General features: G+C 46.1%; 232 protein-coding genes, 2 tRNA genes, 2 rRNA genes, 2 pseudogenes, 5 riboswitches and 1 other annotated feature (2 of these 244 only partly in view). Of the genes and pseudogenes, 45 read left to right on the top strand and 193 right to left on the bottom strand.

The genetic code is table 11. The annotated features are described in order from the left end of the window. Window positions 1–715, top strand: partial view of an MATE family efflux transporter gene (locus tag MHI54_RS04680; RefSeq protein WP_340082439.1) — the 3' portion only. It extends 629 nt beyond the left edge of the window; only the last 715 of its 1,344 coding nucleotides appear in the window; its start codon lies off the left edge, out of view; it ends in the stop codon at window positions 713–715. A 294-nt stretch (window positions 716–1,009) separates the two neighbouring features. Here MHI54_RS04680 and MHI54_RS04685 read toward each other — a convergent pair whose 3' ends face one another. Both MHI54_RS04685 and MHI54_RS04690 read right to left on the bottom strand, forming a co-directional pair. Continuing rightward, on the bottom strand, window positions 1,010–1,531 hold the full coding sequence (locus MHI54_RS04685) for a LysR family transcriptional regulator substrate-binding protein (protein WP_340082923.1): 522 nt from the start codon (window positions 1,529–1,531) through the stop codon (window positions 1,010–1,012). A gap of 6 nt (window positions 1,532–1,537) precedes the next feature. Beyond that, complete coding sequence (locus MHI54_RS04690) at window positions 1,538–1,897, bottom strand: LysR family transcriptional regulator (RefSeq protein ID WP_340082441.1); 360 nt, start codon at window positions 1,895–1,897, stop codon at window positions 1,538–1,540. A gap of 411 nt (window positions 1,898–2,308) precedes the next feature. On the opposite strand from MHI54_RS04690, the gene MHI54_RS04695 reads away from it, so the two are divergent. From MHI54_RS04695 to fni, 5 genes are all read left to right on the top strand, one after another. Then, complete coding sequence (locus MHI54_RS04695) at window positions 2,309–2,890, top strand: non-oxidative hydroxyarylic acid decarboxylases subunit B (RefSeq protein ID WP_340082443.1); 582 nt, start codon at window positions 2,309–2,311, stop codon at window positions 2,888–2,890. Beyond that, entirely contained in the window at window positions 2,890–4,308 is a 1,419-nt protein-coding gene (locus MHI54_RS04700; RefSeq protein ID WP_095214985.1) for a non-oxidative hydroxyarylic acid decarboxylases subunit C, read from the top strand. Before MHI54_RS04695 ends, MHI54_RS04700 begins: the two co-directional genes overlap by 1 nt. A gap of 14 nt (window positions 4,309–4,322) precedes the next feature. Beyond that, the gene (locus MHI54_RS04705; RefSeq protein ID WP_095214986.1) at window positions 4,323–4,553 is read left to right on the top strand and encodes a non-oxidative hydroxyarylic acid decarboxylases subunit D; all 231 of its coding nucleotides are present in this window, start codon (window positions 4,323–4,325) and stop codon (window positions 4,551–4,553) included. A gap of 81 nt (window positions 4,554–4,634) precedes the next feature. Continuing rightward, window positions 4,635–5,087: a pyridoxamine 5'-phosphate oxidase family protein gene (locus MHI54_RS04710; RefSeq protein WP_340082445.1), complete on the top strand. Its 453-nt coding sequence runs from the start codon at window positions 4,635–4,637 to the stop codon at window positions 5,085–5,087. Between the two features lie 12 nt (window positions 5,088–5,099). Continuing rightward, the gene (gene fni, locus MHI54_RS04715; protein WP_340082447.1) at window positions 5,100–6,170 is read left to right on the top strand and encodes a type 2 isopentenyl-diphosphate Delta-isomerase; all 1,071 of its coding nucleotides are present in this window, start codon (window positions 5,100–5,102) and stop codon (window positions 6,168–6,170) included. A 52-nt stretch (window positions 6,171–6,222) separates the two neighbouring features. On the opposite strand, the gene MHI54_RS04720 is transcribed toward fni, so the two are convergent. The 9 genes from MHI54_RS04720 to MHI54_RS04760 all read right to left on the bottom strand — a co-directional run bounded on the left by MHI54_RS04720 (window position 6,223) and on the right by MHI54_RS04760 (window position 15,833). Next, a complete protein-coding gene (locus MHI54_RS04720; protein WP_340082450.1) occupies window positions 6,223–7,077 on the bottom strand; it encodes a methyl-accepting chemotaxis protein in 855 nt (284 codons plus the stop codon). Between the two features lie 394 nt (window positions 7,078–7,471). Continuing rightward, window positions 7,472–8,452, bottom strand: coding sequence for a tRNA-dihydrouridine synthase (locus MHI54_RS04725; protein ID WP_095214990.1), 981 nt, complete (start codon window positions 8,450–8,452; stop codon window positions 7,472–7,474). A 364-nt stretch (window positions 8,453–8,816) separates the two neighbouring features. Beyond that, window positions 8,817–9,509, bottom strand: a complete 693-nt coding sequence (locus MHI54_RS04730) for an N-acetylmannosamine-6-phosphate 2-epimerase (RefSeq protein ID WP_095214991.1) — start codon at window positions 9,507–9,509, stop codon at window positions 8,817–8,819. 257 nt (window positions 9,510–9,766) lie between these two features. Beyond that, complete coding sequence (locus MHI54_RS04735) at window positions 9,767–10,105, bottom strand: hypothetical protein (protein ID WP_095214992.1); 339 nt, start codon at window positions 10,103–10,105, stop codon at window positions 9,767–9,769. After that, window positions 10,106–11,938, bottom strand: coding sequence for a DUF6792 domain-containing protein (locus MHI54_RS04740; RefSeq protein ID WP_340082454.1), 1,833 nt, complete (start codon window positions 11,936–11,938; stop codon window positions 10,106–10,108). 5 nt (window positions 11,939–11,943) lie between these two features. Beyond that, window positions 11,944–12,552, bottom strand: a complete 609-nt coding sequence (locus MHI54_RS04745; protein WP_095214994.1) for a hypothetical protein — start codon at window positions 12,550–12,552, stop codon at window positions 11,944–11,946. A 214-nt stretch (window positions 12,553–12,766) separates the two neighbouring features. Next, a complete protein-coding gene (locus tag MHI54_RS04750) occupies window positions 12,767–12,916 on the bottom strand; it encodes a hypothetical protein (RefSeq protein ID WP_340082456.1) in 150 nt (49 codons plus the stop codon). A gap of 504 nt (window positions 12,917–13,420) precedes the next feature. Then, complete coding sequence (rlmD, locus tag MHI54_RS04755) at window positions 13,421–14,806, bottom strand: 23S rRNA (uracil(1939)-C(5))-methyltransferase RlmD (protein WP_340082457.1); 1,386 nt, start codon at window positions 14,804–14,806, stop codon at window positions 13,421–13,423. A 109-nt stretch (window positions 14,807–14,915) separates the two neighbouring features. Then, a complete protein-coding gene (locus MHI54_RS04760) occupies window positions 14,916–15,833 on the bottom strand; it encodes a diacylglycerol kinase (protein ID WP_095215003.1) in 918 nt (305 codons plus the stop codon). 295 nt (window positions 15,834–16,128) lie between these two features. On the opposite strand from MHI54_RS04760, the gene MHI54_RS04765 reads away from it, so the two are divergent. Beyond that, window positions 16,129–16,791, top strand: a complete 663-nt coding sequence (locus MHI54_RS04765; protein WP_095215004.1) for an O-methyltransferase — start codon at window positions 16,129–16,131, stop codon at window positions 16,789–16,791. 185 nt (window positions 16,792–16,976) lie between these two features. Here the strand turns inward: MHI54_RS04765 and MHI54_RS04770 are convergent, their stop codons facing one another. From MHI54_RS04770 to MHI54_RS04830, 13 genes are all read right to left on the bottom strand, one after another. Then, entirely contained in the window at window positions 16,977–17,417 is a 441-nt protein-coding gene (locus tag MHI54_RS04770) for an alpha/beta hydrolase (RefSeq protein ID WP_340082459.1), read from the bottom strand. Further along, window positions 17,411–17,683 (bottom strand): hypothetical protein, encoded by a 273-nt coding sequence (locus MHI54_RS04775; RefSeq protein WP_340082461.1) that lies wholly within the window; start codon window positions 17,681–17,683, stop codon window positions 17,411–17,413. Before MHI54_RS04775 ends, MHI54_RS04770 begins: the two co-directional genes overlap by 7 nt. Before the next feature lie 114 nt (window positions 17,684–17,797). Continuing rightward, the gene (gatB, locus tag MHI54_RS04780; protein WP_095215006.1) at window positions 17,798–19,228 is read right to left on the bottom strand and encodes an Asp-tRNA(Asn)/Glu-tRNA(Gln) amidotransferase subunit GatB; all 1,431 of its coding nucleotides are present in this window, start codon (window positions 19,226–19,228) and stop codon (window positions 17,798–17,800) included. Next, window positions 19,225–20,691, bottom strand: coding sequence for an Asp-tRNA(Asn)/Glu-tRNA(Gln) amidotransferase subunit GatA (gatA, locus tag MHI54_RS04785; protein WP_340082463.1), 1,467 nt, complete (start codon window positions 20,689–20,691; stop codon window positions 19,225–19,227). The genes gatB and gatA overlap by 4 nt, the downstream gene beginning before the upstream one ends. A gap of 11 nt (window positions 20,692–20,702) precedes the next feature. Further along, a complete protein-coding gene (gene gatC / locus MHI54_RS04790) occupies window positions 20,703–20,993 on the bottom strand; it encodes an Asp-tRNA(Asn)/Glu-tRNA(Gln) amidotransferase subunit GatC (protein WP_095215008.1) in 291 nt (96 codons plus the stop codon). Between the two features lie 260 nt (window positions 20,994–21,253). Further along, entirely contained in the window at window positions 21,254–21,388 is a 135-nt protein-coding gene (locus MHI54_RS04795; protein ID WP_340082464.1) for a hypothetical protein, read from the bottom strand. A gap of 13 nt (window positions 21,389–21,401) precedes the next feature. Next, complete coding sequence (locus MHI54_RS04800; RefSeq protein ID WP_340082465.1) at window positions 21,402–22,751, bottom strand: helix-turn-helix domain-containing protein; 1,350 nt, start codon at window positions 22,749–22,751, stop codon at window positions 21,402–21,404. A gap of 132 nt (window positions 22,752–22,883) precedes the next feature. Beyond that, entirely contained in the window at window positions 22,884–24,098 is a 1,215-nt protein-coding gene (locus tag MHI54_RS04805; protein WP_095215010.1) for a CamS family sex pheromone protein, read from the bottom strand. A gap of 13 nt (window positions 24,099–24,111) precedes the next feature. Continuing rightward, complete coding sequence (gene ligA / locus MHI54_RS04810; protein WP_095215011.1) at window positions 24,112–26,118, bottom strand: NAD-dependent DNA ligase LigA; 2,007 nt, start codon at window positions 26,116–26,118, stop codon at window positions 24,112–24,114. A 13-nt stretch (window positions 26,119–26,131) separates the two neighbouring features. Then, window positions 26,132–28,351: a DNA helicase PcrA gene (pcrA, locus tag MHI54_RS04815; protein ID WP_095215012.1), complete on the bottom strand. Its 2,220-nt coding sequence runs from the start codon at window positions 28,349–28,351 to the stop codon at window positions 26,132–26,134. A gap of 13 nt (window positions 28,352–28,364) precedes the next feature. Further along, window positions 28,365–29,054: a heptaprenylglyceryl phosphate synthase gene (locus MHI54_RS04820; protein ID WP_095215145.1), complete on the bottom strand. Its 690-nt coding sequence runs from the start codon at window positions 29,052–29,054 to the stop codon at window positions 28,365–28,367. A gap of 138 nt (window positions 29,055–29,192) precedes the next feature. Then, window positions 29,193–30,185, bottom strand: a complete 993-nt coding sequence (locus MHI54_RS04825) for a Gfo/Idh/MocA family oxidoreductase (RefSeq protein ID WP_095215013.1) — start codon at window positions 30,183–30,185, stop codon at window positions 29,193–29,195. A 15-nt stretch (window positions 30,186–30,200) separates the two neighbouring features. Continuing rightward, window positions 30,201–30,503 (bottom strand): YerC/YecD family TrpR-related protein, encoded by a 303-nt coding sequence (locus MHI54_RS04830; protein WP_093727343.1) that lies wholly within the window; start codon window positions 30,501–30,503, stop codon window positions 30,201–30,203. Between the two features lie 167 nt (window positions 30,504–30,670). Here MHI54_RS04830 and MHI54_RS04835 point away from each other — a divergent pair, with 167 nt between their 5' ends. Continuing rightward, on the top strand, window positions 30,671–30,895 hold the full coding sequence (locus MHI54_RS04835) for a DUF2892 domain-containing protein (RefSeq protein WP_158221486.1): 225 nt from the start codon (window positions 30,671–30,673) through the stop codon (window positions 30,893–30,895). A 38-nt stretch (window positions 30,896–30,933) separates the two neighbouring features. On the opposite strand, the gene purD is transcribed toward MHI54_RS04835, so the two are convergent. From purD to MHI54_RS04920, 17 genes are all read right to left on the bottom strand, one after another. Then, window positions 30,934–32,187 (bottom strand): phosphoribosylamine--glycine ligase, encoded by a 1,254-nt coding sequence (gene purD / locus MHI54_RS04840; protein WP_340082468.1) that lies wholly within the window; start codon window positions 32,185–32,187, stop codon window positions 30,934–30,936. A gap of 18 nt (window positions 32,188–32,205) precedes the next feature. Beyond that, a complete protein-coding gene (purH, locus tag MHI54_RS04845; protein ID WP_095215016.1) occupies window positions 32,206–33,732 on the bottom strand; it encodes a bifunctional phosphoribosylaminoimidazolecarboxamide formyltransferase/IMP cyclohydrolase in 1,527 nt (508 codons plus the stop codon). Window positions 33,733–33,751: 19 nt separating this feature from the next. Further along, entirely contained in the window at window positions 33,752–34,306 is a 555-nt protein-coding gene (gene purN, locus MHI54_RS04850; RefSeq protein ID WP_095215017.1) for a phosphoribosylglycinamide formyltransferase, read from the bottom strand. After that, window positions 34,303–35,328, bottom strand: coding sequence for a phosphoribosylformylglycinamidine cyclo-ligase (gene purM, locus MHI54_RS04855; protein ID WP_095215018.1), 1,026 nt, complete (start codon window positions 35,326–35,328; stop codon window positions 34,303–34,305). Before purM ends, purN begins: the two co-directional genes overlap by 4 nt. A gap of 10 nt (window positions 35,329–35,338) precedes the next feature. Next, window positions 35,339–36,751 carry an amidophosphoribosyltransferase gene (purF, locus tag MHI54_RS04860; RefSeq protein ID WP_095215019.1) on the bottom strand — a complete coding sequence of 471 codons (1,413 nt, stop codon included), beginning with the start codon at window positions 36,749–36,751 and terminating at the stop codon, window positions 35,339–35,341. Then, window positions 36,727–38,949, bottom strand: coding sequence for a phosphoribosylformylglycinamidine synthase subunit PurL (gene purL, locus MHI54_RS04865; RefSeq protein ID WP_340082471.1), 2,223 nt, complete (start codon window positions 38,947–38,949; stop codon window positions 36,727–36,729). The genes purF and purL overlap by 25 nt, the downstream gene beginning before the upstream one ends. After that, window positions 38,933–39,616, bottom strand: a complete 684-nt coding sequence (gene purQ, locus MHI54_RS04870; protein ID WP_095215021.1) for a phosphoribosylformylglycinamidine synthase subunit PurQ — start codon at window positions 39,614–39,616, stop codon at window positions 38,933–38,935. Before purQ ends, purL begins: the two co-directional genes overlap by 17 nt. Further along, window positions 39,613–39,864, bottom strand: a complete 252-nt coding sequence (gene purS / locus MHI54_RS04875; RefSeq protein ID WP_340082473.1) for a phosphoribosylformylglycinamidine synthase subunit PurS — start codon at window positions 39,862–39,864, stop codon at window positions 39,613–39,615. The genes purQ and purS overlap by 4 nt, the downstream gene beginning before the upstream one ends. Further along, a complete protein-coding gene (gene purC, locus MHI54_RS04880; protein WP_095215023.1) occupies window positions 39,861–40,574 on the bottom strand; it encodes a phosphoribosylaminoimidazolesuccinocarboxamide synthase in 714 nt (237 codons plus the stop codon). Before purC ends, purS begins: the two co-directional genes overlap by 4 nt. A gap of 25 nt (window positions 40,575–40,599) precedes the next feature. Further along, window positions 40,600–41,895 carry an adenylosuccinate lyase gene (gene purB / locus MHI54_RS04885; RefSeq protein ID WP_340082475.1) on the bottom strand — a complete coding sequence of 432 codons (1,296 nt, stop codon included), beginning with the start codon at window positions 41,893–41,895 and terminating at the stop codon, window positions 40,600–40,602. Beyond that, entirely contained in the window at window positions 41,892–43,019 is a 1,128-nt protein-coding gene (gene purK, locus MHI54_RS04890; RefSeq protein WP_340082478.1) for a 5-(carboxyamino)imidazole ribonucleotide synthase, read from the bottom strand. Before purK ends, purB begins: the two co-directional genes overlap by 4 nt. Further along, the gene (gene purE / locus MHI54_RS04895) at window positions 43,006–43,497 is read right to left on the bottom strand and encodes a 5-(carboxyamino)imidazole ribonucleotide mutase (protein ID WP_340082480.1); all 492 of its coding nucleotides are present in this window, start codon (window positions 43,495–43,497) and stop codon (window positions 43,006–43,008) included. The genes purK and purE overlap by 14 nt, the downstream gene beginning before the upstream one ends. Before the next feature lie 101 nt (window positions 43,498–43,598). After that, a riboswitch (purine riboswitch) is annotated at window positions 43,599–43,698 on the bottom strand. Between the two features lie 108 nt (window positions 43,699–43,806). Then, window positions 43,807–44,025 (bottom strand): NETI motif-containing protein, encoded by a 219-nt coding sequence (locus MHI54_RS04900; protein ID WP_095215027.1) that lies wholly within the window; start codon window positions 44,023–44,025, stop codon window positions 43,807–43,809. Then, a complete protein-coding gene (locus MHI54_RS04905; RefSeq protein WP_340082482.1) occupies window positions 43,988–44,563 on the bottom strand; it encodes a DUF2179 domain-containing protein in 576 nt (191 codons plus the stop codon). Before MHI54_RS04905 ends, MHI54_RS04900 begins: the two co-directional genes overlap by 38 nt. Before the next feature lie 45 nt (window positions 44,564–44,608). After that, window positions 44,609–45,379 carry a tryptophan-rich sensory protein gene (locus MHI54_RS04910; RefSeq protein ID WP_340082484.1) on the bottom strand — a complete coding sequence of 257 codons (771 nt, stop codon included), beginning with the start codon at window positions 45,377–45,379 and terminating at the stop codon, window positions 44,609–44,611. Window positions 45,380–45,543: 164 nt separating this feature from the next. Beyond that, window positions 45,544–46,878, bottom strand: a complete 1,335-nt coding sequence (locus MHI54_RS04915; RefSeq protein WP_095215030.1) for an NCS2 family permease — start codon at window positions 46,876–46,878, stop codon at window positions 45,544–45,546. A gap of 111 nt (window positions 46,879–46,989) precedes the next feature. Then, a riboswitch (purine riboswitch) is annotated at window positions 46,990–47,091 on the bottom strand. Window positions 47,092–47,187: 96 nt separating this feature from the next. Continuing rightward, window positions 47,188–48,699, bottom strand: coding sequence for a UDP-N-acetylmuramoyl-L-alanyl-D-glutamate--2,6-diaminopimelate ligase (locus MHI54_RS04920; protein WP_340082487.1), 1,512 nt, complete (start codon window positions 48,697–48,699; stop codon window positions 47,188–47,190). A gap of 178 nt (window positions 48,700–48,877) precedes the next feature. Between MHI54_RS04920 and MHI54_RS04925 the strand changes: the two genes are divergently transcribed. Beyond that, window positions 48,878–49,930 (top strand): aromatic acid exporter family protein, encoded by a 1,053-nt coding sequence (locus MHI54_RS04925; protein WP_340082490.1) that lies wholly within the window; start codon window positions 48,878–48,880, stop codon window positions 49,928–49,930. 96 nt (window positions 49,931–50,026) lie between these two features. Here the strand turns inward: MHI54_RS04925 and MHI54_RS04930 are convergent, their stop codons facing one another. The 8 genes from MHI54_RS04930 to MHI54_RS04965 all read right to left on the bottom strand — a co-directional run bounded on the left by MHI54_RS04930 (window position 50,027) and on the right by MHI54_RS04965 (window position 59,192). Next, a complete protein-coding gene (locus MHI54_RS04930) occupies window positions 50,027–50,857 on the bottom strand; it encodes a metallophosphoesterase (RefSeq protein WP_340082492.1) in 831 nt (276 codons plus the stop codon). Between the two features lie 76 nt (window positions 50,858–50,933). Next, entirely contained in the window at window positions 50,934–52,454 is a 1,521-nt protein-coding gene (gene guaA, locus MHI54_RS04935; protein ID WP_095215146.1) for a glutamine-hydrolyzing GMP synthase, read from the bottom strand. A gap of 251 nt (window positions 52,455–52,705) precedes the next feature. After that, window positions 52,706–54,895 (bottom strand): DUF4129 domain-containing transglutaminase family protein, encoded by a 2,190-nt coding sequence (locus tag MHI54_RS04940; RefSeq protein ID WP_340082494.1) that lies wholly within the window; start codon window positions 54,893–54,895, stop codon window positions 52,706–52,708. Continuing rightward, window positions 54,888–56,132 carry a DUF58 domain-containing protein gene (locus MHI54_RS04945; RefSeq protein ID WP_340082496.1) on the bottom strand — a complete coding sequence of 415 codons (1,245 nt, stop codon included), beginning with the start codon at window positions 56,130–56,132 and terminating at the stop codon, window positions 54,888–54,890. Before MHI54_RS04945 ends, MHI54_RS04940 begins: the two co-directional genes overlap by 8 nt. Further along, on the bottom strand, window positions 56,122–57,090 hold the full coding sequence (locus MHI54_RS04950) for a MoxR family ATPase (protein WP_095215036.1): 969 nt from the start codon (window positions 57,088–57,090) through the stop codon (window positions 56,122–56,124). The genes MHI54_RS04945 and MHI54_RS04950 overlap by 11 nt, the downstream gene beginning before the upstream one ends. Before the next feature lie 152 nt (window positions 57,091–57,242). Beyond that, the gene (locus MHI54_RS04955; protein ID WP_095215037.1) at window positions 57,243–58,460 is read right to left on the bottom strand and encodes a cation:proton antiporter; all 1,218 of its coding nucleotides are present in this window, start codon (window positions 58,458–58,460) and stop codon (window positions 57,243–57,245) included. Between the two features lie 3 nt (window positions 58,461–58,463). Continuing rightward, complete coding sequence (locus MHI54_RS04960) at window positions 58,464–58,961, bottom strand: cation:proton antiporter regulatory subunit (RefSeq protein ID WP_095215038.1); 498 nt, start codon at window positions 58,959–58,961, stop codon at window positions 58,464–58,466. A 15-nt stretch (window positions 58,962–58,976) separates the two neighbouring features. Further along, on the bottom strand, window positions 58,977–59,192 hold the full coding sequence (locus MHI54_RS04965; RefSeq protein ID WP_095215039.1) for an AbrB/MazE/SpoVT family DNA-binding domain-containing protein: 216 nt from the start codon (window positions 59,190–59,192) through the stop codon (window positions 58,977–58,979). A gap of 254 nt (window positions 59,193–59,446) precedes the next feature. Here MHI54_RS04965 and MHI54_RS04970 point away from each other — a divergent pair, with 254 nt between their 5' ends. Then, complete coding sequence (locus MHI54_RS04970) at window positions 59,447–59,722, top strand: hypothetical protein (RefSeq protein WP_095215040.1); 276 nt, start codon at window positions 59,447–59,449, stop codon at window positions 59,720–59,722. Between the two features lie 37 nt (window positions 59,723–59,759). Here MHI54_RS04970 and MHI54_RS04975 read toward each other — a convergent pair whose 3' ends face one another. The 3 genes from MHI54_RS04975 to MHI54_RS04985 all read right to left on the bottom strand — a co-directional run bounded on the left by MHI54_RS04975 (window position 59,760) and on the right by MHI54_RS04985 (window position 62,531). Next, a complete protein-coding gene (locus MHI54_RS04975; protein ID WP_340082501.1) occupies window positions 59,760–60,848 on the bottom strand; it encodes an N-acetylmuramoyl-L-alanine amidase in 1,089 nt (362 codons plus the stop codon). A gap of 217 nt (window positions 60,849–61,065) precedes the next feature. Then, window positions 61,066–61,881 (bottom strand): N-acetylmuramoyl-L-alanine amidase, encoded by an 816-nt coding sequence (locus MHI54_RS04980; protein ID WP_158221490.1) that lies wholly within the window; start codon window positions 61,879–61,881, stop codon window positions 61,066–61,068. A gap of 176 nt (window positions 61,882–62,057) precedes the next feature. Then, on the bottom strand, window positions 62,058–62,531 hold the full coding sequence (locus MHI54_RS04985; RefSeq protein ID WP_340082503.1) for a VOC family protein: 474 nt from the start codon (window positions 62,529–62,531) through the stop codon (window positions 62,058–62,060). A gap of 124 nt (window positions 62,532–62,655) precedes the next feature. On the opposite strand from MHI54_RS04985, the gene MHI54_RS04990 reads away from it, so the two are divergent. Continuing rightward, on the top strand, window positions 62,656–64,398 hold the full coding sequence (locus MHI54_RS04990) for a methyl-accepting chemotaxis protein (protein WP_340082505.1): 1,743 nt from the start codon (window positions 62,656–62,658) through the stop codon (window positions 64,396–64,398). 33 nt (window positions 64,399–64,431) lie between these two features. On the opposite strand, the gene MHI54_RS04995 is transcribed toward MHI54_RS04990, so the two are convergent. Further along, window positions 64,432–64,644, bottom strand: coding sequence for a hypothetical protein (locus tag MHI54_RS04995; protein ID WP_095215044.1), 213 nt, complete (start codon window positions 64,642–64,644; stop codon window positions 64,432–64,434). Window positions 64,645–64,870: 226 nt separating this feature from the next. On the opposite strand from MHI54_RS04995, the gene MHI54_RS05000 reads away from it, so the two are divergent. Continuing rightward, on the top strand, window positions 64,871–65,158 hold the full coding sequence (locus tag MHI54_RS05000) for a hypothetical protein (protein ID WP_095215045.1): 288 nt from the start codon (window positions 64,871–64,873) through the stop codon (window positions 65,156–65,158). On the opposite strand, the gene MHI54_RS05005 is transcribed toward MHI54_RS05000, so the two are convergent. After that, window positions 65,155–65,670, bottom strand: a complete 516-nt coding sequence (locus MHI54_RS05005; RefSeq protein ID WP_095215046.1) for a GNAT family N-acetyltransferase — start codon at window positions 65,668–65,670, stop codon at window positions 65,155–65,157. The two genes, MHI54_RS05000 and MHI54_RS05005, sit on opposite strands and share 4 nt — an antisense overlap. A 464-nt stretch (window positions 65,671–66,134) precedes the next feature. On the opposite strand from MHI54_RS05005, the gene MHI54_RS05010 reads away from it, so the two are divergent. Next, window positions 66,135–66,359: a YozQ family protein gene (locus MHI54_RS05010; protein ID WP_233134859.1), complete on the top strand. Its 225-nt coding sequence runs from the start codon at window positions 66,135–66,137 to the stop codon at window positions 66,357–66,359. 34 nt (window positions 66,360–66,393) lie between these two features. On the opposite strand, the gene MHI54_RS05015 is transcribed toward MHI54_RS05010, so the two are convergent. From MHI54_RS05015 to MHI54_RS05090, 16 genes are all read right to left on the bottom strand, one after another. Beyond that, window positions 66,394–67,890 carry a PH domain-containing protein gene (locus MHI54_RS05015; protein WP_095215048.1) on the bottom strand — a complete coding sequence of 499 codons (1,497 nt, stop codon included), beginning with the start codon at window positions 67,888–67,890 and terminating at the stop codon, window positions 66,394–66,396. Continuing rightward, a complete protein-coding gene (locus MHI54_RS05020; RefSeq protein ID WP_095215049.1) occupies window positions 67,890–68,384 on the bottom strand; it encodes a PH domain-containing protein in 495 nt (164 codons plus the stop codon). The genes MHI54_RS05015 and MHI54_RS05020 overlap by 1 nt, the downstream gene beginning before the upstream one ends. Window positions 68,385–68,619: 235 nt before the next feature. After that, window positions 68,620–70,095, bottom strand: a complete 1,476-nt coding sequence (locus MHI54_RS05025) for a DHA2 family efflux MFS transporter permease subunit (RefSeq protein ID WP_340082924.1) — start codon at window positions 70,093–70,095, stop codon at window positions 68,620–68,622. A 180-nt stretch (window positions 70,096–70,275) separates the two neighbouring features. Further along, window positions 70,276–70,899, bottom strand: a complete 624-nt coding sequence (locus tag MHI54_RS05030) for a TetR family transcriptional regulator (RefSeq protein WP_095215050.1) — start codon at window positions 70,897–70,899, stop codon at window positions 70,276–70,278. Window positions 70,900–71,058: 159 nt separating this feature from the next. Then, window positions 71,059–71,967 (bottom strand): aldo/keto reductase, encoded by a 909-nt coding sequence (locus MHI54_RS05035; protein WP_095215051.1) that lies wholly within the window; start codon window positions 71,965–71,967, stop codon window positions 71,059–71,061. Between the two features lie 21 nt (window positions 71,968–71,988). Continuing rightward, complete coding sequence (locus MHI54_RS05040; RefSeq protein ID WP_095215052.1) at window positions 71,989–73,185, bottom strand: ornithine--oxo-acid transaminase; 1,197 nt, start codon at window positions 73,183–73,185, stop codon at window positions 71,989–71,991. Window positions 73,186–73,343: 158 nt separating this feature from the next. After that, a complete protein-coding gene (locus tag MHI54_RS05045) occupies window positions 73,344–73,781 on the bottom strand; it encodes a GNAT family N-acetyltransferase (protein ID WP_095215053.1) in 438 nt (145 codons plus the stop codon). Window positions 73,782–73,919: 138 nt separating this feature from the next. Then, window positions 73,920–74,492: a YitT family protein gene (locus tag MHI54_RS05050; RefSeq protein WP_233134861.1), complete on the bottom strand. Its 573-nt coding sequence runs from the start codon at window positions 74,490–74,492 to the stop codon at window positions 73,920–73,922. A 276-nt stretch (window positions 74,493–74,768) separates the two neighbouring features. Next, window positions 74,769–75,353, bottom strand: coding sequence for a membrane-spanning protein (locus tag MHI54_RS05055; protein ID WP_095215055.1), 585 nt, complete (start codon window positions 75,351–75,353; stop codon window positions 74,769–74,771). A gap of 101 nt (window positions 75,354–75,454) precedes the next feature. Then, window positions 75,455–76,615: a D-alanyl-lipoteichoic acid biosynthesis protein DltD gene (dltD, locus tag MHI54_RS05060; protein WP_095215056.1), complete on the bottom strand. Its 1,161-nt coding sequence runs from the start codon at window positions 76,613–76,615 to the stop codon at window positions 75,455–75,457. Continuing rightward, window positions 76,615–76,851, bottom strand: a complete 237-nt coding sequence (dltC, locus tag MHI54_RS05065) for a D-alanine--poly(phosphoribitol) ligase subunit DltC (protein ID WP_095215057.1) — start codon at window positions 76,849–76,851, stop codon at window positions 76,615–76,617. Before dltC ends, dltD begins: the two co-directional genes overlap by 1 nt. 15 nt (window positions 76,852–76,866) lie before the next feature. Beyond that, the gene (dltB, locus tag MHI54_RS05070; RefSeq protein WP_095215058.1) at window positions 76,867–78,024 is read right to left on the bottom strand and encodes a D-alanyl-lipoteichoic acid biosynthesis protein DltB; all 1,158 of its coding nucleotides are present in this window, start codon (window positions 78,022–78,024) and stop codon (window positions 76,867–76,869) included. Then, window positions 78,021–79,526 (bottom strand): D-alanine--poly(phosphoribitol) ligase subunit DltA, encoded by a 1,506-nt coding sequence (gene dltA, locus MHI54_RS05075; RefSeq protein WP_340082513.1) that lies wholly within the window; start codon window positions 79,524–79,526, stop codon window positions 78,021–78,023. The genes dltB and dltA overlap by 4 nt, the downstream gene beginning before the upstream one ends. A gap of 17 nt (window positions 79,527–79,543) precedes the next feature. Next, window positions 79,544–79,690, bottom strand: a complete 147-nt coding sequence (locus MHI54_RS05080) for a teichoic acid D-Ala incorporation-associated protein DltX (protein WP_095215060.1) — start codon at window positions 79,688–79,690, stop codon at window positions 79,544–79,546. 15 nt (window positions 79,691–79,705) lie between these two features. After that, complete coding sequence (locus MHI54_RS05085; RefSeq protein WP_095215061.1) at window positions 79,706–80,377, bottom strand: response regulator transcription factor; 672 nt, start codon at window positions 80,375–80,377, stop codon at window positions 79,706–79,708. Between the two features lie 82 nt (window positions 80,378–80,459). Beyond that, a complete protein-coding gene (locus MHI54_RS05090) occupies window positions 80,460–82,205 on the bottom strand; it encodes a HAMP domain-containing sensor histidine kinase (RefSeq protein WP_095215062.1) in 1,746 nt (581 codons plus the stop codon). Between the two features lie 195 nt (window positions 82,206–82,400). On the opposite strand from MHI54_RS05090, the gene MHI54_RS05095 reads away from it, so the two are divergent. From MHI54_RS05095 to MHI54_RS05110, 4 genes are all read left to right on the top strand, one after another. Beyond that, window positions 82,401–83,033: a cupin domain-containing protein gene (locus MHI54_RS05095; RefSeq protein ID WP_340082517.1), complete on the top strand. Its 633-nt coding sequence runs from the start codon at window positions 82,401–82,403 to the stop codon at window positions 83,031–83,033. A 124-nt stretch (window positions 83,034–83,157) separates the two neighbouring features. After that, on the top strand, window positions 83,158–83,505 hold the full coding sequence (locus MHI54_RS05100; protein WP_340082518.1) for a DUF4870 domain-containing protein: 348 nt from the start codon (window positions 83,158–83,160) through the stop codon (window positions 83,503–83,505). Continuing rightward, window positions 83,495–83,959, top strand: a complete 465-nt coding sequence (locus MHI54_RS05105; protein ID WP_340082519.1) for a hypothetical protein — start codon at window positions 83,495–83,497, stop codon at window positions 83,957–83,959. Before MHI54_RS05100 ends, MHI54_RS05105 begins: the two co-directional genes overlap by 11 nt. Continuing rightward, complete coding sequence (locus tag MHI54_RS05110; RefSeq protein WP_340082925.1) at window positions 83,959–84,675, top strand: MerR family transcriptional regulator; 717 nt, start codon at window positions 83,959–83,961, stop codon at window positions 84,673–84,675. The genes MHI54_RS05105 and MHI54_RS05110 overlap by 1 nt, the downstream gene beginning before the upstream one ends. A gap of 298 nt (window positions 84,676–84,973) precedes the next feature. Here MHI54_RS05110 and MHI54_RS05115 read toward each other — a convergent pair whose 3' ends face one another. Then, complete coding sequence (locus MHI54_RS05115; RefSeq protein ID WP_340082520.1) at window positions 84,974–85,405, bottom strand: Rrf2 family transcriptional regulator; 432 nt, start codon at window positions 85,403–85,405, stop codon at window positions 84,974–84,976. Between the two features lie 159 nt (window positions 85,406–85,564). Here MHI54_RS05115 and hmpA point away from each other — a divergent pair, with 159 nt between their 5' ends. Then, window positions 85,565–86,740 carry an NO-inducible flavohemoprotein gene (gene hmpA / locus MHI54_RS05120; protein WP_095215064.1) on the top strand — a complete coding sequence of 392 codons (1,176 nt, stop codon included), beginning with the start codon at window positions 85,565–85,567 and terminating at the stop codon, window positions 86,738–86,740. Between the two features lie 37 nt (window positions 86,741–86,777). Here the strand turns inward: hmpA and MHI54_RS05125 are convergent, their stop codons facing one another. Then, complete coding sequence (locus MHI54_RS05125; RefSeq protein WP_095215065.1) at window positions 86,778–87,212, bottom strand: Rrf2 family transcriptional regulator; 435 nt, start codon at window positions 87,210–87,212, stop codon at window positions 86,778–86,780. 146 nt (window positions 87,213–87,358) lie between these two features. Here MHI54_RS05125 and MHI54_RS05130 point away from each other — a divergent pair, with 146 nt between their 5' ends. Continuing rightward, window positions 87,359–87,997 carry an NAD(P)-dependent oxidoreductase gene (locus MHI54_RS05130; protein ID WP_095215066.1) on the top strand — a complete coding sequence of 213 codons (639 nt, stop codon included), beginning with the start codon at window positions 87,359–87,361 and terminating at the stop codon, window positions 87,995–87,997. Between the two features lie 37 nt (window positions 87,998–88,034). Here the strand turns inward: MHI54_RS05130 and MHI54_RS05135 are convergent, their stop codons facing one another. The 5 genes from MHI54_RS05135 to MHI54_RS05155 all read right to left on the bottom strand — a co-directional run bounded on the left by MHI54_RS05135 (window position 88,035) and on the right by MHI54_RS05155 (window position 93,226). Continuing rightward, a complete protein-coding gene (locus tag MHI54_RS05135) occupies window positions 88,035–88,544 on the bottom strand; it encodes a type 1 glutamine amidotransferase domain-containing protein (protein ID WP_095215067.1) in 510 nt (169 codons plus the stop codon). A gap of 80 nt (window positions 88,545–88,624) precedes the next feature. Continuing rightward, window positions 88,625–89,920 carry a CitMHS family transporter gene (locus tag MHI54_RS05140; protein WP_095215068.1) on the bottom strand — a complete coding sequence of 432 codons (1,296 nt, stop codon included), beginning with the start codon at window positions 89,918–89,920 and terminating at the stop codon, window positions 88,625–88,627. A 123-nt stretch (window positions 89,921–90,043) separates the two neighbouring features. Continuing rightward, window positions 90,044–90,745 carry a response regulator gene (locus MHI54_RS05145; RefSeq protein WP_095215069.1) on the bottom strand — a complete coding sequence of 234 codons (702 nt, stop codon included), beginning with the start codon at window positions 90,743–90,745 and terminating at the stop codon, window positions 90,044–90,046. Then, entirely contained in the window at window positions 90,711–92,339 is a 1,629-nt protein-coding gene (locus tag MHI54_RS05150) for a sensor histidine kinase (protein ID WP_095215070.1), read from the bottom strand. Before MHI54_RS05150 ends, MHI54_RS05145 begins: the two co-directional genes overlap by 35 nt. Window positions 92,340–92,455: 116 nt before the next feature. Then, on the bottom strand, window positions 92,456–93,226 hold the full coding sequence (locus tag MHI54_RS05155; RefSeq protein ID WP_095215071.1) for an SDR family NAD(P)-dependent oxidoreductase: 771 nt from the start codon (window positions 93,224–93,226) through the stop codon (window positions 92,456–92,458). Between the two features lie 139 nt (window positions 93,227–93,365). On the opposite strand from MHI54_RS05155, the gene MHI54_RS05160 reads away from it, so the two are divergent. After that, complete coding sequence (locus tag MHI54_RS05160) at window positions 93,366–93,962, top strand: TetR/AcrR family transcriptional regulator (protein WP_095215072.1); 597 nt, start codon at window positions 93,366–93,368, stop codon at window positions 93,960–93,962. 34 nt (window positions 93,963–93,996) lie between these two features. On the opposite strand, the gene MHI54_RS05165 is transcribed toward MHI54_RS05160, so the two are convergent. Genes MHI54_RS05165 through MHI54_RS05190 form a run of 6 tightly spaced genes read right to left on the bottom strand, consistent with a single transcriptional unit; the run spans window position 93,997 to window position 98,605 of the window. Beyond that, window positions 93,997–94,932 (bottom strand): sugar-binding transcriptional regulator, encoded by a 936-nt coding sequence (locus tag MHI54_RS05165; protein WP_095215073.1) that lies wholly within the window; start codon window positions 94,930–94,932, stop codon window positions 93,997–93,999. 50 nt (window positions 94,933–94,982) lie between these two features. Then, complete coding sequence (locus MHI54_RS05170) at window positions 94,983–95,339, bottom strand: PTS glucitol/sorbitol transporter subunit IIA (RefSeq protein ID WP_095215074.1); 357 nt, start codon at window positions 95,337–95,339, stop codon at window positions 94,983–94,985. 11 nt (window positions 95,340–95,350) lie between these two features. Next, complete coding sequence (locus MHI54_RS05175) at window positions 95,351–96,364, bottom strand: PTS glucitol/sorbitol transporter subunit IIB (protein WP_095215075.1); 1,014 nt, start codon at window positions 96,362–96,364, stop codon at window positions 95,351–95,353. A gap of 17 nt (window positions 96,365–96,381) precedes the next feature. Continuing rightward, complete coding sequence (locus MHI54_RS05180; RefSeq protein WP_095215076.1) at window positions 96,382–96,897, bottom strand: PTS glucitol/sorbitol transporter subunit IIC; 516 nt, start codon at window positions 96,895–96,897, stop codon at window positions 96,382–96,384. 15 nt (window positions 96,898–96,912) lie between these two features. Next, window positions 96,913–97,332, bottom strand: a complete 420-nt coding sequence (locus MHI54_RS05185) for a transcriptional regulator GutM (RefSeq protein WP_340082524.1) — start codon at window positions 97,330–97,332, stop codon at window positions 96,913–96,915. Between the two features lie 16 nt (window positions 97,333–97,348). Next, the gene (locus MHI54_RS05190) at window positions 97,349–98,605 is read right to left on the bottom strand and encodes an SAF domain-containing protein (protein WP_340082526.1); all 1,257 of its coding nucleotides are present in this window, start codon (window positions 98,603–98,605) and stop codon (window positions 97,349–97,351) included. Window positions 98,606–98,797: 192 nt separating this feature from the next. On the opposite strand from MHI54_RS05190, the gene MHI54_RS05195 reads away from it, so the two are divergent. Then, on the top strand, window positions 98,798–99,265 hold the full coding sequence (locus MHI54_RS05195) for an NUDIX domain-containing protein (protein WP_095215079.1): 468 nt from the start codon (window positions 98,798–98,800) through the stop codon (window positions 99,263–99,265). Between the two features lie 154 nt (window positions 99,266–99,419). Here the strand turns inward: MHI54_RS05195 and MHI54_RS05200 are convergent, their stop codons facing one another. From MHI54_RS05200 to MHI54_RS05265, 14 genes are all read right to left on the bottom strand, one after another. Then, window positions 99,420–100,040, bottom strand: coding sequence for an AAA family ATPase (locus MHI54_RS05200; RefSeq protein WP_340082527.1), 621 nt, complete (start codon window positions 100,038–100,040; stop codon window positions 99,420–99,422). 61 nt (window positions 100,041–100,101) lie between these two features. Next, on the bottom strand, window positions 100,102–100,968 hold the full coding sequence (locus MHI54_RS05205) for a class II fructose-bisphosphate aldolase (RefSeq protein ID WP_095215081.1): 867 nt from the start codon (window positions 100,966–100,968) through the stop codon (window positions 100,102–100,104). Window positions 100,969–100,992: 24 nt separating this feature from the next. After that, window positions 100,993–101,400 carry a tetratricopeptide repeat protein gene (locus MHI54_RS05210; protein ID WP_340082529.1) on the bottom strand — a complete coding sequence of 136 codons (408 nt, stop codon included), beginning with the start codon at window positions 101,398–101,400 and terminating at the stop codon, window positions 100,993–100,995. A gap of 17 nt (window positions 101,401–101,417) precedes the next feature. Then, complete coding sequence (locus tag MHI54_RS05215) at window positions 101,418–102,707, bottom strand: PTS sugar transporter subunit IIC (protein WP_095215083.1); 1,290 nt, start codon at window positions 102,705–102,707, stop codon at window positions 101,418–101,420. Between the two features lie 36 nt (window positions 102,708–102,743). Next, entirely contained in the window at window positions 102,744–103,052 is a 309-nt protein-coding gene (locus MHI54_RS05220; protein WP_095215084.1) for a PTS sugar transporter subunit IIB, read from the bottom strand. An 18-nt stretch (window positions 103,053–103,070) separates the two neighbouring features. After that, window positions 103,071–105,179, bottom strand: a complete 2,109-nt coding sequence (locus tag MHI54_RS05225; protein WP_340082530.1) for a BglG family transcription antiterminator — start codon at window positions 105,177–105,179, stop codon at window positions 103,071–103,073. 180 nt (window positions 105,180–105,359) lie between these two features. Beyond that, window positions 105,360–106,724, bottom strand: a complete 1,365-nt coding sequence (locus tag MHI54_RS05230) for an amino acid permease (RefSeq protein WP_095215086.1) — start codon at window positions 106,722–106,724, stop codon at window positions 105,360–105,362. A 147-nt stretch (window positions 106,725–106,871) separates the two neighbouring features. Continuing rightward, window positions 106,872–108,218 carry an amino acid permease gene (locus tag MHI54_RS05235; protein ID WP_095215087.1) on the bottom strand — a complete coding sequence of 449 codons (1,347 nt, stop codon included), beginning with the start codon at window positions 108,216–108,218 and terminating at the stop codon, window positions 106,872–106,874. 75 nt (window positions 108,219–108,293) lie between these two features. After that, window positions 108,294–108,517 (bottom strand) — a binding site (T-box leader). 76 nt (window positions 108,518–108,593) lie between these two features. Continuing rightward, window positions 108,594–109,397, bottom strand: a complete 804-nt coding sequence (locus MHI54_RS05240; protein ID WP_340082531.1) for a 2-keto-4-pentenoate hydratase — start codon at window positions 109,395–109,397, stop codon at window positions 108,594–108,596. Between the two features lie 174 nt (window positions 109,398–109,571). Further along, window positions 109,572–109,760 carry a hypothetical protein gene (locus MHI54_RS05245; protein ID WP_095215089.1) on the bottom strand — a complete coding sequence of 63 codons (189 nt, stop codon included), beginning with the start codon at window positions 109,758–109,760 and terminating at the stop codon, window positions 109,572–109,574. A 171-nt stretch (window positions 109,761–109,931) separates the two neighbouring features. Continuing rightward, the gene (locus MHI54_RS05250; RefSeq protein WP_095215090.1) at window positions 109,932–110,558 is read right to left on the bottom strand and encodes a DUF2306 domain-containing protein; all 627 of its coding nucleotides are present in this window, start codon (window positions 110,556–110,558) and stop codon (window positions 109,932–109,934) included. Between the two features lie 58 nt (window positions 110,559–110,616). Then, window positions 110,617–111,156 (bottom strand): TetR/AcrR family transcriptional regulator, encoded by a 540-nt coding sequence (locus MHI54_RS05255; protein ID WP_095215091.1) that lies wholly within the window; start codon window positions 111,154–111,156, stop codon window positions 110,617–110,619. A gap of 416 nt (window positions 111,157–111,572) precedes the next feature. Beyond that, a complete protein-coding gene (locus tag MHI54_RS05260; protein WP_095215092.1) occupies window positions 111,573–112,139 on the bottom strand; it encodes an NADPH-dependent FMN reductase in 567 nt (188 codons plus the stop codon). Continuing rightward, window positions 112,136–113,206 carry an LLM class flavin-dependent oxidoreductase gene (locus MHI54_RS05265; protein WP_095215093.1) on the bottom strand — a complete coding sequence of 357 codons (1,071 nt, stop codon included), beginning with the start codon at window positions 113,204–113,206 and terminating at the stop codon, window positions 112,136–112,138. Before MHI54_RS05265 ends, MHI54_RS05260 begins: the two co-directional genes overlap by 4 nt. 118 nt (window positions 113,207–113,324) lie before the next feature. Between MHI54_RS05265 and MHI54_RS05270 the strand changes: the two genes are divergently transcribed. Then, window positions 113,325–113,693 carry a helix-turn-helix domain-containing protein gene (locus MHI54_RS05270; RefSeq protein ID WP_304442494.1) on the top strand — a complete coding sequence of 123 codons (369 nt, stop codon included), beginning with the start codon at window positions 113,325–113,327 and terminating at the stop codon, window positions 113,691–113,693. A gap of 38 nt (window positions 113,694–113,731) precedes the next feature. Here the strand turns inward: MHI54_RS05270 and MHI54_RS05275 are convergent, their stop codons facing one another. From MHI54_RS05275 to MHI54_RS05370, 20 genes and pseudogenes are all read right to left on the bottom strand, one after another. After that, window positions 113,732–114,370, bottom strand: coding sequence for an FMN-dependent NADH-azoreductase (locus MHI54_RS05275; RefSeq protein ID WP_095215094.1), 639 nt, complete (start codon window positions 114,368–114,370; stop codon window positions 113,732–113,734). A gap of 173 nt (window positions 114,371–114,543) precedes the next feature. Further along, window positions 114,544–115,050 (bottom strand): DUF3231 family protein, encoded by a 507-nt coding sequence (locus tag MHI54_RS05280; RefSeq protein WP_095215095.1) that lies wholly within the window; start codon window positions 115,048–115,050, stop codon window positions 114,544–114,546. A 115-nt stretch (window positions 115,051–115,165) separates the two neighbouring features. Beyond that, the gene (locus tag MHI54_RS05285) at window positions 115,166–116,026 is read right to left on the bottom strand and encodes an SDR family oxidoreductase (RefSeq protein WP_095215096.1); all 861 of its coding nucleotides are present in this window, start codon (window positions 116,024–116,026) and stop codon (window positions 115,166–115,168) included. Between the two features lie 211 nt (window positions 116,027–116,237). Further along, window positions 116,238–116,795, bottom strand: a complete 558-nt coding sequence (locus MHI54_RS05290; protein ID WP_340082532.1) for a hypothetical protein — start codon at window positions 116,793–116,795, stop codon at window positions 116,238–116,240. 119 nt (window positions 116,796–116,914) lie between these two features. Beyond that, a complete protein-coding gene (locus tag MHI54_RS05295) occupies window positions 116,915–117,400 on the bottom strand; it encodes a hypothetical protein (protein WP_340082534.1) in 486 nt (161 codons plus the stop codon). Continuing rightward, window positions 117,381–118,212, bottom strand: a pseudogene (locus tag MHI54_RS05300) (DUF3100 domain-containing protein). Before MHI54_RS05300 ends, MHI54_RS05295 begins: the two are co-directional and overlap by 20 nt. Then, window positions 118,196–119,470: a M20/M25/M40 family metallo-hydrolase gene (locus tag MHI54_RS05305; protein WP_233134868.1), complete on the bottom strand. Its 1,275-nt coding sequence runs from the start codon at window positions 119,468–119,470 to the stop codon at window positions 118,196–118,198. Before MHI54_RS05305 ends, MHI54_RS05300 begins: the two are co-directional and overlap by 17 nt. A gap of 250 nt (window positions 119,471–119,720) precedes the next feature. After that, window positions 119,721–120,260, bottom strand: coding sequence for a helix-turn-helix transcriptional regulator (locus MHI54_RS05310; protein WP_095215101.1), 540 nt, complete (start codon window positions 120,258–120,260; stop codon window positions 119,721–119,723). 42 nt (window positions 120,261–120,302) lie between these two features. Further along, complete coding sequence (locus MHI54_RS05315; protein ID WP_340082535.1) at window positions 120,303–121,484, bottom strand: ABC transporter permease; 1,182 nt, start codon at window positions 121,482–121,484, stop codon at window positions 120,303–120,305. Window positions 121,485–121,689: 205 nt separating this feature from the next. After that, on the bottom strand, window positions 121,690–122,835 hold the full coding sequence (locus MHI54_RS05320) for a family 43 glycosylhydrolase (RefSeq protein WP_340082538.1): 1,146 nt from the start codon (window positions 122,833–122,835) through the stop codon (window positions 121,690–121,692). Window positions 122,836–122,853: 18 nt separating this feature from the next. Beyond that, window positions 122,854–123,639 (bottom strand): HAD-IIA family hydrolase, encoded by a 786-nt coding sequence (locus MHI54_RS05325; RefSeq protein ID WP_340082540.1) that lies wholly within the window; start codon window positions 123,637–123,639, stop codon window positions 122,854–122,856. Between the two features lie 22 nt (window positions 123,640–123,661). Next, window positions 123,662–123,919: a DUF6171 family protein gene (locus MHI54_RS05330; RefSeq protein ID WP_340082542.1), complete on the bottom strand. Its 258-nt coding sequence runs from the start codon at window positions 123,917–123,919 to the stop codon at window positions 123,662–123,664. Continuing rightward, window positions 123,916–125,130, bottom strand: coding sequence for a sn-glycerol-1-phosphate dehydrogenase (locus MHI54_RS05335; protein WP_340082543.1), 1,215 nt, complete (start codon window positions 125,128–125,130; stop codon window positions 123,916–123,918). The genes MHI54_RS05330 and MHI54_RS05335 overlap by 4 nt, the downstream gene beginning before the upstream one ends. Continuing rightward, complete coding sequence (locus MHI54_RS05340; protein WP_340082544.1) at window positions 125,130–126,620, bottom strand: alpha-N-arabinofuranosidase; 1,491 nt, start codon at window positions 126,618–126,620, stop codon at window positions 125,130–125,132. The genes MHI54_RS05335 and MHI54_RS05340 overlap by 1 nt, the downstream gene beginning before the upstream one ends. 29 nt (window positions 126,621–126,649) lie before the next feature. Then, a complete protein-coding gene (locus tag MHI54_RS05345; protein ID WP_340082545.1) occupies window positions 126,650–127,273 on the bottom strand; it encodes a DUF624 domain-containing protein in 624 nt (207 codons plus the stop codon). Window positions 127,274–127,305: 32 nt separating this feature from the next. After that, window positions 127,306–128,145 carry a carbohydrate ABC transporter permease gene (locus MHI54_RS05350; RefSeq protein WP_095215108.1) on the bottom strand — a complete coding sequence of 280 codons (840 nt, stop codon included), beginning with the start codon at window positions 128,143–128,145 and terminating at the stop codon, window positions 127,306–127,308. Then, window positions 128,145–129,083 carry a sugar ABC transporter permease gene (locus MHI54_RS05355; protein ID WP_095215109.1) on the bottom strand — a complete coding sequence of 313 codons (939 nt, stop codon included), beginning with the start codon at window positions 129,081–129,083 and terminating at the stop codon, window positions 128,145–128,147. The genes MHI54_RS05350 and MHI54_RS05355 overlap by 1 nt, the downstream gene beginning before the upstream one ends. A 20-nt stretch (window positions 129,084–129,103) precedes the next feature. Continuing rightward, window positions 129,104–130,624, bottom strand: coding sequence for an alpha-N-arabinofuranosidase (locus tag MHI54_RS05360; protein WP_095215110.1), 1,521 nt, complete (start codon window positions 130,622–130,624; stop codon window positions 129,104–129,106). Window positions 130,625–130,860: 236 nt separating this feature from the next. Beyond that, window positions 130,861–132,204, bottom strand: coding sequence for a sugar ABC transporter substrate-binding protein (locus MHI54_RS05365; RefSeq protein WP_095215111.1), 1,344 nt, complete (start codon window positions 132,202–132,204; stop codon window positions 130,861–130,863). Between the two features lie 300 nt (window positions 132,205–132,504). Further along, complete coding sequence (locus MHI54_RS05370) at window positions 132,505–133,635, bottom strand: GntR family transcriptional regulator (protein WP_340082547.1); 1,131 nt, start codon at window positions 133,633–133,635, stop codon at window positions 132,505–132,507. 232 nt (window positions 133,636–133,867) lie between these two features. Here MHI54_RS05370 and MHI54_RS05375 point away from each other — a divergent pair, with 232 nt between their 5' ends. Beyond that, window positions 133,868–134,557, top strand: a complete 690-nt coding sequence (locus tag MHI54_RS05375; RefSeq protein WP_095215113.1) for a YjjG family noncanonical pyrimidine nucleotidase — start codon at window positions 133,868–133,870, stop codon at window positions 134,555–134,557. 148 nt (window positions 134,558–134,705) lie between these two features. Here MHI54_RS05375 and MHI54_RS05380 read toward each other — a convergent pair. The 15 genes and pseudogenes from MHI54_RS05380 to MHI54_RS05450 form a co-directional block, all read right to left on the bottom strand. Beyond that, window positions 134,706–136,057, bottom strand: a protein-coding gene (locus tag MHI54_RS05380; protein WP_340081544.1) for an IS1182 family transposase whose coding sequence is annotated in 2 segments (ribosomal slippage) — window positions 134,706–135,490 and window positions 135,490–136,057 — 1,353 coding nt in all. Because the reading frame shifts where the segments join, the coding sequence is not laid out codon by codon here. Between the two features lie 158 nt (window positions 136,058–136,215). Continuing rightward, window positions 136,216–137,688 carry an L-arabinose isomerase gene (gene araA, locus MHI54_RS05385; RefSeq protein ID WP_095215114.1) on the bottom strand — a complete coding sequence of 491 codons (1,473 nt, stop codon included), beginning with the start codon at window positions 137,686–137,688 and terminating at the stop codon, window positions 136,216–136,218. Between the two features lie 15 nt (window positions 137,689–137,703). Further along, entirely contained in the window at window positions 137,704–139,395 is a 1,692-nt protein-coding gene (locus tag MHI54_RS05390) for a ribulokinase (protein ID WP_340082552.1), read from the bottom strand. Between the two features lie 11 nt (window positions 139,396–139,406). After that, window positions 139,407–140,084, bottom strand: a pseudogene (locus MHI54_RS05395) (L-ribulose-5-phosphate 4-epimerase). A gap of 146 nt (window positions 140,085–140,230) precedes the next feature. Further along, entirely contained in the window at window positions 140,231–141,652 is a 1,422-nt protein-coding gene (locus MHI54_RS05400) for an amidohydrolase (RefSeq protein ID WP_095215116.1), read from the bottom strand. Window positions 141,653–141,797: 145 nt separating this feature from the next. Then, window positions 141,798–142,130, bottom strand: a complete 333-nt coding sequence (locus MHI54_RS05405; protein ID WP_233134870.1) for a PTS lactose/cellobiose transporter subunit IIA — start codon at window positions 142,128–142,130, stop codon at window positions 141,798–141,800. Between the two features lie 11 nt (window positions 142,131–142,141). Continuing rightward, complete coding sequence (locus MHI54_RS05410; RefSeq protein WP_095215117.1) at window positions 142,142–142,468, bottom strand: PTS sugar transporter subunit IIB; 327 nt, start codon at window positions 142,466–142,468, stop codon at window positions 142,142–142,144. Between the two features lie 14 nt (window positions 142,469–142,482). Next, window positions 142,483–143,916, bottom strand: a complete 1,434-nt coding sequence (locus tag MHI54_RS05415; RefSeq protein WP_233134873.1) for a glycoside hydrolase family 1 protein — start codon at window positions 143,914–143,916, stop codon at window positions 142,483–142,485. Window positions 143,917–143,972: 56 nt separating this feature from the next. Next, a complete protein-coding gene (locus MHI54_RS05420; RefSeq protein ID WP_233134874.1) occupies window positions 143,973–145,310 on the bottom strand; it encodes a PTS transporter subunit EIIC in 1,338 nt (445 codons plus the stop codon). Between the two features lie 96 nt (window positions 145,311–145,406). After that, window positions 145,407–147,278, bottom strand: a complete 1,872-nt coding sequence (locus MHI54_RS05425; protein WP_340082554.1) for a PRD domain-containing protein — start codon at window positions 147,276–147,278, stop codon at window positions 145,407–145,409. A 173-nt stretch (window positions 147,279–147,451) separates the two neighbouring features. Further along, entirely contained in the window at window positions 147,452–147,880 is a 429-nt protein-coding gene (locus MHI54_RS05430) for a GNAT family N-acetyltransferase (protein WP_095215119.1), read from the bottom strand. Between the two features lie 11 nt (window positions 147,881–147,891). Beyond that, on the bottom strand, window positions 147,892–148,359 hold the full coding sequence (locus tag MHI54_RS05435) for a GNAT family N-acetyltransferase (RefSeq protein WP_340082555.1): 468 nt from the start codon (window positions 148,357–148,359) through the stop codon (window positions 147,892–147,894). Window positions 148,360–148,489: 130 nt separating this feature from the next. Continuing rightward, window positions 148,490–149,206 (bottom strand): AAA family ATPase, encoded by a 717-nt coding sequence (locus MHI54_RS05440; RefSeq protein WP_095215121.1) that lies wholly within the window; start codon window positions 149,204–149,206, stop codon window positions 148,490–148,492. A 466-nt stretch (window positions 149,207–149,672) separates the two neighbouring features. Next, window positions 149,673–150,860 (bottom strand): acyl-CoA dehydrogenase family protein, encoded by a 1,188-nt coding sequence (locus MHI54_RS05445; RefSeq protein ID WP_340082556.1) that lies wholly within the window; start codon window positions 150,858–150,860, stop codon window positions 149,673–149,675. Window positions 150,861–150,951: 91 nt separating this feature from the next. Next, window positions 150,952–151,053: riboswitch (SAM riboswitch) on the bottom strand. A gap of 500 nt (window positions 151,054–151,553) precedes the next feature. Further along, complete coding sequence (locus MHI54_RS05450) at window positions 151,554–151,640, bottom strand: putative holin-like toxin (RefSeq protein WP_255374702.1); 87 nt, start codon at window positions 151,638–151,640, stop codon at window positions 151,554–151,556. A gap of 374 nt (window positions 151,641–152,014) precedes the next feature. Between MHI54_RS05450 and MHI54_RS05455 the strand changes: the two genes are divergently transcribed. Both MHI54_RS05455 and MHI54_RS05460 read left to right on the top strand, forming a co-directional pair. After that, a complete protein-coding gene (locus tag MHI54_RS05455) occupies window positions 152,015–152,974 on the top strand; it encodes an alpha/beta hydrolase (RefSeq protein WP_340082557.1) in 960 nt (319 codons plus the stop codon). A gap of 127 nt (window positions 152,975–153,101) precedes the next feature. Beyond that, a complete protein-coding gene (locus tag MHI54_RS05460; protein WP_340082558.1) occupies window positions 153,102–153,797 on the top strand; it encodes a FadR/GntR family transcriptional regulator in 696 nt (231 codons plus the stop codon). A 33-nt stretch (window positions 153,798–153,830) separates the two neighbouring features. On the opposite strand, the gene MHI54_RS05465 is transcribed toward MHI54_RS05460, so the two are convergent. The 11 genes from MHI54_RS05465 to MHI54_RS05515 all read right to left on the bottom strand — a co-directional run bounded on the left by MHI54_RS05465 (window position 153,831) and on the right by MHI54_RS05515 (window position 162,942). Next, window positions 153,831–153,974, bottom strand: coding sequence for a GapA-binding peptide SR1P (locus MHI54_RS05465; RefSeq protein ID WP_143594470.1), 144 nt, complete (start codon window positions 153,972–153,974; stop codon window positions 153,831–153,833). Between the two features lie 38 nt (window positions 153,975–154,012). Next, complete coding sequence (locus tag MHI54_RS05470; RefSeq protein WP_340082559.1) at window positions 154,013–155,344, bottom strand: MFS transporter; 1,332 nt, start codon at window positions 155,342–155,344, stop codon at window positions 154,013–154,015. Window positions 155,345–155,399: 55 nt separating this feature from the next. After that, window positions 155,400–156,158: an SDR family NAD(P)-dependent oxidoreductase gene (locus MHI54_RS05475; RefSeq protein ID WP_340082560.1), complete on the bottom strand. Its 759-nt coding sequence runs from the start codon at window positions 156,156–156,158 to the stop codon at window positions 155,400–155,402. A gap of 21 nt (window positions 156,159–156,179) precedes the next feature. Further along, window positions 156,180–157,130: a transketolase C-terminal domain-containing protein gene (locus MHI54_RS05480; RefSeq protein WP_340082562.1), complete on the bottom strand. Its 951-nt coding sequence runs from the start codon at window positions 157,128–157,130 to the stop codon at window positions 156,180–156,182. Next, on the bottom strand, window positions 157,127–157,963 hold the full coding sequence (locus tag MHI54_RS05485) for a transketolase (protein WP_198946024.1): 837 nt from the start codon (window positions 157,961–157,963) through the stop codon (window positions 157,127–157,129). The genes MHI54_RS05480 and MHI54_RS05485 overlap by 4 nt, the downstream gene beginning before the upstream one ends. 328 nt (window positions 157,964–158,291) lie before the next feature. Next, on the bottom strand, window positions 158,292–158,597 hold the full coding sequence (locus MHI54_RS05490) for a DNA-binding protein (RefSeq protein WP_095215129.1): 306 nt from the start codon (window positions 158,595–158,597) through the stop codon (window positions 158,292–158,294). Between the two features lie 56 nt (window positions 158,598–158,653). Further along, window positions 158,654–158,908, bottom strand: coding sequence for a YesK family protein (locus MHI54_RS05495; protein ID WP_340082564.1), 255 nt, complete (start codon window positions 158,906–158,908; stop codon window positions 158,654–158,656). Between the two features lie 289 nt (window positions 158,909–159,197). Continuing rightward, window positions 159,198–160,070 (bottom strand): YitT family protein, encoded by an 873-nt coding sequence (locus MHI54_RS05500; protein ID WP_095215131.1) that lies wholly within the window; start codon window positions 160,068–160,070, stop codon window positions 159,198–159,200. A gap of 534 nt (window positions 160,071–160,604) precedes the next feature. After that, window positions 160,605–160,907 carry a hypothetical protein gene (locus MHI54_RS05505; protein WP_143594471.1) on the bottom strand — a complete coding sequence of 101 codons (303 nt, stop codon included), beginning with the start codon at window positions 160,905–160,907 and terminating at the stop codon, window positions 160,605–160,607. A gap of 629 nt (window positions 160,908–161,536) precedes the next feature. Next, entirely contained in the window at window positions 161,537–161,926 is a 390-nt protein-coding gene (gene mscL, locus MHI54_RS05510; RefSeq protein WP_095215133.1) for a large conductance mechanosensitive channel protein MscL, read from the bottom strand. A 275-nt stretch (window positions 161,927–162,201) separates the two neighbouring features. After that, window positions 162,202–162,942 (bottom strand): type II CAAX endopeptidase family protein, encoded by a 741-nt coding sequence (locus MHI54_RS05515; RefSeq protein WP_340082565.1) that lies wholly within the window; start codon window positions 162,940–162,942, stop codon window positions 162,202–162,204. Window positions 162,943–163,469: 527 nt separating this feature from the next. On the opposite strand from MHI54_RS05515, the gene fbp reads away from it, so the two are divergent. Then, entirely contained in the window at window positions 163,470–165,401 is a 1,932-nt protein-coding gene (fbp, locus tag MHI54_RS05520) for a fructose-1,6-bisphosphatase (protein ID WP_340082566.1), read from the top strand. Window positions 165,402–165,670: 269 nt separating this feature from the next. Next, a complete protein-coding gene (locus MHI54_RS05525; protein WP_095215136.1) occupies window positions 165,671–166,165 on the top strand; it encodes a hypothetical protein in 495 nt (164 codons plus the stop codon). Window positions 166,166–166,307: 142 nt separating this feature from the next. Here the strand turns inward: MHI54_RS05525 and MHI54_RS05530 are convergent, their stop codons facing one another. Continuing rightward, window positions 166,308–166,844: a DUF4352 domain-containing protein gene (locus MHI54_RS05530; RefSeq protein WP_340082567.1), complete on the bottom strand. Its 537-nt coding sequence runs from the start codon at window positions 166,842–166,844 to the stop codon at window positions 166,308–166,310. A gap of 304 nt (window positions 166,845–167,148) precedes the next feature. On the opposite strand from MHI54_RS05530, the gene MHI54_RS05535 reads away from it, so the two are divergent. Both MHI54_RS05535 and MHI54_RS05540 read left to right on the top strand, forming a co-directional pair. Continuing rightward, complete coding sequence (locus tag MHI54_RS05535) at window positions 167,149–167,463, top strand: hypothetical protein (RefSeq protein ID WP_340082568.1); 315 nt, start codon at window positions 167,149–167,151, stop codon at window positions 167,461–167,463. Further along, entirely contained in the window at window positions 167,442–168,989 is a 1,548-nt protein-coding gene (locus tag MHI54_RS05540) for an amidase (protein ID WP_340082570.1), read from the top strand. Before MHI54_RS05535 ends, MHI54_RS05540 begins: the two co-directional genes overlap by 22 nt. A 99-nt stretch (window positions 168,990–169,088) precedes the next feature. On the opposite strand, the gene MHI54_RS05545 is transcribed toward MHI54_RS05540, so the two are convergent. Further along, window positions 169,089–169,238 carry a hypothetical protein gene (locus tag MHI54_RS05545; RefSeq protein ID WP_158221493.1) on the bottom strand — a complete coding sequence of 50 codons (150 nt, stop codon included), beginning with the start codon at window positions 169,236–169,238 and terminating at the stop codon, window positions 169,089–169,091. Window positions 169,239–169,658: 420 nt separating this feature from the next. On the opposite strand from MHI54_RS05545, the gene MHI54_RS05550 reads away from it, so the two are divergent. Then, window positions 169,659–171,344, top strand: a complete 1,686-nt coding sequence (locus MHI54_RS05550) for a methyl-accepting chemotaxis protein (RefSeq protein ID WP_340082571.1) — start codon at window positions 169,659–169,661, stop codon at window positions 171,342–171,344. 135 nt (window positions 171,345–171,479) lie between these two features. Here the strand turns inward: MHI54_RS05550 and MHI54_RS05555 are convergent, their stop codons facing one another. The 5 genes from MHI54_RS05555 to groES all read right to left on the bottom strand — a co-directional run bounded on the left by MHI54_RS05555 (window position 171,480) and on the right by groES (window position 177,200). Continuing rightward, window positions 171,480–172,673, bottom strand: a complete 1,194-nt coding sequence (locus MHI54_RS05555; RefSeq protein ID WP_340082572.1) for a class I SAM-dependent rRNA methyltransferase — start codon at window positions 172,671–172,673, stop codon at window positions 171,480–171,482. Window positions 172,674–172,793: 120 nt separating this feature from the next. Further along, on the bottom strand, window positions 172,794–173,744 hold the full coding sequence (locus tag MHI54_RS05560) for an Ltp family lipoprotein (protein ID WP_340082573.1): 951 nt from the start codon (window positions 173,742–173,744) through the stop codon (window positions 172,794–172,796). 346 nt (window positions 173,745–174,090) lie between these two features. After that, complete coding sequence (locus MHI54_RS05565; RefSeq protein WP_095215156.1) at window positions 174,091–174,870, bottom strand: putative hydro-lyase; 780 nt, start codon at window positions 174,868–174,870, stop codon at window positions 174,091–174,093. 359 nt (window positions 174,871–175,229) lie between these two features. Beyond that, complete coding sequence (gene groL, locus MHI54_RS05570; protein ID WP_095216854.1) at window positions 175,230–176,864, bottom strand: chaperonin GroEL; 1,635 nt, start codon at window positions 176,862–176,864, stop codon at window positions 175,230–175,232. Window positions 176,865–176,915: 51 nt separating this feature from the next. Beyond that, window positions 176,916–177,200, bottom strand: a complete 285-nt coding sequence (gene groES, locus MHI54_RS05575) for a co-chaperone GroES (RefSeq protein WP_095216855.1) — start codon at window positions 177,198–177,200, stop codon at window positions 176,916–176,918. A gap of 267 nt (window positions 177,201–177,467) precedes the next feature. Between groES and MHI54_RS05580 the strand changes: the two genes are divergently transcribed. The 5 genes from MHI54_RS05580 (at window position 177,468) to MHI54_RS05600 (ending at window position 182,236) form a co-directional block, all read left to right on the top strand. Beyond that, window positions 177,468–178,196 (top strand): type II CAAX endopeptidase family protein, encoded by a 729-nt coding sequence (locus tag MHI54_RS05580; RefSeq protein WP_340082575.1) that lies wholly within the window; start codon window positions 177,468–177,470, stop codon window positions 178,194–178,196. Between the two features lie 6 nt (window positions 178,197–178,202). Continuing rightward, window positions 178,203–178,406: a hypothetical protein gene (locus MHI54_RS05585; protein WP_095216857.1), complete on the top strand. Its 204-nt coding sequence runs from the start codon at window positions 178,203–178,205 to the stop codon at window positions 178,404–178,406. A 443-nt stretch (window positions 178,407–178,849) separates the two neighbouring features. Continuing rightward, window positions 178,850–179,320 (top strand): acyl-CoA thioesterase, encoded by a 471-nt coding sequence (locus tag MHI54_RS05590; RefSeq protein ID WP_095216859.1) that lies wholly within the window; start codon window positions 178,850–178,852, stop codon window positions 179,318–179,320. Beyond that, entirely contained in the window at window positions 179,313–180,545 is a 1,233-nt protein-coding gene (gene fabF / locus MHI54_RS05595) for a beta-ketoacyl-ACP synthase II (RefSeq protein WP_095216860.1), read from the top strand. The genes MHI54_RS05590 and fabF overlap by 8 nt, the downstream gene beginning before the upstream one ends. A 26-nt stretch (window positions 180,546–180,571) precedes the next feature. Continuing rightward, entirely contained in the window at window positions 180,572–182,236 is a 1,665-nt protein-coding gene (locus MHI54_RS05600; RefSeq protein WP_095216861.1) for an AMP-binding protein, read from the top strand. Between the two features lie 333 nt (window positions 182,237–182,569). Here MHI54_RS05600 and MHI54_RS05605 read toward each other — a convergent pair whose 3' ends face one another. After that, complete coding sequence (locus MHI54_RS05605; RefSeq protein WP_340082579.1) at window positions 182,570–182,923, bottom strand: GNAT family N-acetyltransferase; 354 nt, start codon at window positions 182,921–182,923, stop codon at window positions 182,570–182,572. Between the two features lie 86 nt (window positions 182,924–183,009). Continuing rightward, a complete protein-coding gene (locus MHI54_RS05610) occupies window positions 183,010–183,426 on the bottom strand; it encodes a carboxymuconolactone decarboxylase family protein (RefSeq protein WP_095216862.1) in 417 nt (138 codons plus the stop codon). Window positions 183,427–183,548: 122 nt separating this feature from the next. Here MHI54_RS05610 and MHI54_RS05615 point away from each other — a divergent pair, with 122 nt between their 5' ends. Then, entirely contained in the window at window positions 183,549–183,992 is a 444-nt protein-coding gene (locus MHI54_RS05615; RefSeq protein WP_095216863.1) for an Lrp/AsnC family transcriptional regulator, read from the top strand. Between the two features lie 19 nt (window positions 183,993–184,011). On the opposite strand, the gene MHI54_RS05620 is transcribed toward MHI54_RS05615, so the two are convergent. From MHI54_RS05620 to MHI54_RS05635, 4 genes are all read right to left on the bottom strand, one after another. Further along, window positions 184,012–184,668 (bottom strand): FusB/FusC family EF-G-binding protein, encoded by a 657-nt coding sequence (locus MHI54_RS05620; RefSeq protein WP_340082583.1) that lies wholly within the window; start codon window positions 184,666–184,668, stop codon window positions 184,012–184,014. Between the two features lie 465 nt (window positions 184,669–185,133). Continuing rightward, the gene (locus tag MHI54_RS05625; RefSeq protein WP_095216865.1) at window positions 185,134–185,523 is read right to left on the bottom strand and encodes a hypothetical protein; all 390 of its coding nucleotides are present in this window, start codon (window positions 185,521–185,523) and stop codon (window positions 185,134–185,136) included. Between the two features lie 14 nt (window positions 185,524–185,537). After that, entirely contained in the window at window positions 185,538–185,822 is a 285-nt protein-coding gene (locus MHI54_RS05630) for a hypothetical protein (protein ID WP_340082585.1), read from the bottom strand. Window positions 185,823–185,939: 117 nt separating this feature from the next. Continuing rightward, window positions 185,940–186,455 carry a DoxX family protein gene (locus MHI54_RS05635; RefSeq protein WP_095216867.1) on the bottom strand — a complete coding sequence of 172 codons (516 nt, stop codon included), beginning with the start codon at window positions 186,453–186,455 and terminating at the stop codon, window positions 185,940–185,942. Between the two features lie 297 nt (window positions 186,456–186,752). Between MHI54_RS05635 and MHI54_RS05640 the strand changes: the two genes are divergently transcribed. The 3 genes from MHI54_RS05640 to MHI54_RS05650 all read left to right on the top strand — a co-directional run bounded on the left by MHI54_RS05640 (window position 186,753) and on the right by MHI54_RS05650 (window position 187,614). After that, window positions 186,753–187,088 (top strand): carboxymuconolactone decarboxylase family protein, encoded by a 336-nt coding sequence (locus MHI54_RS05640; RefSeq protein ID WP_095216868.1) that lies wholly within the window; start codon window positions 186,753–186,755, stop codon window positions 187,086–187,088. A 104-nt stretch (window positions 187,089–187,192) separates the two neighbouring features. Then, window positions 187,193–187,363, top strand: a complete 171-nt coding sequence (locus MHI54_RS05645; RefSeq protein ID WP_095216869.1) for a MerR family DNA-binding transcriptional regulator — start codon at window positions 187,193–187,195, stop codon at window positions 187,361–187,363. A 26-nt stretch (window positions 187,364–187,389) separates the two neighbouring features. After that, complete coding sequence (locus tag MHI54_RS05650) at window positions 187,390–187,614, top strand: hypothetical protein (protein WP_158221575.1); 225 nt, start codon at window positions 187,390–187,392, stop codon at window positions 187,612–187,614. A 203-nt stretch (window positions 187,615–187,817) separates the two neighbouring features. Here the strand turns inward: MHI54_RS05650 and MHI54_RS05655 are convergent, their stop codons facing one another. The 16 genes from MHI54_RS05655 to MHI54_RS05730 form a co-directional block, all read right to left on the bottom strand. After that, on the bottom strand, window positions 187,818–189,230 hold the full coding sequence (locus MHI54_RS05655) for an alanine/glycine:cation symporter family protein (RefSeq protein WP_095216907.1): 1,413 nt from the start codon (window positions 189,228–189,230) through the stop codon (window positions 187,818–187,820). A 298-nt stretch (window positions 189,231–189,528) separates the two neighbouring features. Then, entirely contained in the window at window positions 189,529–189,792 is a 264-nt protein-coding gene (locus tag MHI54_RS05660) for a hypothetical protein (RefSeq protein WP_340082586.1), read from the bottom strand. A gap of 23 nt (window positions 189,793–189,815) precedes the next feature. Beyond that, window positions 189,816–190,781 (bottom strand): hypothetical protein, encoded by a 966-nt coding sequence (locus MHI54_RS05665; protein WP_095216872.1) that lies wholly within the window; start codon window positions 190,779–190,781, stop codon window positions 189,816–189,818. 81 nt (window positions 190,782–190,862) lie between these two features. Beyond that, window positions 190,863–190,967: riboswitch (SAM riboswitch) on the bottom strand. A 609-nt stretch (window positions 190,968–191,576) separates the two neighbouring features. Beyond that, window positions 191,577–192,452: a DegV family protein gene (locus tag MHI54_RS05670; RefSeq protein ID WP_095216874.1), complete on the bottom strand. Its 876-nt coding sequence runs from the start codon at window positions 192,450–192,452 to the stop codon at window positions 191,577–191,579. A gap of 141 nt (window positions 192,453–192,593) precedes the next feature. Next, window positions 192,594–194,060 (bottom strand): amino acid permease, encoded by a 1,467-nt coding sequence (locus MHI54_RS05675; protein ID WP_095216875.1) that lies wholly within the window; start codon window positions 194,058–194,060, stop codon window positions 192,594–192,596. Window positions 194,061–194,170: 110 nt separating this feature from the next. Further along, window positions 194,171–194,356: riboswitch (Lysine riboswitch) on the bottom strand. 122 nt (window positions 194,357–194,478) lie between these two features. Continuing rightward, complete coding sequence (locus MHI54_RS05680) at window positions 194,479–194,982, bottom strand: DoxX family protein (protein ID WP_340082587.1); 504 nt, start codon at window positions 194,980–194,982, stop codon at window positions 194,479–194,481. A 230-nt stretch (window positions 194,983–195,212) separates the two neighbouring features. Next, on the bottom strand, window positions 195,213–196,265 hold the full coding sequence (locus MHI54_RS05685) for a tetratricopeptide repeat protein (protein ID WP_143594505.1): 1,053 nt from the start codon (window positions 196,263–196,265) through the stop codon (window positions 195,213–195,215). Window positions 196,266–196,426: 161 nt separating this feature from the next. Next, entirely contained in the window at window positions 196,427–196,996 is a 570-nt protein-coding gene (locus tag MHI54_RS05690; RefSeq protein ID WP_340082589.1) for an HAD family acid phosphatase, read from the bottom strand. Next, on the bottom strand, window positions 196,993–198,102 hold the full coding sequence (gene ribD / locus MHI54_RS05695) for a bifunctional diaminohydroxyphosphoribosylaminopyrimidine deaminase/5-amino-6-(5-phosphoribosylamino)uracil reductase RibD (protein ID WP_340082590.1): 1,110 nt from the start codon (window positions 198,100–198,102) through the stop codon (window positions 196,993–196,995). Before ribD ends, MHI54_RS05690 begins: the two co-directional genes overlap by 4 nt. After that, the gene (locus tag MHI54_RS05700; protein WP_095216880.1) at window positions 198,095–198,850 is read right to left on the bottom strand and encodes a GTP cyclohydrolase II; all 756 of its coding nucleotides are present in this window, start codon (window positions 198,848–198,850) and stop codon (window positions 198,095–198,097) included. The genes ribD and MHI54_RS05700 overlap by 8 nt, the downstream gene beginning before the upstream one ends. A gap of 247 nt (window positions 198,851–199,097) precedes the next feature. Then, on the bottom strand, window positions 199,098–199,568 hold the full coding sequence (gene ybaK, locus MHI54_RS05705) for a Cys-tRNA(Pro) deacylase (protein WP_340082592.1): 471 nt from the start codon (window positions 199,566–199,568) through the stop codon (window positions 199,098–199,100). A 27-nt stretch (window positions 199,569–199,595) separates the two neighbouring features. After that, entirely contained in the window at window positions 199,596–200,003 is a 408-nt protein-coding gene (locus MHI54_RS05710; protein WP_095216882.1) for a hypothetical protein, read from the bottom strand. A 1-nt stretch (window position 200,004) separates the two neighbouring features. Next, window positions 200,005–200,208, bottom strand: coding sequence for a helix-turn-helix transcriptional regulator (locus tag MHI54_RS05715; RefSeq protein ID WP_095216908.1), 204 nt, complete (start codon window positions 200,206–200,208; stop codon window positions 200,005–200,007). A gap of 77 nt (window positions 200,209–200,285) precedes the next feature. Further along, the gene (locus MHI54_RS05720; protein WP_095216883.1) at window positions 200,286–200,801 is read right to left on the bottom strand and encodes a DNA topology modulation protein; all 516 of its coding nucleotides are present in this window, start codon (window positions 200,799–200,801) and stop codon (window positions 200,286–200,288) included. Further along, entirely contained in the window at window positions 200,798–201,259 is a 462-nt protein-coding gene (locus tag MHI54_RS05725) for a DUF523 domain-containing protein (RefSeq protein ID WP_095216884.1), read from the bottom strand. The genes MHI54_RS05720 and MHI54_RS05725 overlap by 4 nt, the downstream gene beginning before the upstream one ends. A gap of 158 nt (window positions 201,260–201,417) precedes the next feature. After that, complete coding sequence (locus tag MHI54_RS05730) at window positions 201,418–202,848, bottom strand: 4-hydroxyphenylacetate 3-hydroxylase N-terminal domain-containing protein (protein WP_340082595.1); 1,431 nt, start codon at window positions 202,846–202,848, stop codon at window positions 201,418–201,420. Window positions 202,849–203,154: 306 nt separating this feature from the next. Between MHI54_RS05730 and MHI54_RS05735 the strand changes: the two genes are divergently transcribed. Next, window positions 203,155–204,114 carry an L-lactate dehydrogenase gene (locus tag MHI54_RS05735; RefSeq protein WP_340082926.1) on the top strand — a complete coding sequence of 320 codons (960 nt, stop codon included), beginning with the start codon at window positions 203,155–203,157 and terminating at the stop codon, window positions 204,112–204,114. Window positions 204,115–204,353: 239 nt separating this feature from the next. On the opposite strand, the gene MHI54_RS05740 is transcribed toward MHI54_RS05735, so the two are convergent. The 4 genes from MHI54_RS05740 to MHI54_RS05755 all read right to left on the bottom strand — a co-directional run bounded on the left by MHI54_RS05740 (window position 204,354) and on the right by MHI54_RS05755 (window position 207,577). Continuing rightward, entirely contained in the window at window positions 204,354–204,899 is a 546-nt protein-coding gene (locus tag MHI54_RS05740) for a hypothetical protein (RefSeq protein WP_095216886.1), read from the bottom strand. A 33-nt stretch (window positions 204,900–204,932) separates the two neighbouring features. Then, on the bottom strand, window positions 204,933–205,610 hold the full coding sequence (locus MHI54_RS05745) for a DUF554 domain-containing protein (protein WP_095216887.1): 678 nt from the start codon (window positions 205,608–205,610) through the stop codon (window positions 204,933–204,935). A gap of 30 nt (window positions 205,611–205,640) precedes the next feature. Next, window positions 205,641–206,603: a LacI family DNA-binding transcriptional regulator gene (locus MHI54_RS05750; RefSeq protein ID WP_095216888.1), complete on the bottom strand. Its 963-nt coding sequence runs from the start codon at window positions 206,601–206,603 to the stop codon at window positions 205,641–205,643. Between the two features lie 203 nt (window positions 206,604–206,806). Next, window positions 206,807–207,577, bottom strand: a complete 771-nt coding sequence (locus tag MHI54_RS05755; protein ID WP_095216889.1) for a TSUP family transporter — start codon at window positions 207,575–207,577, stop codon at window positions 206,807–206,809. Between the two features lie 270 nt (window positions 207,578–207,847). On the opposite strand from MHI54_RS05755, the gene MHI54_RS05760 reads away from it, so the two are divergent. Next, the gene (locus MHI54_RS05760; RefSeq protein ID WP_095216890.1) at window positions 207,848–208,762 is read left to right on the top strand and encodes an iron-hydroxamate ABC transporter substrate-binding protein; all 915 of its coding nucleotides are present in this window, start codon (window positions 207,848–207,850) and stop codon (window positions 208,760–208,762) included. Window positions 208,763–208,804: 42 nt separating this feature from the next. On the opposite strand, the gene MHI54_RS05765 is transcribed toward MHI54_RS05760, so the two are convergent. From MHI54_RS05765 to MHI54_RS05775, 3 genes are all read right to left on the bottom strand, one after another. After that, window positions 208,805–209,644, bottom strand: a complete 840-nt coding sequence (locus MHI54_RS05765) for a type II CAAX endopeptidase family protein (protein ID WP_340082597.1) — start codon at window positions 209,642–209,644, stop codon at window positions 208,805–208,807. 442 nt (window positions 209,645–210,086) lie between these two features. Further along, a complete protein-coding gene (locus MHI54_RS05770; protein ID WP_095216892.1) occupies window positions 210,087–211,748 on the bottom strand; it encodes a catalase in 1,662 nt (553 codons plus the stop codon). A gap of 326 nt (window positions 211,749–212,074) precedes the next feature. Continuing rightward, the gene (locus tag MHI54_RS05775; RefSeq protein ID WP_095216893.1) at window positions 212,075–212,446 is read right to left on the bottom strand and encodes a helix-turn-helix domain-containing protein; all 372 of its coding nucleotides are present in this window, start codon (window positions 212,444–212,446) and stop codon (window positions 212,075–212,077) included. A 142-nt stretch (window positions 212,447–212,588) separates the two neighbouring features. Between MHI54_RS05775 and MHI54_RS05780 the strand changes: the two genes are divergently transcribed. Then, window positions 212,589–213,755, top strand: coding sequence for an iron-containing alcohol dehydrogenase (locus MHI54_RS05780; RefSeq protein WP_340082598.1), 1,167 nt, complete (start codon window positions 212,589–212,591; stop codon window positions 213,753–213,755). 46 nt (window positions 213,756–213,801) lie between these two features. Here MHI54_RS05780 and MHI54_RS05785 read toward each other — a convergent pair whose 3' ends face one another. The 3 genes from MHI54_RS05785 to MHI54_RS05795 are packed head-to-tail and all read right to left on the bottom strand — an operon-like array spanning window position 213,802 to window position 216,356. Then, window positions 213,802–214,464, bottom strand: coding sequence for a haloacid dehalogenase type II (locus MHI54_RS05785; protein ID WP_095216895.1), 663 nt, complete (start codon window positions 214,462–214,464; stop codon window positions 213,802–213,804). Continuing rightward, on the bottom strand, window positions 214,457–215,884 hold the full coding sequence (locus tag MHI54_RS05790; RefSeq protein ID WP_340082600.1) for an MDR family MFS transporter: 1,428 nt from the start codon (window positions 215,882–215,884) through the stop codon (window positions 214,457–214,459). Before MHI54_RS05790 ends, MHI54_RS05785 begins: the two co-directional genes overlap by 8 nt. A 49-nt stretch (window positions 215,885–215,933) precedes the next feature. Beyond that, entirely contained in the window at window positions 215,934–216,356 is a 423-nt protein-coding gene (locus tag MHI54_RS05795; protein WP_158221576.1) for a universal stress protein, read from the bottom strand. Between the two features lie 173 nt (window positions 216,357–216,529). Between MHI54_RS05795 and MHI54_RS05800 the strand changes: the two genes are divergently transcribed. Next, window positions 216,530–216,910 carry a hypothetical protein gene (locus tag MHI54_RS05800; RefSeq protein WP_095216898.1) on the top strand — a complete coding sequence of 127 codons (381 nt, stop codon included), beginning with the start codon at window positions 216,530–216,532 and terminating at the stop codon, window positions 216,908–216,910. 39 nt (window positions 216,911–216,949) lie between these two features. Here the strand turns inward: MHI54_RS05800 and fetB are convergent, their stop codons facing one another. From fetB to MHI54_RS05815, 3 genes are all read right to left on the bottom strand, one after another. Continuing rightward, on the bottom strand, window positions 216,950–217,702 hold the full coding sequence (gene fetB, locus MHI54_RS05805) for an iron export ABC transporter permease subunit FetB (RefSeq protein WP_340082602.1): 753 nt from the start codon (window positions 217,700–217,702) through the stop codon (window positions 216,950–216,952). Beyond that, window positions 217,699–218,424, bottom strand: a complete 726-nt coding sequence (locus MHI54_RS05810) for a phosphate ABC transporter ATP-binding protein (protein ID WP_340082604.1) — start codon at window positions 218,422–218,424, stop codon at window positions 217,699–217,701. The genes fetB and MHI54_RS05810 overlap by 4 nt, the downstream gene beginning before the upstream one ends. 129 nt (window positions 218,425–218,553) lie before the next feature. Next, on the bottom strand, window positions 218,554–219,180 hold the full coding sequence (locus tag MHI54_RS05815) for a redox-sensing transcriptional repressor Rex (protein ID WP_093727117.1): 627 nt from the start codon (window positions 219,178–219,180) through the stop codon (window positions 218,554–218,556). A 452-nt stretch (window positions 219,181–219,632) separates the two neighbouring features. On the opposite strand from MHI54_RS05815, the gene MHI54_RS05820 reads away from it, so the two are divergent. After that, window positions 219,633–221,588: an ABC-F family ATP-binding cassette domain-containing protein gene (locus tag MHI54_RS05820; protein WP_340082607.1), complete on the top strand. Its 1,956-nt coding sequence runs from the start codon at window positions 219,633–219,635 to the stop codon at window positions 221,586–221,588. 196 nt (window positions 221,589–221,784) lie between these two features. Here the strand turns inward: MHI54_RS05820 and tsaD are convergent, their stop codons facing one another. From tsaD to tsaE, 4 genes are read right to left on the bottom strand one after another with little or no spacing between them, the layout of a single operon-like run. Next, complete coding sequence (gene tsaD, locus MHI54_RS05825) at window positions 221,785–222,792, bottom strand: tRNA (adenosine(37)-N6)-threonylcarbamoyltransferase complex transferase subunit TsaD (protein ID WP_095216902.1); 1,008 nt, start codon at window positions 222,790–222,792, stop codon at window positions 221,785–221,787. Further along, complete coding sequence (rimI, locus tag MHI54_RS05830; protein ID WP_340082609.1) at window positions 222,789–223,265, bottom strand: ribosomal protein S18-alanine N-acetyltransferase; 477 nt, start codon at window positions 223,263–223,265, stop codon at window positions 222,789–222,791. Before rimI ends, tsaD begins: the two co-directional genes overlap by 4 nt. Then, window positions 223,235–223,933 carry a tRNA (adenosine(37)-N6)-threonylcarbamoyltransferase complex dimerization subunit type 1 TsaB gene (gene tsaB, locus MHI54_RS05835; protein ID WP_095216903.1) on the bottom strand — a complete coding sequence of 233 codons (699 nt, stop codon included), beginning with the start codon at window positions 223,931–223,933 and terminating at the stop codon, window positions 223,235–223,237. The genes rimI and tsaB overlap by 31 nt, the downstream gene beginning before the upstream one ends. Beyond that, window positions 223,930–224,361, bottom strand: a complete 432-nt coding sequence (gene tsaE / locus MHI54_RS05840; RefSeq protein WP_233135132.1) for a tRNA (adenosine(37)-N6)-threonylcarbamoyltransferase complex ATPase subunit type 1 TsaE — start codon at window positions 224,359–224,361, stop codon at window positions 223,930–223,932. The genes tsaB and tsaE overlap by 4 nt, the downstream gene beginning before the upstream one ends. Before the next feature lie 161 nt (window positions 224,362–224,522). Here tsaE and MHI54_RS05845 point away from each other — a divergent pair, with 161 nt between their 5' ends. Further along, window positions 224,523–225,305, top strand: a complete 783-nt coding sequence (locus MHI54_RS05845; protein WP_340082614.1) for a hypothetical protein — start codon at window positions 224,523–224,525, stop codon at window positions 225,303–225,305. Between the two features lie 47 nt (window positions 225,306–225,352). Here MHI54_RS05845 and MHI54_RS05850 read toward each other — a convergent pair. The 4 genes from MHI54_RS05850 to MHI54_RS05865 all read right to left on the bottom strand — a co-directional run. Continuing rightward, a tRNA-Asp gene (locus MHI54_RS05850) sits at window positions 225,353–225,429 on the bottom strand. A 74-nt stretch (window positions 225,430–225,503) separates the two neighbouring features. Continuing rightward, window positions 225,504–225,578 (bottom strand) — tRNA-Met (locus MHI54_RS05855). Between the two features lie 21 nt (window positions 225,579–225,599). Beyond that, window positions 225,600–225,712: ribosomal RNA gene (gene rrf, locus MHI54_RS05860) — 5S ribosomal RNA — on the bottom strand. Between the two features lie 236 nt (window positions 225,713–225,948). Continuing rightward, a 23S ribosomal RNA gene (locus tag MHI54_RS05865) occupies window positions 225,949–227,256 on the bottom strand; it runs 1,617 nt beyond the window's last position.

A 227,256-nucleotide genomic window follows, 5' to 3' on the forward strand; every position in this document is an offset into this window, starting at 1 on the left:
TTGGTATACACTCCGTCACAAGCTTGCTCCATTGACTGTGCCATTCTTGCCCACGAAGGAACAAGTCGGGCTTATTTTGAAGCTCGGCATACCATCAGGATTGCAAATGATGGTCATCTATGCCGGAGTGACTGCTATCATGAGCGTGGTCAATTCCTTCGGCGGAGCGGCCGTTGCCGGATTCGGTGCTTCCCAGAGAATCGACAGCCTGATCACCCTTCCTGCCATGGCATTGGGCACAGCCGTCAATAGTATGGCGGGGCAGAATATCGGTATCGGTCGCTGGGACCGGGTTAAAGAAATCGCTAAGTACGGAGCCCTGTACAATTTAGCCATCATGCTTGTAATCGCTGTCCTTGTGTTTGTACTGGCAGGACCGCTGACCAGCTTATTCATCGAGGAAAAAGATGCTGTCTCATTCGGTACCGACTATTTGATGATTATTGCATTCTTCTATCCATTCATCGGACTCAATTTCATTTTGAATGGCATTGTCCGAAGCTCAGGCGCCATGTATCAGGTACTGATCCTCAACATTTTATCTTTTTGGCTGCTGCGATATCCGCTGACTTATATCTGCTCTTCCCTGATTGGGCAAAACGGTATTGCATTGGGCATGGGGATCAGTTTCATCCTCAGCAGCATCTTCTCTTTTTCCTATTATAAATGGGGAAAATGGGATAAGAAGCAGTTGTTTACCGATGAAACACGCTGAAGCAATGACAAAAAAGCAGCTCAAGTTTTTCAAAACTTTGAGCTGATTTTTTCATAGGCTAAAGAACAAATAAACATGCCATGGTTCCTGATGCAAGCTGCCTTCATAACCAAATTTTTGACAGCTAACTTCCCTTTTCTTTTTATCCGTACTTTCTTTCCAAGAATAGCTGTCTGACCTTCTCATCCACTTTGATAATTATTGCAATATCAGCTGTCCACCTCAAGGTGAAACATCCCTATCCGAAACCGATGAGTCTAACATAATTAAATAGCTTTAGCTGACAAATTTCAACTACATTCCATTGGACGTCAAAAATTCAATCAGCTTCCTGCCTGCCTTGGACATATATTTGTCCTTTGTCCATACGACTGCCGGCTTGGCTCTTAGAAACGGTTCCCGGATTGTCATCACCTTGAACTTCCCATCATAGGCCTGATGTATTTCGGAGCGCGGAATGACCGTCATTCCCATGCCTGTCGCTACAAAGGTCAATATAGTGGAGACATCGGGACAATCCAGGACAACATTGGGGCGGAGACCTGATTTATGAAAATGGGAAAGAATATTTTCGTACAGCCCGACTCCAGATATTCTTTTGACCAAAAGCAGATCCTGCGCAGCGACTTCCTCGAGGCTGATGGAATCTTTCGGAAATCGCTGTTCCCATTGCCTTGGAATGACAGCTACGAACGGATCTTCTTCCAACGGTACGATTTCATACTGCTTTCCTTCGACTGGCAGGAACAGCAATGCAATGTCAATCACATGCTGCTGCAGCAATTCCTCTAGATAATGGGTATCGCCATTGTATATTTTTACTTATACCTTGGGAAATTCTTTATGGAACTGTGTCAGATGCGGGGCAAGATGAGAAACACAAATCGCGGAAGTCCCGACTGTGACTGTCCCGGTGATGCCTTTCCTGATTTCTGCTATTTCTCCTTTGATGGAGTCAAGGGACTGTAGCAGCTGGCTGGATCGTTCATATAAAATCCGCCCCGCTTCGGTTACCTGCCACTGCTTCCCTTCCCGGATGATCAAGGTCACCCCCAGTTCTTCCTCCAATTGCTTCAACTGGAGGCTTAGTGCTGGCTGAGCAAGGTGCAGGACTTGTGCGGCTTTGGTGATTTGTTTTTCTTCTATGATTGTTTGAAAATATCTCAGCTGACGAATATCCATAAGCTCTCCTCTTTCGTATACAATTCAGGTTTCCTAACTTCTTTAGTTATATCATATTGGAAATCCTCCTAGATAAGCCATTGTTTTGCAGTCCTTTTGCTCTTGCATGCCATACCGAATCATCCCCCCACAATGGTACCCATGCATCCAATCGATGGGCACGCTTTCCGCTTTTACGATCAGCCAAAACACCGACAGCCGGTATGTCTGGGATTTTCCTGTCCGGTGACATCGCGTTCCACTCTTATCCCTCTCCTCTTCCAGGTTTCTGATTAAAGGAAGCATCAAGGGTTATCCATAATTTGTTCTTATGCATTGCATAATTTATATATATTTTATTTATTAAATAAGGAAGCGTATACTTTTTATCTGTAGAACAAGATAAAACGTTTAGCTGAAAGGTGGGAACTGATGAAACTTATTGTTGGCATCTCCGGCGCGACAGGTGCCATTTTTGGCATTCGGATCCTGGAGCTTTTGAAAGAAGCAAATGTGGAAACGCACCTGGTGATGTCTCCCTGGGCTACAGCCAATATTCCTTTTGAGACTTCCTATTCCGTCAAGGAGATAGAAGCCATGGCTGATTTCAGCTATTCCCATAAGGATCAGGCAGCAAAGATATCAAGCGGCTCCTTCCGGACGGATGGCATGATCATCGCCCCATGCAGTATGAAATCACTAGCTTCCATTCGCAATGGACTGGCAGATAACTTACTTACACGTGCAGCGGATGTCATGCTGAAGGAACGAAAAAAACTGCTTCTAATGACCCGGGAAACTCCATTAAGCCCGATTCACTTGGAGAACATGCTGGAGCTTTCCCGTATGGGTACGATCATTTTCCCTCCAATGCCTGCCTTTTACAATCATCCGCAGGATCTGGGAGATATGGTCGATCATATAGCTTTCCGCGCATTGGACCAATTCGGTATTGATTTATCGGGTGCAAAACGATGGGAAGGTATGAAACCAAAAAAACAGGAGGATTTATAATGGCCTATAAAGATTTTCGCGATTTTCTTTCTACATTGGAAAAAGAAGGGCAGCTTTTGACCATAAGTGATGAAGTGAAGCCTGAACCTGACATTGCAGCGGCTACAAAAGCAATGAGCAAAATGGGCGCTGAAACGCCTGCCATGCTATTTGATAATATTTATGGCTATACAGATGCAAAAGTAGCTATGAATGTAATGGGTTCCTGGCCTAACCATGCGTTGATGATGGGATTGCCGAAGAACACGCCTCTGAAGGATCAATTCTTTGAATTCGCCCGTCGATATGATCAATTTCCCATGGAAGTAAAACGGGAAGAGACTGCACCATTTCATGAAGTGGAAATTACGGAGGACATCAATCTTTTTGAGATTTTGCCATTGTTCCGTTTGAACCAAGGAGATGGCGGTTTCTATCTGGATAAGGGTTGTGTCATTTCCCGCGATGTGGAAGACCCGGAAAACTTCGGCAAACAAAATGTCGGTATCTACCGCATGCAAGTAAAAGGAAAAGACCGCATAGGGATCCAGCCAGTCCCGCAGCATGATATTGCCATCCACTTGCGTCAGGCAGAAGAACGAGGCGAAAATCTGCCTGTGGTCATTGCCCTTGGAAATGAACCTGCCATCACGACAGCCGCAGCAACACCACTGCTTTATGATCAATCCGAATATGAAATGGCAGGAGCCATTCAAGGCGAGCCATACCGAATTGTAAAAGCCAAAGATTCCGATCTTGATATTCCTTGGGGAGCGGAAGTCGTACTTGAGGGTGAACTTTTGGCAGGCGAACGTGAATTCGAAGGTCCGTTTGGCGAATTCACCGGCCACTATTCCGGCGGAAGAAGCATGCCCGTTATCAAAATCAATAGAGTCTATCATCGTAAAAACCCTATATTCGAACATCTTTACATCGGCATGCCATGGACAGAAACAGATTACATGGTTGGTATCAACACCAGTGTGCCTTTGTATCAGCAATTGAAAGAAGCATTTCCAAACGAAATCGTGGCAGTGAACGCCATGTACACACATGGATTGGTAGCGATTGTATCCACGAAGCGCCGTTATGGCGGTTTTGCCAAGGCAGTGGGAATGCGCGCCATGACTACACCGCATGGACTAGGCTACTGCAAGATGGTCATCGTTGTGGATGAGGATGTCGATCCATTCAATCTTCCACAAGTGATGTGGGCACTATCCACCAAGCTGCATCCAAAACATGACACTGTCATCATTCCTGACCTATCTGTCCTTGCATTGGATCCTGGTTCCTCACCAGCAGGTATCACGCACAAAATGATCCTGGATGCAACGACACCATTGGCACCGGAAACAAGAGGCCATTACTCACAACCTCTTGATTCCCCGCTTGATGTGGATAAATGGGAACAACGGTTACGGGAATTATTAAAATAAAAGGAGTGTTCGATATGCATACTTGCCCTCGATGTGAATCAAAAGAAGCCACTGTTGTAGCAAAGTCGCCAGTTGAAGGTGCTTGGGAAGTCTATATGTGTCCGGTATGTATTTTCACATGGCGTTCTATTGAACCGGAAACGATCACGAACCCAGAAAAATATAATCGTGCTTTCAAGGTTAATCCAGATGATATCCCATCTGCGGAGAATGTTCCGGCTCTTCCTGCCAGATATATAAAATAATAAAAATACCATATAACAGGGCTAGTCTGTAACAGGCTAGCCCTGTCCTGGTATATCGATTTTCAGAAAGGACGTGCAAGCATGGAAATATCGGAAGAATTGTATGAGCTGCTCAATGGATCCGATTTGCAAGACAAACAGCATGAAGCAATGCTTTTCATGACTGTCACCGAGGATGGCTGGCCGCATAATGCCATGGTCAGCGTCGGGGAAGTCGTAGCTTTGGATAAAGAAAATCTAAGAATCGCACTTTGGCCGGGAACCACCACGGCAAAGAACTGTATGCGAACCAAAAAGGCCACACTGGTATCCGTATATAAAGGAAAGGTCTTTTATGTCCGTCTTGCCTTGAGTCCCCTTGGCGTACTGGCAGACGCCAAGCATCCTTTGGAGCGATTTGCGGCAAAGGTGATTTTTTATAAAGAAGATACCGCTAAATATGCGGAGATTACTTCCGGCATCCACATTGACTTGAAGGATCCGGAGTCCGTCCTTGATCGTTGGAAAGAGACAATCCGGGAAACACTGCGGTAAGGAGGTGCAGCTATGGACGAGTCTTCCATCCGGGAGAACCGGAAAGACGAGCATGTACAGCTTGCATTGACTGCCGAAAAGGCAGCCCGCTCTGATTTTGATGATTTAACCTTCATTCACCGCTCCCTTCCTGAAACGAATCTAGATGAAATTGATTTAACCGCAAAAGTGGGGAATCTGCAGTGGGATTCCCCTTTGTACATCAATGCCATGACAGGGGGCAGTGTGAACACAGGAGCAATCAATGCACAGCTGGCAGAGGCAGCTGCAAAAACCGGTATTGCCATCGCGGTTGGCTCCCAGCATTCCGGCCTGCGAAAGGCATCACTCGCAGATACCTATAAGGTGGTCCGCAAAAAAAATCCCGCTAGTATCGTGTTCAGCAATGTTGGAGCGGATGTATCAACGGACTTCGCTTTACGAGCGATCGACATGCTGGAAGCAGATGCGCTCCAGATTCATTTGAATGTTCCCCAGGAAGTCGTGATGCCTGAAGGTGAGCGGCAATTTTCAGGCATGCTCGGGAAAATCGAGATCCTCCTCACAAAGACATCCATACCTGTGATTGTAAAGGAAACTGGTTTTGGCATGAGCTTCGAGACCCTCTCCCAGCTGCAGCGTATCGGTGTGCGATATGTAGATGTCAGCGGCCGCGGCGGCACGAATTTTATTACGATTGAAAACGAACGGCGGGCGGAAAAAGATTTCCGTTACCTGAATGGCTGGGGGCAGTCGACACCTGTTTCTTTGCTGGAAGCTCAACCATTTTTACAGGATATGACCATCCTGGCCTCCGGCGGCATACGCAATCCATTGGATGCAGCGAAATCATTGGCACTTGGAGCAGCTGCAGCCGGTGTTGCCGGCTCCTTTTTAAAGATACTGCACACAAAAGGTACAGACGGCTTGATCAAGGAAATAAACAGGTGGAAAACGCATTTGAAAATGATCTTTCTTATGCAGGGCACCCGTTCCATCCAAGACATGCAGCGTAATCCCATCATGGTGACTGGATCACTTCGTGAATGGTGTGAACTTCGTGGGATTTATCCAGAAAAGCTTGCCAGACGGAAAAAGATATAGCCAAATAAAGACTGCTGCCTGTCAATGGCAGCAGTCTTTATTATGGTATGACTCATTTCATTTCGGACAATCGTTCAGCTGTCTTGGCAATATTTTCATATGCATTTTTCAACTCGCCAATGGTCCCATAATTTTTATGTATACTATCCATGACTTGATTCACCATTTCCGACATGGTTTCCATGGATTGCGTAATCTGCAATAATTGCTTCGATATATCCTCGGCGGAGCTTTTGCTGGTATCGGCCATCTTACGGACCTCATTGGCAACGACGGAAAATCCCTTCCCATTCTCTCCTGCTCTTGCTGCTTCAATGCTGGCATTGAGCCCGAGTAAATTGGATTGATCCGCTATGCCTTTTACAGTGGAAGCCATCGTCTTAATCTCGTTTATATTGTCTTTCACGACATCGAATTCTTCGATAAGTTCCCCCATATCGGTAACTGCCGATTCAGAGGAGCGATGCACTTCATTTGTGCTTTGGTTCATCTCTTTTACCAGGGACATGAATTCCGAAGAGCTGCTCTTCAGGATATTTTCCTGATTGGTGATATCCGTCGCAATTTTAATGATACTATCCACTTTTCCTTCCGCATTGATGACTGGTGTATAAAAAGCATCCAGCCATAGGATGCTTCCGTCTTTCCTGACTCGCTCCACCTTATTATGATATAGCTTATTGGCCCGGAGATTCTCCCAGAATACTTCATAATCCCTGCTGGCAGAAAATGCGCGCGGACATAATTCTCTATGATGCATCCTTTGCAGTTCTTCTGTGCTGTATCCGACCACTTGGGAAAAATTGTTGTTCGCCCATACTATTTTTCCTTGTGAATCAAATACAATCATTGCCACGGCCCGCTCTAAGGCTGTGAATAAATGTTCCCGGTTTAAATCAACTGGCATAAAATCCCTCCACTTATTTGTCATACAATATTCATTACGTTCATACTACTTATCGGCTGTATGTAAAGATTGTAAAGTGTGGAGTGGTTTCTTATTTATAAAGGATAACTCGGGACGATTACAATCTCAAGCTGCACAAATACGCTTTCTCCAGATTACATCATGTATGTTTCCCATGAATCACGTTTCTTGCCATCCGGAATATTCTATTTCCCGGCTTCGAAATCCTCCCTATAAAACTGACCATTATGCTGCATCTGCAATACGGGATCGATGCCATGTTTATGTATGGCTCAGCACGTTTCAAAAGACTTCGTCATCTCCCAACCGAACAAAAAAGACCCGGAAATCGGAAATACCACTTCCAAAATCCAGGTCGGAACTTGTCTTGCTTTTATTCATCGGACATATCAGCACGCTCTTCCTCAAACGCATCAAGCAATGCACGTGCTTCATCGGTTGACTTTGTATTCATCAGATTATTCCTTAACTGACTTGCTCCTTTAAATCCTTTGACATAGATTTTAAAGAAGCGAGGAAGCGGCTTGAAGGGACGCTTTACGTCTTGTGAATACTTGTCATGGAGATCCAAGTGCAGCCGCAAAAGATCCAGCAATTCTTTGCTCGTATGCTCTTTCGGCTCCTTTTCGAAAGCAAATGGATTTGTAAAGATACCGCGCCCGATCATGATTCCATCCACACCGTATTGTTCAGCTAGTTTCAAGCCGGTTTCACGATCCGGGATATCGCCGTTGATCGTAAGAAGTGTATCTGGTGCCACCTCGTCACGAAGTTTCTTGATTTCCGGGATTAATTCCCAATGCGCATCGACCTTGCTCATTTCCGCCCTTGTACGCAGATGGATGGAAAGATTGGCAATATCCTGCTTCAAAACATGTGTCAGCCAATCACGCCATTCGTCTACCTCCGTGTAGCCAAGCCTTGTCTTCACACTTACCGGCAACCCGCCTGCTTTTGCTGCTTGTATCAATTCCGCTGCAACTTCGGGACGGCAAATCAGACCGCTTCCCTTTCCATTCCCTGCCACATTCGGCACAGGGCAGCCCATATTGATATCCACACCTTTAAAGCCTTGCGCTGCCATCCCAATGCTCATTTGACGGAAGTTTTCCGGTCTGTCCCCCCATATATGCGCCACCATCGGCTGTTCATCCTCTGTGAAGGTCAAACGGCCGCGCACGCTATCCTTCCCATCCGGGTGACAATAGCTCTCCGAGTTGGTAAACTCCGTAAAGAAAACATCTGGTCTGCCAGCTTCACTCACGACATGACGGAACACAACATCCGTCACATCTTCCATTGGCGCCAGAACAAAAAATGGTCGTGGTAAATCACGCCAGAAATTATCTTTCATATATAAAATTCCTTTCATTATATATACCAATATAAAATCTTATCATATAACTCCCTGTTACACTTATAGCATGCTTGAACACGCTTTATCAAACGACAGTAAATTATGAACATTCCATTTTTATCATCATCAAATAAACCGTGCACTGAAAAGTTCCCCATCACACTGTTTCTTAAGGCTATATTAAAAGATGTAAGATATACTCAAAACATTATCCCATAAATAAACTAAAAGCAGATCATACATATCAAAAAAATCCAACCATATTGCAAAATTTATCCGTCGTACACTTTGCCATATATATCCAAACAAAAGTTAAAGGACAGCATCCTGCTGGATCTGTCCTGATTATATAAAGCGTCAGCTAAACTTGGCAGCTTCGTTTCATTCCCTCCATGAACCTCTCGGTAATCTGCTGCGGTCTCGTGATCGCTCCCCCAACAACCACCGCATATGCACCAATTTGTAAGCATCGTCTTGCCATTTCCGGTGTAAGTATATTCCCTTCAGCAATGACAGGGATACTGACATTTTCAATTATCCTGCTTAGAAATTCAAAATCGTCAGCATGAAGTTTCTTGCTGCTTGTTTCTTCTGTGTAGCCATACAAAGTGGTGGACACACAATCAAAACCAAGCTGTTCTGCTTGTTTAGCATCTTCCAAAGCTGCTGCATCCGCCATCAATTGTATAGAAGGATTCTTTTCTCGAACATATTGCACTAATTGCGCTAACCCGATGTTTTCAGGTCTTTTTCTCCTTGTAGCATCCAAGGCAATCATCTCGCAGCCGCTTTCAAGCAGCTCATCAATCTCTTTATAAGTAGGGGTAATATAAACCGTCGAATCATCATAATCACGTTTGATTATTCCAACTACTGGAAGATCCACTTCTTTTTTTATTGCAATGATATCTTCTTTGGAATTTGCCCGTATACCTTTGGCTCCCCCTTGCTTTGCAGCTAATGCCATTTTGGACATGATAAATGAACTATGCAGTGGTTCGTCCGGCAAGGCTTGGCAGGATACAATCAAATTACCTTTAACTTCGTTTAACATGCCGGCTTTCCTCCTGATGGATTGAATGTATAGAGCCTTATTAGCAAGAACTGTTGTCGCACTCTCCAACGTACGTGTAAAAACTGGAAAATTAAGACTGCCATTAAATTGACGACACTTGGCATATCTAATTTAACAAAACATATGATATGCAGTCAGAACGATTTATCCGGTATCTTGATAGGAAGAACAGTCTTCACGGTTTTAGAGGGAGTTAGGACAGAAGAAGAAACTAGTATACATGGCTCATCCCTTCTTCATTCCATACTATGATCTTCATAAGTAACCGATATCCGCTGCTCCTTCATTTCTGCCACTTGCTCATTGAATGTAGTTACAGCTTTGTTTATCTTCCTGGTAACATCTTCGCATAGTCCTTCATCATGATTCATCCGATTTGCCGTTTCCTTCTTCATGGCATCAATGATTTTTCCTTTTTGATCCCCACCAATGATTATCTTATTTACATAAGAATAGAATTCTTCATCATTCAGTCTAATTCCATCAATCGGAGTGTTCAAAGTCTTTTTCTTATCGGAGTAATCCTTGTTAGGGATTAGCTGTTCCGTAGCTTGGAATGTGCGTTGCTGTCCCATTTAGAACCTCCTTGAAAAATCGAATAGCCTGGATACATTGTCCTCTTCGTCAAATAAATCCTCGATGGCCTTACGGTACTTCTCGATATACAGCTTGCCGCTTTCCACTGATTTTTTTAGTTCATGGATTTCCTCATCAAAGTCACTATTCTCCAAAGGGCAGAAGACTTCATGTACTTTGATGGACTTCATTTCCTTATTGAATGCGGGTAAGTGTCCATGCTTGGCTAATAAGTCACGGTAGCTACTTGGACTGGATTCCATACGATTGATCTCGTCCTGGACTTTTCGCTTTTCATCCTTATAACTTTCATCCAATTCCTCTTTTACCGCTTGCTCGAAATTCCGAATCTTGGTTTCTTTTTCTTCTAGGATGGGGAGGGTCTCTCTATACATGCGGAGTGCTGCGGAGATGTTCACTTTGATAGGATCGCCCTTGGTTGCTGTGTAGACCATATCTGCACCGAAATAGCTTTTATTTCCTTTCGACATGGCAGCAAGCAGTTCCGGAATGCTATGGCTGGCTACTATTTTATTTAGACTCTTAAAAAAACCGCTATCTTTCATGCGATCCACCGATGCCGTTAGCGATGACTTTATCCATACCAGACTTCCGCCAAATGCAGCCGTAGAGATATCTTGCAAAAATTGAACACCAGACAAACTGGAATTAGCATTCAATCCATCTTCTATCGTTGAAAGGTGCGACTCTATAAGTTCCAGTTCTTCAATCATCGTATCTTTTTCTTTTAGGGATATATAACCCGCTTCTTGTAACCGTCCAAAAATCAAGTCCTTATTATCCAAAACGACTCTGACTTTATCCAGTAAGGGCGGGACACTCTTATTTAGAGCCTTTACCGTTTCATCGAATTCTCCTTGATTAAACGTGTACCAGCTTAAGAAACTCCCGAGGCTGTTTACATCTTTTAGATAATCCATATTCACCCCAAAAAGCTGTTTAGCGACCTCTTTTGTGCCACCCGCATTATCTGCTTTTGCATAAATTAAAGCCAAGTCCTGTACATCTTTTATAACTTCAGGAGGAATGTCTTTTGCTAACTCGCCAATACCTGGAACCGATGGATTTGTATCATACACCTCCACTTCACCTATCTCTACGATTCCGGGAACATAAGTAGTTAAGCCATTTAAAGGGTCGTCTGAAGAGATGATTTGATGGATATCATCTGATTTATCTTTGTAATAGTTCTTAGTGAACTCTTCAATTTCATCTGCTGGAACAGTATCACGCAATTCATCTTTTAATCTCACATCGAATTCATCACTTACCGCCTTTTGAAACTCCCTGTCTAATTCAAACAATTCATACGCATTTACTTGCGCTCCATTCATGCCATAGACTTCATCGAACGTATCAGATCCAAGAAAAGAAGTTGCGTTATTATGGTGTCCTAATGAATGCCCCCATGAGATGACCTTTGTGTCTTTATCAACTCCTAAATGTTGCTTTGCTTCAGTTACAAATGTATCTGTGGAAGCGGGTTGTACTGTAGATTCACCTGCGAATACACCTTTGGCATTAAAAGACCAATCTGGACCATTTGTTGAGCCTTGTGAGATAACGTACAGTTCTTCTTGTTTGCCATCATCGACATATATAGCCGTTCCATCATATCCAGAGGATGCAAGTAGCTTATTATTGGAGTCAGATGTGTGGAATATCTTGATATCTGCATCTAATAACGAGCCCGTTTCTTCCAAATAAATCTGTTTTATTTTGGACTCCATTTCCGCAGCATCCATATTCTTATATTCTTCATTGGTCAGTCTCATTGATATCGACTTATAATCGAGTATGTTTTCAGCCATTGGACTCACTTACCTTTATTATCCAGGAATTTTATGGATTTAAATACCTCTATTACTTTTTCCCGTTCTTTATCTTGTAAAGAAGCACATTCATCTTTGTCGATATCTTTTCTACAAATAATATTCGTAAATATCTGTGCTTGCTGGTCATTGTCATTCCAAATAAGTGCAGCTAGTGTCAAGGTAGAATCATCCGGTTTCATTTCTGCCACTTCAATGTACTGATTCTCATAATCCGCTTCTAGTTTTTCAAAATTCAATTCCTGCCCGGCTCTTCTATTCATATAATCCTTACTCCATTCAATGTCAGATACAGGACTAATATAGTGAATGGTGAACTCATCCATCGCTGCTATATCATTGTCTTCATAATGGAATATGAGGGATTCATATAGTTCGTCCGGCTGTGCGTTACTGGTATCATCAACAACCATATCTTCAGGGAAGTGAAGAGTGAATCCATTCGTCTTAGAGATTAATGGGTAATAACCGTCTTTAACTTGTTCAGTAGACTGCATATATTCTCTTGTATATTCATCTTGAAATGCCGGTACATCTGGTAAATCATTCGGATCCATCTCAGAAGGGGAGAGGGACTCTTTGCCATTACTCATATTGCATCCTCCTATAATCAGCGTTGTTAGCAAAAGAAAGATTACAAATTTAAATTTCACGCAGCGATACCTCCATAAGGTTTGGATTATTGCTGTAGTCCATAAAAATTATACAAAACACATCCAATCATTCCCAACAATTGTATAGGCATTTTCAAAAACGGTTCTTTAGTCTTGGGGATATGGGGCAGTGTTATTTTCCTGACAAATGTTATTATCCTTCTTCCTCCACATTTAATGGAATAATCTTGCCATTTGGGTACTCCTTTACCAACTTGCCATCCTTCTCGTATACAATATACGTATTATTCTTTTTTGCCTGTTCCATGGCCACTTCCCCGGTTCGTTTTATGTACTCATCCATCCCCGCATACTTCCTCTATTGTTCTTTTATCCGCCATACTTAAGACCTCCTATCGATGCCCTTACCTTGAATAGCATAGCAATGACTCATTTTTGTTATCCCTATTTCTTCATTCTTATCTCTCACAAACACAATATCAAGGAATAATACAAGCTCAATTAAAATTCTTTTCTCTACTATGTACAACAATAATAAACATTTCCTAAATAAGACCCGTCCAGCCCGTATTCCACCGTTCGAGTTAAAATAAAGATTTCCTACCGAACCCTCATTTCCACACTTTTTCTATTCAAAATCAGCTGTTTTTCACCCGCTTTTCCACCTGTTTTTTCACCCTTTTTCCTCAGTTAAAATAAAGATCTCCCAGAAAAGAAGGAAGAGAATATCGAGAAAAGTCAGTAAGGGCAAGGGATAATAGAAAAAGACCCAGAAATCGGAATTGTTTATTTTACCGAAATCGGGGTCTTATTAGGAAAAGTTTATTTTCACTGAGAAATGTTTATTTTAGTTGGACAGCTTCAACTCAATCTCTGCCACACATTCAATGTGGCCAGTCTGTGGGAACATGTCTACAGGCTGCACTTGCTTTGTCTCGAATCCGCCATCCTCGAGGAAGCGCAAGTCACGTGCCAATGTGCTTGGGTTACAGCTTACGTAAACGATACGTTTCGGCTTCATGTCTATCATGGCTTGAAGCAGTGCTTCGTCACAGCCTTTGCGCGGTGGGTCGACGACGATGACGTCTGGGTTAAGGCCCTGGGCTTTCCACCATGGCATGACTTCTTCGGCTTTGCCGACGTAGAATTCGGCGTTGTCCATATGATTGAGTTTGGCGTTCATTTTGGCATCGGAAACTGCTTGCGGTACGATTTCGACGCCGTAGACTTTTCTCGCTTTTTGGGCCAGGAACAGCGAGATTGTTCCGATACCCGAGTATGCGTCGATGACCGTTTCATTGCCGCTTAGCTTCGCGTATTTCAATGCCTGATCGTACAACACCTTCGTCTGGGCCGGATTGACTTGGTAGAAGGATTGTGCGGAAATCGCGAATTTGATATCTCCGATTGTATCGTAGATGTACTCTTCGCCCCATAGTAGCTTTGTTTTACGGCCCAGGATCACGTTTGTGCGTTCCTTGTTGATGTTCTGCACGATCGATTTGATTTGCGGGTATGTCTCATGCAGCTCAGCTACAAGCTCCTTCGCATAAGGCAATTCATTTGTGCGAGTGACGAGTACGATCATCGTTTCATTGGTCTGCTGGCCAGTTCGGACCATGATGTGACGAAGGACACCACGATGGGTTTCTTCATCATAAGCTGGGATGCCAAGGCGGCTGGCGATTCGGCGGACAGCTTCCACCATCCGGTCGTTCACTTCATCCTGGATGACGCAGGTTTCCATGTTCTCGATGATGTCATGGCTGCGTTTGCGATAGAAGCCAGTGATCATCTCACCATTTCGCTCCGCTGTCGGAATCTGGATTTTGTTCCGGTAACGCCAAGGGTCGTCCATCCCCAGTGCTGGATGGACTGGTACATGCTCCAGATGGCCGATTTTCTTCATGGCATTCTGGACTTGCTTCTGTTTCATCTCAAGCTGCAGCTGATAGCTCATATGCTGAAGCTGGCATCCGCCGCACTGGATATAAACATCACATGGCGGTTCCACACGGGCTGGGCTTGGTTTGGTCACTTCAAGAAGCTTACCGAAACCGAAGTTCTTCTTCGTCTTTATTACTTTTACTTGTGCTGTCTCACCTGGCAGTGCATATGGTACAAACAATGGGTAGCCGTCGACTTTGCCGACACCGTCGCCATCATGGGTCAGGTCTTCGAAAGTCAGCTCGATTGTTTGATTCTTTTCAACTGGTGGCGCTAATTTTGCCATTTTCATCGTCCTTTTTGTTTTTGCTTTCAAGATTGTAACACATTGTGGCGGAAATCAGAAATCCGGGTCCATTGCCCGGGAAATATGTCGAAAAAAGAAACAAGACAGCTTAGTCAACTAAGCTATCTTGTTTCTGGATGAATTCTTCTGTGACAAAGTATTCGATGTGCTGATGCAGATTGACGAATTCACCTGGCAGTAAGCCGCCGTATTCGCCATCGATGTTCAGCTGCATTTTATCCGCAGGCTTCACCTTGATTCGGTTCGCTCTTGTATAAAAGACAAGATCATGGTCCAAATGCGCTCCTCGGATTGCCAAGGAAGCGATACGGATAAATTCCGCAATATTGGTTTTGCGCAGGATGACCAGATCAAACAAGCCATCGTTCAGCAGCGCATCTGGTGCAAGTTTTTCAAAACCGCCGACAGAGTTCGTATTGGAAACTAGGAAAAGCATGATTTCATCCTCGAACCATTTTCCGTCATACTCGATCTCGACCTTGATAGGTCTTAGGGATGGGAGCATTTCAATGCCTTTCAAATAATAGGCCATCTGACCGAGCATTGTTTTTGTCTTGCTTGGAACATCATAGGTAAGCTCTGTCAGCTTCCCGCCGCCAGCGATATTCATGAAGTAATGATCATTGACCTTCCCGATATCTAGCTTGCGCGTCCTGCCTTCCACAATGATCTCTGCTGCTCGCTTGATATTGCGCGGAATGAATAATGCCCGGGCCAAATCATTCGTCGTACCGACCGGAATGATGCCGAGCTTCGGCCGGTTCGGCTGTTCTGCCAATCCCGAGACGACCTCGTTGACAGTACCGTCCCCGCCGCATGCAACGACAAGATCATAGCCCCGCTCCACTGCCAAGCGTGCTGCCTTAGTTGCATCGCCTTCACATGTGGTCGCATGCGCCGAAGTCTCATAGCCTGCCTTTTCAAAGATTTCTAATACATCCGGGAGTTCCCGTCTGAACGCTTCCTTACCTGAAGTTGGATTATAAATGATCCGAGCGCGTTTCATCTGTATTGCCTCCTACCAAACCTTACGTTCACATAGTCCATGTCCTATCATAGCTTTTTTTTCCTATTTTGAAAAGGTCTTTGCCCGCTTCAGGAAGCCTATCTCTTGTCAGTATAGGAAAAATAAGCCGGATTTAACCCAGTCATCGGAAATTCCCCGCTCTTTTGGCTACTTGTTTTTTATTTGATTTGGCACGCCTGCATAAGCCAAAAATTCACAGTAATCAGTCAAATCAATATATTTTCTTCTCCCCATCCGCTACACTAAAAGCATAGAAGAAGAGGGGATGAAACGTATGGAAAACAGATGGGATCATGTAGATGCTTTGTTTTTAGATCATTTGCTGCTTGCCGGCGAGGACCATGATTATGTATTGACGGCGAACCGAAACGCCGGTTTGCCTCAGATCGATGTTTCTCCTCTGCAAGGGAAGCTTTTGCACTTGCTGGCGAAAATCAAGGGTGCTAAGCACATCCTGGAAATCGGCACCCTTGGCGGCTACAGCACCATTTGGCTGACCAAAGCCCTTCCCGTTTCAGGAAAATTGTACACACTGGAAGCCAATCCTGATTTTGCTGAAGTCGCCCGAAGCAATATTGCCAAAGCTGGACTGCAGGACAAAGCAGAAGTGGTAGTCGGTAAAGCTATCGATACACTGCCTGTATTGTATGACAAGCAGAAGAATGTTTTTGATTTCATCTTCCTCGATGCCGATAAACAGAGCTATCCTGAATATCTCAAATGGGCAGTGAAATTAGCAGCACCTGGGGCAGTCATCGTTGCCGATAACGTTGTCCGAAAAGGCGAAGTGGCAAATGAGCATAGCACGGATGAGCGTGTGCAAGGCGTACAGCAGTTTCTCAAAATGCTTTCCGAAGAACCCCGCATCGAAGCCACCGCTGTGCAGACAGTCGGCAGCAAAGGCTATGATGGATTTGTCCTCGGGTATGTAAAATAATCGCCAGGGAAAGGACGCATTGATTATTTTGATGCGTCTTTTTTATGAAGCAATACACTTGCTGTCAGAGCTATGGCCATCAGTATGCTTTCACTGCTTGATTGCAGCTATACAAAAACAGCGATCAAAAATATAGTAAGTAAACCAAGTCGTATGGTTCCAGATATAGCTATCTGCCACCTGCCTCATTCACCGCTGCTTCCAAATTGCTTGCTCAGCCAAGACTTGAGCCCCTCCACCATATCATCTGTAAACTGATGATTGACTTCATTGTAGATATCAAACGTAATATGCGGGCTGCTGCAGTGCGCGTAATACGCATATTGCCCAGAGGAATCCACTATATGATCATTATCTCCATGCATAAGTAAAACAGGTTTGCCGCTATATGTATAATTTATCGGATCATACGCTTCAAGCATCGATCTTTCGATAGATGTCATTCTCCTTCTTCCGTCGGCACTCCTGAAAAACTCCTCCGCAACTACGAATGCGCCGGATCCATTCACATTTACCAAGCCTTGTATTTCTGGATTCTTTGCTAAAATACTGCTTGCTATAAAACCGCCCATGGAACTGCCAATGACAAGGATGTCCTTCCTATTCACTTTCAGATCAGCTAACAAGATCTCGAATTCATCGACTTCTGGAATACTGTCTCCCAGAATAACCGCTGACGTATCTGCCCATCAAAGTAATTATCTAAAATCCCTCTGCTATCGTGATGGATTATATCTGGTAAAACCACTGTATACCCTAGTTCTTTCAGCTCGGCTGCAAGCTCATAATATCCTGCTGTACTGCCCGCCCAGCCGTGATAAATGACAAGTATGGGTGCCTTCTGGTTTGTACCTTGAAAAAAATGATAAGGCAGTCCCTGGTTATGTACCATGCTTTTTCCTCCCCCCTTTTCTGATAGTCTACCAAATATCACATGCACATTGGAGACGGTAATGAAAACTTCCATACATGAAAAAGGACCTGCCCCAAAGGCAGGTCCTTCTCATTAGCGTTTATTCATTTCCGCAATCAGGATTTTATTAACCATCGGCGGGTTGGCTTGGCCTTTTGTCTGTTTCATGACTTGGCCGACCAGGAAGCCGAGGGCACGGTCTTTCCCGTTCTTGAAGTCGATGACGGACTGTTCGTTCTGATCAAGGATCGCTGTGATGATTTCAGTCAGCTGGCCTTCATCAGAGATTTGGACAAGTCCTTTGTCTTTGACGATCTGTTCTGGATCGCCACCGTTCTCGACAAGCTCAGCGAATACCTTCTTCGCCATCTTGGAGGAAAGGGTGCCATCTTCGATCAATGTGATCATTTTTGCCAGTCCCTCCGGTGTCAATGCGATATCGGAAAGATCTTTCTGCTGCTTGTTCAAGTAGGCAGAAACCTCACCCATCAGCCAGTTGGAAGCTGCTTTCGCATCGGCGCCAGCTTTCAATGTCGCCTCGAAGAAGTCGGACATTTCCACGCTGAGCGTCAGCACCATTGCGTCGTATGCAGGCAAGCCCAGCTCATTCACATAGCGGGCCTTCCGGGCATCCGGAAGCTCAGGGATGGACGCACGGATGCGTTCCTTCCATTCGTCATCGATATACAACGGAACAAGATCCGGCTCTGGGAAGTAGCGATAATCGTCAGAACCTTCTTTGACACGCATCAGGACCGTCTCTTTGGTGGACTCGTCATAACGGCGTGTTTCCTGCAGGATTTCACCGCCGGCAAGCAAGACCTTCTGCTGGCGTTTTTCTTCGAATTCAAGGCCTTTTTGGACGAATGCGAAGCTGTTCAAGTTCTTCAGTTCTGCTTTTGTACCAAATTCCTCTTGTCCGATCGGACGCAGGGAAATGTTGGCGTCACAGCGCAGGGAACCTTCCTCCATTTTCACATCGGATACACCGGTGTACTGGATGATGTTGCGCAGCTTCTCAAGATACGCGTACGCCTCTGCCGGTGTGCGAAGATCCGGCTCGGACACGATCTCGATCAATGGTGTACCTTGACGGTTGTAATCGACAAGGGAGTATCCGTCGCCTGTATGGGACAGTTTACCAGCGTCCTCCTCCATGTGGATACGTGTGATACCGATTTTCTTCTTGTACCCATCCACTTCGATTTCGATCCAGCCATTCTCGCCGATCGGCTGATCGAATTGTGAAATCTGGTAAGCTTTCGGGTTATCCGGATAGAAGTAGTTCTTCCGGTCGAATTTTGTATGCGTTGCGATTTCACAGTTAAGCGCCATCGCGGCCTTCATTGCAAAGTTCACTGCTTCTTTATTCAAGACTGGAAGCACACCAGGGTACCCAAGATCGATCGGGTTGGTGTTTTCATTTGGTTCGGCACCGAATGCATTTGGGCTCGGGCTGAAAATCTTGGACTTCGTCTTCAGCTCCACGTGTACCTCGAGTCCGATGATAGTTTCGAAATTCATCCTTTTACGCCTCCCAATGCCGGTTTCTGTTTGTGATGATCTGTCGCTTGCTCGAATGCATAAGCAGCGCGGTAGACCGTCGCCTCATCAAAGTGCTTCCCGATGATTTGCAAGCCGATCGGCAGCCCTTCGCTTGAGAATCCGCAAGGCAGGGAGATTCCCGGCACGCCCGCAAGGTTCACAGGGATCGTCAGGATATCGATTGCGTACATTGTCAATGGATCTTCGACTTTTTCGCCTACTTTGAAGGCTGGTGTCGGAGTTGTCGGTCCAACGATGACATCATAATCCTCGAACACCTTGTCAAAGTCATTCTTGATCAAAGTACGTGCCTTTTGGGCTTTCTTATAATACGCATCGTAATAGCCGGAGCTAAGCGCGAACGTACCAAGCATGATGCGACGTTTTACTTCCTCGCCGAAACCATCGCGGCGGGAATATTTGAACACGTCGATCATATTTTCCGCCTGAGTGGAGCGAACACCATAACGGACGCCGTCAAAACGCGCGAGGTTGGCAGATGCTTCAGATGAAGACAGCAAGTAGTATGCTGCCACTGCATAACGGGAATGCGGAAGGGAAACTTCTTCCCATGTTGCGCCAAGATCTTCATAAACTTTCAAGGCAGCTTTGATGGAATCACGGACTTCATCGGAAACACCTTCGCCGAGATACTCGGAAGGCACAGCGATGCGAAGTCCTTTGACATCCTGCTTCAAAGCTTCTGTGTAATTCGGGATTTCCACATCGGCACTGGTGGAATCCATTTCATCATGACCTACGATTGCCTGCAGCAGGTGTGCGTTATCTTCTACCGTACGAGTCATCGGACCGATTTGATCCAGGGAAGATGCAAATGCAACGAGACCGAAACGGGAAACAAGACCGTATGTAGGCTTCAATCCGACGACACCGCAGAATGCTGCTGGTTCACGAATGGAACCGCCTGTATCGGAACCCAGGGAGAAGAATACCTCTCCTGCAGCTACAGCAGCTGCAGACGCACCGCTGGAACCGCCTGGAACATAATCTGTGTTCCAAGGATTGCGAGTAGTGAAGTACGCGGAGTTCTCATTGGAAGAACCCATCGCGAATTCATCCATGTTCAATTTCCCGATTGTGACAGTCTTCTTGTCCTTCAGCTTGGAAACGACCGTTGCATCGTAAAGCGGGTCCGTGAAGTTATCAAGGAACTTACTCGCACAAGTGGTGCGAAGACCTTTCGTCACGATATTATCCTTGATACCGATCGGAATACCGAATAACGGGTTGTCGCTGTCCTGCTCGTCCAATTCCTTGGCAGCCGCCCGTGCATTTTCTTCATCAAGTGTCAAGAAAGCTTTCACTTCATCGTCTACTTCCTTGATGCGCGCATAGGAAGCATCCACAAGATCCGTAACCGTGATCTCTTTGTTATGTAGCTTTTCCTGCAATTCTTTCAATGTATAATCAAACAAAGACATAATCTTCCTCCTCAGTCCAAAATCGACGGCACACGGAACTGGCCATCCTTCTGATCCGGTGCATTTTTCAATGCATCCTCCCGGTCGATCCACTTGCGCGGTTCATCTTCACGCATGACATTCTTCAAATCAAGCACGTGTGTCGTAGGTTCAACATTATCTGTATCAAGCTCATTCAAAAGCTCGGCATATCCAATGATAGCATCGAGTTCCTTCGTCATCTTTTCCGCTTCTTCATCTGTGATTGCAAGACGCGCCAAATGCGCTACATGCAATACCTGTTCTTTTGTAATCTCTGACATACTGTCACCTCCGGAATTCACCTTACATGTATATAAAAATGATCATAGCAAAAGGAGCTGCCGTAAAGCAACCAGACTATAACATATAACTATTTTAGCACCTTTTGACCGCCAAACAAAGCCAAGCACGATAAAAAGAAAAAGCCCGCCTTATCTCATGATAAAGCGAGCGATTGAGGGTCTTACTTAAGGGAAATAGTACTTAGTGTATTTATTCGGCGAAGGAATGGATTATCCTTCTAGGAAACTATAAATTAATATTAGAAATTAGATAGTTTGATGGAAAGTACACCAGGAGTTGCTTCCAATGCTCCATCATTTGAATTAGAACTTCCAACTACTGTACTGATACCTAGAACTGCAATTAGACCAGTAACTACCAATAGTTTTTTCATAAATAATCTCCCCTTAAAATTTTAAAAGTTTTTGATAACTAGAACTTGCCAACTTATAGAAATGAGCAGCATTCTTATATTTCTTTAATTTTTCAAAGTGTTCTCCAATCATATTAGCATAATTAACAATGTTGGCATAATCACTTTTTTCTTCTAAGTACGGTAAAAATTCATTAATAATTGTATGCTCAAGTTGATTGTATTCTTTATAAATTGCGTATTTGTACACATCCAACTCAAGTTTAAATGTTCGTTTGTTATGAACCGGAAGCTCTTCTACAAGTTGGTAGTTTTGTTCGAGAATTTCTTTAGCCTCATTTAATCTTCCGCTATTATAATATTCCTTAATTAAAGAAATAACTGTATTAATTTGGGTAGCTGTAACATTACTCCCCATCGCATAAGCTTGTTCGAGATATCTTATAGCTTCCTCGCTTTCACCTAGTGTGGAGTGTAAGTATCCTAAATTATGATTAGATAGTTGAATTACTTCCGAGTTTTCAGTTATCTCCCCGAGATGTTTCGCCATATTATATTGTTTTATTGCCATATCAATCATGTGCATTCTTCGATAGCTAATACCCAGGAGAATATGGCACTGTGCACATCTAACAAAGTTATAGTTTTGTCTAAAGACATCAAGTGCCTTATTGGCATGTTCCATTGATTTAAGATTGTTAATCAATCTAGTATGAGTGACTGCTAAAGTATAATGGATATCGGCTATATCTGTTTCGGTCAACTCAATATTTTTTATAAGTGATTCGGCAATCTCATAATAATGAAGTGCTTTGACATTATCATCTTCATTTATTTGATAATAATTACCTAAGTACTTATTCCAAAAGAAATTTTGTTTAGAATCAAAAGAATACTCCAGATTTCTTAGCTTTTCTATTTGCTCTTTGGTTTTCTGTTCATCGTTACTAACCAAATAGTATCTAACTTTGTGAATCTCAAAAAGAATTTCGTAATCAGAATTGCTATTCTTAAATAATTGCTCTAATTCCTGGAATCTTGCTTTCTGTTCTTCTCTACTTTTCGTAACATAAAGAAGCGCAAACCATTCTTCCGCCTTCTCCTTGATCATATCCTCGTTTTCTGCATTGAGCTGAATACCGAGTCGTTCGCATAATAATGCGATGACTTCCGGGCTGGCGTCGGTTTTTTGATTTTCGATTTTGGACAGATAGGATTCTGAAACAATACCCGCTGCTAGGTCTTCTTGCGTCATGTTTTGCTTTATTCTATGTAGTTTAATTAAAGGGCCGATTTCCATTTGGGCTACACCTCGAAACATTTTTTTCTTTCTGAGTAAGAGCTTGTGCCCAAGACCATTGCTGGGATGTGTTCCTGCTTTCATTCTAACATATCCCAGCTTTAAGTATATTGGGAAAGTAGGGATTAAAGAGTATGCTTCTGTACCTATTTCCCAATTATACTTTCCTAGTCTTGTCTTTAAATGTGAATTTTTGTCTTTTTTTGTATGGCTTCTTTAATTAAGGATATACACTTCCGGTTCTTTTGTGTCTTTCTCCCTCGTAATGATTGCTTCTGTCTTATCATTGGAGGTGATGTTGATTTCCAGATCATAGTAATTCGGGAAGATGTCCATGACTTGGCTGTATGCATATTGCGTGAAAGCGACCACTTCAGCATTCCCTTCAAATTGGATCGGGATTTCGATCGTAAGTTTTTTCAGCTCATCATCCTGATAGAATCCTCTTCCGACCATGCCGGTGTAATTCGGGAAGAAGCTGGACACCTTCGTTTCGAAAGCGGATATATATTGGCTTTCATCTGGATGATCCTTTTCTGCCGCATCGGATGGGAACAAGACATTCTCCTCATTGATCTTGTCCCAGTCCCCGACCGAGCTGCTGCCTTCTTCTACGGTTGTTTCAGCAACGAAGTTGCCTGGAACGACCGATTCCTTCTTGGCTTCCCGGTAAACGGCGATATGAATCGGAACTTCGGATAATCCATCCATTCCTCGCATTCTTTCGACAATCTTCTTGGCCATTTCGTTTGCTTGTGCAAGCATCTCATCCTCTGGGATATCCTCACGATATGGTCCTTTGCCGCCAGTTGTGAACTGGTATTCCGACTTCATCGCAAGGGCGATGGAAACGCCGCCCAATGTGATATCGCCATTGTCATCCTCGACCATATAGTCCTGCTCCAGGATGTGAGAAAGATATTTGGGATTTTTGCGGAAGTCCTCCTCGGAAGCTTTGTCTTCATCCAGTTCCGGATTCAGTCCAAGCTCCTTCGCTTTTTCATCCTCGGTGATTTCTCCCTTATCGTTTTCCTTGGCTTTGGCGTATCGGCCGATCCAGCTGTAAAGCGTATCGCTATCCAGCATTTGCCCTTCACGGAAATAGTAATCTTCCGGACTGAAAACATCCTTCGAATGATTCCGCAGTCCTTCTTCGACCTCATCGATATCCAAACGGTTGGCGATTTGGTTGATGATCACGCCTCGGGCAGCGCTTGTCTCATAGTTGACGACACCCTTGGATTTTCCCTTCTCATAAGGAAGCAATACTTTATATTCCTCATCCGAGTAGTTGTAGCTGGAAACGACGGATGTTTTTTCCCCGCCATCCGCCGTTTCCTGCTTGACCTCTTCTTCCCCGCCGCCAGACGGACCGCAGCTTGCCAGCAAAATGAGTGCCCCTATACTAAGAACACCTGCTAATTTCTTCATGTGTTTCCCCTCTCTATTCCTGTAACGCTTCGATCAAACGTGCTTCATCCCATATCTCAATGCCAAGCTTCTCTGCTTTTTCATATTTCGAACCAGCATCCTCGCCGGCAATCAATAAATCTGTTTTTTTGCTGACACTGCCAGTGACAATGCCGCCAAGCGCTTCGATTTTCTCTTTTGCCTGCGGCCGTGTGAGAGCTTCCATTTTCCCCGTCAAGACGATGGTCTTGCCGCTGAAGATGCTGTCAGAAGTCACTTCCTGCGGCTTGATGCCTTTGTAGGTCATATTGACGCCTACCGCCTTCAGCTCTTCAATCAGCTGGATGACCTTATCTTCTTGGAAATGCTGATAAATGGAGTCAGCCATCTTTTCCCCGATTTCATCGATTGCTACAAGCTCCTCCACGGATGCTTGCTGCAATTCATCCATCGTCTCAAAGGCCTGGGCCAATGTTTTCGCAGCCTTGGCACCGACGAAACGGATGCCTAAACCGAACAGCAGGCGCTCCAGTGAATTATCCTTCGATGCTTCAATCGATTTAAGCAGATTATCTGCCGATTTCTCACCCATTCGTTCAAGGTCCAGTAAAGCATCGCGATCCAGCTTATACAGATCATCGATCGTATGCACCAATCCGGCACGGTACAGCTGGATGATGACCTTCTCCCCAAGTCCATCGATATTCATCGCATTCCGGGAAACAAAATGAATCAATCCTTCGACAAGCTGTGCCGGGCAGCTCGGATTGATGCAGCGAAGCGCTACCTCGCCTTCCAAACGAACCGTCTCGCTGCCGCATTCCGGGCAGTGCTCGGGCATGTGGAATTCCCGCTCTTCTCCGGTTCGGGCATCCGTCACGACACGGACGACTTCCGGGATGATGTCACCGGCCTTTTTGATGACAACCGTATCCCCGATCCGAATATCCTTCTCGCGAATCAGGTCCTCATTATGCAAGGTTGCTCTCTGTACTGTCGTGCCGGCCACCCGGACCGGCTCCAGCAGTGCGGTCGGAGTGATGACACCGGTACGTCCGACATTCAGCTCGATATCGTAAAGCTTCGTCGTCACTTCTTCAGCTGGGAATTTATAGGCAATCGCCCAGCGAGGTGTACGTGCTGTGAAGCCAAGTTCATCCTGCTGCTCCCGCTTGTCCACCTTGATGACGATACCATCGATTTCATAGCTCAATTCACGGCGTTTGGCGCTCCATTCCTCCACATAAGCCAGTACTTCCTCGATTGTCCGGCAGCGGCGGCGCTCCTTGTTCGTCTTGAAACCTAACTTCTCCAAGTAATCGAGCAATCCGCTATGGGAATCCAGATCATTTGTCTCCCATTGGCCAGAACCATATAGGAAAATATCAAGATTGCGGCTGGCAGCAATCTTCGGATCAAGCTGCCGTAAAGACCCTGCTGCTGCGTTACGCGGATTGGCAAAAGGCGCTTCGCCGTTTTCTTCCTTTTGCTTATTGAGGGCCGCAAAGGATTTCTGCGGCATAAATGCCTCCCCGCGCACCTCGATTGCTTCGTTCAAATCTATTCGGAGCGGGATGCTGCGGATTGTCCGCAGATTCTGGGTGATGTCTTCCCCCGTCGTCCCGTCACCACGTGTCGCTCCTTGGACGAATTCTCCATTTTCGTAACGGAGTGAAACCGCCAGTCCATCAATCTTGAGTTCACAAATATATGAGTAATCGTCGGTTCCCAATCCATTTTGAACCCGCTTGTCAAAGCTCCGCAGATCCTCTTCGTTGAAGGCATTGCCCAGGGAAAGCATCGGTACGCGATGCTCCACCTTGTTGAATGCTTCAAGCGGCGTGCCGCCGACGCGCTGGGATGGTGAATCGCTTGTGACAAGATCCGGGAACTCCGCTTCGATGTCCAGCAGACGTTTCAGTGTTTGATCATATTCCTGATCGGACACCTGAGGATCATCGAGGACGTGATAGTCATAATTATATTGATTGAGCTTTTTGCGTAAATCCGCAAGCTCTTGGATCGCTTCTTCTTTATTCATGTTGCCACCTCAGTTAAGCTTTTGTGATCGGTGCGAACGAAGCAAGCAGCCGTTTGATGCCAACCGGTGCCGGGAAGGCGATATCAAGCTCCATCGCCTCTCCTTCTCCATTGACCTTCACCACTGTTCCTTCGCCCCATTTCTTATGGACTGCCTTGTCACCAGGGCTCCATCCAAGCGCATCGGCTCCTGATTTTGGCTTCGGCTTGCGGACAATGCGCTTTTGCTCCTGCGGCTTCGGCTGTTGGCGACGGCTTTGGAGTCCGAATGGATTTTGTTTGGTTTCCTGCATGCCTTCGAGCAGCTCATTCGGAATTTCACCGATAAAACGGCTGACCGGGTTCATATTCGTCCGGCCGAACAATGTCCGCATCTTGGCATTGGTAAGGAATAGCTCCTCTTCTGCACGGGTGATGCCCACATATGCAAGACGACGCTCTTCCTCCATCTCCGTCTCATCCATTTGGGAACGGCTGTGCGGGAACACATTCTCTTCCATCCCGATCAGGAATACTACCGGAAATTCAAGCCCTTTGGCACCATGAAGTGTCATAAGGACGACTTTATCGTCACTGGATGGGTCATCATCCATCGAATCGATATCCGCAATCAGTGCGAGATCCGTCAAAAATGCAACCAGGGACTTGTCTTCACTTGTCTGCTCGAAGTTTTTGGTCACTGTCTTGAACTCTTCCAAGTTCTCGAGACGGCTTTGGGATTCGATGCTCCGCTCTGCTTTCAGCATTTCTTCATAGCCTGAACCTTCCAGCACCTGCTCGACCATATCCGTTGCCGTCAGGAATTCCATCTGGTTGCTCCAATTGCTGATCATTGTCCCGAATTCGCTCAAGGCATTGGCCGCTTTGGCACTTACACCTGTGAAATCGACTTCCTTAAGTGTCTCGAACAAGGAAAGTTCATGCTCATTGGCATATGCCTGCAGCTTTTCAATGGAGGTTTTTCCAATGCCGCGCTTCGGCTCATTGACTACCCGCTCGAAACTGATGTCATCATCGGGGTTTGCTATCAGACGCAAGTAGGCCAGCATATCCTTGATTTCCTTGCGGTCATAGAACTTCGTGCCGCCGATCATTTGATATGGGACTCCTGCTTTTACAAACGTTTCCTCGATGGAACGGGATTGGGCATTCGTCCGGTAAAGAATCGCGATATCACGATAATGGCGTTTCTTCTCCTTCATGACCATTTCCTCGATCTTCTCGGTCACATACAATGCTTCATCGCGTTCTGTTGCTGCTTCGTAATAACGCAGCTTTGCTCCATCCGCATTATCGGTCCAAAGGTTCTTCGGCTTGCGCCCTGTATTGTTGGCAATGACTTTATTTGCCGCATCCAGGATCGTTTTCGTCGAGCGGTAGTTCTGTTCCAGCATGACGACCTTCGCATTTGGATAATCCTTCTCGAAAGACAGGATATTGGTGATGTCGGCTCCCCGCCAGCGATAAATGGACTGATCGGAGTCCCCTACCACACAGAGGTTCTTATAACGGGAAGCGAGCTGATTCACCAAACGGTACTGCGCATGGTTCGTATCCTGGTACTCATCCACATGGATGTATTGGAAACGGCGCTGGTAGTATTGCAGCACTTCGGGCACGCGGTCGAACAGCTGGATTGTCTGCATGATCAAATCATCGAAATCCAGTGATTGATTGCGGCGTAACGTTTTTTGATACAAGTCGAATACTTCAGCCACTTTCCGTTCATAAACACTGCCAGCTTCCTTGCTGTACTGTTCAGGCGTGATCAGTTCATTCTTTGCTGAGCTGATGGCACCAAGCATCGCGCGCGGATCATATTGCTTCGGATCCAGATTGAGCCGTTTCAGTGCTTGCTTGATGACAGATAGCTGATCGCTCGTATCAAGGATGGAAAAATTGCTATTATATCCTATTCTGTCTATATCACGGCGTAAAATGCGCACACACATGGAGTGGAAAGTGGAAACCCATATTTGGGAACCTTCCTCCCCGACCAATTTGTGCACACGCTCCCGCATCTCACGGGCAGCTTTGTTCGTGAAAGTGATCGCCAAGATGCTGCGCGGCGATACTTCCTTCTCCCCCAGCAAATAGGCAATCCTGTTCGTCAGCACACGTGTCTTACCGCTTCCGGCACCAGCCATGATGAGCAGCGGTCCTTCCGTGTGCTGTACCGCCTCTGCCTGTTCCTTATTCAAACCATTTATTAAATCATTCGCCAATCGGCTCATGTTTGCACCGCCTTCATTTCTTTCCTTTTACTGCTTCCACTGTCTTCAGGGCAGCCTTTATATTATCATATACGCTGTTTCCGACAATAATCACGTCTGCATACTGCTTCATTTCGGCTGCTTGCTCCGGTGAAGCGATGCCGCCCCCATAAAACAGCAATGTGTTCGAGAGCTGATTTTTCACCTTGCCGACAAGTTCCGGATCTGCATACGCGCCGCTGTTTTCCAGATAGAATATCGGGAGCTTGTACATATGCTCCGCCATATAAGCATAAGCGATGATATCCTCTTCAGACGGCATTTCGCAGTTCGTATGGGTGAAAACCTTCGCTTCCTGATTGATGACACAATAACCCTCCATCATGATCTCGTCCCAGTGCATCATATCCCGGTATGCCTTCACAGCTTCATGATGGAGCCCCATGATCCATTGCTTGTCTTTGCTGTTCATCACCATCGGCACATAATAAAAATCAAAGCCAGGTGTAATCGAGTCCATTGTGCTTATCTCCAGGATGACCGGAACTGTGTGGCGGCGGATCCGCGCCAGCAGATCGAGGACACCATCCAATGTCACATTGTCCGTACCGCCGACGATGATGGCATCCGTTCCGGACTCACAGATTTTCTCCAGCTCTTCATCGCCGATTTCCTTAGCTGGATCGAGCTTGAATATATGTTTCCACTCTTTCATGTTATACACGTACGCATCCTCCATTACTTGCTTCCATAACGTTCATTATAGCAAAAATCGACTGGATAATTGAGTGATAACCAGGAGGAAAATACGAAGACTTTACGAACGAAGAAAGCCCGGCAATCTTTTGCCAGGCTTTCGGTATCATTGGATCCGGTCGGCCGGGAAAATCAGGCCGAACTGGATTCTTGCTTTTTCCATGATTTCCGCTACATTCAGCGCCAATTCATGTGTATTGATGGCCGATTCCCGTTTTCCGGATTGAATCAAGCTCACAAATTCCTCTATTTCATAAAACATACGATGTTCATTATCCTGCGGACCGCTGATGGTTTTCTCTGTGCTGTCATGATACTGGATCGTCACATCTTCAAAATGCCCGATATGATCGATCCGGATCGTCGCATCTTCTCCTTGTATTTCGGAAGGCTGCGTGGAGCTGGTGATTTTGGAATAGTAGACGACTGCTTCCATTCCGTCATACGTCAATGTGATCGTTGCTTGTCCATCGACGCCCGATTCAAGCAAGGTTCCGCTTGCCTTTATCTCCTTTGGTTTGCCAAACAGCGCAACCAGCGGATATATGCAATAGATACCGATATCCATCGTTGCACCATTGCTGAGCTCGGGATTGAAGGCATTCAGGATCGTGCCTTGCCGATACGCATCATAACGGGAAGAATACTGGCAAAGCTGAGCCACATAGCGCCGCACCGTTCCGATTTCACCCAAATGTTCCTTTACCGCTTGAAAGTTCGGCAAGAATGTCGATTTCATTGCTTCCATCAACAGAACATCATGCTGTTTCGCTGTTTCAATCAAATCCTTGACTTCTGCCGTATTGGATGCCAGCGGCTTTTCGCATAATACATGAACGCCATGCTGCATGAAAATCTTCGCTTGTCCCGCATGCAAAGCATTCGGGCTCGCGATATAAACTGCATCGATCTCTCCGCTCGCTGCCATTTCTTCAATGTCAGTGAACGTATGTACTGCTTTGTGCTTCTTGGCGAATTCCTCCGCCGTTTCAGCTTTCCGGGAATAAACGGTTGTCAGTTCAAAGTCCTTTACTTTCTTTCCTGCTTCCAAAAAGGATTCCGTTATCCAATTCGTTCCGATCACACCAAAGCGCACCATCCCATGTCAGCTCCCTTATTCTTCTGTTTTTTCTTCCAAACGTTCAAGTACTGTATTATAGCCGTCGTTTCCATAATTGAGGCAGCGTTTCACCCGGGAAATCGTTGTCGTGGACGCACTTGTTTCCTGGACGATGCTATGATACGTCGCCCCATCACGGAGCATCTTTGCAACCTGAAGACGCTGTGTAAGCGATTGAATTTCGCTGATGGTTGCAATGTCATCGAAGAAACGATAGCATTCCTCGATATCCTTCAATGAAAGGATCGCCTTGAATAATTCATCTAAATGCTCACCACGGAGCTTGTCAAGCTGCATGCAGCTTCCCTCCCCCATACGCACGGATGTGCTTCTTACCTTATCCTTTATCATACATCATCTTGAGGCTTTTGCGTAATACGACGCGCATTGGAATTTTTATACTGGCATAAACCCCTGTCATGGCAGGAAAAACTAAGCTGGCAGAAGGAAAGGGGTGCCAAAAAATGAAACCGAATATGGGGCTGATCCAGGCAATGATCCGAATTGCTGCCGGCGTCAGCATGGTCGGGTATGCGACAGCTGCACTCGTCACAAAGCCAAAGCAGTTCACCGCCCATTTGGTGTTATTGGCAGGTGCAATCAAGATTGCCGAGGGTATCGTCCGATATTGCCCGAGCATGACTTTGATCAACCAATTTCGTCAAAAACAAGCTTCCAAAGAAGAATAAAAAGAAGAACTGGCCTTTATCCCAGTTCTTCTTTCGTTTTATTCCCCGAACCCGATATCCGTCCGATAATGGAAGGAAGGATTATCTTTGAAAATATCCAGCCCTTTTTTGACACTTTCCACTGCGACCGCCCGATTATGATGTACAGATCCGATGAACAAGATACGTCCGCCGCTGGAAACAAAGCCATCTGCCTTTCTTTCCGTCCCGGCGTGAATGCAGAATACATCATTCGGAAGCCCGGATAAGTCTGGTATCGGAAGCTGTTTCTCGTAGCTTCCGGGATAGCCGCTTGCAGCAATGACCGTTCCAGTCGCATAAGCGTCCTTCCACTTCAGCTTTGGATCTTCACCAGCCGTGACATCCTGCATCACCTGCAGCAAATCATTCTCCAAAAGCGGCAGGATGACTTGTGTTTCGGGATCACCGAAGCGTGCGTTGAATTCGATTACTTTCGGACCGTTGCTTGTTTCGATGAGACCGGCGTAAAGAACACCAGTAAAGGGACGTTTCTCCTCGGCCAGGCCAGAAGCAGCAGGCTTCAGGATACGGCTGACAGCTTCGTCGATCACTGTCTGCTTCAAATCAGGAATTGGTGCAAAAGCTCCCATGCCGCCGGTGTTCGGTCCTTCATCATTATCATAAACGCGTTTATGATCCCGGGCAGGCACGAGCGGATAAACATTTTTGCCATTGACGAAAGCCATCAGTGAAAATTCCTTGCCCTCAAGGAACTCCTCTATGACAACCAGGCTGCCTGCCTGACCGAACTGATTGCCGACGAGCATGCTCTCCACAGCTTCATTTGCTTCTTCAACCGTCTGAGCGACGACAACACCTTTACCAGCTGCAAGACCATCCGCTTTGACAACGATCGGTGCACCCTGTTCGGCAATATAGGCTTTTGCTTTCTCTGCATCCGAAAAGGTTTCACTTGCAGCAGTCGGTATACCATGCGTGCACATGAACCGCTTGGCGTAATCCTTGCTGCCTTCGATCAAAGCTGCTTCCTTTGTCGGACCGAAAACATGCAATCCCTCCTGCTGGAATGCATTGACGACTCCTGCCAGCAAAGGAATCTCAGGTCCGACAAACGTCCAGTCGATCTGTTCTTCCTTGGCAAAGCGTACAAGCTCCTCAACAGCTGTTACATCTATCGGCACACAAGTAGCCAAATCCGCTATGCCGCCGTTCCCAGGCGCTGCATACAGAGCAGATACCTTCGTGCTTGAAGCGAGCTTCGCGACGATGCTGTGTTCACGGCCGCCGCTGCCTATTACAAGAACTTTCACAATGTCTCCTCCTGACGATTAATGCTTGAAGTGGCGCATATCCGTATAAACCATGGCAATATTGTGCTTGTTGCAGACAGCCACGGAATCTTCATCCCGTTTGGAGCCGCCTGGCTGGATGATAGCTGTCACACCAGCTTGCACCGCTGCTTCGACTGTATCCGGCATCGGGAAGAAAGCATCGGATGCAAGCACCGCGCCTTTCGCTTTCTCTCCGGCTTGTTCCAAGGCGATTTCAGCTGCACCGACCCTGTTCATCTGACCAGCACCGACACCGATTGTCTGATCCTCTTTTGCGACTACGATTGCATTGGATTTCACATGCTTCACGACTTTCCAGGCAAAGAGCAGATCCTTCAGTTCTTCCTCTGTCGGCTTGCGATCGGTAGCTACTGTCAAATCCGCTTCCGTCACTGCACCTGTGTCATGATCCTGGACAAGTAAACCGCCGCTTACGCTGACGACTTTTTTCGGCTGCCGGATCTTGTCTGCTGCCAGCTCCAATAGGCGGATATTTTTCTTCTCTGTCAATAGGGCCATTGCTTCCTCCGTGAAGCTTGGTGCAATGACAATTTCCAGGAAGATTTCTTTCAGCTGCAATGCCGTATCTCTGTCCACTTCCCGATTCAAGGCCACGATGCCGCCGAAAATGGATGTTGGATCGGCCTCGAATGCTTTGCGGAATGCATTGGAGATGGTATCGCCGATGCCGACGCCGCAAGGGTTCATATGCTTGACCGCCACCGCAGCCGGCTCCTGGAATTCCATGACAATCTCCAGTGCCGCATTGGCATCCTGGATATTGTTATAGGACAGCTCCTTGCCATGCAGCTGCTTGGCGTTTGCAATCGAGGCACCTTTGACGATCGGCTCCTTATAAAACGCCGCTGCTTGATGCGGGTTCTCCCCATAACGCAGGGATTGGACTTTTTCATATGTAAGTGTCAGTGTTTCCGTATCTTGCTCCTCATTCAACCCTGCAAAATAAGACGCAATCATCGCATCATAATTTGCGGTATGACGGAACACTTTTCCTGCCAGACGGCGTTTCGCTTCATAGGAAAGTTCCCCCTGCTGCAAAGCAGACAATGTCGCATCATAATCATCCGGGTCGACAAGGACTGTGACTCCAGCAAAGTTCTTTGCAGCCGAGCGAAGCATTGTCGGTCCGCCGATATCGATATTCTCAATCGCATCGGCTTCGGTCACGCCGGCTTTCTCGATTGTATTTTTGAAAGGATAAAGATTCACCACCACCAAATCGATTGGTGTGATATCGCGCTCTTTCAGCTCCTGCATATGGCTTTCGAGGTCCCTTCTCGCCAGCAGTCCGCCGTGGATGGCTGGATGGAGAGTTTTCACACGACCGTCCATGATTTCATCGAATTTTGTGACGTCGGATACTGCCATAGCCGGAATGCCTGCTTCCTGCAGCTGTTTCAATGTGCCTCCGGTAGAGATGATTTCATAATCCAATGCTGCCAAACCTTTGGCGAACGGGATGATTCCAGTTTTATCTGATACGCTGATCAACGCACGTGGCATTGCTTTCATTCCTTTCTCGTTATGTAAGTATGGATCGAATCGTTTCCGGATAAAGCCGATGCTCGATGGCTTGAATCCGTCGATGTAATGTCTGACGTGTATCTGTATCCTGTACCTGGACTGCTTCCTGGGCGATGATGGTGCCGGTATCCATGCCTGCATCAACATAATGGATTGTCACACCGCTTACTTTCACGCCTGCTGCCAAAGCTTGTCCGATGGCATCCTTGCCGGCAAATGCAGGCAATAAGGACGGATGGATGTTCACGATCCTTCCTGGAAAAGCTTCCAGCAGTGTCGGTCCGATCAGGCGCATGTAGCCTGCCAGGAAGATCCACTCTATCTGCTTTTCTTTCAGCTTTGCGAGAATGGCTTGTTCATAGGTCTGTTTATCCGGAAAAGTCTTTGGATCGCAGACGAAAGTTTCTACATTCCAATGTTTTGCTTTTAAAATAACAGGTGCTTCCGGCTTATCACAAACGAGCACTGCAATCGAGCAAGGCAAGTCGGATGCCTGTACAATTGCTTCGGCGTTGCTGCCGCTTCCTGAAGCAAATACGGCAGCGGCAATCATGCGGAAAACTCCACGCCTGGCTTATCCGTCACTTCCCCGATGATCCAGGCACTTTCACCAGCGTCCCGCAGAATGGATATGACCCGCTCCGCATCATCCGGGGAAACGATAAGCGCCATGCCGATGCCTGTATTGAATACACCGAGCATATCCTCGAAGACAAGCTGTGCTCTTTCCATCAGGAATTCGTAAACAGCCGGCAGCTCCCAGCTGTCAGTCTGAATTCGCACACCTAGATGCTCAGGTACTGCGCGGGGCAGGTTTTCATGGAAGCCGCCGCCGGTGATATGGGAGATACCATGGATATCGATCTTCTCCTGGACAGCTCGCACTGCTTTGGCGTAGATTTTGGTCGGCTCCAGCAAAACCTCCCCTAAAGGACGATCGAATGGTGCATACACTTCCTCCAAGTTCAGTCCGTTCTGCTCGATCAGACGCCTTACCAGGGAAAAGCCATTGGAATGCAGACCGCTTGATGCGATTCCGATGATCGTATCTCCCTTTTCGACACCTGCTCCGCTGATCAGCTTTTCCTTTTCGCCGATACCGACGACAAAGCCTGCCAAGTCATATTCATCCGCTCCATACATGCCTGGCATTTCGGCCGTTTCGCCGCCGATCAGAGCAGCACCCGCTTCGACACAGCCATCGGCAATACCCTTGACGATCTGTTCGATTTTTTCCGGTTCGTTTTTGCCGCAGGCAATATAATCAAGAAAGAATAATGCTTGTGCTCCCTGCGCGATGATGTCATTCACACACATGGCGACAAGATCGATTCCGACCGTATCATGCCGATCCATCTCAAAAGCAAGCTTCAGCTTTGTGCCCACCCCGTCCGTTCCGGAAACAAGCACCGGCTCCTTGTAGGAAAAGGACGACAAGTCAAAAAGTCCGGCAAACGCGCCGACACCGCCGATCACTTCCGGCCGGTCCGTACGCTTGATATGTTTTTTCATCAAATCCACTGCGCGATAGCCCGCTTCGACATCTACGCCGGCTTGCTTGTAAAGTTCACTCATGCTTGCCCTCCTAACATTTGTACGCCGGAAGTACTGTATCCGGATAGATTTCGGTTGGATAGTTTCCTGTAAAGCATGCTTTGCAAATACCATGGGTCATCTTGTCGTTATCTCCGACGATGCAATCCTCCAGACCTTCAACCGTCAGGAAAGACAGGGAATCTGCTTCAATCAGCTCACGCATTTCCTCGATGCTGTGATTGGCAGCAATCAGCTCAGAGGTCGTGGACGTATCGATTCCGTAGAAACAAGGATTCTGAATCGGCGGGGATGCGATACGCACATGCACTTCCGTCGCCCCGGCTTCCTTCAGCATCCTGACAATCCGTTTGCTTGTGGTGCCGCGTACGATGGAATCATCGACCATGACAACGCGTTTGCCTTCGACGATCCCGCGGACCGCTGACAGCTTCATTTTCACACCCTGCTCACGCAGCTCCTGTGAAGGCTGGATGAAGGTGCGGCCTACATAGCGATTTTTGATCAAACCAAGCTCATAAGGAATGCCGGTTGCTTCCGAGAATCCGATAGCAGCCGAAATACTGGAATCCGGCACACCGGTCACGACATCGGCATCGATCGGTGCTTCCTGCGCCAGGACTTTCCCCATTTTCTTACGGGATGCATGGACATTCTGTCCGTTCAAATTGGAATCGGGACGGGAGAAGTATACATATTCCATCGAACAAAGCGACCGTTCCAGCATGGAAGAAAAACGCTGTGTATGAAGACCCGCATCGCTGATCGTAATCAACTCACCAGGCTCCACTTCGCGCACATATTCAGCTCCTGTCACATCGAAGGCACATGTTTCAGAGGAAACGACCCAAGCATCACCAAGGCGTCCAAGCGACAATGGTCGCAATCCCTTGGGATCGACAGCAACAAACAGCTGTGTTTCGGTAAGGATCGTCAGGCTGTATGCACCTTTGACCATGCTAAGCGCCGATTTGATCGCATCTTCCAATTCTATCTGTCCGCTGCGTTTGATCAGATGGGCAATCACCTCTGTATCAGATGATGTTTGCAGGATGCTGCCCTGTGCTTCCAGCTGCTGCTTCAGTCCGTATGCATTGACGAGATTTCCGTTATGGGCGATGGCCAGGCTGTCCTTTTGGGAACGGAACAGCAATGGCTGTACGTTCTCATAGCCGCCGCCCCCTGCTGTAGCATACCGGACATGACCGATGGCCGCATTGCCGTTCAGCTTGTTGAATTGGCCTTCAGAAAACACTTCATTGATCAGACCGATCCCTTTGTGCAAATGAAGATTTTCCCTGTCGGTCGTGACGATGCCAGCTCCCTCCTGCCCGCGGTGCTGCAGGGCGTGAAGGCCATAGTACGTCACTTCTGCCGCTTTTTCATGTCCCCAAATCGCAAAGACGCCGCATTCCTCATTCAAGCCTTTGATTTCAGCAAGCATGGGATAGCTCCTTTCCAAAGTGCTTCTAGTGTCGGTACAGTTTCTGAGATGATGGTCTGTCCGTCATGCTTGATGACAAGCCCTGCTTCTTCTGTCACCGCGCCGATCTGCTTCGCACTTGGCACTGCCTGTTCGAAGGCTGCCTGATTTTCCGGAGAAACCGTCAAAAGGAAGCGGGATTGCGACTCGCTGAAGAGCGCTGCAGTTGCATCGCCGCCGATTGTCACATCAGCTCCAAGCCCTGTACCGAACAAGCTTTCCGCCAGCGCCACACCGAGGCCGCCTTCTGCAAGGTCATGGGCAGACGCAACCAATCCTTGTTGGATGCTGGTTAATACTGCCTGCTGATTGCCGGCTTCCACATCAAGATCGATTACAGGTGCCTTGCCAAAGTAGCGACCTTCCAGGACATTCTGCAGCTCACTGCCGCCGAATTCCGCTTTTGTTTCGCCCAATAGATAAATGGCATCGCCAGCTTGCTTGAATTGGCTTGTCGTCACATGCGCCAGGTTCTCGACCAATCCGACCATCCCGACAACCGGTGTCGGGAAGATCGCCTGCTGGTTGGACTCATTGTAAAGGGACACGTTTCCGCTGATAACTGGTGTTTCCAATGCCAGGCATGCCGCACTCATACCATCGACGCTCTTCTCCATTTGCCAGAAATTCTCTGGTTTATCCGGGTTGCCGAAGTTCAAGCCATCTGTCAGCGCAAGCGGCTTGGCACCAGAGCTGACGATATTGCGGGCTGCTTCCGCCACGGCAATCTTGCCGCCTGTTTCGGGATCCAAATAGATATAACGGGAGTTGCAATCCGTTGTCATCGCAATTGCTTTCTCTGTCCCGCGCACACGAACGATAGCCGCGTCACTTCCAGGCGCCACTACTGTGCTAGCGCCAACCATGGAATCATATTGGTCATAAACCCATTCCTTGCTGGCGATTGTCGGCTGCTGCAAAAGCTGTTTCAATGCAGCAGCATGATCTTCCACAGCGGGCTTGTAGTCGATTGTCTGGAATTCTGTATAATAATCCGGGACTTTGGAGTCCTTGTAATATACCGGTGCATCCTCAGCCAAGCTGTCGACCGGGATATCTGCTGCCACCTCCCCGTGATGCAGGAGACGGAAACGTTTATCATCCGTCACGGTTCCGACTGCGACAGCCTGCAGTCCGTATTTTTCGAATACATCGATGATGCCCTGCTCCTGGCCTTTCTTCACGACAAGCAGCATACGCTCCTGAGACTCTGACAGCATCAGTTCATAAGGCGTCATATGCTGTTCACGCTGCGGCACGAGGTCAAGGTTCATTTCCATTCCCATGCCCGCTTTACTTGCCATTTCACTTGCACTTGATGTCAAACCAGCCGCACCCATGTCCTGGATACCGACAAGCGCCTCATGCTGAATCACTTCCAGGCATGCTTCGATGAGAAGCTTTTCCATGAATGGATCGCCGACCTGTACAGAAGGGCGCTTCGATTCGGATTCTTCGCTAAGGTCTTCCGATGCAAATGTCGCACCGTGGATACCATCACGGCCAGTTGGTGCACCAGCGTAGATAACCGTATTGCCGACACCGGCAGCGATACCTTTTTGGATGTCCTTCTGGTCGATCAAACCGACACACATGGCATTGACTAGCGGGTTGCCTTCGTAACTATCATCGAATTGGATTTCGCCTCCGACAGTCGGTACGCCGACACAGTTACCGTAACCGGCGATGCCGTGAACCACTTCTTCCAGCAAATATTTCACGCGCGGCGTCGTCAAGTTGCCAAAGCGCAAGGAATTCAATAAAGCGATCGGACGGGCACCCATGGAGAAGACATCACGGATGATGCCGCCGACCCCTGTGGCTGCACCTTGATAAGGCTCGACAGCCGATGGGTGGTTATGACTTTCCACTTTGAATACGACTGCTTTGTCATCGCCGATATCGACGATTCCGGCACCTTCACCAGGTCCCTGCAGCACATGCGGCCCCTTCGTCGGGAACTTGCGCAATAATGGCTTGGATGTCTTGTAGCTGCAATGCTCCGACCACATGACGGAGAAAATGCCTGTTTCCGTGAAATTCGGAAGCCTGCCGAGGATGTTTTTGACGGATTGGAATTCTTCATCCGTCAGACCCATATCCCGATACAGACGGTCCTGTTCGATTTTTTCCGGACTGATTTCAGCTTGTTGTAACATACATTTCCCTCCAGTGATGTAGTACGGATCGGAACATCGCCAGCCCATCGCTCGAGCCGAGCAAATCCTCGACCGCCCGTTCAGGATGCGGCATCATGCCCAGCACATTGCCTGCTTTATTGACGATTCCGGCAATATCGGCCCGGGAACCGTTCGGATTGTTCTTGTAAGTGAAAACAATCTGATTATTTTGCTTCAACTCTTCCAATGTCGCATCGTCGCAATAATAATTCCCTTCTCCGTGAGCAATCGGAATTTGAATTTCCTGCCCTTTTTCATAGCCGGTTGTGAAAATCGTATCATCCCTTTCCACAACAAGCGTTTCATAATGGCACATGAATTTCAGCTTCTCGTTGCGCAGCATTGCACCTGGCAGCAAGCCTGTTTCCAATAGGATCTGGAAGCCATTGCACACACCAAGGACAGGAGTGCCCGCTTCTGCCTTTTGTTTGATTTGGTTCAGAACATCGGATACAGACGCGATTGCGCCGGAACGCAGGTAGTCACCATAGCTGAATCCTCCCGGAAGCAAAATGGCATCATAGTCTGCCAGATTGGCAGATTCATACCATACAAGATCGACTTCTTCTCCCAAGCCATCACGGACAGCATGATACATATCACGGTCACAGTTGGAACCCGGAAAAACGATGACAGCAAATTTCACGAGCGTATACCCTCCTCGACTGTATAGCTGTATTCTTCCATGACAGGATTGGCAAGCAGCTTATCGCACATCCGCTGTACTTCCAATGCCACATCAGCTTCATCCGGCAGCGTCATTTCGATGTATTTGCCGACTCGTGTGTCCGCCACATCCGGGAATCCATTTGCCCGCAATGCTTCCTGTACAGCCTTACCTTGCGGGTCGAGGACCCCTTCTTTCAGCGTGATGAAGATTTTTACCTTTTTCATTTTGCTGCCTCCAGTCGATTTAAGATTGCATCATATACGTCGATCAAGTCACCCAGGTCTTCCCGGAACACATCCTTGTCCATCTTGCCGCCATTCTCCTTATCCCAAAGCCGGCATGTATCCGGGGAGATTTCATCGGAAAGGAGGATGGAGCCATCTTGGTCACGGCCGAATTCCAGCTTGAAATCGACCAGCTGCAGACCGACTCTGTCAAAGAATGCCTGCAGATGCTGGTTGACCTCCAAAGCCGCTTGCTTGATGAAAGCGAGCTCCTCTTCATTCAGATCCGTCAGCAGCAATGCATGCGCATCATTGATGATCGGATCATCCAAACTGTCATCCTTATAGTAAAGCTCTGTCAAAACGGGCTGGAAAACGGTCTTCTCCGGAATACCGAGTCTTCTCGTAATGCTGCCTGCTGCAACATTCCGAACGACCACTTCGAGCGGTACGATCGTCGTCTTCTTCACCAGCTGTTCAGTCTCGCTGAGCGGCTTGATGAAATGCGAGGAAATGCCCTGCTCCTGCAAGTATTCGAAAATATGGGTCGAGATAAGATTGTTGTAGCGGCCTTTTCCTTCGAAGCTTGCTTTCTTCTTGCCATTGAATGCTGTTGCATCATTTTTATAAGACAGCACGAGCTCCTGCTCTTTTTCTGCTGATTGAAATACTTGCTTGGCTTTTCCTTCGTACAGCAATTTACCTTTCACGTTCTCCACCCCGTTTGTCAAAGTATTATTCTAGTCCGATTTTATGGAAAATCTGATCCACGTTTTTCAAGTGATACGTATAGTCGAAGCAGTCATCGATTTCTTCCTGGCTCAGGAATGCCGAGATTTCTGTTTCTGCTTCGATAAGCTGCTTGAACTGTGTTTCTGTTTCCCAGGCTTCCATGGCCTTCGGCTGGACGATATCGTATGCTTGCTCACGGCTCATGCCTTTGTCGATCAGCGCAAGCAATACACGCTGAGAGAAAATGACGCCATATGTGCGGTCGATATTACGCTTCATGTTTTCCGGGAAGACAGTCAGGTTCTTCACGATATTCGAGAAACGATGGAGCATATAATCCAGCGCGATTGTCGCATCTGGCAAGATGACGCGCTCGGCAGATGAATGGGAAATATCGCGTTCATGCCAAAGTGCCACGTTTTCGTAAGCGGTGATCATATGGCCGCGGATCAAACGCGACATACCGACCATGTTTTCGGATCCGATCGGATTACGTTTATGCGGCATCGCAGAGGAACCTTTTTGACCTTTTGCAAAGAATTCTTCCACTTCGCGTGTTTCTGTTTTTTGGAGTCCGCGGATTTCTGTCGCGAATTTCTCGATGCTGGTTGCAATCAGCGCCAATGTGCTCATATATTGGGCGTGGCGGTCACGCTGCAATGTTTGTGTGGATACCGGTGCCGGCTTTAAGCCTAGCTTTTTCGTCACATATTTCTCTACATATGGATCGATGTTTGCATATGTACCAACCGCGCCGGAAAGCTTTCCATACTGGATTGTTTCGGCAGCAGCATCGAAACGCTCCAGGTTCCGTTTCATCTCTTCATACCATAGCGCCATTTTCAAACCGAAAGTTGTCGGTTCGGCGTGGACACCATGTGTGCGGCCCATCATGACGGTATGCTTATGCTCCTTTGCTTTTGCTTCCAGGATATCGATGAAATCGACGATACCTTTGCGGATGATTTTGTTCGCTTGCAGCAAGAGATAAGATAAAGCTGTATCCACTACATCGGTGGAAGTCAGGCCGTAATGCACCCATTTGCGTTCTTCGCCCAATGTCTCGGATACTGCACGCGTGAAGGCCACCACATCGTGACGTGTTTCTTTTTCAATCTCCAGAATGCGGTTGATATCGAAGGACGCGTTTTCACGCAATGCCTTCACATCGGATTCGGGAATGACACCTAAATCACTCCATGCTTCACATGCCAGGATTTCGACTTCAAGCCATGCCTGATATTTATTTTCATCCGTCCAGATTTTGCCCATTTCTTCTCTTGTATAACGTTCAATCATGCATTGTTTCCTCCTAGTGATCGTGTAAAGGCGTCGGTTTCATCCAGTAAGGATTTCCTTGACGTTCCAACCATCGTAAAATGTCCCATTTTCCGTTTCGGCTTGGCTTCCTGCTTGCCATAATCATGAATGTGGGCAAGCGGTCTGTCAGGATGCCCCCAATACTGGTCCAGCGCTTCTCCTAATAAATTTATCATAACGGCAGCCCCGATAAAATGGACCGGCAAAAGAGGCAGCCCGCAGATGGCGCGGATATGCTGCTCGAATTGCGAAACCGTACAAGCTTCAATCGTATAATGCCCCGAATTATGCGGTCTTGGCGCCACCTCATTCATATACAGTTCATTGCCTGATACAAACATCTCGACGGTGAAGGTCCCGACAACACCGGCGGCTTCAGCCAGCTTACCGGCAGCGATGCGTGCTTGCTCCGCCACTTCGTCCGCGACAGCAGCCGGAGCAATGGTCCGATATAGAATATGATCCCGATGTTCATTTTCCGCTACCGGGAAATAGGTTATTTGCCCATCTTCCCCCCTCGTCAGGACAATCGATATTTCCTTATCGAAGGTGAGCCAGGCTTCCATGATACAGCGGCCGTTCTGCCGGACGAATTCCGCAGCTTCTTTCAAGTCTTCCTTCGTATTCAGTTTTAGCTGTCCCTTGCCGTCATATCCGCCGCGGCAGGTTTTTACGACAGCTGGGAAACCGATCTCCCTGATGCTTGCCAACAATTCCTTTTCGTCCGTTACGATTGCAAAAGGCGCCACCGGAAGATCCAGTTCTTTCATCAGGTTCTTTTCATTCGCACGATCTCCGCTGATTTCCAGAAGAAGCGAGCCCTGCGGGAGTTTCCCGACTTCCTCCAAAAGCTTCGCAGCTCCCAGATCGACATTCTCGAATTCATAGGTGACGACATCGCTTAAGCTTTCCAATTTTCGGATAGCGTCCCGATCATCATAGGCCGCTTCGATATGCAAGTCCGCCACTTGCGCAGCCGGACAATCAGGCGTTGGATCAAGGACGATAATGCGGTATCCCATATGCTTGGCTGCTGTTGCCATCATACGGCCAAGCTGACCGCCGCCAAGTATGCCGATGGTGATGATATTATTTGGTCGCAAGCTGATCCCTCATTTCTGCCACTTGTTCTTTCATCCCTTGCTGATAAGCTGTCAGGCGCTCGGCAATCGCTCTGTCATGGATGCCAAGCATTTGCGCTGCCAGGATACCGGCATTTTTGGCGCCGGCTTTCCCGATTGCCACCGTAGCCACCGGAACACCCCCTGGCATCTGGACGATTGATAATAAGGAATCCATCCCGTCCAGTGCCTTTGTCTGTACCGGGACACCGATCACGGGCAATGTCGTCTTGCTGGCAACCATTCCGGGCAAATGAGCTGCACCGCCTGCACCGGCAATGATCACCTTCAATCCTCTATCCCTGGCACTTGATGCATATTCAAACATATCCTCCGGTGTCCGGTGAGCTGAGATCACTTCTTTTTCATAAGGGATATCCAGCTCTTCCAGCAGCTTGCACGCATGCTCCATCGTTTCCCAATCAGAGATGCTGCCCATGATGATTCCAATCTCCGCCATCTTATCCCTCTTTCCTATTTTTTTCCGTAAAAAAAGCCTATTCACCCTCCCGCTAAATGAGAGAAGACGAATAGGCATACAGGTGTCGTAGGCTCATAATCATGCAGTCCATCTTCCCTCATAGTCCGCTATTTACGGTAGCAGGTAGAGACTTCCGGACCATATTTCCGGAAATATATGAGGTACGATCTATAAGCACAGCTACGTGCTATGATGTCAAAACTAGCCGTGTCTTTCATGCATGTTTATGATAACAATTCTGACACACATCGTCAATGAAAAAATCGAACGATGATTATTTTGTTATATTTAATGTTCGGTTTTTAGTAATTTTGTGTCAAAGCTTACTTTCTTTCCGACCGGCTCTATCCTTTTACTGCCGTTCTCGACCGTTTCCCGGAAGATGGGCTCTTCCACTTTCCGGACTGGCAGATAACCCTCTGCTTTGATACGTGCAAGACAAGCATCGATCGTCTCATTCTCACCGAGCTCAAAACGTTTCTTTGCCGGCTTCTTTTCTTTTGGCATTGCGGATACGCTCCCTTTTTACGCTTTTCACCCAGAAACCGCCAAAAATCTGCCGCGGCTCATAGGCAATGATAAAGGCCTTCGGATCGATTCCCTTTATATCTTCGTATAGCTTCAATTCATATTTACGCGGGGTCAGGATCTGCATCGCAAGGCGGTCCCCATCCATTCCATAGGCGAACCAGCTTGTGACGCCATAGCCCTTCTCACGGAGTTTTCTCGTAAAATCGATGCTTGGATCAGAAGATATGACATTGACGGTGATATAGCCAAGTGCCAGCTTTTCCTCTATTTTTGAACCGAGGACGACACCGATCCCAAAGCCAAGTGCATAGGCGATCAGGTTCTGAATTTGATCCAAATTATCCAGGACCAGCCCGAGACCAATCGTATAGATCGTAATCTCAAAAACACTGACGAAGGCCGCAATATAGCGTCTCCCTTTTAATGTCAGGATGACCCGCAAGGTATTGAGGCTCACATAAACAATATTGACGACAAAGATGATCAATACCATGACGATTGGTATCTCCAGCAACTAGATTCCTCCTTCTTGCTCGTAAAAATTGCTGCTTTTGCAGTATCAATAGCCGTACTGCTTGCGTTTTCTCCTCCTGATCAAATGAATCGGTATCGCAATCAGGATGATCACTGCCATGATACCGGCCACTGCTGTGATGGCCGGGAATTTATCCGCCCTGGCAGCAGCGATTGCAAAATACGCCCAGACGAATACGAGCGGATAAATACTATCACGGAATATATGCATAACGCCAATTGCCAGGATTGCACCTGCAAGAAGCAAAATGATTGTCCAAACTTCACCTGATAAAAGCCAGCCTCCTACATTATCCACCCCAAGAGACACAAATAGAATACCGACATTCAACATGGTAGCGACGGAAACCCAGCCGATATAGATGGAGAACGGAAACAAATCGAATTTCCGGCGATCGGATGAAGTCGATATTGTTTGGTACAGGATTCCCAAAGAGATGAGCAGCGCTGCCATCGGGATGATGGAGAGACTGAAGAGCTCATAATGGAAGCAGAATATCCAAGCAATATTAAAGATACAGCTGGCAATGAATGTCCCTGCAGCTTTTGCATACCATTCCGTTTCCCGTGTGGATCGCAGAAATAAACGTATCACCCAAATCAGGACGAATAAATAGATGACACTCCAAATACTGAATGCATAGCCTGCCGGCTGGAACAATACGTCCAGCTGGTCGGATAATTGCTGCGTAGTCTTTCCGCCAAGAGGCAAGGCATTGGACAGATAATTGACGGCGATTGTTGCAATATAAGCCAGTAAGCTGAACCAAGCCAGCTTCACTGAACGATTACTCATGTAAATTCCTCCTCCTCGCCCGCTTGACAGACGATCATGGTCACTCGTAAGTATAATACAATTATACCCGACAGCGCCGCAATCAACGCACAAAGGTAAAATCCGACCATAAAACTGTATTTTTCGCCCATATAAAAAGCCGCCCCGATCGGAGCGGCTTCCAGTCAAGCCAAAAAGATGAAGTATAGCAGGAATACGACGAACAGGAACCACATGACTGGGTGGACTTCCTTCACGCGCCCTTTGACAAGCAAAGTAAGCGGGTAGAAGATGAATCCAATCGCAATACCGGTAGCGATGCTGCCAGTCAGCGGCATCATGAGAATCGTGAAGAAAGCTGGGACAGCGAATTCAATTTTATCCCACTCGATATCCTTCAAGGAAGAGCACATCAGTACGCCGACGACAATCAAGGCCGGTGCCGTCACTTCATTGGTGATGATGGACAGCAGCGGGCTGAAGAATAATGCCAAAAGGAAGCAAATCGCAGTGACAACTGCTGTGAAGCCTGATCTTCCGCCTGCACCGACACCAGTTGTCGATTCGACATACGCGGTAGTATTGGAAGTACCTAAAACGGCACCCGCAACTGTCGCACCAGAATCGGCAAGCAATGCCTGTCCGGGATTGGGCAATTTACCATCCTTCATCAAGCCGGCCTTCGTAGCAACAGCAACCAATGTGCCTGCTGTGTCAAAGAAATCGACGAATAGGAATGTCAAGATGACAGTCAGCATTTGGATGGTGAAGATATCACCAAAGTGCGCAAAGGCAGCCCCGAATGTTGGTGCAAGACTCGGCACACTTCCGACGACATCCCCGACTGCTGTCGGAGGATCAATCAAGCCGACAATCATACCAGCTACCGCTGTAATGATCATTCCGATGAAGATTGCGGCACGGAATCCTATCACCAAAAGAATTGCCGTAACAAAGATACCAAAGATGGCCAGCAGGGCCGGACCGCTGTGGATATCCCCAAGGGCCACGACCGTATCCTCGCTCATCACTACGAGATTAGCGTTTTTCAAGCCGATGAAAGCGATGAAGAGTCCGATACCGGCCCCTACTGCCAATTTCAAAGTCGGCGGAATGGCGTTGATCAAAAGCTCACGCAAACCAGAAAGGGAAAGAATCATGAAAATCACACCGGAAGCAAATACGCCTGCCAATGCAGTTTGCCATGGAATTCCGTAAGTAAGTACAACTGTGAAGGCAAAGAATGCATTCAATCCCATGCCAGGGGCAAGCGCTATCGGCAATTTTGCAAAGACACCCATGATCAGGGTCCCGATTGCAGAAGCGATTGCTGTGGCAGTGAAAATTGCGCCGGCATCCATACGGCCGCCATTTATTGCGCTGTCGGGCACTCCCTGGAGAGTCAGCACATTCGGATTGACGAACAGGATGTACGCCATCGACAAGAATGTCGTAATACCGGCGATTATCTCGGTGCGGTAAGATGTGTTCAATTCGTCAAAACGGAAAAAACGTTTCATAACTTGTTACTCCTCCTGTTTCTTCGATTGGGCAGGATAAGCTTTCAAATAAAAAACACTTCTGCCTGAAGCAAGAAGCGTTTCCTATCTACACCACATCTGCGTATGTAACCCAGATTGAAATGTCAGCGTAGTCAGGTTAATGACGGTAACCTGGTAGAAACTTATGGGCCATATTCCCAAAATTATACGAAGACGAAAAATATATAGTATCAATACTCTTTCACTATAAAAGCATTTTGCACGCTTCGTCAATGTTTTTTCGGAAAATGAACCTAATAATAGTGTTAGAAATCGTTTCCATTTCATTCAGCTGATGGTGGATCGCACTTTTTCTGCATTGTGTTCTTCGAAATAGGATTGAATGACAGCATGATCGGAATGCGGCACCGCTTCCCCTCTGACAAATTGGGCACCATTGATCTGGCCGCCTGTAAGCAGGACCATGTCACCTTCTTGACTGAGATCGAGTGCAAGACGGATACCTTCCGTTCTCGTCCGTGCTGTCGACACATTATTCACTTCATCGGAAAACCCTTTGCAGACTGCAGCAATGATGGTGTCGGGATCATGAAACCCGGGGTGATCCACGGACACGACAATTTCATCTGCCCGTCCCTCGACTGTCTGTGCCATTTTAGGCATTTTCCCGAAATCACGAATGCCGACCCCCAAGATCATGACGATCAAACGACGATGCGGAATCGTGTTCACGGCGTCCAATAGCTGATCCAATGCCGCCGGTGTATGGGCATAATCGAGAATGATCTTTCTATTACCGTACTGCTCCATCACCTCAAAACGCCCTTCTGGACTTTCGATTGCAGCTAAAACATCCACAATCGCCTGCAAATCGAATCCGAGCTGGATTGCCGTCCCGACAGCCGCAAGCAGATTGGCAACATTATACTTCCCATAAATCGGTGCGTGAACCGCATAGCATTCCCCATCAGCATGAAGATCGAATTGTGTGCCATGCCTGTCCGTCCGCAGGTTCCGTGCCATTAAATCAGCTCCGCTGTGCCTGTCGAGGCTATAGGTCAATATCTTCCCCTCAAACATATCCAGGATATCGCGTGACATCTCATCATCGAGGTTCACGATTGCACAAGCTGCCTGCTGGAAAAGCATCAGCTTTGCACGCTTATATTTATCCATCGTTTTATGGAATTCCAAATGCTCAGGCGATAGATTTGTATGAATGGCCACATCGAATGTCATCGCTGCAGTACGTTTCTGCTCCAAGGCAATCGATGTCGCCTCCATGACAACGGCCTTTTCCCCGACTGATTTCAGCTGTCTGAAAAGGGCATGCAAATCCGCGGATTCCGGCGTGGTGGGTGTGCTTTTGGAAAACTCCAGTCTTTCCTTTGATGTAAATATGCCGCATGTGCCAATGGAAGTGGTCGCAAACTGGAGCTGATTCAGCAGCGAACGGACGTATGCGGCTACGGTCGTCTTCCCATTGGTGCCAGTGACAGCGATGGTCACAAGTTTCTTCCAAGCTTCCCCTGATAATAGGACTGCCATCTGCGCCATCGCCAGCCTGGCATCCTCCACTGCAAGGAATGTACAATCCTCATGCTCGCGATAATAGGATTTCAGCAAATCTTCATCTGTGCCGACGATGATGGAAGCACCCTTTGCAATGGCATCCTCGATAAAGGCATGCCCATCATGATTTTCTCCCTTTACACAAATGAAAACATCATTCTTGTTCACATGACGGGAATCAAATCGGACAATATTGGCTATTGTACTGGAAGCACCGTAAATCCGTTTAAATTCCACTTTATGCTGTTTCATCAAATTGATAATCATGGCTACCCCCTGTATTTCCGCTCCAAGTGTTTTCTTCTTTTACCCTGAAGATGCAGCGGTTATACAGTCATCATGGAAATCATGATTCGGGAACTAGGTTATTCCAGATTAAACCATTGATTACCTGGTTTATCCACTTTATAATGTAAACATGCTACATCAAAGGTGTTGACGTAAAGTGAAGAAATCTTTTATCGGCAGCCGTGTCCTGAAGACGGGGATTGCTGTGTTTTTTACAGCACTAGTTTGTGAAGTATTTAACATAACACCGGCATTTGCAGTCATCGCGGCCATCGTAACGATTGAGCCGACGATCCATGCCTCTATCCAAAAAGGTCTGATACGTCTGCCAGCCAGTATGGTCGGAGCAGGTTTCTCCGTCCTTTCGATCCATTTATTCGGTGCTTCTCCGCTGACCTACACGGCAGCGGCTTTTTTGACGATTTTGGTCTGCTATAAACTGAAGCTGCATGCGGGCTTGATTGTTGCAACGATTACAGCAGTGGCCATGATCGATGTGGAGCATACGAGCCTTTGGGCTGATTTCTGGTCCCGTCTGGGCGGGAGCATCATCGGAATCATCATTTCCACACTCGTGAATATGCTCATCTTTCCGCCTGACTACTTAAAGAAATCACGTTCACAGCTGGACGTGGTCATCACACATACCAATCAGCTGTTACAAGCATTCGTGGATTCGAGAATCAAGCAAACTGGAGTGGACCAGCCGATTCAAAGCCTGACAGGATCCTTTCGCCGACTGACCGAGGAACGACTACTGCTGGAGCAGTACATAGAGCAGCAGGAGCGGGAAATGCGTTATCATTTTCCGAACTCGAAAGCGAAAGCACTGTTGGATGAAGAGTCCGCTTTCGCTGAGAAATTGAAGCTTATCCATTATCATCTTTGGAATCTGATCCATGCTGGCCGAAGCGGCAAACCGCTGCATTGGAGTCCGAATCAGCGCCATCGTTTCATCGAAGCTGCAGAAGCTGTCCAGCTGAATCTGCAGCATTGGACGAAAGATGGCAGTCCGACAGACGGAAGGCAGTTCCGGGAATTGTTCAAGCTGTTCTGGAGCATAGACATGCCGAAAAATCCTGAGCACGGATACTTCCCGATTGAAAGCATCTACTTGTATGAGCTGCTGTCCATCCATCAGCTCATCGAGAGCCAGCAATCCGAAAAACACCATATGCTTACACAAAAAGAGGCCATGCCATCTGATTGATGGCATGGCCTCTTGGTATATTGGGATAATTTCAATATGTATTCAAGGAATTGATATACTGAATAGCAAGCAATTTTGCTTACGTACTTCTATGAATCATCTCTTCACGATCGGGTACTCCAGCCAAGAACCATCTTTCTTCTTTTCGTAGCCAGAGTATGATTTTTTATTAGCATCATACTTTAATAAAGGAATGATGTTACTTTTCACGGTTTCCCCATCTATATAAAAATGACTCGATTTATCCCAAAAAACTCTTCCCAGATAACTTTTGTCATCCGCAACCTCTGCAGTCGATACATGACCTGCAATGATATCTTTCATGAAAATACCTGTTTCTGCAGGATATTTCCAAAAGAATTCATTCGTCCTCGTTGCTTGCTTCCAATCTTCTTCCTCACAGATACCAGCATGAACATATATTTGATTTTCGGTTTCGTAATACGGAAGCCGTCTATTTTTTTCAGAGAGCCAATTCAACAGCTCTCCATGCTTCTCTTTTAGCATTTGTACCATATAGTGACTTATTTCATAGTAAGAGCCTTTTGTCATCACTGGCTGTTTTTCCATCATTTCAAACTGTTCTCCGGAAAAGAAGCTTTTGATCGTAAATAAGTTAAAATCGTGTGCAAGCCATTTTGACTTATCGTCCAGTGTTGTATACCAGTCAATGAACATTTTTTCATGGTTGCCCAATAATGTGATAACTTGTTTTGGATACTTTTCCTCCAAATGTTTGATATGGTAAAGCACCTGGCAGCTGTCTGCACCGCCATCAACATAATCTCCCAAAAGTATCAATTTATTTTCCTCACCGGCATCCAAATCAACTAAATGCAGCGTATCCATCATTGCTTCGTAACATCCATGAATGTCACTCATTGCATATAGCTTTGGCACTTGCACTCCCCCTTCATAAAAAAACAAGCCTATTTTATAGATTCTCCTTTAAAAAGAACTCTGTAAAATAGGCTTTGATTTCAGTATATATTATTTGGGCTTTTTATTCCCACTCAATAGTCGCAGGCGGCTTGCTTGTAATGTCATACACGACGCGGTTCACATGATTCACTTCGTTGACGAAACGTACAGAAATACGTTCCAACACATCCCAAGGGATACGTGCCCAGTCGGATGTCATACCGTCGATGGAAGTTACGGCACGGATGCCAAGCGTGTAGTCATACGTACGGGCATCGCCCATCACGCCGACGCTCTTGAAGCCTGGAAGTACAGTGAAGTACTGCCAAATGTCTCGATCAAGACCAGCTTTTGCGATTTCCTCTTGCAGGATAGCATCGGATTCACGTACAATTTCAAGCTTCTCTTCCGTGATTTCACCGATTACACGGATTGCCAGACCTGGTCCCGGGAAAGGCTGGCGATGCACGATTGCATCCGGCAAGCCAAGCTGTGTTCCAAGCTCACGTACTTCATCCTTGAACAATGTTTTCAGCGGCTCGATCAATTCAAACTGCATGTCTTCAGGCAGTCCGCCCACATTGTGGTGGGATTTGATCGTCTGTGCCGTTTCCGTCCCGCTCTCCACGATATCCGTATAAAGCGTGCCTTGTGCAAGGAAGTCCATGTTTTCAAGCTTGGAAGCTTCATCATCAAATACATAGATGAATTCATTACCGATGATTTTCCGTTTTTGCTCCGGATCGGAAACACCTTCCAGCTTACTTAGGAAACGATCCTGTGCATGCACGGCAATCAGGTTGATTTTGAATTCATCACGGAAAGTTTTCTCGACCATTGCACCTTCATTTTTACGCAGCAAACCGTGATCGACGAAGATACAAGTCAGCTGATCGCCGATTGCTTTATGGATAAGGGCAGCTACTACAGAGGAGTCCACTCCGCCGCTCAATGCACATAGTACATTGCGGTCACCGACTTGCTGACGGATTTTTTCGGTCTCCATCTCGATGAAGTTTTCCATTGTCCAATCCGCTTTTGCATGACAGACGTCAAAAACGAACTGCTTGAGCAAATGATTGCCGTACTCGGAATGACGTACTTCAGGATGGTACTGCACACCGTAAAGATTGCGCTCTTTATTGCTGATTGCCGCAACTGGGGTGGACGGGCTTGTTGCATCTACGCTGAAGCCTGGTGCTGGGTCCAATACTTTATCGCCATGACTCATCCAAACAAGCTGTTTTTCCGGTGAGTCTTTGTAGATGACGGAAGGGTTTGTCAGCGTGATTTCCGCGCGGCCGTATTCCCGGCTGTCAGCACGCTGGACATTTCCGCCGAAATGCTGTGTCATCAGCTGCATACCGTAACAGATTCCCAATACCGGGATGCCAAGTTCGAAGATTTCTTCATCACAGCGGAAGCTGTTTTCATCATATACACTATGCGGTCCGCCGGAAAGGATGATTCCTTTCGGGTTCATCTTACGGATCTCATCTGCTGTCAGCTTGTGGGAATGCAGTTCGCTGTATACACCGAACTCCCGGATCCTTCTTGTGATCAATTGATTGTACTGGCTGCCAAAGTCCAGTACCAATATCATATCTGTATCGATATCCAAAGTCTGTCCACTCCTTCTTTGTTCTCTAGATATAAGCAGGTCGGGTGCAAGCACCACATTTTACCTTTATCACGTCATGAAAAAAACAGAAGCTGAATCCGCGCCGTGTTTCAAGGCGGAATCCAGCAAAGTAACGTAGTCGGCTCAAGCCTTCAATGGATGTCGGCAGCAGCTTGCCGCGTCTATCTGAAGGTGCTTATTGCCTCTTATTCTATCAATGTGCCTAAAATGGGTCAAGATGTCGCTTGTTTAATTAAATTTTCCCACAATTCGACAGCGTTTATCCACGCCTGGGCACTTTTTTCGTTCCGATATAATATTCGTTCATATTCGGCGGTCAGCTCGGACATATGCTTATTGCCGAACTCTTTATCGATGATCTGTGCATATTCTCTCAGCGTTTGACTTGAAGGACGGCTGAAACCTTTATGCGACAGCAGGCGCAGCAAATAACGATAAGCCTTTCCGAATGTTTCCTCGGACTGCTCCTTTCGATATTTCCGTACGTAATAGGCAGTCAGCCATCTATAACGAGTCAGATATAGGATAATTGCCAAAAGCAGCACCACGATGGACGGAATGATCCAATACAGCGGATGAAAATCAGAGGAAGCCGCCGTCTGATTATCCTGCACAGGCGCTTCTTCCTGCTCCTCCGGCTGTTCTGGAGCCGGCTCTGGATCCTCCTGTTCAGGCGTTTCTGGTTCTGTTTCCGGCGTTTCACTTGCAGTCTCTTCCTCACTGACGAATTCCGCAGGGTTAGTGAACCCTTGTGTCGGCTCAAACGGAACCCAGCCTGTATCCGGGAAATATACTTCCACCCAGGAATGAGCATTGGCATTTGTGACCATATAGGTTGTCATGCCATCAGGAGTGGTGAAATTCGGATTGGACGCAGCCTGTCCCTCGGTAAAGCCTTTCACCCAGCGGGCGGGGATATCCGCAGCCCGCAGGAGGACGACCATCGCAGATGAGAAGTTATCGCAATATCCGATTTTGCTTTCGAATAGGAACTGATCGACATAATCCTGATCCTCTTCCGGGACCGGGATATCCTGCGTCCGGTATTGGAAGCCATTCTGGTTGAAATATTGCTCGACAGCTTTTGCCTTATCATAACGTGTATCGCCGGCAGCAGTGATTTCATCTGCCAAATCACGTACGCGCTCCGGCAGATTTTCAGGCAGCTGGGTATAGCGGTAATGGGTATTCGCATCATCCATCCCGGAATCATTGCGCAGGTCCTCGAGATTATATTGCGGTTCCTCGAATGCTATTGTGTAATTTTCCTCTGGATATTGAGCCCGATTGAACGTCTCCACGACACCGAAATCGGGATCCACCGCAGCAGCAACCGGGTCGCTGAAGAATGTCTGCACGCCGTAAGGATACACAAGCCTGTCCAGCACTTGATTGGGGCTCGGAAGAATGACGGCTTCCCGAGCCTCTGTCGCTACATTCCCGGTGTAAAGATCGATGCCGACCGGTTCCCCGCTCTGGAAATTTTCTGGTTCCGCTTCCCTTGAACGTTCCCAGCCTTTTCCTGTATACACATCTTTACTATCCACTCTCCAATAACCACTGGCTTCTGTCGATGCCCAGAACGCGATTGTGTTATCTTGTTCGAATGGACCGCCCAGTCGGGAATCATCCTCCCCGTACCCGACTTTTTTGATACCGCCTTCCCCTTCCTTTTCCTCGTTGCTATTTGACATGGTCTGGATGAATGGAACTGGATCTGCCCATTGCGGCGGCAGTTTCGGCGCTGCATATCCAACTGCTGCCGAAACTGCAAGTATGACCAGGAGCGGGACGGTCCACAGCAGCAATTGCTTTGGAAACTGTTTCTTTTCCCCTCCCTGATAAAGCCTCGCAAACGCAGAGATACCCATCGCAAAAAAGCTGATCAGAAAGACACGGACGACGGCTTCGCTGCCATCGTATGGTGTGAAAGTATCCAGTATCCCGATATAAAGGAATGTCATGATGATGAAGAAGAAAATACGGTTGGCAACGATGAACCAGTAATAAAGCAGATAGCTCATCAGCCATAGCAGGATCAAAAACAGCAAGGTCCTGAAAAACGGCGTAAGCGATGCAAATTCGCCAGTAAACAGCAATTGCAGATTTGCAGGGAGTTCTGTCCGGATGAACGATAGCCAGCCTCCCGCAATCAGGTTTTCTTCCATCACGGATACTTGCAGGACGATCATCAAAGCGGCAAGCTTCAGCACGAAACGTAGCCACCAGGGCATCCTGATAGCCGACAGTATGAAACAGCTCGCAGTGAAAAGGATGAAGATCGGCAAATTGCCTGTATCGCTGATCTCATCCAATGGCCGGAGCCATTCCCAGAACAAGAGGAACCCGCATACATATATCACATAGCGGATCCATAGCATCGGCCGGGCTCTCTTACGCATTACGCTGCACCTCCGTTCGGGCAGTTTTTTGTACGGGATGGATATCCATCTGATGACCAAGCTGGCGGACTCCCTGCAAAAGGTTTTTCTCCTTTGTTCCAAGTTCCGCATGAGAGCAGATGTATAAAACCGTCAATACATAGCCGGTTTGTCTTAGCTTGCGCAGCAATGGCAGATCCCTGCTATCCAGATCGGTTGTCACATAGTAAACAGTCGAGCCCTTCGGCTGCTTTGACAGCTCTGCCGCCAATGCATGGAGATGCGGCCGCCCCACCTCCCGGCTCACGGTAGTCAAATAGTGCTGCACGCGCTGCAGCTGGGCGCTGCCCATTGTTGCCGGCAGCCATTTAGCGTCATGGCCGAGGCTCATGAAGCCGACTTGTTCATTTCTTTTTTTCAGCTTCCGATAGACAGAAAAGGCAATGACAACTGCATATTCAAAGAGATCTTCGGCCTGCCGATCCACTCTTCTGTCCAATGCGACAAGCACGTCCGCGCTCTTTTCCTGCTCGAATTCCTTCGTCATCATATCCTGCTTCCTTGCTGATGCTTTCCAGTCGATCCAGCTGAATCGGTCTCCCGGCGTGTACTCCCGGATTCCAGAAACGACGCTCGTCTGCTTCGAACGCGGTGCATACGCAATAGCCGCCCCTTCCTCAAACACACTATTCGGATTGCCGACTGTCATCTCCCTTTCAGCTGGATAGACATGAAGCTGCTGACTGATATCGAATACCGCTTCTTTTTCGATCAGCTGAAATGGATCACCAGTACGCAGACGAATCTGATGGAAGCTGTGCTCCCCCCGAGGGAGCCTGTCCAGGACATATTGGATACGCAGATGTCTGCGGAAGCCCGGAAACAGGATATGCTGCTTTAGCTGCCTCGATTCAGCAGCCCGCAATGTTCCATCCGGTCTGCTCATTTTCAGCAAAGTCTTGTCAAATAAATCTTCAATTTGTAAATACACAAGCGGAAATGGCAAACCTCGAGACAGTGTGATTTCGACAGTCACTTCCCCGCCGCTTTTGACATAGTACTTGGAGAACGACCTTTCCACCCTCCAGCCGTCAAGGGGGTATGCCAGCACAAGCAGCACATATAACAAAATAGGTACGTAAGCATAAAACAAGAACCAGCTGACAAAGCCACCTTGAAACATGCTGTAACAAAACAGGATGATGGCCAGCAAAAAAATGCTCACCAGCTTAAAGGCAAAGCGCAGCTTATCTTTCATGTACGGATTCCTTCTCCACTGGTACATCCACTGCCTCGATCAGCCGCTGGACAAGCATCTCTGGCGTCAAGCCATCGTAACGCGCTTCCGAACGCAGCAAAATCCGATGGCCAAGCACGAATGGAGCCAATGTCTGTACGTCATCAGGAATGCAATAGTCGCGGTCATGGATGAATGCATACGCTTTGGCTGCCCGCATCATTGCAATGGACCCGCGGGGGCTAAGCCCTACATAAACATCGGGATGCCTGCGCGATATTTGTGCCAAATCCACAATATACTGCTGTATCTGCGGATCGACATACACATTTGCCGCTGCCTCCTGCATGCTTATCAGATCAGCTTTTGTCATGACGGATTCCACGGCGCTTATTGGGTGCTTGGTTCCGACAGCATCCAGCATCTGCATTTCTTCCTGGGCATTCGGATATCCCATCCGGATTTTCAGGAGGAAGCGATCCAACTGTGCTTCCGGCAGCGGATAAGTGCCTTCATAGTCGACTGGATTCTGGGTCGCCATGACAAAGAATGGATCAGCCAGCGGCAGGGCATTGCCCTCCACCGTGACATTCTTCTCCTCCATGGCCTCCAGCAAAGCAGATTGCGTCTTGGGAGACGTACGATTGATCTCATCGGCAAGCACGATATTCCCCAGGATGGGCCCGGGACGGAATTCGAACTCCAGCGTTTTCGGGTTATAAATCGAAACCCCCGTCACATCAGATGGCAAGAGATCCGGCGTGAACTGGATACGTTTGAAATCACAATCGACAGAACGGGCAAGAGAGCGGACCAGCATCGTCTTGCCGACACCAGGGACATCCTCCAATAGGACATGACCGCCGGCAAGCAACGCTGTCAGGCTAAGCACAACCGGCTCTTCTTTCCCGATGATCACTTTATTGATATTCTCTATGATCCGAGCCACTGCAGGATGATAGATTGATAGTTTGGTCATACGAGCATTCCCTTCAAAATGGATTCGACAGAAAATTTTGGATAAGTGTTCCTTTTATGTTACCCGCCATACCGGTCATGCCGCAAGCTATTTACTTGTAAATTTATTGGAACGAAAAAGGAAGGTACACGGCTGTGCACCTTCCTTGATGTTCAGGATTGACGGGCTTTTTTGGGTTTGGCTTCCTGCCATTTGAATATCTTGTTAAGGAAATGGAAGATATGCTTGGATTCCTTTGTCAACAATGGACCTAGGATCGCCAGGATGAGCACGTACAAAGCAGAGAACGGCTGCAGTACGCCCATGAGTCCGCCGGCCATTCCTAGATTGGCCATGATGATGGAGAACTCACCCCGGGAGACGATGGTCAGACCGATATTCGTCGATGCTTTATGTGACAGGCCTGCCCGGCGCCCGGCAATCATACCAGCGACGAAGTTACCGATGATCGTGATGGCAACAGCTCCAAGTGCAAGCCAGACAGCGTCACCGAGTGTCGTTGGATCGATGCTCAGTCCGAAGCTGAAGAAGAAGATGGCCCCGAAGAAATCACGGAATGGAACGACCATATGCTCGATTCGTTCACCTTGATCGGTCTCAGAGAATACAAGTCCGAGTAAGAGGGCGCCGATTGCTTCGGCAACGTGGATGGTTTCCGAGAAGCCGGCAATAAAGAATAGTGCTGCAAAAATGACGATGATAAATACCTCATTAGAGGAGATGCGTAGAAGCTTGCTTATAAGAGGTGCCGCTTTTCGTGCGATGACGAAGAACAGCAGCATATAACCGAGTGCAATCAGAATGGATAGGATCGTTCCTCCCAAGGAATTGGAGTCTCCTAAAACCAAACCTGATACCGTGGATAAATAGACAGCAAGGAAAATGTCCTCAAACATTATGATACCCAGAATCAGTTCTGTTTCCGTATTGCCGGTGCGACGCAAATCGACAAGCACCTTCGCGACAATGGCACTGGAGCTTATCGTGATGATCCCTGCGATGATCAATGTCTCCTTGATCGGAAAGCCCAGTACAAAAGGATACAGGAATCCGAGTGCAAAGTTGATACCGATATAGATACTGCCGCCTAAAACGATGTTTTTACCTGATTTGATCAGTTTCCCGATGGAGAATTCAAGCCCCAGATAGAACAGAAGGAACAGGACACCTATCCGTCCGAGGAAGGCGATGATATCCTCACTGTGGACAAACTGGAGATTGATGATGCCAAAACTGGGTGCATGCGGTCCGACCAGCATCCCGATGATGATGAGGAACGGGATGATGGAGAAGTTTAACTTGTTGGCAAGGATGGCTGCGATTGCGACCAAGACAAGCGCAGTTCCTACTTCGAAGACTAAATGGTCCATAGCCTATCCCCTTTCTTTCAAGAATAATTCACTGCTGGCACGTTTGATATCTGCGCGCTCGCCTGAAATGACGATGGTGTCACCGCTTTTGAATATCGAATCGACACCAGGATTCAACTGTTTGGATCGATCTTTGCGAATGATCCCGATGATGTTGATATTATAGTTCTGGCGTATACCGATTTCACCGATTGTCTTTCCGATGATCGGTGCATTCGGTCCGAGCCTGAACCATTCGACCACAAGGTCATCAAAAGCGACTTCAATCGTTTCCACCGCTTTCGGCTTATAGGTCATGCCGCCGATGATGGAAGCGAGCTGTCTTGCCTCGGAGTCGGTGAATGTCACACCGGAGATGCTTTCATCCAAATCCTCATCATCGTAATGATAAACTTCCCGACGGCCATCATCATGGATGATCACGACAACTTTATCGTCATTTTCCGTCATAAGTTCGAACTTTCTCCCGATACCCGGCAAATCTGATTCACGGATATTCATATCAGATACCTCCTATTACAATTGTTTTGCTTTGCGGACGACTTCCTTGAACTTACTATCACTTAGTATTTCCTGCAGATCGTGGATCGAATCAAGATCCGCCTTCGCCATGAACACGATTCCGCCTTCTTCGACGAATGCTACATGTTCTCCTTCCTTGACGTTCAGGACATCCCGGATGTGTTTTGGAACGGTGATCTGCCCTTTTGAACTAAGCTTTGCTAATTCCATGATTTCGCCCTTCTTTCAAGTATTCCTTACATTCTTTACTTTCCTTACAAACTAAGTGTACTATATATCCAGTTCCGATGCAAAGGGCGCGCTTTCATTTCCGGTAATTTTCGGCCTGCACAGTTCAATGACCTGTCACAAACAAGCACAGTCATTTTTCCAATTTTCACTAGTCAATCCGCCGCCCTTCTTTTATAATGAATAAGAACACATGTTCCATTCATCAGATTCATACTAGGAGGACGAACACCACGATGCAATTTCGATACGCATATACTGCAGGTAAGGAAGCAGTTGTCCGGCATAGTCTGGAGCGAAGCATTTCCGATTATGTAAAGGAAACAATTCCGGATGCACATCGACTCTATTCCAAGAAGACCTCTTACACCAATAAAGGGCAAGTCCGGCAGGATTGGCGCAACATCATCGATAAGAACGGGCAGGAAATCAATCAAATCTATATCGAGATGTATAAGGAGCTGCTGGATGATGCCTCCTATTATGTAGCGGATGTCGAATTGACAAAATAAAAAAACGATGCGGAAAAATTTCCGCATCGTCTATTATTCATTGATAATAACCCTCGAGGCCCTTCACAATTCCTGAAGCAGCTTTTTCCTGATAACTATCAGTCGCCAAGTTGGCTGCTTCTGCCGAATTGGTGAGGTAACCAATCTCGGCTAATATGGCTGGTGAATTGGTGTTGCGCAGGACGCTGAAATCAGCAGCCTGCGTCCCCCGGTCCACCGAACCCAGCTGGGAGGTCAGGTTCTCCTGTACCGTCGAAGCAAGCTGCACACTCGTATCGCCATCAGGATAATAATATACTTCCGTTCCATTGACGAATTCTTCGGAAGTAGCGTTCAGGTGGATACTGACGAACATGGAAGCATTTGCTGCATTTGACATCGCTGCCCTTGTTTCCAAAGCAACGAATGTATCATCATCACGTGTCATGATCACATTCGCCCCCAAGTTCTCAAGCTGCGCTTGTGTTTTCAATGCAATGGACAGGACGACTGACTTTTCATAGAAGTAATCACCAATTGCCCCGCTATCCTTCCCTCCATGACCTGCATCGATCACAATCGTTTTCCCCTTTAACGGCGAAAGGCTGTAAGATGCTTCGCTCTCGGTCGTCGAAATATAATCCATGCTCACATAACCTGTTATACCGTTGTGCTCTATCTGTGCCCAGTTATTTTCGATGGAAAGGATCGAAACGGCATCTCCGTTATATAAACTGTCCACAACTTCAGCTGACATATCCGGATTCGACCTGACATTCAGCGAGGTAGCAACCTGGACATAGCCTTTGGTCGTATCGGAAGACTGGGAAGCCTGCTGTACATCAGCTTCTGCTGCTCCCGTGTCTTGGGCACCGCTGACAAATACCATACTTATGTATCCTTCTTGCCCATAATAATCTATCTTACCCCAATCATGACTGACTTCCTTGATTTCCACAGCTTGCCCGCCTTGGAGTTTGCCAATCACTTCTGCATCATCTGCAGGTTCCGCCCTTACATTGAGAGATGTCGATACATCGATTGTTCCGCTTTCCGCATAGCTCGTCACCGGTAAAAATACAACAACTGCTATAAGTGCAATAAGGACGGCCAACAATGAGCGATGCGTCAGATGTTTTTCTAGCATACGTTTCCCCTTCCGCTTTTTGTGGAATTTTGTAGATTCGCCATCCATTATAGATGAATATGTTGCCAATTAATAGTCTGATAGTCTTGCCATTTAATTAACAATTGCGCTAACCCTTGAGAATCCTGTACTTTCTGCCGACAACTTGACCAAGTTTCAGAAACAAAAAGGCAGCAAATACTAGATTCACTGCCTGACTGCGAAGTAAGGGAATGGATTATTCCGCGTATTCTTTTACTCCTTGCACAAGTCCCGCTGCTGCTTTGTCCTGATAGGCAGCCGATGACAGCTTCTCGGCTTCGGCAGCATTCGTGACGAATCCGATTTCGGCAAGCACTGCTGGCATGCTTGTGTTTCGAAGTACACTGAAATCAGCACTCTTGATGCCTCGATCACGTGATCCCAGCTGATTCACAAGATTGCTCTGTACACTGGAAGCCAGTGATTGACCGCTGGATGATCCCGGATAATAGTAAACCTCCGTACCGCTTGCAGATGTTGCGGAGGAAGCATTCGCATGGATACTGACGAACACATCGGCTCCAGCCGCATTCGCCTTGGCAGCACGGTCCTCCAGCTCGATGAAGGTATCCCCGGACCTTGTCATGATCACATCGGCACCTTGTGCCTCGAGCTTCGCTTCCGTTTTTTGCGCGATAGGCAAAACGACATTCTTCTCCAGTACACCATTTGCCACAGCTCCACTGTCCTTGCCACCATGTCCGGCATCAATCGCTATTGTCTTGCCTGTAAGCGTTCCTGTCCCCGTTTGTATGTAAGTCATGCTTACATAACCTGTCCGGCCATCATATGTAATCTTTCCCCAGTTGCCTGCAACCTCCACCAAATCAACCGAATCTCCTGGATACAAACTGCCGATGACTGCGGAAGAGGTTGACGGTTCCGCCCGGACATTCAGGGTGGTATCGACATCCACAGTTCCGCTTTGGGCAAAACTGGTCGAAGGATAGAGCAGGATGAATACGCCAAAAAGGATCAATATCCCTATCAATAAATGTCGTTTCTTATGCATGCATGTCCTCCTCTGCTGACTATAATCAGATGTTGTCACAATTATAGAGGACTTGCCTGATTGACTGATAGACCCAAACCGGTAAAGAGTGCGGACGTTCTAGCGAACATACTTGTTTTTCCAGACATGGGCACTTCCGCATAACCTTCTTCCCATTACAAAACTGCTACATACGCTTAACGATTCGCATATATCTGCTCTGTACTATGGGAATAGACTTCAATGATGTTGCCAAACGGATCCTGACAGTAGACAAGATGATATGCTTTCTCTTCATCCAGGGGCCAAGCTTGGCTGATGATTTTCCCGCCGGTTCTTTCGATTTTTTTAGCCAGCCTATGCACATCTCCGTCTTCAGCCACGACACATAAGTGGAATATCCCTGGTTCCCACGGTTTCCTGACCGTCTCCCTTTCCGTTTCCGGAATGATGAACTCAAATAATTCAATGCCCACTTGATTTGCGGCACTCATATGGACATTCCGTATATGTTTCACTTGCTGGCCTTGCAAATCGCGTGTCATATCACCTTCCTCCGTTTTCATATCGAAAGGTCCGGCAATAATCCGGAAGCCTAATGCCTCCTTATACCAATTGATTGCAGCATCCAGATTGGAAACCGTCATACCGATATGCGTTATTGCTGTCATCTCGCATCTCCCTCTCCCTGTTTTGATTTACAAAAAATTCATATCCTTCTTCTTTTTCACTTCATAAACGTTTTTAAACACCGATTATATGAGGGAGGGGATCAATGTTCAGAGGGGGATTATCATGAAAAAGAGAAATAGCTTAGCAGCAAGGTTGATGATCATGGTTGCAATGATCACGATTTTCTGCGGTGCCGCTGCCGGTACAATCAGTTATCTGACAGCCAAGAATGTGCTGATAGTTGCTGGAAAGATGGATCTGCAGCACATGGCAAACAGTGCAACCAGCGTCTTGACGCTGCTGAATGAACGCGTGGAAAATGGGGAGATGACTTTGGAGGAAGCTCAGGAAGAAGCACGTACTATCTTGAACGGCCCTATGGAAGATGGCTCCCATGACTTATCGCAATCTAATTTCAATTATAAAAATGGTGCCGGTTATATCATTGCTTATGATGACCAGGCGAATATGGTGCTGCATCCTACGGAAGAAATCGGGTCACCGCCAACAGATGACAGCACAAAGGAAAATCGGGAAAACTTGATAGTGCTGGCACAATCAAAAGATGATCATGAGAGTTTCATGAGCTACGATGACACCGACGAAAAAACGGGAGAAGTCAGGGAAAAGATGGCTTATGTGAACTACTTCCAGCCATGGAATTGGACTGTGGGCATTACTGTCTACACAGATTTGTTCTATGATGATTTGGTTAAAGTAAAATGGATCATCATCGGGATAACCGCAGGGATCACCGTACTGACTCTCGTTCTCTTCTACTTCATGATCCGTCCGAAGCTGCTGCAGCTGAAGGCAGTGACAGATGCAGCAGAACAGCTGGCAGCGGGCGATTTCAGGGAACAGGATCTGAAACAGACAAAAGATGAAATCGGTATCCTGAGCAAGGCTTTCATGAAGATGTCCGGGGAATTACGGAGTCTCGTGCAAAGCATCATCCAGTCCAGCGATAAAGTATCCGATGCAGCATCGGAGCTTTCCGCGGTAAGTGAAGAAACATCCGCAAGCAGTGAACAAGTCGGCGTGGCAGTGGATGACATCGCCAAAGGAGCTGGATCACAAGCATCCGATTTGGAAACGACGACATACCATTTAAGCAAGTTCAACGATTCCATCAGAACGATGACCGCACAAAGCGACGCAATCGCTCAAGCTGCACTTCAAACAAGTGAAGCGACAACAAAAGGAAGCAATATGATGCATGATTTGACATCGGCCAATAATGCTGCCATGCAATCGGTGGAAGCTATTTCAGCAGGCATGCAGGAACTTGATAAGAACTTGCAGCAAATCGTCCATATTACGGATGTCATCGAAAATATCACCGAAGAGACAAATCTGCTCGCCCTCAATGCAAGCATCGAGGCAGCGCGAGCCGGGGAACACGGGAAAGGCTTTGCGGTTGTTGCAAGCGAGGTTCGAAAACTTGCTGATCAGTCCAATGCTGCCACAAAGGAAATTCAGCAAATGATCAGCTCCATCACGAAAGAAGCCGCGGAGAATGCAGCTCGAATCGAATCCAATAAGCAGCAGGCAGAACAGCTGAACCACTCTGTCGTTGCCACTGCAGCCGAGTTCGCAGCTATCGAAGCAGCTGCCGAAGCTACGAAAAATGCCGGCAGCAGACTAATCGAGGAAATAAAGCAGGTCACTGCACAGACGAATGATATTACGGATAGCATCCAGAATGCATCCAGTGTGTCAGAAGAAACAGCTGCCAGTGTAGAAGAGATTGCAGCCTCGATTGCCGATCAAATCCAAGTGGTTGCCAATATCGCATCCTCAGCAGAAGAACTGACGCATATAAGCCGTCAGCTGAACGAATCGATTGCTGTTTTCAAGTTATAAAAAAAGCGACCCAGAGCATGGGTCGCTTTTTTATCAGGTACAGCCTTCACATTCGTAATAGCGTTTGCTTGCGTCCAATGTACGAAGCAAGCTGCCGATTTCGACTTCTTCTGGTTCCACGAATTCCAAATCCGCCACACGTTCCTTGATGGACTGGCGCGCTTCTTCCTCAGAAGCAGCAACATAGCTGAATTCACTTGTTTCGCCAGTTGGCAGGACTTTGTACTCGAATAGGTATCTTTGCATATTACCGGCCTCCGTAACACAATATCTAGTGTACGTACACTATACACCATCCCATATATGCACGTCAATCGTAAAGATTCACCTCTGCCATATTGCTAGTTTTCTTAATAATCTGTTTCCCTTGCCCTCCCGCTTCCGAAACGGTTTTCTGCTTATAAGGAAAATGATGTCCAGCCTTAATAAGTTTGGACAACCCAGCATACGTTATACAAAGGAGGTAGGGACGTTGGAATTTCCTATGATAATGACGAACTTCTGGGATGCCGTGCTTGGTGTGCCCATCGTTCTTATTTTTACCCAAATCATGAAGCATCTCCTGCCGCTGCCCGGCAAGTACACACCAACGATTGCGTTATTGAGCGGATTGATCCTGTCTATCTTTTTCAGCCATCCTCACAATCTGATCGCTGCCATCTTCATGGGGTATTTTTATGGCTATGCCGCGATCGGAAGCTATGCAGCCCTGCGCACCGCTTTTCGTGCTTATCGGAAAGATAAACACGATTACCGTTAACGAGATACACGGTGTTCACCATAAACCTCTTGCAGAATCATCTGTTTGACGCGATCGAATGCTACTTCGCCATAGATCGCAGGATAGCTCATAAGCTGCAGCGGAAGAGGTGCCGCTCCTACTCGCAGGGGCGGCTGTTCATATGGATAGGCATGCAGATGAAACCCGAGCTTCTCATAGAATCGCACCCGACGGGCTGCCGTCTCAGATCCGGCTGGAGGCTCCACCTCGAGTATGATCGGCTTTTCTGAAATGGCCATGACTTCCCGCATGATCTTACTGCCCATTCCCTGACCTTGAAAAGCTTCATTCACTGCAATATGTTCGATGAATGATAATTCAGGCAGAGAATAAACCGCACAAAAAGCAGCAAGCCGACCCTGTTCCTCATAAATATGGATATGATAATCCTCTCTGTCCAAGAGTGCTTTCTGCTGCCTGAAACCCCGATGCTCCTCAGGGGGGAAGGAACGACTCATCAGCTCATAGACAGATTCGAAATCGCGCATCATAAAACATCCTTTTTCTACTAGTATATACGAAAGAAGCGCCGGCCGCAGCCGACGCTTCCTTAACTGTCAGGATACTGCCTTGGAAATGCCCTTCACAACCGCAAAGAATGTCACCCAAAGCGGTATGCTTAAACCTGTACCATATAGCAAACCTACGAAAAAATTATTTTCATTTTTCTTCATTTCTTGTCCACTCCTTCTTTCATGAGGATGCAGAACAGCTTTCCTTGCTTACATACATTTTATAATGAAAGCGTTTACAAGGTAAAGGATTTCATTTTGCCAAATTTCTGCACTATACGCCTTCCTACTCTTAGTTTTCCCTTAAAAATCCCAACATAAACCTTTCAGCTCACCACCGGTCCTTTGCATAACAGAAATGAGAAGGATGACCCTGCAAAAATCCAAACATATTATTTCTCTGTTTCGGGAAACTAATGAATATATGGAAGGAGGAATACAGGTTGGATAAATCAAAGCAAAAAGCTGCCAATGAAGTGGCTGAAAAGATGTACGATGCCCAAAATCATGATTCATCGAATCCAGTCGATAAGGGAATCTCGATCACCCATGAGCAAGTAACGGATACGTACACAGAAGGTACTGTAGATGGAAAGATAGATAATGTGGAGAAGGATGGCTCCCTGACGAACGGAAAAGACAGGGAAATCCCCCGCGAAGGCTTTTAAATGGAGAGGGCAGCTCGCGTGAGCTGTCCTCTCTCTATTGCCTTCGGACATCATTTGTCCGCTGATGAAACCATCTATAAAAACGATCTGCTTCTTTTTCAGGAATATCTTTCATTTTATTATGCAGCACCGGCTTTGCCCGGTTGATGGATTCGATTGTTGCCAATCCGAGCCGGCGCTGAAGCGGATTTTGATTCCTGGCAATCTCAATCATCTTATTTCTTTTTGTCACAAAAAGTTTTGTCGTAAAAGCCCCTGTCTTCATCTGGAAGAATTTTTCGCTGATCAGGTATCTGGAATGCTTGAAATTCAAATAGCGATAGCCTTCAATCAGGATCAATAGAAGGATGGACACGATCCACCAAGAAATCTGATAACCTGACACTTCCGGGCGCCAAAAGTACAAAGTGATGGTCACTGCCAGCCAGAGGATGCTTGGCTGAAGGAGACGGTAAAACAATACCTTCTGCTGCAATTCATGCATGGAGGACTTCACTTCATATTCGGGCAGTATTTCAGCAATCATTTGCTGCGCCTGTTTCAGTGAAAAATATGGATAAAGTGAATTGATCGTTTCTGTATCGTCGCTAATGTCCAGTGAACCTGTACTGATCAGCTTCACCTTTGCCAGTCCGAGTAAACGATGCAAAATCGGCTGGCTGATCTCGATTCCCTGTACTCGGTCTTTACGGATCGAATAAGCAGATTCGCTGACCAATCCTGTCTGGATGTATATATGTGATTCATCTGAGGCCAACTCATAGTTGCCATACTTCTGCAGCACTCGCCACATTCCTGTCAAAAGGGAGACTGCCAGGATTCCGATAAGACCAAGCATCGTAATCCACCAGGTCTTCAACAATGGCAAATACGGACGGATATCGCTCCATTCAAAGAAAATATCAAATTTCAGCATAAAAGAAACCAACAGCGGCGGAACGAGCAAAAAGCTCAGGGAAGTGAATGATGCCTTGATCAGTTCCTTCTTTGTCGGCTTGAAATGGGTGATTCTATCCCCGACTTGAAATCCGGACTCTGCGTCTCCCTGCTCCGCATCATTTCCCTCGATGGTTATTTGCTCCATGTCAGATGGCTCCTGCCTGTCTGTTTTGGTCAGCTCCTCCAGCCGGAAGGCCTCCTCTTTCGTGAGCACCTTAAATTCCACGGCTTTTTCCTTCGATCCTGTCTCAAACTTGATTGCAGTCAAACGAAGCAGCCTATGGAGGAGATTCGTATGCTTGGTTACATGTTGAACTTTCTCATACGGGACAGTGCGGCTGTTTTTTGAAAAGATGCCGCTGTATAAATGGAACGCATGCTCATCAGCTGCGTATGTTTCTGTGAACCATGTAAGAACTTCACTCACAATGGATAGCAATAGGATAGCCAGAACGACGTATTTCGCATATGTCCCCCACCAATTATCGGCATCATTGAAAACAGTGACGATTATGAGGGGTACAATCCAATTCCTGATCGCCTTTGCGATCCCAAATAGCAAAATAGCCGGATGATGACGTTTCTTCTCCATCAGTCATCCTCTTCCTTTGCCTTGGCATATGCTGCTATTTCATTCCTTAATGCATATGCCTCTATCTCCGGCAGCCCTGGGATGCTGTACTCGCCCGCCATTGTCTCGATCTCTACTTCCCGGAGCTTATATTTCCTTAAAAGCGGCCCCTGCTTCGTTTCGACGGATTGTATTTTCGTCACGGGAATCAGCTGATCCTTTTGGAACCAGGCTCCCTGCCTCAGCTGTACATATTCCTCATCCATATCATAGCGCCAGTTACGGTGATTGATGACAGTCGCAAAATAGCCAATGATTCCAAACGGGATGGAGATGATAAGCAATATCATAAGTACAGTCCCGATCCAGGATGGCCAGTCAAAATAAAAATCCAGCCCCAGCAACACAGCAAAAATCAAAAGCATCACCACATCAAAAATAACATCACCTATCAGTCCGACACGCAGCGATTCCTTCGGCAATTTATGTTGAGGTTCCTTTACTTGTATCTGCATCGGTTTCCCTCCCTTTCTCTATGTTTCCTTTACGAAACCAAATAAGAATAGGTTCCAAAATTGTACCAAGGAAATAGTACACCTCCGAAAAAATATAACTTTGGTAAACTATTCTCAAAGGAGGAAGAACCGAAAGACATGGAAGGGAATTTGAGGCAAAGACTGAAGGAAGGGCCATTTAAAATAAAGCTGTCATCCATAAAAAAACGGACCCGGTAAGACCGGATCCATCCTCTTATTTTGCAGGCTCAGGATTCACCTGACCGATATCCTGCTTTTCAATTTTACTTACCGCATCTCTGCTTGTGTCCACTCGCTTCACGAACAGTGCGAGTATCAACGCTACAATATTGATTCCCAAAGCTACATAGAAGGAGGTTTGGATCCCAGTCAGCAGCGCCTTCTGTGTCATCAGAGCAGTTGCTGCCTCTGTCAATGTCGTTGGATCCACTCCTGACATCAAGCTCTCCGCTTCATTTTTAGTCGCAGAGTTCATGATTGTGACAAGAACGGCTGTACCAATGGAACCAGATACTTGCTGAGCCGTATTATTCACCGCCGTACCATGCGGGTTCAACACAGTAGGCAATTGGTTCAACCCGTTGGTCATGATCGGCATCATGACCATGGACATACCGAACATCCGTAATGTGTAGATGAAAATGATATATGCATAACTGGAATCCAGCTGCAGATGTGCAAGCATGTAAGTTGAAACTGCTGTGATCGTCAAACCGATCGCCGCCAGGACACGCGGTCCGAATTTATCGAACAGCCGGCCAGTGATCGGTGACATGACACCCATGATGATGGCCCCTGGCAGCATCATCAACCCGGAATCCAATGGCGAAATCCCGCGTACATTCTGGACATAAGCTGGCGTCAGGATCATTCCTGAGAACATCGCCACAGCATTTACGATGGAGATGATGGAACCAAGTGCAAACATCGGATACTTATACACGCGCAAGTCCAATAACGGTTTCTCCATGCGCAGCTGACGGATGACAAAAATGATCAAAGCAATCGCTCCGACAATCAAGGTAGTCAATACAATCGGATCTGTCCAGCCGTCGGAGCTTGCCGAACTGAAACCATAAAGCAATCCGCCGAATCCGATGGATGACAGCACAACGGAAAGATAATCAAGTGTGGCTTTCGTATTTTGCTGCATGACATTCTTTAACTTCCAGACAGCAAGCAGCACACTGATCACTGCCAACGGAAGGATCATTTCAAACAATAGACGCCAGTCATAATATTCTACGATATAACCAGATAATGTCGGACCGATGGCTGGTGCTGTAATCATGACCAGGCCAAAGATCCCCATTGCCGTCCCTCGTTTTTCACGCGGGAAGCTAACGAGCATGATGTTCATCAGCAATGGCCCCATCACGGATGAGCCGGCTGCCTGGATCATCCGTCCAGTGAGCAGTATGCCAAAGTTCGGTGCAAAAGCTGCCAAGGCGGTACCTAACGTAAAGATGATCATCGCTGTAATGAAAAGCATACGGTTTGAGAACCGTGTAACTAAGAAGGCGGAGGCTGGAATCAGTACCCCGCTGACAAGCATATAACCTGTTGCAAGCCATTGAACAGTCGAATAGTCCTCGATTTTCAAGTCAACCATGATTGATGGCAAGGCAACGTTCAGCAATGAGTTATTCAAGAAGGAGACAAATGCTCCGACAAATAAAATAGCCAGCATCAAATATGGTGCTTTTCTGGGTTGTGTTGCTTCCGTGTTCAAAATCCTATCTCCCTTTATTTAATTTTTAGTGCTGCAGCAGCGGCCGTTTGCAAAGGCTCGCATTGATCCCTTGTTTTTGCAGCGTCTCTGCCAGCTTCCTCAAGAAATCATCACTTTTTTTGATTACAGAATGGTACATCAGTCGACCCCTTCTTTCTGCAGTCCTCTTTTTATCAAGCTGATCTGTGTTTCATAATCAGAAATGGCTTCTTCATCCGTGAGATCATGAACGAATACCTGAACAAGATTATGAAAAGTGATTGCCCCCACTATCCTGATGACATGCGAGAGCTCATCCTTATCCTTTATATTCAGATAAGAAGTATCCACCAATTCAAGCGTTTGGGAGCGCTCCTTTTTCATGCTCTCCTTATATATGTTGTTAGCCATAGTATTTTCTTTCCTATGGTTCATATTCAGGAAAGCATATCTGAAGAAATCCTTATGCTCCTCATCATGACGCAGGGAAATCATATATCGGAACTGTTCCGCCAAGGACTCCAATAAGTTCCCTTTCTTCTCCTTCAGGATAGCGATCAGCTTCTTATTATTCTCCTGGGCAAGCTGATTCAGCAGATAATAGTATAGATCCTCTTTATCCTCGAAATACTGATAAAAGCTTCCTCGGGGTATTCCGGCATCCTTGATGATGTTGGCAATGGACGCCTCATGCAGCGGGACCCTCGAAAATTCTTTTTTGGCGGCTTGAATCAATGTATTCCTTTTATCTTCCGGTAAATGAAGAAAGGTTTGCTTCGGCATATCTTCACTCCTGCTAATCATATGACACCGTGTCACAATTGATGATGAATAAATTATATGTGACACAGTGTCATATGTCAATACCGTTTTACTAATTATTACCATAATCATAAAAGCGAATTGTCATAGGACAACCCGCTTCCCCGGATAACGATCGAATCAAGGTACATTATTGCCAGCTGCCCGGTACAATTCGTACCACTCTTCCCTGGTCAGCTGGACATCTTGCGCTTTACAGATCGACTGGATCCGTTCTGGATTCATCGAACCGACAACGGCCTGGATGTTGGCAGGGTGACGCAATATCCAGGCAATCGCGATCGCAGATTTACTTACATCATACCGTCCCGCTAATTCGTCAAGTGCTGCATTGACTTCCGGAAAATCAGGATGGTCGATAAATACTCCCTCCATCATACCGAATTGGAATGGGGACCATGCCTGGACCGTCATCTTGTTCAGCTGACTATACGGCAGCAGTCCGCTATCACGCATAACAGACTCCCTGTTCTGCATATTCACGTTCAATCCAGCGTCGAGCAGCGGCGTGTGCATCAAACTGAATTGCAGCTGATTGATAATCAATTCCTCTTTTACATATTGCTTCAGCAGCTCTATTTGATATGGATGGTGGTTGCTGACGCCGAAGTTCCTCACCTTTCCGCTTTCTTTCAGCACGCGGAATGCCTCTGCTACTTCCTCCGGTTCCAGCAGCGCATCCGGCCGATGCAAAAGCAGGATATCAAGATGATCAGCCTGCAGTCTTTTTAATATCCCTTCGACACTGGACACGATATGTTCCTTTGAAAAATCGAAAAAACCCTGGCGAATGCCGCATTTGGACTGGAGAATGATATCTTCCCGTCTCACCGTACTCTCCTTTAACGCTTCAGCGAAAACTTCCTCGGATGCTCCCGCGCCGTAAATATCGGCATGATCAAATAGATTGATTCCCGCTTCGACGCTTGCATCGATGACTTTGACAGCTTCCTGCTTGCTCAGATCATTCATCCTCATACAGCCAAGGGCAATAGGCGCTGTTTCCAATCCACTCGTACCCAATTTCATTTTGTCTCCCCCTCTTTCGTTTCACTGCAATACTTGCTTCAGCCTTTCCATTGCCCATTCCAATTCCTCTTCGGATATGATCAAAGGCGGCGCAATCCGGATGACGGTTTCGTGTGTCTCTTTGCAAAGCACGCCCAGTTCCTTCAGCCTTTCACAATATGGCCGGGCTGGTTCCGTCAATTCAATGCCGATAAACAATCCTTTTCCACGGATTTCCTTGATTTTGGATGAAGTCAGCTTCTGCAGCTCTTTCAATAGATAGGTTCCAAGACGAAGGGATCTGCTTGCTAGATCCTCTTCCTCAAGGACCTCAAGCGCTGCAATCGATACCGCACATGCCAATGGATTCCCACCGAAAGTCGAACCATGCGAGCCGGGATTGAAAACACCCAATATTCCTTTATCGCCTGCAACACAGGATATCGGGAATACTCCGCCGCCAAGTGCCTTACCCAAAATATACAAATCGGGTTTGACATCCTCCCAGTCACAAGCAAACGTTTTACCCGTACGCCCCAGGCCGACTTGGATTTCATCCGCGATGAATAGGACATTCTCTTGCTTGCATAATTCCGAAGCTGCTTTCAAATACCCCTTCGGCGGAATGATGATGCCTGCTTCCCCCTGGATCGGTTCCACGAGGAAAGCTGCCGTACTTGATGTGATCGCTGACTTCAGAGCCTCCAAATCACCATAAGGAATGATCTTGATGCCTGGTATCATCGGACCGAAACCGCGGCGGTATTCCGCTTCCGAAGAGAGCGAAACGGCAGTCATCGTCCTGCCATGGAAGTTCCCGCTGCATACGATGATCTCTGCTTGATCAGCAGCAATCCCCTTCACATCATATCCCCAGCGTCTGGCTGCTTTAAAAGCCGTCTCCACAGCTTCAGCACCGGTATTCATCGGCAGAATCATATCCTTGCCAGTCAAAGCAGCAACTTGTTCATACCATGAACCCAGCTGGTCATTATGAAAAGCGCGGGAAGTAAGTGTGACTTTCCGGGCCTGTTGCTGAAGCGCATCGATGATTTTGGGATGCCGATGTCCTTGATTCACCGCTGAATAAGCACTGAGCATATCCATATATCGCTTTCCCTCGGTATCTTCCACCCACACACCCTCTGCTTTCGCAATGACGATCGGAAGCGGATGATAATTATTCGCCCCATATCGCTCTGTCAATTGCATCAATTCCTGTGCATCTGTAGTCCTCATCCCAACTGCCCCTTTCCAGGTTCATTTGGCGCCCCTGATGCAGCGCAATCATTATATTTTCATTCTAACAAAGAGACAGCTGATTGGAAGCGTTTCAACAAGAAATATAAAAAACGTCTGCCGCGAAATCAGGCGATTTTCCACCTATACTCCTGCCATTACACATCCTTCTTTTCCATGATGACATGAGGAATGCCATCCTCTTCAAAGATATCGGAAGCTTCCCTATATCCCAGCTTCCTGTAAAATCCGCTCGCTTGTACCTGTGCATGCAGTTTGAAAGCAGTTTTACCGGCCTTCCGTGCACTTTCCTCCAAACCTTCGATAATGACCCTGCCCAGCCCATATTTTCGATATTCTTTCCTAACGCAAATCCGCTCCAGCTTCCCGTAATCCCCGACAAATCGCAGCCTGCCTGTACCGGCAGCCTCCCCTTCATGGTAAACGAGGATATGCCGGCAAACACCATCCAGCACATCGAACCGATCGAATTCGTCCTCTAAAGGTACACCTTGCTCTTCCACAAAAATCGCCACACGCATTGCCTTGGCTATTTCAAGATCTTGTTCGTTTTGAATGATTTTGTATAATGACATCGTTGTATCCATCTCCTGCCGCTTGTCGAAGTTTAATATAAAAACACATACAAAAATAATGATCATGCGCCTGCAGCCGATATTCCAAGTCCAATCGAGCTCCTGCGAGAGTGATTGAAGAATAGCTAAAATATAAACTCAGACCTTAGACACTTCATTGCCTGGGAGTATCCCTAATCGCTGAAATACTGCAAAAGCAAATTGCAGGAGAATGCCTCCTGACAAAACAGTCATCACTGTCCCTGGTCCTATCGGGCCTTCAAGCAAAAATGCAGTACAAAGGCAGACAGTGTATATAAACGTCCTGATAACGATGATACTTGATTTAAATTTTTCGATTAACACAAGCATGAGCCGATCGATTGGAATAGGCGCAAACTTCGTATGAAGATATAACGCTGTCCCGGCTGCAAGGAAAAACTGCGCACAAAGAAACAAACCAACCCGGCCGACCACCTTCTCCAAATGGAATCCCCCTAGCAGGAATAGCCACCCGTCAAGGAGCAAGCCAGTTGCAAATGCCGTCAGCAAACCAGCTAATTCCGGAGCCGTGCGTGTAAGCAAGGAATTGATCACAATAAAAAACCCTGCAAGAATAATTTCCCAGCTCCCGACTGTCATTCCAGCTTTATCTGCTAATCCTACAAGTACAGCATCAAACGGTGAGGTACCTAGATCCGCTGTGATAGTAAGGGCAATACCAAAAGTCATAAAAAGCAGACCTGAAAAGAAAAGCACGCCCCTTGTCCGCAACCTTTTAGTTCTCCCGTATTCCATCCTCTTCCTCTTCATGTCAAATGACCATCATTTTTAATTACCATGATGTCGTATGAAGTCAAAGCAACCCCCACCTTCCATATTGATAAATCTATTCAAACACTTTTTTGTTGCAAATACAATATAAAAAGGAACCACCTCCCTTTATTTGGCTTTAATCAATAAACAACTCATAAATTTCATAAAAAAAGAGCTGCAATTTTGCAGCTCTCAGTCACGAAGCTCTTTTCCTTCAAGCGGTTTATTCCGGAACAAGGCATAGATGCCAAAAATGACTCCTCCCAGCAATCCCGCAATCAAATCCGTCATCGTGTCGGTATTGCCGCTCCGCTGCATGACGCTTGTCACGGTCATATCCCCGATGAATTCGATGCTTTCCCAGATTGCACTCCCGATCGTTGCCATACCGCATACAAATAAGAATATGATCCAGCGCGAAATATAGATACCCGCCGGACGAAGCACCTTATAGCGATAAATGGCCAGGGCCAGCCAGGCGATATACATGCTGCCGACAACATGAAGCGTCACATCCCACCACTTGTATTTATCATAAAAGTGGAAAATGGCCCCAAGTATGAAAGTACAGACAAGCAAACCATAATAGCCGAGGATATGCGGTACGCGGAACGGTGTGCGCTGGAAAAACAGCAGGCCCAGCGGCAATGCACTCATGATTACCCTGCCGCCGCCCTTGGTCCAGGAATTCGTATCTCCATTTTTCAGTTCTATCACAAAGGATACCAGCATAAAGCATATGAATAGAAAGCTTAAGATATAGATCGTTTTCTTCAATACTCATCTCTCCTAAAGCTCTTTTTCCATAGTCTAACCAGTTATAAGGGATTCTAGTTAAAAAACAAAAAGACGATTCACCATGGTGAATCGTCAAAAGGTCATCGAAGGAATTTTTCCATATCCTCATCCAAGTAGACCCAGCCCTTCCAGCCGATATGAATGGTATCACGCATGAAATATGGATCATATTCGTGACCGGAATAATCAGCATAGGTAAAGCCATTGTCATCGATTTGTTTTTTGATTCGATTATAGTAGTCTTCCCGGCCCTGTTTCGGGAAGCCAGTGTAGTCGTAATACTCTCCGTTAACAGGAATGATGACAAACAGCGGCTTGGCATCAGCCTTTTTCAGGATATCCAGCATCAGCTGAAAGTCGGCATATTCAGGTGATTCCGCATAGGAATGGCCTTTGTTCTTGCCTTCCATCTCTTTGATGTAATTCTTTTTATGCTTATATACATTCGTCGCGATATGGAATTTCGAGTCCTTTGTCCGTTTTTCGCCGTAAGCATCTGCTTGTGCTTGCAGCTCTTCCCAAGTCTTGTCCTTCACTTTATCCGACTGATGGCGATTCGATGGCTTGTCCTTGATGAGTGTGAAATACAGATCCTTCTTTTCCAGCATCGCTATATAAGCTTTGGCCGGAGCACTTAATATGTTGAACTTCATCTTCTTATCATCCAGGTAAGCATCGTACAGCTGATACAGCATCATGTCATTCTTCACCGCATCATATGTCATCAGCCTTTTCATCAAATCCTGCTTCACCTGTTCATCCATCTCTTTATTGAATGGCAGCTGATATGCCTGCAGGGAGGAATAATTCGGTGCGAAATGCTGTTCATCGGTACCGTGCTTGACGAACCATTGAGGCGAGACGATGATGACCATCTTTTTTCCCTTCAGCTTATCCGCATGCGTGGCAAAATTCAAATCATGGATGATCGAGGTTGTACCGCCTTTCCCGATCAAGTATGGTGTATGCTCTGCCCCATTCACTGCAAAATAATTGGACGGATGGAAAGGATCCCAGCGGGACAGCTCCGAGGAACCGTAAATTGGTACATACTCCGGATCAGCAAGCATTTCTCCCTGCAAATACGTGCCCTGGAACATATTCGGCTCCAGACTGGTGGCCGATTGCTCCAAACGATCGGCCGGCACCAGCTTGGCCAGCCAGGATGCCGGTACAAAGACCAAGCTGGCGAACAGGACCAATGCAAGTATGATCGGTCCGAATAAATACTTCTTCTTCATTATTTCAGCTCATTCAATCGATCGGTGATCGCACTCGGTGTATTCCATGTATCGCGGTCGAACTCCGTAATCGGTACATTGATGCCAAGCTGCTCTTCAAATTGAACGAGCAGCTCTACTGTTGCAAAAGAATCCAGCAAGCCTGCCTCGAAAATATCGAGATCCTGCTCCTCCTTCACAACATCATCCTCACAAACTTCTGCAATAACTTGCAGCACTTTCTCTTTAAAATCCATTAGTATATTCCCCTTTTATTGAAATGGTCTTCCGGAAAACAAATAGAATCCGAAACAGACGACATGGAAAGTGATGACGATCGATACAACCGTCATGAGTTTCCCCGCCGGCCAGCGTTTATGTTTTTTGTTCCAAGTCTCGAAGAAATTAAAGGCTGTCATCATCAAAGCATGATAAGCACCGTAAACGATGTACTGGATCGCCAATCCATGCCATACACCCATCAGTAAAAACAGCAGGATATAACCCAGATTGGAAACAAGCATTTTGTTCTGTATCCATTTTTTCTTTTTCATCAGAAAGACGAAACGCATGAATACATAATCACGGAACCAGAACGACAGCGACATATGCCAGCGATTCCAGAAATCTTTGATATTCCTGCTGATAAATGGCAGGTTGAAGTTTTCGGGCGATCTTATGCCCATGATATAGCTCACCCCGACGGCAAACAGTGTATATCCCGCAAAATCGAAGAACAGATATAAACTGTAGCTGTACATATACAGCAAATGATAGCTGATCCGGCCATCAGCGATATGGTCGAGGTTCATGATGAAATAAGTATTGATGGCGTACCCAATGATGAACTTGTACAAGAAACCTAAAAATATCTTATTGATTCCTTTATAAAGCAGCTCCTTATATTCGTCAGGTGTCCATCTTTTCTGTTCATCCTTTTGAAAACGGCGGAACCGATCGATCGGTCCGGATGAAATCGTCGGGTAGAACAGCATGAAATTGACCAGCTGATAAATCGACAGCTGCTCCTTGATCAAACCATCCCTTGTTTCGATGATGATTTGAACCGCACGGAATGTCAGATAAGAGATTCCGAGAAATGCAGCCCAATTATCCACTGCCAAAAATGGCAGGATCTTCGATAAGATCAACGGCAGGATCGATAGCAAACTCATGATATAGAATACAAGGCTGCCATTCTTTGTTTGCCGGTATCTTATGTAACCTTTGATGAGGACCAGCTGCAGGATGGTGAAGATGACGAGTGAATAAAATCCTTCCTCTCCGCCGGAAAAGATCATCGCCAAGACGACGATGGAGACAAATACATTGTAATAGCGCAAGGGCTTGCCCATCATACCGAGAATCATCGTCGGAAGCAGCAGGATTCCCAGGATGATGAAGAAAAGGAACGAACTGTACGGGGTCATGCGAGTACCTCTTCTTTCATTTTCTTCCGATCCGCTTTCCCATTCATCGTCATCGGAATCACTTCATGATAAGTGAATTTTCGCGGAATCATATATGCTGGCAGGCGCAGGGCAAGATCCTTGCGAATGGCCGCTGTCAGCTGATACTCTTTGTCAAAGTCATGTTCTTTCGGAACGACTGCTGCAATCAAGTATTCGATCTCCTCATTTGGCGCATGGGGGATGATGATGGCAGATTCGATATACACGGATTGATTGAGATGGAATTCGATTTCCTCCAGTTCCATCCGGTACCCATGAAGTTTGATTTGATAATCCAACCTTCCCTGACAATACACCATTCCATCTTTGATCACACCGGCATCGCCTGTCCGATAGGCCGGCATGCCCTCCACGATGCCATAAGCCTTCTCTGTCAGAAGCGGCTCTCCCAAATATCCTTTTGTCACACTAGGTCCCGCAAGGACAAGCTCACCTTTTTCGCCGTCCGGCAGCGGTGTTCCCGTTTCATCGACGACCAGGATGCGCATATCCGGTTTCGGGAATCCCACCGGCAACGCTTCATCCTTTACCAGCAACTCTCCTGTAACTTCCATGCTGGTGACTGCAACTGTAGCTTCTGTCGGTCCATATGTATTGAAAATCTTCGCATTCGGGAATCGCTCCTTCAACTCCCTGGCCACTGTCAGCGGAAGCACTTCACCGCAGAAAAGAAAAGTTTCAAGCTCTGGAAGCATCGCTGCATTGAAATCTTGATTCGGCAAGCACATCTGGACAAAGGATGGCGTCGAAATCCAATTCTGTATGCCAGAACGAACCAGGTTCTCAAAAAGCAGCTTCGGCTTATTGATCACTTCTTTATCCAAGGCATGAACAGTACCGCCTTTTTGTAACGCTGGATAAAAATCCATCACGGATAAATCAAATGAAAAAGGTGCTTGATTCAGGAATACTTTTCCCTCTCCCAATGGAAAGTCTCCAGTCATCCAATCAGTAAAGGATTGGAGATTTGCTGCCGTTACTTGTACACCTTTTGGATTCCCGGTACTTCCGGATGTATAAATGATGTAGAATACTTCATCTCCATCCACCCAATTCTCCCGTCCGATCGGCTCTTCCTTTTCCAGCTGTATGTCTGCTGTATGTAAGATGGCAGCATTGTCCACTTCCAGCACCTTATCCGTCGTATCAATGACCAGGCCCGCCCCTGATTTTTCCACGATAAGACGCACCCGTTCCATCGGAATGGATGTATCAACCGGTATGTATGGGTGACCAGCCTTTACACAGGCAAGGAAGGATACCGGCATATCCGCTCCCATATGGCCGTACACAACAATCGGCGTTTGACGTCTTAGCTGACAGCTATTACGGATAAGGCCAGCCAATCTGCTGGATCTGTCCCAGAGCATCCCATAGCTGACCCTTTCGTCTCCATTGCGAAATGCTGTTTGTTCAGGAGTCACTGCCGCATGCTGTGCAATGGTTGTTAATAGTTTCATCGTATTATCTTCTCCAATTAAAAATCGTTATAGATGTAATTACCTGTATTGGCTGTATGGAAGCCATACAGCATGAATAAAGTGATCAGGATTGCCAGATAGAAACAGGTGTGCGCGACAAAACGAACACCTGTATGCGTACACAGCTGCTTAATTTTATTCATTTTCCCCTCTGCTTTCTATTCGAATTTATAGCCGGTACCGATGACAGTCCGGATATGGTGCGATTCATATCCAAGTTTGGCTCTAAGCTTCTTGATGTGCGTATCCACGACCCGATTATCCCCTTCAAAGTCAATTCCCCACACGTGATTCAAAATTGTTTCACGTGAAAGAACGTTATTTTTGTGCTGGAGCAGAAGCAGTAAGACCTCATATTCCTTCGGTGTCAGCTCGACCTGCTGATTATCCAGTTCCAGGTTACGCGCTTTCGTATTGACAACAGCGTGACCGAAACGGATCATATGACCATTCGGCAAATACTGCTCCGTAGCTCGTTTCATCAAAGAATTCGCGCGTGCAACCAGTACTTTTGGACTGAATGGTTTGGTTACATAGTCATCGGCTCCGAGCTCAAATCCATGAATTTTATCATTATCACTGGATTTGGCGGTCAAGAGGATGATCGGGACACCGGATTTGCTGCGCACCTGCTTGGTGACGGCAAATCCATCCATCTCGGGCATCATGATATCCAGGATGACCAAATCAGGGTAAACGGCATCAAACCAGCTTATGGCACTGCTGCCATTATCCGTTTCATGTACTTCCCAGCCATCCTTTTTGAAATAATCCGCCACTACTTCCCGGATGCGTGATTCATCCTCGACAAGCAGCACTTTTCTTCCCATCACGAATCATCCCTTCCACCTTATATGCATAAATTAACAATTTCATATGTCCTTCATGTGTCCAAATAAGTAATTTTTCCCATCATTTATGGAAACGAGCAAAGAAACGTACTCCTTCCGGCATATTTTCCACACCATAACTGAATCCGTGCAATTCAAGTATTTGCTGTACGATTGCGAGACCCAGGCCTGTTCCGCCGGTCATTCTGCTCCGGGAAGACTCGGTGCGATAGAAACGGGACCAAATATTTGCAAGCTGCTCCTCCGGTATTTGCGGCCCTTTGTTCTCGACCATGAACACACTGCATTCCTCTTTTGAATCCGTTTCAATCCGGATGGTGACGACAGACTCTGGTTCACTATGGCGAACAGCATTTACGAGCAGATTCCGGATAACCCGCTCCATCCATTCATAATCCGCCACGATCGGCAGCTCATTCCGCGGCATCACTTCGATTGAAACACGCTTCTCTTTTGCCATGCAGAACAGCTTATCCGATAGGTTCTCTGCCATTTCGCTAAGCAAGAAGGATGATTTCTTTAATTTGATCACACCATTTTCAAGCTTTGCCAAATCCAGCATATCGCCGATCAGGATCTCCATCTTGTCGGATTCCTCGATGATGACCTCCATATAGTGATCCTGTTTATCCGGACTGACACCATCCTGCAGCCCTTCGGCAAAGCTCTTGATAATGCTGAGCGGTGTCTTGAGCTCATGGGAGGCATTTTCAAAAAACTCCCGCTGCGCTTTCTCCATTTGCTTGCGTTTCTCCATATCCTGCTTCAGCTTGTCATTGGCTTGCTTCAAATCCTCCACTGCATGATCCAAATTCTGCGCCATGATGAGCATATTATTGGAGAGGCTGCCAAGTTCATCGTTTCGCTTGATCGGCTTCACTGATGAGAAATCCAGATGCACCATTTTTTTCGCCATTTCATTCAGCTTGATCAGCGGACTGCTCACAAGACGGGAATAAATCAAGGAAAGCAATAAAATAAGGACAAAACCGGCGATGCCGATGTATAAATAAAACACGCGCAGCGCTTCATTTGTATCTTTTGTTTCCTGAATGGACGTCACCGAGAACATCAATTGCATCTCCCCGTCTTTCTTGACAGGCTCAATCAGTACCAGATTGTGCTTGCCGGTCCATGACTCCACCCAGTCAAGCTGCAGGCTCTCCCCTTTGTTGAGCTTCTTGAGCAGACTTTCATCGAGCGGGAACCATTCCAGCAGCGCATCATAAAGGAGACCAAATCCTCTATTCGACATGACAGCCTTGGGCAGCGATACGCTCTTCACTGTTCCTTCGAATGTCACTTCATTCTCTTCCAGGTGTTCACCTACACTATCCTGGCCCTTGGTGATGACCGAAGGATATACCACCGAAGAAACCGACATATCATTTTCCCCATTGACAACCAATGTATCTCCCTTTTTGATGTTCAATGCATTCAACTCGTCACCATAATCCGTGACCAGTAAGGAAAGCGCCACTTCCAGAACCTGTCCATCTTCAGTTTCCAGCATGATGTGTAATGGGTCTTGCACCAGCTGATATCCTTCTGCATCGACAATCGTCAAAGGACTTTTAGTCTCCCTCATATAAGAAAGTGTCTGCTTCGTCAACTGCTCTGCGCTCCAAGGATTGTCTTGATAAGCCTGGGCCAGTGAATCCAAGTGCTTTGCAGCTTCTTTCGTTTTATAGTGCTGGTAGAAACTATCGAAGAACACGAGCTGAAAAATCATGATCATCGCGTAAAATGCCACAAAAATCAAAGCTGTAACAGTAAACAGCTTTAATGTAATACCTCGCTTTTTCATGTTGCACTCCTTTATATCAAACAGCTATTTATAAGCAATACTGTAAATCAAGCATATGTTTTCTGTGTGTCCGCACACAGCCTTCATCAGCGTACATCCTTTTATATAAGAAAGGAACCTTTTTCTGTAAAATCAAAAAATCCAATTTCAGCATAAGCTATCTTCGAGTCATTTTAACCGAAAAGAGGGGAATGTATGGAGAGAGACAATGCGTACATGGACTATACAAAAGGAGATGTCCAGTATTTTAGCGATTTGAATAAAAACCGTTTATTCACGCGAAATAGCCAAAATTATATCAACCGGCTCGGCCGGGATGTATTGAATACACTTGGTGATGTGTCGCTTCTTGATATCTATTTGAGTAAGGACAAGACAGTCGAACCGCATTATCACCAGAATGCAGCAGAACTTGTCTATTGCATCAGCGGCTCTGCAAGTGTTTCCTTGATCAATCCGTTTACGAATCAAGTTGAGCACATCCACATCACACGTGGTCAAGTTGCAAATGTCCCCCAAGGATGGTGGCATTGGGAAACGGCTAGGGAGGATCAAACTCATCTGCTAGCCATTTTCGATACACCGTATCCAGAATATATTTTCGGTTCGGATATTTTGGCAAAGACACCGACAGAAGTGCTGGCCAAAACATATTGCCTGGATAAAGCAAAGCTGCAGGATGCGCTGCGCCCGCTTAACAATCAGACTATCATCATCGGACCACCGGATGAATGCAGCCAAAGCCTGGCGGTAGAAAATACCGATCAGGAAAACTCGAATTCATCAGATTACTTTACGGATGGGTGTCTATATTATCGTTTCAAATAAGAACAGCCTCTCTTTCGACAGGAGAGGCTGTTCTTATTTGAAATTAATATAAAGATACTACTTGAACCTCCAGTCGCGTCACCCCTTATGGTGTATTTATCAACAACCATTAGGAGGACCTGATATGCCATTGAAACAAAAAATCCCTGCAAGTATGATGCATCTGTTATCCTTGATCCTGACTTTCTTCCTGCCACTTATTGTGTTGCTCCTTGTCCGAAAACGAAGCAGCTATTTCAGTCAGCATGCAAAGGAAGGGTTGAATTTGCATTTCACCTTTTTCCCAATCTTTCTATTACTCCGAATTACTTCCATAAACTACCCGCCCGCTGGCGTGGCATCCATGCTGTTAATCGGATTGGAGACCATACTCATCATATGGGCTGCGTATTGTACACTGATAGATAGACCTTTCTCCTATCCTGTGATTCGATTTTTCAAAGTCAAAGGAGATACGACATATGTTATCTGATGTACTCGATTACTTATCATCACTCCCGCTGTTCTTTCTTTATTTATCGTTGATTCTACTAAGTGCTGTGCCTTTCGTGGAAGCCCATATAACAGTCCCTTTAGGGATCATGCTAGGTCTGCCGTTTCCAGTCTGCTGCCTGATCGGTCTCACCCCTAATTTCCTATCGGTGGTTCTTGCTGTAAAATGGATGAAAAGCACTAAAAAGGACAACTATTCATCCATTAGGATGAATAAGGCAAAAGTTCTCGGCACGCGTTACGGGGTACCCGCCTTAACTTTGATGGGACCTATATTAGGGGCAAATCATATCAGCGCGGCTGCTGCTGTACTTCTAGGAGCAAGTATACGAAGCATTTACTTTTGGCAGCTTGTGAGCATCGGTATTTGGGGTATTGGTACCGGCTTGTTAGTTCAGCACGGCATCTCATTTTTCAAGGAGGGCAGTTTTTGATGACAGATGGAGCAACATATACTATCGGCGAAATGGTAACCAAAGGACAAGTCAGTATCCGCACGCTTCGCTATTATGATCAAATCGATCTCTTAAAGCCAACAACCCATACAGAAGGCGGTCATCGCTTATATTCCGATGTAGATTTGAATCGACTATATGCCATTCAATCCATGAAGGGCATTGGGCTCTCTTTAAAAGAAATCAAAGACATTCTGACATCGGGCCACTTGATGGGACATGAAGTGCATCGATCGTTACAATTCCAACGTAAAATGCTGACTGCCAAAAAACAGACCATCGAGGATATGATAGCCGATGTCGACCATATGCTACGCATTACGCAAGCAGATCATGAAATTGATATTGATATTTTTTGTTCCATGCTTCATTACATAACTGCCAAAGAATCCATCAAGGAATGGCAGCAAGGAGAGCAGATTCAGGCAGGAGCAGATAGCGATGAAGCGTTGGAAAAAGAATGGAGCATCCTCTTATCCAATCTGAAAAAAGTGATTCGGATGAATATCTCTCCAAGGGCGCCAGAAGTACAGCAACTTGTCAATCAGCTATTGGCTTTGATGGATCGGACTACTGGAGATAGAACGACCATTCCACTGCCACAAACTGCACCTCCGATCATCACTCCTTTTTCCGAGAAAGATCAGCTATATCTTAAAGAAGCCATAAAGATCCATAACAAGAACAAAAACTAACCAAAAAGAGGCTGGGACAAAAGTGTTTTAGCTAAATGAAAACCCGAACTATTGACGTTAATCTTGAAACAAAGATACACGTAAGTTCGGGTTTTTTGACGATAATCTATACCAGCGCAGGCAGAATACGGAGACTCCAACGGGAACAGCGCGAGCTGAAGACCCCGCAGTGGTGATTTTTCCACGAGGAGGCTGAGGCCGTGCCCGTGGAAAGCGGAGTATTCTGCCGAAGCGGCACTTATGAGCAATGTTCGCTTTTAAACAATGGTATTTTAGTTATGTCTCAGCCTCTTCCTCTTTACCGAAGCAGCATCCTTAAATCTGCTTGATTCCCCAATAGATCCTGCAGGGTATACTCATCCAGCACCTGCAAATACGCATGCAGCGCTTTTCCTAGGATTCCTTTCAATCCACAGACGGAAGCAATCGGACAAGTATTATTTTCCCGGTTGAAGCACTCTACCAGATGAAAATCATCCTCCATTCGCCGGACGACGGCCCCGATATTGATGTCCTCCGGATCAAGCGCCAGCCTGATGCCTCCCGATCTGCCCCTGACAGCTTCTATGTAGCCAGCCTGTCGCAGTTCATGCGCTACTTTCATCAGATGATTTTTGGATATATGATAAGCTGTCGCAATTTCTTGGATCGTCGACAGTTTGTCTTTTTCTTTTGTCCCCAGATAAAGAAGGATTCGCAGGGAAAAATCAGTATACATCGTCAATCGCATTGGTTTACATCCTCCTCTTCCAAAGGATTATAGCATAACTCACGAAATGATTGGGCAAATAGAGAATGTGACACTTTTGTTAAAGTGGTATTTAAAATATATCTTTTATCCATCATTAGTTCTATGATAGAGATAGATCAAAGAAAGAAGGAATCCAGAATGCTATCACAAGAAACCATTAACGTTATTAAAAGCACTGTACCAGTTTTAGAAGAACATGGGACTCAAATCACCACTGTCTTTTATGAGGAATTGTTCAAGGCTCATCCTGAGCTTTTGAATATTTTCAACCATGCCAATCAAGCAAGAGGTAAACAGCAGACTGCGCTTGCCAATGCTGTCTATGCGGCCGCAGTACATATCGATAAGCTGGAGGCCATCTTGCCGACTGTCGTACAGATTGCACACAAGCATGTCAGCCTGGGGGTGAAACCAGAGCATTATCCAGTCGTAGGCGAATACTTGCTCAAAGCAATCAAGATGGTTCTGGGGGATGCTGCGACACCAGAGATCCTGAAAGCATGGGAAGAGGCCTATGGTGTGATCGCGGATGCTTTCATCGGTGTAGAAGCGAATATGTATGGAGAAAATGAGAAGAAAGAAGGCGGCTGGGCATTCTTCAAAGACTTTATCGTCGCCAATAAAGTACCGGAAAGTGATGTCATCACTTCCTTCTACTTAAAGCCTGCTGACGGCGAGCATGTGCCTGATTTCCAACCGGGTCAGTATATATCTGTCAGGGTATCCATCCCTGGCGAAAAATATATGATGATCCGTCAGTACAGCCTATCTAAAACACCGTCACCGGATATGTTCCGTATTTCTGTCAAAAAAGAAAACGATAATGATCCGGATGGAAAAGTCTCTGTATACTTACATGAACAAGTAAAAGAAGGAGACAAACTAGAGATAAGTGCACCGGCTGGTGATTTCACGCTCGAGGGAAATTCGGAAAAAGCCATCACATTCATTGCCGGCGGTGTCGGTATCACACCGATCATGAGTATGCTGGAAACATTGGCAGAAAAGGATCCAAACCGGGAAATCATCTTCCTTCAAGCAGCCCGCACTCCTGCTTATGCTGCCTTCACTGAGCAAATCCAAAGCTTCCAGGAAAAGATGCCCAATCTGACATATCAAACTTATTATGAAGGCAATCGAATCGATGAAACGGTCCTCAAGGATAAGGTGAATGCCAATAGCGATGTATATGTTTGCGGTCCGGCCGGGTTCATGGAATTCGTCATTTCCACCCTATACCGCGCTGGTTTCAGCAAGGAACAAATTCACTTTGAGTTCTTCGGTCCCGCTGCCGATCTTTCAAAAGCTGAATAATACAATTAAGCGCACTGCCAAGGCAGTGCGCTTTTTGTCAATCCTTATCTTCTTTTTCTTCAATGCTTTGCACGATATCCTGGATGGTTACCTGAGCCAATGCTTTCTCCATGGCCGACTGTGCTCCTGCAAAAATCGGCAGTATCGCTGATTGAATATTGCGGCCAACGGTACATTGCGGATTCGGACTGCCATGGACACTGAATAATTCATTTTCCGGAACTGCTTCCACAGCCTTATATACATCAAACAGCGTCATTTCATCAAGCTGTCGCGCCAGTTCTGCTCCCGCCACCCCGGGCCTTACTTTCACCAATCCAGCTTTCTTCAGCATCCCCATGATCTTCCTGATTACTACAGGGTTTGTATTGACACTGGCGGCGATGAATTCAGACGAATTGACTTCATCCTTATTCACTTCCAAAAGTGTCAGTATATGAATACCAACCGCAAAACGGCTGCTTATCGACATAACTTCCAGCTCACTTTCTAATGAATTCCTATCTATAGTATAACGCAAAAACAGTCGGGTAAGAGGAATGTATTGACAGAACACGTCCTGTAACTTAACATATTACATGTAAATGATTTCGTTACAGGAAATGAAGGAGGAAGACTATGAAAATCGGTATCATTGCCGCAACAGGTAAAGCAGGCAGCCTCATTACAGCAGAAGCGGCAAGCCGCGGCCACGAGGTGACGGCGATTGTCCGCAATCCTGCGAAAGTGAAGCAAGACAATATCCAAGTGATCCAAAAGGACATCTTTGATATCAAAGCCGAGGATATCCAAGACTTTGATGCAATCGTCAATGCTTTTAACGCTCCAGCCGGTGAGGAAGAACAGCATATCGAAGCTGGGCGCATTTTGATTCAAGCATTGAAAGATGCGCCTTCCACTCGTCTTGTCGTTGTCGGCGGAGCGGGGAGTCTCTTCGTAGACGAACAGAAGACAACGCGCGTATTCGAAACTCCTGACTTCCCGGATGCCTTTTTACCGACAGCAACCAATATGGGAGAAAATCTGAAGGAACTTGAAAACAGTGTAGGAATTCAATGGACATATATCAGTCCTGCGGGTGTCTTCGACGCTGATGGAAAACGGACTGGCAGCTATCAAACAGGAGGAGATACCATGGTCCTCAATAAGCAAGGCGAAAGCTACATCAGCTACGCCGACTATGCGATGGCTGTGCTGGACGAAATCGAAAATCCAGCCCATACGAATGAACGCTTCTCCGTCGTCGGCGAAAAATAAAGAAAAGCGCTGGACCTTTTGATCCAGCGCTTTTCCCTTATTTCAACAGATTCAATGATTCGCGGTTGAATGCTTCCAAATCATCGGGTGTTCTGCTTGTCACGATGTTATGGCTGACAACCACTTCTTCATCCTTGTAGTTTGCGCCAGCATTGATCAAGTCTTTGCGGACACTGCGATAGCCTGTGATATCCTTGCCTTTCAGCAAGTCAGTATCGATCAATACTTGCGGACCGTGGCAGATGGCGAATACAGGTTTTTCGTTTTCCACGAATGCCTTTGCGAATTCACCAGGACGATCATCCGCGCGAAGCAAATCAGGAGAGAAGCCTCCAGGAATCAATAGTGCATCGAATTCACTTGCGTCCACATCGGAAAGCGCTTTGTCGATTGTCACTTTCTCACCATGCTTACCAGTGACTTCCTTACCAGCTTCCAGCTCCACGTTCACGATACTGTGGCCAGCTTCTTCGTATGCTTTTACCGGACTTGTATATTCGATATCTTCGAATTCATCTGTGACTAATACTGCGATTTTTTTACTCATATATAGTCCCTCCTCTGTCAACTCTGATTCAAGATTACCAGAAGCATTTCACTTTATTCAACTATCATGCTCAAAGTATATCACCCGATACTGATCACTCCGAATAACAGTGCTGCAATGGTCATCACAATCGTGGAACCGAAGGCCCAAAGCATGGCATAACGCTGCAATTCCCCGAATTGGATACCCACCATTCCTATTAAAAGATGGGCGGCGGCAACAAGCGGACTTAACACATGCACCGGCTGGCCAAGTAATGCCGCCCGCCCGATTTCCACCTTGCTGACACCGTATGCCTGCGCAGCTTCGGCCAGGATCGGCAGCACCCCCAAATAGAATGCATTATTGGACATGAAGAAGGTAAATGGTGCACTGATGATGGCAACAATCACAGCCAAGTAAGGCGACATGAACTCTGGGATGATGGAAACAAGTGTATTCGCCATTGCATCGATCATTTCTGTCCCGGACATGATACCGGTGAAGATCCCGGCAGCTATCACTATGGTTGTGACTGCCAATCCATTTTTGGCATGTGCCGCCATCCGTTCCTGCTGATCGCTCATACGCGGATAGTTGATCATCAAAGCTGCAGCGAAAGCGACCATGAATAAGATGGTCAAGGAAATAAAATCAAGGATGAGGCAGACGAGCAATACAATAGTCAGTAACAAGTTGACCCAGACGAGCTTCGGTCTGCGATATGCAGGTACTTCTTCCGCTGCAGAGATTTCCTGAACTGCTTGATTATCCAGCTGCGCGACTCCTAAACGCTTTCTTTCCCTTTTACCAAGGATGAATGCCACTGTAAGAGCGTAAACAAGTCCGACTGCCATCACCGGTATAACAGGAATGAAAAGCTCGGATGCTTCCAAATTCAATGCAGCCATTGTCATAGCAGAAGCACCGCCCCAAGGAGTGATGTTCATGACACCCATGGAAAGCATGGCGACCGTTGCCAGGATCAAGCGGTTCATGCCAAGCCGTTTGTAAAGCGGCAGCAGTGCTGAAACAGTGATCATATAGGTCGTTGTACCATCCCCATCAAGGGCAACCATCATGGATAGGATGGATGTCCCGACAACGATTTTCATCGGATCACCCTTTACAACCTTTAAGATGAAATTGATCAGCGGATCAAACAAACCAGCATCGATCATGACACCGAAGTAAAGAATGGCAAACAAAATCATGATCGCGGTAGCTGCAATTCCTTCGACACCCTCCAGCATCATAGGCCCCAGCGAAGTGGTGAAGCCCCCGATTATACCGAACAGGATCGGAATCAATGTCAACGCCACAAGCGGCGATAGCTTTTTTGACATGATCAAATACATGAATACGGCAACCATGGAGAATCCCAATAAAGATAACAACAAAAAGTCCTCCTTCAACAGCATGTTTGTTAGCGCTTTCATTTGAAAGAAGTGTAACATTCCGTCCGCAAAATGCACAGTTTACTTACATTAAGTGCATTTTTTTCATTTTTTTCACGAGGATCAGGAAGAGTTTTTGGGTATGTATTTATACTTGCGCACTGGCCTTCCGACCGTTCCGTAGCTGATTTCCACCTCTGCTTCCTTTTTCGACACCATATACTCCAGGTATCGCCGGACCGTGGAATGACTTACTCCTACTTTCGCAGCTACTTCTTCCGCCTTTTCACTGGAGTGCTGCTCCTTCATCACCCGCCGGACCGACTCCAGGGTGTGCCGATCCACTCCTTTTGGATACACCTCGTGATCTGTTGTTTCTGCAGTATGTAAATTGGGATGGAAAAACGAATCCACTTCTTGCTGACCGACTTTATTGCCAGTCATCAGCTCTTTCTTATAGGAAGCATATTCTTTAAGCACCCGCTGGAACCGATCGCCATCGATCGGCTTGATCAAATAACTGTATACACCCCCGCGCATTGCCTCTCCCACTGTATTTGTATCATTCGCTGCCGTCAGCAGAATCACGTCCGTCCGGCGGGAATATCGACGGATGAACCAAAGGATTTCGATTCCATTCATATCAGGCAGGTAGACGTCGAGCAGCACCAAGTCAGGCTGCAATACTCGAATCAGACTTTTCGCCTGTTCCCCATTTTCCGCGACCCCAGTCAGTCGGTATCCTTCCATCTGATTCAGGTAATTCTCGAATATGATCGATGCTTCCACATTATCTTCCACTATCAGGACATTCATCCGATCCATTTTCCACGCTTCCTTTCGGGAGAACAACCGTCACAAGTGTGCCTCCTGCTTCGCTGTCTCCATAATACAAAGCTCCATTCATCTTTTCGAGCGCCGCTTGGACGATGGTCAGTCCGATTCCATGTTCTTCGCTCGTTTCCTGTTTGGTCGAATAACCATCAACCAAAATTGCTTGCTTTTCCTTATCAGACAGCCGCTTGCCATTATCCTCGATATCGAATATAACTTCTTCGCCTAAGTCCGTAAAAGAAACAAAGACTTTCCCTTCGGTACCCTGATACTTTGAAGCGGCCTCCAGTGCATTCTCCAGGATATTGCCGATGATTGTCACGATTTTTTCTGTGGCTTCCGCTCCCAAATCAATATCCAGACTGCTGCTTTCATCGATTGTCAATGATACCTTCAGCTCTTTGGCACGATTGAATTTCCCCAATAAGGCTGCTGCAATCATTGGTTCTTTTATGCTGGTCATCAGTAAGTTGACAACACTCTGCTGCTCCTCCACTTCCTTTGAAATGAGTACCAGAGCTTTATCATATTCCTGCAGGCGGATCAAACCATATAATGTATTCAGCTTGTTCATGAATTCATGATTGGAAGCACGCATCTGATCAGCTTGCTGCTTCATTTTTGCAATGGTCTCCGAGACATCTATCACTTCTGTTTCAGGACGCAATGTGAATACGACTCCCAATGTTTCCTCTGCTTCTTTTATCGGCGAAGCATCCACAATATAAATATCGCCTGCAACAAATGTATATTTGTTATATTTGCCTTGACCGTCTGCCAAAACCGCCTGATAAAGAGATTGCAGATTGGTCTGATCGATCGCATCCTCCAGAACAGACTTTTTCTTGAATATCTCCTTGGCCCTGCGATTGATCGACGTAATATGGCCTCTACGATCGATAGCGATGGTGGCATCCTTGATGGAAGCCAGTGTCGTCTCCTTTTCCTTGAACAAAAAGGATATCTCCCCAGGTTCCAGCCCATAAATCAGCTTCTTCACTCGCTTGGCCACAAGATAGGCGCCAACCAGCCCCAAAGCGAAAATGAGCACGAACCAGACAATCACTTCCTGCAGATATGAAACGATCTGGTGATTTAAGTTTTGCTTCAGAAAGCCGACGGATGCCACACCAATGATATCTCCGGCTTCATTCTTGATCGGGGTTTTCGCTTTTATGGCATAGCCCGAAATACCGTATCCTTCATAGATGACTTCCTGGCCTTCTTCCAAGACAGATTCATTGCTCGTCTTGGTCGGTTTCCCGATCCTCTCCGGTTCTGGATGCGAGATACGAATTCCTTCCGTATCAGCGATGACTACATAATCCGCTCCGCTGTTATGCTGGATTTTCAGCGATTCCTCCTGGATGATATCATCATTACTCCTATTCTCCAGGTGCTCCAGGATCGTTTCGTCCTTGGCTGCCAGTTTTGCGACAGCCATCGCCGTACTTCCGGCATCCTCCTCTACTATTTCATCTACCTTCCTCACGAATAGAGCGCTTACAAACAATAGACTCACTATCAGCAGAATGGCCACCAGCAGGACAATCTGACCGAGCAAGCCAAAACGGAATCCCCTCATATAAGTAGTCCCCTTTATTCTCCTCTTCTATCATTTTACTACCTATGACTTATAGAAAGAAGAAGGACAGTGAAAATAAAAAGGCATCCGCTCTTTTAAGCGGATGCCTTTGATCATTATCTGCTTGTATATCCTGCATCGGCGTGAATCGTTGTTCCAGTCACATAGGATGACTGATCGGATGCCAGCCAAAGGCTTGCTTGCGCGATTTCTTCAGGCTGACCGAATCTGCCCAGCAGGCTGAGCTTCGGTGCAAATTCTTCTTCTGTCTGGCCGGTTTCCTCCAGAGATCCCCTTAGCATCGGTGTATCTATTGCTCCTGGAGCAACTGTGTTCACCCGGATATTCATCGGGCCATTTTCAAGCGCCGCCACTTTTGTCATGCCGACAACACCATGCTTAGCCGCAACATACGCGATGTTATTCGGCTGCGGTCGGAAGCCGCTCACAGAGGAGATGTTGACGATACTGCCTCCTTCACCTTGCTTGATCATTTGCTGCAATTCATATTTCATACAAAGTGCTGTACCTGTCAAATCCACTGCGATCAATCTATCCCAATATGCTTCATCGAATTCGGCTGCTGGTGCATTATCCGGTGTAAGGGCTGCGTTGTTGACGGCTGCATCCAGACGCCCGAACTTGGATACCGTTTCTTCCACCATATGTTTGACTTGTGCGGAATCGGAAACGTCGACTTTCACGAAATATGCTGTACCACCAGCTGCTTCCATCTCCTTCACTGCAGCTCTGCCTTTTTCTTCATTGAAATCAGCTACGACGACTTTCGCTTTCGCTTCGGCGAATAGTTTCGCTGTTGCCAGCCCCATCCCCATTGCTGCACCAGTCACGATAGCTACTTTACCTTCCAATACTGGATATGTCATCTTCCATTCCCCCTTCATGTCCTACGCTTACAATTCAAGAATAAAAGAGGCCGATTCACTCGGCAATATGCCATAATAGGGTTGGCGGATTATCTTGTACAAGTAAGACCAAACTGTTCAAAAAAAGTGAGGGAAGCGTGTGGGTATCACCTATCCAGACAAACGTGTCGAAAGGACACAGCAGGCTTTGAAAGAAGCTTTGCTGAAACTGATGGCTAATAAGCCGCTGCCTAAAATACACATTTCTGAAATAACCGAAGCCGCCGGTGTCAGCAGGGGGACTTTTTATACGCATTATGAAAAAAAGGAGGATCTTCTTGAGGAGTTATCCGAGGATATGCTTGATGAAATGACCATTTCTTTCCGGAAACCTTATGAGCAATCAAAAATGGTCGACTTCCGAAGCCTCCCGCCAGAATCGATCGTTTTGTTCGACCATTTCCTGGAAAATAGAGTGTTCTATCAATTGATGCTGGGCAGCGCCTCGGATAGTTTCTTCAAGGAAAAGATGACGAATCAGCTCCATCACTTTTTCCGGACTGATTACGCCTTTTACTTCCGCCAGATCGACGCAGAAATAGACCTTGATTTATTTTGTACGTACCGTATCCACGGCATGATCGGGTTGATCGTGGAATGGATACAGAAAGGGTTCGATAAACCTGCTTCATTCATGGCTGAACAGCTGCTGCATATCTTCCGGTTTCATACGGAAAGTATCATGATCAGGCATTAGAAAAGAGTGTACCCGCCGGGCACACTCTTTTTTATTACTCCAACAGCATACGAGCTGTTGCATCGTCTGTGATCAAAACGTGGATCAACTCCGCGGCCAATGCCGCTTTGATTGCTTTGATCTTTTCCTGTCCGCTCGCCACTCCGATGACCAGGGGAATCTGCTTCACATGCTCCAAATCCATCGAAATCACTCTGTCATTCCAATCATTATCAGCAGCACGACCATTTTCCGTGATGAAATTGTAGCATATATCGCCTACGACATTTTCGTATTCGATGACGCCATTCGTCTGTTGAAGATAGGATTTCACCATCGTCGAATGTTCTGGTGTCCCGCCGATTCCAACCATTGCAATATCAGCTCTTGCCCCTGCTTCAAAGATGCCTTTAATGGAAGATTGATTGACGATGATTTCTTTCGCTTCCTTGGAATCAACCAATACTGGGGCATGAAGCAGCTTACACTTTGCTTTCAGCACTTCCGCCAGCTTTGCAACGATTTGGTTCGCGTGGATATCGACCCGTTCATCCCCCATCCCCCCTACAAGGGGAATGAATTGAAGTTCCGGGAAATACTGACTGGATGCCATTGCTGTGGCAACCTCATACAATGTCGTACCGGAACTGATTCCGATCGTCTGTCCATTCCGAATCATACGGAGCAGATAGTTACTGGCAGCCGCACCCAATCGTGTTTTGGAATCATCACTCTCATTCGCTTCCACACAAATGACTTCCCGCAAGCCATACCGTTTTTCAACTTTCGACTCAAGTCCCGTATATGGATGATCATCTTGCTCATGAATGATGATTTCGACGACTCCTGCTTCCCTGGCTTTCGTCAAATACTTGGAGATAAGCGACCTGCTGACTCCGATTGCCTTTGCAATTTCCGATTGTGTAGCGCCTTCTTCATAGTACATGTGGGCGATTTTCACCAAAAGTCTTCTATCTCCCAAAAGTGCCATCCTACCACCCTATTCTGTGGTTTAGCATAAAATATGCATCTACCATTGTACTATTTAAATGTAATTTTGCTACCTTCCTGAATGACAGGGAATGTATGCGGGCTTGCAAATACAGCACCCGGCAGCACTTCCGCTTCCGGTTCCGTGAAATAGATCGAGATATGCCCCAATGTTTGCAGATTCTCATTCGCAGCCGAACCTACCTTTTCAATCAGGAACTCCTGTCCATCTATGATCAAGGTACCGCCTTCCTTGATCGCATTGTCTTCTTCCGCTTGTTCCACTTGATGCAGGAACGAGATTTCCTTCAATTCAGCGGGGGCTTCCATGCCGAAAAGAATGACGATTTTATCTGCTTCAAAAGCCTGCGCCATCGGCCCGATTTCCTTCACTATTGTTTGGTACATGATTTTCCTCCTTAATACATGCCAAAGCTGGCAAAGTAAGCAATGATAACCGCTAAGACTCCTGTGATCAATCGGCTGTACAAGACAGCCGGAACACCATACTGGACTGTTTCCGGCTTTGCTTCACCCAAGGACAGCCCTACGGGTACAAAATCTGCACCAACTTGCCCATTTATCGCAAATAATGCCGGCAGTGCAAATTGCGGCGGGATATTGCCCAATGCAATCTGGCTGCCGATCAATACCCCGATTACTTGGGCAATTACCGCACCCGGACCAAGCACAGGTGACAGGAATGGCAGCGTACAGATAATGACGATGACGATCAATCCCCAGATCGAACTTGCAAGCGGTGACATCGTGTTAGCAATCAAGTCCCCGATTCCGGTGTAATTGATGATTCCGATCAGCATGCTCACAAACGCCATGAAAGGAATGATATTTTTAATCAGCATTTCGATGGAATCCCGTCCTGCTTGATAAAATATCCCTGTCACTTTCCCGATACCCTTGGAAAAGCGCATCAGCCAGTTATCATCATTGGAACGATGCTCTTCCTTCACTTTCTCATACTCTTCCCTGAATTCTTTCTTATCGGCAGTATTGAATCTCCCTGCGTCTTCCGCAGCGGCCGAAGCCTGCTCCTGTGCTTCACCTTCCGCAAGAGCTACCTCTTTCGGTGTGACACCTGACACGAAGATATCCTCTTTGATATGTTTCGCCAAAGGACCGGATGGGGAGGAACCCAGAATATCGACAGTCGGAATACGTTTCATTGGGTAAAGCCCAATTCTGGCCGTTCCACCGCAATCGATGACCACGCACATCATCTCGTCCTCAGGTACTGAATTCTTAAAGCCATCCACCGCTTGGGCCCCGGTCAGCTCAGCTATTCGTTCCGCTACAGGGTGAATTCCCCCGCCCGTAATCGAGACTACTTTCGTTTTCTTGCCTTTCGGTTCAATCCGGAGGCCGGTTCCCCATCCGCCGGATCCTTTGCTGACAAACACTGCTTTATATCCCATGCTGATTCCCTCCAGTATTACATTCTTTTCATCAGGAATTTCGTGATTTGTTCCGTCATAAGTCCCCTGATCAGCATCACAACGATCCCGACCAAGAAGAAACGAACTGCCAGTTCAGATGTCGAGTAGCCAGCTTGTGTCAATCCGTTGGCAATACCCAAGTAGACAAATAGCTCCCCGGCATTTGCATATGGGAACAAGGCTGTTACCGGATGCAAAAATGAAACGAGCGAATCAAAGAATGCCGGTTTCTGGCGCTCCTCGACAAAACGGCCGAATGTATATGCCATTGGATTTGTCAGGAGCAAAATGGATAGCATCGGCATCACTGTATAACGCAGCAAAGCATATTTGGAGGTGAATCGAATCGCCTTTGTCACACGATCCTCACCAATGAATTTGATTAGTGCATAAGTAAAGGTCAGCAATACTACCAAAGTCGGTACTATGCCGGTGATGAGACTCATGAATTGCTCTCCGCCAGCATTGAACATGCCGATGAAATGCTCACCGAACCACTGAATCCATTCCATGTCTTCCACTCCCCATTATGAGATGGATGCCAATCTCTTCGTCTTCGAGATGGACATCAAAGCTTGTTCACCGGCAGCCTGCAAAGCTGTTTGCAGTGCCGACAGCTTTCTTTTTCCCGCTGGACTGTACAGTTCGTCCAGCAGCTCCCCCAGCTGCATTCCTTCATATTGCTTCATTTCTTTGAAAGTCGACAGGATACTGATTCCGCGCATCACCTGGCACTCTTGAATTACATAGGATTCATCCACCACGAGCAGGACAATCGATCCTGGACCGATACGGCGGCGTGATTGCCCCGAAAATAGGTGGAAGCCCTTTTCCCCTTTATATTTACCGACTAATTTCTTCATTGATTTTTGATAATAGTGAACTTGAATGGCAGTCAGGGCCGATTGGACAATCAGCAAACAGCAAGCAACCAATACTAACTTCATCTTGTCATCCTCCCTGTCATTCAGCGAATAAGTGATCCTGAAGCGACCGAAGCTTCCAGACGGTAGTGGACATATCAAGTTCCACATCGTCCAATGTCAGGAACCGGCCTTCATCGATTGCTCTCTTAGCCACTACATTCCCGCTGATCAAACCGATTGGGATATGGCCATTCACTTTCATGTCCTGATGTGTTTCCAGCATCCCACGGACACTATAGCCGCCGATGCCATCAAGTCTTTCGCCCGGCTTGATCGGACGTTTTGCAACAGCAACAGTTTCAGAAACCGGCGCACCAAGCGGGTGGATGGAAGTATCATGGTGAAGCACTGCTTTGGCAATAGTGATCGGCGTCTCAAGGCTTGCAAGGTGATACGGACGATATAATGTATAATGCGGACCATGATCGGAATCCACTTTCAACAAATAACGTAATTCCTCATCCACTGGCTCCAATTCACTCTTCACGATCACGAATACACCTGGCGCCAACCCGTTCACATATTCCACGACGCCTAATGAATCAAGCACCCCGCCATTTTCTTTCAAGTCCAGTTTCTTCGCTACATCATCAAGTCCAGCATCTACACCATGCATGCCGACTTTATCCGGTATGAGACCTATTGCATTACTCAGCAAGTTCATCTCAGCCATCGTTTTTGTTCCGTCTTGGAATGCTGCCAGCATATGCGCACTCATATTCTTCCGCTTTGCTTCTTCCGCACATGTATCCGGATTTGCAGTAGGCTTCAGCGCATTATTTTTTCCTTTGCCGGCCACAACAACCTCCAGCCCCATCGTTTTCGCGAATTCATATAACTCCACGATTGCTGCTGGCTCGTCCCCAGCCGAACCGGAATATACCAAACCCGCATTATCAAACATACGATGCATATAGGAGCCGATTGTAATATCAACCTCGACATTCAAAAGAACCAGGTGCTTTTTGGAACGAAGTGCTTCCAAGGCAATATTGGCACCGACCTCCGGTACACCTGTAGCATCCACTACAACTTCTACCGTACTGGATTGAATGATTGCCCGGTAATCAGAGGAGACTACTGTCCCTGCCTTTCTGTTTTCCTGAGATTGATAGAAATCCCTGGCTCTCTCCGCATTGGCAATATTCACATCACAAATTCCGCCGACAACCATCCCAGGAATCCTTGAAATTTGGGAGATAAGCCCGAAGCCCATTTGTCCAGCTCCGATTACACCTACTTTGATTGGCTGCAATTGTTTATCTCTTTCTTGTAGTTCTCGATAAATGGACATATCCTGCTCCTCCTTGAATGCGTTTTCATATTTAAGCAAAAAATGATGAACATATGTCACTACATTTCATATACGTTCAATAAATGTAACATATGTTACAATTAATATCATTTGTTAATTCTTGATTGTTATTGTATTATCTGTTGTAAGCGTTGTCAAACATTTTTCTAAAAAATCCAAGGAGGCCACCATATGAGCAGGACTGATTATTATCATGAAGAAAATGCCCCTGAAGCCCAAAAAATCGTACCCGCCGTTTCTGCAGTGATACAAAATGGCCAGTATATTTTGCTTCAGCAGAGAAGCGATAACGGGAAATGGTCCTTACCCGGCGGTAATATGGATGCAGGAGAATCGGTACTGGAGGCAATAATTAGGGAAGTGAAGGAAGAAACTGGTTTGATATGTATCATGGATCGCATAACAGGTATATATAGCGATCCCCGCCATATCATCGCTTATTCAGATGGTGAAGTAAGGCAGCAGTTCTCTATTTGCTTCGCAGGAAAGCCTGTCGGCGGAGAAGTGTGCAAGAGTGAGGAGTCTTTCGATATTGCGTGGGTTCACATCGATATACTGGATGATTACGACATCCATCCTGCTCAAAGGATAAGGATAGCGGATGCCCTGAAAAACTGTAAAAGTGCGTTTATCAGGTGATTGACCAATAGCTGGGTCAAGATTTCCTGAAAATCGTTCCAAAAGGGGTCGAGCCATTCATCCCGAGCGATGATTTGTTGGTATTCCCACAGAAAAATCCCCGTCTAAGCAACCAGATCATCAATCTGGTCAGTCAGGCGGGGATTTTTCCCTGCTAATCTGCAAGCTGGCTATCCGACAAGATTTCGATATCATCAATAAGCTTCGAATAGTCGACCTTTGAGAAATCCGTCACATCTGCTTCAATCAACCTTCCCATTTGAAATGCATCATAACCTCTTGTGGTACAGCGCAGGAGAAATTCCTCATAAGTCAGTAAATTATCTGCCTCGGTCCTGTTTTCAAGACAATCCCCCATTCGATAGGACGTTACAATATGACTCAAATGTCTGGAATCATCCAAATCCCTTTTTCTTTGACGTTCATACAAGACGTTCAAATCCGCTGTCAAACGAATGGTGATGACTTTATATCGATGCTTATCTGTCAAACACTGAAGATAAGGATACTGCTTATTGCTGAATGGGTAATCAGATATAATATTCTTTCCTGCTTGCATTTGAAATTCCATCACTTCGTAGTATGTCTTCCATGCCTCGTTTTCAAGTCTCTTTTTTTCATTCAAGTCTTGATATCCATATATATCAAAATAGCACTCCTTCAGCTTATCAGGAGATATCAATGCATACGGTCCCAGCCTGTCATCGATCATACTGCCTAAATAAGTCTTACCTGTTCCCGGAAAGCCAGCTAATAATATTAGGACATTATCCATCTATTCACCTTCTATCCATTTACTAGTCGGGCATGATGGAAGAGCCTTACTTCCTCTTTACTTACTTCAAGACCAGGGTACGATCCTCGACATTCATAAAAATACTGATTTTATGTTTGACAATTTCTTTTACTGCCTGATTACATGGAATCACATTATGCCGCAGCGACTTTGTCTCTTTTGTTTCCCCGAATGTTTCTTTTGCTTTTCTCGTCCATGCCACCAATAGTTCCGTACCTACATTGAATTTTCGAATACCGCTATTGATCAGTTCCGGGATATCACGTTCATTCACACCTGTTCCGCCATGAATCACCAATGGCACATCCACTGCTGCATTTATCTCCTTCAGCAATGGAAGATTTACGTCTGTCTTGGATTTATATTGGCCATGATTTGTACCGATAGCAACGGCTAACGCGTCTACTTTAGTCGCTTTGACAAATTCCACAGCATCTTTTGGATCCGTATATACCTTATCATCATCTCCAACATGGATCCCTTCCTCCGTTCCTCCGATGGTACCAAGCTCTCCTTCTACGGAAACTCCATGTTCATGCGCATATTCGACTACTGCTCGCGTCTTCATGATGTTCTCCTTCAGCGGCAGATGAGAGCCGTCAAACATAACGGATGTATAGCCTTTATCGATAGCCTCCTTGATATCATCGAAATTCCTTGCGTGATCCAAATGCAATACCACATCCACCATTTCCTTTGTCGCCATGGACTTGCATACTGCAACGAAGTTTTCATGACCAATGTATTTCGCCGTATCTATGCTTGTTTGAATAATGATCGGCGATCCTTGCTCCTTTGCCGCGCGTATCATATCAGGCAGCATTTCCAAATTGTGTGCATTGAAGGCACCCACTGTATAGTTAAGTTCCTCCGCCCTGCTCGTAACTTCTTTTAAAGTAGTGTACATGCTTCACCGCTCCCTTAGTAATATTTATCGAACGCCTCGTGCAACATCCTTGGAGACCTGCATCATCCGATCCATTTTATCGAGATAGATCTGCAGCGATTCTTCATCATTTGCTTTTGCTGCCTCTGCTCGCTTCTTGTTATATAAACTCAATAGTTTTTTATATCCATCGCCGACTGATTTCTCTATTTGAATACTTTTTTCAAAGGCAGCGATTGCGCGATCATCATCCCCGAGCCTTGAATAGGCTTTACCGATTTCTTCAAGGATTTTTGCTTGTTCCCCTTCAGAAGCCTGATCGAGTTCTTGTTCTTTTGAAGAAATGGAAAACAATATTTGTTCTTTCTCTTCTGGAGTCAAAACGGGGGCGTCTTCCTTTTGCGCATCTTTTTTGGGATTTTTGTCTTTTTTCCTGCCAAAACCAAACATCATATCTACCTCCATTTATTCTAAAAAGCTTTTAGAAGCGGACCAATGAGCCATGCATACAGCAGAGCAGCTGCTACTGTATCGACATCGGTCGCAGTTGCATTAACAAAGCCCATGGAATTGAATATCGTTACCAGCAGCGCTGGCAAGAGCGTGATGAAGAACCCGTGTGCCACACCGCCAATGACCGCACCACGTCGTCCGCCAACCTGATTTCCGAATATTCCGGCAGTTCCGCCCGCAAAAAAGGCTGTCAGCATCCCTGGCAGAATCATAGCCAGCCCGAATACCGGCAGTACGAACATTGCAAGGACACAACCGATGGTCGTTGTAATAAACCCTACAATGACAGCATTGGGACTGTACGGAAACAGCACTGGACAATCCAAGGCTGGCTTGGCATTTGGAACCAGTCGCATTGCAATGCCGCGGAATGCTGGAACAATTTCACCCAGCAGCAAACGGACCCCTGCTAATAGCACGTACACTCCTACTACAAATTGAATCGCCTGAAGAAAGGCAAACATCAAATAATGCGTCCCACCTGCCAATGCAGAAGAAAATTCCGGTCCGGCAAACGCTGCTGTGATGATATAGAGCGGAACCATCACTACCATTACGGACAGATAGGTATCCTGCAAAAACTCGAATTGGGCTGGGAGCTTTAAATCCTCCACCGATTTTTTCTTTTCACCTTTTTCCCCGAATACCTTGGCAACACCTGCTTCGAACACATAGCCCACTGTACAAAAATGTCCCAAAGCGATGTCATCCGAGCCGGTGATTTTACGGACGAATGGCTGCGCAATTGCCGGCATGGCAACCGCAAAGACACCGCCAATGAATCCCCCTGTCAATATCAAAGCAATCCCGCGTAATCCAGCAAAGTATCCAAACACGGTTGTCATGGTAGCCATCCAAAGGATCGCCTGACCTGTTAAAAAGATATATTTCCACCTCGTGAACCGGGCAATGATAATGTTAAAGATGAAGATCGCCAGAAAAGTCAATGCAATATCCCGGCCCAAGCCTAATTCATTCATGGCTTGACCATTAATGGCTTCAATCGAAGGGACAATACCCTGCATTTGGAATCCTTCTGCGAATATCTTGCCGAAATATGTCAGACTCCCGACAATGATACTTGAACCGGCAGCCAATACCATGAAACCCAGCATTGTTTTTAATGAACCGGATATCACCTGACCAGCAGATTTTTTTTGCAGAATCAAACCCAGCATAGCAATCAATGCTATCGTGACAGATGCCTGAGTCAAAATGTTCTCGATAATAAAATTGATAACACCCATTTGCTGCCTTCCTCCCTCGCTCTGTCTGTTTTATACTTAAGCCAAGACTCCTTTTTCCTTCAGTACCGGCGTGATTTTTTCTTCGATTTCTTGTTTGGATACAATGTTCCTTAAATAAACGATTCTTGTTTGCTGAGGATCGATGGTGAATTTCTCGAATTGTGATTGAAAGTTCTGTGCCGTGATGATGATATCCGGCTTTGCCGAAGCAGCTGAAGATATATCCCCATGATCCAATCTGGCCTCGATTCCTAACTTAGTCAACACATCCTCTGCCGCCATTTGACATGCAAAACTGCTTCCCAATCCAGCCCCGCAAACAAATAGAATACTTAATTTTTTCATGAAATCTTCTCCCTTTTTTTAATAGTTTTTTTGACTTCCATAAAGCACCTTGTTAAACGTCTCTATATTTTGTGCTGCTATCAATCTCTTGACTTTTTCTTCATCATTTATCAAATCAATCAAATTTCTCATGATATTCAAATGCGAATAAGAATCGACGGCAGCCAGACAAAATACAAGCCGTACCGGATCATTATCTGGATTGCCAAAATACACTGGGTCCTTTAACGACATAACGCTGACACCCAATTTATTCACTCCGTCTTCCGGCCTCGCATGTGCTAAAGCCAAATGCTTGCCAACAACAATATAAGGTCCATATTCCTCTACAGATTTAATCATGGCAGTTATATAACTTGCTTCAATTGCTTCTTCCTCCATCAAAAGATCGGCTGCCTTAGTGATAGCTTCTTTCCAGTCTTTACATGCTTGATTCAATAAAATATTGGAGTTTTTCAGGATATCCTGTAGCATTGGCTGTATCTCCCTCGTATTAATTTTCAAATGGTGATTCTTAAAAGTCTCTTCTGCTTTCTGGTAGCTTTCTTTGGTCACTTTGCCGCCGCTGTCAATGATCAACTTCAAGATATCCTGCATCAGTTCGGTAGCATCTAAGTTGGTAGAAATCATCCTTCGCTTATCCTTATTTTTACGCAGGAATGAGTCTATTTCTTTTTTATCGCTTTCCCTCAGGATCGGATTGAGTACCAATAATGGTTTTTTCCGATAATCGATAGGAATGGTAGTGAAAACCAAATCCACATCCAGCTTGTCGATGAAGCTTACTTCATGTGAGCTCAATACAGCAACAATGTCTATGTCAAAATGCTCTTTCAGATTGGCGGCCAGTAGTCTTCCCGTTGAAAGCCCATGGCTGCAAAGCACAACAGCCTGATATACTGTGCGTTTCTCCTGCTTCATCCAGCTGGCAGAAGTTGAAAAGTAAACAGTCAAAAATCCTATCTCGTCTTCTGATAATGGCTTCTTTGTATGTTCCTCGATTTGCTTCTTAAAGCATGTCACTGCCTCATAGATTTCGGCATAAGATGCTTTTATCGTATCTTTCAAAGGATTGGTAGCTTGAATGTCGTTCTTGGATCGACTCAATAAACCTGTGATATGTTTATATAATCCTTCATATAATTCGTCCTCCCGCTGTGAAAAGGGAATACCGGTTATTTTCTCCACATGCTCAATTAATTGGATGGCCAGCAGTTGTGCAGTAATCCAATCAATTGAGTTGTTCATATCTTTCGGGTTGAATGATTCTATGGCGAGTGTGATATAATCCATTTCGATCAATGGCGGATCCAGATCGAAATCCCTGCAGAGTGAACCAATGAGATCCCTGATAGGTCCTTCCTTTATCCTGTTTTTGACTTTTGCCGACTCACTTAAAGTATTTCTTTCTTGCATGCGGCGCAGCCAAATACCTAAAAATAAAATGACTTGGTTCCGATACATGTAATTGACTTCCATCTGCGACTTTACCAGGATTTCATCATAAAGCTCGGTAATGATACCGATAGCTTTTGGATTTAAATAATCAATTACCACTTGTTCCAAGGCCGACACTGCAACTTCTGGATTTTGGACACGAAACAAGGCATCAATATCCGTCATGCTGCTAATGACCCTGTATAACATCGACCTTATCGATCGTTCATCCCCTTGTAAAACCATGCCCTGCTTCGGAAAGCTCACTACCGATATCCCATGATTTTTTAAGAACAAACGAAGCCTCCTCATATCTTCATCCAATGTACTCTTTGAAACCTGAAGCTTCTCTTCCATTTCATAAAGGAATGTAGTGTTCAATGGATTTACAATGTCCAAAAGCAGCGCAAGAAAACGTTCATTTGGACGGTAATAATCAAAGGTCCTATCGTCTCCTATTTTTATCAGCAAATCTTCACGTTCCTTGGCAGAGAGGCTTAATTTAAATCCCTTTCCCCTTACTGTCTTTATTGGCGGATAACCATTTTCAGCCAAAAAGCTATTAATCAAGGCCATTTCATTTCTCACGGTACGTTCACTAATCAAGAACTCTGTACTTAAATCCTTACAGGTCAAAAAGGAATTAACGGAAGAAAATCTAGTGAGTAATCTTTGAGTCCTTTCTTTCATGGAATGTAACCCCTTTCACTTTTTAATTATATGTGGTGGAATTCTGGAAGTTCAGTGTATGTTTTTGCAACTTGAACTTGCAAAAATGTAAGCGCTTAATATCGTAAATGAGATCCAGCCAAAGAAGTGATCGACTGTTTCCCGCATAAAAAAAAGCCCTCCAAAAGAGGGCTTCTCCAATCAATTACTGTCGGTTCTATCCTTTGTTTTCACACGCACCTGATAGACGATCAGCAGGATGATGAACCAGACTGGTGTGACAAACAAGGATACGCGTGTGTCTTCAGCCAGCGCCAGAACGACGATGACAAACGCCAGGAATGCCAGGATCAAATAGTTCGAGATTGGCGCAAACGGCATCTTGAATTTACTTTTTTTCGCAAGCTCTGGACGTGTTTTGCGATATTTCAAATGGGCCAGTACCGTAATGCCCCAGATGAAAATAAAGCAGACTGTCGAGATGCTCGTGATCAAGGTGAAGACACCTTCAGGTATCACATAGTTGAGTATGACCGCAATCAAGATGACGATGATGGAAAAGAACAATGCGTTCCTCGGCACTTGGCGGAAATTCAGCTTCTTGAACGGCTGCGGCGCATGTTCTTCCTTAGCCAGGGAGTAAACCATGCGGCTTGTGCTGAAAACCGCACTGTTACAAGCCGATGCTGCTGATGTCAATACGACAAAATTGATGATACCCGCAGCGGCTACGATTCCGACTGCTGTGAATACTTGGACGAAAGGACTTTCCGCCGGATTGATTGCATCCCATGGATAGATGCTCATGATGACGATGAGCGCACCGATGTAGAATACAAGGATCCGAATCGGGATATTGTTGATTGCTTTCGGAATGACTTTTTCCGGATTTTCCGTTTCCCCGGCTGTCAGACCGACCAATTCGATACCGACGAAGGCGAAGACGACCATCTGGAACGATAAAATGAATCCATGGATGCCATTGGGGAAGAAACCGCCATGATCCCAAAGGTTTGCGAAACTGGATGGGCCAGCATCTGTGGAAAATCCGCGGATGATCATGAAGACACCAACCACAATCAAAGCCAAAATGGCGATTATCTTGATCAAAGCAAACCAGAATTCCATCTCACCGAATAGCTTTACGGTAGCTAGATTCATGATCAGCAGGATGACGAGCGCAACGAGACCCGGCATCCATTGCGGTACTTCCGGGAACCAAAATTGCGTGTAAATCCCGACGGCCGTCAAATCAGCCATTGCAATGGAAATCCAGCAGAACCAATAAGTCCAGCCCGTAATGAAAGCGGCACGGTCACCGAAGTAATCGCCGACAAAATCCACAAAAGATCCGTAACCGAGGTTACTCAGCAAGATTTCCCCCAAAGCCCGCATAATAAGAAAACAGAAAATACCGGTAATTAAATACGCAAATAAAATGGACGGTCCAGTCAGATGGATTGATTTACCGGCGCCAAGGAATAACCCTGTACCAATGGCCCCGCCGATAGCAATCAATTGGACATGTCTGTTTTTCAATCCTCTGGCTAACTTTTCTTCAGCCATATGTATGCTCCCCTCTTCCTTCATTTCGAGCATGCAAACATGTGTAGTAAAGCCTTGACTCAAAATAAGTATACTATTATATAGTATCTGAACAGATAGAAGGGTGCAATAATCAAATTTTTCTAAAACTTAATGTTACAAGGAAGATCAAAGCCTCTTTTTGCGCTTCTTGATAAAGTAAGCTCCGATAATCACTAGATAGATAACCAAAGTTACGGCTGTGATGACAAGTGAAGTAGTCCATAGCACACCAATCAAGATCAGCAGCAATGCGATGATCGCCAGCCAGGTCGTCATCGGAAATGCTTTGACATAATATGTCGTCTTATCAGGATGCATCTTCCGTGATTTCAGATGGGCGAACGCAATGATAAGCCAAATGAACAGAACCGTGTAGCCAAGCGATCCCATCAGATAATTAAATGTCTTACTTCCGATGAACAGCGAAATCAGCACACCTACATATAAAAATGATGTACAGACAAGGATGGACACAACCGGGACCTGCCGTTTGGACAGCCAAGCGAATCGCTTCGATATTCTCCCATCCATTGCCTGGGTATAAAGAACTCGTGATGAGCCATAAAGTCCTGAATTCATGGATGAAATGATGGCCAGTAAAATGACAGCATTCATGACATGATCAGCACCCGGGATTCCGATAAGCTGGAATACAAGCACGAAAGGACTCACTGCCGAACTGTTCACTTCATTCCAAGGAATGAGACTCACAATGATGAAAAACGGAAACAGATAGAAAGCAATGATTCGAGTCAATGTACTGCGCACTGCCTTTGGCACGACTTTTTCCGGATTCTTCGTTTCCGCCAATGTCACTCCGATGATTTCTGTTCCGCCATAGGAATAGATGACAACCAGCATTGCTGTTACCAATCCCCCGGCACCATTCGGGAAAAATCCGCCATGAGCAGTCAAATTGCTGAATCCCGGAGCCGTATGATCGCCGAACGAGAATAATAGCAGGACGACACCAGCAAGAATGAATAGAATGATGACACTTATTTTGATTAATGCCAGCCAGTATTCCGTCTCAGCGAACGCTTTTACCGAGAAAAGATTGACAGCTGTCACAAGTATGGCAACGATCAGCGTCAGCATCCATACAGGGTAATCCGGCAGCCAGTATTGAAGGAAAATAGCAGCTACGACAGCTTCTGCAGCAATATTCAATACCCACATCTTCCAATAAATCCAATCAAGGAAGAATGCCGGAAACTTTCCGATGCTTGCCTGGACCAAATCACGGAATGTCCTTGCTTCCTTATTCTGGACTGCCATTTCTGCAAGACCCTGCATGACGAATAAAAGAATGATGCCCCCGATCAAATATGCGAAAATGACAGCTGGACCAGCCAGATCGACTGCCGAGCTTGAGCCTTTGAACAAGCCAGCACCGATTGCCCCGCCCAATGCCATCATCATGATATGGCGTGCTGTCATGGTGCGTTTTAATCCATGTTGGTCTTTCTTCATGATTGTTACCCCCTTGATGTTCTCCAGCATTTTTCCAAAGAAAAAGCCTTCCGTCTCATCTCCATCCGAGGATGGAAAAGAGACGGAAAGCTTCTTTGCTTTCCGCGGTACCACTCTTATTGGTTCTATCAAACCCGCTCTTCACCTTATAACGAAGGTGACTCGTCAAAACCTAAGGAAAATATCCCTCAGTCCTGCTGCTCCAGGGTGAGTTCGAAAATGCATAGTCTGCGTTTCACCAATCCGCAGCTCTCTAAGGCTATGCCAATCTTTCTACTACTCCCATTCGTCGCTTTTATTAAAATATTTCGGTCAATTTTGAATTAATCCTAACTATAAGTGCAGCGGAATGGTTTGTCAATATTTCTTACAAAATTAAATAACTTGCAGTCTCACTTTCCCTAACAGGCTAAAATCGGCCTCATATCTTCCTGTCCCTAATGGAACCGGTGATAGGAAAGTTCCGGAACTGATTGCCATCCCCTCTTTCAGGGAAATATTCTTGGCGGCTAGTTTCTGTGTCAGCCACGCAACTGAAGTGACGGGATTCCCCATTACTTCCGAAGCAAACCCTGTACCGATATCTTTACCATCAAGTGTCAATGTCAGTTTGATTCGTTCCACCTCCGTCATGGTCAGATCATCCCTCCCTTTATCGGAGACAACCACCTTTCCTGTTACACCATTGTCACAAATCAAATCAGCCAGCTGGAATTTCGGGAACCAATCAGCGAAACGGGAGTCAGGAATTTCTATGCCTGCAGACAGAATGCTCTTCTCCAAGATTTCCTCCTCTCCTGCTCCAATGCTCAAATCCTCTTTCAAGACAAATACAATCTCCGGCTCGAGTAACGGGGACATCATGGAAGCAAGCTCCACTTCTGTATCCCCCGTATGTATCGTATCATCGAATAACGTGCCGTAAGCTGGCTCCGTTGCCCCGAATAACGCCTGCGTGGCCGGGCTTGTCATACTGATTTTGTGTCCCTTTTTTACTTTTCCAGTCCGTTCCGCCCGCACTGAAACAAATGTCTCTTGCACTTCATAGGCTTGCTCTGGTGTCAGCTCATACTGACGGCTGATAAAATCCATCGGGTCCCCCGTTTCATATACTTTCAGCAATTGAGCTGCCAACGCTTCTTTCCTGACCTGTTCCGTCTGTTCCGTCTGTTCCGTCATTTTCCTTCTCCCCTTTATTCGAATTATCTGATTTATTAGATTATAGTATAGTGACAATTTTATAGCCAGGGGATTTCTGCTTTGCATAATCAAACTCTCCAATATCCACGTTCGCCCCTCCTGATCTTGCTCATAAAAGAACGCCTATCCACTGATAGGCGCTCCTTTTTCGCTTTATTTTTCCATTACTTTCGCAGATGTCACGTTCGCCAGATTCACTACTTCCCCAGCTGCCCCGAACCAGCCATTCTCACTGTCTTTTATTTCATTTACCACATGGACATAGGATCCTGACTGATAATCTGTGAATGTGTATTTCTCCCCGCCAATAAACGTAAACTCTACATCAAACTTCTCTTGCACGAATAGTGCCTCCTTCAGAAATTATCTTCATATATGAATTTCCCCTTGCTTGCTAAGTTAAACGCTTCTTTTTTCATTGACGCAATACTCTTCAGGCACAGTGATCCTGCTTGCTGTGGGGGACGCTTATGACGATAACGTGTCATTCTTGGTAAAATATCGATATCATGATCAATATACAAAGGTGGTTTTTCGTTTAAGATAAAGAACAAGCAGCAATATATTCGGCACCCAGCATAACCAGGCAATATACGGATAATACACTTCATAGAGGGAAGGACCGAAAAGGAGCATGAATATCCCCAGCCAGATGCGCAAGGTCACGGCTGCGAATGTCAGACTGTAATTGATCATGATCCAGTGCCGATGCTGGGCTATTTTCCGTTGGGCAGCAGCTCGGATGGCAAGGAAAACAGTGATCAGCCATAGGAAAGCAAGCATTCCAAAGCCTGTTTGTGCAATTACTCCGCCGGTGGCATAGTAAGCCAGATACAGGCCGGATAATCCCCCTCCGGTTACTCCCGCTGTGTAGAGATAACCTAATTGCTTGTGGAGCTTATCCTTCTGCTTGTTCCTGTTCATCAGCAGAAAAGGACCAAGTACAAGCGCGAAAATACTGGTGACAATATGAACAGCAAGCATCCACTTCCACATACTCGAGATAACTTCACCAAGGCTCACTTTCTGTAAAATGAAACCTGCCCTATCCAAGCCTATGATTCCATATTGAACAATCGAATAACCCGCAATCCCGACAGCCAGCACTATTACAGCACTCATTTGGATCTTTTTCATCATCTATTGTTTTCCCTCCTCTTTTTACCAGTGGTCAAATGCGACTATAATAAAAGACCAATCAAATGGTCTTTCTTAAAAAATCGACATATCTTCCAGCTGCTTTCGCTGCTGCCTCAAAATTCGCTGCGCGATGCAAATGAAGAGATACAAATCCATGAAGAGCAAGAAATAGCGAGTAAATTTCTCCATTCTGCGGATTGATGCCGCCCGCTACTTTCACGGCTGCTTCAAATCGTTCGAAGCTTTCTGTCGCCGGCCGCTGCATCAAGCTGTCCATTTCTTTATTTTTCAGCATAAACATCAGCTCATACTGATGCGGATGATCGAGCCCGAATCGGATGTATTCCATGAATAAATCCTGCATCTTATCGCCCTCTTCTTGCTGCATGATTCGATCGATAATACTATTCAGTTCTTGAAAATAATAATCCAGCACCTCGGAGAACAAAGCAGTTTTGTTCTTGAAGTGATAATATAATGCACCATGGCTGCAGCCTAAATGCTTAGCAATTTCCCGCATCGATACTTTTTCATAACCTTGTTCGATGAATAGCTTCCTAGCCTGCTGTATAATCTTATCCTTCGTTAGTTCTGCCATTACAACCTTCCTTTTAACCAGTGGTCAAATAAATTATATGCAGTATTATCCTTTCTGTCTACCATTATTTCCTAAAACATTCTTCCATACTTCGACATATTCTCCCTCGGAACTACAAATTAACCCCCTATCAACCTATAATCAAACCCCTTACAATATAAGTGAGACAAGTATAATGGCAGGGAGGAAGATGCTGTATGTTCTTCATGATGAAATGTATATCCCTCTTACATGCTTATAAAAAAGGTGATCCCGGCGGCGCGACCATCCTTCATTCATGTACTCGCTCTTACATCATATTTCCACGTATATCATGACTGATTCCAGGAACATCCATACATTCATACATCATTTCATTGGAAACAAAACAGTGCATCATTCCATCGCAGAAGGCTCCCGATAAGGGAGCCTTCACTTTAAAAATCATATTCCGCTTCTTTTTTCGCTCGCACGGCTGCTTGTGCTTCCGCCAAGTCAAAAGCATCTTCAACCAGCCGCTGAAGCCGGAGATGCACATCATCATTCATGATTTTTCCGTTCAGGAAATCCTTTTCTTCCACAAAGACATATGTCGATACAAGATGTGCCTTCATATAGGACAGGATTGGTTTCAGCTGCTGCTCTGCCACGAGGAAATGCTTGGCGGATCCGGCAGTGACCACGATACCTGCAACCTTATCACGCAATGCTTGCGGGGGCAGGAGGTCGAATACATTTTTCAGCGTTCCCGGAATGGATGCTTGGAAAATCGGCGTACCGATAAATAGGATATCAGCTTGCATGATCTGCTTGGTCACATATCCCGTATCACCTGGATAGTCCAAGTAGTTTCTCCCATCACTGAATTGAAGCTCATAATCTGCCAAATCCAATAGAACATGTTCCGCATCCGGATAGGCTTTGACCATTTCTTCCCACAGCAAAGACAATGCCGCTTTTGTCTTCGACCCGACAATCGAGCCTGAAATACCTACGACTTTCATTTCTCCGCACCTCCTTGTTTTGTATATTTCCTTATTGCCGGCAGGATTTCCGAACCGATATATTCGATGTTGCGCTCCATCTTTTCAAAAGGTACACCGCCAAAATCGAGCTGCGCCAAATAACGCTGATGTCCGAACTGCTCATGCTGGTAAAGAATTTTCTCGATGATCTGCTGCGGACTGCCGACATTGATTATACTCCTATGATCGGCGCCTTGGGCAAATAACTGTTTCGGGAATCCTTGGCCATTTGTCTTTTTCATACCTTCATTGATATGCGGATAATAATCGCGCAGTGCTTCCTGTGTCGTTTCTGCCGCATAGAAGAAGCCGGTCGTTGCCACCGGCAGCTGGGCTGGATCAAATCCACGTGCCGTCAATGCTTCCCGGTAAGCATCGATTGTTTGCTTGAATACGCTAGCTGGGCCGCCAAGCATGGCTACTGTCATCGGAACTCCTGCGTGGCCTGCTTTTATGGCACTGGCTGGCGTTCCTCCAACAGCACGCCAGATCGGCAAAGAGCCATTGACTGGCCGAGGCAGCACCTCTGCGTTTCGCAATGCCCTGCGGAATTCCCCACTCCAATTGACGATTTCTTCCTCGTTTATTTGAAGAAGCAGATCGAACTTTTCTTCAAACAGCGCTTCATAATCATGCAGGTCATAGCCCAGCAATTCAAACAGTCCGACCCGGGATGCACGGCCGGCAATCAACTCCGCCCTTCCATTCGATATCAGGTCGATCGTTGCAAAGTTTTCATACACCCGAACGGGATCTGAGGTACTGATGATAGTCGAGGAACTCCCTATTTTGATTTTTTCCGTTGCTTGCGCGATAGCTGACAATATGACAGCATGTGCCTGGGATGCAAAGTAGGGCTGATGACTTTCACCAACGCTGAAGAAATCGATCCCCGCCTGATCTGCCAGCTGAGCCAGACGTATGATCTGCTGGATCCTTTCCTTGGCGGAGATCCGATCTCCTGTTCGCGGATCTGCCAAATGGTCCCCTAATGTGTAGATGCCGAATTCCATCCCTTTACTTGGATCGATACGATATTTTTCCATATTCCTGTCTCCCATTACTTATTGTAAAACCATTATCCTCCAAAGCTCACTTATTGGAAAGTACGCACTTGAAAGTGGTATAGTATAAAAAAAGATACTGTGGAGAGGGGATAGGAAGATGAAAGAAATGCCTGCAGAAATTGAACCGGAAATGTGTAAGGTGACAGATGCACTAGGTATCCTTGTCGGGAAATGGAAACCCGTCATCCTGCTGCATCTGCTTAAGAATGGCACGCAGCGCTTCAATGAATTGAAACGCAGTTTGCCCGGTATCACGCAGAAGATGCTGACAAACCAGCTGCGTGAATTGGAAGAAGAAGACATCATCGAGCGCAAGGTCTACGCACAGGTCCCTCCGAAAGTCGAATATTCCATTACTGACTACGGACGAAGCCTCGAACCGATTCTGCATGCGATGCATGAATGGGGAGCCAAGCATACGATTCATAAACAATCAAAGAAAAATGAGCAAGCGGAAGCAAAATAAAAAAGATGAACTGTCGCCAGTTCATCTTTTTTCATGGGTTATACTTGATTTTTCAAACGTGCTGCTGCTTCTTTCACCTGTGCAAGACCAGCTTCAATGATGGATGCTGCTTGGTCAGGAGAAGCATTATGTCCTTCGATGATCACTTCGTCAATGATTTCCATTCCGAAGATACCACCGAATACATTACGCATGTAGTTCAGGGACATATCCATCGGTGCAGCTTCAGGTGCAGAGTATACGCCTCCGCGTGCATTCAGGAAGATCGCTTTCTTATCAGTCATCAATTGGATCATGTTGCCTTCTGCATCATACTTGAATGCAAAACCAGCAGCATACACGTAATCGATGAATGTCTGCAATTTAGCTGGAATCGTCAAGTTCCAAAGCGGGAATGCAAATACAACAACATCAGCTGCTGTCAAAAGATCCATCGCTTTTTGTTTTGCAGCCAACAGACGCTGCTCTGTATCATTCAGTTCCGCACCGTTTTGTACTTTACCGAAAGCATCGAACAACTCTTGGCCGAAGTATGGTGTATCCTCTGCGAACACATCATAAGTAGTGACAGAAAGATTTTCCGCACCTTCAATTTCATGCATGAAAGTTTCATACATTTTACTGGAAATCGCCTCGGAAGCCGGGCGGTTATTTGCTTTGACTACTAATACGTTCATTCCGTAAAACCTCCGTTATTCCCCATTCAGGATTCGTATTCCCCTAAATCCCCTGCCATCCATTATCAAGTTTTTTATATGATTCAACAAGTACGCACTTAAAAGTGGCATAGTATCTTTTATGATACCATTGGGGAAAACAGCAAAAAAGCAGCCTGTACGGCTGCCTCGCTTTAGTCCTTTTTCTCCTGATGCAATGGTGGCGGGATCAACCAGCCCTTTTCCTTCAGTAGCTTCAGGAACTTTGCACCTAGCATCGCTTTATTTGTATGGAACTGTCCAAACATCATAGCTACATCTTCCCTGATGGCCTGCCCCATCATCGTACTGCAGCTGACAAGGCCGGCAGCAACACCTGCCGATGCAGTAGCTGCTACATCCGGGTCGATAAAACGCGCACCGACCGGGATCGATTCAAGATCCACTTTGGGCGGCTCCGGTGCTGCCGGAGGCAGTGCGACGCCATTTGCCCTCAGTATTTCCGATACCTGCTTGACCTCTGCCTGCGCTCCATCAATTGCTTCACCAAGCAATTTCTTCAAATCGTCATCGCCGACATGATTCAAAAGCATTTGATGATTGGCAATCATCTTATTTCCTGCCAGAACAAATGACCATAACCCAAATACTTCACCATAATGCAATGGCTCATCCTGCGGGTTTCCGCTCAAGATTCCCATCTTCATCCTCCTAAACAAGTTCATACTCGTGCCGCCTTTCCCTTGCACAAGCTTTAGGATGAGCCAAATAAGGAAAAATCATGTATAAAAAGCTGGCCCATAAGCCAGCTTCCCTCTAAGCTTGTTCTTTTATTGCCTCGATTCCTTTACGAAGCGGTGTCAATGGTCTGCCAAGTAATTTTTCAAAATCATCGCTTGGTACTTCCAAGGCACCTTCCCGGATTCCTTTTTGGATATCGACGAGCATCGGAAGAAGGAACTCCGGAACACCTGCTTCTTTCATGATTCGTGCATATGCTTGGTCATCGACTTGCTGCAGCTGGACATCCTTGCCAAGGACCTCCCCTGCTTCTGCGGCGATTTCCTCCTGGCTAAGCAGTGGGCCGGAAAGCTCATAAATCTTGTTTTCATGACCTTCCCCGGTCAGTACAGCTGCTGCAGCTTCAGCATAGTCCTGCTGCAGGGCCCAGCCTACTTTCCCATCTCCCGCAGACGTTACCCACGGTGCACCAGCCAGCACACCTTGAACACTTGCCGCTTCATTCTCAAAATACCAATTATTTCGCAGGAAAGCATAAGGAATCCCTGTATCCATGATTGCTTGCTCTGTTGCCTTATGCGTCGGAGCCAGGAATAAATCACTTTCCTGCGCATTTACAAGACTTGTGTAAGCAATGAATTTCACATTTGCCCTTACAGCTGCCTCCACCGCTTGTGTATGCTGACGAATCCGTGTTTCATTGTCTCCATCTGCGGATATGAGCAAAAGACGATCGATTCCGGCAAACGCTTCATCCAGGGAAGCGGGTTCATCGAAATCCCCGCGGCGCACCTCCACTCCCTTGGCACGAAGGGAATCTGCTTTCCCTGGATTGCGGACACTTACCGCGATGTTCTCCGAAGGAACCGTTTCCATCAGTTTCTTTACAACTTTGCTGCCAAGCTTACCAGTGGCGCCAGTTACCAGCATTTTCATATGTATAACCTCCACATTCATGTACTTATCACCGCTACTTGTAATCAATATAGTTACTGGTTTGCTTTTTGTCAAACAGAATGACTTTGGCATATTCCTAAAAACGAAAAAGATTAATCCCAGGAGAAAGTGTCACTCTCTGTTAAACTTTAATCGCTGACGCATAGCTCATCACGATCAGGATGCCTTTCGAGCAATCACACGAAAAATCTCATGAAGTCACCCGCACATAATAACCGTCCGGATCAATCACTCGAAAATCAAGCTTTCCCCATGGCCGGGCAATGATTTTCGATTCAATATGGTCTGGGTAAATATTTTTGAATTTGTTGTATACCATCTCCACGTCATCGACAGGAAGGATCAGTTCCACACCTTTGCCTTTCCTGGATTCAGCCATTGAAGCAAAATAGTGATCAGCATGCAATACAGCTTCGTCTGTAAGCAATAGGGACCCGCTACCTTCAGCCTTAAATAGGGCGCTTTTCTCGTCATGCGCGGTGCATCCCTTCCCCAACAGACATCGATAGAAAACAACAGATGCAGATAGCTTGTGCACGAACAATTCGATTTTGAACATCCAAATCACCACCACTCTGCTGCTTTCACCAAAACCAATCTGAAATATCCAATAATCTTCTGTCTGCGCCATATGCTCGATTACCCAGGAAATTGTATTAGGATAAGCATTCGCATTCCATTGCTTCGGCGTGAGCTCCTGCAAATAAGGAATGAGAATTTTCCTGACATCATTTCGATAGGCAAACACGAAAATCAACTCCCTCCTAGAGGAAATATTATATCCATACAGACAATAATCCTTCCCAATCCCCTATTTTTCTCGACCATTGACGTTAAACGAATAAAAGCTGGAGGATACCCTCCAGCTCATTTGCCTGCCAGAAACAGACCCAGCTCTGATAGCAGCGCACTCCCGACATATGTCCCCGTAAAGACGAACACCGCGACGATACCGACCTTCCAGGACGTCTTGCGCAAATCGACCAAACGATCCACCACTGAAATCCCGGCAAATGTGAGAATCGGAGTCGTAATGGAAAGGAAATCAACATAGCCGATTGCCTCGACAAAGAAATCAAAGCACATGCACAGAATAAGGGATGTGACAGCTACCCATCCAAGCATCGGGAATTCCCGCAGAAACTTCAAAGGTGCTTTTTTCATCAAATCCGACAGCAGTACACCAATCATCGAAAATAACCATAATGTCAGCAGCCCCATGATTGTCATCCATTCGACTGGTGTGGAATCAGGGTTCTTCAGCAGCTTGATTTGCTGGGTGAATAGGATCAAAGCCGCACTAAGCAAAATGATAAGTCCATATTTCACGTATTTATTCAGCTGCATGGACATCGGGTGGCACCCCCTGCTGTTTTTTCTTTTTTGTCAGTTTGTTGTAAAGGAAACGCTGCAGCGGTACGGCTAGGAACACCATCGTGAATGTTCCCAGGAAGCTTGTAAGCAATTGACTTGCAGCAGCATATCCAAGGATGGTGCTTTCCATTTCAGGGACACGCTCGATCAATGTAGCAGAGGAAGCAGTCATCATACTCGCGGAGCCAACTCCGGATGCCATCGCCAATGCTTCCACGCGGAAGCCGATATCCAGCATGATCGGCGCAATCAGGCTGAAGAAAATGGTCCCGAATAGCGTCCCGATTATATAGAGCGACAGCACTCCCCCGTCCCTCTTTTGATTCGAGTGTGTATTTTTCCGAGATGTAAGCGAGCTCTCCTTCACGCCCAAGACCGAGCGTCGCCCCGATTGCTTCACGGCGCAAGCCTATCAGCAGCGCCACAGGCAGACCCAATAACACCGTTCCAAGATTGCCGAGTTCCTGGGCAATGAAGACCCAACCGACATTCAGGATTTCCTTTAGCTGGGGAGCGACATCTGCCCCATATCTAGCCATCAGCGGCAGCATGATGAAAATCAGATACTTGCTGGAGAATTGAACGTTCGCCTTGCTGTATATTTTTTGCAGGAATCCTTTGCGAAATATCGGCAAGCCGAGAATCATCGTAATCAAAATAGCAAAAGCAAGCGGCAGCAAAGAAATGGAGAATGCACCTAATGATAAGGATTGTGTCCCGATCATTTCTGCTGCGGTAATGACGATAAGTGCAAAGATAAGTAAAATGGCATAATTACGCTTCAATCCCATATTCCCCCTTCTCCCCCAAAATGTCTTGGATCTGCCTTACATACTGCTGATAAGTCCTTTTATACAGCTTGCTTCTATCAATCTTGCCATTCATTTTTTCCAGTACTTGGTATAGGAATCGCGGAAAGATTTCATAGATATATTCCGGATCAATGTCGATGAAATCATCACCATGGATCGTACCGGTAAAACCGCTGTAGCCGATTTGGATGCAGGGCATCATGAACGATAGATCCCCGATATCGCCAGCAGCACTGATGCTGTTGCCCTCGAGAATCGCCTCGATTTGTTCATTCTCTTCAAAAGCAGCTTTTACGAAGGTGGACAAATAACGGTCCTGCTGGAATGGCAGATACCCCATTTGTGTATCGATGTCCACTTCGCCCTGCAGTGCCATTGCACTGCCTTGTGCTGCAGCATCCAAGCGCTTTGCGACAGTTTGCATATACGGAGTTGAGAGTGTACGTAAATCCGTGCCGACTTTAATATGATTCGGGATGACATTCGTCGACATATCCGATTCCATCACTATCGGATTGAGACGGACTTTTTCCTTTTCATCCAGCTGTTGACGCCCTAAACTGATCGCCGTGTGGAACAAAGTGGACATATTATAAGCGTTTATGGAAGAAAAAGGATCGAAACCGGCATGCGTTGATCTGCCTTTGAACGTGTATCGCTTATATAAAAATCCTGCTAAATCACAATCGATTTCAATCGTCCTTTTCGCAAATTCCCCGCCGATTGCATGAACACAGATGCTCACATCAATATCATCGAAAATACCAAGCTTCATCGCTTCGGGTTTGCCGCCATAATGGGTGATGACGCCCTTTTGGATCAGTTCATCACGATAAGCAAGGTCCAGGTATTCCTCAGCCGGAACGAAAATGAAACTCAGCGTGAAATCGAATTGTTCATATGCTTTCGCTTCGACTAGCTGCCGATAAAGTGCCAGTGCGATGGCAACTTGCGTGTAATGGCCGCAGTTGTGAGCTGCTCCCGTTTCTGGGTCTGAGCGGAAATGTGAAGGTGCATAGACGGCATCCAGCTCAGCCAAAAAAGCAATATGCATAGGCTTCCCTTCTCCAAGTGTCGTCCGCAGACCAGTAGTACTGAACTCCTGAATGATGCTTTCCGGATTGCAGTCCTTCAGAAAATCGATCACAATTTGTTTAGTGCGATCCTCCTTGTACCCCAACTCCGGGTTTGCGTAAATGGATTCCCCCAACTTCCTGATTTGCTCGTATGCACTCAACAGAAAAAAACGCCTCCGTTTAATAAAAATTTCAACAATTAAGATTAATTTAACTATCATGACGAAGAAAGTCAATAGAAAATCTATAATTAACTAACCAAAAGCCGAACTATAACTTAAATAACTAAAATAAAAATCCGTAAATGTTCGGTTTTTATATTTAATATGTTTTGTATCGGCTGAACATTATCATCCCAAAAAAATGCACCGCAAAAGCCATAGGCTTTCTGCGGTGCATTCCAAACAATATTTAAAAATCCCCTTGTTTCACTCGCTTGATCAATTCTTTCATCCAATGAATGGTATGTTCAGTTCTTGTCGTTACATAGCCGCTGACAAAATCGATGAACTGTTCTTTATCTTCATCCCTTTGGACAAGCTTATCGTATGCTTGGACTTCCTCCCAGCGCTCCGTAATCTTTTCCAGCTTATCTTCCAGGATACTTACAACTTTATCCCGATCGACATATTTGATATTAGCCAAGCAAACAACCATGTCACTTATCTTCTCTGCATTTTTCATGACCTTATAAATCTTTTTCGGCAGCTCTTGGCGACCCTTAGCTGTAATCTGGAATACTTGCTTATCGGGACGATGTTCTTCTTTGATGATTTCAACCGCCTCGATCAATCCTTGCTTTGCTAACGAATCAAAATGATAGTAAAGTTTGCTTTCTGTCAATCCGCCAAGCTTATCCAAGGGGATAGGCTCTGATAGCTGCTTTTTCAATTTGTAAGGATACGTATTATCCTCCATTAATTTGCTGAGTATGAAAATTTGAATGGACATTCTCTTTGCTCCCTCAAGCAGAATGATCTTATTATATCAAATTTAAACTGTCGCTTTAATAACTTCTGTCCCTTCATCGGCATTGGTGCCTTCATCGGCTTTTGTTTTGTGCAGGAAAGCAACGATGATGATATTAATGAGCATCGCTGCTGCTCCCACTGCAGCCATCGACCAGATGAATGGACTTGGACTTGTGCTTCCGAATAGGTTGGCAAAGTAAGCTTGAACAGAATAATACATAGGTGAAATATGACTCATCCATTCATATGGAGCATACATCATATCACGGGAGATAGTGGCACCATTCGCCAATGTCTGCGTCAGCAATACTGGCAAGTTCAACAGCATACCGCCTTGACCAAGCAAAAAGATGAAGATTGCTGTGAAGTTGAAGCATACCATATAGTTCAAGATTTGCTGCCCCAGCATACCGAAGTATACATCGCCGCCTGGATCATTCACCAAATAGACGATTCCCGTCGCAACCAATCCGCCCAATACCGCAATCATCAATGCTGTCAGTTGAACATATAGGAATAGACGCGTTCTGCTTGCTTTTCCTTTACTTTCTTTAAATGCCCCTACTAATTGCATCGCACCAATCATCGCACCGACATAGCCAGCCATTGTCAAGAACATAGGCAGCATGTTGTTATTCATACCATCCGGCATTTCGTTGATCGTCACGATGTTTCCTTGATATGCAGTTTCAATTTTATCACTCAAAGCAGCAGCTTGATTCTCCGGTACATGGAAGTTCATCAATACACCCTCAGCAGTCTGCTTGGAGAATTGTGCACTCAATTGATCATTGATCTGTCCGACGACTTGGGTCATTGTGGAAGAAACTGTGGTTGCCCCAGCTTCGTTGATCGTAAAATCGATACTGGAGGATGTCTCTCCGCTTTGTACATTCTCCGAGAAATTCTCAGGGATGTGTACGACCAAGGCTAAGTTGTTTTTCTCCAAATCTTTTAACGCTTCCTTATTCGTCAAATCTGTTTCGATATCCTGGAAAGGCAGATTTTCCGATAGCTGGTCTGCAATGGCCGAACCAACCTCCCCGCCGTCATCATTGATGATGGCGACCTTTAATTGGTCTACATTGCCTGGAATTGCCGAATAACCTGGCAGGAAAATCCCGAGCATGAAAATTGCATATAAGATTCCCATGAAAATAGCTGCAATAGCACCTTTATTTTTTAAGAACTGGCTAAATTTCATCTTTGTATCCTTCCTTCTATTCATCCATTCGTTTAGTTTATTTAAAGTACTCAAATTAAAGTACTTTTGTTAGAATGATTACTATTCTATGTAAGTTCATCAGCAAAGTCAATCATGATTCCTTCTTTTAAAAAATGAAAACGTTTTTTCCGATTCACAAATTGGACACAAAAATACCCTTATACAAATGTATAAGGGCTTGCTGTCATTCAATGATAAGGGTAGCTTTCCATTTGCTTGTAATCTCCGGCTTGAATCCCGGTTCACCGAAATAGGGCATTCCATCCTTCCAGAAGAAAGGCTGGATGCGGGCATGACGGTTATGATCATATAAGGGGTTGCCTTCAATCTCCTTATATGATCTGGCGTGATAGACAAGCAGATCGATGCCTTCCTCTGTCACGGTGAAGCTATTATGTCCCGGTCCGTACAAGCCCGTATTCTCCGAGCTTGTCAATACAGGGTCACGCAGCTTCGTCCAAGAGGCCGGATCGAGCAAATCGGCATCTTCATCTGCATATAAAAGACCCATCGCATAGCGGTCATCCGTTGCGCTTGCAGAGAATGTCAGGAATACTTTGCCGTGGCGATGCAGGAACGCCGGGCCTTCATTCACATCGAATCCCGCTCTTTCCCAGTCATGTTCCGGTTTTGCCAGCAGCACTTGTTCACCTTTTAGTGTCCAAGGATTTTTCATTTCGGCGATATAAAGATTGGAAATTGTATCGTTCTCCGTTTTCTGGGCCCAGACCAGGAATCGCTTGCCTTGATGTGCAAAAGTTGTGGCGTCCAAAGAAAAGCTTTGGAAATCCGTATTGATTGCTCCCTTTTCGGTCCACTCATCTGTCAGCGGATCGCCTGTGCATTCCAGTACATATGGACGTATTGCCCAGACATCATCTTTATCTCCCGCTGCAAAATGTATGTACCATTTTCCGTCGATGTGATGCAGCTCCGGCGCCCAAATATGCTCCGACATTATCCCGGATGCATGCGCCTGCCAAATTGTATGTTCCTCCGCCCCGCGCAGTCCTTCCAGGGTTTTGGACCGTCGAAGGACGATTCTGTCATACTTCGGATAAGAACCGGTGAAATAATAGAATCCATCCTCCGCCTTCAAGATATATGGATCGGCCCGCTGCTCAATGAACGGCTCCGGGAATTCCTCCAATTCGATCGTACCTTCCACCTCATATGTTCCTGCCTTACTCGTATCCGGCAGTTCCGGCCAAGTGACTCGAAAAGTCCCTTGCACTCCTCCGTCCATTTGCACGTCGACCGTCTGTGGCAGTTCCATATTCTCTCCTTGTTTCATATGAATTTCAATCGGTTCAGCCGTCGTTATATTCATCCTATCTCCTCCGTATTCTTAAGTGAATGGAAGCTCCTTGATGGATGGCAGGATCAGATCCGGTTTGATACTCGAAATCTCCGCCTGCTCTCTTGTTGTATTGCCGGTAAGCACCAATGCTGTTTTCAAGCCGAACATGGCGCCCATCGCTATGTCGGAAGTCAGGCTATCCCCCACGATCAGCGTCTTTTCCGGCTCACTGCCTGCTTGCTGCATGACCTTCTGATACATGAAGTGCGATGGCTTACCGACAATGATATCCGTCTTCTTGCCTGTCGACGCTTCGATGGCGCCGATCAAGCCGCCTACATCCAGCTGCAGACCGTCCTTTCCCGGGAAGACGGGATCCTGGTTGGTAGCAAGGATCCTGGCACCATGGATGACAGCACGGAAAGCCTGATTCAAATCATGATACGTCACACCAGTATGCAAGGATATGACAAGCCAATCAGCTTCCTCGGGCTTTGCCGCAAGCGTCAGATCCGCCTCCGTCAATTCTTCGCGCAGCCCTTCTTCTCCAAGAACCCACACAGGCAGCTTCGGGTAATGCGTCTGCAGGTAATCAGCTGCGAGAAATGAGGATAGGATGATATCTTCCTTCTCCCACTGGATGCCATGTTCCTGAAAATATGCAGCTATCTGCCGGCGCGAATGTGTGCCGCGGTTGCTGAGCCCGACCACTCTTTTACCTGCTTCCTGCAGGGCATGGATGGTCTCGGCAGCTCCATCGATCAATGTGAAATCCTTCCATACCGTACCGTCCAAATCAAATAGAATGCTATCCATTCCTTGATAAAAAGTCATTCCGTTCGCCTCCTTTCTTAGATTATACCTGCTGCCAGCGATCCCCGTCAGGAGCTGGGCAGCGTTTATCCGGTAGGGAGGCCCGGAAAAGGACAAAACAGCCGCAGTGCGCACATGTATGCATCGATGTAAGGGATGGACAATCCGAGCAGACCGCTAAACGGGCGGTCACGATCGCTTCTTCGGCCAGCGCGGGTTCCAATGCCAATTGTTCTGCCGCGAGTGCCGCTGCTTCCTCTGCGGAATACGTTTTTCTTTGCGGGCATGCCTGGCATGTCATCGGCTGCCAATCCGATCCTGCAGCGGGTAGCTGATCTGCTCTTTCTTGAATTGGTTGATGAGGAACAGCCCGGTGCATCGATCACGGAGATGGTAAGCTTCATTCAAGCTATCTTGCACAAGTTCATCATCTATCCCGATCTCCTGACTCGAAGCTGGTGCCCCGACTTGGTACAGATAATATCGCAGGACTTCAGCTGTCGGCAGTGACGCAATCTTCAAACGGATGTCTTCCCAGTTGTGCCGCAATCCCGCTCCTGTTTCCCCCTCTGCTTCCGAAACATCGAATTGTTCAGCCCAGCTTTTGTACAATTCCGTGATAATGGCACAAGCAACCCCGACTTTGGCTCCATGCAGAAGCTGACGTTTATCCGTTTTGAGCAAATGCATTTCCCAATAATGCGACAAATGATGTTCTGCTCCGGAGGCTGGGCGGGAAAAATCCAGTATCTGCATGACGAGACCAGACTCGATCAAAGACTCCATCAGGATCCGTATGCCTGCTTCATCCGCTTTGGCTATTTCCTCAATATGATCGACACAGGTATCAAGAGAATGCCGCGTCATCCTGGCAGCCAAGGCATTATATGGTTCCCCTCCGACGCTTGCGGATATCTCCCAATCAAGCAATGAAGTGAATTTACCCAGTAGGTCTCCAAATCCGGCAGCAGTAAGCGGCCCGGGAGCAGCACATAACACATCCAAGTCGGCAAATACTGCCACCGGGGCGGCGGTCTGGATTGTCTGCTTCACTCCCCGTAAAATCAATGGCGCACCTTTGGAGGTGAAGCCATCGACCGATGCCGCTGTCGGCACCGCCACGAAAGGCACAGATAGCTTCAGGCTGCAGAATCGAGTGATATCATGAATCGTTCCAGCACCTACTGCCAGCAGCACATCCGTATCCATCGGTGTTTCTACAAGAACTTGGATAAGCGAAGCTTCATCAGCATTCACTTGCCCATGCTGATTTGCGAGAAGCTCGATGACATGGACATGTACGCTTTCTGCCTCGAGCAGTGCAGCCAGCCGATCACCCGCGGCTGCTTTCGTCTGGGCATCCATTATAAGGACAGCTTTATCCCAGCCTTTATCCTTCAGATAAGAACCGACGGATGTCAGAGCTCCTGCTTCCACCTCCAGTTTTGGAAACGTGTCCGGGCTTATCCCGAATTCCTCTGCCAATGTCAGCATATCGGCTGATAATTGCATCAGGCACCCTCCTCGATCGTCAATACCGTTACACTCATCGGCGGCAATGCAACATGAAGTCCGCCATCTTTCTCCGTGAAATTCGTAAATGGCACTGCCTTGACAGCATCAGGCTGTTCAAATGTATTCAAGGCGTCTTTTTTGTCAGCTGTAAGGATTTTACCGCTTACCGATCCTAATGCTGCACCCCGCAGCTCCGTATTTACCGCTGCCTCATTTGTATGACTCAGGTTACAGAAGCTGATATGAATATTGCCATCCGGCCCTTTCGATACCGATGCGGTGACAGAGGGATACGCAAGCTCGCCATGTTTTATTTCATCCGTTTCCAAATGGAAAGATAACCTCTCTGCATCCTGATGGACCTGATATAAGTCAAACACATGATAAGTCGGTGTCTTGATCATCTCCTGCCCCTCCGTCAGGATCATCGCCTGCAGGACGTTCACCGTTTGTGCGATATTCGCCATCTGGACCCGATCGCTATGGTTGTTGAAAATATTGAGTGAGGCACCGGCAACCAATGCATCACGGATGGTGTTCTGCTGGTACAGGAAGCCTGGATTGGTGCCAGGTTCCGGGTCGAACCAGGTTCCCCACTCATCAATGATCAATCCGACTCGTTTCCCGGGATCATATTTATCCATGATGGTACCGTGCTTTTCAATCAGCTCCTCTATGAACAGCGCACGCTTGAGCGTCAAATGCCATTCGTCTTCGGTAAAATCAGTGGCAGATCCTTTACCAAGCCAGAAATCACCTGGGATCGTATAATAATGCAGGCTCAATCCATCCATCAATGCAGCTGCTTCCTTCATCAGCGTATCCGTCCACTTATAATCATCGATATTGGCCCCGCCAGCAATCTTATACAGCTGGTTATCGCCATAATTACGGACATATGTCTGGTAGCGGCGGTACAGATCCGCATAATATTCCGGACGCATATTACCGCCGCAGCCCCAGTTTTCATTGCCGACGCCGAAATACTTGAGCTTCCATGGCTCTTCTCTCCCGTTTTCCCGGCGCCAAGCTGTCATTGGTGACTCCCCGTCGAATGTCATGTACTCGACCCACTCGGACATTTCCTGGACAGTCCCGCTGCCGACATTCCCGCAAATATATGGTTCGGCTCCAAGCAGCTCACAAAGCGTGAAGAATTCATTTGTGCCGAAGTGGTTATTCTCCACCACTCCGCCCCAATGGGTATTCACCATCCGCTTACGCTGTTCGCGTGGCCCAACGCCATCCTTCCAATGATATTCATCGGCAAAACAGCCCCCTGGCCAGCGCAAGACAGGGATATGAAGCTTTTGGAGAGCTTCCAGTACATCATTGCGGATTCCCTTTGTATTCGGAATCGGGGAATCTTCCCCGACCCAGATCCCTTCATAAATGCCTCTGCCCAGATGCTCGGCGAAATGGCCATATATATTCTTATTTATTTTCCCTTCCGTGACATCTGCTTGGATGATCAGTTTTGTCGACATGGTTATCGCTCCAATCTATCAGAAATGGGTTAGCTAGCTAATCGTTCCTGCTGCTTCATCGTCCTGAACACCTTCATGCTCAGCCACATCCAGCCGAACGCGCTGACACTGAAACAGAAGAACAAAAGCAGCACCGGCAAGCCGATGCTATGGTACAAAAGCGCAAACAGGAGTACCGCGATCGACAGTGTCATATGGAATCTCGTCAGTCCAATGATGAATGCATTCCTGACAATCTGAAATGTACCTGCTTTATAATGCGCCAGCAGCGGGAAACTCCAAAACACAACTGTCATATAGCAGAAAATGAGCACGTAGAAAAGGAAAGGCACCAGGAAGAATAACTGTCCATCTGCCTGCCTGATAAGCAAATAGTTGGTATATAGGATGAAACCTGTTCCCAAAAGCAGCCACCCAAGCTTATTCGCTGACCAGAATTCCTGTTTGTACGCTTGGCGGAAAGTGCGGTGCAGCTTCACTTCCTCTCCATTCAAGAGCCGGCGGGATACCTGTAAAGCAGCAATCGTTGCCGGGGCTGCACCTGCCACAATCAGGCCTAACAATGTGTATAACAGGAATAGTGCATTCAAGTGTGCAAATCGGGTGATCCACAAAAGAGATTTATCGAGATTTTTCATCGCTTTATTCAGCATGGTCCTTACCCCTTTCTATCCAAATGCCAGATTCAGCCTTTGACCCCGCCGACAGTCAATCCGGAAATGAAATAACGCTGGAAGAAAATAAACAGAATGACGATAGGAATTATCGTCATGACAGACCCCGCGATCAGAATGTCGTAGTTATTCCCGTATGGCGTCAACAGCGTAGCCAAGCCGAGCGGCAGGGTGAACATATCATTCGATCGCAGCACCAGCAGCGGCCACAGGAAGTTATTCCAGCTGCCAAGCCCTTGCAAGATAGCCATCGCTGCCAGGGATGGTCCCATCAGCGGCAGCATGATTTTGAAGAAAATCCCATACTCCGTCGATCCATCCATCCGGGCTGCATCCATCAGCTCCTTCGGCAGACCAAGCGCATACTGCCGGAAGAAGAACACCGCAACCGGGGCAACGACACCCGGCAAAATGACGCCAAGATACGTATCGATCAGCATCATATCCATCATGAGACGGAATAGCGGAAGCATCAGGATCTCGAATGGCACCATCAAAATGAACAAAACTGCCACGAAGAAAATATTGCTTCCTTTGAAGTCATACATCGCCAGCGCATAACCGACCATGGAAGAAAAGAACAAAGACAGGACGATCATCAGCGCTGAAATCCAAAGGCTATTTCCATACCAAGTCCAATATTCAGGAGATTGCGTGAAAATGTATGTGTAGTTGCTCAGCGTCAATTCATCCCACGGAAAACTGAATGATATGCCGTTCCTCATCAGCGAGGAGGAAGGGATGAAAGAAGAAAGCACCATGCTTATGATCGGGAAAAGCGCTATCAAGCTGACAATGGCCATGACCACAGTGGCAATCACCCCGAGTAATCTGTTATTAGACTTTTTCATCACCTATCCCCTTTCTTGAATGTACCAGTGGCTATCAAATAGATGATGCTGATCACAAAGATGATGAGCATCAATACGACACCAAGAGCAGCACCGAAGCCCATATCATTTTGCTGGATACCCTGCTGGTAAATATAAGCCGCGATCGACAGGCCGATATTGCCTGGGGATCCCACAGCCCAGAACACATAGCTTTCTTCAAACATGCGGAAGCCGTTGATGATCGTAATCGTACTGACAAAGATGATGATGGGCTTCAGCATCGGCATCGTGATGAAACGGAAGCGCTGCCATCTTGTGGCACCATCAATTTCAGCTGCTTCATACATCTCATCCGGCACGTTCTGCAAAGCAGCCAGGAAATAGAGAATGTTTACGCCGATCCAGCGCCAGCAGGCGAGCAAGACCATGAGTCCGATGGCCGCCCAAGGAGTGAACATCCATTTGATCGGTTCGGAGCCGAACAACCCAATGAGCTGGTTAGCGACTGCCCCTTCCTGTTCACTGAACATGAAACGGAAAATCATCCCCCCGACAATTGTGGAGGTAAGTGCCGGGATGAAGAGCGATGCCCGGAAAAGCGTCCGGAATCTCACATGCTTCGAATTCAGGATTACCGCAAGCACCATCGGAATGATGGTCAGGATCAATACGGTCAGGATCACATACGCGGTCGTATTGGAGACAGCTCGGTAAAATGTCGGGTTGAAAACACGTTCATAGTTGCTCATCCCGATGAATTCCACTTGGCCCGGGAGCACGCTCTGAAAACTCATGATGACTCCCTGGATAGCCGGATAGACAGTGAATAGGAGCAGTGACAGGACAAATGGCGATATGAAAACAAAAGGTACAACCTTCTTGGAATTCAGGAACCGGACGAGCTTATTCTGTTTCTTGCGTGCCTTTACCGGTGCCGCTGGTGTGACAGTATTCATCTAAATCCCCCCTTTTAGCTTTAGTTTGATTTGGCTTTACGCAGCCGGACGACGTTCCAGGAAGTCTTATTCAGCTTTATTTTCAGCCTGCCGTCTTCCAAGCCCGATTCCCCGTTTTTATGCGGGGTGACACGTGCCATATCCTTCGTATTTGCAGCCTTCAAATCATGATGCTCCAGCACGATATGCTCCAGGATTTCATAATCCTCGAAGCTGCGCACATCCACCTCAAGCGGAATCGCTTCTTCCAGATGCTTATTCACCAAGAAAATCGTAAGCTCCTGTCCCTGCTCGTCATAAACAGCAGCGCTGTCGATGTAAGGTACATCCGTGAAGTCCTTGCTGTCATACTTTGGAGAAGAAAGGATCGGCTGAAGGCTGACACCTCTGCCATAAACGGAGGCATGCAGATAAGGGTAATAGATTGTCTGCTTCCAAGATCGGCCATTGTTTTCCGTCATGATCGGTGCAATGACATTCACCAGCTGAGCCATGCACGCCATCTTCACACGATCAGCATGACGGAGCAAAGTGATGAGCATGCTTCCCACCAGCAGGGCATCTTCGAAGTTATAGACATCTTCCAGCTGCGGAGGTGCGACTGTCCACGGATCCAATTTTTCATCCTGCTCCCTGGAATGGTACCAGACATTCCATTCGTCGAAGCTCAAGTTGATCGTTTTCTTGCTGCGATGCTTTGCCTTGATATAATCACAGGTCGAAATCACGGTCTTGATGAAATGGTCCATATCCATGTTCTTCGCCAAGTAGTTTGCTGGATCATTGGAGCTGTTGCCGTAATATTGGTGAAGTGAAATATAATCCACCTCATCATAGGCGATATCCAATGTTGTCGCTTCATACTCCGGGAAAGTCGGCATATCGGTGTTCGAGCTGCCGCAGGCAACCAGTTCGATATCCGGATCGACAAGCTTCATCGCTTTCCCTGTTTCCTTAGCGATTTTGCCGTATTCGGCTGCTGTCTTTTGCCCTACCTGCCATGGTCCATCCATTTCATTGCCTAAACACCAGGTCTTGATATGATGCGGCTGTTCATAACCATGCTCCCTGCGCAAATCACTCCAGTACGTCCCGCCCGGATGATTGGTATATTCGATCAAATTACGGGCAGCATCGATTCCTCTTGTACCAAGGTTCACCGCCATCATGACATCCGCACCCACTTTTTTGGCCCAGTCGACGAATTCATTTGTCCCGATTTCATTCGGCTCAATCGTGCGCCAAGCAAGCTCCAGCCGTTTTGGACGCTTTTCCTTCGGTCCGACACCATCTTCCCAGTTGTAAGCAGAAACCATATTACCGCCCGGATAACGGACAATCGGCACCTGAAGCTCCTTTACCAAGTCGATGACATCTTTCCGGAACCCTTGCTCATCCGCCTCAGGATGACCTGGTTCATACATGCCGCCATAAACAGCCCTGCCTAAATGTTCGATGAAAGAACCATAAATCCGCCGATCAACTTCACTGATTTGATAATTTTTGTCCAGTACCATAGCTGCTTGCAATTCATCTGCCATGTATCCCCACTCCTTTTTATTGATAACGCTTACAAATCTAGAGAAAAAAAGAAGACCACCTGCATCGCATCATGTACGAACATATTTAGAGCGATGTTTCGAGCAATCAAAATATGTACGTATAAGTTTATATGTTTAGTATAGTCAGATATCGATATAAAAACAAGCGTTTTTTGCAATAGAAGAAAAATTTAAAAAAGAGCAGCGGTTGCTACGCTGCCCTCGTTTCATCCCGCCTATTGCTGCATCGTACTTTCAATCTTATCGGCAGCTTCTTTCATAGCTTCTTCAGGAGACTTGTTTTTCTGCCTCAATACGGAATCCGCAATAATCGTATTATACTCGGTGGAGACATCCGGCGTATTCTCTGTGATATTCAGTGTATTGATCTCATCCTTCACTTCCAGCAGCATATCGAAGATGCCATCGCCAAAGAATTGATAGTATTTATTATCTTCGCGGACCGCTTCGCTTTCCCACACATCCCAGCGAGGCGGGTCGAATCCAAGAACCTTCCACAAATTGATGCTGCCCTCTTCCGAAAGCTTGGCATATGCAAGGAATTCCTTTGCCAAATCCTTATCTTTTGCCTGATTGGTCACGACTGTCCCTGTGCCGCCCATGCCAGCGGAGCGTTTCCCTCCTTCTTCCCATGCAGGAAGCGGCTTGATAGCTATCTTGCCTTCCATTTCAGGCATGTTGTCAAGGAAACGTCCCATGTACCATAGCGGTGCCAAGATGGCAGCAGATTTGCCCTCTGTGTAATACTTATAGAAATCCTCTGATTGGTTATTTCCACCAGGGGTCAGCTCAGCAATTTTCTCGGTATAAATCGCATCATACAAAAACTGGAGTGTCTTGATGTTCGTTTCGTTATCCAATGTCAGATTTCCTTCTGCGTCGAAGAAATCGGAGTCCTGCTGGGAAACCATCGGCCATAAATCCATGAGAAAGTCAGAGGTGCCAACATTCCACATGACTGCATCCGTTTTCTCCGTCACTTGTTTACCAGCTTCCACGAAATCATCCCAAGTTTCGATGGAATCGATATCGACACCCGCCTGTTCCATGATTTCGGTATTATAATACATGACAGTCGCACCTACATGCGTCGGAATGCCATAATAGTTTCCATCCTTGGTATACAGGTCGAACCTGGCCTCGACGGAATCGGCCAATACCGGCTCCACATATTCATTCATTGGTTCCAATTGAGGCTCACCCTGCAGAAAGTTAGGGAATTTACTCAGCTCGATATCCGCAATATCCGGCGCTCCCTTGCCAGACTGCAAACTCAGCAATAGATTATTATGCATTTGGTCAAATGGATACGTTTCTGCAACAAGCTTAATCGGCCGATCCGGGAATTCTTCATTCCAGCGTTCTGCTGCCTCCTTGAACAAATCCATATGCTGACCAACGAATGTCCAATAAGTCAATTCCGTTGCGTTCTCAAGATCTTCGCCTACTACTGTCGTTTCATCCGCTTCACTGCCTCCGCCACCACTGCCGCCTTTACTGCAAGCTGCCAACACGATGATCATCAAACCGATCATAAGTGTCTTCAAAACCTTCTTCATCATAGCTACCCCCTCATTTTTAAATTCAAAGACATCTCTGAAAGCGTTTACTAAAGAGGTCATACCTCTCTTTCCGTAATCGGCTGACTGGGAACGATCTTCATGATAGCGCATACATTTTTCATCGGCCTATACGGTTCGAACTATGTACATCGTATCATCCTGCCCCTGATCAGTCAATAAGTTTTATGTCGATAGATGAATAACTTATACGAACAACATTTGTCAAAAAGAAAAAATAACGAAAACTTGTTTAATAAGTCACGAAAATGGAGCTGCCTTCCTTCAGCTCCATTCCCTTTACTTTATTTTTGCCAATGTCTCTTCCCCTATAGCTTGCGTGGACTGTCTTTCCACCAGTTTCGTCGGGAATACAATGCTCTCGATCGCAGCCTCCGAACCCTTGCCGTGACCGCTCTCGATTAAATCCAGAATCAGTTTGCCAGCCGCACGGCCAAGCTCTGCTTTTGGATGTTCGACAGACGTCAGCTTCACTTCGGATAATTCGGTCAGGAAGGAATCATCAAAGCCGACGATGGACATATCCTGCGGGATCTTCATGTTGCGTTCCCGGAGGACATTGATAAGCTTGATAGCCAGTTCATCGTTATAGCATACCAATCCGGTCGGCTTGGCATCTGTCTGGTCCAATAAGGCCTCCAGCTCTTCCATCGGCTTCACAAGCTTTTCTTCTGTACTGTAGGTCACAATATGATTGGGATTGATCGGCACCTTATATTCACGATGCGCCTTCAAATATCCCTTCATCCGAAGCGTTCCCTGCATATCATCCGTTTTGAAAAAACCGATGATATCACGATGACCTTGCTTGATAAGATGCTCCGTCTGAAGGAAAGCACCGCGCTCATCGTCAACCAGTACACGAAACGGCTCCAATGCATCGTAGTACGCATTGATCATGATATACGGAATTTGCAGACGTTCGAGATTCAGGTAGTAATTGATATTCGGATTCGCTGATGCGCTTTTTGTCGGCTCTATGATTGCCCCATCGAAGCCAGTAGTGATGATCCGCTCCAAATATTCCCTTTCTTTCTTATGATCATTATTCGTATTGAACAGACTGACATTGTAGCCATGATCACTCAAATAAGCTTCAGCTCCGCGAATGATGGACGGAAAAATGTAATCGGAGATATACGTCGTCACAATGGCGATATTCTTATTCTGCATTCCGTTCTGCTGCAGCTGCTGCTTTGACCGGTCGGCACAGAATGTACCCGCTCCTTGTTCCCGATACAGCCAGCCTTCTGTAACCAATTCGCCGATGGCCAGCCGCACTGTATGACGGCTTACCTCGAATTGCTTCATCATTTCACTCTCGGACGGGATTTTTGCATGCGGCTCATAGGAGCCATCGAGGATTTTAGACTTGATTGCTTGCTTCACGATTCCATATTTTGTCTGCATAACTAACACCAGCTTCCTTGACATGTTCGTATAAGTTAGCATATCACAAGTGACGGGAATGGCGCACTATGTTGTTCGATATTATATGTATTCCCGGAGTGAAATCCACCAGAGCATTTTTCCGCTGCTGCAGATATGGTACGATCAGTAACGGAAACGAATAGCCCGTATAGACAGCCTTGTACGCACAGCCAAGACATAATTCAGCAAAATACATCTGGAGGAAGACGACATGAAGAAACAATACGATGCACTATTTTTCGACGTAGATAATACCATCCTCGACTTTACAAAAACGGAACAAGAAGCCCTTCCGCTTCTATTCCAGCAGCACGGCCTGCCTACAGATGAAGCTGCCATGACTGCATACCGCACCATCAACCAACGATTATGGAGTTCATTTGAAAAAGGGGAAATCGACCGGGATACCGTCGTCAGTTCCAGATTCACAGAGTTTTTCGCACTGTATGACCGACAAGTAGACGGAGCCGATCTGGACGCTGCCTATCGAGAACTTCTGGCTCGGGGAAGACATATGATTGCCGGCGCCGCCGAGGTCCTTGAAAAACTATCCAAGCACTATCCGCTGTATATTGTGACCAACGGCGTTTCCGACACGCAATTCCGCCGCCTTGAGGCTACCGGGCTGCTGCCATACTTCCAGTCTGTTTTTGTTTCAGAAGATACAGGCTACCAAAAACCGATGGCAGGTTTCTTTGATTACGTATTCGAACGGGTTCCAGGTATAGAACCTGGGGAATCCTTGATCATCGGCGACTCCCTGGTAGCTGATATCCAAGGTGGAAATATGGCGGGGATGGACACATGCTGGTTCAATCCTGGAAGACTGCCGAATCATCTGCCGCTTACCCCGGACTATGAAATCACTAAGTTGGAGGAATTGCTGGAGATGTTGAAATAGCTGCTCCCATCGTCAGACAGAAGAAAAGGGGCTTTTTAGGCCCCTCAGATTGTAGAGAAATCCCAGTTTCTCTACAATCTTTTTTTATTCGATACTCTTCTGCTTTCTTTAAAGGGCTGTTTTATAAAAAAGATAGCCAGCCACCTACCTATCCTAGCTTTGCTAGGTGGTTGGCTATCTTTTTTATGTTCTGACAGGTCGCTGTCATCAGCGCCTGTTCCTGCACTTTTTCTCTTCCTCGTAACCTACAATAGCGAAGCCCGTGGAGTTGTTTCGCATCCGCAAAGCTTCGCTCTATCGTTTCTTTTCGCAATTTATATAATAACTTTCCTGAGTGGCTCAGGCGATTTTCCCGCACCCAATCTTTACTACCTTCCCAAACATGCCTTGTGATAACTTTTCGATGATTTCTTGATTTCGTACATGTGGCCAACAGTGGGCAAGCAGTACATTGTTTAGGGTCAGATGCGTATTCTTTATACCCTTCTCGATTTGTTGTTCGCAGAGGTAATGTTTGTCCGTTTGGACAAACATAATGATCTTTCTCTGGGACATACTTGAACTTCCATTTAGGCATTAATCCTTTAGTAGGATGAAAACGTCGGTGACCGATGACAGCGAAAATATTCTGTTCATTCAAGGCGTGACAGATTGGCGTAGTGAGATAACCGGAGTCCAGAGCGACAGCTTCCACATCAAAATTAAAGCGTTCCTTCTGTCGTTCAAGGCGCTCCAAATAAGGCCGTGAATCGTGCACATTTCCGGCCGTGACATGGACATCGGTAATAATATTATATTTCATATCCGTAGTTCTATGATCTAAGTAGAAAAAGCCTTCAGGCTTTCCTTCTCGATACATATAGCCACTCTCTGGATCAGTCGTGCTTTCTTTCACTACTTTCGTTTCTGTCACCTCCTCTCGTGACTTTAAAGCTTTTTTCCTTGTTTTGTACGTTCTTCTTGGATTGCTTTATCCAATTCTTCCTGATATGAACGAGTAGCTTCCTGTACTTCCTTCTTGATGAACTTTCTTTTATTCGCATTGGCTTTTAAGTGGGTGGAATCAGTGAATAAGACGCGTCCTCCAACCATACGATGCTTCATTGCCTGTTCTACAATTTCATCAAAGATTTGTTGGAAGATATCTGTGCCCTTGAATCGATTACAACGATTCCAGCTTATTGTAGAGTGGTGAGGGACTGGGTCCGTGAGTTTAAGTCCTAAAAACCAACGGTAAGCAATGTTTGTCTGGATTTCTTTCTCTAATTGCCTTTCGGAACGGATACCGAAAAGGTAGCCGATAAAGATCATTTTAAAGAGGACAAGAGGATCTAGGGAAGGACGGCCATTGTCCGCCGAATAATAAGGACGAACTTTTTCACGGATGAAGGAGAAATCTATGTGGGTTTCTATCTTACGCAATAGGTGGTTTTCAGGGACAAGTTCTTCTATAGTTACGATTTCAAGAGCTGTTTGGTCATTCTCTCTGGAATTTAACATCTTGGCACCGCCTTTTAGTCGTTTCTTCTATTATAAAAAAGTAAGAAAAAGAAGTGAACTCAAAATAAAAAGGCTGTCGAGACTTTCTCGACAGCCTGAGGGGCTTTTTAGGCCCCTTTTTTATGGTTTTCAACTTTAAAGATGACTGACGATATTGCTTATTTCCACACCGCCTTATTCCACTCCAGTTCTTTCCGGAACTGCTTCAGGCTTGTAGCATTATCGATTGTCACACATTCAATACCGACCATCTCGGCAAAGTCTTCGAGCTGCTCTGCCGTGAGCGCAAATGTAAGAGCGGTATGGTGGGCGCCGCCAGCATAAATCCAAGCTTCCGTTGCTTCGCTCAAGGATGGCTGCGGCTTCCACAGTATCTTGGCAACCGGTAAATTCGGTGTGTCTTTTTCCGCTTCGACTGCATCCACTTTATTGATGACCATACGGAAACGGCCGCCAAGCTCGATGATGGAAACATTGATTGCCTCCCCTGCAATACCATCGAATACAATCCGCGCCGGGTCTTCCTTACCGCCGATCCCGAGCGGATGCACTTGGATGGATGGACGATCAGCGGCAACTGTGGGGCAAACCTCCAGCATATGGGATCCCAATATCAGTTCATTGCCCTCTTCCAAATGGTACGTATAGTCCTCCATGAAGGAGGTCTTTTCATTGTTCGCCATTGCTTTCAGCAAACGCACGAGTGCCGCCGTTCGCCAATCCCCTTCTCCGGCAAATCCATAGCCCTGTGCCATCAAATGCTGGACGGCAAGGCCGGGCAGCTGCTTCATCCCATGCAAATCTTCGAAGTTCGTGCTGAACGCCTGGTAGCCGCCGCGATCCAAGAACCGTTTCAATGACGCTTCTATCCGGGCTTGTTCCCGGATAGAAGCGAGCTTATCTTTTTCTGCCGGCAGATCATAGGCTTCTTTGTAAGCTTCCATGAGCTCCTCGACATCAGCATCCGATACCTCTTTCATCTCCGCTGCCAGATCACCTATCCCATAATAATCGACAGTCCAGCCAAATTTGATCTGTGCTTCGACCTTGTCGCCGTCCGTTACGGCTACCGTGCGCATATTATCTCCAAAACGAGCTACCTTGATCTGCTGACTTTCGTTGAAGCCGACAGCCGTCGTCATCCAGTCCGCCATACGCTTTTGCACATCCCGGCTGCCCCAATACCCGACAATCACCTTTCTCGCTTTATTGAGACGGGTTCCCATGAAACCAAACTCGCGATCGCCATGGGCAGCCTGGTTGAGGTTCATAAAGTCCATATCGATCGAATCCCACGGTACATCACGGTTGTATTGCGTATGCAGATGCAAAAGCGGTTTCTGAAGCGCCTTCAAACCGCCTATCCACATCTTTGCAGGAGAGAATGTATGCATCCAAGTGATCAAACCGGCACATTCCGGATCTGCATTCGCCTCCAGGCTGACCCGCTGGATATCGCTTGCATTGGTGAGCACCTCCTTGAAGATGATCGGAAATGGCAGCGTTCCTTGCGCATTCAGCTTATGGATGAGATCCTCAGAGTTCCCTTTCACCTGATCGAGTGTCTCTTCCCCGTATAAATGCTGACTTCCTGTCACGAACCAAAACACATATGGCTTTACTTGCAGCATGCTAGCTCCCCCTTATTACTGTAGTGTCAATTTTCTTTCAGACTGTGAACGGATTGCTTTCAGACGCTTCATTACGTCGTTATCCCCCCGGCCGAAATAGTCATGCAGCTTGTTGTATTCCTGATAAAGCAAATCATAGATCTCCACATTTTCCGGTATCGGCTGAATGACATCTTTCTTCACCCTGGCCATCCTATCGGCAGCTTCAAGGATGCTGTCATATCCGCCTGCTTCTGCTCCAGCTGCTACAGCACCGAACATCGCCGCGCCCACAGCCGGTGTTTGTACCGAATCCGAAATGTAGATCGGGCGGTTCGTCACGTCTGCAAAAATCTGCAAAAGCAATTTATTCTTCTGCGGCAGACCGCCGCATGCATAAAGCTCCTCCACCGCAACTCCGCTTTTATGGAAAGCATCGACAATTTTCCTCGTGCCGAACGCTGTGGCTTCCAGCAATGCACGGTACACTTCTTCCGGCTTAGTCGCCAGCGTCAGCCCAAGCACCAATCCGCTCAATTCCGTATCGACCAGTACCGAACGGTTGCCGTTCATCCAGTCAAGCGCCAATAAACCAGTCTCTCCAGGCCGATAAGCGCTCGCTCTCTCTTCCAGCCATTGATGAATATTCTTGCCGGCCGCTTCTGCTTGACGATGAACATAAGCCGGAACCTGCTCCTCCACGAACCAGCCAAAAATATCCCCAACGGCAGATTGCCCCGCTTCATAGCCGTAGTAGCCTTCAATGATGCCATCCTCGACCACTCCGCACATGCCTTCGACTGTCCGCTCTTCTGTCCCGAGCAGCATATGGCAAATGGATGTCCCCATTGCCATCACCATCTTGCCAGGCGTTACAACCCCCATTGCCGGAACCGCCGCATGGGCATCGACATTCCCCACTGCGATTGCAATACCTGGAGACAGATTCATGGCAGCTGCAAAGTCATCCTGCAGTTCACCAGCCTTCGTACCAAGCGGATAGACATCCCCCCGCAGTTTCGTGTCAGTCAAATCCCGCATGGCAGGATGCAGGCTGGCAAAGAAGTCGGCTGATGGATAGCCATCCTGCTTATGCCAAATCGCTTTATATCCAGCCGTACAGCTATTTCTTTTCAGTTCGCCTGTCAATTGGGATATCACCCAGTCGGTCGCTTCAATGAACTGATCAGCAGCTTCATAGATTTCCGGTGCTTCATTTACAATCTGCCAAATTTTCGGAACCATCCATTCCGAAGAAATTTTCCCGCCATAGCGAGCAAGGAAGGCCTCCCCCCGCTCTCCGGCAATTTCATTCAGCCTATTCGCTTCCTCCTGGGCAGCATGATGTTTCCAGAGCTTCACCCAGCTGTGCGGGTTATCACGGAAAGCTTTATCAAAGCACAATGGTTCCAGATTCACATCCACCGGTAAAATGGTACAAGCAGTAAAATCGATGCCCAAGCCAATGACATCAGCTGGATCTTCCTTGGCTGCCTGGATGACTGCCGGAACGGATTGACGCAGCACATCAAGATAATCCATCGGATGCTGCAGCGCCCACTCATATCCCAACGCCTTATCCAAATGCGGCAGCTTCACGTCCATGACACCATGCTGGTATTCCGTCACATGCTCAGCCATTTCCATCCCATCTCGCAGCCGGACGAGCACCGCTCTGCCGGACTTTGTTCCATAATCAATTCCAATCGCAAATTTATCCTTCCCCATGGAATCCCCTCCTAAGTCGTCTGGCCGTAGTATGCATCCGACCTGTGTTTTCGCAAATAATGCTTATCCAACAGCTGCTGATCCAGCTGATAGGAAAGATGCGCCATTTTCGCTACTTCTTCCAGCACAACAGTGTTATGTACCGCTTCGGCCGGTGTCTTACCCCAGTTGAATGGCGCGTGCTTGTGGACGAGCACACTCGGTACTTGGTTCGGATCCAGTCCTTTTTCCCTAAAGGTCTCAACGATGACATTTCCTGTCTCCAGCTCATAGTCCCGTTGAATCTCTTGTCCGGTCATCGGGCGGGTGCAGGGGATGGTTCCATAGAAGTAGTCCGCATGAGTCGTTCCGAGCGCAGGTACTCCTTTACCTGCTTGTGCAAAGGCTGTGGCCCAAGTGGAATGCGTGTGGACAATCCCTCCAATTTCCTCAAAATGTTTATATAACAACAAATGTGTAGCTGTGTCTGATGATGGCTTCAAGTCACCTTCCACCACTTCCCCATCCAAGTTGACAACCACCATATCCTTTACCGTCAGATTCTCATACGCCACTCCGCCAGGCTTGATCACCACCAATCCGGCACCCTTTTTTGATACCGCTTACATTTCTCGCGTAAAAGTCACAAGCTGGTATTTTGGAAGATCCAGATTCGCTTGCAGCACCTGTTCTTTCAATTCCTCCAGCATCAGGCTCACCTCTTCTTGTACGTATATTTAATTACTTATTGTGATAATACATTAATTCGTACGTACATTCAATCGATTTTCATCAACATAAACGTACAAGTTCATGATTCAGCATAAAAAGAAGACACTTCCATGGAAATGTCTTCTTAGTGTGATTTTTTTCTTTTAATCGGTGCTGGCTTCGTATCAGCCGGGATCAATGACCTATACGTTTCTCCGCCAAGATTAGCCTCGTGTTCCGCTTTTATTCCTTCGAGCATCTCGGGCTTATCCAATAATTCCATGGCGGCTGCAGCCAGTACTTTGCTGGTGAACAGCATGCCTTTATGAGCAATCGATGATTTTCCTTGGGTGACAAGCTGCCAGCTATGGAATGGCGTAGCAAATGCGCAGGTTGTGACATAGATTTGCCCAACAGGGACAAGCCAGCTGACATCGCCGACGTCTGTGGATCCTTTAAAGAAGCCTGGTTCTGCCGGGAAATCCAGAACACCTTGCGCAATAACCTTATTATCATTTTTCTCTATCATTGCTTTTTCTTCTGTACTGAATGTTTGCTGCACCTCTTTGGCAAACGTGTATTCCTCTTCCGTATAGCTGGGTGCTTCGGTCGCTTCCAGATGCTTTTGTATCAGCTTTCCTAATGTCGCATTCGGGATCAAGTCAGCTGACGAAGCATCGAATTGGATCTTCAATTCGGTACCTGTCATCAGGGCTGCCCCTTTGGCAATATCTTTCACCCGCTCCAGGATCGCTTCGACCTGACTGATTTTCGGGGCACGGATCTTATAAAGAACCTCTGCATTCGGCTGGACGACATTCGGGCTCATACCGCCAGCGTCAGTTATCGCATAATGCAGCTGCCCCTCCGGGATGATATGCTCCCGCAGGAAATTAGCTCCGATGTTCATCAGCTCGACCGCATCCAGTGCGCTTCTGCCGAGGTGCGGGCTGAAGGCGGCATGACTGCTTGTACCAGCAAAACGGAAATACACCTGACATGTCGCAAGCATCCTTGCATGGTAGACCCGGTTTTCGTCCCAAGGATGCCATGTCAGCGCTATATCCACATCGTCAAACAGGCCGGCTCGGGCCATGAAGGCTTTTCCGCCTCCCCCTTCTTCTGCTGGACACCCATAATACCGCACTGTTCCCTGCAACCCAGTCTCCTCCAGCAGCTCCTTCACCGCAATAGCCGCTCCCATTGCACCAGTTCCCAGCAGATTATGCCCGCAGCCATGTCCGTTTCCTCCTTCCGCAATCGGATCCTTTGCTGCGGTGCCTGCCTGCTGGCTCAAACCAGACAATGCATCGTACTCCCCCAGGAATGCAATGACCGGATATCCGCTTCCGAAGCCACCCACAAATGCCGTCCCGATGCCTCCTGCTTGCCGCTGCACCTCAAAACCTTCCGCTTCCAAAGTAACTGCCTGTATTTCAGCAGATTGAATCTCTTCGTATCTCGTTTCCGCAAAGTCCCATATACGGTCACTGACAGAAATCAGTTTGCTGCTTTTACCTTCCAGGATTTCCGATATTCTTTCGTAGACATTCTGGCTTGTTTGCAAATTAGTTTCCTCCCGATAGTAGAGTTCACTCTTATTATAGCATTAATGGTCTGAAAATTATGAATACGGTATCAATACGAAAGGGCTCAGACTGATGCCTGAGCCTAACTCAATTTATTGATGGGGGCTCTGCTGCTTCATCGCTTTACTTTGAAACAGGAAGCAGTTCACTACACAACGCCAAAAACTCACTTGCCATTATCTTGATTGTTTCACTCGATAGCATCTGATCCTCCGCATGTGCAAGAAGGAGCGAAAATGGCAGCAGTTCTCCTGTAGCTTCTCTCTGGATAAAGGAAACATGCACTTTATGAATCTGGTTATATGCTTTATCTCCTGATGCCATTGCAGATTTCGCTCCCTCGAAATCTCTTTCCCTTGCCAAGCGCATGGCCTCTACGTAATGACTTCGAGCGTCTCCAGCATGCGCTATGATCTGGAAAGCTGCCTGCTGCATTTCTTCTAACGTCTCTTTCACCGGAGCACCTCCTATTGTCGCTGACTTGCCAGCTGCAGCGCTTTTTCCAATAATTTTTCCCCATCAGCGGTGCCATACAGCCTTACATCCATTACATCGACAGGGATTCCATATGGCTTTGCCCGCTTTTCTGTTGCTCGCTTTGCAAATCGAACCTGAGGACCTAGCATGATGACAACCACTTCTTCATGATGAGCTAGTAATTCTTCCTCTATTGCTCCTTCCGGTATGGCATAAATATAGTATTCGTCTTCTAATGCTTCCGCCGCTTTTTTCATTTTGGACACAACCATCGATGTTGACATACCTGCTGAGCAAGCCAATAGAATTCGCTTCATGCTATTTCCTCCTATTATTTGTATTCCTCTTCTATAATGTTCAACGACCTCGACTGAATGACTTGCTGATACCAGTATGCTGATTTCTTAAGCCTGCGCTGTCGATTTTTCTCCAAATCTATCTCGACCAAGCCATATCTGTTTTTAAACGCATTCATCGGAGATACATTGTCTGTAAATGCCCAAAGCATATATCCATGGCAATTCGATCCGTCCTTGGTGACACGAAGCGCCTCTTCCAGATGGTCACGAATGAATGCAATTCGGTAGTCATCCTCTATTCTGCCGTCGTATCCTCGAAAGCGCTGCTCATTTTCTACTCCCATCCCGTTTTCAGCAATAAACCACGGGACGTTTCCATATTCTTCTTTGATTCGTATCCCCATATCGTAAATAATAGACGGATAAATCTCCCATCCTCGGTAAGGGTTCATTTCGCGTCCCGGCAAAACGAACTTGTCATAATAATAGGACGGGTGGAAGGGTGTTTCCTCACGCCACTGATATGCCGGTGTCTTCACCCGATGGGGGTAATACAAATTCAACCCGACTATGTCCACCGTATGCTGCTTGATCACAGCTAAGTCCGCGTCTTCTGCTTCAAACATGATATTATGCTTCTTCAGCAGCTGCACTAATTCCTCCGGATATGTTCCTTTCAAACTAGGATCCAAGAATACACGATTATAAAAAAGATCATAGATTTCTGCCGCTTGCTTATCATGTGATGCCGAACTTCTCGGATAGGTTACTTCTGGATTCAGGATGATTCCGATTCTGCTGTCATCCCGTTCATTGATTGGCAAAGAACGAAATAATGCAACGACTTTTGCTGAAGCTAAAGCCTTGTGATAATTCCACTGCATCCACTTCTTGGTGTTTTGTTCATAAGGGTAGCGAATGGCATCCAAGTAAACCCGTGTTTGAGGGACGATCGGCTCGTTGAAGGTGAACCACAAATCCACCTTCCCTCCAAATCGTTCCAGTGCACGCTGTGCGTACAGGACAAACAGGTTCACCACTTCATAGGAACTCCATCCGTCATATTTATCCAATAAGTAAGCCGGGACTTCATAATGCTCCAGGCAGATCATTGGTTTGATTCCTTGGTTCCGTAGCTCGTCAATCATGCTTTCCACATAAGCCGCATACCTTTCATCAACTATCCCTTCCTCATAATCGACAAGAAACCGGGACCAATTGATGGAAGTACGATAATGTGTCAGTCCGATTTCCTTCATATACCCGATATCTTCCCGATAACGATTATAAAAATCCGTCGCTACAGCAGGGCCATAGCCATTATGCCAAACATGCCGGTTTTGTTTGTACCATACATCCAAGTAGCTATCCTGGCCTTCTTTCTTTCCGCTCCATCCCTCCGTCTGCCAGGCTGATGCTGCTGCACCCAATATAAAGTGGTCTGGTATTTGCATCTGCTGTGTCATCCAATTACCTCTCCTTTTCATACTGTAAGCTGTCTGATAGATGTTCGTATAACTTACTACACTACCTTCGTACCAGTTTCATCCGTGGAACCTTCGTCTAATCTTCGTGTACGGTTGGCAATGAAAATGAAAGGCAAGTAAATCAGAATGGCAGCGGCAATACATATCAATTGTGTGATGACAGCTCCCCAGCTTCCTCCTGTGGACAACCATGCATTGATAATAGGCGGTGTTGTCCATGGAACCATGACAACAGCCTTGTCTGCAAATCCGATAACAGTTGCGATATATCCAATCGTTCCCGTGATAAGCGGCGTGATGATGAATGGAATTGCTAAAATCGGATTCAGCATGACCGGTACACCAAAAATGACCGGTTCATTGATATTGAATACACCTGGTCCTGCTGATAGCTTTGCGATGCTGCGCATCTCCTGCTTTTTCCCCGCAATGAATATCGCTGCCAAAAGCCCGATTGTGACACCGGATCCTCCGATGTTCATGTACACATCCCAAAAAGGCATCGTGATAATATTCGGAATCTCTTCACCAGCTGCGTACGCGTTCATATTGACGGTGATTGACCCTAGTAAAAGCGGCTCGCGGATAGGCTTGATCATCTGGTTTCCATGGATACCGATGACCCAGAAAAATTGAGCAACGAACATTAAAAGTAAGATACCCGGCAAACCTTGAATGGCCGATTCCAGAGGACGCTGAATCACATTATACACCGCTTCATGTAAATATATTCCAGTTGTACGATGGAATGCGAACCCGAAGCTGGCAATGATCGTCACCGTGATGATCGATGGAAATAAAGAAGCAAATGATGTCGTTACATTCGAAGGAACACTTTCCGGCATTTTTATAGTAAGTTTATCCATTTTAGAAAACCACGTGAACAACTCTACTGATACGAGTGCGATGATCATTCCAAGGAATAGACTTTTCGGGTCCGAAAACTCCCTTGCCAATACATTGGCCACTTCCTGCAAGGAACCATCCACCTCCAGGAATACCGTGGTCGGGATAACAGAGATATACGATATCAAGGCCATCAAACCCGGGAACAGCGACTTGAGCCCGTTGATACGGCCAAGTTCAATCCCGATCAGCACCACTGCTGCAATGGTGATGAAGTTCAATGTCGCATAATTTATCGCGCTCATGATCCCCTGCAGCTCAGCTAGGAATGAAAACATACCGAATGCTGCCAAACCTGTTTCCGGGTCCAGGATCATATTCTCGACCAGGACTGCAAATGCTCCTACGATGATGACCGGCATCAAGGTTACGAATGATTGCTTAATTGCCTTGATATGTTTCTGATTGGATATGGTATAAGCTACACTTTCCAAGGCACCTGTGAATTTATCCATTTTCTTGCCCATCTGACTCTCCCCCTTCGCTTATACCAGAGTCTATTATAAAAGCGCTTACATTTACATACATTGTTTTTCCTCTTTCATAGGAAAAAGGCTGTACAATCAGTTTAACAGGGGGAAGCAGGCCTCTAAATCCTGCGCTTGAATAAGCTCTTTCACTTTTTGTCTATCCTCGATAAAAGCAACCATACTTTCGTAAAGCTCCTGCAAATCACCATTATATTGTTTTGGTATACAAAAAAGGAATATGACCTGCACAGCATTTCCTCCCCAATCAATGGACTGCTGTAATGTACAGCAAAGCACAACTGGTTCGTCCATGACTGGATAAATAGGGTGCGGCACTGCAACATGGTTTTCCTGAAATGTCGGGGCCATTTCTTCCCTTTCCTTTATGAGTGCCAGAAGGTTGGCTGGGACATCAAAGCGCTTCTCCATTTGCTCAACCAGGAACTGCAATACATCATCCCTATTGGTGCAGGATAGCTGTAAAAAGATATGATCTGGCGGGATATAGGCTGACAATGTCTGCTTTCTATCGGCGATTATCTGTTCAATCTGACCTACATCAGACTCCCGGAGCAGTGTATGGACGTTAACAACAGGTGCAGACAGGGAACCTGGCAGAGGCACTGTAGATACAATGAGATCAATATCTTCAAGTGACCGTGTTTGCAATTCTGCAGCACTGCATATCCCTGCAATATCCATTCTGCCATTAAATCGCGCTTGCAGTTTATAATACAACAGCTGCGAACTGGCTATCCCCGTCGCACATACAACCAAAGCCTGCTTCTTCACTCGCTGACTTTCCTGCCTTTCCATCGCAGCTCCTACATGTAAGGCCAAGTAGCCTAATTCATCCTCATTGATTGCCGCATCCGTCAGTTCCTGCAGCTTTTTCCCCATCAATACGCTGGCATCGAATGCTTTTGGATATGATTGCTTAATCTCAGAAAGCATCGGGTTCCGAATCGTTAGTCCATATTTGAAGCGATTTAATGCTGGCCTTAGATGCAGGGCAAGGCCACTGAGAAGCTTTTTATCTGCAGAGAGGGAAAGCTGCATATGCTCGTCTGCTACACGAAGCAGTGCTGCTGAAATCTCTATGATATTGGGATCCACTATCTTTTCAAAGTCCTTCATGCCATTTTCTTCATAGGAAACTGATTTAGCTCCCAGTAAATGCATAGTCATGTACACAATTTCATCTTGAGGAAGTTTTACTCCCAATATATTTTCCAAGCTTTTTGCTAGCTTTTCAGCAACTTGATATTCCTTCAGTCGGGAAAGATTTTCTTTATCTGATGGTGATATATCCGCTACCAAACCTGCATCCATCCGTTCACTGGCAATCCAAATATGGATGACAAGATTTTCGATGCCGATCTCCGTTACCAACGCACCTTCTTCCTCGAGCACTGAAACGACCAATTGCCGCAGCTGTTGATACAATTGCCCCTTCAGCCCCGGTACAATTGAATCTGCTTCAAGATAGGAACGATACACATTTCGCAGCTGTCTCTCAGATCCAATAATACGAATCCCATATCTTGGCTTGGTGATAACCTTAAGCCCCCTGGATTCCAATTCTTTTTTAAGCACTCTCAGATCGTTTTTAATAGTGGATTCGCTGACATATAATGTATCTGCAGCATCCACCAATTTCAGGAAAGTTTTTCTTTTTAAAAGCAAGAGTGCTAATTTTGACAAACGATCTGATTGATCCTCCAGCTCTAATGCCTGCATTTTCATCCTTTTATATGCCTCTGGATCTTCCACAGTCAGCTTATAGCCCTTACCTCTTTTCGAATCGATGGACGCTCCGAAAGCTGGTAACGTACTGGTAAGCACACGTATATCAGCCCTTACTGTCCTCGCTGTAACGCCTAGCATGCCTGCAATCCGTTTACCGGTATTTCTGTCGCCATGCTCGAGCAACTCAAGAATTTCAATCTGTCTTTTTGACAGCAAATTCTATCACCTCTTTCAATGGACATTATTATCCAGCTCAGACTTTCTGTCAGATAGTTTACTATTAATGATTGCTAATAACATCAGCAACACGGCTTGCTTCCCGATCCGTGTATCGGTGACTAAAAAGATACGGACTGTTTTTTCATTATGGCACCTGCTTATATTGATTTTTAGACTTCCCGGCTAAGAAACATGATCCTTTCGATTTCCTGGAATCCGTTTCGTTTATAAAAGGTCTCGGCAGGTAACCCCCGGTCTGTCAGCAAGGTTATCGTCTTGGTGTCGGTTGTCTGAAGCAGATAGTCCAATAATGCCTTCCCGATGCCTTTATCCTGCTGATCAGCCCGTACACACATCTCGTTGATAAAGAATTCATCACCAGACCACCACTTCCTTTTCGCTCCAAAGATAAAGCCGATGACTTCCTTCCCTTCAATAGCCACAATACCCGTAAAGCCTGGCGTTTGATAAAAATCCATCAAATAAGCACTTGCAGTTTCCGCTGTCCAGGCTTCATTCCACGGGGCTTCCTTAAAGACCATGGCAAATGTATCGCTGCATGATTCCAAATCCTCTTCCTTACAAATGCGTATCTCCATGATATCCCTCCTCATAGCTTCTTCGTCTTCATCATGGAAGCTGTCTCATATCCCAGCCGTTTGTATAAATGCTGCGCAGCTTCATTAGCCGCAAATACGTTCAATGCCAGATTGCCGATGCCTTCATGCTTTGCCGCCTCTTCCATATGTGTCAGTGCTGCACTGGCGTAGCCCATTTTACGGAATGCTTCCTCTATGTAGATATGGTAAATGAATATCCTGTCCCTTTCCTTTTGGGTGTTATACCAGATAACACCGACATTCGCTTCCTTTTCGGCACAGAAAATATACCCAATATATTGATCCTTCTTTCTATTTTCTTCCGCTAATAAAGTATGCAGCTGCGTTTTTGCATCATGAAGAGCTGCTTCTTTCGGAATACCCGTATTGCTGGATACATTTTCAGCATAGCTGGGAATCATGAATTCCATATAACGCTGCACTTGTTCCGTATCCATCTCTTTGAACATGATCGACATGTAGGTTCTCCTCATTTTTACAATTTTTTCTTTTCATATTACAGGAATGGGCTGCAGAAGAGAACCTGTACCCTGCTTTAAAAATGGCCATTCCCGCTTAGAAATGACCTGAAGAATGATATAAAACCTATTATTCTGCCGAAAACAAATGTTTCAAATACCCTTCCCGATTTTGCAGAAACCCTTTCGTGATCTGATAATGCTCCGTCTCTTCATAGTCAATCGATTGTATACCTTCCTCACTGAAATGAAGGATTTCCGCTCCAGGATAGCCGAGCAGGATTGGTGAATGTGTCGCAATGATGAATTGCACTTCCCCTGATTTCTCCAGGTCATGGATGATGCGCAGAAATGTCAGCTGCCGCTGCGGAGACAATGCTGCCTCCGGCTCATCAAGCAAATATATGGCTTTGCCGCCGAAACGATTTTGAAATAAGGAAAGAAACGCTTCACCATGGGATTGATGGTGCAGCGACTTGCCTCCATAGGCATCCCAAGACCCTATCTCATCAATATGAGAAGCAAAATGATAGAATGATTCAGCCCGCAAAAAGAAGCCATTCGTGACCTTCGGCAGCCAGGACAGTCGGATATCATCCGCCAGGGCCGCTTCGGAAGCGTCCACTTCATATATATTATTCCGTCCTCCCCCAGCAGTATTGAATCCGCATATATCGGCTATCGCCTCCATCAATGTCGATTTCCCGCTCCCATTCTCCCCGACGAAGAAAGTCACGGGCTTTGCCAATTCCAGTTCATCGAGCTGCTGGATCGCTGGTATGGAATAAGGATAGGCATGCGGGTGGTGTTTGCCGTCACGCAACAGCTTCACTCTTTTTAAAAACAAAGTACACAGCTCCTTTGTCCAGTATCTTTTTATCTGGTAAAACAAACAAAATGAATAAGCAAGAAGCACATGCAGTATATCATTAATGCGAAGTCATTAATCTCCGTGCATACTCAATAATTTCTTATCTGATTGCTATGATAGGATAATTCTACATCTTCTTATTCTAAGGCGTACATAGCCGATTGCACATCGCCCAGACATCTTTCAAAACCTTACGACTAACGATATTCCACTTTTTTCTTCATTCTCCTGCGTCTCTCGGATCACCTGCTTCGCGCCGTAACTTGCCTAAGATGAATCCAGGCAATGATGGCGGACATATAATCGGGATATTCACATTAAATGAAATAAGGCTGCTGCGCCCCGAATGAATCCGGCAGCACGGCAGCCTTCACTGTCCCTTGAATTGGACAAGCTTCACATAATCCGCAGAAACTCGTCAAATATCCGTCACCTGGTTCTCTTATGAATATACAGTCGGAGTTGGATATTCCCCTGTCAGCACCCAGTTCCCTATGTTTTTCCGTTTATATTCGATGGGATTGTGAAGGGAATGGGTACGGACATTCCGCCAAAAGCGGTCAAAGTTATTTTTTCTCGTAGCGGAACGTGCTCCCATCACCTGAAAAATACCGCTTGTGACATCCAGGGCGACTTTGGTCCCAAAAGCATTTGCCGCTCCCGTCAAAAGGGCAGTTTCCCCTCGTTCCTCTTCCGTGAGGGAACGATCTTGCGCCCAAGCTTCATCCACCTTTCTCCCTGCTTTTTCCACCAATTGAACTGCTGCTTGAATATCAATCCAAAAATCCCCGTAACTGCGTTGGATGAATGGATCATCAATTGCTTTTTCATAGTCTGTCAGATACCAAGGCCGTGATTTATTAATCGTATATTCCTTCGCTTCCTCCAATGCTCCCTCCGCTGAACCCACGAAAACATTCGCTAAAACGATTTGCGATAAAATGGCATCGAAAGTAGCTAAAGGTGTTCCCTTGGATTCTGTGAAATCAATAACTTCATCTGCTTCCACGACAACATTTTCAAATGTTACCGATCCGCTATCCGTTTGCCTTTGTCCCATTCCATCCCAATCATCATTGATCGTGATGCCTGTCCTTGAAGTCGGGATGATCCCAAGATATAAGGTTGTTTTTTCAGCATCATCGTACCATGTGATGGCTAGACGGTCAGAGTCCCTGGCCCCTGTGCTGAATGTGTTATGCCCATTCACTATATATTTGTCTCCCTGTCTTTTTCCGATCAGGCTCGGTTCAATCGGATTGGATGAGTTTCCCCAGAACCAGTTGTTTTTTGCTGATTGCGTATAGAAATGCTCTTTCTGTTTCGCATTACCCGCGATATGCGGCAAAACCGTTTGAAAGGCATGGTAGCCATATAGATGGCCAAGCGCTGCATCCGCTTTCGCTAATTCCCGGACAATTCGAAGGACAAGTGACCAAGGCTGCCCATTACCGCCATATTCTTTCGGAATATGGATATTCAATAGTCCGCTTTCCCGTAAAGCATCCCGCTGATTCTTGGCTGTGCCCCCAGCTTTATCACGCTCTGCTGCGTCCTTTGCAAACTCTTGGGCAAGCAATGCTGCCGTTTCCAAATATCTTGCTGATTCATTCACAGTGATTGTTTCCATTTCCATCTCCCTCTCCATCCAAATTTATTCACTGCATGAAAAAAACCTCTTCTAAAATAAGAAGAGGTTAAAAAACCGATCCATGATACTCCCCTTATCTCTCAAGCATACGCTTGCTGGATTTGGCACAGTGCTTTAAAAGTCTGCTGCCGAGGCATCACAGGGCCAGTCCCTCCACCTCTCTTGATAAGTTTATTAATTTGTTACTTGAAATATAAATTATGCAAATACCAAAGTCAATACATTCAGAAAATTTTAATTCATTTTCGTGATATGAACTCCTCCTTCCTTTATGACAAAGCTTTATTGCTCCCTGCTTATAACTAGGTCTAAAATCCATCGGTCCGATGCATTATTGATTGTTGTCCATTTGGTCCTAAATGCATATGCAGACCTGTGTCATAGCGGAAAAATCCTTGCAAATAAAATAAATATCCACATAGAATACTAAAGTGCATGCAAAACCTGTTTATCAAAAACCGATTGAGGAAATGGATAAGTAGGCAGCTTTTGCTCCAATAGTCACATGACAATCCCTTCCAATTGCGTTACTATAATATTCGTGCACAGAAAAAGACCGATCGGTGCTGCCAACACCAATCGGTCCGTCCAGTAATAGCATGATTCCCCTAGGGGATCTGCGCGAAAAGAGGTAAACGAACCACCCTTCTCGAGCTGCCAACTCAAGGGTGGTTATTTTTTCTGGTTCTTATCTGACAAGATCGCAACAATCAACGTTCCAAAGCCGATCATCAACGTCAACGCCTCTGCCACCGTCATCCGCTACACCACCCTCCATAAAGGAAAGAGTAATGCGCAAACCACCCTTGAGTCACCTATGCTATTGTCCTACCATTATATCAAAGGTTCAAAAAAGCCCATATATAACGAAAGTCCATTTTTTACCAAGGACGGCGTTACTATAGTACCTGCCAAAATGTCATCCGAACAAAGAAAAAGACCGCACGTATCTCCCCCCGTATCTCGAACCATAAGTCGGCCCCATTGAATGAACTTTTGACGAATTGAACCCAATAATGATCATGACTGCACTTTTGAAAATAAACAGCTTTTTTCATTCCCATTTATAAAATGAAACTTTTATACAGTCTGTTTCTTATATTAGTAAATTGATAAAAAGGAGCGAGGAGTTCATGATCATTTATGCATTGCTGGCTGTCGTTTTGGTTATCGGGTTCCTAGTTGGATTTAATCATGCAGAGTTCAAAAAAGCAGAAAAGGCTTTTCCCCCGCAAGGCAAATTCGTAACAGTGGACGGCCATACACTTCATTACATATCAGCAGGTACGGGGCAGCCTGTTGTGTTCCTTCATGGAGGCATGCTTTCGAGCAGGGATTTCGCAGCTGCTGTTCAATTGGCGGCTGCGCAGGGCTTCCATGCAATTGCTTTCGACAGACCGGGCTATGGTTACAGCAGCAGATCGACTGCCGGCAAAACGACTCCGGACTCCCAGGCCGTACTTCTCCATCATGCATTAAAGAAAATCGGTGTGGAGCAGCCAATCATTTTAGTCGGACATTCCTGGAGCGGGACCATGACACTTTCCTATGCACTGCAATTTCCATCCCTGGCTGCCGGACTGATCATCGCAGGAGGTGCCATGTATAAGGAGGGCTATCCTGCAGAACATGGCGATATACTATCCAAAATTGTCACCACCCCCGTGCTGGGAAGCATCCTGCTTCGTACCCTCTTGAAAACGCCTTTAGCAAAAAGAATGGCAAATACTATGGTCAAGCAGACATTCGCTCCCGAATCAGTCCCCGCCGGCTACACCGAAGCCACCTATGCATTGGGATTCCGTCCGCGGCACTTCCGAGCGAATCGGGAAGATGTCCTCGCTTTTCCCGGAGCATCGAAAAAACTCAGTGGACGGTATAAGGAAATAACGGTACCTGTTGTAATCATCGTCGGGGAACAGGACCCTTTCGGTACGATTGCACAGGCGGAGAGACTAAAGAAAGACATCCCTCATTCTTTATTGAAGCGTATCCCGGATATAGGCCATATGATTCCGGAGCTTCATCCAGAAGTCATAGTCGAAAGTATAAGGAGCCTGCCTGATGATTCCCTACCAAAAATGTCCTTCTAGAAACATCCGAACTTAAGCTCCATCCTTTATATAGGATCGTTTTCTTTTTGGGTGTTCCCCCATTTTGCCGTATTTCAGGCAAACCAGTATAATTTAAGCAGGAACTCCTATAATCGAGGTGGTCATCATGAACTTTAATCCAGTTACCAACAAACGTCTATACATACAAATTTACGAACAGATCGTCGAGCAAATGAAATCAGGTGCTTTCAAGATCGGCGACAAGCTTCCGTCGGAGCGGGAGCTTTGCGAACAATTCGGGGTCAGCCGGGCACCGGTCCGTCAGGCATTGAGCGCGCTTGAAATGAACGGGTTCACCTTCTCCAGACAAGGGGAAGGGGTCTACATCAAGTCATTGCCGGCCGATGAAGTGCTGTCGCCTGCCTTCCTTAAAAATGTCTCTCCTGAGGATATTGTAGAAGCTCGGATGAATATTGAACCGCTCATCGTACGATTTGCTGCCATGCGTGCGACAAAGGAAGATTTGGCAGAGCTGAATGAAACAATCCAGCAAATGGAACAGGAAACGAATGAAGGGGTATATGTACCGGAAACGGATGAGAAGCTGCATAACGGTATCGCGAAGGCATCCCATAATGATTTGTTCATTCAATTCATGGCCACGATCAGCAATGCGATGAAGCAGCAGCAGATGTGGACCTTCATCAGGGATCGGACAGTGACAAGACCTGACTTTCGCAGCGTGAACTTCCATGAGCATAAGAATTTGATCGAAGCGATCGAAGATCATGACGAGGAAAAAGCAGAGTCCTTGATGAAGCTGCACATGGATAATCTATATGAACGCTATTGGAAAGCATAAAAGGAGTCAGCATCTGCTGACTCCTTTTATGCTTCATTCAGCTGCAGTACCATCTTCCCGGCATTCCGGGCATACTCCATACAATACACGGCCGCCTTCCGGACTGACTGTGACATCGATCACATCTTCGCAATCCTGACAAATAATCGTTTGCTTCGAATTCAATTTCTCTTCCATTTTCTTCGCCTCCGATTGATTTTTTGGCCATGCCGCCATCAGCTTGATTTACCCAACTTCTTTTCTGCCATCCGGGACACTGCTTTTCCGGACTGCTTTACTAGGAATATTATGATGATGGAGCTCAGAATCATGCTAATACCAAGAAAAACCATACTCATCGTGAAGGAGCCCGTCGCATCACGGATATACCCAACAGCATACGGTCCAAAGAATCCACCAAGGTTCCCGATGCTATTGATCAAGGCAATCGCGCCTGCAGCTGCAGATTCTGTCAGGAAGGAAGGCGGGATCGCCCAAAACGGTGAATAAGCTCCAAAGGCTCCGCACAATGCGATTGTCAGCAACACAAAGGACAGGATGATGTTACTTTCAGCAACGTAACTGCTCGCGATCATCGCTACGGCGCTAGTCGTCAAGCAAGCTGCCACATGCCAGCGTCTTTCGTTCTTTTTATCCGAATGATTCCCTACCAGGATCATTGCGACCATCGCAATGGCATACATCAAGCCGAGCAGCCAGCCCAGACCCTGTGTACTCATGGACAATGACTCAGCCATTGTGTCCGTTACGGTCGGCAGGAACATATTGATGCCATAGTAGCCAAACATCCAGCAGAAGTAGCCCGCTGATAAAATCAGGACATCACGATCTTTAAGTGCCTGCGCGAACGTATAGTGCTTTACCTGCTGCTTTGCCTCCTTTTCTTTTTGTGTAACATGAAGCAGCCAGTTCTTCTCTTCCTCGGTTAGCCATTTCACGTCCTCCAGACGATCATCCAGATAGAAGAAACAGATGATACCGAGGATCATAGCTGGAACCGCTTCCAAAATAAACAACCACTGCCAGCCTGAAAGATTAAACCATTCGATCTGCATCAGGAACGTCGATAATGGCGCCCCGACCGCATTGGCTCCGGGAATGGCCAGCATGAATGCTGCAATGGCCTTCGCATGGTGCTTTGACTGGAAGAAACCGCTCAAATAATAGACCATGCATGGATAGAAGCTTGCTTCGGCTACCCCCAATAGGAACCGAGCCGTATAGAATTGCCATGGTTCCGTCACGAATGCCATCAGGATCGCGATGATCGCCCACGAAACCATGATTCGGCTGATCCAGCGCCGGGCCCCGATCCTGGTCATGATGGCACTTCCAGGTACCTCCAGCAAGAAGTAACCTAAGAAGAATATACCCGCTCCGAGACCAAATACAGCATTGGAAAAGCCAAGATCTTCATTCATCTGTAAAGCGGCAAAACTGATATTCACACGATCCAGGATCGAGATGAAGAAACAAAGAAACAGAAATGGTATCAGACGTAATGTCACTTTCCGGGTGGTGGATTTCTCCAGCATGTGCTGCTCCAAGATCATTCCTCCATTCATTCAGATGACGGGCGGGCAAGCATCCCGCCCTCGTTGCTCAGTCCATATGCGAGCCACCGTTGATATCGATTTCTTCCCCGGTTATATACGAGGATTCTTCCGAGGCGAGGAATGCGACAGCAGAGGCGATTTCTTTCGTCTCCCCCGGTCTGCCCAGCGGGATACCAGAAATGACCTGGAGTGCATCTTCCTGCGGGAGCGACTTCCAAATATCCGTATTCACCAATCCCGGCGCAACACAATTGACGGTAATGCCATCCAAACCTACTTCCCGTGCCAAGTTTTTGGAGAAGCCAAGCACTGCCGCTTTGGATGCGGAATAATGCGCTCCGCCGAATACACCCCCGCCTCGTTTGGCAGACACGGAAGAAAGGCTGATGATGCGTCCGTATTTTTGCTTACGCATTGGCTCCAATACCGCTTGTGTGCATAAGAACAAGCCAAACATATTGACGTTGAATATTTTGGTGATATCGGTCAGCGTCATTTCTTCCACTGTCACCTTCTGGGAAATCCCGGCATTGTTGACGAGAATATCAATCCGGCCGAAGGCTTCAAGCGTTTTTTCCACCATGGCATCGACTGAAGCTTTATCCGTCACATTGACTTCCACTCCAAGTGCTGTTCCGCCAGCTTCTGTGACGACAGCCACCGTCTCCTCGATGCCTTCTTTATTCAAGTCGGCGATGACCACCTTTGCCCCTTGCTTGGCAAGTGTCAATGCGATAGTCCTGCCGATTCCTTTTGCAGATCCACTGCCTGTAACGATTGCGACTCTTTCATCTAATTTGAACATGTTCTCCAGACCCCTATGCTATTAATTTGTCAATAATTCGGTTGCTGTCGCGACAATGTTTTCGACGGTGATGCCATTGATTTCAAGAAGCTTCCCGTATGGGGCGGATTCACCGAATCTATCCTGCACACCGATTCGCGCAAGGCGCCCTTTCCCTTCTTCGGCAATGACTTCCGCCACTGCACTTCCCAGTCCATTGAGGATATTATGATCTTCCACTGTAATGATTTTTCCGATGCCGATGCATTCCTTCACTGCTTCCGTATCAAGCGGCTTGATTGTGTGCATGTCGAGTAATTTGACCGATACCCCCTTCTCCTCCAGCTGCTCTGCAGCACTCATCGCTATATGAACGGTGTCACCATTGGCGATGATGGCAATATCTTCTCCCTCGCGCAGCTGCTTTGCTTTACCGATCTCGAATGTTTCGTTTTCGTCATAGATCATCGGGACTGCATCACGAGTGAAGCGCAGGTAAACCGGCCCGTACATCGCTGCAGCTTCGGCAATCAGTTTGCGGGTGGAATGATAATCCGCCCCCATGATCACCGTCATATTCGGGAAGGAACGCATCACACCCATATCCTCGATCGCTTGGTGGCTGCCGCCGTCATTACCAGGTGTCAAACCGCCATGGGAGCAGGCGATTTTCACATTCAGGTTCGGATAGCAAACTTCCTGACGGATCTGCTCAGCCATACGCAGCGATCCGAACACCGCATACGTACTGATGAACGGGATCTTCCCTGTCGTTGCAAGACCGGCTGCGATACCGGCACCGTTTTGCTCGGCAATCCCGACATTGATATGCTGCATCGGGTATGCGGCAATGAATTTATCTGTCTTACAGGACTTTCCGATATCGATATCCACCACATAAATATCTTCATTCTCTTCACCCAAGCGGACAATCTCGTCTCCGAACGCTGCCCTGGTAGCCTTTTTCTCGACTGCTTTCTTGGTTGCACTCATACCGGCAAGCCTCCTTCCAGTTCCTTGATCGCCAACTCGAATTCTTCTTTATTCGGTGCTGTACCATGCCACGCAGCTTGATCCTCCATGTAGGAGACACCCTTTCCTTTTACCGTATCGCACACGATACACTTCGGCTTTCCGTTCTTATGTTTCGCAAAGGTATCCAATGTTTCCACGATCTGCTCCATGCTGTGCCCGTCGATACGTGTCGTATCAAAGCCGAATGCGTCGAATTTCTTCTCCAAATCAAGCAGCGGCATGACATCTTCACAGAAACCATCGATCTGCAGGCGGTTGTTATCAACGAAAACGATCAAGTTATCCAGCTTATATTTGACAGCGGCTTGAATCGCTTCCCAAATCTGACCTTCCTGGCATTCCCCGTCCCCGACCATGGCGAATACGCGATAATCCTTTTCATCACGCTGACCCGCAATCGCCATGCCGACAGCACAGGAGAGACCTTGCCCTAACGACCCCGTCGATATATCAATCCCCGGACATTTCTTCATATCCGGATGACCCTGGAATGGCGAGCCGTACTGGCGCAATGTGTATACGCTTTCATTTGACACAAAGCCTCGTAACGCCAAAGCCGCATACTGTATTGGTGCTACATGTCCTTTGGATAAGACAAATCGATCGCGATCCTCCCATTTTGGATTGGCCGGATCTACATTCATCTCCCTGAAATATAACGCAGCTATAACATCCGCAGCCGACAACGAACCACCTGGATGCCCCGATTGAGCTTCATACACCATCGTGACTGCTGTTTTGCGTAATTCAATCGCACGTTGTTTCAACTCTTCTACACTCGTTCGCTGCATATGCCACACTCCTATTCCTAAATGACCACCTTGTAAACTCATATACTTGTATACTTGTATTACAAGTGGTGTTGCACCTATCATAACGCCATTTTTCTTTGATGTCCAGTGTAAATGTTAAATCGTTGCATTTGCCCACGTGCCCTATGTTTATGGCAAACAAAAAGACACCTTTTGAGGTGCCTTTCCTTCAGGGATATTTACATGCGTTTTTCTGTATCATCTTTTATTTTTGATAAACAGCTGGTTCAAGGGATATAGGGAATCTCATTGACCAACCTTTACACAGGCATACCTGCTATCCGTATTTTAGTTCTTAACTTCATTCTCACGATTTTTTATTCTCTTCCCCTTGATAAATTTCAGTGGAAGTTATCCATTTCATAAATTGCTGGTATGGATAATACGATGTCCCATTCAATTCAATTTTAGGTGCATTGGGATGCTTGGCAAGTAAATCGGCAACCTCAGCCTTACTGAGATTCAAATATGTATGCAAATCCTTTTCCTTGATTAAAACGGGATATTCGTCTTCGAACCGAAACGAAGCTCCCGGATTTTTAAAATTCTTCAACCCATTACCGATAAAGTAGCCGAATGCTGCCAGCCCCATACCAATCCAGAAGAAATCCATTTCTACGTTCACTTACATCCCCGCTTTCTTTATTCAGGTAAATTGATAACAGTTTCTTATGCGCTCTTCAAAAAGCCAAAGAAAGTGATAACAATCAATGCAGCTGCGGAAGAGATCAGCAAAGCTATGCTGTACATTGTCATTCCCATTCCGCTAAAGTCGCCAATTATGAAACTAAGAATCAGTAAAACCATGCCTACGATCGCAAAACCGGATGGAATGATGAACATTACAGGTTTCTTATTTTTAAAGATCATTGAAATACCAATGATAATTGCACTAAAAAGAACTACCATAATCCAGAAACCCATAGTATCCACTCCATTTACAGATTGGCTGACAGTGATTATCCATCAATTGCTTATAAAAGGTATTACGAATCAGCAGCGTAGAAGTTCCTAAAATCGAGGACTGTTTAACACTTTTTCCACTGCATGAGCAAGTATCATATGATCCAAAAAAATTATGAGCGAAACCATCGAATAAATTCGAAGGAGCCCTAAGATTGCCTAGAAAATAACCATATAAAAAAGCAACCGTTCAATATAACTATTGAATGGTTGCCTAATAATTTTTCTGTCTGAATGGACATGATGATCTTTAGTGAATATCACTCTTCCTAAAGTTCCCGCCCTTGACTTCCGCTACATCATAAATCGTAACGAAAGCTCCTTCATCAATGTCCTTGATGATTTCCTTGAGCTTGCTTTCTTCCAGACGGTTGATGACACATGTGATTTCCATGAATTTCTCATGTGTATAGCCGCCGTATGCTTCCTTGTAGGTTGCACTTCTTCCCAGCCTGTCTCGGATGGTTTCCACCATCAATTTAGGCTCGGTTGTAATGATCTTGAAGGTTTTGGAACCGCTGAGACCTTCTTCAACAATGTGGATGACCTTGGATGCGATAAAGTAGGCGATTGCTGAGAGGATGGCTCCTGTCAGACCGAATACAGTGGATACAAAGATGAAGACAAATAAATTAAGGAATAGGATCAAATCACTTGTCCCGAACGGTAACTTTCGTGCCAGCAGCACAGCCAGCATATCGATGCCGTCCACGGCTCCGCCGTTACGTAAAGCAAGACCCATACCGAAACCTAGGATGATACCTCCGACAACGGTGACAAGCAGGGTATCTCCCTCGATGATGGCCGGCATATGATGCATAAGCGCAGTCCCCACCGATAATGATGCGATTCCGATGACCGAATAAATCGCGAAGCTTTTCCCTATCTGTTTATAGCCCAACCATACAAATGGAAGATTGATTAATGCAATCAGTACTCCCAGCGGCAGTCCCGCCAATTGGGAAATGACGATACTGATACCAGTGACGCCTCCGTCCGATACATTATTAGGGATCAACACGGTTTCCAGGCCGTATGCTGCGATGAATCCCCCGAGGATGACGGCTAATCCCCGTAACAGCATGAATAACTTACTACGGTTACGTTTTCTGATTTTGCTCATACAAATACCTCATTCTAAAATTTTTAACCTTATAATTTTACCACAAGGGCTATTGCATCTGCTAATTTTCAGTATAGGTGAAGGCTATGCTCCCCATACAGGCCAAAAAGAAATGCCCGTTCCTTATTAAGGAATCTCCTGCCTGCGGCTGTTTCAATCTGTTTTTCTGTCCGGCTTCCTCCAAAGGCACTGTACCTGCTTCTAACTCAGCTCTCTGTTACGATGGCATATACAGGTTTTATTGGTTTTGCTTTTTTCCTCCTTTGAATTCCCTTTGGCTTACGAAGCTGTACAACTCGGAAGCCTAAAGAAGAAAAAAGATTTGCAATAAAAAATGACCAGGTTGCTTTTCCCTAGTCTGATGCCCTGCGGTTATATTTTTATGTTTTCAGCTCATGTGGTGGTGGGGTGCGGCTGAAGACAAATGAATCAGGATCCTACGAATGTAGGCTCAGCCATACAGTCTGTGATTATCGAGCTATTTAGTGCCACAGCGACACGTATAGAATAGCATCTCTATATCTTTAGATGGAATTATTTTTTATCAACCAATACTATATTCGAATAGATTAAAATGGAAACATTTGCAAAAAGAACAAAGTAAATTGCATTCATAGTCCACCACCATGGCAGCATAATTGGTACCAAGATTAAAATAGTTCCACAAATCAAGTTACAAGAACTTATTAAGTTTATTAATTTCTGCTTATTTCTCTGTGACATACGTTGATGATTATATCCTCTAAGCAGATGTATTTTTTTCTTTACTGCTAAGAAGAATGCTATGATGATAGTGATTATACCTATTAAAATAGAAACTACTTCAATTTGCATCATACCAATCACCTCTATTATCTTTTTATTATACTAAATTTAGTCCAATTTATTCTTATGAGGTCTAATTTAATTCCTCAATAATAGTTTAACGGCCATTGCGAACATGAAATAAAACAATCGCTGCAACTGCTAGAGATACAGTTACTGTGTTATTTATATGAGTTAAGCGGTTAAATGAGTCAGGATCCACTATATTTTCCTCCTTTAGATTTTTATCTTTTACTTACGTAAGCTAGATGGTTCCCAAGGTAGAAAACAAATGAAAACAAGGTACTTTCCCCTGGCCTGGTTTCCAGTTATGTTTTTTTGGTTTTCAGCTCGTGGGATGCGGCTGAAGATGTAGGCTCAGCCATACAGTCCATGAGTATCGAGCCATTCCGTACTGCCGCCCGAAGAAGGTTCTACTTTATTTTTCCTTTTTATCTAAATTTCATTTTGGCAATAAAACTAGCACAGACAATTACAAATACCGCATCTTCCCAAGCCGTTGCATCTTTGCCCGACTGCATGGAATCGATTCCCGACGAAGGCGCTAAAAAAACGTTGGCAGCTGCCAGCTCTTTCAACAGGCATTTTAATCACAAAAAAATAGCAGAGAAACCTCGGTTTCTCTGCTATCTGAAGGCACTTTACTGATCCTTCATTTTCTCTTCTCTTTTCAATAGATCGCGAATTTGCGTAAGCAGTTCTTGTTCGACAGTCAATTCCTCGACTATCTCTTCCTCCTGTGACTTACGCTTCAGCTTATTCATCACTTTGACGATCATGAATAACGCTGCAGCAATCAAAAAGAAATTAATTACAGCTTGAATGAATGCACCATATGTCACTACAGCGTTCCCAACAGAGACCTTAAGTCCGCTAAAATCATGCCCGCCTGTGATGATACCAATAAGCGGCATGATAATATCATTGACAAGGGAAGTCACGATGGCACTGAACGCCGCACCGATCACTACCGCTATAGCCAAGTCCACGACGTTTCCGCGTAATGCAAATTCTTTGAATTCCTTGAGCATCTTATGTATACCTCCCTTCTGAATAGTATTCATTTTTACGTATCTATCAATCTTTTTCAAGAATAAACACTGAAAATAAGACAAAACTAGCTTAAAGTCCCGTTATATAATTCCTATGGACAGATGCTGGGTGCATAATTCCCTGGTACTCCCTATAACTCTTGGAGCAATCATTATGGTTGGGCATAAAACGAATCAAAGGAAGAAAGATATTAATCTTCACATAGAGATCAAGATTTTCATCCATGATTTCTGTAAATAATCACCTTCACAAATTAAGACGCCCCAAGCAATCGCAGCAAACCGACAAGGAATAATCCGCCAATTGACAGCACCGTATTATTCAAAGCATGAATCAGAAGTACATGCCATATATTGCGCGTCCATAAATAGATAATATTCAAAAACAGACCAGCAAACATAAATGGGATTGTCCCCATGACGCTGCCAAAATTATAATAATGAACCAACCCAAAAAGAATGGAATTAAGAATCAAAATAATGATTTTCCTAAAGGCACTTCCGTGGAATAATTTGCCGAGAAGTGTATACCTGAATACGATATCTTCTATAAGTGCTGTCAGGATAGGACCTAAAGCTAAGTAGAACAATGCAATAAACATCCCGGGACCAACCGTTGCAGGATCTATCCAAGCAGATGTATCTGCTTCCACACTACCTCCGTGGACAGGGAGAAAAGAACGAACAAAACTGATTAAAATTTGCAGGACAACAGCGCCTGCAATGACCAATAGGATGGAACGTTTCCAAGCTTGCCCAAACTTTGTCCAATGCTGCCTGAGCATCCTTCCATAAATAAAAAGAATGGCGATAAACATGAAAAGGCGCAAACTTGTATCCACCATTGCAGGCAATAGACCGCTAGTTGATAGCCTGTCCATGATCAATCCAACAATAAAAATAAGCGGGACCAGTATTAATGCAGCATAATCCCTCATCGCCCATGATTCTTTTGTGAAATCCTCAGCTGAAACTTTTGCTGTAAAACGACTCATCTCTAAACCTCCAATATAGATCATCCATTACTCTACCTTCCAACCAACCAAAAAGCAACCTGGCCTTCCGAGTCCATGACATGCGACTTCCCCCGATATAACAGCTGGTACTTCTTCCGGAATACCTGCTTGTCCTTATCCCATATCGGGCGCCGCTCGAATATTTAAAACAACCATTTCCTAATCTTTTATCAATAACAGTCTGATGGATTAAGTCCTCCTCCTGCTTGCTCCAATACTTCGCTGAAATCCTTCATTTCGCCACAATATACAGGGTGGAGTTTGGCGGAAGACATCGGGATTCACTGATCCAAATGAAATACCCCCCTCCTATCCAGCTCTTTTAGCTGGTATGCCAAGCATCATGTTTCACCACATACTCATAAAGGGAAAATTACGATACTATAGTGTAGACTATGAAATTTCAATACCCTTCCACAAAGGCAACCAATCCTCATAGTTTTGTCTTATAATAGAAGAAGTAAATTTATGTAAAAGTTAGTAATTCTGAAAGGAGATACATAATCTTGAACACCGAATACTTAGATTTACTAGCTCAGAAATATGACACGGAAGAGAAAGTTGTCACAGAAATCATCAACCTGAAAGCCATCCTTAACCTTCCGAAAGGGACCGAGCATTTCGTCAGTGATTTGCACGGTGAATATCAAGCGTTCCAGCATGTACTGCGCAATGGTTCCGGTAGGGTGAAGGAAAAAATAAGGGATATTTTCAGCGGGGTCATCTTCGAGAAAGAAATCGATGAGCTGGCAGCGTTGGTTTACTATCCGGAAGAGAAGCTGCAGATCATCAAAAATGAATTCCATAACGAAGAAGAGCTGCATGAATGGTATAAAAAGACGATTGAACGGATGATCAAGCTCATCTCCTACGCTTCTTCCAAATACACACGTTCCAAACTGCGGAAGGCATTGCCCAGTCAGTTTGCCTATATAATCGAAGAGCTCCTATATAAAACGGAAGCATCTGCGAATAAAGAGCAATATTATTACGAGATCCTTGAACAGATCATCTCGCTTGGACAGGCCGACAAGCTGATCATCGGCTTGGCTTATAGCACACATCGATTGGTCGTGGACCACCTGCATGTCGTGGGCGATATTTATGATCGGGGACCTGAACCGGATAAAATCATGGAAGAACTGATCAATTACCATTCCGTCGACATTCAATGGGGCAATCATGATGTGCTCTGGATCGGCGCCTTTGCCGGATCCAAGGTCTGCCTGGCGAACATCCTGCGTATTTGCGCGCGCTATGATAACTTGGATATCATTGAAGATGTATATGGCATCAACCTTCGTCCGCTGCTGAATCTGGCAGAGAAGTACTATGATGATAACCCGGCTTTCCGTCCGAAGACACATGCCGATAAAAATACATCCGAAGACGAACTGGTGCAGATCACCAAAATGCACCAAGCAATCGCAATGATCCAATTCAAATTGGAAAGCCCGATCATCAAAAGACGCCCGGGCTTCCATATGGAGGAAAGGCTGCTGCTTGAAAAAATCGATTTTGAATCAAATGAGATAACCTTGAATGACCGCACGTACCCATTGGAAAATACATGCTTCGCCACCGTCAATCCAAAGCAGCCGGATATGCTCTTGGAAGAAGAGCAGCAAGTGATCGACAAGCTGTTGTTCTCGGTCCAGCATTCGGAAAAACTGGCCCGGCATATGAATTTCCTCATGCGCAAGGGCAGCTTGTATTTGCGTTATAATGGCAATCTCTTGATTCATGGCTGTATTCCGATCGATGAAGAAGGCAATATGGAGAAAATGGAGATCGAAGGCAAGTCTTATGCCGGCCGGGAGCTGCTCGATCGGTTTGAACAATTCCTGAGAGAGGCTTTCGCCCATCCAGAACGAACGGATGATCTCGCAACCGATATGGTCTGGTACTTATGGACAGGCGAATACTCCTCCCTATTCGGGAAACGAGCCATGACAACCTTCGAACGCTATTTCATCAAGGACAAGTCAACGCACAAAGAAATAAAGAACCATTATTATCACCTGCGGGAAAAGGAAGGAATCTGCGAGAAAATCCTGGCAGAATTCGGTTTGGATCCAGAACATGGCCATATCATCAACGGGCACACACCTGTCAAAGAAATCGAAGGCGAAAACCCGATCAAGGCAAACGGCAAAATCATCGTCATCGATGGCGGCTTCTCCAAAGCCTATCAATCAAAAACAGGCATCGCCGGATACACCTTATTATATAATTCCTACGGCATGAAGCTCGTCGCCCATAAGCATTTCAATTCCAAGGATGAAGTGCTGCATGATGGAACGGATGTATTATCCGTCAAAAGATTGGTCGATAAGGAACTGGAGCGGAAAAAGGTCCTGGAGACGAATGTTGGCGAGGAATTATGCAAACAGATCAATGCACTCAAGGATTTGATGGAGTATCGATATATAAAATAAAAAAAGAGTCCGGAGACAATTTCTTCGGACTCTTCAACTTTGTTCCCTGACTCGCTTAGCTCCGCAGCCCCAAAGAATGCTGCCAAATGGATAGGAAAGAAAGACAAAAACTTCCACCTCCCATTAGCACACCCACTCCTTACAACCGATAAATATATCTGATAAACGGAAGATAGATAAGCTGATATTCTTCCTTTTATATAGGCATCCACCCAGTCTTTTGGGCAATGCCCCACATACCTTACATGGAAAGCAATGGAGGTATGTATATGACCAATTTTTATTCCTTTCACGGAACCGTCACGATGATCAGTGATCTTCCGGGTAATGGCAGGGGGGAAGGGTGCTATAAATTCTTTACTGTGGAAAACGAAGCTGGGTCCATCGTGAATTTTGTCGTATCCCCAACTACTTATTTCGCGGACCACGCGCTGGTATCCGTAGGCGATCGCGTGACTGGCTATTATGATGGGGATGCACCCGCCATCATGATTTATCCGCCCCAATATCCAGCACTGGTAATGGTAAAGGAAGGCCCGGATCAAAACGTGAAAGTAAGTTATTTCAATGAACAGCTCGCAAGCAGCGACGGCCAGCTGCAGCTGACTATCTCCCCCTATACCCAATTGCTGCTGCCGAACGGGCAGGCCTTTACAAGCAGCCTTGCCAATCGCGATTTGATTGTTTCCTATGGACCTGCCACCAAGAGTATGCCGGCACAGACGACGCCATATAGAGTAATTGTTTTGTGTAAAAGCCTATAAAAAGGCGGATCTTTAGTCAACTTATAGATAGAAGGACTTTTCAAAGGAATAGCGAAAAAAACACAGATAGGAATCACAATTCCATATATGCAATAAAAGATAAAAGCCCGTTTCAAATCAAATGTTTGAAACGGGCTTACTTTTATTCAGGTTTAATATCCCAAGTTACTTGTTCATCTGTCCAAGAGAAGGACGGTTCATAAATTAATTCATAAGAATCAGATTCTGGTACATCGAATGTAAGCGTACCACTCATTTTCTTACCAGCATTAACATCGCCAGAAAGGTCCAGACCATCTCCGCCATAATAAAAGTCCAAGCTATTTCCTTCAGCATCATAAAGATTGAATTCTGTGTTATCGATGAAGGCTTTATCATCTTTATTATTAGTCACATTGACATTCATTTGAAGAACCTTGCCCTGTTCTGCCGGGCTGTACTCATTAGCCTGCACAAACTTAGCATCAGCAATTGTGATTTCAAGGCCGTTTAGGTCTACAGTATCACCAACCACAAATGTTTTAGGTTCCTCTTTCTTTGTTTCTTCAGCTTTATTTTCCCCTACTTTTTCACCAGTATTAGATGAATCATCTCCGCCACTAGCGGCTACCGCAATGATGATAACAATAACAATAATTGCTATAATACCTAGACAACCAAATTTAAAAAACTTACCCACTACTTTTCCTCCTAATCAACTAAATCATACCAAAAACTCATTTCCAGTTATTATAGTAAACTATTATACTAGTGCTTTCAACCAAAACATTACATTTTTTCTAGTTATTTTTTAATGGTTAATGTGTGAACCACTAAGAAAATATACCTTGTTGATGAACGAAGAACCCGCGAATGGCGATGAGTGAGTAAAGTAAAAATCGCATGTTTAAAACCACCTATACATAGGGTATGCTTCAGCTTTTTTCAGCTCTTATTTTCTGGATGATATTTTTACAGGCCTTCAGTACAGGACTATAGGTAAAATGCGTAGTGAAAAGGCAAAAGTTAAGTATCAAGGAGGTTATGTCCAGTATACCTATTGCTCTTTTGGATTTGGCGGTGGAATTCCAGGTATTTTTACTAATAAGAAATCTGGTGCTGGTACATATCCTTTTTTCACCCTTGTGATTTGGATAATACAGGCAATCCTCCTCTCAAATAGCTTGTTAAAAACCCCTACAAACAAGTTGAATATCCCTTTGACCTATGAGACTTTAACAACAACACGATTGATCCAAAAAGAACGAAACACCAAAACCATGGGAGGTTTTAGAATTTGGAAAATCATTCTATATTAAATCCAGCTGTCGATGATTTTGTATGGAAAGAGGTAACGGTCAAGCAACTCCTGACTGCCTATGAAACGGGCGAGTTTACTGCAGCAGAAGTAGTCCAAGCCTATTTGGACCGAATTGACAAATACGAAAAAAACTACAATGCGTTCACGTTCATGAATGATGATGCCTTGGAAGAAGCGAAGGAAATCGATCGATTGCGCAGGGAGGGAAAACCGCTTGGGCCGCTAGCCGGGGTGCCGATTGTAATCAAGGAGGCCGTGGATGTGAAAGGGTTTCCCACAACTTTCGGCTGGGCTCCTCTTTGCAAGGATGCTGGCGGGATCGAATTGATGCCGAAAAATGATGCACCTGTTGTCTCACGACTGAAAGATGCCGGGGCGATCATCCTGGGGAAAACGAATATCCCGGCATTCAGCGCGAGAATGGATTCCGCGAATACAAGCTGGGACGGCCCAACCTATAATGCCGTAGATCGGAGATTCTCTCCAGGCGGAAGCAGCTCCGGTACTGCCACTGCGATTTCAGGCAACTTTGCCGTTCTCGGGGTAGCGGAAGAAACAGGCGGCTCCATTCAAATGCCGGCAGCCTCTCAAGCGATTGTCGGGGTCAAGACCTCCTTTGATTTGATACCTACAACCGGTGTGACACCGATTGCCGGAAGTACTCGCGATGTTTTGGGACCGCATGCCCGAACTGTCGAAGATGCTGCACTAATGCTGGATAGCATGGCAGGCTATACCGATGACGATGCATTGCCAAAGGAAGGAAAAATCCCTGCAGGCGGCTATACCTCAGCCTTAAGCGAAAAAGCACTGCAAGGAAAAAGGCTCGGATTATTCGGTCCAGGCTGGAGCACGAAAGAACTTTCACCAGAAACGAAAGCATTATATCTACGTGAAATAACAGCGCTGCAGGAACTAGGAGCCGGAGTATTGGAGGATCCTTTTGAAGGCTCCGGTTTCGTGGACTTCACTGAATCGATAGGTGATGATGCAGCACGGATGCTCTTTGGCCTCGACACTGTTTTTCATGACATCGAAAAGTATATCAAAAATTTGGATCCCGATGATGATACATTATCCGCTAAGCGTGTTTTTGAAAGAGCCGGAGAATTTCCTTGGGACAAAAACGGTCCGCTTGATCTCTTTGAAAACACCAAAGAATTAATCGCCGACCCTAAGCTGGATATTTCCGAATTCAATGCGGCTCGTTCCGAACTCCTCCGCATCATTACGCAGGTAATGGAAACACATAATTTGGACGGCTTCGTCTTCCCGCAGATGACCAGATCCATTACCTCGCTGGAAGAAGGAGTCGAGGGATTGGCGAACATCACCACAACCGTCTCTGAAATCAATATCAGCGGCCTGCCGCTTGTAACAGTCCCTGGCGGCTATTATGAAAACGGCTCCCCGTTCGCATTGGTATTCATGGGAGGAATGTGGAGTGAAGCCAAGCTCTTGGGAATGGCTTATGCCTATGAGCAAGCGACGAAGCATCGAGTCGCCCCTGTTTTGGAGGGATGAACCTGTAAAGGCGAACATCATTGTTCGCCTTTTTTATTTGCAGGGATCACCAATAAAAAAGGCATCCCTCAGCGGAACGCCTTATGAAGCTTCTATATATCATTCAGACTGCTCTGTATCTTCCTCTGTATCCCCGGAATCTTGTTCTTCGATTTGTTCATCATCCGTCGGTTCTTCATCATCATTATTACATGCTGCCAACGTCAGAACTGATACCATACCCAATGCCACCATCCATTTTTTCAGCATGGAAACCTCTCCTTTAAAGAAATTAAGGTACATAAGGTAAGATACCAAAAGCTTGTTAAGGCTCGGTCAACAGCCCGTAAATAAGTGGTTAATGTTAAAAATATGTAAGGGCGATTCTTAACAAAAAAAGAAGGTATTTTCAAATATAAACTTCTATAAGGAAAAGCTTCCAAGTAAAGAATCCGTCATCAGCTCCTTTTACTTTGCAAACCAATACTTTTACCCGCTGGAAAAGGAATGTCCGAATAGGCTAATATACCCCGAAAACTTTCCCTGTCAAACCGGCATATCATTCTAATTATCTATTTCTGTTGTAATTTTTGACATATAAATAATATAATGCCTATTAGAGTGTCTAAATATGTTGATAAAAAAATGCATGTTAAAAAGAATGTCTATCGAGAAGAAAGGGCTTGAACAGTGAGAATCAAAACAAAACTTCTAGGGATAACCTCCATTTTAATATTTTCCTTATTATTGATTGGGGGTTCATCCATATTCATCAACCACTCCATTACCGAGAAGAATGATATCTTAAAGGATAAAATGGAATTTCAAAACAAAATAAAACATGTTCAATACAGGCTGGCCGGGCTGTCGAATGATGGAAGAGGATTCATCATTACCGGGAATCAAGAATTTGCTGACGGAATGGAAGAGAAGGCTGATGACGTCTTCTCCACGCTGGATGAATTGGAATCACTGGTACATAATCAGGATTATATGACGAACGTGAATGATATCCGCGATAATTTCACTGATTTCTGGAGCATGAATCAAGAAGTGGTATCCCGGTCCGCCTCTGATCCGGAAGCAGCACAATCACTTCACTTGGGCGAGGAAAGGAAATTACGGAAGGAAGTATTGGATCCATCCGTGAATGAATTGGTCGATCAATTGAATGATGATGTAGACGGCTTGGAAAAAGAGATCGATAGGTATGGACAGATAAGTCAATGGTCCATTATCTTGGTAACCATGCTTTCTATCATTTTGGGGATCGTTTTGAGCATCCTCCTTTTAAAATCCATCCTGGTGCCGCTGAGAAGCTTGAATAGGCAGCTGGAGGATATTGCCGAGGGAGATGCGGACCTGACGCAACAAGTCATGGTAAGAAGCAAGGATGAATTTGGCCAGCTTGCCGACTCCTTCAATGCTTTCGTCAGGTCCCTGGCAGGTATCATAAAACAGATAAGCAGTTCATCCCAGCAGGTTGCAGCCGCTTCAGAGGAATTATCGGCAAGCTCCGAACAGTCAAGAGCTACATCCGATCAGATATCCCAGTCGATGCAGGGAATCGCCCTGACGAGTACCGAACAAAGTGCAATGACAGAAAAAAGCGCACAATCGATAACAGAAATATTAAAGAGCCTCTCCAATGTGGCTGATAATACAAACAACATTGCGGAACATTCCTCTTATATGAAAGATAAGGCGGAAGCTGGTGCCTCCTCCGTGAATATGATGTCAGAACAAATGACGCTGATTGATCAATCTGTCCGGGAGGCTGGTGACGGATTAGAGACATTGGTGAAAAGCACAACGGAAATAAGCAATATCTCTTCCCTTATCACCGATATCTCCGAGCAAACCAATCTCCTGGCATTGAATGCAGCCATTGAAGCTGCCCGGGCCGGGGAACAAGGAAAAGGCTTTGCTGTCGTAGCGGAAGAAGTCCGCAAGCTCGCTGATGAAACCAATCAATCTGCCGGCACGATCAAGCAATTGGTCTCTGCAATAGAAACAGACTCGAAAGAAACGGTAAACAATATCACGAACGTCCAGCACAACGTGGATACAGGCATGAATCATGCCCAGGAAACCCAGGAGCAGTTTAACGAAATAGTAGGCCTTGTGGAACAAGTGACCGCCGAAATACAGGAGATGGCAGCTGCCACCCAGCAACTGACCGCGAGTGTGGAAGGCATACAGCATACCATTTCGACACTTGAAACAGGAGCCCAGGAAACATCCTCCAGCTCCCAGGCAATTGCCTCGGCAACCCAGGAACAGTTAAGTTCCATGGAAGATATTTCGAACGCCGCTGTTTCTCTTTCGGATTTGGCCGAAGAGCTGCAGGTGATTGTTAATCGGTTTAAATATTGAAGAAAGATCCCTCAGAGAAAATCTGGGGGATCTTTTTGATTAGAGAGGTGCTTGGATTCTCTTCCACACCATTATTTCCATTTAGCTCCTACTGCTGCCTCACCCTAACTGAATGTATTTCATTTGTACACACCCTCAATTCATCACCTTTATAAACACGACTTTCAGGTAGTTAAATTCAGGGTAATTGTGCGGTACAGTAAAATCTTCTGGCAGTTGGTGTTCTTCCAAGATTTTGTAGCGTGTGTTGGATTCCATAAATGCTTTATCGATAAATGATTTGAACTTTTTCATGTTGAAGCTTGCGTTATTTGTCGACGCAATGATCAACCCGCCATCATTTGTGATTTTCAAGGCATCTTGCAGCAGCTTCGGATAATCCTTCGCCGTGCTGAATGTTATTTTCTTTGTACGTGCAAAGCTTGGCGGATCCAATACCACAACATCAAATTTCAATTCATGACGGGCCGCATATCGAAAATAATCAAAGACATCCATTACCTTGATGTCCTGCGCCTCATCATCAATTTCGTTGACTGCAAATTGCTCGATGGTCTTTGGCAGGCTCCGTTTTGCTACATCCACACTCGTTGTCTTGACGGCACCGCCTAGAACGGCTGCTACGGAGAACGCACCTGTATAAGAGAATGTATTCAGAACCGTTTTTCCTTTTGCATAATGGTCACGCAATGCTTTTCGAACATCACGCTGATCCAAGAAAATCCCTGTCATTGCGCCATCATTTAAATCCACCGCATATTTCATCCCATTTTCCAAGACGATCAAAGGAAATTCTCCCTTTTCACCTGACACATAATCATCTTGTTCCACGTACTGACCATTGGTGTTAAACCGTAATTTCTCATAAAGACCACGAACTTCTGCCACTTCTCCCAAAGCTTGATAGATATCTTCCCGGAAAGAATAAATACCTTCACTATACCAGTTCACCATATAAAAGCCGTCATAGAAATCAATGATCAAGCCGCCGATACCATCACCTTCCCCATTAAACACCCGGAAAGCGGTCGTATCATCGGTTTCATATAAATTCTTCCGCTTGGCAATAGCCGCACTGATTTTCTTAACGAAAAACTTCACATCAATTTTTTCCTGTTCCTTGCGAGTCAACACCCAGCCTATTCCTTTATTTTGCAGACCATAATAGGCTGTAGCAATATACCTGCCGTTGGCGTCAATTAAGCGTAATATGCTACCCTCTTCCAACACTCTTGCAGTGTCAACCGCTTCTTTTGTGAGTAGCGGATAGCCATTTGTTATATCTTTAACCGACTTTGAGTTTAGTTTTACTTCTAATGATTGTCTCATGTAGTCATCCTTACTTTTTCTTGTTTGATTTAATTATGCCATTGTTTTAAAGAATAAGCGAAGACAGAAAAAATAAAAGGAGCAGCAATTAGCCACTCCCCAATACTATATCTATATCTGTTACAAGCCAACTTGATCAGCAGCGTATGTTGCATGCTCTGTGCTGAATCCTTCATAAACCAATTGATCAATTAAACCCTGTCTTGAAAAAGAAGTATAATCGAGGTATTCTTGAGCCGCCTTAACAGCTTGCTCCTGCCAATCGACTGTGATGTTTTCTGCACCGTATGTTGCATCTTCCGTGCTGAAACCTTCGTACTCTAACTGTTCGATCAACCCTGATTTAGAAAATGCAGTGTAACCAATATAGTCTTGAGCCGCCTTAGCTGCTTGCGCTTGCCAATCAACCGAGATGTTTTCCACACCATATGTCGCATCTTCTGCGCTAAACCCCTCATACTCTAATTGATCGATCAATCCCGATTTAGAGAATGCAGTATAATTTATATAGTCTTCAGCAGTTTTAACCGCCTGCTCTTGTGAAACAGTCATGCTGGCTTCTTTGGATTCCTGTTCTTTCTGTACTTGCTCCTCAGCTTTCTTCGCTTCCTGCTCTTCCTTCTCCTTCTGTGCTTGTTCCTCAGCTTCCTTCGCTTCCTGCTCTTCTTTCTCTTTCTGCGCTTGTTCCTCAGCTTCCTTCGCTTCCTGCTCTTCTTTCTCTTTCTGCGCTTGTTCCTCAGCTTCCTTCGCTTCCTGCTCTTCCTTCTCCTTCTGCGCTTGTTCCTCAGCTTCCTTTGCTTCTTGCTCTTCTTTCTCCTTTTGTGCTTGCTCCTCAGCCTCTTGAGTTTTTTCTTCTTCCTGCGCAGCCGTTTCTGAGGAAGGATCGGTTGCAGGTTTTTCTTCACTAATTGATGCTCCAATCAGCGATATGACTATAAGTGCAATCAGGCAGCCGCCTGATTTTGCAAAGTTCCTGCGTCTGTTCCCTTTTCCTTTCACAAAAGCCAAGACAAAAAAGAGGACCATACCTGCTAAAGATAGCCACGTTAAAATGATTAAGAATGATTCCATTAATTAAAACTCCTTTATGTATTTTAGCCATGCCATACTATTGTATCACGACTAAAGTCATCATTTTCTATTTTTTCATTTTATTTGAAGTTAAAAGAATTATCTTCTCTTTAAATCAGGTATATAGTCTAGCAATCACAGTCTGTATATATTTCTATAGAGCGTCAGGATGTTGCTTTAAAGTATCATATTCAATACTTACTCTTATCATTTTTTATGTTTACTTACAAAACTGCCGTAACAGCATCTATAGCAGTGAAAAAAAACTACTTCTTTACTTTAGGAAGTAGTCTTTCATGAACTGTTTATATCTCCGACCTTTGTTAGCAACCAAGCATCTCAATGATTATACGTTCATATTACGTAAAAAATCTTCATTGGTAACATCCGTTACAAACATATGCCCTGGCGCATGCGTAATCACTAATGGAATGTGTGAATGGATTGCTGATGATTGCGGTGTTACGCCACATTCCCAAAAAACAGGCGTTTCCCCTTCTCCGAACTCCGTAAATTCACCGAAATCAGGCTTGCTGATATCGTCAATGCCTATTTCTTTTGGATCTCCTACGTGAATCGGTGATCCATGCATGTTCGGAAACTGTGCGGTGACATCAATTGCCTTTTGAACAAGCTCGTTTTTAATCGGTCGCATGGAGACTACGACAGGCCCGCTGAATTGACCTGCTTGCTTTGTTTGCCGGTTTGTAATGTACATGGCGACATTTTTGTTCTGCTCGATATGTTTCAAAGGAACGCCTTCCTTTAGTAATGCACTTTCAAAGGTAAAGCTGCAGCCTATTAAGAAAGATACAAAGTCATCCCGCCAAATTTCTTTAAGATCTTGACGCTTCTCCGTTAGTTTGCCATTCTCATATACATAGTAAAGAGGGATATCACTGCGAATATCGGAGCCAGCAGCAAGAGCAGATTCAACCACTCCTGGTTCCAATACATCAATAATCGGACAAGACTTTGGATTACGGTTAGCAAAGAGCAGGAAATCAAAAGCATATTCCTTTGGTACGATTGCTAAGTTTGCTTGAACATAATCATTAGCCACACCAGAAGTATGGGTATTAAATGCGCCGTTTCGGATCTTTTCTCTCAGTGTACTTGGATTCATTTATGTTTCCTCCTATGCTTCTGTCTAGTTTCATTTGTGATCCTCCCCACATCGAAATTCAAATCGATTTATAATACATGAATTTTGAGGATGATTAATAGAAATCAGAACATGACCAATTAACTATGTAGTTTAATAGATATCCCAAAAGTTTTGTTAATACTTGTAAGAAAATCTCACACAACTTTTTACCATTTGTTAATATCATGACATCTAACAGTTGTCTCAAATCAGCATTAAATACTATCCATAAAAATCCTGTGGGATTCTAGCAATAATAAAAAGAGGCTTCTCATAAGTTCAGTGAACTTATGAGAAGCCTCCGTTAAAGATCTTATCCGTTCGGGGTACGGACGGTCTTACATCATACCGCCCATTCCGCCCATGCCACCCATATCAGGCATGCCGGCGCCGCCAGCGTTTTCTTCTGGCTTGTCAGCTACTACTGCTTCAGTAGTCAGGAACATAGCTGCTACGGATGCTGCGTTTTGGAGTGCGGAGCGTGTTACTTTGGTTGGGTCTACGATACCTGTGTCAAGCATGTTTACCCATTCGCCTGTTGCTGCGTTGAAGCCTACGCCGACGTCTTCTTTTTTAAGACGTTCGATGATGACGGAGCCTTCAAGGCCTGCGTTGTGCGCGATTTGGCGTACTGGTTCTTCGATTGCACGAAGGACGATTTTCGCACCAGTTGCTTCGTCGCCGGATAGTTCAAGGCCTGCAACGTGGTTGTAGATGTTGACCAGTGCTGTACCACCACCGGCTACGATACCTTCTTCCACTGCTGCGCGAGTGGAGTTAAGGGCGTCTTCGATGCGCAGTTTGCGCTCTTTCAATTCCGTTTCGGTTGCAGCACCGACTTTGATGACTGCTACACCGCCAGCTAGTTTCGCCAGGCGCTCTTGCAGTTTTTCTTTATCGAACTCAGAAGTGGTTTCTTCTGCCTGCGCACGGATTTGTGCCACACGGGAAGAAATGTTTTCTGGGTTGCCGTTACCTTCGACAATTGTTGTGTTTTCTTTTGTCACGACAACTTTGGAAGCACGGCCAAGCTGTGCAAGCTGCGTGTTTTTCAGATCAAGGCCCAGGTCTTCTGTGATCACTTCACCGCCAGTCAAGACAGCGATATCCTCAAGCATTGCTTTACGGCGGTCACCGAAGCCAGGAGCTTTGACGGCAACAGCGTTGAATGTGCCGCGTAGTTTGTTCACGACAAGTGTGGCAAGTGCTTCGCCTTCTACGTCTTCTGCGATCATCAATAGCGGCTTGCCTTGTTGGACGACTTGCTCAAGCACAGGAAGCACTTCCTGGATGCTGGAGATTTTTTTGTCTGTGATCAAGATGTATGGATCTTCAAGGACAGCTTCCATTTTATCCTGGTCGGAAACCATGTACGGGGAAGCATAGCCGCGATCGAATTGCATACCTTCGACAACTTCAAGCTCTGTGTTGAAGCCGCGGGATTCTTCGATTGTGATGACGCCGTCGTTGCCAACGCGCTCCATTGCTTCTGCGATCAGTTTACCGACTTCTTCGTCAGCTGCAGAGATAGCCGCAACTTGTGCGATGGACTCTTTGCCTTCGATTGGTTTGGAGATTTCTTTAAGCTGCTTGACAGCTACTTCAACCGCTTGTTCGATACCGCGGCGTACGCCTACTGGGTTCGCACCGGAAGCGACGTTTTTAAGACCTTCGCGGATCATTGCCTGCGCAAGGACAGTCGCTGTAGTCGTACCGTCACCAGCGATTTCGTTTGTTTTGGAAGCAACTTCGGATACAAGCTGCGCACCCATGTTTTCGAATGCATCTTCCAATTCGATTTCTTTGGCGATTGTCACACCGTCATTCGTGATCAGCGGGGAACCGAATTTTTTATCCAATACAACGTTGCGTCCTTTTGGTCCAAGCGTTACTTTGACTGCATCTGCAAGTGTGTCCACACCGCGAAGCATGGCACGGCGAGCGTCTTCAGAGAACTTAATGTCTTTAGCCATTGATAAAACCTCCTAATATATCTTCTATGTTATATAAATCTGTTCTTCGGATTATCCTACTACTGCAAGGATGTCGCTCTCGCGAAGAATTAAGTAATCTTTTCCTTCGTATTTCACTTCTGTACCAGAGTATTTAGAGAAGATGATAAGATTGCCTTCTGCTACTTCCGGTGCAACTCTTTCTCCATTATCGGTTACACGACCGCTACCGACGGCAATAACTTTACCTTCTTGCGGTTTTTCCTTTGCAGATTCAGGAAGCACGATACCGCTTGCTGTTTTCTCCTCCTGCTCTACAAGTTCAATTACGACACGATCGCCTAGTGGCTTCAACATGTGAGAAACCCTCCTTATATAATCGATAATTTGATTTTTAGCACTCGAGTGTTCGGAGTGCTAACACAGTTATTATAATAATCAAAACGAAAACGGAATGCAAGCATGACACTCAGAAAGTTGTTCGACGAATTCCTCCTTTTTCCTGCCAAGCCTTGGATGAATTAACAGGATGATTACAATGCGCACCGCTACATACTTCCCCCGCTGTTATGTTAAAATACCTAAGATGCCAACTACATAAGTAAGGCGGAAGGAGTCGTTACATTGCCAGCACGCTATTGGTACGTCATATTGACATATATCGTGATGCAGCTGTCCTCATTCGTGCTTGTCCCATTCGTTCCTTGGATGCAGGATCAAGGACTGGACTTGGCTGTCGTTTCCTATTGGTGGAGTGTGGTCAGCTTCCTGCTTGCTGTAATCCTTACATTCTTCCTGCTGCGTCAGGATATGCGCGCACCAGCAATGCGCAATGCCACGAATCCCGGGATGACGGTTGTCTGGATCATCATCGGATTCTTTGCTGCATACTTCGGGCAAATCATCGCTGGTTTGATCGAGACATATGTATTGAATATCAAGCAAGCTTCAGAAAATACCTCCTCCATCATGGATGCAGTCCGGGAAGTTCCGGCATTCGCATTGATCGTAGTCGTCTTTGCTCCGGTATTGGAAGAAATCATCTTCCGCAAGATCCTTTTCGGGGAGATTTATAAGCGGACGAACTTCTTTGTGGCTGTACTTATTTCTGCCCTTGTATTCGGTGCAGTGCATGGGGATTTCCTTCATCTTCTGCAGTACTTCGTCATGGGCGTCATCTTCGCGGCTCTCTATGTGAAGACGAAGCGGATCATTGTTCCGATCATCACGCATGGTTTAATGAATCTCTTGGTCGTCATCCTGCAGCTTTACTTCACGCCGGAGAGACTGGAAGAAATCGAGAGAATGCAAAAACAATTGGAAAACATGCAAACAATCATCTTTGGAGGATAACTATTCATGATACGCTCGCCATTGCCCGTTGCGATTTTTTATCTATTTATCGGATGCCTGTTCATATTCTGGGCTGTAACAGATGTAAGAAATGCAGGAGAATGGACACTGCTAAGCATTTTTTGCGCTATCTTCGCTACATTCGATATTTATACAGCCATCCGCTATATCAAGCTTCATTTCAAGATCAAGAAAATGAACCAAAAATGAGGAAAACCAGCCGCTTGAGGCTGGTTTTTTTATCTCTCTTTCTCATTTTGAGCCTTTTTATTCACTTGATATAAATTCTCGAAGTCAAACTAATTGACACAGAAAAAAAGGACGCTCTAAAATAGCATAGTGGTAATAAAGGGAGATGGCATCATGAACGGTAATTTTGCTCTTGTCAAAGCATATGTAAGCAAAGATTGGACACAATCCGTATGCAATCACCTGGAAGAAGTCTATACAAATGCTGTTGTACAGAGCTCCCTTGTATCCTCCGATAACATCATATGCACTCATAGAAATTCCCATATCCATATAGTAGACAAAGAAATTGAAACACTATGTCTACTATATGGCTTTTTATTTTATTCAGTATGACCAGTAGAATAAGGATTAAAATTACTAGCTATTCATCACAGGATCAATCGTAAAGGAAGGTTTTATAAATGGATGCTATTGCTCGATATGATATGGAAAAAGTCATTAACTGGGGCGATTGTGACGCGGCTGGCATTTCTTATTATGCCAAGAATTTTGAATGGTTCACGGATGCGCGGATGCAGCTGCTTGACCATTATGGATTACCTTACATGGAAACTTTTCATCATACGGGCATTTCACTCGTTTGTTTAAAGGCTGAGTGCGATTATAAAAGGATGCTCCATCCATTGGAAAAAGTAACAATCCGCACCTATATCACCATGTTGACCAGAACCAGAATGGTATTAGGATATCAGATCATTAAAGATGATGGCAGTCTTGCCGCAGATGGTATGACCACTCATACCTATGTTGATGATGACGGTCTTCCATTTAATTTAAAAAAGCGATTCCCAGAGCTTTGGGATAAATTGACCAAAATCTGTCCCGAGCTGCATGCGCAATCGAAGGATAAAGGTGGGCAAATGAATGGATAACAATCGTATTGTGGTAACTGGAATGGGAGCCATCACTCCGCTCGGGATCGGTGTTTCCTCCTATTGGAAAAACCTATATCAAGGTAAAAATGGGATTGCCGCTTTAAGCCGTTTTGATTCAAAAGAACTGCAGGTAAAGGTAGCCGCTGAAGTAAGGGACTTTTCCCCTTTGGACTTCCTGCCAAGGAAACTGGTGAATAACACAGATATTTTTATGCAGTTTGCCCTTATTGCTGCTGAAGAAGCGCTGGAGCAAAGCAATTTGACTGCAAAACCAGAGCGAATCGGAATTGTGCTGGGTACTGCACTTGGCGGTATTTCCACTATGGCTGCCAACCAGGAACAGCTGTCCGGGAGCGGTCGCTATCGCTTAAGTCCGCATAGTGTCCCGAAGATGCTATCAAATATCGGAGCTGCACAGATTGCCATCGCCCATCAATTGCAGGGACCCAGCTTAACAGTCAGCACCGCATGTTCTGCTGGAGCAGACGCCATCGGAATGGCTGCGATGCTATTAAAAGCCGGACAGGCAGATGCTGTCGTTGCAGTTGGAGCGGAATCAATCCTGACTGGTCTGATGGCTGCCGGATTATCTGCTGCACGCGCGCTCTCTACTCAGGAAGATCCACAAAAAGCAAGTCGTCCCTTTGATTTAAACAGGGATGGGTTTGTTATGGGCGAAGGCGGAGGAGCTGTCGTACTCGAAACGCTGGCGTCTGCACAAAAGCGTGACGCTCCTATCAAGGCAGAGCTCCTGGGCTATGCCAATTGCTCGGATGCTTACCATGTAACGTCACCTGAACCAAGTGGTCGCGGTGAAATACTGGCTATCCAGCAAGCATTGGATCAGGCAGGACTTACACCTTCGCAAATCGATTATATAAACGCCCATGGTACTTCTACCAAGGTCGGGGATGAAATCGAGACCAAAGCATTAAAAGCCGTGTTTGGTGAAGAAATGGCAAAACAGGTTCCGGTTAGCTCCACCAAAGGGGCCACCGGCCATTTAATGGGAGCTGGCGGTGTGACAGAATTCATTGCTTGTATCCAGGCAATCCGCGAAGGCACCATACCGCCAACCTTGCATTATCAGCATCAAGATCCCAACTGTGATCTTGATTATGTACCGAATGAGTCCAGGAAAAAGCAAGTGACAATCGCCATGTCCAACTCCTTTGGATTCGGCGGCCAAAATACATCACTGATTGTCAGCAAATATCAATAAGTACAATTTAGGAAGGAACAAATAAAATGGAACGACAATTCACCTACAATATAGATATGTTTAAAGAAACCTTTGAAAGCGAGTTTACATTCATGAATGGCTTTTTGCGAAATGTCCGGCGGTTCGCAAACCGTCCGGCGTTGACAGATCCGATTCGCGGCAAGACATGGACGTATGCAGAGTTAAATAAAGACGTAAATAAGCTTGCACATGCACTTTTGGAGGACGATGTCGATAAAAATGAAGTTGTCATGTACCAGCTGCTCAATTCGGCGGAGTTCATTTATAGCTATTTGGCACCGCAAAAAATCGGCGCTGTAAACTGCACCATCAATTTCCGCCTTTCCCCCGGGGAAACAGCGGCTATTATCGATGACAGCGAGCCCGCTGTTTTCCTTTATGATGCAGAAATCAAAGATACTGCTGTACAAGCTTTGGAAATGGCGAACCATAAGCCGCGCCGTGTCGTGATGGTGGATATGACGGGAGAAACCGACGCACCAGAAGGTCATGTGATATATACGGATTATGTGGCAAATCACGCCGATGAAGAACCGGATGTCAATCGCCCGGTTCATATTTATGATGAAACTACCAGATTATACACCTCCGGAACCACTGGAAGCCCTAAGGGTGTACCATTGAACAATATCAATGAAGTACTCTCAGCGCATGATGTTATCATGCATTTCCCGCTCAATCCATTGGATAAAACGATGAATATGAGCCCATGGTTCCACCGTGGCGGTATTCATTCCGGCGGTCCCACTCCTACTCTTTATATCGGTGGCGAAATCGTCATTTTGCGGTATTTCAATCCGAAGATTTGCTTGGAGTATGTTGAAGAATACGGTATCAGCTTCCTGACAGGCGTACCTTCGATGCTAAAAATGCTTTATAATGCACAGCTAAGGAAGTCATACGATCTGTCTAATCTAAAAGGAATCGTAACAATGGGGTCCCCTCTTGAAAAAGAAGATTGCATCAAATTCCAAAAAACGCTCACAACGAATATTTTTAATGGATATGGCACCTCCGAAGCGTTCTGGAATACATTCCTTCGCCCATTCGATTTACCGGAAATGTCCGGCTCGGCCGGACGTTCCTGCACTGACGATGATGTTGCGGTCGTGAAAGTATATCCGGACCGGAAAGCTGAGCCGGATGACTTTGTCGCAAAAGACGGCAGTGAAATCGGAGAGATCATCGTCAGGGCACCAGGTAAAACGACGTATGCCTATGTGAACAAGGAAGAAGCAAGCAAAAAGGTATTTTATAAAGGGTGGATCTATATCGGTGACATGGGGACCTGGGATGAAAACGAATTCGTCACAGTAGTCGGACGGAAAGATGACATGATTGTATCTTCCGGTGAGAATATCCATCCTGTTCAAATCGAAGAGTTATTGAATTTGCATCCTGGAGTAAAAGAATCCGTCGTTGTTGGTGTCCCGGACGAGTTAAGAGGAGAATCCGTGGTAGCATATATCGTAAAAGAGGACGAATCCCTTACCGTAAAAGAATTACAAGATTATTGTACAAATAACCCTAATCTGGCAAATTACAAAAAGCCGCGTTTCTATCGCTTCATCGACGAATTACCATACACGGCCACTGGTAAGAAAATGCACTATATGATGCGGAAACAAGCAATAGTAGACCAACAGAAAGGCCTATTCAAGAGAAGATAAGATCAATCTGAACTGTCTTCATAAGTGAATATACGAGTGTTACTCCCTACCCTTGCTGAGATAAGCTCTCTGAACGTATGAAATGGCTGTCTTGCAACCTGGGGAATCCTTAAATAGCTGCGGTCCTGATGGATCGCAGCTATTTTTGCTTTATTCGTTGATCATCCTTGGCTGGCATCATATATTACGGCAGTATCGCAGTGCCGCAGGTCGTTCCCCTGCCACATCATGATATCCTTCGCGCTCATGCTGGAATACGAATTCCCTGGCCTCATAAAAAGGAATGCCCTTCTGATTGCCCTTCGCTACCGATACCCATTGTTCACCGGCGCCTCACCGCTCCTTCTGCTGAGCGGTAAGGGCAGCCAATAGCTTTGTGCCGATCCCTTCATTGCGCCGATCAGGATCGAGATAAAGCACGAATACCTCGCCGACACCTTCTCCGATCATCCCGCCGCCGATCGCCCCGATCACTTTTCCATCTTCCAGCGCAACAAAGTATCCGCCCCAATCCCTGCTTGTCTCTGTCACTTCCTTCAGGATTCTATCGTGATTATAATATTCGTCGATGATTCCCTCGATGTATTTCCCGGAAAGTATTTCACGATAAGTGGCCCAATAGCCGTCACTGCAAACTTTGGATATTCCTGCAACATGTTCTGGTTTTGCTAATGCTATACGGATCATGATTGCCTCCCCTTTTTGAAATTACAGGTTTTAACAATATGATTATAGCAATCTTTCGGCAATCAATCTCGGCCGTCCACGCCTTTTCACTCGTCAGGCTCAAGCTTCATCATTGCCCCAAAATACTGCTGGGCTGTGGTGAAGCAAATAAAAGCGCATAATTCACTGATTTCAGCTTGCGAGAAATATTCTTCCAATATGGCAAATGCTGAATCCGGAAGATCACCTTTGGGGTGATTCAGGAAGACAGTGGCAAATCCGACAGCAACAGAAGTCTTCTCATCAAAGGCAGCTTCATCCGGCTTCCCTTTTGCTTTGCAATAGGCACATTCATTGGACTGGGCAAGCGTGCGTCTTACTTGTTCCTTCAAGGCTGCTGATAGTTTGGCGTCATTTTCTAAAATGTCGGCTAGCTCCGACCAAGCCGTCATGATATTGAGATTATGTCCTAATAATTTTTGAAAGCTTGTTTTTCCATATTTTGATTTCCTTATTCTTGTCATGCTCTCTCCTCCTTGGTTATATTTAATATATAAAATCATTTCGCTTCATCACATATGGAATCAAAGGATTTTAGCGATTTTCACTTAATTTTCTTAACGTCTTTAGGAAGGATGTTTTAATTATGAAAATAGATGATACCGACAGGAGAATTTTGGCGGAGTTGATGACGAATAGCCGCCTGTCCATGAGTGAACTGGGCAGGCGGGTGAATCTGTCTTCGCCGTCCGTCACAGAACGGGTCCGGCAGATGGAGACCTTCGGGGTGATCAAAAAGTATACACTGGAAATCGATTATGAAAAGCTGGGTCAGCCAGTGCAATGCATCATCGAAGCCACGATGAAAAATGGCAATTACAAAGGGTTCAAAGCCCATATCGCTTCTTTGGATAATGTCGATTTCTGTTATCGGATTGCGGGCAATGCCTGCTTTATGCTGAAGATGCGTTTCGAAAGCTTTGCGCAAGTGGAGGAGTTCATCGATTCGATCGCGTCCTTTGCAACGACCGTGACACATTTCATTTTTTCGCAGGTGGAAATCAATCCACATAAACAAAGAGCAGACTGAGGCGTCTGCTCTTTGTCCGTTACCGAAACAGATGGTTCAGGAAAGTCTCCACCCTTCCTAGGTCTGTCAGTTTTTCATTACAGCTTAAGCTGTCCTTGCATATATAATTCCCTCTATTCACATAGGTCTCTTTCCCGCTCTTGACCCTTGTGACGAACAAGCCCACGTCTCCGAGGCTGTTACACAATGAACAAATCCCTTGTGTACTGCTGTTATCGAAAACGCCGGAAATGCCTTTCAGCTTGCCTTGATATTCCACAATCAAGTGCTGCTTGTGTGCCCTTGTGTCGAACCAGCCGATATACGACAGCCTCTGGAAATCCAGGTCATCCAAATCCGGCATCTGCAGCTTCTTCGCTTTCGGGAATAGCTTCTCCACGGTTTTCTTCGACACTTTCCGAAATGAGATGACGAACTGCTTCAGCTCTGCCAGGAAGACTTCTGCTTCCATTTCATCCTCTATTTCCAAAAGGCGGTTAAGAAGCATTTCCTGTGCATCGGTCATTTCCCCGAGCAGCTCCTCCACTTTCGAAAAGGCATTCATTTTCACTCCATCGAGTGTATCCGCGTGGTTCACCGTAGCATGGGCGCTGATGATATGGGACACCTGCTTTGCGATGAAGTTATATTGATCATTCCGAATAAATGCTTGTTCTGTGTTTTTCCGTTTATCCATTTCCTGTTAGCTCCCTTATCTTTTTAATCTATTTCAGATAAGTGCAAAGCCCGGACAGAAAAGGGTGCATTGGCGATTAGTAAACAGTCCCCTCACACAAAGTATCGCCTTTCCCAATAGGCTTTGCATGAGCTGTTACAAATTCTGACGCATGAGCATTCCTCTCAATTGCCATCAGGTATCACCTCCGCTCCCAGAATATCCAAGAAAGAGCATGACTGCAACAGTTGACGTTATAAAAAAAACCTATTGCTGATGCGCAATAGGTTGGTATGTACTATTTATTCCTCGTATTCTCCTCGATTTGGCGCAATAATTTTATCACGTAGTAAATGGCGGGGAGAGCGACAAGGTACAAAATAATTTCGATGTAAGTAAGAATCAAGTCAAGTAAGCCAAACATATAAAACTCCTTTGTATGAGAACCAATGCACTTAGGTACCAAATAAAGCGAGGAACCAGCCTCTACGATTGGTTCCTCGTTTTTGTCACATAGCAAGAAATGGACTGCACCTTCGCATTCTTTCCTGCACTTGCAAAAGTAAAAATAAGTGCAAATGCATACGACTGTGTATCCATCTTGAAAAAGCCATTCACGGCTCCTTGCTTACCGTGGGTGAAAGCATTGGCAATATGTACTGCTGTGACACCCTCTAGAGAAGAAAGCATTGGCACGATGGTGGCACTTCCAATATATGCTTCCGCCCCGGCTATTTCCAATTTGCAATCAGGAGCAAGTAGTTTCTCTAACTGTTGGTACTGTTGTTGGAATGCGGCAATCGTCAGCTGACGGATAAGCTCGCTTTTAGGAGAGTTGCCACATGATGCTATGCCTGTCACCTGTAGATTTGTCATAAGTACCTGCTTTCTTAAGAAACGATGATTTTCCGTTGCAATGCTCTTGTGACGATACGCTGATAAGCTTGTCGTTGAGGATTCTTGGCAAGCTTTTTACCATTCAGCTTCCCTATCACCTTTCGGACATCTTTATCATAGATGAGCAAATCACGGTATGGCTGCTGTTTCAGATATTGCTGGAACCATTCTGTTTTTCGCAGTTGTTCGATATTGTGCTGGATATCGTCTTCTTCATAAGTACCTGTCAAAGAAGACAGCAGCATAAGATTGAATACATCTAAAAGTAAGACCATCATATATCCTCCATTCTTTTCCTCATAAAGGAAAGTATACTAATTGTACGAAAAACAACGCATGAAGTTGCATTATTCAGCAAAAAACCTACTGCTTGATGGCAGTAGGTCATAAAATCTTTAAGAAGCAACCGGCTTCGTCGGTGTTCTCGGTGTATGTTTTGGATAGTGATTTCTTAAATATGGCAGCACCCAGCGGTCGAGTCCATAGCGTCCGGCATTGGCTCCAGCGACTAGTAAGAAGATCGTAAGCAAGACCATCTGTGCATTTGTGCTCACAGTGCCGCTGAAAAGGAAGGCGAAGTTCATCGTAATACCCATGAGGGCGGCGAAATTGGTAAAGACTCCGAGAATGAGTGCCATTCCGACAAGGATCTCTCCCCACATGACGAGGAAGCTGAACAGCCCGGCATTCGGCAAGGCCACCTGTTCCAGGAAGACTGCCCACCAGCCTTGTACCGCCGGATGCTCACCGCCTGCCTGTGCAATCGCTCCTTGCAGGAAGCCGCCAGCATCGAACCCACCGCCCGTCAGTTTGCCGAGTCCGCCCGTAAGCCACGTATATCCTAGATAAATCCGGATAATCGCCCAAAGCCCTGCAGCCGTTTTGCTGCTTCGAATCCACTTTATGATCATTTCCTTCCACACTCCATCCACGAGAATAGTTTGTTAAACATTTCACATATTAGATTGAGAGGGATCAGCGCTTTTCCTTCTACACTTGTAGTATAAACGAGAAGAATGGATTGCGCTTATTATTATGATCATTTTCACAAATCAGCAATAACTCTCTTACAGTTTTGTGACTTTGGATAAAAAGCGGTTTCAACATTGTAAATACGGTGCTGTTATATCCCCTTGACTTTGAGTCGACTCTAAGGTGTAGCGTAAATAATGAAGATACTGAATGAATTGCAGGAAGGGGAATTTTAAATGGCAGAAAAACAAACAGCAGGACGGGATTTGTTGGGGGCTTTCGCTCCGAAATTCGCTGAACTGAATGATGATGTCCTTTTTGGTGAGGTCTGGTCAAGGGAGCAGGAGTTATCACCACGCGACCGCAGTTTGATCACTGTTTCTGCACTGCTTGCGGGTGGAAATATGGAACAGCTCACCCCTCATCTCCAGAAAGCAAAAGCAAATGGCTTAATGAAAGAAGAAATTGCTGAAGTCATCACACATCTGGCCTTTTATGCCGGATGGCCGAAAGCTTGGTCAGCATTTCATATAGCCAAGCAAGTTTATGATGAAAATGAGAAAGAAGGATAACATATGACAACAACGAATGTAAGTAAGACCGATTGGCTGGAACCTGTTGACGAAGAGCGGTACAGCAAGCTGTGAATGGCATCGGCGGACAAGGAGAATGGACGATGGCATATCGTATAGGGGAATTGGCGAAACTTACGGGGCTAAGCGAGCATACCTTGCGTTTCTATGAAAAAGAAGGCTTGCTTGTGCCAAAACGGAATAGTGGCAATATCCGTGTCTACTCAGAAGATGACCGGCTCTGGACCGAATTCATCGTGCAATCGTGCATATGAAAGGGACCGGTATGTCACTGGAGGATTTGAAAAAATACAAAGAGCTTCGGGAAGCAGAAAGTGATGACTACGAGGAATTAGTCGCTCTTTTGATCCGGCATAAAGAAAATGTCGAAGCGAAGATTGCAGCGTATCAGCGCAATCTGGATCTGATGAACAAAAAAATAGCCATGTATACACAATATATAGAGGGCAATGAAGACAAGGATTTGTATGAGCGATTTGCGGAAAATAGAAGTACACATAAATAGCCTTTGCACATGACGATTTGGATGGCTGGAGAACCATGATGTCCTCCTTGACGACATTACCCATCAGCAAAAAAGTGGAGAGATATTGATTCTCCCCACTTTTTTGGTTACATGCCCGGTAATCCTTCCGGTGCTGATGAGAAATGAAAAATGCGTCGTCCCTCTTTTCAGCCTGTTCCAGACTAGGAATCAGGTTACTCTTTTTACACGGTCTTTCTTTGCCTTTCATCTTCCTGTTCACGTTCCACCCAATAGTCCGCATTCTCGATATTGACCTGCGAAGGACGGAACACGGGATCAAGCCCTTGCTTCCTTTGCGCCTTATAGTCCTTGAGCGCTGCCACCGTCGGTTTATACAGCAGGATGACAGCGATTAAGTTTACCCAGACCATCAAACCAAGTCCTATATCCGCCAATGTCCAAGCCAATGTAGCCGTACGGACCGTACCGAAGAATATCGCTGCCAGGAATAACACTTTCAAAATATTGGAGAAAATCTTCCTCGATCTCCCTCTGACAATATAAAATAGATTCGTCTCCGCAATATAGAAATAAGCAACCAATGTGGTAAAGGCAAAGAAAAATAGGGAAATGGCTACAAACGGCGATCCGAATCCTCCAAGTACTTCATCCACGGCTGCCTGCGTATATCCTGCACCTGCTTCCATTCCATCCGTATAATCGACGATATAGCCTCCCTCTGGATCGGTTACACTGTAATTGCCTGTCATCAGTATCATCAATGCGGTCGCTGTACAGATGAGCAGCGTATCGATATAGACGGAAAAGGTCTGCACCAACCCCTGCTTTACCGGATGGGATACTTCAGCCGCTGCCGCTGCTTGGGCTCCGGTTCCCTGCCCTGCTTCATTGGAATATAAGCCTCGTTTCACTCCCCAGCTTATGGCAGCTCCAATCATACCGCCAAACGCGGAGTCGACACCGAAAGCACTGCTGAAAATAAGTGCAAATGTACTTGGAATCTGCTCGATATTCGCAATAATGACGATAGCAGCTACGATTAGATAGAATAATGCCATGATCGGGACAGCATAGGATGCCAAGAAGGCGATTCTGCGGACACCGCCAAAGATGACATAACCTGTGATGGCAACCAAGGCAATTCCAGTAATCACCGGTCCGATGCCGAATGCATTATTCATACTGTCAGCTATTGCATTAGCCTGCACTCCCGGAGTCAAAAGACAGGTGGATACAGCCGCGACCACCGCAAAAATATAGCCGTACCATTTCCATCCAAGCCCTTTCTCCGCATAATAAGCTGGTCCGCCGCGATACTCGCCATCTACTTTCTTTTTATAAATCTGGGCAAGCGTCGACTCCGCAAAAGCAGCCGCCGACCCGAAGAAAGCAATGAACCACATCCAGAATACGGCTCCCGGTCCTCCTGCCGCGATGGCAGTCGCAACACCAGCTATATTCCCTGTACCGACTCTTCCGGATAGTGCGATGACCAGCGATTGAAAGGGCGAAACGCCTGATTCGGAACTTTTTCCGGTAAATGTGTGCACAACCATGTCCTTCAGATATCTGACCTGCAGCAAACCAGAAGCTATCGTATAAACGCCCGCAACCACCGCTATGAAAATCAGCATCGGCACACTCCATAAATAACCGCTTATCGACGTCAAAAAAGCTTCAAATCCCAATAGGATACCTCCTGAAAAAATGTATTTGAGATGGAATATATGTTCATTATGTCCAAAGGCTCGGTAAGATGCATGGAAGTTGTAAGGTTATATGACTATAATTTTGATTATTCAGAAAAATATCGTCATGCCTGACGAAGAAAATGGATCTGTGACAGCTCCTTTTCTTTCTTTGCAATAAAATGACCCAAGCTCCCCAGTGTTGGGCTTGGGTCATCCGTATCCTGGCTTTCCTTTGTACAGCTTATCGAAACGTATCATGTACCGGATCAAATATATCCTCTGCTGCCGACCGTACGACAGAGAAATTATCAATATTGAAATGTCCATGAAAAGCATTAGTCGCCTGCTTATCGAATACAGGAGCCTCTTCTGGTACGTGGATCCCTGCATATATCTGGAACCCGCTTCCTTCCCCTCCCGCGACATCTGTATCACGGACAAATAGGCTGTCGGCTCCTGCTTTGTGTGCTTTGCTTATGACGATGGCTACAGTATACGGTAACATGGACGGGAATGGGAGAGCATTCCTTAAAATTGCAGTTCCTTGCTCCGCCAGAGATAGGTCTGGATCAGCTGATTGGTATCCTCCAAATCCTTCACCGAAACGACCTGTGTCGTCTGGTCGAGATGCTCGATCGGGATATTCAGGATGCTTACCGGCGTTTTAGTGGACAGTTTCTTATACCGATGACGGAACAGGAATTCCAGTTGAAATGGGATGTCATGTGCAATGGCCAAATCGACCAGCTGATTTTTCAGGGTCTGATTGATTGGTATCGTCTTATCTGCCACTTTGATTGCGACACCGCTTCCCAGTTCGATTGCTCCCCGGCTTTTATGAGCGATTCTTTGCTGGGGGACGGACCCGATATAAAAGGCAGCTTCCCCTTCTAGCTGATTGGCAAGATGCTTCTTATTATGGAAAGGAAAGAAGATGATGGTGATGTCCCCTTCCGCTGTATCCCATTGCTGCAGAAGATTGATTGCAATTGCCGGTGCAATCTTATTATCCAGCCCTTTCCCGACGACGCGGCCGCTCACTTCGTCACCAAGATACAGGAAGTCATCGAATAATGTCACATGATTGCCTGGTTCCACCCCCATTTCACGTGCATCATGCTCGGTATTGGCCCCGATATCGATGACAGCGGCATGCTGACCTGCTTCACCTGCCATGACCACTCCGCACAGCAATCCATTCTTTGTCTCTACCTGGACCGATTGCCCTTGCGCATACGTCAACGAAAAATAATTCGCGTCTGCTACAAGCGCCCCTGACTCGGTGATCGATGTCACCACATAGATTTCTTCCTTCACCTCTGCCAGCAAGGTGATTTTTGGCGTATACTTTTCTCCATATTTACGGACAATAAGATTCCCCCGTCTGTCGAAGTGCATCTCATCCGCAAACGGCGTGATCTTATCGACGATTTGTGAAACAAACGATTGATTATACCCTTTGTACTTGGATAATTCCCGGATCAATTCAAACATGTTGCCTTCCCCTTTCGTATAGGCAGCGGGACAAATACAAAAGCCTCTCGGACAAGATGCGTCGAGAGGCTTCCTCTATTCATCTTATCTGCCGGTTATGAACCGATGGAATTAGCACAGTGTCTGTCGTCAGACCTGCTGCTGAGGCTTCGCAGGGCCATATCCCTCCACCTCTCTGGATAAGAAACATATACAGTTTTCAGAAAGTTTATCATTCCATTCAATGATTGTCAATATATCTTATCGGTATACTCAGGATAACTGGATGCAGGGAAAACCTATAAACCAAAGTAATAAAAAACAGCTGAAATTGTAATTAATAAAAAATTCTCTTCGGCTTGCAATATAAAAAATGAAACAAATAATGGATATTCAAATACTCTTATGCATCAAAAAAGCCACCAATAGGTGACTCAGTTATTCTCCAATTCTTCTATTTCTTTCTTTACTTGATTGGCTTTCTTAGATACAACCCAACTAATGATAGTCAGGATTACAGTTACTAACATGAGAATATCGCTAATTGTCTGTGATGTACTTCCAAATGGATAATCCCGAAGTAAGAGATACAACACCAGAAATATACCGAACCAATACTTAGATATAAAATCCCAGATTTTCATAGCTGCCTTCAACCCCTTTGTAATATTTTATTATATTACATAATTTTGGATAATGGAAGCTGACGATTATGGCGTTACAAACCCCATAGGACTTTACACTTATCCATTTAGCAGCATTGGATTGATCATTACAATAAAACCTCGGGCAATCACGCTGTCCGAGGTCCCTGTATCATGTAGCCGATTCATATGGATAGTCAGCCGGCATCCAGCTGGCACCGATACCGCCCCGTCCAAAATGAATTGCCATGACGGAGCTTATTTCGTTGCTGATGAAGACTTCTGCTTTATCACCGAATGCTTCCATTGCTTCCTTTAACTCAGCGGCAAGCTCGGTGGAATTCACATGTGTTATCCGGACAACCTGTTTCCCGGATTGCTCGATATTATGTCGTAATTTTTCCAGCATCCACTTCAGCAGGCGTTTCTTCGTGCGGACCTTACCCATGACTTCCAGCTTCGCTTCCTCAAAACCGACAATCGGTTTTATATGCAGGAGGTTTCCGATCCTGGAGGCTGTTTTCGAAATTCGGCCGGTACGCACCAGTGTAGTCAGGTCATTTATCGTAAGGTAGAGCTGGCTGTGGGAACGGTAAAATTCAACCGCCCTCAATATTTCATCGAAAGCTTCCCCTTGCTCCATGAGCTGGCACACTTTGATGACGATATTTTCTGTACCGATGGAGGCAGTATTCGTATCAATGACAGTGATCCTCCCGTCAGCGCCTTCGATTGTATCCCTGGCAATACGGGCGGAATTGACGGTACCGCTTACATTCTCTGTGCAGTGCAAGCTGATGATAGCATCGTATTCTGCCAGCAGTTCTTCATAAAGCTTTACAAATACCTCTGGTGACGGCAGGGAAGAAGAATATGCAGCCCCCTGATCAATGAACCGAAATAGCTGATCATTGGTGATCTCTTTTAAGTCAGCATAGGACTTGTCATCAATAATGACATGTAAATGGGCGTAATATATAAAAGGATATCGCTGTAAATCCTCTTCTCTCAGGTTCGTGAGACTGTCTGTCACAATTGCAATTTTCATTTATTCACCTCTAGTTTCAGTATAACGGGTATATAGGATAAAGATACAAAAAAATGCAGGAAATTATTCATGCATTCCAGCTGCCGGATGCAGCTTCCCGTTTCCAAGCAAAAAAGCTGCCGAGTGATCGGCAGCTTTTGCTCATTCAGGTGCTGTTTCATGTGATGGAGTAGTCAAATCAACTTCCTCCAATTTGTACACCTTCGTTTTCTTTTTGACTTTATAGATGATCCAGCAAAGCAGGAAGACCGGAATACCGATGTAGGATGCAATCAAGCTGCCCCAATCGATGCCGTCTGCTGTGAAAGCAGAGAAACTTTGGCCGATTATGACGATGACACATAGCACAAAGGCTAGTATCGGTGCGGCTGGATAGAATTTAGCTGTATATGGCAGATCCTTGATATCGTTTCCTTGGGCAAGGTATGCTTTACGGAATCGGTAATGACTGACAGCAATACCGACCCAGACGATGAAGCCTGCCATACCGGATACGTTCAAAAGCCATGTATACACGACACCATTCCCGAAGAAGGATGTCAGGAAGGCTACACAGCCTACCGCCGTTGTGGCGATAAGCGCGTTTACTGGTACGCCATTTTTATTCAGCTTACCAAGGAATGCAGGTGCTTTCCCTTCTTTCGCCAAGTTCCACAGCATCCGTGTGCTCGCGTACATGCCAGAGTTACCGGCAGACAGGACAGCAGTCAGGATGACCGCGTTCATGACTGATGCTGCAAATGCGATTCCCGCTTTCTCGAACACCAGCGTGAACGGACTCAGACGGACATCATCACTTGCCAGGCTTTCTGTTGTATAAGGAATCAGCATCCCGATGACGAAGATAGCCAAGATGTAGAACAATAGGATCCGCCAGAAGACGGAGCGAATCGCCTTTGGAATGGATTTTCTAGGATTATCAGCCTCTCCCGCAGCTGCACCGAGCAATTCCGTTCCCTGGAAGGAAAAACCTGCTGCCATGAACACACCAAGCAAGGCTAGGAAGCCGCCATTGAATGGAGCATCTTCCACCTTGAAGTTAGAGAAACCAGGTGAATCCCCGCCGAGGATGCCAAAAATCATCAATACACCGACGATGATGAAGATAATTACGGTCACGACTTTGATCAAAGCGAACCAATACTCTGATTCCCCGAAGCCTTTGACGGAAATATAATTCAATAAGAACATGATGATAAGACTGATGGCACTCCAGATCCAAGATGGTGTATCAGGGAACCAGAATCCCATGATCAATGTTACGGCAACGAGCTCGGCTGCGATTGTGATGGCCCAGTTGAACCAATAGTTCCAGCCGAGTGCAAACCCGAACGATTCATCGACAAAACGAGATCCATATGTGCTGAAGCTTCCGGATACGGGCATGAATGCCGCCATTTCCGCCAAGCTTGTCATCAAGAAGAATACCATGCAGCCAATCAGCGCATATGCAAGTAAAGCGCCCCCTGGACCTGCCTCACTGATGGCTCCCCCGCTGGCCAGGAATAATCCTGTACCAATGGTACCGCCAAGGGAAATCATCCCTAGATGACGGGCTTTCAGTTCCCTGCGTAAGCCCTTTTGTTTCGTGTTGTTTCGATTGCCCACTTTCTTTTCCCCTCTCTGTTCTTGCACAGTTGCGCTATAGATACGAAAAAAGGCCGTCCCGGATAGCTTGCTCTATCCGAACGGCCTTTACTTATAAACAGCATCATTCTCACAAAGATAGCGCAACACGCCAGCTTTGCTACTGACGTGACAGTCCTGCCCCTATTCGAGTGCAGGCCCAGCCGAAGGATTGGAGAGCCCATCCGGCTTCGGCAGCTGTTCCTTTCCAGCCTGATCGATGATCTCTCCAGATCTCCCAGTCTGTACTTTTAACAGCCGCAACCTCTACCTCATCAAATGATGAGGATTTGTATGCAATTGAAAAACTCATTTAACTGTACTACACACTTCGGCTTATTTCAACAAGAAATTTTTTCTTCATGAAGAGACACGCACTAAAAGCGCATGTCCTTCTTTATCATATAAGCTGTCTCTTGCTGTTTCTGGCTCTTTTGTTGTGATCTTTGCTGCGCAGGGAAGGCATGATCCAGTTATCAATGCCGAACCGGCCAGCATTCGATCCGCCGATCAGCAGCACGATTGCCAGGACGATCATGATCAGATTTTGTGTAAAAGCCCCGCTTAATAGGAAGGAAATATTCATCAATATCCCCATCAGAGCTGCAAATCCCGTGAAAGCACCAAGCAAAAGCGCCAATCCGACAAGTGTTTCCCCCCACATGACAAGGAAGCTGAATATCCCAGCATTGGGCAGGACGACAGTTTCGAGGAAATCTCCCCACCAGCTCTGGATGACACCCGCCTCCGAACGTGCCAAGGCTCCCTGGACGAATCCGCTGGCATCAAAGTTTCCGCTCATCAGCTTACCCAAGCCCGCTGACAGGAATGTGTACCCAAGATACAATCTGATCACGAAGAAGACGACTGCTGCTCCCTTGCTTTGCCGTGATTTGCTGATCATTATTCCTTCCTCTCCCCTCGCTGCCAAGTTTGTGAACCGATGTGGATCGGCACTCCACAGCTTCAGTATAGGGGGAAAATTAGAAGATGGAATATTTATACGAGAAATTTAATAGAATAGTAATAATTTTGAAAGATTTTTCCGGTTCACCTAGATTGGCACTGTATATACAGATTCCGCTTTTGCGATCCTTTAGAAATAGTAGGAAAGGCCTATCAAATGAAACAGCTTTACTGTATGGCAAGCCGATAATAATGATTTGCCTTCTCTTCTTCTCCTTTCAGCATGTAATATTCTGCCATGCGAAGGCTGTAATATTGCACACTGTCTTTCTCGCCAGTTGCTTCAAAATAGTCTATCCCCTGAGTCCATACTGCTTCAAAGCTGTCACGATCGACAAACTGCTTATGAAGCATAGCGAACGCCCACTGATAATGCACATCCCCCTCTTCCTTACTCTTGGCAAACCCCAGATGATAATAGTGCATGGCATCCTGGATGCGGTTAGCGCGGAAGCACGATTCTGTCAGATAGTAAAGACTCTTCATATAGTGCGTGCACGGATCGGAATGGACAGCTTTTTCGAAGTGGTTGACTGCTTCATCAAATAAATGCTGAACAAAACACAGCAATCCTAAGTTATGATGCACCATCGAGGTTAAATCCAGCGATGTTTCATGGGGTGCAGGCTGACAATCGAGCACCTCACGCAGATTACGTTCCGCTTGTTCGAAATTCCGTATCTCCATGTGATTCAATCCGAGCAGCAGCTTGCATTTAGCCAGATGCAGCTGTTGTTTATGAACTGCTGCAAAGCTCAGCGCTTTTGTTGTATGCAGTGCTGAAAGAGCTGGAATATAAGTCTGATAATACGCATTGGCCAGCTTATAGTAGAAATCCGCTTTCTCTTCTTCCTCCGTCATATAATTCTCTGCATACTCGTAATAGCGGATCGCTTCTTTCCATTTTTTCTTTTTAAAAAGAATCTGTCCTTTAAAATAATGATAAAAGTATGCATTCTGCCGAGACAATGAATGCCTCCGTGCTTCGAACTGCTCTAAAAGCTCCTCTGCAGTCCTCACTTCATTCCGCATTACCTGATAGCGTATATGCAGCAAATCTGCGGTAATTCGTTCTTCCTCCGATTCACTGGCATTTTTCATCGCATCGATTGTCTCTGCCAGAATCGCCGCTTCATTTTCTCTTTCCAGTTTCATCACATTATAGAAGTCATGAAGCAACTCCCCAAAAACCTTATCATCAACCGACAAAACCAGGCCCATGGTCACTTCTCCCCCCATTACAGATGCATCCTTATTTCATCATATTTTCCTGATCCTTTTTTATCAAAATTTTCTTTATATCTATTTCTCCATCGGTTGGGAATTTCCTCCTGTTTTGCAGAAAGCAAAAAAAGATTGACGGAATATCACCGTCAATCCTTTTATTTACTGCGTATAATTTTCTTGATTTCCGATAAATCGACTATTCTAGGCAGCGTTACAAGTCGATTATACGATTGATCTTTTACGAACACCTTTGTTGCGGATTCTTCAAGCAGCGTATGCAATACGTCTGGCTTATCGTCGAAATAATAATCAAGTCCCAATTCTTTGATGATATGCACCTTTTCTTGATCTTTCATACCGCAGAAGAACTGATTCTCCTTGACTGGAAAGCCTGTATCACGAAGCCAGTCCATCGTTCTTTCTCTATGCTCCTTCGGTCTGGAGGTAATATAGTAGATTTCATGACCGTCCTGCTCCAGTTCCTGCAATAGCTCGACTGCATCCGGAAACGGCGGGCACGCAGTATAATAGATTTCTTCCAAAGTGGCATTCCACATCTGGGAGCCTTGTTCATCTGTCAGCCCGAATGGTTCATGGATTTCGACTCGTTCCAGTTCATGAAATGCTTCGATTGGAATCTTTTGATTCAATTTCCTGTTATAAATATGGAAAGCATGCTCCCGCAAATTAATCAGTGTATCATCGATGTCAAAGCCGAATTTCATTGATTCTTTTCCCCTTTGTCATAGAGCGGATAGCCGATGAATTTGAAGTCTTGTCCGATTTTGATGATCTCCGTATCGGTCAGCTCCACTGCATCGGCCATCTTGGCAAAGCCCGTACCTTCCAGGAAAGTTGGTGCATCCTGTCCGCCGATTAATTTCGGGGCGAAGTAAAGGACGACTTTATCAATCAAGTGGTTTTCCAGGAAGGAGGCATGGATGCTCCCGCCTCCTTCAATCAAAACGGAAGAAACCAGCTGTTCACCCAATATCCCAGCCACTTCGTTTACGTCCACCCGGTTTGATCCGCTTGTCCGAAAGACTTTTATGCCTTGCGCCAGCAGCTCCTTCTCTTTTTCTTCATCCGCTTGCTGACTTGCGAAAATCCAAGTGTCAGCCAAGTTATCAGTGATCACCTTGGCATCCATCGGGATCCGCAAAGTGGAATCCAGGATGATCCGGATTGGATTCCGTCCATTCGGAATTCTGGCTGTCAGTTCCGGATCATCTTCTATAACCGTATTCACCCCGACAAGGATTGCCTTATTCTGACTGCGCAGCTGATGGACATCCTGTCTGGAAGCTGCCGATGTGATCCACTTGCTATCAAGCGTATGGCTAGCAATTTTACCGTCCAAGGTCGTGCCTGCTTTCAGCGTGATAAAAGGTTTCTTCTCGACGATGAACTTATTGAAAACCTCATTCATCCTGCGGGATTCTTCCTCGCGGACGCCGATGATCACCTCAATACCGGCTTCCTCAAGAATTTTCACACCGTTGCCAGCCACCAATGGATTCGGATCCAGCGCGGCAATGACTACTCTCTTTAATCCGGCCTCTTTGATAGCCACTGCACAAGGCCCCGTCCGACCATGGTGGGAACAAGGCTCGAGCGTGACATAAATCGTCCCGCCCCTCGCTTTCTCTCCCGCCATCCGAATGGCATGAATCTCGGCATGCGGTTCCCCGGCTTTCAGATGGGTACCGATACCGACAATGCGGTTGTCATTCACAATCACCGATCCTACCAGCGGATTCGGATCCGTTTGCCCTTTCATCGCCTTGGCGTTTTGCAAGGCCAAGTCCATATAGAAAGTGTGATCAGTCATTGCTGCAGATCTCCTCATCACCAAGGTGACCGGATCGGGCGATTTTCGTCTTCAGATATTTCTCGTTGAATTCCGATACATCCCCCCATAATGCCGACCGTCCGGAAAGCTCCATTCCTGCCTGCTCCATGGCAGCCAGCTTACGCGGGTTATTCGTCATGAGTGTAACAGGCTTCGTACGGAGTGTCTTCAGCACTTGAATCGCATCGGTATAATCCCGGGAATCATCCACAAAGCCAAGGCTTTCATTCGCTTCCACTGTATCATATCCATTTTCCTGAAGGATGTAAGCCATAGCTTTGCTGAATAAGCCTATTCCGCGTCCTTCATGATTTGCCAGGTAGAACAATGCACCTGTGCCATGCTCCACGATCCTCTGCATGGATTGCTTCAGCTGGAAGCCGCAGTCACAGCGCTTGCTGCCAAAAATATCGCCGGTATGGCAAATGGAATGCATCCGGATCAAAGCATCCTCGGCCTCGGCAAAATCTCCATACACCAATACACTGGACTGCTGCATTTCCGCCAGGTTCATGTCAGATAGCTTTTCGATGATTTTTTCATAGTCCTCGGCCACTTCATCGCAATTCAGCCAGCAGTACCATTGGAAAATGACTGTTTCCCCGTAAAGGTTCACAGGCAGTTTGATTGGTCCGACAAGATAAATCGCTCCTTCAGCTGTGGGTATAAGTTCAATTTTATCTTTTAAGATCGAAACGGCTTTCGATTCTAATTTCATATCTGTCATCCATCTTTCTCCTTTTTTATCAGTGTGTGTTAAATAACTGAATTTATGTAGGGCCCAGTTCCGCCCATCATCCTCTGGTCAAAAACAACTTCTTCCATCATAGTATGGCAAACAGCGTCTTGGAAGTAGGCACATATTGCTTATTCAGTATAAAAAAGATACCAGACTCTCTAGTCCTAACTATACACCGTCTGAGGAAAACGGAAAATAAAAAGGCTCCGCTTCTTGATGAAGCTGGAGCCTTACTCTATTGGCTGAGTGAAGTCAATTTATAAGGCAAGATCCTCCCCAGGTCCGTCAGGGTGATTTCTACCTGATAGCCTATTTTCCCGGCACTGAAAATGATGGTATGGAAATCCAAAGCACTTTCATCCACCACGGTATGGAAAACCTTCTTCATACCAATCGGTGAACAGCCTCCGTGTACATAGCCCGTAAGCGGCAGCAGCTCCTTTGCCGGGAGCATCCGGATCGATTTCTCCCCTACACTTGCCGCAGCTTGCTTCAAATCCAGCTCCTTGGGGACAGGGATGACAAATACATAGTGCCGACCCGATTTGCCGACCGTCACAAGTGTTTTGAACACCTGAGCCGGATCCTGTCCCAGCACCTCCGCCACTTCTGTTCCGCTGATGGCTCCTGTATCGGCATAGCTGTGCGATTCGTATGGTATTTTCCGTTGATCAAGCAAGCGCATGACATTGGTTTTATAATCCATGGATTGCATTCCTTTCTTCTTGGATGATCAGAACCTTTTCACGACAAATAATCCTGCTGTCATGAGAAAGGCAATCACTCCTCCGTATACGGCAAGCCACCCGAGCTCGATCGTATTGCAGCCTACCCCAATAAGTACGAGCAACAGACTCCCTGACAGAAATGATATAACGAAGAAGGCAGCCAGCAGATAATCTTTCATCATCCGGAAGGTGCGTTCATCCATATCAGGCTCTCGCCGCTTACGCTTGAACCAGCTGAGCATCATTGGCAGGCCAATTCCCCCGATGACTCCTGCCAGGATGATGAAGAGCAAGCCATTTCCCGATGGAAGCTGTTCCTCCGCGAGCTCCCATCCAAGCCATAAGCCCGCGAAACAGCAAAGCGTGATAAAAACATAGATCAGCAATTCGTAGCGTTTCTTCATCTTTCGCATCCTACTCCTCCTCCAGATAAAAAAGCTGTTCCATAGGCACATCAAAGTATGCAAGCATGCGAAGAGCAAGCTCCAAACTGGGATTATACTTCCCTTTTTCGATCGCATTGATCGTTTGACGGGTAATAGCCAAATCCTCTGCCATTTTCACTTGTGTAATCGATCGTTCCTGCCGTAGCTCTTTTACTCGGTTATTTACTTTCATCTGCAACCTGCCCATCCATGTGTAAAGGTACCTTTACACACAAGATATACCAAAAAAGACCAGATGTAAAGGATGCTTTACATCTGGTCTTTCATTTTATCTAAAAATGCCTTTACTTCCCGACTGCTTCTCAATTGGACGATCTGCTTGTCCTGTTCCAGTTGCGAAAGCTTATCCAGCAGACCCTGGCGTTTGTTCGCGGGAAATTCCCATACCCATTTCAGGAATTGGATATCAATTTTTTCCTTGCATCCTTCCTGCATATCAGGCCGCGAACGATTATGATACATCAGCCGTCTTTTCAGGACACGGTACAAACATAGGCATCGCGGCATATCCAGGAAAATGATCATATCAGCTGGTTTCAGCCGGATATCCAAGGTGCTGTCATAATTGCCATCGATGATCCAACCATCCTTTTTAACGAGCTGGGATTGAATCTCCCCCTGTTCTTCCTTGGAAGCGAGGATCCAATTCGGTTTCCAAAGTATCGCGTCCAAATGCCATACATCCAGATGCATTATCCGGCCGAGCATCCTAGCCAAAGTAGACTTCCCCGATCCAGGTGAACCGACTATGGCAATTTTGTTCATCCTCCCATTTCCTGCTCAAGCTCCGCTTCGGAAATGACACGGATGCCTGCTCTTCTGAACATGGAGGTTGTCACCCCTGCTCCCGCTTGCTTTTGCCCCTGGAAAGTACCATCGTAAATGACGGAGCTGCCGCATGACGGACTGTTTTCCTTTAATACGACCAGCTCCACCTTTTGCTCTTTGGCGATGGCTAAAGAGCGCGCTGCACCTTCTATGTACATATCGGTGACATCTGCACCCGACAGCTCGATGACTTTTGCTTTTCCATCCAAGACATCATACCCATTCCCGCCGATGATTTCAGCTGGTTCCCTTGGCGTCATAAAGCCGCCTAGCAATTCAGGGCATACGCTGATTGCTTTCTTCTGGGCAATCAGCTGTCCCACCATTGTATCCGTCGCAGGTGATCCATCATAGCGGACAGGCTTCCCTGCCAAACATGCACTTACCATTATCATAGCGATTCCCCCCTTATGCTTCTGGTTTTGCTGCACCTGTTAGTTCAAGACTGGCGCTATCCTTGCATCTCATCCCTCATTTTATCAAAGAATCTTCGGCATGATGGAAGAATCCTTTGACATAGAAAAGAGGCCTCATCCTGAGGATGAAGCCTCTTTCATGACAGCAAATCATCTACCTTCTCTTTATATGGCCGGAAGTCGATTGAACCGTAAAATTGGCTGATCAGCCGAACAGGATCTCCAAAAAAGAAATATTCATATAAGGTCTCCCTTGTGCCGAAGGAGGACATGGCAAAATCCCAAGCCACCCGGAACAGCTGCACGCGATCCTTCCCCGGTTTCGTCGCACCCTGCAGATAATGGTTCAATTCCATTCCTTTATCCGATTTGAACACCTGCACCGGCGGGATGCTCATCAGTCCGCTCGCCCCCAGCTGTTGGATCATCGGCGCAATCTCCATATATTTTCGGGCAAATATATTGGAAGCCACCTGGAGCGGCTTCAAATCCGGACAACATGCACCCCAACGATCAGGGGCAGCTCCTGCCTCCGCCTGCTGCAGCAGTGATTGAAGGACCTCCGATAGGATGAACAGCTTTGCTGCCTTCTCCCGCACATGATCATATTCCGCGATATTGATTTCCTCTATCAAGGATTGGATGAGGCCGATGATGAAATCAAGCTTTGCAATCCGCCGGATCAGCACCTGGTGTAAACCAAAGGGGGCGAAACTGCTCTCATTCTTGAAGCTGTTTGCCACTGCGACATTATCATAGTAGAAAATCCGCTCCCAAGGTATCAGGACTTTGTCAAACAGCACAATTGTATCCATCTCTTCATATCGGGCACTGAGCGGATGATCAGTTTTGCTTTTCCCGCCAGTGAAGGACTCCCGCGCTACGAAGGTCAGGCCCTCTGTATTACTCGGAATGGCAAATGCATAACACCTATCCTGCTCGAAGCCTGCGGAAGACATCACGACAAGCTCATCCGTAATGCCGCCTTGAGTGGCCAACAGCTTCGCCCCATGGATAATGATCCCTTCCGCATTGCGCCCGACGACTTTTGCGGCAATCGGATCGTCTTTCTGTTCAAAATAAAATCCCCCTCTGTTCACCTGGGGATCGATGAATGTATGTGTCATGGTCAGATCATGCTCTCGTACATATTCATAATAGCTTCGCAAATGAGCAGGGAAGCAATTTTCCTTCCCTTCCAATAACGAAGCGGAAGAAGCCAGCGCCATCAGGACTGTATTCATATAATCCGGGCTCCGTCCGATCATCCCGTGTGTCTTCTCCGCCCAGCACCTGATCATGCCGCTTCGCCGTGCCAAATCGCTGCTTGTTTCAGGCTTTAGAAAAGAAAGCCCATAAATCTCTCCGGAATCACGATCGGTATATGTCAGCTTATCAGCATATGCAGCATCATGCTGTAAATCATACAACCCCGCTTGTGTGCACATTACTCCTCGGAATGCAGCATGCTTGGAAAGAGGCTTATTGATGATCGTTTTGCCGCTAAGGACTTTATTGCCCATTGCATCGATTCCAGCAAGATAGTCCTCTCCAGTTCTCACAGCCATGCATTTCACCTCCGGCATTTTGTTACCCCGATTGGATGACCTGTTGTTCCCCTGCAGATACTAAAACATCATTCTCCCTTCCCTTTCTCTATCATTGTGCGCGCTGCCGCAAAGAAGACGATCAAAATGAAGATCCCGAAAGCAAACAGTATCGTAAACATGCGAAACCCTCCTCAACGAAGAATATTCCAAACGTTCACAAATTATTCAAAGCAAAGGTCTTGATAAAGTTTGTGAAGTATCGCACAATATAAATATAAAGAATGTGAAGTTATTCACATATTATAAATCTTATCAAAGGTGATGATCTACATGGAAAGAATCAATAAAGTAGCTTTAGTCGGTGCGGGATTCGTAGGAAGCAGTTATGCGTTCGCACTGCTCAATCAGAATATCGTGGATGAACTGGTGATTATTGATTTGAATGAGAATAAGGCGATGGGCGATGCAATGGATCTGAATCACGGTCAAGCATTTGCCCCTCGCCCGACAAAAATCAGCTATGGCACATATGCTGACTGCCAAGATGCCGATATCGTCTGCATCACAGCCGGTGCCAATCAAAAGCCCGGGGAAACAAGACTTGATCTGGTCAGCAAAAATGTCAAGATCTTCAAAGGTATTGTCGACGAAGTCATGGCTAGCGGCTTTGACGGTATCTTCCTGATTGCAACCAACCCAGTCGATGTGCTGACACATGCTGTCTGGAAATTCAGCGGTCTGCCAAAGGAACGTGTCATCGGAAGCGGTACGACACTCGACTCCAGCCGCCTTCGCTTCATGCTTGGCGAATACTTCGGAGTTGCTCCGCATGACGTACAGGCATATATGATTGGTGAACACGGCGATACCGAACTGCCTGTTTGGAGCCAAGCGACTATCGGGGGTGTGCCGCTTGCAGCGATGATGCAGACAGACAGCAGCTATAAGCAAGAAGATTTAGATGAGATCTATGTAAATGTCCGGGATGCAGCCTATCAAGTGATCGAGAAAAAAGGCGCAACTTACTATGGCATCGCCATGAGCCTCGCCCGCATCACACAGGCGATCCTCGGGGATGAAAAAGCAATATTGCCAGTAACCGCACATCTCGATGGAGAATATGGGGAGAAAGATGTCTACATCGGAGTTCCGAGCATTGTTGGCCGCAAAGGGGCACAGCAGGTCCTTGAGCTGCCTTTGGACGAGAAGGAGAAAGAACAGTTCAAGCATAGTGCCGGCGTCCTTCGAAATATCGCGGAATCTGCCTTTCAGACTGTGAACTGACCCAATTCCAACAGGAGGATGAAAATCATCCTTCCCATGGCAGGTTCAATTTCAACGTTTCAGATATAGAATCCTTATGGGACGAATTGAAAGAGGAAGTACATGTAATAGAAGAATTATTCTCCACTCCCTGGGGAAGCAAAAAATTTACGATCGCTGATTTAGACGGGAATGAATTGGGGTTCGTGGAGGAAAAGAATAGTTAAAAAGCCTGTCAGCAGCTGCTGACAGGCTTTTTGTCATTTCCAAATCCGACTGTATTTTTTCCTATACTTCTCATCTTCTACCGTCTGGATCAATTCCAGCGCCGTCTGTCTGATTCCTTCATCACCAAGCTGATCGTACAAATGCTTCATATTCTGGATGATATCGAATCGGATCAACGTATGATTCTTTTCATTTCTACCATTTACAAAGCGGTCTGCCATGCAGGACATGACTTTCCCTTTTAGGACATCATCGGCAAGCCCGACTTTCCAGATGGCTTGCAGACTATGCCTGGCGGTGACAAACTTCTCATCCTTCGTCACTTCCCAGAGCTTTGGCAGGTCAGTGAGCATTCTTTTTTCTGGATCGCTTTTCGCTAGATTGGCTAGATATTGAGCTGATCTGGATCGCTGATGATTATCTTTGTCCCTTAAACCTTCCAGCAAATCATCCCAGACCTCATATGCCCAGTCTACCTGTTTCCCTGTGGTTTGCAGGATATACAGATATGCTTCATAGCTTTCCTGCTTGTCCTTGGACCTGGATCTAAGAAATGCTTCTTTAATTCGGTCATCCATGTGCTTCCTCCTTATCTGCTTCATCCATACGATTCAGAATAACTTCAAAATCAAAAAGAACACGGGCGGGACAAGCAGCGCAGGCAGGAAGTTCATGGTCTTGAATTTCTTGATCCCTAGGATGCTCAATCCAGAAGCCATGATCAGCACGCCGCCCACGATGCTCACTTCATTCAGCAAATCGATATTCACGGTGCTTTCCAATGCCTTTGCCACCATATAAATCGATCCTTGCCATACAAAGAGAACACCAGCGGATATCGCTATCCCGAATCCGAAGGTGGAAGCAAGGACGAGTGAGGTTACGAAATCCAGCATGCCATTGGCCATCAAATAGGAATAATCCTTATGCAGCGCCGCTTCAACCGGTCCCAATATGGAAAGAGATCCAATACAGAACAGGAGGATGGCTGTGGATAGTCCTTCTGCCAAATTTGACTTGGAAAATTTCTTTACGAGATGGTTGAATCTTGCGTCCAAATCCAGACTTTCCCCGAGAATTGCTCCAATTGCCAAGCTGACGATGAAAAGAACGGAATACTTACTGGCCGGCAAATGCTCCACGATTGCGTTGGCCCCTAATGCCAGAGCCGCCAATCCCATGGCTTGGAGCAGGATTGTTTGATATCTATCCTTCATTCCCTTCTTGAATACGGTCCCAAGTGTACTTCCTATGATGATCATTGCTACATTGAATAATGTCCCAAACATAAACTATCCTCCAAAACTGCAGTTGACTCTTTACTGCACTGTCTCACGTTTTCTCAGTGTGGCGCGGAATACTTTATCTTTTGATTCCTTTTCCACTGCCTGCTTGAACAAATGCTCACCCATCTCCTCAAGCGGTATATGCATGCTTGTGATTCCCATCATTTGTGCCATCGGATGGTCATCAAAACCGATGATGGCCAGCTTTTCCGGTATATGCATGCCAACTCTGCCGGCGCAGGTCATCACGCCTGCGGCGACTTGATCATTCGTTATGATGAGTGCGGATGGCGGATCCTCCAAGCGCCGGATCTGATTTACCAGTCTTTTTCCATCCTCGAAATATAACATCTTATCAAACACATAATCCAATCGGTATGGCAGCCCCTTCGCTGCAAGGAAATCCCGATAAGCCGCTGCTCGCTCCTTACTGCTCGTCCCGCCGAGCCTGCTGACAGAGTAACCTATTTTCCGATGTCCCGACTCATACAAATAGGCGAGTGCATCTTGAAAAGCCTGATAATGATCGATGTAAGCAGAAGAAAGTGTATCTCCATTCGCTTTTTCGCCTACAACAATCGGTCCATATTGCGTGTAAGATGTAATCAAGTCCAAATCACAACTCCGGGAGCAGATGATCAGTGCATCTATTTGTTTTTGCCGCAGCATGTGCAGGGCTTCCTTTTCCCTCTTTTCCTGGTAATCCGTCTGAATCAATACAAGTTTATAATTATGCTTGAATGCTTGCTTCGCTATTCCCTTCAATAGCTGCCCAAAATAAGGGTGATCCGAAAAAGGCAGTACGACACCGATCAGCTGCGTCTTGCCTGTTTTCAGATGTACGGCATTCACGTTTTTCTCATACTTGGTCTGCTTGATCGCTTCCAGCACTGCCTTCCGTTTCCCCTCACTCACATAAGGGTGATCATTGAGCACGCGGGATACAGTCGTCACCGAAACACCAGCCAATTTGGCTAAATCCTTAATCGTCGCCATACGCTCTCCTTTATTCCACAGCTTTATCCTTGATAACAGTATAACGCTTACTCATTTCAAAAAAAACTTGACCTGATATCGTTTTCAGCACGTAACCTATGAATATGGGTACCGGGCATCGGAGCGTGATCCGTTCTGGCGGAGCGTGATCTGGTACCGGTACTTTTCCTCGATCAAAAAAGGCCGTACCGGCCTTTTTACTTTTACATGAGCTCCTTTATGTAATCATATACATTCTTCACAATCAGCACTGTCGTTACGACGATGAACAGGATCCGCACATAGCCGCTCCCCCGCTTGATGGCAAAACGCGAACCAGCGATGGAGCCGAAAATTCCGGATATTCCCATGATCAGCCCGACTGCATAGTGTACTTGCCCTAAAATGATAAAGAGGATGAGTGCTGCGATGTTGCTGCCGAAGTTCAGCAGCTTAGCGTTACCGGCTGCGTGCAAGAAGTCATAGCCTATGAATAGGAACGCAAACATGAGGAATGAGCCTGTGCCCGGTCCGAGAAACCCGTCATAAAAACCAATAAGCGCAAGGACAGCCGCGAAGATGAGCAGCCTTTTTGCCGTCAAGCGCTTAAAGGTCGAGACACTGCCCCAATCCTTTTTTATGATGGTATAAATCGCCACGGCAATCAGCATGACCAGCATAAGCGGCTTGAACAGTGACGGATCGATGATATGGACGGTCCAGGCGCCGAGCAGCGAGCCAATGAACGATAAAGGAAAATACTTCATGACCGATTTCAGTTCAAGATTGCCTGACCGATAGAACATAAGCGTGCTTGTAAATGACCCCATCGTCCCGGCCAATTTATTTGTCGCCACTGCAGCAGCAGGATTCAAGCCTGCAAACAGCAGCGCCGGGATGGTGATCAGCCCTCCCCCTCCCACTACAGAATCAATGAATGCGGCAAGAAATCCGAAAAGAGCGATGATTAAGATTGTGTCCAATTCCAATTGCATGAAGTCATTCCTGCCCTTTCTTTAAAAGATTTTATCAACCTCCTTATCTTAACATAAGGAAAATAGATGCAAGCAGTCCATTCTGAACCTCTGCTGCATGATGCCTGACGATATGCAGCTCACTTCTTCACATAGCATCCATCAATTACTCTTTATGCTTCAAAATACATTGACATTATGCTGATTTCATTCTACTATTTACCTAATTGATATTGATTATCATTATCAAAATTTCGGTGATTCAAACCATAAAGAAGGCGGGTAAATGAAATGAAAAAAGCAATGATTGCATGTATTGGGCTCTTTTTACTTTTGCTGAGTGCATGTGGAACTTCAGAGGAATCCACAGCGGACGGAAGTGAGAAAGAGACAAAAGAGACTTTTACTTACGAATCCGAAACAGGTCCGGTTGAAGTTCCTACCGATCCGCAAAGAGTCGTGGTCTTGGCATCTTATGCTGGTGATGTACTTTCCCTTGGTGTCAATATCGTCGGTGTCGATGAATGGGCCAAGAGCAGCCCTGTGCTTGCCGATGGATTAAAAGATGCTGAAACTGTATCGGAAGACGATGTGGAAAAGATCCTTGAGCTTAAGCCTGATCTGATCATCGCAGCTGATACAACAAAGAATCTGGACAAGTTTAAAGAAATTGCACCTACTGTCACATATACATATAACAAGGTCGATTACCTGACACAGCACGTCGAAATCGGGAAACTGCTGAATAAGGAAGAGGAAGCACAGCAATGGGTGGATGACTTCAAGGAACGTGCCAAGGCTGCAGGCGATGAAATCAAAGCCAAAATCGGGGAAGATGCCACTGTCACTGTAATGGAGAGCTATGACAAAGGGATGGGCGTGCTTGGCGACAGCTGGGGGCGCGGTACGGAAGTCCTTTATCAAGCGATGGGCCTTGCAATGCCTGATAAAGTAAAGGAAATGACTGAAAAAGAGGGATATATGATGATTTCCCCGGAAGTGCTGTCTGATTATGTCGGTGATTATCTTGTCATCAGTGAATACAGCGACCAGGATAATTCCTACCAGGATACAGAACTCTTCAAAGAAATACCTGCTGTCAAGGAAGGTCATGTTTTGACTGCGGATGCAAATGCCTTCCTGTTCAATGATGCATTGACCTTGGATTACCAGCTGGACTTCTTCAAAGAGCAATTCTTGAAGTAAGTGCTGGATGATGGGAAGACGCAGCCGAAAAAGGAGCTTGGATCATCCAAGCTCCTTTTTATTTGCAATGAATCTTGATTCATATGATGTTGCATTGGATTTACTTTTATTCACGATCAATAAATAGCCAATGAAGATGACATGGACGATTGAAACAATGATACTGCCTTCCATTTTATATATGCCGCCTGATAATAATTGATTTCCTTGAAAGGAACTGTTCAAGAGATTTGGATAATCACTCGCCAATGATACACCGCCAAGTACAATCGCTCCAATCGTATTCCAAGTAAAGTGGGCTATTATGGGGGCTGTAATCGTACCTGTATATTCTAAAAGCAATGTAGCAAATATACTCATCGAAACGACATTGAATACTGCGATCATACCTGCTTCAAAAGCTCCGCCGTGCATCACTGTAAATAAGATGGTAGTAAAAACAGCTGCCGCAGCTGCATTATATTTTTGCTTCCATAACTGATATAGATAACCTCTCATCAGCAATTCCTGCATAGCAGCATTCAATAGGGAGGCCAGAATCCAAACCCAGATAAAATCAATATGGCTGTGACCTGTTATATGCATTGTTTTTGTAAGGAATAGGATCGCTGCCACACTCCCCAGCCATAGGATACCTGCTGCCATGCCGATCAGTGAATTTTTAAAGAATCCGTAAGTTATCGGAATCCGTATTTTCCCCTTTTCTATGATAAGAACAAAGAAAACAGAAAATAAAGCAACTACCGCAAAAGGGGAAAACTCCCACCATAATCTCAAAAATGCTGGATTATTCGTTTGTATATCGGGCGTAAAAGAAATGATAATCGCCCATCCGATAAAAAAGATGATCGTTTTCAAACATGTAGTCAGTAACTTTTTCATGACGCTGTCCTCTCTAATCTAGTCCCCAATCAAGATGGATAATAAGAACCCTGCCCCGCTAAAAATGGCTCACTGAAAGTTTAGTGAACTACCATTAAAATTATATAATATTTTCCAGCGTCTTCCTTATAGTATTTCTCTATGGCCCGGATGTCCGGCAGCAGACAAAAAAGCCCAAATCATAAACGATTTGAGCTTGGCACATCATACTTTCGCTTTATCCTTGGCGAGTTCGAAAGTCAGCTGTTCAGGCCTGCTTCTATGGCCAGCTTTCGGATCAGCATTCAAGAAGTTCTTCAACAGCTATACAAAACCAATCAATGTCGCAATGTGTTTACTGCTTGTATATTCAGCACTCTCCATTCTGTGAGATACTAAAAAGAAGAGCGCCGGAAAGTCAGGGTCACTGGCCTTCCGGCACTCCTCTTTTTTCCTATATGACTCAGTAAGGATCCGTTTCGCGGCTTTTCTTCACAGCCTCATCTGTTGCTTCGTTGGCTGCTATTGTACCTTGACCCATACCTTGACCGAATTTTGACTGACCTGCTTCACGGCCTGGAACTTGGTTGTCCATTTTTGCTTCCTGGGCTTCTTTCATTACTTTTTCGATACCTTCCTTCACACGGCGGCCATATTCTTCATCGGCTTGTGTGAAGTGATGGATCATCGCATCCTGGATTCGTTTATCGCATATCGCAAGCGCTTCGGAAAGGTTCTTGATCAATTCATCGCGCTCCCAATCTTCGAAACTCCGGTATGTGTGACCAGCTTGTCCATAATTGTTGGGGCGGTCGATCGGTGCAGACATCGCCGCAGCATTATACGTCGGCTGATGCGGCTTGCGATTCCCTTTACCTTCCTCCTGATATCCCCCGACCATGGATGGCTCATAGTTGATCGATGGATTTTCCCCAGACTCTTTCGGATCACGTGTATCCATTTGACCGCGGTGCTGGTTAGTGCGGACAGGCGCTTTAGGTGCATTGACAGGCAACTGCAGATAGTTCGCCCCTACACGGTAGCGCTGTGTATCCGAATAAGAGAAGGTACGTCCCTGGAGCATTTTATCATCCGAGAAGTCCATCCCATCAACAAGAACACCAGTACCAAAGGCTGCTTGCTCAATTTCCGCATGGTAATCGACTGGATTGCGATTAAGGACCATTTTCCCGACCGGCAGCCATGGGAACTTATCCTCCGGCCATAGTTTAGTATCGTCAAGCGGATCAAAATCCAATTCCGGATGATAACCGTCTTCCATGATCTGCACATATAGTTCCCATTCAGGGTACTCTCCCCGTTCAATTGCCTCGTACAAATCCTGGGTAGCATGGCCGACGGTTTTCGCTTGGATTTTCCTTGCTTCTTCTGTTGTCAGATTGCGAATACCTTGCTTCGGCTCCCAGTGATACTTGACCAATACAGCTTCGCCTTTATCATTTACCCATTTATAGGTGTTTACGCCGGAACCTTGCATATGGCGATAGGTAGCCGGGATACCCCATGGAGAGAATAGGAATGTAATCATATGGGTTGCTTCGGGACTGCGGGATACAAAGTCGAACATGCGGGCTGGATTCGGAACGTTTGAAGCTGGATCTGCTTTGAACGCATGAATCATATCAGGGAATTTCATTGCGTCACGGATAAAGAAGATCTTAAGGTTGTTCCCGACCAGATCCCAGTTCCCATCCTCTGTATACATTTTCACGGCAAAGCCGCGCGGATCCCGATCCGTTTCAGGTGAATCCTTCGCCCCTGCCACTGTGGAGAAGCGGACCATCAAAGGCGTTTTTTTACCAGCACCGGAAAACACTTTTGCGCGCGTATACTTCTCTACCGGTTCATCCCCTACTTTTCCGTATGTTTCAAAATAGCCGAATGCTCCCGTTCCCCGTGCATGTACGACACGCTCTGGTACTTCTTCCCGGTCAAAGTGGGAAATCTTCTCGATGAAATGGTAGTTCTCCAATGTTGCCGGACCGCGATCGCCTATTGTACGGATATTCTGGTTATCCAAGACAGGATGCCCCTGGCGTGTTGTCAAGGTATCGCGTTTTACGTCTTGTTCATTTGAGGAATTCACATCTTTGTTCTCTGCCAAAATAAAAACCTCCTTAAAGTATTCAGTCTTATCTTTCCTGAAAAATGACATTTCAAACTAAAATAAGTATGCCACCTTCAATAATCAATATCATTTCACATTGATTACCATAAAATTGAATTTAGTTTAAATCCTAAGAAAAATTCATGCGAATAATTGACTCCTAATGGAATCCTTCCCTGATGGAACCGATCTTAAGCGTTTTTTTACGGATTATTTTTCTTATCTAACCCCTCCCTTCTTCCATAATGGCGACAAATGAAAAATACCCATTCCGCCGCTGGCGGAATGGGTATTTCTCGTATGGAAGCCGAAAGGAGCTTTATTTACTTGAATGCAGAATCGCTCACCAGTACATCCGTATCCTTCAGGACAGTGCTTGCATAGTTCTTTCCCCACTCATACATCGCATCAAGTATCGGCAGCAAGGAAAGGCCTTCTTCGGTCAGGGAATATTCAACTTTTGGCGGGACGACCGGATACACTTCCCTATGTACAATTTTATCGTCCTCCAATTCCCGAAGCTGGGAAACGAGCATGCGCTGCGTAATACCCGGAATCAGTCCCTTCAATTCATTGAAGCGTTTCGTTCCTTCCTTGCCCAAATGCCACATGATCAGCATTTTCCACTTCCCGCCGATGATGGACAGCGTCAGTTCCTTCTCACAATTGAATTTTTGTTTCTCTAAACGACTCATCCGCCATTCCTCCTTACAGTATACTATTCGTCACTATGTAAGAAAAAAGTGCGTACTTACATAGAAAAAGTATAATTCCTATAATGAAAGTTGCAAAGGATAACCTATTTGGTTATACCACTCAACCTAGGAGGGATATCACTTGAACAGATTCACCATACCCCGGGATATTTACTTTGGCGAAGGTGCCTTGAAGGTTCTGGAAAGCATCGAAGGAAACAAAGCCATGCTCGTCATTGGCGGGGGTTCCGTCAGAAAAAGCGGCGTGCTGGACCGTGTCCAGGCCCATCTTGCAAAAGCCGGCATCCAGACAGAAATAACAGAAGGCATCCGGGAGGAACCTACAACTGATAAAATCAATGAAGCATTGGAAGCCTTCCGGGAATTCAATCCTGACTGGATCATCGGTATCGGCGGCGGTTCCGTCATGGATGCAGCCAAAGCGATGTGGGTGTTTTATGAGCACCCTGGATTATCATTTGAAGATGCCGCCAAACCATTCGAATTGCCAGCATTGCGCTCCAAGGCCAAGTTCATCGGTATTCCTACAACAAGCGGCAGCGCATCGGAAATTTCGAACCTTTCTGTCGTGACTGATTCCAAAACAAACATCAAATATCCATTGGCCGACTTTGAACTTACGCCGGACATCGCCATCATCGATCCGATTACCATTTTCGACATGCCCAAAAACATCACTGCCTTCACTGGCATGGATGCTGTGACGCATTGCATCGAATCCTATGTTGCCAAGCCAAGAACTGTATTCACGGATTCCCTGGCAATCGAAGGGGCAGAGATTCTCCGTAATCACCTGATTCCATCTTATAATGGCGAGCGCATCTCCCGTGAGCAAGTCCATTATGCTCAAGCAATGGCTGGGATGGCATTCGCCAATGCCGTACTTGGCAATGTCCATAGTATGGCCCATAAAAGCGGTCCCACTTTCGGAATCGCCCATGGATTGGCGAATGCAATCTATTTGCCGTATGTCATCCAATTCAATCGGACTGTCTCCGAGGAAAGATACGCTGTCCTGGCCCGCCGCCTGCAGCTAAGCGGTGATAATGATTCCGAACTGACGGATTCCCTGATCGAATGGATACGTGATCTGAATCGACAAATGGATATTCCATTGAATTTGCGTGACTTCGGCGTCAGCGAAGCGTTATTCAATGCCCACGTGGAGGAGATGGCTGCCAATGCAGTTACAGATCCATGTACCGGAACCAACCCGCGCGAAACTTCAGCAGAACAAATGAAACAGCTGTATATTGCCGCGTTCGAAGGAAAAGACGTAGATTTCTAAACCTAAAATAACACCTGGAGGGATCGATTTCTCCAGGTGTTTCTTGTTACCATTCGCTTTTTACATCCTTCAGATCTTCATATACCTTATCCGGTGCCTGCCCCAATTTCTCGGCTGGTGTTCCTTTACGATCAATCCAAGCTGTATGAAAGCCGAAATTCTTCGCACCGGCAATATCCCAGCCATTCGAGGATAAAAAGAGCAGCTCTTCCCGCTTCACATCCAATCGCTTCAATAAATAAGCATAAGAAGCAGTGGCTGGCTTGTATTGTTTTATTTCATCGACACTGATGATCATATCGAAGTATGCATCAAGCTTCGCATGCCCTAAGAGCGGTTTCAGCATACTATCGGGTCCATTTGAAAAAACAACGAGCTGCCTGTCTTGGAAATACTGCAGTACTTCTTCTGTTTCTTCATAGGGAAGCAGCCGGTTATAGGCATCCATCAATTCCAGGATCAGTTTGTCAGTATAACTGCATCCATGCATCTCCAAGGTATACTGCAGAGCATCTCTTGTTACATTGGTAAAAGGCTCATACTGCCCCATAAGCTGGCGGAGGAAAGCATATTCCAGCTGCTTATTTCTCCATGCAGCCGCTATGGCCTCGCCTTTTCCCGGAAAATGCCGATCGCACGCCTCCTGCACACTATGGACATCGAACAGCGTACCGTACACATCGAAAGCAATCGCTTTTATATCAGCCATTGGAAACTCCTTTCTCCTTTTGTTCCTGCTTCTTCTCCGTTTTGTACCGCATGATGAAAGATATCGGAACCATGACAAGCATCAGGATACCGGAAATGACAAACGCCTCATTGATCGTTTGCAGACTTGCCTGCTGTGCAGCCTCCCCTGCCGCCGTCAAATGTGCTCGGCGCACCTCGAAATAGATGCTGAAAAACACGATTCCGAAAGCTGAAAACATTTGACGAAGGACATTGTTCATCGCAGAACCTTGCGAGACAAGATGCTCTGGTATGTCGTTCATACCTGCAGTCGTGGCTGGCATATTACTCAGGCCCAATCCCGCTCCTCTGATCATATTGATGACAAGGATCAGCCAGAAAGGCGTAGATAAATGCAAGTTCCCGATCAGGAAAGTGGATATTGCCAAAATCAACAAACCAGGCGGGACGACCCATCGCGGCCCTTTTTTATCCAATAGCCGGCCTCCCAGTGACATCATGCCCCCGCTCAGCAATGCTGCCGGCAGAAAGAGCAATCCTGTCTGTATCTCACTGAGACCGTAAACATTTTGGATCAGCAGCGGCAATAGGAAAATCCCTGAGAACAGCCCGATGGATGCTGTCGCTGTCACTGCTATCGAAACCGCATAGGTTGGATTACGGAAGAGCGATAGCTCCAATAGCGGCTGATCCTTTCGTCGTTCGTAAAAAACAAAAATCGCTATCGCTGTCATACCTGCAGCAATAAGCGCCAAATTAGATGGCGATACAAGCACATCCAATGTCTGCCCGCGTCCCAATGCATACAGAACCAAGCCAATGCCAAGCGTCACGAACACAAAACCGCCTTTATCGAAGCGGCGCTTCGGATCAGGCACAGTCGATTTCAAGTAGCGGCTGGCCATCAATAAACCGAGAAGGCCAAATGGGAGGTTGAAAGCGAACAGAAAAGGCCAGGGGAAGTAAGCAATCAATACACCGCCGACTGTCGGTCCGATGGCAGGAGCCACCATCGCCGCCACACCATATACACCGACAGCAAGACCGCGTTCCTGCTTCGGGAAGGCTTGGAAAATGAGTGCCATCGAAATCGGCATCATCAAACCGCCGCCGATACCTTGGATAAAGCGTGCCGCGATGACGAATGGCAGACTGCCGGAAAAGATCCCAAAGACGGACCCCGCCAGGAAAACGACGAGACCCAGCAAGTAAATCGACTTCTTGCCGAATCGATCTCCCAAGTAACCTGTGACAGGCATGGTCATTCCCATTGCCACCATGAAAATCGTCAGGATCCAGCCCCCACTGACAGCATTGGCATCGAAAGTGGCAATCAGCGATGGCAACGCCGGATTAAGCATACTATTATTCAAAATGACAGTGAATGTCCCGAATAGGACAGCAACAACGACCAACCATTTGGATTCTAGTTTACCCACATGCATGCTCCCTACCGTTCTTTCGCTTTGCCGCGGTTGTCAGCGCTTTCTATTTCACGACCAATACTGGGCATTTCGCTCTTTTTATCACCTCGGTACTCACACTTCCTACCACTAGCTTTTGGAATCCGTTCAAGCCGCGCGTCCCAATGACAACCAAGTCAAACGCATCATTGTTGGCTTTATTGGCAATCATTTTTCCGGCATCGCCTCGTTCGATCGTACGGGTATAAGGGATATTCGCATTCCGAAGCTTCTCTTCATTAGGCTGGATGCGCAGCTCCCCATCACGATGCACATCATCGGGCTTCACCTGCTGCAGAACGATCTCACTATTCTTTATCTCCTGCAAAGCATTGACTACTTCAAGCTGTACAGGATGTGCACTTGCCTGACAGATTTTGATTACTTCCTCTGTCGCTCGGATCGAGTGCTCCGAACCGTCGACGGCCAAAAGAATCTTTTCGTACATAATAGCGCCTCCTCCAAAACCATGATAGTAGCCATTTCCCCTAAAATGATCCACACAAACGAGAAGACAAAAAAGCTTCGGCACCCGAAATTTCATTGTATGAAATTAACAATAACATTAAATATCCATTTGGAAAAGTATGAGATGATGGAGAAAAGATCGGGGGCTTACATATGATTGCCAAGACTATCAGTTTCATTGTTATATGCCTTTTGATTACCGGAGTGGTTGTCTGGACATTTGCTGCCTTCGATGAGAAGACAGTCATTAAGGATAAGATCGAACGGATAGAAGTATACAAGGCAGAAGCAGCAGAGCCATCAGAAACGATTACCGACAAAGGATACATCGAGGGTTTACTGAAATGCATCAATGAATGTGAGCGCGAGGAAATGAGCCAGGAGGCGTCCTACGCAGCTGCTGATGTGAACCTTATTTTATATGGAGAAAAGGCCGATTATGAAGTCGGCGTTTGGCAGCAGGCAGGGACCGTCAGCTTCGTCTATGATGCCGCTATAATCGATAGCGATTTGGAACCTTTCCCTGTAAAATAGAAAGCCGCCCAACCAAGGGGCGGCATTTTTTATCATTGGTTATCTATTCTCGATAATTTGCATCCGCTCATTGAACCTCGTCGGATAAGATAAAAAGCCCAGCATGATACTTGTCACGATTGCAGTTGTCAGCAAAAGAAACAGAATGAGCAGCTGGAACATGACTGCCTGGAGCGGATCGGCTCCGGCAATGATCTGCCCGCTCATCATACCAGGCAGCTGAACAAGACCTATCGTTTTTTGGCTCTCGATGGTGGGGATCGTGCTTGCCTTGATTGACGCAAGCAATGATTGCTGGATCGCTTGTTTCGGTGTACCGCCCAGTGATAAAATGAGCTCCATCTCCTCTTTTCTGGATGCCACTTCCGCAGTGAAGCGATTCAGGAACAAAATGCCCAGCACCATCGAGTTCCCTATCACCATCCCGCTTAACGGAATGATATATTGCGCAGTCGGCGGTGTGATCCGCAGCCCCAATAATATCCCTTGTGTCAGTATTTCAATAACAATGAAGGTAAGCACCAGCTTCCAGGTGATGCCTCTGATGGATGCCCCTTTTTTCCTGGCGTTTTGTGTTGCTGCACCGATCATCAGTGCCACCATCAGGAGGATATACATGATATTTTCCGAATCGAAGATGAACTGCAATACATATCCGACTGCAAACAGCTGGATGATGGAACGAATGGTGGCAACGAGTGTATCCTTTTCAAGTCCCAGCCGCAATGTCTTGGACAGAGCAAGCGGGATCAGGACAAATATCAAAGTAAGCAACATGGCTTGTACAGTCATTTTTCCGCCTCCATGACAAAGCTTCTGACAGCTTCATTCCCCGGATCATCCAATAATTCAATGGCCCCCGCTTCGGCAATTCCCCCATCCATCATGACCCAGACTTCATCGGCCACCGACTGTGCCTGCTGAAGGCTATGCGTGATCCAGATGACAGTGGTTCCATGCTCTTTATTGATCCGTTTAATGAGATTCTCGATATCCTGCTTGGAAACTCGGTCCAAAGAAGATGTGATCTCATCCAGCAGCAGGATTTCCGGCTTGTTCAGCAATGTCCGGGCGATGGAGACCTTTTGCTTTTGCCCGCCTGACAAATCCCTGCTGTTTTGATCCAATATATCCCGCTCCAGTCCCACTAACCTGGTGATTTGTTCTGCCCTGTCATTTGACAGCCCCTTTCCAGCTAACTGCAGCGGCAATTCCAAATTATCCCGGACACTGCCCTCAAGCATGATTGCCTGCTGGAGGACGACGCCCACATGACGGCGCAGGGCAACCGGATCATACTGTGCAATATCCTTTCCATCGATCAGGATGCTCCCGCTTGTTGGTGACAGCATACCATTGCATAACCGAAAAAGTGATGTCTTTCCAGCACCTGAGGGGCCAATGACTGCTGTAATCCTGCCTTTGGTGAAGCTGCCCGTTACATTGCGGATGATTTCATGCTTATTTATTTCATACGTCACTTTCTGTAAAGTGATGGCGGCTTGCTGGCACATTCTTTTACGTCCCTTCTTTTCCTGATACCTTTCCCCAGTCTAACCGAGTAAAACGCATTAAGGAAGTATGATCATCAGTGAATTTATGTAAGAAAAAACACCTCTGCTTGAGAGGTGCGGGAATTGGAATTAATAGTGCTTCAAAAAATAAACCAATGACTGCAATTCGATTGCCAGATCGATATGATGCACACGGATATTGCTGGGCACTGCGATACGCGCAGGGGTAAAATTCAGGATTCCGGCAATACCGCATTCGACAAGGCGGTCCGTGATTGCTTGGGCAGCATGCGCCGGCACCGTCAGGATAGCTGCGCTTACATTGCCGATATATTTCTCTAAGTCATCGATATGGTAGACGGGGACCCCGCCGATATTATGATCCACTTTTCCGGGATCGGTATCGAATGCCATTTCGATTTTTGTATTGTTATTTTTCGTGAAATTATAATGCAGGAATGCTGTACCAAGATTACCGACCCCGATAAGTGCCACTTTCGTGATCTCGTCTTGATCCAGTGTCTTCCGGAAGAAGTTCAGCAAGTACTCTACATTATAGCCATAGCCCTTTTTGCCAAGTGCTCCGAAATAGGAAAAGTCACGGCGGATTGTGGCCGAGTCGACTTTCACCGATTCACTGAGTTCCTTCGAGGAAACCCTTGTTTTGCCTTGCAGATGCAGGCTGTTAAGGAACCGATAATAAAGGGGCAGCCGCTTTGCCGTAGCTTTTGGTATTTTATTTTGATCCATATACATGCTCATTTTTCCTCCTAAAGCCTGCAGCTTCCAAAAGCGAACTTCGTGCAGCCATGCAGCTGGTCAAAAAGGCCTCTCGGACTAGAACAGCATGGTTCTGTTACCTTTTCTGAATATGACCAGCCCCATTCCGAGTAGACGGTATGATGGGTTGCAGACAGGTTCCCTTCCGGCATCTGCAAGGAGTTACAGATGCTGCCTGCGGCTTCGTCCTTGAATTGTTACGATATGATACTTTCACAAAGTACGATTATAGTTAACACCTTATTCTAACAGATAAGAGAAGGAAAGTCTTGTACAGATTCACAAAGAAGATGAGATTGGGGCATCTTGTCTCCATTTTAACAAATCCATTCACGATGTCCATCCGCATGAAAGCGTATACGCGCAGGAATTCGGCGCTTGCTACTGTTTTGTCACATAGGATACACTGATAGTATGAGGTGAACAAGATGATTTTATTGCAAGCGAACAATATTACAAAACTATTTGGCGCAGATGTCATTTTATCAAATATAAAGCTGGAAGTACAAACACAGGATCGTTTGGCCATCGTCGGTCGCAACGGTGCCGGTAAATCGACATTGCTGAAGATCCTGGCAGGGGAGTTGAGTTCTGACGAGGGGAATGTATTCCTGTCAAAAGATGCTACCCTAGGTTATTTGGAACAGCATACAGGCTTGGAGTCCGAAAAGAGCATCTTGGAGGAAATGAAGACCGTCTTTGCTGATTTGATCCAGCAGGAAGAAGAATTACGCCGTCTGGAAGCAAAGATGGGCGACCCCGATCTTATTTCCGATGAAGCGGCTTACCAGCAGCTATTGACGAATTATGATACAAAACAGCAGGCTTTCCGCCTGAATGGAGGCTATCAATATGAAGCGGATATCCGCTCCGTATTGAACGGGCTTAATTTCGGCGATAAAGATCTGTCCACCCCTATCGGTTCCTTGAGCGGCGGACAGAAAACCCGGCTTGCCTTAGGGAAGCTGCTGCTTCAAAAACCGGATGTATTGATACTGGATGAGCCGACCAACCATCTGGACATTTCCACGCTGGACTGGCTGGAAGGTTATTTGAGCAGCTATCAGGGAGCTGTCGTAGTCGTATCGCACGACCGTTATTTCCTCGACAAAACAGTCAATACCGTCATTGAGATAGCCCATAATCACTCTGTCCGTTATAAAGGAAATTACAGCAGCTATCTGGAACAGAAAGCTGCCAATTTTGAACGGGAAATGAAGCAATACGAAAAGCAGCAGGCCGAAATCAAAAAGATGGAGGAATTCGTCCAAAAGAATATTGCCCGTGCTACAACCACCAAACGGGCTCAAAGCAGACGCAAGCAACTGGAAAAAATGGAACGAATCGATCGTCCGCTCCAGGATGCATCATCTGCAAGACTCACATTCGATATCGATAGACGCAGCGGGAATGATGTATTGAAAGTGAAGGACTTGGCTTATCAATACCCGGAGAGTGCCTCCCCTGTCTTCGAGCATGTCACCTTCCATATGAACCGTCAGGATCGCATTGCCCTTACTGGTCCGAACGGAACTGGTAAAACGACATTGCTCAAGACAATCATCGGAAAGCTTCCCGCTAAATCCGGACAAGTAGAGCTGGGTACCGGCGTCAGCATCGGATATTATGATCAGGAACAGACTGAACTCCATTCTTCCAAGACCGTTCTGGCTGAGCTTTGGGATGAATATCCGCTTATGGACGAAAAGGATATCCGGACCATCCTCGGTAATTTCCTATTCACTGGCGATGACGTCCTGAAAGTGGTCAATACATTGAGCGGTGGGGAAAAAGCCCGCCTCGCACTGGCCAAGCTCATGATGCAGAAATCGAATCTGTTAATCATGGATGAACCTACCAACCACTTGGATCTGGATAGCAAGGAAGTATTGGAGAGTGCATTGGCTGATTACCCTGGCACCATCCTCTTTGTCTCCCATGACCGATACTTTATGAACAAAATTGCCACACAGGTGCTGGAACTTGCAGACAAACAGATAGTTTCCTACCTAGGCAACTATGATTATTTCCTTGAGAAGAAGCAGGAGCAGCAGGAAATTGCGGAATTGGAGGCATCTGCTGCAGAAACGAAGCAGTCATCTGCCAGACAGGAGAATAAATCCACTTATCACCAGGACAAGGCACTCAAGCGGGAAATCCGGAAACGCGAAAGACGCATTGCCGAGCTGGAAGAAAAGATCGCCGAATTGGAGACAGAGATCGAAAGCAATGAGACATTGCTCACAGATCCGGAAATCTTCCAGGATTATCAGAAAGCACAGGAGATCACCGAGAAGAATGAGCAGCTGCAGGCGACTTTAATGGAAGTGATGGAAGAATGGGAAACACTAAGCGAAGAGCACGAAAGTTATGCACAGGACTGAATAGGTTTACATCGTTGATTTAATGGGATATACACAAACTTATACACATTATACACAATATCCACAGCTATTTCGTGCTGTTTTATCCACTTCTATACCTGATACTAATAGCGGGTTTTAAGAAGTTATACACAATCATTGGCTTATCTGTGAATAAAAAAAGCATCGTTTTCTTGATCGAAAACGATGCTTTTTTTCATAACGGCATGGATGCTCTTGCATTCATGGACATATCAGCAAATTTCCCTCGGTGATACAGGATGGAAGCAGCTGCTCCGATCATAGCCGCATTATCTGTACATAAAGCCAGCGGCGGAATAAGCAGTTCTGCCTGCTTGTCTGCAAATGCTTCTTCCAAAGAAGCTCGCAGCCCTTTATTTGCAGCGACACCACCTGCGACGATGATTTGCTTCGCACCGAACTCTTCGGCCGCGCGAATTGTCTTGCCTACGAGCACATCCACGACGCTTGCCTGGAAGCTCGCAGCTACATCGGCAGGCGGCAATGTTTCTCCTTTTTGTTTGGCATTATGCAGTGTATTGATCACAGCAGATTTCAACCCGGAAAAACTGAAGTCATAGCTTCCCGGCTCCAGCCACGCACGGGGGAAATCAATCGACTGTTCTCCTTCAGCTGCCAGCTTATCAATCCGGGGACCTCCCGGATAGGGCAGCTGTAATGTTCTGGCCACTTTGTCATATGCCTCTCCAGCTGCGTCATCACGCGTTTCTCCGATAACCTCGAAACTGCCATGCTCCTGCATGAGGACAAGCTCGGTATGACCGCCTGAAACGACTAATGCAAGCAGCGGAAACGCAAACTCCTGCTCCAGTCGATTGGCATAAATATGACCAGCAATATGATGGACACCGATCAAAGGCTTACCAAGGGAAAATGCCAGTGCTTTGGCAGCATTCACCCCGACCAGCAATGCACCGATAAGGCCAGGTCCCTGCGTAACAGCAATGGCGTCCAAATCTTCTTTTTGGATACCTGCCTGCCGGATAGCTTCTTCAATGACGAGCGTTATCTGTTCCACATGATGCCTGGATGCTATTTCCGGTACTACACCGCCAAAGCGCTTATGACTTTCGATTTGGGAAGCAACGATATTCGATCTGATCACCCTTCCCCCTTCAATGACGGCAGCTGCTGTTTCATCACAGCTAGTTTCTATTGCTAAGATAAGTTCTGATGTTTTCATAAATTCACCCACATTACAATCGCATCTTCTTGATTGTCTGTATAATAGTTTTTCCGAATGCCACCCGGCACCAATCCGAATTTCCGATATAAATGCTGCGCCGGTATATTGGATACGCGTACTTCAAGAGACAAACGGTAAGCACCTGCAAAGATTGCCTGCTCCAAGACATGCGCAAACAGCTTCTCACCCAGTTTTTGTCCCCTGTACTCAGGAAGGATCGCGATATTCGTTATCTGTGCCTCATCGATGACAAGCCACATCCCGCAATAACCAGCAATTACACCATCGCTTTCAATGACAAAATAATTTGCAAAGTTATTCTCGGTGATCTCTCGTTCAAAGATGTCCATGGACCATGGTACAGCAAATGATGCTGTCTCGATTGCATAGACAGCCGGCACATCGGCTAATCGCATCGGACGGACCGTTACTTGCGCACTCACTTCTGCTGCTCCTGCTGTTTCAGCCAATTTGATTCCGCCTCCGTCATCCGGACATAGTTCGGTACAATCCGATGCACATCATCCGTTTTCTTTGCAGCCCCGATTTGGGCCAGGACGGAAGGCCGCGCATAATGTACAGCGCCGTCCGGAATAACTGCTTTCTCACCTAACATCTCCGTGATCATACTGCGATACATTTCGATATCCGGACTCAAGAATAGAATTTTCCCTTCTCTTGTCCGCAGTTGTTCGAGCCAATCCGAAAAAAGAGGATTAACTGCTTCCTCAGCCTGCTCAAAAGACGCCTCATTACTGGCGTAAAGGGCTGTATATACCTGCCCCCTGCGTGCATCAAAGAAAGGACAGACATAACCAGGGAATAACTCCCCTTGACTGGCAAGCCCCTCAAGGCTTGAAACACCAATCACATCGATGCCAAGTGCCCATGCCATTGTCTTGGCAGTGGCCATACTGATTCGCACACCTGTATAGGAACCAGGTCCTTGTCCGACGACAATCCGATCCAAGTCGGCTGGTGCCGTTTTTGTTTCTTTCATCAATTGTTCGATTGCCGGAAGCAAACGAACAGAGTGATCCCTGTGACCATGCATGACATGTTCACCCAATGTTACACCATCCTTCACAATCGCTACTCCCAGCAGCTGATTGGATGTATCCATGGCTAATATATTCATTCCATTAACTCCTTACAAAGCTTTTCATAACGTTCACCGATGGGCTTAAGCATGATCGTCCTTCCTTCTCCATCATGCTTGAGCGTAAGCTCCAATCGCTCCTTTGGCAAGTACTCTTCAATGAATTGCGCCCATTCCACAATGGAAACACCTTCACCTGAAAAATATTCTTCAAAACCAATATCTTCCTCACTGTCCTCCAGCCGGTATACATCCATATGATATAACGGCAGGCGTCCGTCGTATTCCTTGATAATGGTGAAAGTTGGGCTGTTGATCGTCCGTTTCACACCCAGACCAGCTCCAATCGCTTTTGTCAGTGTCGTCTTACCTGCACCAAGGTCACCTTCCATTGTAATGATGTCTCCTGGCTGTAGCAGTTCAGCAAGCTGCCGGCCGAACGAATTGGTTTCTTCTATTGTATGCATCGTCTTCCTTAAATGGGTCATTACCATCACCTGACTCGCTTTCTTTATTCATCTATTTATCATAGCAAAGTATAGCCTAAAAGCAAAAGCACCAGAAACAAAAAGGCTTTCCTGAATTTATGGAGAATAGTTATACTATCAGCTAATAAAGGAGCATGCATATGGAAGCATTGGAACAGATGTACAGCTACAGCTGGAATGGTGAAATGAAATCCTATTTGGATCAAGTCGATCTGCACAGATACCAACATATATGGATCGGGCGTTTCGGCGGCAGCATTGCACACGGCGCCTATAAGAATGAGGATGCTTGTCTCATCTTTACAGGGAGCGATTGGGAGCTTGCAGCCATCATGGGAGCAGAGCACACTGTCGAAAGTGCTGCCTTCATTGCCGACTCGCTTATCCTTAGACAGAGGAAAATCATTGAAACTCTTGAGGAAGATGTTTCCAGCGCAATCAAAAAGATCGACAGCTTTCTCATGAGTATGTTCAATAGTGTCCGTTTCCGATCGACTGCCGCCAAGGTGAATGGGAATAGCTCTTGTTTGATTGCCGTGCGAAAAGCAGGCTATTTGTATTGGCTGTCCATCGGCGAGAATGCACTTTTTCATTTGTCATCCATCTCGGATCATTCGAGCTCCATCCAGTTGAATCAGCAAAACCGTTCCAGTCGAATCGGCGCTGACAATACCTTCGATCAAGAGGTGCCTGCCTATAATATGGGAATAATACCTCTCGCAGACGGAAGCAATCATATCTTATTGTCTACAATAGGTTTGCAATGCTTCCCAGTTTCCCCATATAAAAATGCATCCCGTTTGCAACGTGCTTTTAATAAGAGCGAGAGCGCACCACATTTCCTGCAGACATTGCTAAGAAATGCCCAAGCTGCAGGTGCGGCGGAAAGCATTACACTGATGTGCTGGGAAATACACATATAAAAAAAGCTTTAGGATTAACTCCTAAAGCTTTTGAATGATCTTATGTATGGCGGTCCGGACGGGACTCGAACCCGCGACCTCCTGCGTGACAGGCAGGCATTCTAACCAACTGAACTACCGGACCAAAACTGCTGCTACTATGTATTAGTGCATGATCATTTGGTTGCACTCTTCGAGTACTTCCATTTAATGATGAATTGGTTGCGGGGGCAGGATTTGAACCTGCGACCTTCGGGTTATGAGCCCGACGAGCTACCCCTGCTCCACCCCGCGACAATAATAAGTGAATATTCGGCCTGGCAGCGTCCTACTCTCGCAGGGCGAACCCAACTACCATCGGCGCTGAAGAGCTTAACTGCTGTGTTCGGCATGGGAACAGGTGTGACCTCTTCGCTATTACCACCAGACCTGGCTTATCTTTTCCAAAGACAAAATTTATTATACTTTATCTCAATCGAAAAAACAAGTTTGAAGTGTAAACCTTCAAAACTAGATAAGAAACATTGATGCTGCACATCTCTCATGCGTGCCAAGCACCGGAGTGCTTGGTCTTTGGCGTTGACTTACTAAGGGATCTGGCGCTGCGGCTAGATCCAGCTCCAAAGGCCATAGTTTCTAAACGGCCTTTTCCGCTTTTCGTTTTTTAGTTAAGTCCTCGATCGATTAGTATTCGTCAGCTGCACGTGTCACCACGCTTCCACCTCGAACCTATCTACCTCATCGTCTCTGAGGGATCTTACTCATTTAAAATGATGGGAAGTCTCATCTTGAGGGGGGCTTCATGCTTAGATGCTTTCAGCACTTATCCCTTCCGCACGTAGCTACCCAGCTGTGCTCCTGGCGGAACAACTGGTGCACCAGCGGTGCGTCCATCCCGGTCCTCTCGTACTAAGGACAGCTCCTCTCAAACTTCCAACGCCCACGACGGATAGGGACCGAACTGTCTCACGACGTTCTGAACCCAGCTCGCGTACCGCTTTAATGGGCGAACAGCCCAACCCTTGGGACCGACTACAGCCCCAGGATGCGATGAGCCGACATCGAGGTGCCAAACCTCCCCGTCGATGTGGACTCTTGGGGGAGATAAGCCTGTTATCCCCGGGGTAGCTTTTATCCGTTGAGCGACGGCCCTTCCATACGGCACCGCCGGATCACTAAGCCCGACTTTCGTCCCTGCTCGACTTGTAGGTCTCGCAGTCAAGCTCCCTTCTGCCTTTGCACGCTACGAATGATTTCCAACCATTCTGAGGGAACCTTTGGGCGCCTCCGTTACTCTTTGGGAGGCGACCGCCCCAGTCAAACTGCCCACCTGACACTGTCTCCGAACCGGATGACGGTTCTGGGTTAGAATGTCAATACAGCCAGGGTGGTATCCCACGGATGCCTCCGCCGAAGCTGGCGCTCCGGTTTCCAAGGCTCCCACCTATCCTGTACAAGCTGTACCAACATTCCATATCAGGCTACAGTAAAGCTCCACGGGGTCTTTCCGTCCTGTCGCGGGTAATGCGCATCTTCACGCATAGTATAATTTCACCGGGTCTCTCGTTGAGACAGTGCCCAAGTCGTTGCACCTTTCGTGCGGGTCGGAACTTACCCGACAAGGAATTTCGCTACCTTAGGACCGTTATAGTTACGGCCGCCGTTTACTGGGGCTTCGGTTCACAGCTTCGGGACGAAGTCCCTAACCATTCCCCTTAACCTTCCAGCACCGGGCAGGTGTCAGCCCCTATACTTCGCCTTACGGCTTTGCAGAGACCTGTGTTTTTGCTAAACAGTCGCTTGGGCCTTTTCACTGCGGCTTCTCCTAAAAAGAAGCACCCCTTCTCCCGAAGTTACGGGGTCATTTTGCCGAGTTCCTTAACGAGAGTTCTCCCGATCATCTTCGGTTACTCACCGTGCCTACCTGTGTCGGTTTGCGGTACGGGCACCTATTTCCTCACTAGAGGCTTTT

This window comes from Terribacillus sp. FSL K6-0262 (assembly GCF_037977385.1).
GTDB lineage: Bacteria > Bacillota > Bacilli > Bacillales > Amphibacillaceae > Terribacillus.

Bases quoted from the DNA above. Each gene is read 5' to 3' on its own strand.
- MHI54_RS04690 (WP_340082441.1), bottom strand. From the start codon at position 1,897: ATGGATATTCGTCAGCTGAGATATTTTCAAACAATCATAGAAGAAAAA.
- MHI54_RS04695 (WP_340082443.1), top strand. From the start codon at position 2,309: ATGAAACTTATTGTTGGCATCTCCGGCGCGACAGGTGCCATTTTTGGC.
- MHI54_RS04700 (WP_095214985.1), top strand. From the start codon at position 2,890: ATGGCCTATAAAGATTTTCGCGATTTTCTTTCTACATTGGAAAAAGAA.
- MHI54_RS04705 (WP_095214986.1), top strand. From the start codon at position 4,323: ATGCATACTTGCCCTCGATGTGAATCAAAAGAAGCCACTGTTGTAGCA.
- MHI54_RS04710 (WP_340082445.1), top strand. From the start codon at position 4,635: ATGGAAATATCGGAAGAATTGTATGAGCTGCTCAATGGATCCGATTTG.
- fni (WP_340082447.1), top strand. From the start codon at position 5,100: ATGGACGAGTCTTCCATCCGGGAGAACCGGAAAGACGAGCATGTACAG.
- MHI54_RS04720 (WP_340082450.1), bottom strand. From the start codon at position 7,077: ATGCCAGTTGATTTAAACCGGGAACATTTATTCACAGCCTTAGAGCGG.
- MHI54_RS04725 (WP_095214990.1), bottom strand. From the start codon at position 8,452: ATGAAAGATAATTTCTGGCGTGATTTACCACGACCATTTTTTGTTCTG.
- MHI54_RS04730 (WP_095214991.1), bottom strand. From the start codon at position 9,509: ATGTTAAACGAAGTTAAAGGTAATTTGATTGTATCCTGCCAAGCCTTG.
- MHI54_RS04735 (WP_095214992.1), bottom strand. From the start codon at position 10,105: ATGGGACAGCAACGCACATTCCAAGCTACGGAACAGCTAATCCCTAAC.
- MHI54_RS04740 (WP_340082454.1), bottom strand. From the start codon at position 11,938: ATGGCTGAAAACATACTCGATTATAAGTCGATATCAATGAGACTGACC.
- MHI54_RS04745 (WP_095214994.1), bottom strand. From the start codon at position 12,552: ATGAGTAATGGCAAAGAGTCCCTCTCCCCTTCTGAGATGGATCCGAAT.
- MHI54_RS04750 (WP_340082456.1), bottom strand. From the start codon at position 12,916: ATGGATGAGTACATAAAACGAACCGGGGAAGTGGCCATGGAACAGGCA.
- rlmD (WP_340082457.1), bottom strand. From the start codon at position 14,806: ATGGCAAAATTAGCGCCACCAGTTGAAAAGAATCAAACAATCGAGCTG.
- MHI54_RS04760 (WP_095215003.1), bottom strand. From the start codon at position 15,833: ATGAAACGCGCTCGGATCATTTATAATCCAACTTCAGGTAAGGAAGCG.
- MHI54_RS04765 (WP_095215004.1), top strand. From the start codon at position 16,129: ATGGAAAACAGATGGGATCATGTAGATGCTTTGTTTTTAGATCATTTG.
- MHI54_RS04775 (WP_340082461.1), bottom strand. From the start codon at position 17,683: ATGGTACATAACCAGGGACTGCCTTATCATTTTTTTCAAGGTACAAAC.
- gatB (WP_095215006.1), bottom strand. From the start codon at position 19,228: ATGAATTTCGAAACTATCATCGGACTCGAGGTACACGTGGAGCTGAAG.
- gatA (WP_340082463.1), bottom strand. From the start codon at position 20,691: ATGTCTTTGTTTGATTATACATTGAAAGAATTGCAGGAAAAGCTACAT.
- gatC (WP_095215008.1), bottom strand. From the start codon at position 20,993: ATGTCAGAGATTACAAAAGAACAGGTATTGCATGTAGCGCATTTGGCG.
- MHI54_RS04795 (WP_340082464.1), bottom strand. From the start codon at position 21,388: ATGAAAAAACTATTGGTAGTTACTGGTCTAATTGCAGTTCTAGGTATC.
- MHI54_RS04800 (WP_340082465.1), bottom strand. From the start codon at position 22,751: ATGAAAGCAGGAACACATCCCAGCAATGGTCTTGGGCACAAGCTCTTA.
- MHI54_RS04805 (WP_095215010.1), bottom strand. From the start codon at position 24,098: ATGAAGAAATTAGCAGGTGTTCTTAGTATAGGGGCACTCATTTTGCTG.
- ligA (WP_095215011.1), bottom strand. From the start codon at position 26,118: ATGAATAAAGAAGAAGCGATCCAAGAGCTTGCGGATTTACGCAAAAAG.
- pcrA (WP_095215012.1), bottom strand. From the start codon at position 28,351: ATGAGCCGATTGGCGAATGATTTAATAAATGGTTTGAATAAGGAACAG.
- MHI54_RS04825 (WP_095215013.1), bottom strand. From the start codon at position 30,185: ATGGTGCGCTTTGGTGTGATCGGAACGAATTGGATAACGGAATCCTTT.
- MHI54_RS04830 (WP_093727343.1), bottom strand. From the start codon at position 30,503: ATGCAGCTTGACAAGCTCCGTGGTGAGCATTTAGATGAATTATTCAAG.
- MHI54_RS04835 (WP_158221486.1), top strand. From the start codon at position 30,671: ATGAAACCGAATATGGGGCTGATCCAGGCAATGATCCGAATTGCTGCC.
- purH (WP_095215016.1), bottom strand. From the start codon at position 33,732: ATGCCACGTGCGTTGATCAGCGTATCAGATAAAACTGGAATCATCCCG.
- purN (WP_095215017.1), bottom strand. From the start codon at position 34,306: ATGATTGCCGCTGCCGTATTTGCTTCAGGAAGCGGCAGCAACGCCGAA.
- purM (WP_095215018.1), bottom strand. From the start codon at position 35,328: ATGAGTGAACTTTACAAGCAAGCCGGCGTAGATGTCGAAGCGGGCTAT.
- purF (WP_095215019.1), bottom strand. From the start codon at position 36,751: ATGCTTGCTGAAATCAAAGGCTTGAATGAGGAATGCGGCGTCTTTGCG.
- purL (WP_340082471.1), bottom strand. From the start codon at position 38,949: ATGTTACAACAAGCTGAAATCAGTCCGGAAAAAATCGAACAGGACCGT.
- purS (WP_340082473.1), bottom strand. From the start codon at position 39,864: ATGAAAAAGGTAAAAATCTTCATCACGCTGAAAGAAGGGGTCCTCGAC.
- purB (WP_340082475.1), bottom strand. From the start codon at position 41,895: ATGATTGAACGTTATACAAGAGAAGAAATGGGCAAAATCTGGACGGAT.
- purE (WP_340082480.1), bottom strand. From the start codon at position 43,497: ATGGCGGAGATTGGAATCATCATGGGCAGCATCTCTGATTGGGAAACG.
- MHI54_RS04900 (WP_095215027.1), bottom strand. From the start codon at position 44,025: ATGCCAAAAGAAAAGAAGCCGGCAAAGAAACGTTTTGAGCTCGGTGAG.
- MHI54_RS04910 (WP_340082484.1), bottom strand. From the start codon at position 45,379: ATGAGTAATCGTTCAGTGAAGCTGGCTTGGTTCAGCTTACTGGCTTAT.
- MHI54_RS04915 (WP_095215030.1), bottom strand. From the start codon at position 46,878: ATGAAACGTTTTTTCCGTTTTGACGAATTGAACACATCTTACCGCACC.
- MHI54_RS04920 (WP_340082487.1), bottom strand. From the start codon at position 48,699: ATGATTATCAATTTGATGAAACAGCATAAAGTGGAATTTAAACGGATT.
- guaA (WP_095215146.1), bottom strand. From the start codon at position 52,454: ATGATATTGGTACTGGACTTTGGCAGCCAGTACAATCAATTGATCACA.
- MHI54_RS04940 (WP_340082494.1), bottom strand. From the start codon at position 54,895: ATGCGTAAGAGAGCCCGGCCGATGCTATGGATCCGCTATGTGATATAT.
- MHI54_RS04945 (WP_340082496.1), bottom strand. From the start codon at position 56,132: ATGAAAGATAAGCTGCGCTTTGCCTTTAAGCTGGTGAGCATTTTTTTG.
- MHI54_RS04950 (WP_095215036.1), bottom strand. From the start codon at position 57,090: ATGACCAAACTATCAATCTATCATCCTGCAGTGGCTCGGATCATAGAG.
- MHI54_RS04955 (WP_095215037.1), bottom strand. From the start codon at position 58,460: ATGGACCATTTAGTCTTCGAAGTAGGAACTGCGCTTGTCTTGGTCGCA.
- MHI54_RS04960 (WP_095215038.1), bottom strand. From the start codon at position 58,961: ATGAATATCCGTGAATCAGATTTGCCGGGTATCGGGAGAAAGTTCGAA.
- MHI54_RS04965 (WP_095215039.1), bottom strand. From the start codon at position 59,192: ATGGAATTAGCAAAGCTTAGTTCAAAAGGGCAGATCACCGTTCCAAAA.
- MHI54_RS04970 (WP_095215040.1), top strand. From the start codon at position 59,447: ATGCAATTTCGATACGCATATACTGCAGGTAAGGAAGCAGTTGTCCGG.
- MHI54_RS04975 (WP_340082501.1), bottom strand. From the start codon at position 60,848: ATGCTAGAAAAACATCTGACGCATCGCTCATTGTTGGCCGTCCTTATT.
- MHI54_RS04980 (WP_158221490.1), bottom strand. From the start codon at position 61,881: ATGCATAAGAAACGACATTTATTGATAGGGATATTGATCCTTTTTGGC.
- MHI54_RS04985 (WP_340082503.1), bottom strand. From the start codon at position 62,531: ATGACAGCAATAACGCATATCGGTATGACGGTTTCCAATCTGGATGCT.
- MHI54_RS04990 (WP_340082505.1), top strand. From the start codon at position 62,656: ATGAAAAAGAGAAATAGCTTAGCAGCAAGGTTGATGATCATGGTTGCA.
- MHI54_RS04995 (WP_095215044.1), bottom strand. From the start codon at position 64,644: ATGCAAAGATACCTATTCGAGTACAAAGTCCTGCCAACTGGCGAAACA.
- MHI54_RS05005 (WP_095215046.1), bottom strand. From the start codon at position 65,670: ATGATGCGCGATTTCGAATCTGTCTATGAGCTGATGAGTCGTTCCTTC.
- MHI54_RS05015 (WP_095215048.1), bottom strand. From the start codon at position 67,890: ATGGAGAAGAAACGTCATCATCCGGCTATTTTGCTATTTGGGATCGCA.
- MHI54_RS05020 (WP_095215049.1), bottom strand. From the start codon at position 68,384: ATGCAGATACAAGTAAAGGAACCTCAACATAAATTGCCGAAGGAATCG.
- MHI54_RS05025 (WP_340082924.1), bottom strand. From the start codon at position 70,095: ATGCTGGCTATTTTATTTGTCGGAGCATTTGTCTCCTTCTTGAATAAC.
- MHI54_RS05030 (WP_095215050.1), bottom strand. From the start codon at position 70,899: ATGCCGAAGCAAACCTTTCTTCATTTACCGGAAGATAAAAGGAATACA.
- MHI54_RS05035 (WP_095215051.1), bottom strand. From the start codon at position 71,967: ATGAAATTGGGTACGAGTGGATTGGAAACAGCGCCTATTGCCCTTGGC.
- MHI54_RS05040 (WP_095215052.1), bottom strand. From the start codon at position 73,185: ATGAGGACTACAGATGCACAGGAATTGATGCAATTGACAGAGCGATAT.
- MHI54_RS05045 (WP_095215053.1), bottom strand. From the start codon at position 73,781: ATGTCATTATACAAAATCATTCAAAACGAACAAGATCTTGAAATAGCC.
- MHI54_RS05050 (WP_233134861.1), bottom strand. From the start codon at position 74,492: ATGACTTTTGGTATTGCCCTTACTATCACAGCGGATCTAGGTACCTCA.
- dltD (WP_095215056.1), bottom strand. From the start codon at position 76,615: ATGAAGAAGAAGTATTTATTCGGACCGATCATACTTGCATTGGTCCTG.
- dltC (WP_095215057.1), bottom strand. From the start codon at position 76,851: ATGGATTTTAAAGAGAAAGTGCTGCAAGTTATTGCAGAAGTTTGTGAG.
- dltB (WP_095215058.1), bottom strand. From the start codon at position 78,024: ATGACCCCGTACAGTTCGTTCCTTTTCTTCATCATCCTGGGAATCCTG.
- dltA (WP_340082513.1), bottom strand. From the start codon at position 79,526: ATGAAACTATTAACAACCATTGCACAGCATGCGGCAGTGACTCCTGAA.
- MHI54_RS05080 (WP_095215060.1), bottom strand. From the start codon at position 79,690: ATGAATAAAATTAAGCAGCTGTGTACGCATACAGGTGTTCGTTTTGTC.
- MHI54_RS05085 (WP_095215061.1), bottom strand. From the start codon at position 80,377: ATGGGAAGAAAAGTGCTGCTTGTCGAGGATGAATCACGCATCCGGGAA.
- MHI54_RS05090 (WP_095215062.1), bottom strand. From the start codon at position 82,205: ATGAAAAAGCGAGGTATTACATTAAAGCTGTTTACTGTTACAGCTTTG.
- MHI54_RS05095 (WP_340082517.1), top strand. From the start codon at position 82,401: ATGGAGAGAGACAATGCGTACATGGACTATACAAAAGGAGATGTCCAG.
- MHI54_RS05100 (WP_340082518.1), top strand. From the start codon at position 83,158: ATGCCATTGAAACAAAAAATCCCTGCAAGTATGATGCATCTGTTATCC.
- MHI54_RS05105 (WP_340082519.1), top strand. From the start codon at position 83,495: ATGTTATCTGATGTACTCGATTACTTATCATCACTCCCGCTGTTCTTT.
- MHI54_RS05110 (WP_340082925.1), top strand. From the start codon at position 83,959: ATGACAGATGGAGCAACATATACTATCGGCGAAATGGTAACCAAAGGA.
- MHI54_RS05115 (WP_340082520.1), bottom strand. From the start codon at position 85,405: ATGCGATTGACGATGTATACTGATTTTTCCCTGCGAATCCTTCTTTAT.
- hmpA (WP_095215064.1), top strand. From the start codon at position 85,565: ATGCTATCACAAGAAACCATTAACGTTATTAAAAGCACTGTACCAGTT.
- MHI54_RS05125 (WP_095215065.1), bottom strand. From the start codon at position 87,212: ATGTCGATAAGCAGCCGTTTTGCGGTTGGTATTCATATACTGACACTT.
- MHI54_RS05130 (WP_095215066.1), top strand. From the start codon at position 87,359: ATGAAAATCGGTATCATTGCCGCAACAGGTAAAGCAGGCAGCCTCATT.
- MHI54_RS05135 (WP_095215067.1), bottom strand. From the start codon at position 88,544: ATGAGTAAAAAAATCGCAGTATTAGTCACAGATGAATTCGAAGATATC.
- MHI54_RS05145 (WP_095215069.1), bottom strand. From the start codon at position 90,745: ATGGATCGGATGAATGTCCTGATAGTGGAAGATAATGTGGAAGCATCG.
- MHI54_RS05150 (WP_095215070.1), bottom strand. From the start codon at position 92,339: ATGAGGGGATTCCGTTTTGGCTTGCTCGGTCAGATTGTCCTGCTGGTG.
- MHI54_RS05155 (WP_095215071.1), bottom strand. From the start codon at position 93,226: ATGACATATCCAGTATTGGAAGGTAAAGTAGCTATCGTGACTGGTGCA.
- MHI54_RS05165 (WP_095215073.1), bottom strand. From the start codon at position 94,932: ATGGCACTTTTGGGAGATAGAAGACTTTTGGTGAAAATCGCCCACATG.
- MHI54_RS05170 (WP_095215074.1), bottom strand. From the start codon at position 95,339: ATGTACCAAACAATAGTGAAGGAAATCGGGCCGATGGCGCAGGCTTTT.
- MHI54_RS05175 (WP_095215075.1), bottom strand. From the start codon at position 96,364: ATGGGATATAAAGCAGTGTTTGTCAGCAAAGGATCCGGCGGATGGGGA.
- MHI54_RS05180 (WP_095215076.1), bottom strand. From the start codon at position 96,897: ATGGAATGGATTCAGTGGTTCGGTGAGCATTTCATCGGCATGTTCAAT.
- MHI54_RS05185 (WP_340082524.1), bottom strand. From the start codon at position 97,332: ATGAAGTTAGTATTGGTTGCTTGCTGTTTGCTGATTGTCCAATCGGCC.
- MHI54_RS05190 (WP_340082526.1), bottom strand. From the start codon at position 98,605: ATGTCCATTTATCGAGAACTACAAGAAAGAGATAAACAATTGCAGCCA.
- MHI54_RS05195 (WP_095215079.1), top strand. From the start codon at position 98,798: ATGAGCAGGACTGATTATTATCATGAAGAAAATGCCCCTGAAGCCCAA.
- MHI54_RS05200 (WP_340082527.1), bottom strand. From the start codon at position 100,040: ATGGATAATGTCCTAATATTATTAGCTGGCTTTCCGGGAACAGGTAAG.
- MHI54_RS05205 (WP_095215081.1), bottom strand. From the start codon at position 100,968: ATGTACACTACTTTAAAAGAAGTTACGAGCAGGGCGGAGGAACTTAAC.
- MHI54_RS05210 (WP_340082529.1), bottom strand. From the start codon at position 101,400: ATGATGTTTGGTTTTGGCAGGAAAAAAGACAAAAATCCCAAAAAAGAT.
- MHI54_RS05215 (WP_095215083.1), bottom strand. From the start codon at position 102,707: ATGGGTGTTATCAATTTTATTATCGAGAACATTTTGACTCAGGCATCT.
- MHI54_RS05220 (WP_095215084.1), bottom strand. From the start codon at position 103,052: ATGAAAAAATTAAGTATTCTATTTGTTTGCGGGGCTGGATTGGGAAGC.
- MHI54_RS05225 (WP_340082530.1), bottom strand. From the start codon at position 105,179: ATGAAAGAAAGGACTCAAAGATTACTCACTAGATTTTCTTCCGTTAAT.
- MHI54_RS05230 (WP_095215086.1), bottom strand. From the start codon at position 106,724: ATGGCTGAAGAAAAGTTAGCCAGAGGATTGAAAAACAGACATGTCCAA.
- MHI54_RS05235 (WP_095215087.1), bottom strand. From the start codon at position 108,218: ATGAAGAAAGACCAACATGGATTAAAACGCACCATGACAGCACGCCAT.
- MHI54_RS05240 (WP_340082531.1), bottom strand. From the start codon at position 109,397: ATGACGGAACAGACGGAACAGACGGAACAGGTCAGGAAAGAAGCGTTG.
- MHI54_RS05250 (WP_095215090.1), bottom strand. From the start codon at position 110,558: ATGATGAAAAAGATCCAAATGAGTGCTGTAATAGTGCTGGCTGTCGGG.
- MHI54_RS05255 (WP_095215091.1), bottom strand. From the start codon at position 111,156: ATGGCAGAACTAACGAAGGATAAGATTATACAGCAGGCTAGGAAGCTA.
- MHI54_RS05260 (WP_095215092.1), bottom strand. From the start codon at position 112,139: ATGAAAGTCGTAGGTATTTCAGGCTCGATTGTCGGGTCGAAGACAAAA.
- MHI54_RS05265 (WP_095215093.1), bottom strand. From the start codon at position 113,206: ATGGAAAAATATCGTATCGATCCAAGTAAAGGGATGGAATTCGGCATC.
- MHI54_RS05270 (WP_304442494.1), top strand. From the start codon at position 113,325: ATGAAAGAAATGCCTGCAGAAATTGAACCGGAAATGTGTAAGGTGACA.
- MHI54_RS05275 (WP_095215094.1), bottom strand. From the start codon at position 114,370: ATGAACGTATTAGTAGTCAAAGCAAATAACCGCCCGGCTTCCGAGGCG.
- MHI54_RS05280 (WP_095215095.1), bottom strand. From the start codon at position 115,050: ATGGGAATCTTGAGCGGAAACCCGCAGGATGAGCCATTGCATTATGGT.
- MHI54_RS05285 (WP_095215096.1), bottom strand. From the start codon at position 116,026: ATGAAAATGCTGGTAACTGGCGCCACTGGTAAGCTTGGCAGCAAAGTT.
- MHI54_RS05295 (WP_340082534.1), bottom strand. From the start codon at position 117,400: ATGTCCATGCAGCTGAATAAATACGTGAAATATGGACTTATCATTTTG.
- MHI54_RS05310 (WP_095215101.1), bottom strand. From the start codon at position 120,260: ATGTCCATTCAAATTTTCATACTCAGCAAATTAATGGAGGATAATACG.
- MHI54_RS05315 (WP_340082535.1), bottom strand. From the start codon at position 121,484: ATGAAATTTAGCCAGTTCTTAAAAAATAAAGGTGCTATTGCAGCTATT.
- MHI54_RS05320 (WP_340082538.1), bottom strand. From the start codon at position 122,835: ATGAATATAACGACGGCTGAACCGATTGAAATTCATATGAAACAAGGA.
- MHI54_RS05325 (WP_340082540.1), bottom strand. From the start codon at position 123,639: ATGACTTTTTATCAAGGAATGGATAGCATTCTATTTGATTTGGACGGT.
- MHI54_RS05330 (WP_340082542.1), bottom strand. From the start codon at position 123,919: ATGACATGCCAGGCATGCCCGCAAAGAAAAACGTATTCCGCAGAGGAA.
- MHI54_RS05335 (WP_340082543.1), bottom strand. From the start codon at position 125,130: ATGCAATTATCAGCCGATATGCTGACATTGGCAGAGGAATTCGGGATA.
- MHI54_RS05340 (WP_340082544.1), bottom strand. From the start codon at position 126,620: ATGTCGACAAAACTGATCATCCAAGCAGATGTCACGGAAGGGAAAATA.
- MHI54_RS05345 (WP_340082545.1), bottom strand. From the start codon at position 127,273: ATGCTGAATAAAGCGATGAAAAATCTCGATAAATCTCTTTTGTGGATC.
- MHI54_RS05350 (WP_095215108.1), bottom strand. From the start codon at position 128,145: ATGAAAAAGTCTAATAACAGATTACTCGGGGTGATTGCCACTGTGGTC.
- MHI54_RS05355 (WP_095215109.1), bottom strand. From the start codon at position 129,083: ATGAATACTGTCACACCAGCGGCACCGGTAAAGGCACGCAAGAAACAG.
- MHI54_RS05360 (WP_095215110.1), bottom strand. From the start codon at position 130,624: ATGGCAGATGAATTGCAAGCAGCTATGGTACTGGACAAAAATTATCAA.
- MHI54_RS05365 (WP_095215111.1), bottom strand. From the start codon at position 132,204: ATGAAGAAGGTTTTGAAGACACTTATGATCGGTTTGATGATCATCGTG.
- MHI54_RS05370 (WP_340082547.1), bottom strand. From the start codon at position 133,635: ATGCAGACAAAATATGGAATCGTGAAGCAAGCAATCAAGTCTAAAATC.
- MHI54_RS05375 (WP_095215113.1), top strand. From the start codon at position 133,868: ATGAAGAAACAATACGATGCACTATTTTTCGACGTAGATAATACCATC.
- araA (WP_095215114.1), bottom strand. From the start codon at position 137,688: ATGCTGCAAGTAAAGCCATATGTGTTTTGGTTCGTGACAGGAAGTCAG.
- MHI54_RS05390 (WP_340082552.1), bottom strand. From the start codon at position 139,395: ATGGGGAAGGATAAATTTGCGATTGGAATTGATTATGGAACAAAGTCC.
- MHI54_RS05410 (WP_095215117.1), bottom strand. From the start codon at position 142,468: ATGAAGCGAATTCTATTGGCTTGCTCAGCAGGTATGTCAACATCGATG.
- MHI54_RS05415 (WP_233134873.1), bottom strand. From the start codon at position 143,916: ATGACACAGCAGATGCAAATACCAGACCACTTTATATTGGGTGCAGCA.
- MHI54_RS05420 (WP_233134874.1), bottom strand. From the start codon at position 145,310: ATGGGCAAGAAAATGGATAAATTCACAGGTGCCTTGGAAAGTGTAGCT.
- MHI54_RS05430 (WP_095215119.1), bottom strand. From the start codon at position 147,880: ATGGAGATACGCATTTGTAAGGAAGAGGATTTGGAATCATGCAGCGAT.
- MHI54_RS05435 (WP_340082555.1), bottom strand. From the start codon at position 148,359: ATGTCGATCATGTTCAAAGAGATGGATACGGAACAAGTGCAGCGTTAT.
- MHI54_RS05445 (WP_340082556.1), bottom strand. From the start codon at position 150,860: ATGGAAACAATCACTGTGAATGAATCAGCAAGATATTTGGAAACGGCA.
- MHI54_RS05450 (WP_255374702.1), bottom strand. From the start codon at position 151,640: ATGACGGTGGCAGAGGCGTTGACGTTGATGATCGGCTTTGGAACGTTG.
- MHI54_RS05455 (WP_340082557.1), top strand. From the start codon at position 152,015: ATGATCATTTATGCATTGCTGGCTGTCGTTTTGGTTATCGGGTTCCTA.
- MHI54_RS05460 (WP_340082558.1), top strand. From the start codon at position 153,102: ATGAACTTTAATCCAGTTACCAACAAACGTCTATACATACAAATTTAC.
- MHI54_RS05465 (WP_143594470.1), bottom strand. From the start codon at position 153,974: ATGGAAGAGAAATTGAATTCGAAGCAAACGATTATTTGTCAGGATTGC.
- MHI54_RS05475 (WP_340082560.1), bottom strand. From the start codon at position 156,158: ATGTTCAAATTAGATGAAAGAGTCGCAATCGTTACAGGCAGTGGATCT.
- MHI54_RS05480 (WP_340082562.1), bottom strand. From the start codon at position 157,130: ATGAGTGCAACCAAGAAAGCAGTCGAGAAAAAGGCTACCAGGGCAGCG.
- MHI54_RS05485 (WP_198946024.1), bottom strand. From the start codon at position 157,963: ATGCAGCGAACGAGTGTAGAAGAGTTGAAACAACGTGCGATTGAATTA.
- MHI54_RS05490 (WP_095215129.1), bottom strand. From the start codon at position 158,597: ATGGATTTCTTCTGGATTGGTATGGGGCTGGCAGCATTCGGCTACTTT.
- MHI54_RS05495 (WP_340082564.1), bottom strand. From the start codon at position 158,908: ATGGGTTTCTGGATTATGGTAGTTCTTTTTAGTGCAATTATCATTGGT.
- MHI54_RS05500 (WP_095215131.1), bottom strand. From the start codon at position 160,070: ATGAGCAAAATCAGAAAACGTAACCGTAGTAAGTTATTCATGCTGTTA.
- MHI54_RS05505 (WP_143594471.1), bottom strand. From the start codon at position 160,907: ATGATGCAAATTGAAGTAGTTTCTATTTTAATAGGTATAATCACTATC.
- mscL (WP_095215133.1), bottom strand. From the start codon at position 161,926: ATGCTCAAGGAATTCAAAGAATTTGCATTACGCGGAAACGTCGTGGAC.
- MHI54_RS05515 (WP_340082565.1), bottom strand. From the start codon at position 162,942: ATGAGTCGTTTTACAGCAAAAGTTTCAGCTGAGGATTTCACAAAAGAA.
- MHI54_RS05525 (WP_095215136.1), top strand. From the start codon at position 165,671: ATGACCAATTTTTATTCCTTTCACGGAACCGTCACGATGATCAGTGAT.
- MHI54_RS05535 (WP_340082568.1), top strand. From the start codon at position 167,149: ATGCGTAGTGAAAAGGCAAAAGTTAAGTATCAAGGAGGTTATGTCCAG.
- MHI54_RS05545 (WP_158221493.1), bottom strand. From the start codon at position 169,238: ATGCTGAAAAAATGGATGGTGGCATTGGGTATGGTATCAGTTCTGACG.
- MHI54_RS05555 (WP_340082572.1), bottom strand. From the start codon at position 172,673: ATGAGACAATCATTAGAAGTAAAACTAAACTCAAAGTCGGTTAAAGAT.
- MHI54_RS05560 (WP_340082573.1), bottom strand. From the start codon at position 173,744: ATGGAATCATTCTTAATCATTTTAACGTGGCTATCTTTAGCAGGTATG.
- MHI54_RS05565 (WP_095215156.1), bottom strand. From the start codon at position 174,870: ATGAATCCAAGTACACTGAGAGAAAAGATCCGAAACGGCGCATTTAAT.
- groL (WP_095216854.1), bottom strand. From the start codon at position 176,864: ATGGCTAAAGACATTAAGTTCTCTGAAGACGCTCGCCGTGCCATGCTT.
- groES (WP_095216855.1), bottom strand. From the start codon at position 177,200: ATGTTGAAGCCACTAGGCGATCGTGTCGTAATTGAACTTGTAGAGCAG.
- MHI54_RS05585 (WP_095216857.1), top strand. From the start codon at position 178,203: ATGATACGCTCGCCATTGCCCGTTGCGATTTTTTATCTATTTATCGGA.
- MHI54_RS05590 (WP_095216859.1), top strand. From the start codon at position 178,850: ATGGATGCTATTGCTCGATATGATATGGAAAAAGTCATTAACTGGGGC.
- fabF (WP_095216860.1), top strand. From the start codon at position 179,313: ATGGATAACAATCGTATTGTGGTAACTGGAATGGGAGCCATCACTCCG.
- MHI54_RS05600 (WP_095216861.1), top strand. From the start codon at position 180,572: ATGGAACGACAATTCACCTACAATATAGATATGTTTAAAGAAACCTTT.
- MHI54_RS05605 (WP_340082579.1), bottom strand. From the start codon at position 182,923: ATGATCCGTATAGCATTAGCAAAACCAGAACATGTTGCAGGAATATCC.
- MHI54_RS05610 (WP_095216862.1), bottom strand. From the start codon at position 183,426: ATGACAAGAATAAGGAAATCAAAATATGGAAAAACAAGCTTTCAAAAA.
- MHI54_RS05615 (WP_095216863.1), top strand. From the start codon at position 183,549: ATGAAAATAGATGATACCGACAGGAGAATTTTGGCGGAGTTGATGACG.
- MHI54_RS05620 (WP_340082583.1), bottom strand. From the start codon at position 184,668: ATGGATAAACGGAAAAACACAGAACAAGCATTTATTCGGAATGATCAA.
- MHI54_RS05625 (WP_095216865.1), bottom strand. From the start codon at position 185,523: ATGACAAATCTACAGGTGACAGGCATAGCATCATGTGGCAACTCTCCT.
- MHI54_RS05630 (WP_340082585.1), bottom strand. From the start codon at position 185,822: ATGATGGTCTTACTTTTAGATGTATTCAATCTTATGCTGCTGTCTTCT.
- MHI54_RS05635 (WP_095216867.1), bottom strand. From the start codon at position 186,455: ATGATCATAAAGTGGATTCGAAGCAGCAAAACGGCTGCAGGGCTTTGG.
- MHI54_RS05640 (WP_095216868.1), top strand. From the start codon at position 186,753: ATGGCAGAAAAACAAACAGCAGGACGGGATTTGTTGGGGGCTTTCGCT.
- MHI54_RS05645 (WP_095216869.1), top strand. From the start codon at position 187,193: ATGGCATATCGTATAGGGGAATTGGCGAAACTTACGGGGCTAAGCGAG.
- MHI54_RS05655 (WP_095216907.1), bottom strand. From the start codon at position 189,230: ATGCTGATTTTCATAGCGGTGGTTGCGGGCGTTTATACGATAGCTTCT.
- MHI54_RS05660 (WP_340082586.1), bottom strand. From the start codon at position 189,792: ATGTTACCGTATACTGTAGCCATCGTCATAAGCAAAGCACACAAAGCA.
- MHI54_RS05665 (WP_095216872.1), bottom strand. From the start codon at position 190,781: ATGTTTGAATTGATCCGGGAATTATCCAAGTACAAAGGGTATAATCAA.
- MHI54_RS05670 (WP_095216874.1), bottom strand. From the start codon at position 192,452: ATGAAAATTGCAATTGTGACAGACAGTCTCACGAACCTGAGAGAAGAG.
- MHI54_RS05680 (WP_340082587.1), bottom strand. From the start codon at position 194,982: ATGATCAGCAAATCACGGCAAAGCAAGGGAGCAGCAGTCGTCTTCTTC.
- MHI54_RS05685 (WP_143594505.1), bottom strand. From the start codon at position 196,265: ATGGGCCTGGTTTTGTCGGTTGATGATAAGGTTTTTGGGGAGTTGCTT.
- MHI54_RS05690 (WP_340082589.1), bottom strand. From the start codon at position 196,996: ATGAAATTCGGCTTTGACATCGATGATACACTGATTAATTTGCGGGAG.
- ribD (WP_340082590.1), bottom strand. From the start codon at position 198,102: ATGACTGATCACACTTTCTATATGGACTTGGCCTTGCAAAACGCCAAG.
- MHI54_RS05700 (WP_095216880.1), bottom strand. From the start codon at position 198,850: ATGACAGATATGAAATTAGAATCGAAAGCCGTTTCGATCTTAAAAGAT.
- ybaK (WP_340082592.1), bottom strand. From the start codon at position 199,568: ATGGATTATAAAACCAATGTCATGCGCTTGCTTGATCAACGGAAAATA.
- MHI54_RS05710 (WP_095216882.1), bottom strand. From the start codon at position 200,003: ATGCGAAAGATGAAGAAACGCTACGAATTGCTGATCTATGTTTTTATC.
- MHI54_RS05715 (WP_095216908.1), bottom strand. From the start codon at position 200,208: ATGAAAGTAAATAACCGAGTAAAAGAGCTACGGCAGGAACGATCGATT.
- MHI54_RS05720 (WP_095216883.1), bottom strand. From the start codon at position 200,801: ATGAACAAAATTGCCATAGTCGGTTCACCTGGATCGGGGAAGTCTACT.
- MHI54_RS05725 (WP_095216884.1), bottom strand. From the start codon at position 201,259: ATGATAATGGTAAGTGCATGTTTGGCAGGGAAGCCTGTCCGCTATGAT.
- MHI54_RS05730 (WP_340082595.1), bottom strand. From the start codon at position 202,848: ATGGCTGTGAGAACTGGAGAGGACTATCTTGCTGGAATCGATGCAATG.
- MHI54_RS05740 (WP_095216886.1), bottom strand. From the start codon at position 204,899: ATGGATGACCGAATTAAAGAAGCATTTCTTAGATCCAGGTCCAAGGAC.
- MHI54_RS05745 (WP_095216887.1), bottom strand. From the start codon at position 205,610: ATGTTTGGGACATTATTCAATGTAGCAATGATCATCATAGGAAGTACA.
- MHI54_RS05750 (WP_095216888.1), bottom strand. From the start codon at position 206,603: ATGGCGACGATTAAGGATTTAGCCAAATTGGCTGGTGTTTCGGTGACG.
- MHI54_RS05755 (WP_095216889.1), bottom strand. From the start codon at position 207,577: ATGCAATTGGAATTGGACACAATCTTAATCATCGCTCTTTTCGGATTT.
- MHI54_RS05760 (WP_095216890.1), top strand. From the start codon at position 207,848: ATGAAAAAAGCAATGATTGCATGTATTGGGCTCTTTTTACTTTTGCTG.
- MHI54_RS05765 (WP_340082597.1), bottom strand. From the start codon at position 209,644: ATGAAAAAGTTACTGACTACATGTTTGAAAACGATCATCTTTTTTATC.
- MHI54_RS05775 (WP_095216893.1), bottom strand. From the start codon at position 212,446: ATGAGTCGTTTAGAGAAACAAAAATTCAATTGTGAGAAGGAACTGACG.
- MHI54_RS05785 (WP_095216895.1), bottom strand. From the start codon at position 214,464: ATGGCTGATATAAAAGCGATTGCTTTCGATGTGTACGGTACGCTGTTC.
- MHI54_RS05795 (WP_158221576.1), bottom strand. From the start codon at position 216,356: ATGTACGAAAAGATTCTTTTGGCCGTCGACGGTTCGGAGCACTCGATC.
- MHI54_RS05800 (WP_095216898.1), top strand. From the start codon at position 216,530: ATGATTGCCAAGACTATCAGTTTCATTGTTATATGCCTTTTGATTACC.
- fetB (WP_340082602.1), bottom strand. From the start codon at position 217,702: ATGACTGTACAAGCCATGTTGCTTACTTTGATATTTGTCCTGATCCCG.
- MHI54_RS05810 (WP_340082604.1), bottom strand. From the start codon at position 218,424: ATGTGCCAGCAAGCCGCCATCACTTTACAGAAAGTGACGTATGAAATA.
- MHI54_RS05815 (WP_093727117.1), bottom strand. From the start codon at position 219,180: ATGTATATGGATCAAAATAAAATACCAAAAGCTACGGCAAAGCGGCTG.
- MHI54_RS05820 (WP_340082607.1), top strand. From the start codon at position 219,633: ATGATTTTATTGCAAGCGAACAATATTACAAAACTATTTGGCGCAGAT.
- tsaD (WP_095216902.1), bottom strand. From the start codon at position 222,792: ATGAAAACATCAGAACTTATCTTAGCAATAGAAACTAGCTGTGATGAA.
- tsaB (WP_095216903.1), bottom strand. From the start codon at position 223,933: ATGAATATATTAGCCATGGATACATCCAATCAGCTGCTGGGAGTAGCG.
- tsaE (WP_233135132.1), bottom strand. From the start codon at position 224,361: ATGCATACAATAGAAGAAACCAATTCGTTCGGCCGGCAGCTTGCTGAA.
- MHI54_RS05845 (WP_340082614.1), top strand. From the start codon at position 224,523: ATGGAAGCATTGGAACAGATGTACAGCTACAGCTGGAATGGTGAAATG.